Origin of the sequence: Oceanimonas sp. AH20CE76 (genome assembly GCF_039654065.1) — a bacterium.
In the GTDB taxonomy this organism is placed as follows: Bacteria; Pseudomonadota; Gammaproteobacteria; order Enterobacterales; family Aeromonadaceae; genus Oceanimonas; species Oceanimonas smirnovii.
Genome location: NZ_CP155481.1, coordinates 1,788,669 through 2,019,354, shown reverse-complemented (window position 1 = coordinate 2,019,354; position 230,686 = coordinate 1,788,669). Strand labels below are relative to the sequence as shown.

Below are 230,686 nucleotides of genomic sequence, written 5' to 3'. Positions count from 1 at the left end.
TGCCAGCAGGGAAGACAGCAGCACGGTATACTCCCGCAGGAAGCCGGTGGCGAAATACATCAGCGCCAGACCGGCGATAATACCGGCAACAAAGCCCGCGTGCCGGCCAAAGAAGCCAAATACCATCAGGCCAATCACCACACCGCCGCCAATGCTTGCCAGCAGTTCGAACAGCACCGCCACGGCACCGGTCATTTCCACCCACTCAAAGCGGGCCACGCAGAACATGATCAGGGCCACTATCACCGAGGAGGTAAAGGCGCGGTTGGTGACCCGGCTCCAGAAGCAGCTGGCAATTACCGGGAACACAATGGCCCCCCAGAGTGCACCTACAAATACCAGCATCACCAGAATATCGAGAGAGAAGCTGGCCAGAACAATGCCCAGCATGGTGGCGACAATCATGGTCAGACGACCAATAAACAGCATGCGTTTGGGGTCTGCCTTGCCTCTGGCAATGTTCTTGCCGTAGACATCGGCCATGATAATGGCGGACAGGGCAGACAGATCCGAGTCGGCGGTAGATGACAGCGAGCCAATTACCAGAATAAAGAACAGGGCAATAAACACCGGTGGCAGATAGCTGGATACCATCTGCGGGATCAGGTTGTTCATATCACCGTTCAGGGGTTCAACGCCGTTGGTCAGCGCCATCAGGCCAATCATGCCCAGGCCAATCACAATGGCACCATACCCCAGCGTGGCGGTGAGGAAGGTAGGCTTGATGTGCTTTTCATTTACCGCAAACAGCCGCTGGGAAATGGTCTGGTTACCAATGGCATAGGCCAGCACCGCCACAAAATAGGGAGCACCCTGATGCAGAATGGCTTCGGTGGAGAAGAGGTTGGCCTGCTCGGCAGTGAGGTTATCAAAGCCGTTCATCACTTCTGCCGGACCGCCCATGGCAAACAGCACCGCAGGAATAATCACCACGGCAATGGCCATGAGTGCAATCAGCTGGGCGAAGTCGGTGAGCACGGAAGCTCGAAAGCCGGACCAGAGGGTATAGCTGAGCACGCCCACACCGGCAATGATCACCCCGGTCTGGAACGACAGCGGCGACAGCACAGACACCAGGGCACCGGCGGCGGTAAAGTTCACCATCAAGCTGATGATGCTGCCCAGCAGGTTGGAAAAGGCCAGGATCAGCTGGCTGGACGAGCCGTGCCGGGCATGGATCACTTCACCCAGCGTATGGGCGTTGGGAGCGAGGGATCGAAAGCGGCGGCCAAAGGGGTAAATAAACAAAATCATCAGGGCACCCCAAAAGCCGTAATGCAGCGGGCCCGACACCCCATAGGTGTAACCCGAGGTGGCGGCGGCATAGAAGGAGGCGGCCCAGATCCAGGTGGCGGTCATGCTGGCCGCCCCCATGCCAAAGCCTACGCTGTGGTTAGACACCATAAAGGCGTCGGTGTCTTCCTGCTCCTTCTTGATGAAGGTGGTAATAAGGTAGGTTCCGCCGTAAAAAGCGGCCAGCAGCAGCAGTACTGTGGTGCTGGAAAATTGATAGAGTTCCAAGTTCATCTCCCTGTCTTGTAAAAACACAGACAAGCACGGGCAAGCACACCAGAGGCGGATTGCGGGTGCGGTGTGGACGACCTGGCTGACGGCAACGGACGTAGAGAACCTGCTGAAGGTTCAGAAAACAAGATAACAGTTTGTTTTGCGGTGAAGCGTTGTGCTTCTTAAAGACGTTGGCGTTAGCCTGGTATTGTGCGGTCGACGGCACGAAAGCGTGCGTCAGGGTAAAGCTTCAATGGCGCCCATCATAAGGCGTTCACCTCCTTAAAATCATCTGTTCAGCCTTGAACGGCCCATACCTTAACGATTGGGTCAGGTATTGTCCACCCTTTCACTGGCCGCAAAACCGGGCTTTCGGTATAATCCGCGCTCCCCCGGATCCACCTAAAACATGCACAACGTTGTTGAACAGGAGTAGTCATGCAAGCAAAAGTTGCCGTCATCATGGGTTCAAAAAGTGATTGGCCCACCATGCAGGGTGCCGCAGAAATTATGGACCAGCTGCAGGTTCCCTATACCGTGGAAGTGGTGTCGGCGCACCGCACCCCAGACCGGCTGATGGAATTTGGTGAACAGGCCGTGGAGCGCGGTTATCAGGTGATTATTGCCGGTGCCGGCGGTGCCGCCCACCTGCCGGGCATGGTGGCCGCCAAAACCCGGCTGCCGGTGCTGGGTGTGCCGGTGCAAAGCAAGGCCCTGAGCGGTCTCGATAGCCTGCTGTCCATTGTGCAAATGCCCAAGGGCGTGGCCGTGGGCACCCTGGCCATCGGCACCTCCGGTGCTTTTAATGCCGGTCTGCTGGCCTGCCAGATGCTGGCCAATCACGATGCCGAGCTGGCCGAGCGGCTGGACACCTTCCGTAATGATCAAACCAGCACCGTGCTGGGCAACCCCGATCCGCGGGAGGAAGCATGAGCCGTATCTGGGTACTGGGTGCCGGCCAGCTGGGCCAGATGCTGAAGCACGCTGGCATGCCGCTTAATCTGGACGTGCGTCCGGTTGATATCGAGTCGGAAGACACCTTTCCGCTGCAGGCTCATGAAAAAGTCACCGCCGAGCGCGAGCAGTGGCCCGAGACCGCCGCGACTCGTCAGCTGGCGGCTCATCCGGCGTTCGTTAATCTGAATACCTTTCCCATTCTGGCCGATCGCTATACTCAAAAATCACTGATCGACAAACTGGGGCTGGCCACCGCGCCCTGGCAGCTGGTGGAAACCGACACCACCGCCGAAAGCCTGCATGAGGCGCTGGGCGAGCGGGTGCTGCTCAAGCGCCGCACCGGCGGCTACGATGGTCGCGGTCAGCACTGGCTGCGGGAGCCGGGCCGGGACGCCATTCCCGCTGACTGGCACGAGCAGGCCATTGCCGAGCAGGCCATCGACTTTGACGAGGAAGCCTCCATCGTCGGCATGCGCGGTGAAGACGGCCAGTGCTATTTCTATCCGTTGACCCTCAACCTGCATGTGGACGGCATTCTGCTGGGCTCGGTGTCGCCGCTGGCGCGCTTGGCGCACCTGCAGGACGAGGCCGAGCGCATGCTTGGCACTCTGATGAACGATCTCGACTATGTCGGTGTCATGGCCATGGAGTGCTTCCGGGTGGGCGATCACCTGCTGATTAACGAGCTGGCGCCCCGAGTGCACAACAGCGGTCACTGGACCCAGGCAGGCGCTAATATCAGCCAGTTTGAAGCGCACCTGCGCGCCGTGGCCGGGCTGCCGCTGATTGCCCCTAGCGTCAAAAACACCAGCGTCATGGTGAACCTGGTGGGGACCGAGCGCAACGACGACTGGCTCTCGGTGCCCGGTGCCGAGCTGTACTGGTATGGCAAGGACGTGCGCCTCGGCCGCAAGGTGGGGCATATTAACTTCTGTCTGAGTACGGCTGCCGATACTCAGGCCGCCCTTGATAAGCTTGAGCCCATGCTGCCCGCCAGTTACGGCATAGTGCTCGACTGGTTGCGCAGTCAGCTTAACTGAGCGGCTGTTGGTCCAGCATAAAAAGCCCCGCTGTGAAGCGGGGCTTTTTGCGTTTAGACCAGTGGCTGGCCCATGCGGTCCTGGGCGATAAGACGCACCACATAGGCTAGTTTGAACAGGGCAGCGGTGAGCACCAGGGTAATATGCATAAAGACGGTGGTGCCCACAGACAGGGACTGTTCACCCAGCCAGGCCATGCTCAGGGAGCCGCAGAACAGCACCAGAAACACCACCATGGAAAGATTGGCCAGAGACAGCAAGCGTTGATTGCTCATAAGTGGTACTCCAAATGTTTGTTTATGATCACAGTACGCCTGTCTGACCGGAGAGTCAATAAAGTTGATGTTTTTTTGATCTGTATCAAGGCTGTCTGAGCGGGAAGCAAGTTGATATGCTGAACAATAATCTTAAAAAAGACGGAACCAACATGGGATCAAGGAGTTGGCGCAGCAGAGCGGCCAGACATAAAACGCGGATATGGGCGGCGCTGGTACTGGTGGTGGTGCTGTTCTGGCTGTGGCGGGGGCACTTGTATCAGGCCGCTCGGCAGGCACCTGAGGCGGAGAAAAACAGCCAGAGCCCGGACAGGCAGGAAATCACAGTGCAGGTCACCCAGCTCAGCGCCAGTGACTATCAGCCGCAACACTTGGTGCAGGGGCAGTTTCAGGCGGAACGTGAGCTGGTGGTGCGGGCCCGTACCGACGGTGTGGTAGAGCAGCTGGCTGAGCTCGGGCAAACCCTGGTCGAGGGCGAGCGGCTGCTGACCCTGAGTCTGGATGACAGGCAGGCCGCCCTCAGCCGGGCCGAGGCTGAGCAAAAGCTCAACGCCGCCGAACTGAAGGCCGCCGAGCGGCTCAGCCAAAAAGGTCTGCTTGCCGACACCGAGTTACTGATGCGCCGTGCTGCTGCCGCCGCCGCCAATGCCGCTCTGGCCGAGGCCCGGCTGGCGCTGGATTACAGCCGGCCAACGGCCCCCTTTGCGGGCACCGTGAATGCCCGCCATGTAGAAACGGGGGATTATGTTCGGACCGGCGATTCCCTGCTGATGCTGGTCAACGATAACACACTGACCCTGAGCGGCTTTGTGCCTCAGCAAAAGGTGGCCGGCTTAACAACCGGTCTGCCGGTAACGGCCACTGCGCTGGATGGGCGAACCCTGTCGGGCACCCTTAGCTTTGTGGCTGCTGCCGCTGACTCCGATACCCGCAGCTTTGCGGTAGAAGCCCGGTTTGACAATCCGCAAGGGCTGCGTCTGGCCGGTGCCAGTGCCGAGCTGACAATTCACCTGCCCGCGCGGTTGGCGCACCGCTTGTCTCCTGCCTTGCTGGCCCTTGATGAGCAGGGGCGCACCGGTGTGCATCTGGTGGATGAGCAAAACCGGCTGCAGCTGGTGCCGGTGACGCTACTGGCCATTACTCCGAATGAAGCCTGGGTGACCGGTTTGCCCGAGCAGGCCCGGGTGGTGACCCGGGGGGCCGGCTTTATTACGCCGGGTGAGGTGGTGGCGGTGCAGGAGTTGCGTGAATGAGGGCGCTTATTCAGGCCGCTGTTTACCGCAGCCGGGCCACGCTGCTGTTTTTTATATTGCTGTTACTGGGTGGCGTGGGGGCCTATCAGGTCATTCCCAAAGAGGCCAACCCGGATGTGACCATTCCCATGATGTATGTGTCCATGGCGCTGGAAGGCATCAGCCCGGAAGACGGCGAACGGCTGCTGGTGCGGCCCATGGAGCAGGAGCTGCGCACCCTGGAAGGGGTCAAGAAAATGACCTCTACCGCCAGCGAAGGCCATGCTTCCGTGATGCTGGAATTTGATGCCGGCTTTGATCCCAAACAGGCGCTGCAGGAAGTGCGTGAAAAAGTGGATCTGGCACAAAGCGAGCTGCCTCAGGAAGCGGAAGAACCTGTGGTGCACGAAATTAACGTGGCGCTGTTTCCGGTGCTGTCGGTGGCGCTGTCGGGGCCGCTTTCAGAAGGCGAGCTGGTGATGATAGCCCGCCGGCTGAAGGATGAAATTGAAGGCATTGCCGAAGTGCTGGAAGTGGACATAGGCGGTGATCGGGAAGATCTGCTGGAAATTCTGGTGGATCCTCAGGTGCTCGACAGTTACGGCATTGACTATACCCAGCTGTTTAATCTGGTGTCGCGCAACAACCGGCTGGTGGCCGCCGGCAGCCTGGATACCGGGGCCGGCCGCCTGGCGATCAAGGTGCCCGGCGTGATTGAAAACCTCGACGACGTGCTGGGGTTGCCGCTCAAGGTCAGTGGCGACAGCGTGGTCACCTTTAGCGATGTGGCCACCATTCGCCGCACCTTCAAGGATCCCGCCGGCTTTGCCCGCATCAACGGCCAGCCCGGCGTGGTGCTGGAAGTGAGCAAACGCGCCGGTGCCAATATCATCGAGACCATAGAGCAGGTCAAAGCATTGCTGGCGCAGGCTGAGCCGCTGCTGCCCGACGGGGTGGAGATCGACTACATCATGGATCAGTCCACCCAGATTGAAACCATGCTGGCGGACTTGCTCAACAATGTGCTCACCGCCGTGGTGCTGGTGCTTATTCTTATTCTGGCCACCATGGGCGCACGCTCGGCACTGATGGTGGGGCTGACCATTCCCGGGGCCTTTTTTGCCGGTATTCTGGTGATCTGGGGCATCGGCTTTACCATGAACATTATCGTGCTGTTTGCACTGATACTGGTGGCGGGCATGCTGGTGGACGGGGCCATTGTAGTGAGCGAGCTGGCCGACCGCCATCTGCATGAGGGCCAGCCGCCCAAGCAGGCCTGGATCAATGCCGCCCACCGCATGAGCTGGCCGGTGATTGCCTCTACCATCACCACACTGGCGGTGTTTATGCCGTTGCTGTTCTGGCCCGGTGTGGTGGGGCAGTTTATGCAATATCTGCCGGCTACCGTCATTATCTGCCTGCTGGCGTCTCTGGCCATGGCGCTGATATTTTTGCCCACCATGGGTGGGCTGGGCAAAAGCAGCAGTCAGCCCAAAGCGCCTGTGGTGGTGTCGGGCCTCGACCATTACCGCCGCCTGCTGGCGTGGCTGCTGCGCCGCCCCGGCCTGACCCTGCTGGGCACCCTTGGCCTGATTGCCCTTATGTATGCGGGTTATGCCCGCTTTAACCACGGGGTGGAGTTCTTCCCTGATATCGAGCCCGACAGTGCCCAGCTGCAGGTGCGCGCCCGGGGCGATTTGTCGGTGTATGAAAAAGACGCTCTGCTGCGGGAAGTGGAAAGCCGGCTGACCGGGCTGACCGAGGTCAAGGCGCTCTATGCCCGCAGTTTTGCCATGGCCGACAACCAGATGGGCAGTGATGTGATTGGTGTGCTGCAGTTTCAGTTTATTGACTGGTATTTGCGCCGGCCCGCCAGCGCCATTCGGGAAACCATGCTGGCGCGCACTGCCGACATTCCCGGCGTGGTACTGGAGTTTCGTGAACAGCAAATGGGCCCGGGTGGCGGCAAGCCGGTGGAAATCCGGCTGTCGGGCAGCGATGAAGCTGCCCTGGATTCGGCTACCGAGCAAGTGCGTGCCGCCATGAATGAGCTGGGCGGCTTTGCCGACATAGAAGATGATCGCAGCCTGCCGGGCATAGAGTGGCGCCTGCAGGTCAACCGGGAAGCGGCTGCCCGCATGGGGGCAGATGTGCTCAGTGTGGGTAATGCGGTGCAGCTGGTGACTAACGGTTTACGTCTGGCCAGCTACCGGCCTGAAGATGCCAGCGATGAAGTGGATATTCGTGTGCGCTTGCCGGCGCACTGGCGCTCGGTGGATCAGCTCTCCCGGCTGACCCTGAACACGCCCAGAGGCCAGGTGCCCCTGAGCGAGTTTGTCACCCTGACTCCGGCCCCCAAGGTGGGCACACTGCACAGAGTCAACGGCCGGCGCACCGTCACCATCAAGGCCGATATGGCGGAAGGCTTTCGTCTGGATGAGCGCCTGAGCGCGCTGCAGCAGTCCGGGGTAGCGCTGCCGGAAGGGGTGACCCTGATTGTGGCGGGAGAAGATGCGGATCAGCGGGAAGCGGGTCAGTTTCTCAGCACCGCCTTTATAGTGGCGATTTTGCTGATGACGTTAATACTGGTGGTTCAGTTCAACAGCTTCTACCAGACCCTGCTGGTGCTGTCGGCCATTGTGTTTTCCACCGCCGGCGTACTGATGGGACTGCTGCTCAACGGCCAGTCCTTTGGCATTGTGATGGTGGGCATGGGCATCATCGCTCTGGCGGGCATCGTCGTGAACAACAACATTGTGCTGATCGACACCTTTAACCAGCTGAGAGCCGATGGCATGAGTCCGTTTGAGGCGGCGCTGGAAACCGGCTGCCTGCGCCTGCGGCCTGTGCTGCTCACCGCCATTACCACCATACTGGGGCTGATGCCCATGGTGCTGGGAGTGAATGTGGACTTGCTGGCCCCTTCACTGGGGCTGGGCGCGCCGTCCACTCAGTGGTGGACCCAGCTCTCCAGCGCCATTGCCGGCGGTCTGGCCTTTGCCACCCTGCTCACCCTGCTGCTCACTCCCTGCATGCTGATCTTAAGGGACAGCCGGAAACCCTCTTCGAGGGAGCTGTAAGCTATAAGCTGTCAGCTATAAGTGGTGCAATTTGTCTGACTGATAGGAAGCAGGCAACGCCAATGCTGCCCGAAGCAGCAGTGGGGATTGCCGGAGCCGGCCATTAAATGCCATGGATGGCATTTTCGAGCGTTCATGGGGCGAGCTTTGCTCGCCATGACGAATTAAAAAAGCCTGACCGAACATTAACTATGTTCGCAGCAGGCTTTTTTAGTGAGTGGCAATAAGTGAAGCATGTCGGCGGAGTGTAACCGCACTGATGCTTCGCATTGTGCTCTCTTTGACGATATGTGATTAGCTTACAGCTCAAGCTAGCCCAACAGCGCCAGCTGTTCACGCCAGGGCTGAATATCGCCGATATGCTCGGCGACCCATTCCGGGTTGTAGTAGGTGTCCAGATAGCGCTCGCCGCCGTCGCACATTAACGTGACCAGGGAGCCGGTTTTGCCGGCTTTTTGCATTTCCTGCGCCAGTTGCAGTACGCCCCACAGATTGGTGCCGGTCGAGCCGCCGGCCTTGCGCCCCAGTATGTGCTCCAGCCAGTGAATGGTGGCGATGCTGGCGGCATCGGGCACTTTTATCATGCGGTCGATCACCTCGGGCAGAAACGAGGCTTCCACCCGGGGGCGGCCAATGCCTTCAATGCGGCCGCAGGCCCGGCTGGTAAGGGTATGGTCCTGCTGCTGGAAACTGTCAAAAAACACCGAGTTTTCCGGATCCACCACTACCAGCCGGGTATTCAGGCCGGCATAGCGAATATAGCGGCCCAGGGTGGCCGAGGTGCCGCCGGTGCCGGCACTCATCACAATGGTGTCCGGCTCCGGGTGGGGCTCTTCTGCCAGCTGGCGGAAAATGCTTTCGGCAATATTATTGTTGCCCCGCCAGTCGGTAGCCCGCTCCGCATAGGTAAACTGATCCATATAATGGCCGCCGGTTTCCCGTGCCAGCTGCTCGGCGGCGGCATACACCTCACTGGCATGCTGCACAAAGTGGCAGCGGCCGCCGAGGCGCTCTACCTGAATAATTTTGCTGCGGGTGGTGGACGCCGTCATCACGGCGGTAAAGGGCAGGCCCAGCAACTTGGCAAAATAGGCCTCCGACACCGCCGTGCTGCCCGATGAGGCTTCCACCACATGGGTGCCTTCGCGAATTTTACCGCTGCAGATAGCGTGCAGAAACAGCGAGCGGGCCAGCCGGTGTTTAAGGCTGCCGGTGGGGTGAGTGCTTTCGTCTTTCAGATAGATATCAATGCCGGCCAGGGCAGGAATGTCCAGCCGGTACAGGTGAGTGTCCGAGGTGCGCAGCTGATCGCTGGACAAAACTTTAAGGGCGGTGCGGGTCCACTGGCTCATGGCATCAGACTCAAAAATAAAATGATACTGAAAATTGTATTCTCATAAGGGGAAAAAGGTTTTCTCTTGTTTTCAGGATAAGCGATAATTTTTAGAAAATTTTTCTCCCTAATGGCATAAAAACGAATGGATAATTTCGATCGTCAAATACTGGCCCTGCTGCAGCAGGACGCCACCCTGGCGCTGAAAGATCTGGCCGAGGCGGTGAACCTGTCCACCACGCCCTGCTGGAAGCGGGTCAAGCGGCTGGAAGAAGCCGGTTACATTCGCGGCCGGGTAGCCCTGCTGGATGCCGAGCAGCTTGGGCTGGGCCTGTCGGTGTTTGTGCAGATAAAAACCCAGCATCACGACAGCCGCTGGCTGGCCCGTTTTGCCGAGACGGTCACCGCGTTTGACGAAGTGGTGGAGTTTTACCGCATGTCCGGCGAGTGGGACTATATGCTCAGAGTAGTGGTGGCCGACATTGCCGCCTTTGATCGTTTTTATAAAAAGCTGATCAACAGCACCGAAGGGCTGTCTGACATCACTTCCAGCTTTGCCATGGAGCAAATCAAGTACACCACGGCCCTGCCGTTATAGGCGAGGGATTGGGGAATAGGGACTGGGGAATAGAAAATCTCGTGGCAGGTAGCGCCGGAGTTTCACGAAGCAGCAGTGGGGATTGCTGTAGCCGACCGTCACATGCCATGGACGGCATGTGCCGAGCGTCCCATGGATGGGCTCGAAGCGTGTCGGCGGAGTGCAACCGCGCTGCTGCTTCGCTTTGCGGTGAAGCAGAAGTCACGGGCTTTCAGGCCTACTTGTTGCGCACATATTCACCCGGTGTGCAGCCCAGTAGCTCGCCAAAAGCGGCAATAAAGGCAGACAGGCTGTCGTAGCCGCATTCCAGCGCCACATCGGTAATGCGCAGGTTTTGCTCCAGCAGGGGCAGGGCGGCAAGCAGGCGGGCCCGCTGTCGCCACTGCCGAAAGCTCATGCCGGTGTCGCGCACAAAATAGCGGCTCAGGGTTTTGTCGCTGACCCCCAGCTGCTCACTGAAATAACGCATGGGCCGGCGGCAGTCCGGGTGTGCAGCCAGATAATCGCAAATAGCCGCCAGAGCGTGATGGCCGGGCCAGGGCAGCATCAGGGCACAGGCCGGTGCCAGCGCCAGTTGATCCAGCAGCACCGCCACCAGGCGACCCTCGGCACCGCTTTCGTTATATTCCACATCAAAATGACTGAACGTCAGAATCAGCTCTCTGAGCAAGGGGCTTATCTCCACCACTTCACAGGGGCGGGCTGGCAGGGCGGCAGCGTCAATATACAGGCTGCGAATTTGGGTGCCGGCGTCACAGTGCACGCCATGGCTGAGATGGGGCGGAATCCACACCGCCCGGTTGGGCGGGGCCACAAAGCGGGCTTCGGGTGTGTTCACCGTCAGCACGCCTGCAGCGGCATAGGAAAGCTGTATCCAGGCATGGACATGATGAGTGTTAATGGCCTGATTGGGCAAGGACTGCAGCTGGCCCAGCACCGGCCTTGGCAAGTGCCTTAGTTGCCCAAGCTGTTCCAGTAATACTTGCTGATTGTCTTTTTGGCGACACTTCATCTCTTTTTGCCGATAAAATCCTGACACTTTCGCCATTATAATGGGTGAAAATCTTGTCTCCACCGGAATCTAGAAATGTTCAGAATGTTACGTCTGCTGTTTGATAACTTTACCCTTATTCTGCTGGGTGTGGTGGCCACCGCCACCCTGCTGCCGGCCCAGGGGCAGGGGGCCGTGTTTTTTGACTGGCTGACCACGGCCGCCATTGCTCTGCTGTTTTTTATGCACGGGGCCAAGTTGTCTCGTCAGGCCATCGTAGCCGGTGCCACCCACTGGCGGCTGCATCTGCTGGTGTTCGGCTGTACCTTTGTGATGTTTCCCGTTATCGGCGTGTTGTTAAAGCCGGTGCTGCTGCCGCTGCTGGGAGAGCAGCTGTATATGGGGGTGCTGTTTTTGTGTGTGCTGCCGGGCACGGTGCAGTCGGCCATTGCCTTTACCTCACTGGCGGGCGGCAATGTGCCGGCGGCAGTATGCAGTGCCTCAGCATCGAGCATTCTGGGTATAGTGCTCACGCCGCTGCTGGTGGCCGCCCTGCTCAATATGCAGGCAGATCAAGCAGTGTCACCCCTTGACTCCATTCTGTCCATCAGTGCTCAGCTGTTGCTGCCCTTTATCACAGGTCATTTGTTGCGCCCGCTTATCGGCGGCTTTGTGGATCGTAACCGGGCCTGGCTGAGCAAAATAGATCAGGGCTCCATTTTACTGGTGGTGTACACGGCCCTGAGTGCTTCCGTGGTGGAAGGCCTCTGGCATACGGTGTCGATATCGAAGCTGGCGATATTGACGCTGGTCTGCTGTGTGTTGCTGGCACTGGTGCTGTGGCTGACTGCCGTGCTGGGCCGGCGTTTTGGCTTTAACCGGGAAGATCGTATCACCATTATTTTTGGTGGCTCCAAAAAGAGCATGGCCACGGGTGTGCCCATGGCCAAGGTGCTGTTCAGTGGAGCTATGCTGGGTCCGGCGCTGTTGCCGCTGATGATTTTTCATCAGATCCAGCTGATGGTCTGTGCCGTGCTGGCGCAAAAATACGCGCGGCAAGGCGAGCCCGAGTTTAACCCTGAGCAAACACCAGCGCCTTGAGCCCGGCTTCGGGGCTGACGTCGGTAAACTCGGGCGGATTGTCCAGCCGCTGCACAAACCTGAGAGTCGGTGCCTGTGCTGCCATGCCGTCAATCAAAAACTGGCAGTCAATATCGGGATCGTTCACGCAGGCCAGCACAGTGCCCTGTGGCGTGAGCAGCTCCGGCAGCCGGCGCAGAATTTTGCCGTAGTCTCTGGTCAGGGCAAAGCTGCCTTTCTGGAACGAAGGCGGGTCGATAATAATCAGTTCATAAGGGCCCAGTTTGCGCACCTTGCCCCAGGACTTGAACAGCTCGTGGCCCAGAAAGCTGACCCGGCTCAGATCATGCTGGTTTAATCTGTGGTTATCCCGGCCACGGGAAAGGGCTGCCTTGGCCATATCCAGATTCACCACCTGCTCGGCACCCCCGGCCATGGCTGCCACAGAAAAGCCGCAAGTATAGGCAAACAGGTTCAGTACCCGTTTGCCCCAGGCCTGCTTTTTTACCCACTGCCGGCCCAGCCGCATATCCAGAAACAGGCCGTGATTCTGGTTTTTGCCAAGGCTCAGCTGGTAGGCAAGCGCATGCTCATGCACCACAGGGCTGGCATTCAGCTCACCCCAAATCACCTCCAGCGGTGAGCCGTCCCGGCTACGGTGTTGCAGCAGCAAAGAGCGAGCGCCGCTTTGCTGCCAGACGGGCGTAGTTACCAGCTCATTCAGCATGGCCAGCAGCCTGGTTAACAAGGCAGGCTCCGGCTCCTTGAACAGGCTTATCAGCAACTGACCGGCTGACGGGCCTTTTAACCAGTCGGCAGTTAACTGCTCCAGCCCGGGCCAGCAACGGCCCCGGCCATGAAATATTCGGCGGGTTTCGGTGGGTGGCTTGGCGAGCGCAGTGTGCAGCTGAGCCTGAAAAGCGGGCAGAGCGGTGGCGTCCATAGTGTTGTCCGGCAAGAAAAAGCAGGCGCCATTCTAGCGACCTGCTTTTGATAACTCCACCAGCCCTTTGGGGGAGCGGTAGCTGCCACTTTAGTCGGCAGCCGCGGTTGGGATTCGCTTTGCTCATCGCCAACTACCGTCTGTCAGGTCACAGCCACTGGCTGAGGCCGACCAGGGTCAGGGGCAAGGCGAAGAAGACGCCGCCGATATAAGCCGCCACATAGGCTTTGTTGCGCTGGGCCTGAGTGGCCAGCAGCTCGGCCATTTGCATGGGCAGGTTGCGCAGCACCGGCAGCACATAAATCAGGGCAATGGCCAGCACATTAAACAGCAAGTGCACCAGTGCAATCTGCAGCGCCACCATGGCCGAAGCACCGGTAATGGCGGTGGCAGCCAGCAGGGCGGTGATGGTGGTGCCGATGTTACTGCCCAGAATAAAGGGATAAACCTGCTTCAGGCTGAACATGCCGGTGCCGGCCAGCGGCACTATCAGCGAGGTGGTGGTGGAAGACGACTGCACCAGCACGGTGACCAGGGTGCCCGAGGCCATGCCCGACACAGGGCCGCGGCCCACGGCGGTGCGTAAAATGCCCATGGCGCGGCCTTCCATCAGAGTACGCAGTACCTTGCCTATCTGAGTCACCACCAGCAGTATCATGCCAATGCCCAGCAAAATAAGGGCAATGCCGGACCAGACGCCGGGCAGCCAGGCCACGCTTTCTTTCATGATGCCGGTAGCGGGGGCCAGCATGGCTTTCATAAAGTTCATGTTGCCCATGCTCATGCTGGCATCGCTTACCAGCAAGCCTGCGAGCCACTCGGAGGAACGTGCCAGCGGCTGAAACAGCAGCTCCAGCGGCAGCACTATGGCCACCGCCAGCAGGTTAAAGCTGTCATGCACGGTAGCGGCAGAAAAGGCCCGGCGAAACTCCTCGCCATTGCGCACATGGCCCAGACTGACCAGGGTGCTGGTAAGGGAGGTACCGATATTGGCCCCCATCACCATGGGAATGGCAATGGCAATCGGCAGGCCACCGGCCACCATGCCCACAATAATGGAGGTCACCGTGCTGGAGCTCTGGATCAGCGCCGTGGCCACCACGCCGATAATCAAAGCAATGATCGGGTTTGAGGCAAACTCGAACAGGGCTTTGGCGTTATCGCCGGCAGCGGATTTAAAGCCGGCACCAATGGCACCCACTGCCGCCAGCAGCAAATAAACCAATGCGGCCACCAGCAGCCAGGAAAGCCAGCGGTAAGATGACTGAGCCGGCTGTGCAGCAGCGGGCAGGGCAGTGGTCTCAGTGGTCATATCGGTACATCCTCATCGTTATGATGGGCGCACTATGCCGGCCAAATATGACGGTTTTATTACAATGTGACACTGGTATGAATGCACGGCCTGAAAGATAGGGTATGGTGCTCGGTCGCTATTTTATGCTGTTTTTTAAGTATTTGTTTTATTTGGTTTTTATTCGGCTTGTGTGCGAATGAATCCATTTGAGGACACATTGTCGCTATTATCTTCCGTCAGTCTGTTTCGCAGCCATTTGGCTATTTCTTGAAATATTTGGTTTGAACTTCAATAGTCTTAAGCACCTGATGCAAATGGTGTTGAACCTGCGTATCAGTATCAACCCCCATGGATAACCGTGTTTACTACTGGAGAAGAAATATGAACAAGCATCATTTTTCCCGCACTCTACTGGCTGTAGTAATGAGTTCCACCATGGTGGCAGGGAACGCCCTGGCCGAAGAATCGCTGGCTACCAAAATGGAAGAGACGGCAGAGCAGACTCAGCAAAAAGCCGAGCAGGCCGCTACCAAGGCCGGCACTTACATGAATGACAGTGTGATCACCGGCAAGGTGAAGTCGGCATTGCTGAATGATGAAGGTGTATCCAGCGTGGATATTTCCGTGGAAACCGAAAAAGGCAAGGTAACTCTCAGTGGCTTTGTGCCGGCTCAGGAGCAGGCCGGGCGAGCAGTCGAAGTGGCTAAAAACATCAAGGGTGTTGAATCCGTTGAGGATCAATTGCATGTAAAAGAAGCAGCAGCCGAAGACAATGACTCTCTGGCTGGTCTGGCCGGCGATGCGTTAATTACCGGTAAGGTGAAAGCGGTGCTGCTGGCCGATGACATGGTGGCCGGTACCGATGTCAGCGTGGAAACCGATAACGGCGTGGTGCATCTCAGCGGTGAAGTGGAAAACCGGGAGCAGGCCGAACAGGCCGCCTTGCTGACCAGCAATGTAGAAGGGGTAACCACGGTGAAAAACGATATTCAGATCGCCAATTAAATCACCGGGCAGGTGGCCACCTGTTTAACGGGTGGCCGCAGCCTGACGTCAATGCTGGAGGAGACACTATGTTCAGCTGGGGAATTACCTTTCTGATTATTGCCATTATTGCCGCTCTGCTTGGGTTTACCGGCGTGGCAGGGGCTGCCGCAGGTGCCGCCAAGCTGGTCTTTGTGGTGGGCATTGTTTTGTTTATTATCAGTTTATTTACCGGTCGCAGGGGCCCTTGAGTCAGATCTGATATCCAGTATGAACCCTGCTATTAGTCCCACAGGTACCGAAAGCGCCGGCAGCTTACCATCAGTCTGCCGGTTTTTTGTGTCTGTTGCACTGTCATGAAAACACCGAGCGGCTGTCACGCTGAATGTGATATAACATAACTATCTAGAAGTTAGCTGGAATCACTCTATTGGATAATATCGAACATCTGTTTTTGCTGGCCGGCGTATTGCTGTGTCTGAGTGTGCTCGCCACCCTGGTGTCCGCCCGCTCAGGTATTCCCATTCTGCTTATTTTTCTGCTGATCGGCATGCTTGCCGGTGAAAGCGGCCCCGGCGGCATCAGGTTCGAGAGTTATTCTCTGTCCTATGCGGTAGGCAACCTGGCGCTGGCCATTATTTTGCTGGACGGGGGCATGCGCACCCGTATGGAGACCTTCAGGGTAGGGCTGAAGCCTGCCCTTAGTCTGGCGACATTAGGCGTGCTGATCACCAGCGGCATTACCGGTTTGATTGCGGTTTATATTCTTGATTTGAGCTGGCTGCATGGTTTGCTGCTCGGTGCCATAGTGGGATCAACCGATGCGGCTGCCGTATTTTCCCTGTTGGGCGGACGGGGTATGCAGCTGAACCAGCGGGTAGGGGCTTCTCTTGAGATAGAGTCGGGCACGAACGACCCCATGGCCATCTTCTTGACCCTGACGCTGATTGCCCTGATCACCGGGGAGATGGAGGGCACCGGCGAGGCTGTGCTGTTTTTGTTGAGTCAGTTTGGTATTGGCGCGCTGGCAGGACTGCTGGGAGGGCAGTTACTGGTATTGCTTATTCGCCGGATCAATCTGGCGTCGGGGCTTTATCCGCTGTTAGTGACCGGTTTTGGTCTTACTTTGTTCGCATTAACCGCCATGCTGCAGGGCAGCGGGTTTCTGGCGGTATATCTGGCCGGACTGGTACTGGGAAATTCCCGGCTGCGTAATCTCGAATCTATTTTGCCGGTGTTTGACGGCTTGGCCTGGCTCAGCCAGATTGGCCTGTTTCTGGTGCTGGGCCTGCTTATTTCGCCGGCCGATATGTGGGTCATGGCCCTGCCAGCCAGCCTGATTGCGCTGGCAATGATCTTTATTGCCAGACCAGTGGCAGTAATGGCGTCCTTGCTGCCGTTCTTTCGCTTCAATATGCGCGAACTCTGCTTTATTTCCTGGGTAGGATTGCGGGGAGCTGTCCCTATAGTACTGGCTATCTTTCCCCTGATGGCGGGCATAGAAGAAGGCAGCATGTTATTTAATGTGGCTTTTTTTGTGGTCCTGATTTCCTTATTGGTACAGGGTTCAACCCTGCCTCCCATGGCGCGTTGGCTGCAAGTGGAAGTACCTTCTGAGCCGGCCCCCAAACGTCGCTCCATGCTGGGCATATTCAAGGAAGACGACTTTGAGGTGTTTCTCTATCAGGTAGAAAGCCAGTCGCTGGATGGCGTTGTCGTCCGTCAGCTGACCTTTCCGCCCCACTGCCGGGTAGCGGCTGTGTTCAGAGGTGAGCACCTGCTGCCCGCATCGGGTAGTACTCGCCTTGCCATTAATGACGTGCTTTGTGTGATTGGCCGCAGCACGCATCTGAAAACCCTGAATAACATGTTTGGGGGAGATATTGAGGTGGCCCGTGAAAAAGCCAGAGCCTTTTTTGGTGACTTTATTCTGGATGCGGACGCTCGAATGGGAGATGTGGTGCTGATCTATGGCGTGGATGTTGCTGACGATGAAAGCGACCTGCCTCTGGGTAGTTTTATGCTTAAGCACACCAGTGGTCATCCTGTTGTAGGGGATCACTTTGAGCGCTACGGCATGGTATGGACAGTGGCTGATGTTGACGGTGATCGCGTACTCAAGGCAGGTTTACGTGAATGTGAGCCGGGGTAAGCTTTATTGGCTGTCAGCTGTGTGCGATATGGTCACAGTGGCCGGCTCAGTACCACGAATTGCATTAAGGCTGCCAAGGTCTTCTACTCTGCTGTAGCCCAGTGCTTGCAGCGCTTCCATGGCCATACGCGAGCGTACCCCGTCAGCTCCATAAAGATTAATGGAGGTATTGCGGTCAGGGTATTGCTCACTGACACCCCGGGCGATGCGGGTAAACGGTATCAGTACGGCTCCGGGCAAGTGATCCTGCTGATATTCCTGTGCGCTGCGTACATCTATCCAGACGGGACCATTGTTTCGAACGGGTTCACCTCTCACCAGGGTGGATGCCATCAGCGGAGTGGTGATCATCATCAGTAAAACGGCAAGCCGGGTCATGTTGTGCGCCTTTGTTCATTCGTGTATTCGCTTTTAATTCTAAAGCAGTGATGACGTTATTCCGCTGAATAGCAGTGACGAACCGACAGAAGCCGGCACACAGAAACAAAAACGGAGCCATTCAGGCTCCGTTTGCAATTTTTTTGCCGGCGATGATCAGGACATCAGATAAGCCAGGATCTCAACAACCTGCTCAGGGTGGCGGCAGGTGGCTTTGGCTGCTTCGTCCACTTCCTTCAGCGGGTGATCGTTTTCGGCATCATGCAGGGTGATGATGGGCACACCGGAGGCCACGGCAAAGCCGGCATCAAAGGCGGCGTTCCATTGTTTGTATTTGGGCCCGAAACGCACCACAACCAGATCCGCTTCCTTGATGTGAGTGGAGGTGCGAATGCTGTTGATACCGGAGGCCTTGCGGTCACGCCAGAAGTTATCCTCTTCACTGCCCAGAATGTTTACACCTACCATGTCACTGGCGTCGTGGTCGGTGACGGCAGAGTTAAAGCGCACCTTCAGCCCTTTGGCGGCACAACCGTTAATGATTTGTTCGCGCCAGTCAGTATGAATTTCGCCAGACAGATAAACGTTCCAGATCTTGTCGCTCATATCGCTTCCCTTATTGTTCACAAAAGTAACTGAAATAAAGTACAGTTGTTACAGGTTACCCCATTTCAGCATCAAGATCAGCCCTTCAGCGCGAAGGCTGCAGCTTTAACAGGCGACCATCGCCGGCATCAGTCAGCACATAGATGCCACCATCGGCAGCCTGCGCCAGTGCCCGAATGCGAGCGTTCAGATCAGTTAATAAATGATGTTCACCGATAACCTTGTCATTGTTCAGTTCAAGGCGTATCAGCTTGCGCCCGGCCAGCGCCCCCACAAACAGGTTGTTGCGCCACTGTGAAAAGGCATTTCCGCGATAAAACAGCATGCCCGAGGGAGCGATGGAAGGCACCCATACCCAAAGCGGATCTGTCATACCGGCCTTGCGCCTGCCTTCCCCTATAACACCACCTCCATACTCTTCACCGAAGGTGACCACAGGCCAGCCATAGTTATGCCCTTTTTGAATGCGGTTCACTTCATCTCCGCCCTGAGGTCCGTGCTCGTGAGTCCAGAGCTCTCCGGTTTCAGGATGAATGGCGGCACCCTGTACGTTACGATGGCCCAGGCTCCATATCTCCGGCAAGGCATCTTGCCGGTCAACAAAAGGATTATCGGCAGGTATCCGGCCGTCATCGTGCAGGCGAATAATTTTGCCAAGGTGATTGTCAAGCGACTGAGCCTGATCCCGGCTGTGATAGCGATCTCCCGTGGTAATAAACAGATAACCCTGTTTATCAAAAGCCAGCCGTGAGCCAAAGTGGGCACCGCCGTGGGTTTTGGGCACCTGCTCAAAAATAATCTGTATATCACTTAGCTGCTGTTGGCTCAGTCTGGCTCTGGCCACAGCGGTACCGGCCCCGCCGGGGCCCGGCTGACTGAAACTCAAATATACCAGCCGGTTACCGGAAAAGCCGGGGTGCAGTGCCACATCCAGCAAGCCGCCCTGACCTCCGGCGGCAATGGCCGGTAATCCATTAATAACCTGGCGTTTACCGTCAGGCTGAAGGTGCAGTAATCGGCCGGCACGCTCGGTAATCAGCAAACTGCCGTCAGGCAGCTCTGCCAGTCCCCAGGGATGTTTCAGTCCGTCTGCCAGAGTGAGTGTCTGCCAGGTAGCCGCCAGCGGCAGTGATAACAGCATCAGCACCAGCAGAATAAATGGTCGCATGGGCAATGACTCCTGTATGGTATTTGTGGTTTTGTATCATTATGGGTCATGCTGAAGAGGCTCAGGAATCATTCCACAAGGATGTAAAATGATAATGAGAACAATGATTAACACCATGCTGGCAGTATTATTGCTGATGGCCGGGCAGGTCAGCGCCGGCACATTGGCTGAAGTGGTACGGCATGGTGATATTCGCTGTGGTGTATTCCCCGATGACCCGGGCCGCAGTGCCATTGATGAAAACGGTGTCTGGCGCGGCTTTTATGTCGATTTTTGCCGCGCCACAGCGGCGGCCTTATTTGGCGACGCTGAACGGGTACAGTTTGTGGAAGTGGATGCCACCAGCCGTTTTACCACACTGCAGCAAAAACACAGTGATGTGGTGATGTACAGCTCAACCTGGACCCTGGGGCGGGAAGATGCCTATCAGGTGGCCTTTCCGGCCATTTATCTGTTTGACGGCCAGGGGCTGCTGGTCCGTAAAGACTCAGGCATTGGCGGACTGGCGGATCTTGATAACAAAACGGTATGTGTTACCGAAAACACCACAACTTACCGTAATTTGCTGATGCTGCTTGAACGGAATCAAATTCATGCTCGTGTTCTGCCGTCCAATGGCGACAGCTTTTTCAGAGGGCATTGTGATGCCTACTCGGCAGACCGCATCAATCTGGCCATTAACCGTGCCCACAGGGCAGATAATCCGGATAACTATCTGATTTTGCCTGAACTCCTGTCTCGTGAACCCATCAGTCCCATGGTGCGCAATGATGATGCCCAGTGGCACAGGGTGATCCGTGCCGTTGTGCATGCGCTTATTCTGGCCGACGAAAAACACATCACGCAGGGGAATGTAGCGGAGGTAGCCAGGCAGAGCACCGACAGGGAAGTGCAGAATCTACTGGGTGTCAGTGGACATCTGGGCAAGCAGCTGGGGTTGCCAGCCGGCTGGGCACTACAGATGATTAAAAGTGTAGGAAACTACAGCGAAATCTATCAGCGTCATTTTGGTCCGGGCACTCCGGTGAATATACCTGCCGGACTGAATCAGCCCTGGTCCCGGGGTGGCCTGTTGTTTGCACCGCTGTTTCGCTGAGAGCAGGCATGAGTACCACAGCCACTTCTGGCAGCCTGGGTCGTAAACTGACCCTTATCATCATTCTGGTGTTTGGCCTCTATCTGCTGCTGGCTTCGTTTTTTGCTTACCTTGTCTACAGCCAGTATGTGGGACTGACCGGAGCCACAGGCCGTCATTTTGAGCGGGCCATGATTGCCGGCGAGCTGACCCGCGATGCAGAGACCATTGCCGGAGAAGTCTATGAACTCCTGGCAGGTAATGATATTTCTGTCAGTACTGTCAATAGTCGGGTAGCCAACCTGGCAGGTATTTATCAGGCTACCCGAAAGCGGCTGGAGCAACTCGGTGAGCTCAGTGACAGCGACAGGATGGCGCTGGATAAATGGCAAACACCGTTTTTCAGCAGTCTGGACAAACTGAATGAACGGCTGCGTGCCGAGCAGGAGCTGCAGGCGATTCAGCAGCAGCAGATGGATGAACTGTTTTTAATGCTGCGCCAGCTCACAGAGCTGGAAACAGTGGCCCGGGATCTGCCTTTGCCGGAACAGCACTTTATTGGCCATGCCCTGGCGGCGCTTGGCTACACTGCTGCCGTCTTCAGCGCCGAGCGGCCCGGCCATCTGATTAACCTTGAGCGTTTCAGCGATGCCCGGCTGCAGGTGCTTGCCGGGCTTGAGCTGACCCATGCGCCGGCAGTTGCGCTGCGTGCCCGCCTGCAGCAGCTGCTGCCGATGATATTTGAACAACGAAGGCCGCTGCTGCGTCATGCCCGGGCTACCCTTGCCACGGCCCGTGAAACCCGGGTGCTGGCGCAAAAGCTGACCAGTGCCACCTTCAGCTATCATCAACGGCTCAAAGCGTCTGCAGAGCAGGCGCTGCAACAGCAGCAACGCCTGATGGGCCGCTCCATGTCGGTACTGCTGGCCGCCCTGGTACTACTGGTGATCACCACGTTGATGGCATTGCTCTATATTCGCCGCTCCATTATTCAGCGTATCAACAGGCTCAGCCGGGCCATGCAGGCACACGGCAGGGGAGAGCCCGAGCCGATTCCAGTTAACGGAGATGATGAAATCAGCCGAATGGGTAAAACCTTTGCATTTTTTGTGGATGCCAGACAACGGGCTGAGCAACAGCTGGCACTGGCCAACAAGGAGTTGCAGAGCATGAACGCTGCTCTGCAGCGGCTGAGTGAGATCGATGATCTGACCCGGATTGCCAACCGCCGATGTTTTGACCGGCACCTTGAAGCGGAATGGCGGCGGGCTGTGCGTGAGCAGCGTTCTCTGGGGCTCATTATGGGCGATATTGATTACTTCAAGCGCTTTAATGATGAATATGGTCACCAGCAGGGCGATGAGTGTCTGCACCTTGTGGCGCAGGCGCTGGCCGGCCAGCTGCACCGGCAAGGAGACATGGTCGCCCGCTACGGCGGTGAGGAATTTATTGTTCTGCTGCCGGAGCAGGATCTGTGGCAAACCCGTCATGTGGCCGAGCGCCTGCTCAATGCGGTGCGTGAACTCAATATTGAACATATTCGCTCAGAGCAAAAGAGAGTGACGCTCAGCCTGGGCGTGGTCGCTTTTGTACCCGAGCAGTATGACCGTATAGAAGACATGGTGGCCAAGGCCGACAAGGCACTGTATGCGGCCAAGGAGCAGGGGCGCAACCGGCTTTGTGTGGCACCCCCGGAATGTGAGGCTGGCCGCAGCCAGCCCGGATAAGAGATCAGGCTGTCTGCTGTTGCAGGCGTTGACGCTGATGCCAGGCCAGCAGGCTGACCAGCACCAGCTGCGCCATAATGGCGGCAGCCAGAATCAGTGGGCTGGCGATAAAACCAGCAAGCACAAAACCGCTCAGGGCAATACTGCCATTCAGCAGGGCATAGGGAAGCTGAGTGCGGAAGTGTTCAAACTGATCACAGCCAGAGCCGGTAGAAGACAATATGGTGGTTTCCGAGATGGGTGAACAGTGATCGCCAAACAGACCACCGGACAGCACGGCACCAATACATGCATAAAGCGGTGCATCAATGGCGATGGCGGTGGGGATCACCAGTGGCAGCATAATGGCAAAAGTGCCCCAGGATGAGCCGGTGGCAAAGGAGATGATTCCGGACAGCAAAAAGGCCACGGCCGGCACCAGCCAGGCAGGAAAACCGGCCTGAGCCTGTTCGGCAATATAAGCGGCCGCGCCCAGCTCCTTGCCCACACTGCTCAGGGTCCAGGCCAGGATCAGTACAATGGCCACCTGCATCATGTTACTCATGCCTCTGAGATAAATGGCAATACCGTCGCTGACCCGGCGCACACCATAAATGGCCATCAGGCTGATAAGGGTAACGGCAGCAGAGAAGTAAGCAGTGGACAGAGCGGCACGAAACACGGAGCCGGAGATTTTTTCAAAAGGAAATCCCAGTGGGCCGAGCATGGCTGCCAGCACTGCGCCCATGACCAGCAGCGGGGCCCACACAAAGCTGGCGCGGGCATTATCGTGAGTAAAGGGCGTCAGCTCCTGCTGAGGCCCGGTGGCAATCTCACCGCGCTCCGCAGCCCGTTCTGCCTCGGCCATGGGGCCAAAGTCCAGCCTTTTAAAGGCAATCAGCGGCACCATGGTGACTGCCAGCACGGCGTAAAACTGAAAGGGAATGGCGGAAATAAAGGCCTGCCAGTCGCTCAGATCCAGTTCAAGGGCGGTAAATTCCTTTTGCAGCAACCCCATGATGTAGACACCCCAGCCGATAAAGGGCACCAGAATAGCCACCGGTGAGGCGGTAGAGTCGATAATAAAGGCCAGTTTCTGGCGGGACAGCGCCAGCTTGTCAAACAGCGGGCGAAAGACAGGGCCGACGATCAGTGGTGTGCCCAGATCGGAAAAGAAGATAACAATGCCACCCAGCCAGGCCGAGATTTGCGCCCGGCACTTATTGCTGACCCAGTGAGTCACCCGGCGGGCAAAAGCCTGACCACCACCGGACTGCTCCATCAGTGCTACAAAGCCACCAATAAACACCAGCAGAACCAGTACACCTGCGTTGTAGCTGTCGGTCAGCTGACCCACCAGATGGTCTTTAACCAGAATGCCGAAACTGTCCAGCGGGTGCAGCCAGTCGTTCAGCATGACAACACCGCTTAACACACCGGCAAACAGGCCAATCACCACGTTGCGTGTGGTCAGTGAAAGCAGCAGAGTAAGAAAAATGGGGATCAGCGAACTGATATCGGGGCTTGCCATAAGCAGGATTTCCTTTACCGCCAAGGCCTGAGCCTTGAGAAACAAAGCGCAGAACTTTAACCAAGCTGGTCAGCGCCCGCAAGATGAAAGGAGCTTATTAATGGATTTTTTGCGTTTAAAACTGCTTCAGTTGAATTTTTATAACCATAATGGCGGTGTTGGCTGGATATTTATGCTTTAAAGTCAGGGCGAGATGCTCGCCCTGCAGGCTGTGCTCAGCCGAAGTAGGAGCAGCAGTAATCTACCAGGCTGTACACCTTGAGGTTAAAACTGGCGTTGGCAGGCACGTCAAAGGACTGACCGCCTTCAACGCGCTGCCAGCTGTCGCTGCCGGGCAACTGCACATCCAGACTGCCCGCAGTAATTTCCATCAGTTCGGCGGCCTCTGTGCCAAAGGTATATTCACCGGGCAGCATAATACCCAGAGTTTTTTGGCTGCCGTCGGCAAACTTCACTACCCGGCTGGTGACCTTGCCGTCGTGATAGACATTGGCCTGCTTGATAACAGTAACATTGTCGAACTGAGTGTCGGTGTGAGACATGATACTTCCTGTAAGTGAATAGCAAAGAGGACTGGTTATAGCACAGGCCCGGGTTTTGGAAAATGATCCCTGAAAATTGAAAGAAACGGGCAGCCGTCAGGTCTGTTGCTTCGATTCAGACTTCTCATTTGGCTGATGCCAAGGTAACGTTAATCATTAATGTGATCAGGGACACGTTCATGCATACATTGTCGGATATTGTGACGAAAACCCCCTTGCTGACCGGTACGGATCCGGAGCAAAAGCGGGAAGAAATACGCCGTTATTTTCATCAGACCTTTTGCCTTTATGAGGCACTGTTTGATTGCATTACCACAGAAGATGCCTACTATTCGCGGCCTGAGCCGCTGCGCCATCCGCTGATTTTCTATTTTGGCCATACCGCTGTTTTTTTTATCAACAAGCTGGTACTGGGCAAATATCTGCCTGAACGCCTGGATGAGCGACTTGAGTCCATGTTTGCTATTGGCGTGGATGAAATGTCCTGGGATGATCTCAACGACGCCCATTACGACTGGCCCAGCCTGGATCATACCCGGGCTTATCGTCAACGGGTTCGGGAAACCGTGGATGCCTTTATCAGTGATATGCCGCTGACGTTGCCCATTACTCCTGACAGTCCGGCCTGGATTGTGCTGATGGGTACAGAGCACGAACGCATTCATCTGGAAACCTCATCGGTAATCATGCGTATGTTGCCGCTGTCTCAGCTGCAACCACATCCGCTGTGGGTGGCCTGCCGTGAATATGGCCCGGCTCCGCAAAACAGTCTGCTGCCAGTAGCAGGCGATACCATCACGCTGGGTAAGCCGGCCAGCGCCGCCACCTATGGCTGGGACAACGAATACGGCAGCAAAACGGTGGAAGTAGAGGCTTTTCGTGTCTCCCGGTATCTGGTGTCCAATGGTGAATACCTGGCGTTTGTGCAGGACGGCGGCTATCAGCGGCCCGAGCTCTGGACTGAAGAAGGCCGGCAATGGCTGAATTATACGCAAGCTGCCATGCCTCGCTTCTGGCTGCAGCGCCATGGCGAGTATTGGCAGCGTAATTTACTGGAAGAAATTCCGCTGCCACTGAACTGGCCGGCAGAGGTCAATTATCTGGAAGCCAAAGCGTTCTGTAACTGGAAAGCAGCGCAAACCGGTACTCACATTCGGCTGCCCACTGAAGCCGAATGGACAGTACTGAGAAACCGTATTGATACCGACCAGCCCCATTGGGAGCAGGCCCCGGGCAATATCAATCTGGAGCACTTTGCTTCTTCCTGTCCGGTAAACCGCTTTGAGCATGACGGTATTTATGACATTACCGGCAACATCTGGCAGTGGACCGAAACCCCCATCGATGGTTTTCCCGGCTTTGAGGTGCATCCGCTCTATGATGATTTCTCTACGCCTACCTTTGATAACCGGCATAACCTGTTCAAGGGTGGCTCCTGGATTTCTACCGGCAATGAAGCCACCCGTTACTCCCGCTATGCATTTCGCCGGCACTTTTTTCAGCATGCCGGCTTTCGCTATCTTGAATCCGACAACCCGGAGGTTCCTGTGGAGCCAGTAAACACGTATGAAACCGATGAGCTGGTCGCTCAGTATCTGGAATTCCACTACGGTGACAGCTACTTTGGTGTGCCCAACTATCCGCTGGCGTGCGTTAATGCGCTGCTGGAAAGGCTGCCTGAGCTGAACCGGGGCAAAGCCCTGGATCTGGGCTGCTCGGTAGGGCGGGCCACCTTTGAACTGGCCCGGCACTTTAAGCAAGTGGATGGTATCGACTTTTCTGCCCGCTTTATTCAGCATGGTTTTCAGCTTAAGGAAAGTGGCCAGACCCGTTTTGCTGTTCCGACCGAAGGCGAGCTGGTGGAGTTCAAGGAAGCCAGCCTGGCCGACATGGGTTACGCCGGGGTGGCGGAACGTATCGAGTTTGTGCAGGGCGATGCCCATAATCTCAAACCGCGCTTCAGCGGTTACGATCTTATCTTCTGCGGTAACCTGATTGACCGCCTCTATGATCCGGCCGGCTTCCTGGCGGCCATTCATCAGCGTCTGAATCAGGGCGGTTATCTGGTGCTTACCTCACCCTACACCTGGCTTGAGGAATACACTCCTAAAGAAAAATGGCTGGGCGGTATCAAGGTTAACGGTGAAAACTACAGTACTCTGGATGGTCTGAAAGCCACCCTGAATGACCGTTTTGAACTGGTGGGCCAGCAGGACATTCCCTTTGTTATTCGGGAAACCCGGCGCAAGCATCAGCATACGGTAGCCGAGATGACTCTCTGGCGGCTTAAGTAACTCACAGAGCCCGGCAGGTGCCGGGCTTTTTTTTACCCGGCTGAATATACCGCCTTGTCGTTTTCAGAATGAGTGTGTTACCTAATAAAAAAGCCGGTCTTGTGACCGGCTTTTTTCACTGCGGATTGTCATCCTTACCCGAAGGCTTACCCTTTCAATTGTTGGCGTTAGCCTGACGCAATTGAGCGTTATCGCTTTCGGTTTGCTCTTTGGCAGAGCCCTGGTTCATCTGGCGCTCAATTTCTTCACGCTCGCGGGCTTCGTCCTGCAGAGATTTCCTGGGCAGCAGCATGTTCAGAGTAAAGGCAACGGTGGCTGCAACAATAACAGGCGAGCCAATCAGCATGCGGGCAGTGTCACCCAGCTGGGCAATGGCTTCCGGCACAGCGTTAATCCCCATGGCCAGCGCCACCGACAGGGCCACAATGGTAATGTTGCGGGAAGACAGTTCGTCTTTCACCAGCAGCTGAATACCGGTCATGGTGATCATGCCAAATACGATAATGGTGGCACCACCCAGCACAGGATAGGGGATAGTGGTCATCACAGCACCGAACTTGGGCAGCAGACCGGCAATCACCAGAAACACAGCGGCAATGCCCAGCACATAGCGGCTGATCACCTTGGTCATGGCCACAATGCCTACGTTCTGGCTGAACGACGCGGTAGGCAGGGCACCAAAGATGGAGCCAACCAGAGTACAGAGGCCGTTACCCAGCAGGCCGCCGGACAGCTCTTTGTCTTTCAGCTCACGGTTCATGCCGCCCACAGTAGTGGCAGACAGGTCACCAATAGTCTGTACCGAGTTCACGATACAAATCACTACCATGGAAATCACCGCAGAGGCGTGAAACTCAATGCCCATGGAGAAAGGCGTGGGCACAATCACCCAGGGCGCTTCGTGCAGGCTGGTAAAGTCGACCATGCCAAACGCAAAGGACATCACATAACCCACGACAATACCCACAATAATGGCGGCCAGACGCAGATAGCCTTTACCGAACTGGGAACACAGCAGCACCACAGCCAGGGTAGTCAGACCAACCAGCCAGTTCATGCCGCTGCCAAAGCCGTCTGCGCTGGTGTTACCGCTGCCGGCCATGTATTTAATGGCAATATCATACAGGGACAGACCAATGACAAGCACAACAGTACCGGCCACAACAGGCGGGAACAGGTGGCGAATCTGCTTGATAAACAGGCCCACAACAATCATGGCAATACCGCCGGCAATCTGGGCACCCAGAATACCGGGAATGCCATAAACAGAACCAACAGCAATCAGGCTGGGCACATAGGCAAAACCTACGCCGAAGATGGTGGGCACACCGGCACCAAACCGTCCGACAGGATATAACTGAAGCAGGGTGGAAATGCCCGAAAATAACAGAGCGAGCTGCACCAGCATCATGGTTTCTTGGCCATTGGCCCCGGCGACACCAGCAACGATAAGCGGCGGCGTCACTGCGCCCATGATCATTGCCAGAATGTGCTGGAAGGAGAGCGGCAGTGCTTTACCGAAAGACGGCTTGCCGTAGTAATCGAATACCGATTTGCTTTGGCTGTGTTTCATTGCAATAAGTCCCTGAGGGTTGCTCAAGTTAAGTTGTTGTTAACTGCCGGCCTTGTTATCTGTCTGGTATGGCGGGCAGAACCACATCGCAGTGTTTTGGGCACTCTGTGAGGCTCAAAAATAACCAGTTTCAGGGTGGATTGACCCTGTGGTTAATCACAGGGATCAATGTATACATTTTTGTAAACACTAAATCAATTTTTTGTGCATATTTGATGCTTGATATGTGTGTTTGGTCGCGATTTATTGTACTGCAAAAGGTGGTTGAGGCCTTAGTAAATTCTGCGTTTTATGCCTGTTTTCTCCAGAATCTTCACTGAAATCTCTTCTACCGAGTGAAAGGTAGTGTCGATAAAAGGAATGGCTTCCATACGAAACAGACGTTCGACCTGATCCAGTTCGTAACGACATTGTTCAATGTCGGCATAACGGCTGTCGGCGCGCCGGCGCTGACGGATCTCCTGCAGACGACCGGCATCGATGGTAAGACCAAACAATTTATGGCGGTTGGCCTTGAGTGCCGCAGGCAGATTCATCCGGCTCATATCCTGATCAATAAAGGGGTAATTAGCCACACGAATGCCGAACTGCAGGGCCAGGTAGAGACTGGTAGGGGTTTTGCCGCAGCGGGAAACGCCTACCAGTATAATATCGGCTTCGTCATACTCTTTGGTGGTCACGCCGTCGTCGTTGTCCAGCGCATAGTTCACCGCATCAATGCGCAGATCATAAGTGTGTTTGTTACTGATGCTGTGAGCCTTGTGTGCCCGGGGCTCGGCTTTTACACCCAGTTGCTGTTCAATGGGAGCGACAAAGGTATTGAGAAAGTCGTAACACATGGCCTCGCTGTCAGTAATGATGTTACGCAGCACATCATCAATAATGGTATGAAACACCAGAGGGCGCTTGCCGCTTTGGTGAAAACTCGCGTTGATGCGATGACGTATCGCCCGTGCCTTGTCTTCATCCTCCACAAAAGGAATGGTGATTTGCTCAAAAGGCAGGGGAAACTGGCTCAGTACCGCATGACCGAATACTTCGGCTGTGATCGCCGTCCCATCAGAAACATAAAAAACCGTGTGCACAGGGCCTCCAGATCTCACTTTCGTGCATTGACGCGGGTAAGGCGTTTACCCGCTTTTCGAGGCCATTGTAGAATCAAAACCGTGTACAGGCCCATATCATTACAACAATACCAAGGGTCTGACCCTACACAGAAATCTGATGAGATACGGATATCCCAACCCTTTTTGTGGAGACGTGGCAGTGCAGGAATATGTGATCTGGTATGAGCAACTCGGTATGAACGACGTAGACCGGGTTGGCGGCAAGAACGCTTCTTTGGGTGAGATGATAAGCCAGCTGGCCGGTGCCGGTGTATCCGTGCCCGGTGGCTTTGCGACCACCGCCTTTGCCTTTAACGAATTTCTTGAACAGAGCGGCCTGAACGACAGGATTCATGACCTGCTCGACAAACTTGATGTAGATAACATCGCCGCCCTGGGTGACGCCGGCAAGTCTATTCGCCAGTGGGTGATTGACACGCCGTTCCAGCCCGAGCTGGAAAACGCCATCCGCGATGCCTATGCGGAGCTGTGTGGCAAAGCTGGTGACGCTGCCTCCTTTGCGGTGCGTTCTTCTGCCACCGCCGAAGACATGCCCGATGCTTCTTTCGCGGGTCAGCAGGAAACCTTCCTCAACGTCCGCGGTCTGGACGCGGTGATGGAAGCCATCAAGCATGTGTTCGCCTCTCTGTTTAACGACAGGGCCATTTCTTACCGTGTGCACCAGGGTTACGACCACAAGGGTGTGGCGTTGTCGGCGGGCATTCAGCGCATGGTGCGTTCCGACATTGCCGCCTCTGGCGTCATGTTTACTCTGGATACCGAGTCCGGTTTTGATCAGGTGGTGTTTGTAACTTCCGCCTGGGGCCTGGGTGAAATGGTGGTGCAGGGTGCGGTGAACCCGGACGAGTTCTACGTGCACAAGCCAACACTCACGGCCGGCCGCCCCGCGGTGGTGCGCAAGACGCTTGGCTCCAAGCTGCAGAAAATGATCTACGCCGGCGGTGCCGAACTTGGCAAACAGGTGGATATCAAGGAAACCAGCCGGGAAGAGCGTCGTCAGTTCTCCCTCACCAATGACGAGGTGATGGAGCTGGCCAAGCAGGCCATGATCATCGAAAAGCACTACCAGCGTCCGATGGACATTGAGTGGGCAAAAGATGGTGCAGACGGCAAGCTTTATATCGTACAGGCTCGTCCGGAAACGGTACGCAGCCGTCAGGATGCCAATGTGCTGGAGCGTTTCGCGCTCAGCCAGCAGGGTGACGTGATTGCCGAAGGCCGCGCCATCGGTCATAAAATTGGTGCCGGTACTGCCAAGGTGATTGAGTCCATTGAGCAGATGGACGATATCAAGGCCGGTGATGTGCTGGTGACCGACATGACTGACCCCGACTGGGAGCCGATCATGAAACGGGCCGCTGCCATCGTCACCAACCGGGGCGGCCGCACTTGCCACGCCGCCATCATTGCCCGTGAGCTCGGCATACCCGCCGTGGTGGGCTGTGGCAACGCCACCGAGCTGGTACAGGACGGCCAGCAGGTCACTGTATCCTGTGCCGAAGGCGATACCGGCTTTATTTATAACGGCAAGCTGGAGTTCAGCGTCAATACCTCGGAAGTGGGCTCCATGCCTGCCTCGCCGGTGAAGGTGATGATGAACGTGGGCAACCCCGACCGGGCCTTTGACTTTGCTCAGCTGCCCAATGCCGGTGTGGGTCTGGCGCGGCTGGAATTTATCATCAACCGCATGATTGGCGTGCATCCCAAGGCGCTGCTGAACTATGACAGTGAAAGCCCCGAGCTCAAGCTCAAAATCGACGAGATCATCGCCGGCTACGACAGCCCGCGGGAATTCTTCGTGGCCAAGCTGACCGAGGGCATCGCCACCCTGGCATCTGCCTTCTGGCCGGAGCGGGTGATAGTGCGCATGTCCGACTTCAAGTCGAACGAATACGCCAACCTGCTGGGCGGTGACGCCTACGAACCGGACGAAGAAAACCCCATGCTGGGCTTCCGTGGCGCGTCCCGTTATATCTCCGACGATTTCCGTGACTGCTTTGCCATGGAATGCGAAGCGATGAAGCGGGTGCGTGAAGACATGGGCCTGACCAACGTTGAGATCATGATTCCCTTCGTGCGCACCCTGAATGAAGCGGCGTCGGTCATCGATATTCTTGGCGAGAACGGCCTCAAGCGCGGTGAAAACGGTCTCAAGGTCATCATGATGTGCGAGCTGCCGTCCAACGCATTGCTGGCCGACCAGTTCCTCAATTACTTTGACGGCTTCTCCATCGGCTCCAACGACATGACCCAGCTCACATTGGGCTTGGATCGGGACTCCGGACTGGTAGCGGGCTCCTTTGACGAGCGTGACGAGGCGGTCAAGGCGCTGCTGGCCATGGCCATTCAGGCTGCCCGCAAGGCCGGCAAGTATGTGGGCATCTGCGGTCAGGGGCCGTCGGATCACGCCGACTTCGCCGCCTGGCTGGTGGAGCAGGGCATCGACTCCGTGTCCCTCAACCCGGATACCGTGATCGACACCTGGCTGTATCTGGCGGAGCACGTTAAGCACTGATCTCTGTCTGGTGAATATCAAGGGCGCTTCGGCGCCCTTTTTTAGTGTGTAGTGCACCAGGGAATAGGGATTAGGGACTTGGGATTAGAGGGGGAGCGCATCATTGCCAGTCCCCAGACTTGCGCTCACCGCCCACGGCGTTAAAATGCCCATCGCTTTTTACCCGGTCGCAGCCTACCCGGACAAAACAAGGACACAATCTATGAAAGCACTGCTGATCTGCTCCGGCGGATTTGACTCCGTCACGCTTGCCTGGCGTCTGGCGGCGAACAATGCCCTCGGCGCTCTGCTGACCTTTGACTACGGTCAGCGCCACAAAAAAGAAATCGACGCCGCGCGGCTGTGTGCCGAGCGCCTCAATGTACCTCATCTGGTAATGGACATCGGCCATATCGGCCGCCAGCTTTCCGGCTCGGCACTGACCGACGACATAGACGTGCCCCACGGCCACTACAGCGAAGAAAACATGAAGGTGACAGTGGTGCCCAACCGCAATGCCATCATGCTGACCATTGCGTTTGGCGTGGCCGCTGCCCGTGGCCTCGATACGGTGGCACTGGCGGTGCATGGCGGTGATCATTTTATCTATCCCGACTGCCGCCCCGACTTTATTCGTCTGTTTGCCGAGATGCAGGCACAAGCCCTCGACGGCGTGGCCGAGGTGGCGCTGCTGGCCCCTTACGTCAACACCGACAAGACCGACATTGCCCGGGATGCGGCCCGCTTCAGAGTGCCGGTGGCCGATACCTGGTCCTGCTATGAAGGCGGCGAGCAGCACTGCGGCCGCTGTGGTACCTGTGTGGAGCGTATTGAGGCCATGGCTCTGGCTGGTCTGAAAGATCCCACCTCTTATCAGGACACGGAGTTCTGGCAGCAGGCAGTGGCGAGGGCGAAATAATGTATACCATCAAAAAAGAGTTTCATTTTTCCGCCTCGCACCAGTTGAAACAAATGCCCGACTGGCATCCCTGCGCCCGGCTGCACGGCCATAACTATGTGGTGGTGATCGAGCTGCAAAGTGAGCATCTCGATCAGTACGGCTTTGTGCGCGACTACCTTGAACTCAAGGCGTTCAAGGATTACATCGACGACCAGTTTGACCATCGTCACCTCAACGAGGTGCTGGGGGACGAGTGCACCACTGCCGAGCGGCTGGCCCGCCACCTCTATGACTGGGCGCGGGCACGCTGGCCCGAGGTGAGTGCCGTGGCGGTATCGGAAACCCCAAAAACCTGGGCGGAGTTCCGGCCATGATCGCCATCAGCGAAATTTTTGGTCCCACCATTCAGGGGGAAGGAGCGCTCACCGGTGTGCCCACCGTGTTTGTGCGCACCGGCGGTTGTGACTTTCGTTGCAGCTGGTGCGATACCCTCTATGCGGTCGAGCCCCGTTTCAAGGCCGACTGGACCCCCACGAGCGCCAGGGCGGTGCTGGCCGAGGTGGAGCGCCTGAGCGGCGGCCGGCCACTGCTGGTAACGCTCTCCGGCGGTAATCCGGCGCTGCAACCGCTGGGGGAGCTGCTGGATCTTGGCCATGCACGGGGCTACACCTTTGCCATTGAAACTCAGGGCAGCAAGGTGCAGGACTGGTTTGCCCAGCTCGATCACCTGACCTTAAGCCCCAAGCCGCCGTCGGCGGGCATGGCCTTCAGCCAAAGCCGGTTTGATGCCTGTCTGGCCGCCGCCGGGGTGAATACGCAAGTCACCCTCAAACTGGTGATTGCCGACGAAGCCGATTATCAGTGGGCCCGTGAATTTGCCGCCCGCTATCCGCAACTGCCGCTCACCCTGCAGCCCTGCAACCCGGTGCCCGCCACCCCCGACGAGCCGGAGCGGGAAACCGATCTTGAGGCGCTGAATGCTCGCCTGCGCTGGCTGGTGGACAGAGTCACCGCCGATGGCTGGTTCAACGCCCGGGTGCTGCCCCAGCTGCATGTGATTATCTGGAACAACGAGCGGGGCGTGTAAGCCGATAAATCCATTGCCTGTTTGAATCCTCTTGCATATTATGGACGTCTAAACGTCCGTTATGTGATTCCGTTTCAAAGGAGTGCTTATGTCCCGTCTTTCCCTCGCTCTGCCTTTACTAGCGCTGTGCTCTTTTCCGCTGCTGGCGGTGGATGAGGCCAAACAGGAAATTGTGATTGGTACCACAGTCGGCGACTTTGCCGACATGGTCACCGAGTCGATCAAGCCCCAGCTTGAAGCGCAGGGCTACACAGTGACACTGGTGGAGTTTACCGATTATGTGATGCCCAATCTGGCCCTGGCGGAAGGTTCACTGGATGTAAACTGTTTTCAGCACAAGCCTTATCTGGATACTTTCAGCCAAAGCCGCGGCCTGGCGCTGAGCCCCATCACCCAGGTACCCACCGGCCCCATGGGGCTCTATGCCGGTAAGGCGGATTCGCTTGAACAGGTAAAGCCGGGCAGCACGGTTGCCATTCCCAATGATCCCACCAATCAGGCCCGGGCCCTGCTGATGCTGGAAGACATGGGCTGGATTACCCTTAAAAAGGACATAGATCCACTCAAGGCCAGCGAGTTTGATGTGGCGGAGAATCCCAAAGGCATTCGACTGGTGATGCTGGAAGCCGCCCAGCTGCCGCGCTCACGGCAGGACGTGGATTTTGCGGTGATTAACGGCAATTATGCCGCATCCAGTGGTATTCCCTTCAGCGACGGGTTGTTTCTGGAGCGCAGTTACGACTTTATCAACTGGGTGGTGGTGCGTGCCGAAGACAAAGAGCAACCCTTTGTGCAGGATGTGATCGCCGCCTATAACAGTGAGGCGTTTAAAGAGTACGCCAGCAAGCAGTTTGAAGGTTACAAGTACCCTGAGTCCTGGCATGAGTGATCCCCGGGAATACCATATCGATCTGGATGGCCGCCGGCTGGCGGTGGTGGAGTGGGGGGATCCGCAAGGGACACCTCTGGTAGCGCTGCACGGCTGGCTCGATAACGCCGCCAGCTTTACCCTGCTGGCGCAGCGGTTGCCCGACGTCCGTTTGATTGCCCCCGATCTGGCCGGCCACGGCCGCTCCGATCACCGCGCTCCCGGCCAGCCCTATTACATCTGGGATAATGTGGCCGATGTGCTGGCCTTGCTGGATGCACTTGAACTTCAGCAAGTGGCGCTGCTCGGCCACTCCATGGGGGCCAGTATCGCTACCCTGCTGGCAGGGGCTTTTCCTGAACGGATCAGCCAGCTGATGCTGCTCGACGGCCTGGCCCCGCGCACCTACGCCGCCGATACTCTGCCGGAGCAAATGGCGGCGGCACTGAAAAAAGGCAAGCGCATTCGCCGGCGTGGCTGGCGGCCTTACTCAAGCTTTAATGATGCGCTGCAGGCTCGCATGAGTGGCCGTTACCCGGTCAGCCGTGAAGCCGCAAACTGGCTGCTGGCCCGCAGCCTTGAACAAACCTCGGACGGCTGGTGCTGGCGTCACGACATTGCCCTGAGCCAGCCCTCTGTGGTGCGTTTGTGTAACGAACAGATAGCGGCATTTTTGCAGCGGCTAAGCATGCCGGTGCTGCTGATGATGGCCGAACGGGGTGATGAAATTGACGGCGTGCAGCCACTGCTTGAGCGGGTGTCCGAGTTGACTTATCGAGTGCTCGACGGCGGCCATCATATGCATCTGGAAGACGCACCGGCGGCGCGCATTGCCGGGCTTATCAGGGAAAGGTTGTAACAGATTAAGTTGGGACTCGTCCCAACCTACCGACCCGACAACTCCGACGTTGCTCGAAGCAGCAGTGGGGATTGCCGTAGCCGACCGTCAAATGCCATGGATGGCATTTGCCGAGCGTTACATGGAGGTACTTGAAGCGTGTCGGCGGAGTATAACCGCGCTGCTGATTCGTGAACTCCTTTATTACAGACAATGGAGGTGTAGCCTTACAACGGCAGGGTATCCTGCGGCGGAGTGGTCTGTTGTTCGAGCTCCAGCTCCAGCTGTTTCTTGCGGGCGGCGGTCAGCACCCGGCGCTTGCGATCCTGGCATAACCGAATCACCTCCCGGCGCTGGGCGGAGGTGAATGTCAGCCAGTTAAAGCGCTCGTCCCGGCTGCGAAAACAGCCCTTGCAGTAGCCCCGGTTGTTAACCTCACAGACGCCGGTGCAGGGGCTGGGGACATCAAAAAACTCCAGTTGCTCCATAAAGCCGCCTCCTTTCCATTGCTTTCAATGGAGCATATTCTGCTTACATTTACAACAGATCCCGCAGCCGGTACCAGGTCATGGCCAGCACCAGTGCCGGCGTGCGCAGCAGCCGGCCGCCGGGAAAGTCGTGATGGGGAATGCGGGAAAACAAATCAAAGCGCTCGGCGCTGCCGGCAATGGCGTCGGCCATCAGGCTGCCGGCCATGCCGGTCAGGGCAATGCCGTGGCCGGAGAACCCCTGGGCAAAATACACATTGCCGTTGAGCCGGCCGAAGTGGGGGGCCCGGTTCATGGTGATGCCCACATAGCCGCCCCAGGTGTACGCTTGTTTAACGCCTTTCAGCTGCGGAAACACATGGCGCAGCCGCTTGCCCATGGAGTCTGCCAGGTTGACCGGATCCAGCCCGGAGTAACTGACCCGGCCACCGAACAGCAGGCGGTGATCAGCACTCAGACGAAAATAGTCGAGCACAAAGTTGATATCGGCCACTGCCATGTTGTTGGCAATTAATTGCCTGGCCCGCTCCTCTCCCAGCGGCTCGGTAGCGGTAATATAGGTGCCCACCGGCATGATCTTGCGCTCAATATCCGGCGCTATGCCCTCCAGATAGGCGTTACCGCACAGCAACAGATGGCGGCAGCGCACCACGCCATGAGGGGTGTGTACCACAGGGTGCTCGCCCTGCTCAATGCGGGTGGCGGGGGTGTATTCAAAAAACTGCGCGCCGGCCTCGGCAGCGGCTTGTGCCAGTCCAAGGGTGTAGTTGAGCGGATGCACATGACCGCTGGCGCTGTCATACAGGCCACCAAGATAAGCTTCAGTGCTCATTTGCCCGCGCACCTGCTCTTTGCTCCACATCTCCAGCGAGTCGTAGCCATAATCCTGGCGCAGGCTGTTGGCCCAGCTTTCCAGCTCTTTCATATGCCGGGGTTTTACCGCCGCATGCAGGTGGCCGTTGGCCAGGTCACAGTGAATATTGTGTTTATCAATGCGTTGGCGCATTTGGGTGAGGGCCTCAATGGAGATGTCCCATAATTGCCGGCCGACGGTGTCTCCCACCAGCTTTTTAAGGGTGTGCTGCTCACAGGCATAGCCAAAAATCATCTGGCCGCCGCTGCGTCCGGAGGCACCCCAGCCCACTTTATGGCTGTCCAGCACGGCGACCTTATAACCTCGTTCTGCCAGATTAAGTGCGGCACTGCAGCCGGTAATTCCGGCCCCCACAATACATACATCCACCTCCAGGTTGTCATGCAGGGCAGGGTGATCGAGTACCGAGTGGGCAGATGCGGCGTAATAGGAATCGGCGTGAGACTGCATAAAGGCTCCTGACTCTTACACTAGGTGTTGATACCACTGATATTCCAGCGGCGTGACATGCTGATCGAATTCGGCCAGTTCAAAACGCTTGTTGATAAGATAAGCGCGATGAAATTCCTTGCCCAGATATTGCGACAGCCGGTGCGACTGGGCAAAACGGTCCAGTGCGCTTTGCCAGCGGTAGGGCAGCAGTGCCAGATCCAGCTTGTTGGCATCACCCTGAATGGGGGCGGGCGGATGCAGTTGCTCGCTGATGCCGTGATCTACGGCGGCAAGAATGGCCGCCACCACCAGATAGGGGTTGGCATCGGCACCGGCGACGCGGTGCTCCAGCCGGGTATTGGCCGGATCACCGGACGGAATGCGCACCGCCACAGTGCGGTTGTCAAAGCCCCAGCTGGCGTGCAGGGGCACAAACATATGGGGCTGCAACCGGCGAAAGGAGTTGGCGTTGGGGGCAAACAGCGCCATCGACTCCGGCAGCATGCTGAGGGTGCCGGCAATGGCCTGACGCAACAGCTCATGATCCTCGGCAAACACATTATTGCCGTCATCATCCAGCAAGCTCACATGAATATGCATGCCCGAGCCGGCCTGGCCGTTGTAAGGTTTTGCCATAAAGGTAGCGTACATGCCCTGCTTGATGGCAATGGCCTTGATCGCCCGCTTGAGCAGAATGGCCTGATCGCAGGCGGCCACTGCATCGTGCTGGTGAGTCAAGTTAATTTCAAACTGCCCCGGTGCATATTCGGCCACGGCATTGTCGGCGGGAATACCCTGCAGTTTGCACACCTCGGCCACCTGAATAAGAAAGTCTTCCCAGCTGTCGAGATCGTCCAGGGAATAGACCTGAGTGTCGTGCATGCGCTCGTCTGTGCCCGGCAAAATGGGCGGCTGAGGCAGGCCGTCGGCCCCTTCCTTCTGATCCACCAGATAGAACTCCAACTCTACCGCCACGCAGGGGTGCAGGCCCTTTTCTTTCAGCCGCTCCAGCACGCCCTGCAGCACATGGCGGGGATCGGCAAAAAACGGGCTGCCGTCCGTGTCTTCCATGGTCATTAAAATCTGCCCGGACGGAATTTTGTGCCAGGGCACGGGGGCCAGGGTGTGAGGCAGCAGCCGGCATACCCGATCACTGTCCCCTTGCGCCAGGCCCATACCGGTTTCTTCCACTGTCTGGCCGGTAATGTCGAGGGCAAACACGGAAGCGGGCAGGCTGATGCCCTGCTCCAGCGCCTTTTCAAAGGCGCTGGTCTGAATGCGTTTGCCGCGAATAACGCCATTGATATCACACAGCATCAGATCCACAGACTGATAATCAGCCCAGGATGAGGCGAGCTGGCCGGTGCGGGACCGGTAACGGGATTTGGTCATGAGTTTATCCTTAAACAGTCAAACCATGTTTACTATCCATAAAACGTTGTTAAATTGTAAAGGTTAAAAATTTACATTAGAGTAACATTAGTTTTTTATTAACGATACGCTATGTCTATGTCTAGCATACTTTTACACCGATATGGACTATGCTGACCAGTGTGTTTTTCATCCAGAGCCTGAATTATGAGTGTTCAAGATCCTGAAAATCGCGATATGGAATGGCTGCGCCAGTGGATGCAGCAGCATGCCATTACCGAAGTGGAATGCCTGCTGCCCGACTTTACCGGTAATGCCCGGGGCAAAATACTGCCCGCCAGCAAGTTTCTGAAAGAAGGCGGTATGCGCCTGCCCGACAATATTTTTCTGCAAACCGTGAATGGCGACTGGCCCGATGATGAAAACATCGACTGGACCGAGCGCGACATGGAGCTGCATGCCGACATCAATACGCCCCGTCTGGTGCCCTGGGCCAGCGAACCCACCGCACAGGTGATCCACGACTGTTTCGATGCCGACGGTAATCCGGTGGAAATTGCGCCGCGCAGTGTGCTGCGCCGGGTACTCAAGCTTTACGAGCAGGAAGGCTGGCGGCCGGTAGTGGCTCCCGAGCTTGAATTTTTTCTGGTGAAGAAAAACGAAGACTGGGACTACCCGCTGGAGCCCCCCATTGGCCGCAATGGCCGGCCCGAGACCGCGCGTCAGTCGTTCAGCATTGATGCGGTTAACGAGTTTGACCCCATCTTTGAGGAAATGTACGACTTCTGCGAGGCGCAGGAGCTGGAAGTGGATACCCTGATCCACGAATCCGGGGCGGCGCAGATGGAGGTGAACTTTATTCATGGCGATGCCATGGAGCTGGCCGATCAGGTGTTTCTGTTCAAGCGCACCATGCGCGAGGCGGCCATGCGCCACAATGTGTACGCCACCTTTATGGCCAAGCCGATGAAAAACGAACCCGGCAGCGCCATGCACATTCATCAGAGCCTGGTAGATGCAGAAGGTAACAATCTGTTTGCTAACCCGGACGGCAGTCACAGTGAGCTGTTTCTCCATTATATAGGTGGCATGCAGCGCTTTATTCCCGGAGCGGTGGCGCTGTTTGCGCCCAATGTTAACTCCTACCGCCGGCTGGCTTTTGGTGACTCAGCTCCGCGCAATATGGCCTGGGGAGAAGACAACCGCACTGTGGGGCTGCGGGTACCGCGTTCGGGCCTGGCTGACCGGCGTATTGAAAACCGCTTTGCCGGTGCCGATGCTAACCCTTATCTGGCGCTCGCAGCCAGCCTGGCCTGCGGTTACCTCGGCATGAAACAGCGCATTGCTCCTACGGAAGAAGTGGTGGGCAGCGCCTACGACATGCCCTTTGGCCTGGCTCGCAACCTCGAAGAAGCCCTGCTGGAGCTGGAGCAGTGCGAGCAGCTGCGGGACATATTGGGGGATCGCTTTGTACGGGCCTTTATCGCGGTCAAGCGCAAGGAATATGAAGCTTTCTTTACGGTGATCAGCGCCTGGGAACGGGAGTTTCTGCTGCTGAACGTATAACTGCTGACAGGAGTCAATCATGCCGGAGTTGAATCAAGTATCGTGGCAACAGCTGGATGCGTCTCATCATCTGCATCCTTTCACTGACAGCCGGGCGCTGCAGCAAAAGGGGGCCCGGGTGATTGAGCGGGGTGAGGGGGTGTATTTGTGGGACAGCCAGGGCCAGCGCATTCTTGACGGCATGGCCGGGCTTTGGTGTGTGAATCTGGGCTATGGCCGTCAGGAGCTGATAGAGGCGGCGCATCAGCAGTTACAGCAGCTGCCTTATTACAATCTGTTTTTTCAGACCACCCATCCGCCGGCGGCCAGGCTTGCCGCCACCCTGGCGGGTATTTTGCCCGGGAATATGCAGCATGTGTTTTTTACCGGCTCCGGCTCCGAGTGTAACGACACTGTCGTGCGCATGGTGCGACATTTCTGGGCACAGCAGGGCCAGCCGAAGCGGCAGGTGATTATCAGCCGCAAAAATGCCTATCACGGCTCCACGCTTGCCGGGGCCTCTCTTGGCGGTATGAAGCCCATGCATGCACAGGGCGGTCTGCCGCTGCCGGACATGGTGCATATTGATCAGCCCTATTATTTTGCCGAAGGGCAGGGAATGACGCCCCATGAATTTGGTCTGGAGCGGGCCGGGCAGCTGGAGCAGAAAATTCTGGAGCTTGGGCCCGAGCGGATAGCCGCTTTTATCGGCGAGCCCATTCAGGGGGCCGGCGGCGTCATTATTCCTCCCGCCAGTTACTGGCCGGAAATACAGCGCATCTGTAAAAAGTACGACATTCTGCTGGTGGTGGATGAAGTGATCTGCGGCTTTGGCCGCACCGGCCACTGGTTTGCCAGCGAATACTATGGCCTGGAGCCTGACTTGCTGTGCATGGCCAAGGGCATTACCTCCGGCTACATTCCCCTGGGTGCGGTGGCGGTGGGTGAGCGGGTGGCACACACCCTGATTGCCGGTGGAGAATTCTTTCACGGCTACACTTACTCAGGCCACCCGGTGGCCTGTGCCGTGGCCCAGGCCAATATCGAAGTGATGCAGCAAGAGCACATTATTGAGCGGGTGCATGATGATATTGGCCCTTACCTGCAACAGCGCTGGGCCAGTCTGGCCAGCCATCCTCTGGTAGGGGAGACCCGTGGTCTGGGGCTGGTAGCCGCGCTGGAACTGGTGGCCGACAAAGCCACGCAAGCCCGCTACTCAGAGAGCGCCGGTGCCGGCATGATTTGCCGGGAGCACAGCCTGGAGATGGGGCTGGTGATGCGCGCCGTGGGCGACACCATGATTATTTCACCGCCGCTGGTGATCACTCATCAGCAGGTAGACGAGCTGATAGACAAGGCACGCCAAACGCTGGATTTGACCCTTTCTACGCTGAACAACCGACAAGGAAAGCACCATGACTAAATCTCCCGTTTTTAAAACCGGACTGCTGGCCGCCGGTGTGGCACTGGCGCTGAATGTACAGGCGCAGGAGCCGGCTCAGGTCAACTTTTATAACTGGTCTGATTATATCGCCGAAGACACCCTGGCCAACTTCACCAAAGAAACCGGCATTGAGGTCACCTACGATGTATTTGACTCCAACGAAGTGCTGGAAGCCAAGCTGCTGGCGGGCAATACCGGTTTTGATGTGGTCGTGCCCACCGGTGACTTTATGGGCCGGCAAATTCAGGCCGGGGCTTTTTTACCGCTGAACAAGCAAAAACTGCCCAATTACGACAACCTGGATCCGCGCATCATGGCGTTGCTGCAGGAGAAAGATCCCGGCAACCAGTTTGGCATTCCCTATTTATGGGGCACCACCGGCATAGGTTATAACGTCGACAAGGTGAAAGAGGCGTTAGGCGAGGATGCGCCGGTCGACTCCTGGGAGCTGGTACTGAACCCGGACAACCTGGAAAAGCTGGCTGGTTGTGGCGTGGCTTTTCTGGATGCGCCCACCGAAATTTTCGCCGCGGCGCTCAACTATAAAGGGCTGGATCCGAACAGCACCAATGCCGCCGACTACAATGGTCCGGCTACCGATCTGATGATGCAGCTGCGCCCCCACATTACCTATTTCCATTCCTCCAAATACATTAACGATCTGGCCAACGGTGACATCTGCGTGGCCGTGGGCTGGTCCGGCGACATACTGCAGGCCAGAGACAGAGCCGATGAAGCAGACAGAGGCGTCAAGGTGGCCTATCGCATTCCAAAGGAAGGAGCGCTGATGTGGGTGGATATGCTGACCATTCCCAAGGATGCCAAACACCCCGACAATGCTCATGCACTGATTAACTACCTGCTCAAGCCCGAGGTGATAGGGGAAGTCTCCAACTATGTGGCTTACGCCAACCCCAATAAAAACGCCAATGAGTTTGTGGATGCCGACATTCTTAACGATCCGGGCATTTATCCCAGCCAGGAAGTGGCCGACAAGCTTTACACCGCCAAACTGTTGCCGCAAAAAGTAAACCGGGTGATCACCCGCGCCTGGACCCGGGTAAAAACTGGCAGGTAAACAAGCTTCGGAGCCACACCGAAGCACCGGCAGGGCTACCTCCTTCGACACGCTGCAAGTACATCCATGTAGCGCTCGTCAAATGCCATCCCTGGCATTTGACGGTCGAATCCGGTAATCCCTGCCGTTGCTCCGGAGCTTCAATGTTTTTGCAGGTCAGCTAACGTTAAGCAAGCAATACGGAGACAAGCATGCCAGAGCAGGAACAAGCCATTAGTGCGGTCACGGCACCGTTTTTAAATATTCGCGGCGTCAGCAAGTTATATGATGGTCAGCCGGCGGTGGACGACGTCAGCCTGGAAGTGCAGCGGGGGGAAATTTTTGCCCTGCTGGGAGCCTCGGGTTGTGGCAAGTCCACTTTGCTGCGCATGCTGGCCGGGTTTGAACCGCCGAGCAAGGGAGAAATTTTTCTCGACGGCGTCGATATTGCCGATGTGCCTCCCTACGACAGACCCATCAATATGATGTTTCAGTCTTACGCGCTTTTTCCCCATATGACGGTGGAAGCCAACATCGCCTTTGGGCTGAAACAGGACAAGCTGCCCAAGAACGAGATTGCTGAGCGAGTGGCAGAAATGCTCAAACTGGTGCACATGGAAGACTATGCCCGCCGCAAGCCCCATCAGCTGTCCGGCGGTCAGCGTCAGCGGGTGGCGCTGGCGCGCAGTCTGGCCAAACGCCCCAAGCTACTGCTGCTTGACGAGCCCATGGGCGCGCTCGACAAAAAGCTCAGGGAAGAAATGCAGCTGGAGCTGGTGAACATTATCGAGAAAGTGGGCGTGACCTGTGTGATGGTGACCCACGATCAGGAAGAGGCCATGACCATGGCCGGACGTATAGCCATTATGAACAAGGGCCGGCTGGTGCAGGTAGGCGAGCCGCTGGATGTATATGAATACCCCAACTGCCGCTTCAGTGCCGAGTTTATCGGCTCGGTAAACGTGTTTGACGGTGTGCTGGAAAGTAACGAAGCCGACAGTGCACTGATTCGCTGCCCTGATGTAAAGCGCCCGTTGCAAATCAACCATGGTGTGTCTATTGGTGAGGGCCTGCCCATCATGATAGCGGTGCGGCCGGAAAAAATGCACCTGAGCTTTACCGAGCCGGAGCAGGAATATAATCGTCTGCGGGGTGTGGTGGATGAAATTGCCTATCTGGGTGATGTCTCCATTTATCATGTGCGGCTGCCATCCGGTAAGCGCATTTTGGCCACCCTGCCCAATATTGACCGGCACCGGCAGAATAATCCTACCTGGGGTGACAATGTGTTTCTGCGCTGGAATGCGGACAGCTGTGCCGTGCTCATGACCTGAGGAGGCCGATACATGAAAACGTTGAAAATCGCCACTGGTCAGCGGCTGGTGATAGCGCTGCCTTACACCTGGCTGCTGCTGTTTTTTCTGGTGCCTTTTCTGATTGTATTTAAAATCAGTCTGTCGCAAGCGGCGCTGTCCATTCCGCCCTACAGCGAGGTACTGAGCTTTGCCGATGAGCAGCTGCAGATTATTCTTAATTTTGGCAATTATCTGTTTCTGCTGAGCGACAGCTTATATATACAGTCTTACCTGCAATCTCTGAAAGTCGCGGCTGTTTCCACATTATTATGTCTGCTGATTGGCTTTCCCATGGCCTGGGCCATTGTTCACTCCAAACCCTCTACCCGCAATGTGCTGCTGATGCTGGTGATATTGCCGTCCTGGACGTCGTTTCTGATCCGCGTTTATGCCTGGATGGGCATACTGGGTAATACCGGCTTTCTTAATAATGCGCTGCTGTGGCTGGGAGCCATTGACGAGCCGCTGCAAATTCTCAACACCAACACCGCCGTTTATATCGGCATTGTGTATGCCTATCTGCCTTTTATGATATTGCCGCTTTATACCGCCTTGATGCGGCTGGACTACTCCCTGGTGGAAGCCGCCGCCGATCTTGGCGCCCGGCCCATGACAACCCTGTTTACGGTGATAGTACCGCTGGTGAAAGGCGGCATTATTGCCGGTGCCATGCTGGTGTTTATTCCGGCGGTGGGGGAGTTTGTGATTCCTGAACTGCTTGGCGGCCCTGATACCCTGTTGATTGGCCGAGTGCTGTGGCAGGAATTCTTTAATAACCGGGACTGGCCGGTAGCCGCGGCGGTGGCCAGTGTGATGCTGTTGCTGCTGATGGTGCCCATAATGTGGTTCCACCGCATTCAACGCCGCGAAATGGAGGGCTGAGCCATGAATATGATTCCTGTCAGCCGCTCTCGTTTGCGGCCTCTGATCCTCTGGCTGGGCTTTGGGTTTTTGTATGCGCCCATGCTGTTGCTGATCATCTACTCCTTTAACAGCTCCCGGCTGGTCACCGTATGGGCGGGCTGGTCCGCCAGATGGTACGGCGAGCTGCTGGCCGACGACATGATGATGCAGGCGGTGGGCTTAAGTCTGACCATTGCCTTTTTTGCCGCCAGTGCGGCCGTGGTACTGGGCACGGTGGCGGGGTTTGTGCTCACCCGCATCGGCCGCTTTCGTGGTGAGGGCGGATTTGCTTTTATGATCACGGCCCCGCTGGTCATGCCTGAGGTGATCACCGGTCTGTCCTTGCTGCTGTTGTTTGTGGCCATGGGGGATCTGGTGGGCTGGCCGGCCCAGCGCGGTATGAGCACCATCTGGATTGCCCATGTGACCTTCTGTACCGCCTATGTGGCGGTGGTGGTCAGCTCCCGTCTGCGTGAGCTGGACCGCTCGCTGGAAGAGGCCGCCATGGATCTGGGCGCGCGGCCGCTCAAGGTATTTTTTGTGATCACCCTGCCCATTATTGCGCCGGCCATTGTTGCCGGCTGGCTGCTGGCATTTACCCTGTCGCTGGACGATCTGGTGATCGCCAGCTTTGTGTCCGGACCCAATGCCACTACCTTGCCCATGGTGGTGTTTTCCAGTGTACGGCTGGGAGTCAGCCCCAAGATCAACGCCCTGGCCACTATTATCATCGTGATAGTGTCGCTGGTGACCTTTATCGGCTGGTGGCTGATGGCCCGGGCCGAAAAGCGCCGGGCACAGGAAGCGGCCGCTGCCCGGACCGGCTGAGGAGGTTGCCATGGATTTACCCGAGCGACTGAAATGGCTGCGCATCCGGCATGGCCTGACCCAGCGGGAGCTGGCCAAGCGGGCCGGTGTGAGTAACAGCCTGATCTCGCAAATAGAGCAGGCGGCGGTAAATCCGTCGGTGGCGACGTTAAAAAAAGTGCTGGATGGCTTTCCCATCTCCATGGGGGCGTTTTTCAGTCTGGAGCATAACGCCGGCAGGCCCGTTTTTTTTCGCGCCGATGAACTGGTGAAGCTGGGCAGTAATGGCGTCACCATGTGGCTGCTGGGGCCACCGGGCAGTGATCGCAAGCTGGCGCTGCTGCGGGAGCATTATCCGCCCGGTGCCGATACCGGCCCGGAAATGCTCAGTAATGACGCGGAAGAAGCCGGCCTGGTGCTCAGTGGTGAGATTGAAATTACCGTGGGGGAGGAATGCCGCTTGCTTAAGGCCGGTGACGGCTATTACTTTGATACTCATCAGCCACACCGCTTTCGCAACCCGGGTACTCAGGCCTGCGAGCTGATCTCCGCTGCCACACCGCCCACCTTTTAGTTACATGGTCTGGGGCTGGCTGGCAGAAACAATATGCAGCTCCTTGTCGCCAATATTCACGAAACGGTGAGGCTCTGTGCTGTCGAAGTAGTAGCCGTCGCCCGGGCCCAGTTCAAAACGGCGTTCGCCTACTACCAGTAACAGTCTGCCCTCAATCACCACACCGCACTCCTGGCCCGGGTGGCTGATCATGTCCGGGCCGGTATCGGCACCAATGGGCATGGTTTCTCGCAGCAGAGTAATATGCCGGCCCGGAAAACGGCTGCCAATCAGCCGGTAGCTGATATTACCGGTACCGCGCTCGGGCTGATCTTCAGCCCGGTACACCACAGGTTTAATGGCATCAGCGGCTTCTTCCTCGGCAAAAAAGTCCGCCAGTGTCATGGGAAAGCCGTCCAGCAGCTTTTTCAAAGAGCCAATGGACGGGCTGACCTGGTTTTTTTCGACCTGGGAAATAAAGCCGTTGGTCACGCCGGAGCGTTTGGCCAGCTCCCGCTGCGACAGTTTAGCCTGCAGGCGAATGGTTTTAAGACGAAGGCCAATATCCATAACGGCGGTGTACTCCCTAAGTTGCAATTGAATCTTTATTATTGCGCAAGCAGAATGTCGCTCCGGCTTCTATAACAAAAGAAGCAACAACAATGAATGCAAGCGGCCGTGTAGTGACCGCATTCTACTCTAAAACAGGTACGCACACAGGGGTTGAACATGGATATCGCAGTACCCAAAGAAATCAAGAATCATGAGTACCGGGTGGGGATGACGCCGGGTGGTGTGCGCGAGCTGACCAGAGCCGGGCATACAGTGCGGGTGCAAACCGGTGCCGGTGAGGGCGTGGGGTTCAGTGATGAGCAATATGCCGCCGCCGGGGCCGAGCTGGTGCAGGACGCCGGTGCTTTGTTTGCCGGTGCCGAGCTGATTATTAAGGTAAAAGAGCCACAGCCGGAAGAGTATCAGCGGCTGAGACCCGGTCAGGTACTATTTACCTATTTGCATCTGGCACCGGATGAAGCTCAGACCAAGGGCCTGCTGGCTTCGGGCTGCACCGCCATTGCCTATGAAACCGTCACCGACGATCACGGCGGTTTGCCGTTGCTGGCCCCCATGAGTGAAGTGGCCGGCCGCATGGCGGTGCAGGCCGGTGCTCACTGCCTTGAGAAAGCGCAAGGCGGACGAGGTGTGTTACTGGGAGGCGTGCCCGGCGTGGTGCCGGCCCGGGTGCTGGTGCTGGGCGGCGGGGTAGTGGGCGTGAACGCGGCCCGGGTGGCCATGGGGCTGGGGGCCGACGTCACTATTTTTGACAGATCCTTGCCCCGGCTCACTCAGCTCGACGCGCTCTATGGCCCGGCCATTAAAACCCAGTATTCCACTGCCGATGCCATTGAGGCCGAGCTGTCACGGGCGGATCTGGTGATTGGTGCCGTGCTGATCCCCGGTGCTTCTGCGCCCAAGCTGGTGACCCGGGATATGCTAAAAAAACTGCCCAAGGGGGCCGTGCTGGTGGATGTGGCCATTGATCAGGGCGGCTGTTTTGAAACCAGCAAGCCCACCACTCATCAGCAGCCTACCTTTGAGCTGGATGGCGTGGTGCACTATTGCGTGGCCAACATGCCCGGCGGTGTGGCCCGCACCTCTACCCTGGCGCTTACCAACGCCACGCTGCCTTTTGTGCAGGCTTTGGCCAACAAGGGCTGGCGCAAGGCCATGCAGGCAGATCCGCATCTGGCCCGCGGGCTGAATATTCACAACGGCAAGCTGGTGTATCAGGCGGTGGCCGAGGCACATAATCTGACTCATCAGCCACTGGAGCAGGTGCTGGCTGAACAGGACTAAGCGGATAAACAGACATGAATGAGCTGGCCGCCGAGTTGTGGCGTGATCATCAGGCACTGGTGCGCCTTGGTATTGCCCTGTTACTGGGTGCCCTGATTGGTATTCAGCGGGGCTGGCAGTGGCGCAAGGCCGAAGCCGGCCAGCGTATTGCCGGCATTCGTACTCACTCGCTGACCGGTCTGCTGGGCGGACTGATGGCGTTGCTCGGACAAAGCACCAGCCATTGGCTGCTGGTGGCAGGACTGGCGAGTGTGGTGGCCATCAGTCTGGTGGCTTACCGGGCTCAGGTGCGCACCATGAATGACTTCAGCATTACCGGCAGCATTGGCCTGCTGCTGACGTTTTGCTTTGGTGCTCTGGCGGTGGTGAACAGTCCGGCCATTGCCGCCACGGCGGCGGTGATCACGGCCTTTATTCTGGATAACAAACAGGAAATTCATGGCCTGCTGCGCAAGCTGCAGGAGCATGAGCTGGACGCCGGCCTTAAACTGCTGCTGATTACGGTGGTGATGCTGCCGCTGCTGCCCAATCAGGCCATGGGGCCGGGTGGCGTGATTAATCCCTTTGAGATCTGGTGGATGGTGGTCTTGATCGCCTCCATTTCCTTTCTGGGTTATTTTGCCATTCGCGTGGGCGGCACTGAAAAAGGGATTTTGTTCACCAGCCTGTTTGCCGGGCTCAGCTCCTCTACCGCCCTTACTCTGCACTATTCAAGGCTGTCAAAGGAGTCACCTGTGCTGTCGCCCTTGCTGGCGGCCGGTGTGCTGCTGGCCTGTGGCACCATGTTTCCCCGTATTCTGGTGTATTGTGCATTGATTAATCCGGCCTTGCTGCCCATTTTGTGGTGGCCGGTGCTGGTGATGACCTTGCTGCTTTATGGCCCGGCGGCGGTGATCTGGCACCGGCACAGCGCCGGCGGCAGTGTGGAGCAGCCCAGTCTGAATATGAATCCGCTGGACTTGAAGGCCGCATTGTTGTTTGGCGGTCTTATTCTGTTGATTATGGTACTGGGAGAATGGCTGAAACAGGCGCTGGGCAATGCCGGTGTGCTGTTGCTGGCATTGGCATCGGGAGTGACTGATGTGGATGCCATTACCCTGTCGTTAACCCGCATGTCCCAGAGCAGTCTGGATGCGGGAACCGCTGTGCTGGGAATCGTGCTGGCGGCCTCGGTCAACAATCTGGTCAAGGCGGGCATGGCAGTCAGCCTGGGTGACAGCGCGCTTGGCCGGCGGGTAGCCTGGCCCATGGGCATCTCCCTGATCGCCGGCCTGCTCACCGCCTGGAGCCTGAACTAAAGCTTTCAGCCGTAAGCTATAAGTTGTACAGAAGAGGCTGTGGAAATTGCGGTAGTGATGAAGTGATGGTGGTGTCTGAAAAGAAAAAAGCAGCGTTGCCTGATACACGCTGCTTATTAATATTTTATAGCTTATAGCTCCGGCCAAAGGCCGGTTTAAGCCGGCAGCAGTTCTTTGTGCAGATCGGCAATGACCTGAGTAGCCTTGTCTTCTTCCACCAGAAAGCAGAAATTATGGGGGCTGGCACCGTAGCAGATCATGCGAATATTCACATCGCCAATGGCCTGGAATACGCGGCTGGCGGTGCCGCCCGACTCGCTCATGCGGTTACCAATCAGTGCCACCAGCGCCAGACCGTCTTCCACTTTCAGATGGCAATGCCGGCCCAGTTCGGTTTTCACTTCCTCGGTCAGCAGCTCGGCACCGGCGTCCAGTGTCAGGGATACGCTGATCTCAGAGGTGGTGATCAAATCCACCGAGATTTTGTGCTTGGCCAGAATGCCGAATACTTCTGCCAGAAAACCGTGAGCCTGAAACATGCTCTGGCTGGTGAGGGTCAGCAGCACCTGATTGCGGCGCAGGGCCAGGGCCCGGAACAGCGGCTGGCTGGGGGTGCTGTTGCGAATCCAGGTGCCGCCTTCTTCCGGTGCCCGGCTGGAGCCGACAAACACCGGGATCTGACAGCGTACCGCCGGCTGCAGGGTGGCCGGGTGCAGCACCTTGGCACCAAAGGTGGCCATTTCCGAGGCTTCACTGAAGCTGATTTCAGGAATGGCGCGGGCCTCGCTTACCAGGCGTGGATCCGTGGTGTAAATGCCGGGCACATCGGTCCATATTTGCACCGCTGAGGCGTTCAGGGCTTCGGTCAGCAGAGCGGCGGAAAAATCACTGCCACCCCGGCCAAGGGTAGTGGTGCGGCCATCGGGGGCAGCACCAATAAAGCCCTGAGTGACCACCAGTTGTTTGTCGCACAGGGGCTTGAGTTCTTTTTCCACTTCTGCCTTCAGGGTGACCAGATCCGGGGTGGCGCGGCTGAAGCGGTCGTCGGTGCGCATTACCTTGCGCACATCAAACCAGACTGCATCGGTGCCGCGGCTGCGCAGTAATTCCACAAACAGCTTGGTGGACATCATTTCGCCCTGGGCCACAATCTCATCGCTCAGCGCTTTGGTAGGGCTGATGGCGGCACTGTCAGCCAGCTCACGAATATGGTTGAGAATGTCTTCAATATGCCGGGTGAGCATTTCCGGACGCTGCAGGCTGTCGAGAATGCCTTGCTCAATGGCGGTTAATTGCTGCAGCATCTGTTCCCGCTCGGCCGGACCGTGATTGCCCGATGCCAGTGCTACCAGCAGATTGGTCACGCCGGAGCTGGCACTCAGCACCGCCAGACGAGTGTCGGGGTTTTGTTCAAGAATGGCGGCGCAGCGGCTCATGGCATCGGCGTCGGCAACGCTGGTTCCACCGAATTTGGCTACAACGGTTTGGTTCAAGGCAAGCTCCTTGCTTTGCTTATCAGTTCAAATTACGGGGGAACGGCTGAGAAGACATTGAAAAGGTCATCAGGAAGCACTCCACCCAACAGGTGACAGCCCGAAGGATTCAGCCTTCGCAGCCGACCAAAAGCGCAACGCCCACGCTCTCAATCTCGGCGTTATTCCCCTGACCGGCGATCATCGGAGTGGCGACTCCTGCTGCCGGCTGCCTGAATAACGCGCCTCTTCTTGCTGTATCAGCACATTGTGCTGATGCGGCCCTATAACTACTGATTTATGGCATCACTGTCAATGACGGTGAGGTTAAATCGTTCAGTTAAGCGCTTTAATCATGATTTTGGAGCGGCGCTGAAAGTTATACAGCTTCTGTTTACCCATGGGCAGCGCATTCACATCATCCGGCTTGAAGCCCCGCTCCTGAAACCAGTGAATAGAGCGGGTGGTCAGAATAAACAGCCGGCTCATTCCCCGTTTACGGGCCTGCTCTTCAATTTTTTGCAACAGCATATCGCCCCGGCTGCCCTTACGGTAATCCGGATGAATGGCCACACAGGCCATTTCTGCCATGCCATCTTCCGGAAACGGATAAAGGGCAGCGCAACCGATAATGGCACCGTCTTTTTCGATAATGGTGAACTGGTCAATTTCCATTTCCAGTTGCTCCCGGGAGCGGCGCACCAGTACCCCTTCTTCTTCCATGGGCCGGATCAGATCAAGAATGCCGCCAATATCATCAATGCGGGCCTGGCGGGCCTGCTCGGCACTGAGGCTGACAATTTGGGTGCCCAGGCCATCGCGGGTAAACAGCTCCTGAATAAGCGCGCCGTCTTCCCGGTAGCTCACCAGGTGGCTGCGAGGCACGCCACCGCGGCAGCTGGAAATGGCAGCCCGCAGATAACGGGCTGTGCCCGACAGGCTCTCGCCGTCTTCCAGCAGTTGTTGCAAGTGTGCTTCTGCCTGCTCGGGGAAGAGTTCGGCAATGGCTTCACCGTTTTCATTGAGTACACCGCGCTGAGAGCAAAAGCCGATTAACTTATCGGCCTTGAGCTCAATGGCCAGCCGGCGGGCCAGCTCTTCCGATGACAAATTAAAACTTTCACCGGTCACCGAAAAACCGATAGGGGAGATAAGCACGGTAGCGCCATTGGCCAGCTGATGATGAATGGTATCGGTGTGAATACGGCGCACACGGCCAGAATGAATGTAATCCACACCGTCATCCACCCCCAGAGGCTGGGCAATCACAAAGTTGCCGGTCACCACATTGATACGGGCGTTTTGCATGGGGGTGTTTATCAGTCCCATGGACAGACGGGCGGTAATGTCCATCTGCAGGCCGCCGCACACGTCCTTGATCACGCGAAAGCTGGGTTCGTCGGTCACCCTTGTGTGCTTGTGAAATACGCCACTCAGACCCGCTTCGGTCAGGCCACGGTCGATCTGGGGGCGGGCGCCAAACACAATTACCAGCCTCACACCCAGGCTGGTCAGCAGAGCAATATCACTGATGATATTGGGAAAGTTGTCCTGATCGATGGCTTCACCACCGAGCATGATCACAAAGGTAGAGCCACGGTGAAGATTCACATAGGGGCTGGATTGGCGAAACGCCTTGACCAGGGCGGCATCATTTTCGCGCACGGGCTTGTCCTTGCTTGCCTGAAAAACACCGGATTATCATCGTGAAAATTCATGCAAAAAACAAGACTAATTATCCATTTTGTAATGCGTGTGACGGCGTTAGGCTTTACCCGCATGTATCGGGCGGATGGTGGCTTGTTTTAAATGCAAAACTGAGAGCCGTGTCGGGAAACCGGTCTGCGCCGAGGGCTGCCTTTATGTTAGCCTTTTTAAGGGCTTTGCTCGGTCACGAAAAAAGCCTGTAACTATAGTCAAAACAATATAAAAGCGAGAATAACAATGACAAGGAAACTGTGCCTGTTACTGGGCGGCCTGGCGGCATTGGTAAGCGCGCCGGCCTTTGCTGCTGCCACCGGGCAGCTGGATCTGACCAGCACCGGGGTAGGGGTGTTTGCGGTAGGGATCTTTGTGGTGGCTTATTTGCTGGTGATGGGAGAGGAATACCTGCACCTGCGCAAATCCAAACCCGTGCTGGTGGCGGCCGGTGTGATCTGGACCATGATAGGCTGGACCTACATGAACAACGGCATTCCCGGAGTCACGGAAGCCGCTTTTCGTCAGAATTTGCTTGAATATGCAGAATTGCTGCTCTTCCTGCTGGTGGCCATGACCTATATCAATGCCATGGAAGAGCGCAGGCTGTTTGATGCCTTGCGGGCCTGGATGATCCGCAAGGGATTCAGTTACAAATCACTGTTCTGGCTAACCGGTTTTCTCGCCTTTTTCATCTCGCCCATTGCCGATAACCTGACCACGGCCCTGCTGATGTGTGCTGTGGTGACCAAGGTGGGTGAAGGTGACAGACGCTTTATCAATTTGTGCTGTGTCAATATTGTTATTGCCGCCAACGCCGGTGGTGCCTTCAGCCCCTTTGGTGATATCACGACACTGATGGTCTGGCAGGCCGGTATTGTGAAATTTAACGAATTTTTTATTCTGTTCATTCCTTCCCTGGTGAACTATCTGGTGCCGGCGCTGGTGATGAACTTCTTTATCGAGAATCGCAAACCGGCCGCACAATACGAAGAAATTGAACTCAAGCGCGGTGCCATTCGCATTGTGATGCTGTTCCTGCTGACCATTGCTTCTGCCGTGGCCTGTCACAGCCTGCTGCACCTGCCGCCGGTGCTGGGCATGATGACTGGCCTGGGCTATCTGCAGTTCTTCGGTTACTTTCTGCGTCGTACTCTGCCGGGCTCACTGGCACGCAAACGCGCCATGGCCCGCAAGCGGGGTGATGATGAAGCCCTGAAACGCCTGGGAAGCGTGGTGCCGTTTGATGTGTTCAACCGGGTGGCCCGGGCCGAGTGGGACACGCTGCTGTTCTTTTATGGTGTGGTCATGTGTGTGGGCGGACTGGGTTACATGGGCTACCTGGCACTGGTCTCCGATCTGCTCTATACCAGCTGGGATGCGGTATACGCCAACATTACCCTGGGTGTGCTGTCAGCCATCGTAGATAACATTCCGGTGATGTTTGCCGTGCTGACCATGCAACCGGAAATGTCTCATGGCAACTGGTTGCTGATCACCCTGAGCGCCGGTGTGGGCGGCAGTTTGCTATCTATCGGCTCGGCGGCCGGTGTGGCGCTGATGGGCCAGGCAAGGGGCATGTATACCTTTGCCGGCCATCTTAAATGGACCCCTGTGATTGCGCTGGGCTATGTGGCCAGCATCATGGTGCATTTGTGGCTGAACGCCGACAGTTTCAGTATTTACGGCTGACAGCTGACACGCCCCGCTGAGCGGGGCGTTTTCGTTATAATGGCCACCACAACGTAGTAATCCCCAGCACCAGAAAAATAAGTGCGCTGATACCATGTACCCAGTGCATGGGAATACGCCCGCTGCCTTTGTGGCCGGCCAGCACCACCGGCAGGTTGGCCGCCATCATGCCCAGCGTTGTGCCTGCCACCACCCACCAGAAATCATCGACGAAACGCGCCGCCAGCAGCGTGGTGGCAATTTGGGTCTTGTCGCCGATTTCCGCGATAAAGAACAGAATAAAGGTGGCCATAAAAGGGCCAAGGCGATAAAAGCGGCTGTCGGTATCATCGGCCTTATCCGGAATCATCATCCATGCCGCCATTACAAAAAAGGACGCGGCCAGCAGCCAGCGCAGCCAGTCAGGGTCAAGCCAGCTTTGCAGCCAGACGCCCACAGTACCGGCAAGAGCATGGTTAATCACGGTGGCCAGCAAAATGCCGGCGGCAATCAGCAAAGGTTTTTGATAACGGCAAGCCAGTACCAGCGCCAGCAGTTGGGTTTTGTCACCAATTTCGGCAATGGCTACGGCAAGGGTTGAGGTGGTGAGGGCTTCCAATGTGCTTCCAAAGGGGACAGGCTTGTAATGAGGCCGAATAACAGACGACTGGCCGCCCGTCCCCGGTATTGGCACTCGTCTGTCAAAGGTCTCGTCAAACCGGTCAGGGTCACGGCCGCCATGGTGATTTTGCACCAACTATGTTGACGACCGTCTTCAGGCTGATTGCCCGATAGTGACTACTCCCCCTTGAGCAGGGAATCCGCATTATAGTAATTTGGGCTGCAAGTTCAAGTCTCAGCCGCCCACCTGCTTGACCGTAAAGCCGGCTTTTTCCAGCCACTGCTTGATCTGCTCCAGCCGATCACCCTGAATTTCAATCACCCCTTTTTTAACGGCACCGCCAGTACCCAGCTGTTTTTTCAGCTTTTTGGCCACGTCCCCCACCTGTGCCGGGCCAATGCCATAAACACAGATAACGCCGGCACCCTTGCGGCCCTTGGTTTCCCGGCGCAGTCGCACTGTACCGTCATCGGGAAACAGCCCCTTGTGATCGTGCTCCTGTTGTCCCGGCTGCCAGTCCGGATCGGTGCTGAATACGATATTGCTCATGATTTTTTCTCCAGAATGCGTTGCAGCAGCTCTCCTTCCAGCAGTGCGCGCTTCACCAGTGCCAGACCGCCTATGGTCTGATCATGCTGAAAACGAGCGCGCATCACCGGCTGGCCCTGATGAAAGCCGGGCAGAGACTGATGGCTGATGGCCTGATTAATAATGGGAAAGACAATGTCTTCGGCCTCGCACAGGGCACCGCTCAGCAGCACCCGTTGCGGGTTGAACAGGTTGACTACAATCGCCAGCGCCTGGCCCAGCCGCTCTGCCGCCCGTCGTAAAATCGTCAGCGCCAGATGATCCCCCTCGGCAGCTGCACGGCACAGCGCATGAATGGACAGTGTCTCTGTTGTCAGTGTGCTGCGATATCCCTGAGCCAGCATGCGTCCGGCCTGGCGCAGTAACGCCTTGTCGGCCACCATGGTTTCCAGGCAGCCCACGTTGCCGCAGTCACAGCGCTCACCCAATGGGTCTACATGAATATGGCCTATCTCTGCTACATCCCGGCCCTGGCTTTTAAAGATGCGGCCTTCGGTAATAATGCCGGCACCCACACCGTGGTGCACCCGTATCAGCACTGAGTCCAGGCAGTCGGCAGAAGCCCCGAAATAATGCTCGGCCAATGCCTGAGCCCGCGTATCGTTGCCAATAAATACCGGCAGTTTAAGCTGATGGCCCAGCTGCGCTGCCAGTGGCACTCCCGCCAGCGGATAGCTGGGGTGATAAACTACCTGTCCATGCTGCGCATCAGTCAGGCCGGGCATAATCACTGCCACCGCAATAATCTGCTTGCCGCTGCCAAACGCCTGCATAAAATCGTCTATATGGCGGTGTAATGCCGCCAGCAGATTGGCCGCTTCGCGGCTGGGAAAGGGCAAAAGCCGGCGGCCGAATTCGTCTCCGGCCAGATTATATAAGGTCAGTCTCAGCTCTTCCCGGCCCAGTTTTACCGAAATCAGGTAAAAGGGCTGAGTAACGGTAGCCAGTGATATTGCCCGCCGGCCACCGGTAGAAGCCTGATGCGCCAGCTCCTGAATTAATCCGTGCTCCAGTAACGCGCGGGTGATTTTGGTGACACTGGCGGGTGCCAGATGGCTGAGCTCGGCTATGCGCACGCGGGAGATGGGGCCGGCATGGTCAATGAGCCGGTATACGGCGGCACTGTTTACCTGTTTAACCAGATCCACATTGGCTATTTTTCCGTGAGTCATACTGAAAACCGTCCGTTTACCATGGTGGCGATCACCTGCAGGTTTTGATCAAGGGCCACCAGGTTAGCCAGCCGGCCTGCCTGAAGCAGGCCAATATGCTGCTCAAGTCCGAGTGCACACGCCGGATTGCAGCTGGCCATGGCCAGCGCCTGCTCCAGCGAAAGACCGGCATGTTTTACCAGGTTGCGGACACCTTCTGCCATGGTCAGTGCCGAGCCGCCAAGGGTGCCATTTTCATCCACACACTGACCGTTGCGCACATAAACGGTGGCACCACAAAAGTTAAATTGATCAAACCCTTCAGGAGCACCGGCGGCAGCGGTGGCATCGGTAACCAGACATAAACGCGTGCCCAGCAGGCGGTGAGCAAGGCGAATATTGGCATAATGTACGTGATGACCGTCGGCAATAATGCCGGCACCCACAGTAAGTGAGTCATACACGGCCCCGACGGCCCCGGGCAGACGACCATTGGCGGTGGGGGTCATGGCATTATAAAGATGAGTCGCAAAGCCGATGCCGGCAGCAAAGCCTGCCATGGCTTCTTCATAGCTGGCTGCGGTGTGTCCCATGGACACCCGAATACCTGCCTTGCTGATCCGGGTGATGGCCGAATCACGGTTGACCTCAGGTGCCAGGGTCAGCATGGCAATGTCGTTGGCATGCCCGCATAAAAATTCAAGCATGGTGTCATTCAGAGGGCGTATCTGTGCGGCCGGATGTATGCCTCTGCGGGCCATATTGGTATATGGCCCTTCCAGATGCAGCCCCGGCACTTGATAAGGGTGCCGGGCTCGATATTCACTGACCACCTGTACCGCCCGGTGCATATCCTGATCGGGGCTGGTGATCAGGGTAGGCAAAAAGCTGGTGGTGCCGGATTGGAGGTTGGTGGCGTGCATATGTGCCAGGGTGGCGGCGCTGATGTCATGGTTGAACATAACGCCGCCACAGCCGTTCAGCTGCAGATCAATAAAGCCGGCACACAACAGAGCACCGGGCAGGGTGTGCTGTCTGATACTGCTATCCAGCTCCGCCACGGGCACCAGCCCGTGAACCCGTTCACCCGCAATCACCACAGCGGTGTTCCGGTGCAGCACCTTGCCATCAAAGACAGAATCAGGGGTGAGGGCAAACATCAATCAGACTTCCAGCTGGTTTTCACGTTGTTGAAAATAGCGCAGTGTACCCACTTTCAGCTCCAGCGTGGCTTCATCATCACAGAATATCAGACTGTTCGGATGCAGTTGCAGCGCCGATACTGTCCACAGATGGTTTACCGGACCTTCCACCGCTGCCTGCAGCGCTCTTGCCTTGTGAGCTCCGGTAACCAGCAGCACGATTTCTTCTGCTTCCAGCAAATTGGCCACGCCCACCGTCAGAGCGTGACGCGGAACCTGTGCCGGATCATGGTCAAAGAAACGGGCATTTGCCCGGCGGGTAGAATCGGTCAGGGCCATTACCCGGGTGCGTGACGCCAGTGAAGAGGCCGCTTCATTAAACGCAATATGGCCGTCACTGCCCACACCTCCCAAAAACAAATGCACAGGCCCGTACTCAGTCATTTTTTTCTCATAACGGCGACATTCGGCCTGCAGATCGTCCGCCATACCATTCAACAGATTGATATTTTCGGGCGCAATATCAAGGTGCTGAAACAAATTGTCGTGCATAAAGAAATGGTAACTTTGCGGATGCGTTTGGGGCAGACCGGCATATTCATCCATATTAAAGGTCACCACATGGCGAAAACTGACCTCGCCGGCCCGGTGCAGGCGCACCAGCTCCCGATAAGTGTCTAGCGGCGTGCTGCCGGTGGGCAGACCCAGCACAAAGGGCCTGTCTGCTGTTGGCGCAAAACCATTGATACGATCGGCAATATAACGGGCGGCACGGCGGCCCAGTTGTTCGGGAGTGGCGAGCGGAATTAGGCGCATATTTAAACCTTAAAGTATTGATGTTTCTCTATCATAAAAAAACTGTCGTTTTCTTACCATGGGCCATTGGTCTGGCATGCTGTTAATCAGGAGAGCACCATGAAATTTCTGGGATATCTGCAAACCCTTGGCAAGGCGCTGATGCTGCCCATTGCCACTTTGCCGGTGGCGGCACTGCTGTTGCGGCTGGGGCAGCCCGACTTGCTCAGTATACCCTTTATGGCGGCGGCAGGCGGGGCCATTTTTGACCAGTTGCCGCTGTTGTTCGGGCTGGGCATTGCAGTGGGGCTGGCCCGGGACGATGCCGGGGCGGCAGCGCTGGCCGGTGCTGTGGGTTATTTTGTGCTGACCGGTGCCGCCGTCACCATTAATGAAGATCTTAACCTGTCATTTTTTGGCGGTATTATTGCCGGCATTATTGCCGGTCACAGCTATAACCGGTTTCAGGGTGTCAGGTTACCGGAATACCTTGGCTTTTTTGGTGGCAAGCGGCTGGTACCTATCATGACAGGCTTGTTCTGCTTGCTGGCTGCCTTTGTGGTGGGGTATATCTGGCCCTATGTACAGCAGGGTATCGATGCCTTTGGCCATGAGGTGGCCAATTCCGGCTCGGTAGGGCAGTTTGCCTATGGCGTGCTGAACCGGGCGCTGATCCCGGTGGGGCTGCATCATGTGCTTAATTCATTGTTCTGGTTTGGTCTTGATGAGTGCATCAAGGTCAGCTACGAAGCGGCCGGCAGCCTGCACAATGTGTGTCTGGCACCGGCATTGGCACAGAGCCTGAGCGTGGGTGGTGCCGTGCCCGGCATCAATGGCGGTGAAATTACCCAGATCGCCACCGAGGTGACCCGGGGCGATCTGAATCGTTTTTTTGCCGGTGATCCCACCGCCGGTGTGTTTATGGCCGGTTTTTTCCCGGTCATGATGTTCGGGCTGCCGGCGGCGGCGCTGGCCATGATATTGGCCGCCCCCGAAGGTAACCGCACCAGGGCCGCAGGCTTGCTGCTGTCGGTGGCGCTCACCTCTTTTCTCACCGGTATTACCGAGCCGCTGGAATTTACCTTTATGTTTCTGGCTCCGCTGCTCTATGGCCTGCACGCGCTGCTGACCGGTTTGTCTTTGGTGGCAGCCAACTGGCTGGGCACATTGCACGGCTTTGGTTTTTCTGCCGGCCTGTTTGATCTGATACTGAACTGGGGACTGGCGACCCACCCCTGGCGGCTGCTGGCTCTGGGACTGGCCACCGGCGTGGTTTACTTTTGTTTATTTTATATGCTGATCCGTACGCTCAACCTGGCCACTCCCGGCCGTGAGCCGGAAGCTGTGGTCTCATTCACTGAGCCTGATGCACATCAGGCAGATGATACCGACGCCTTTATTGCCGCGCTGGGCGGAGCCGAAAACCTTGAGCATATCGACGCCTGTATTACCCGGTTGCGGCTTACAGTGGCAGACAGCAGCCTGGTTAACGAGCAGGCATTGCGTGCGCTTGGGGCCAGGGGAGTGGTGCACCTGGGTGATCATGGGCTTCAGGTGGTCCTGGGTGCCAGAGCAGAGACGCTAGCAGCAGCACTGCGAAAGCGAAAAAAATGATCTTTTCAGGGGGTTTGCGCGCTCGTGTATACGAGACGCGTTAAAAGTCATGCAAACTGGCGGATTATCTCGCTTTGATGAGAATAATGTTTGTAAAAATACAAGATGTTACCCCGGGGGCTGTGAACTTTGGCGATAAAAAAGGTTCTGGCCCGTTCGACACTCCTTTTATCCCGGGTTATGCACAGCAACGGAAAGCCTTGTCTGCCAAGGGGTAGACAGGGTTATCCACGTTTTCTGTGGATAAGGTTGTGGATTTCATGATTGAAACCAGTGAGAAGCCAGACAGGACGCGGCTTTCAATTGAACCGGTAAAAAAACAGACAGAAAATAAGTGCTGTAAAATCAATGGATTAAAAAATGCAACAGAAAAAACCCGCTCGGTTTGTAAACACCGGCGAGCCATGGAGCAAAAAAACCAACATGTGATTTTTGCTCGAGCAGAATTGTTGATAAGTAGAATAAGTCAAGTGCCGGGAAGGCAAAAGATGGCTCCCCCTGCTGGACTTGAACCAGCGACATACGGATTAACAGTCCGCCGTTCTACCGACTGAACTAAGGGGGAATCTCGTGAAGAGGCCGCGAATGATACGCCCCTGATTGTTCCGGGTCAAGTCCCAAGAGACTTTTTAGTATTAGCGCCGTTTTTTGCCTGAAACCCGTTTCTGAGGGTACACTTTACCGGCATTCGAGGAGGCAGGGTCCATGAGTAAAACGTTTCAACTGGTCAGTGATTATCAGCCCGGGGGCGATCAGCCCACTGCCATTGCCAGGCTGCTGGATGGAATAGAATCGGGGCTGGCGCATCAGACCTTGCTGGGGGTAACCGGCTCGGGCAAGACTTTCACCATGGCCAATGTGATTGCCACGCTCAACCGGCCTACCATGGTGCTGGCACCCAATAAAACGCTGGCAGCTCAGTTATATGGTGAGATGAAGGAGTTCTTTCCACATAACTCGGTGGAGTATTTCGTCTCTTATTATGATTACTACCAGCCTGAAGCCTACGTGCCCACCACAGATACCTTTATCGAGAAAGATGCATCCATCAATGATCATATCGAGCAGATGCGTCTGTCGGCGACCAAAGCGCTGATGGAGCGGCGTGATGTCATTATTGTGGCCTCGGTGTCTGCCATTTATGGTCTGGGGGATCCCCAGTCTTACCTGAGCATGATGCTGCACCTGCGTACCGGCGATGTGTTGGATCAGCGAGACATGCTGCGCCGGCTGGCCGAGCTGCAATACAGCCGCAACGATGCCGCGTTTCAGCGCGGCACATTCAGAGTGCGGGGGGAAGTCATTGATATTTTTCCGGCAGAGTCGGACGATCAGGCAGTAAGAGTAGAGTTGTTTGATGATGAAATTGAGCGCATCAGTCTGTTTGATCCCCTGACCGGTACTGTATTGCAAACGGTGGCCCGGTTTACCATCTATCCTAAAACCCACTATGTCACACCACGGGAAACCCTGCTGGAAGCCATAGAGCATATAAAAGCGGAGCTTAATGAGCGCAAGGCTCAGCTGATTTCTGCCAACAAGCTGCTGGAAGAGCAGCGTATCAGCCAGCGTACCCAGTTTGATATAGAAATGATTCAGGAGCTGGGTTATTGCTCCGGCATTGAAAACTACTCCCGCTACCTGTCAGGCAGGGCGGAAGGCGAGCCGCCGCCCACCTTGTTTGACTATCTGCCTGATGACGGCCTGCTGATTATTGATGAGTCTCACGTGACCGTGCCGCAGATTGGTGGCATGTATAAAGGGGATCGTTCCCGCAAGGAAACCCTGGTGGAATATGGTTTCCGGCTGCCGTCGGCGCTGGACAACCGGCCGTTGCGCTTTGAAGAATTTGAAGCCCTGATGCCGCAGACCGTTTTTGTCTCGGCCACTCCCGGCCCTTATGAGCTCGACAAGTCCGGTAATGATATTGCTGAGCAGGTGGTGCGTCCTACCGGTCTGCTGGATCCTGAACTTGAAGTCCGGCCGGTGGCTACTCAGGTGGATGATTTGCTGTCGGAAGCCCGGCTGCGCATAGAAAAAGGGGAACGGGTGCTGGTGACCACCCTTACCAAGCGCATGGCGGAAGATCTCACCGAATACCTGAACGAACACGGCGTAAAAGTTCGCTATCTGCATTCTGATATTGATACGGTAGAGCGCATGGAGATCATTCGCGATCTGCGCCTGGGCGAGTTTGATGTGCTGGTGGGCATTAACCTGCTGCGGGAAGGTCTGGATATGCCGGAAGTGTCACTGGTGGCCATTCTCGATGCCGACAAGGAAGGCTTCTTGCGCTCCGAGCGCTCGCTGATCCAGACCATAGGCCGGGCTGCCCGTAACCTCAACGGCAAGGCCATTCTCTATGCCGACCGGGTAACCCGCTCCATGGCCGCAGCCATCGGGGAAACAGAGCGTCGCCGGGCCAAACAGCAGGCCTTTAACGCGGAGCATGGCATAGTGCCCAAGGGCCTGAACAAGCGTATTACCGATGTGATGGATCTGGATGGCACCAAACGAGTGGGCTCAAAACGAGCGAAAGAGAAAACGACGTTGCCCGAACACCTGCCCAGTGCCAAAGAGCTCAGCCATCAAATCAATGAGCTGGAGCAGCAAATGCTGGCGCACGCCCAGAATCTGGAGTTTGAACAGGCTGCCGAAGTGCGGGATCGCATTCATGTACTCAGGGAGCAGCTGATAAGAAGCTGAGCCAGAGACGAAAAAGCCGCCTTGAATAAGGCGGCTTTTTTATCGTGGAGTGCCCTGGTTATGCCAGCATGGAACGCATCATCCAGGCGGCTTTTTCATGAACTGTCTGGCGGTCGGTCAGCATGCCTGCAGTCGGCTCGTCTCCGGCTTCCTGAGCGGTTTTGGTCGCTTCAATCAGGGTAGAGATAAGCAGCTCATTATCGGCAACCAGCTCTTTGAGCATGTCGCTGGCGGTGGGAATGTTCTGATTTTCCTTTATCTTTGCCAGCTCAACAAATTTGGTATAGGTGCCCGGTGCATATTCGCCCAGTGCACGAATGCGCTCGGCAATATCATCCAGGGCGGCCCACATGTCCTGATATTGCTCTTCAAACAGCAAGTGCAGCTGACGAAAGTTGGGACCCTCAACGTTCCAGTGATAGTTGTGAGTCTTGAGATAAAGGACATAAGTGTCAGCAAGAACGTGAGACAGGGCAGTGGCACAGGCTTTTCTGGAATGGTCAGTCATGAACTATCCTCCTATGGTTGAGCATTCAGGCTAGTAAAGTTAGCTCCGGATATCAACAGGCTGCAAAGCAATAAGTTTCATATGAACTCTATTGTTGGAATGTGCTCCCGGCCTGATAGGCGGCGGTATCCCACAGAGGTACGGTTGACATGGAGTGCTTGTAACTGCCGCTGGTTTCCTTGGTGCTGTAGGCGATATAAAGCAGGCTCTGACTGGTGTCATCGTAGATACGGCGAATTTTCAGACTCTTCAGAAAAATACTCTTTGATTTCTTGAAGACGATTTCACCGCTTTTTGAACGGTCGATGCCAGCTATCATGGCCGGCGTGATTTCTCCCGTCTGCCGGCAACTGATAGACATGTCTGACGGATCTGCCAGATCCAGATCTGCCACTATATTGGACATATGACAGGTGACGCCGGGCACTTCCGGATCGGTCAGCACCTCGATTTTGATGTCTTTGGTGGTAAACAAGCCCAATGACACATCACCCACTTCGTTGTTATCACAGCCAGCCAGGCCCGCAGCCAGCGCCAGTACAGCCAGATATCTGTATTTCATCAATGCCCTTCCTCGGTTAACAATATCGCTAATCCCCAACCCCCAATCCCTCACGTTCACAGCCAGCCTTTGCGCTTGAAGAAGTAATAGGTGCCGCAGGCCGACAGCAGCATCAGCACCAGCGACATCGGGTAACCGTATTTCAGCGCCAGCTCGGGCATAAACGCAAAGTTCATGCCGTAGATGCTGGCAATCAGGGTGGGCGGCAGAAACACCACGGCGGCCACCGAGAAAATCTTGATCACCTTGCTCTGCTCCAGGCTGGTAAAACCCATGGCCGCTTCCAGCTGAAAGTTGATTTTGTCGAACAGGAACTGGGTGTGCGGCAGCAGAGATTCAATATCATACAGCAGCTCATCTATCCATTTGCGCTGCTCGTCACCGGCCTGCTTGCGCAGGGTGCGACGAATAAAACGCAGCGCGCGCCGGGTGTCGTACAAGGCCAGACGAATATGGCCATTACCGTCTTCCTGCAGCATCAGGTTCGACATGGTCTGGCGTAAGTCTTCCACATGAAGCACTTCCTTGGCGGTGTCTTCCAGGGTTTTATAGCCGTCTTCAATCAGGTCAGAGATGTACTCGATTTTCAGCTGAAAAATTTCCAGCAATAAATCGAGGGCATCTTCCACTTCCAGCCGGTCCTGGCGCATATAATGGCGCAGCAGCCGCATCAGGCCCAGATCGTCCTCGCGAAAGCTGATCAGCATGTTCTGACGCAGCGTAAACAGCACGTTAATGCCGTCAATTTCCTTGCCCATGCGCTGAGGAAACAAAGAGTGAATGTGCAGGCCATCCTTGTCCCGGTAAAAACGGGCCGAGGCCTCTATGTCGTCCAGCTCGTCCAGCTCGGGCACTTCCTCCACAAACAGTTGCTGCATCCAGCTTTGCTCTTGCTCGTCGGGCTTGTGAATATCCAGCCAGAGGGTATTGGGCGGCGGCCTGTCTGTCAGGCTCAGAGGCTGAATTTCCAGGGACTTACCATTCAGGATATAGGCTGTGATCATGCAACACTCCAACCAGTCATGCTTGTCTGCACTATATAGAGCCGGGCTGTACTTGTCAGGTTACGAATGCCAGTGACACCGTCAATTGCGGTCTTTTCCATCAAAGACTCAAATGACTTGAGACGCTGGCGGGTTTATAATCATGATATTCGTCTTGCGCCATTCCGGAGTCTGCGTGGTGAAAGTGATTTTTGTTGCATTGCTGACAATGCTTGCCTTGCCGGTCTCTGCTGCCATGGAGCTGAAGGCCAGGCAAACCGTGGATGTGTATGGCTCGGCGGCGCTGCAGCCCAGCCTGGCAGACGTAGATTACCGTATGTCCTGGCAGCTGAGTGGTGAACAGCTTGAACAAGGCTGTGTGCCGTCTCAGGTACTGGTGTCATTGACTGCAACCGTGACCGAGCCACTGGAATGGCCGCAAACACCGGAGTGGCAGAACTACCGGCTGGCACTGACCGCCTATGAGCGTCTGGTGCGCGAGCGTGCCCTGCTGGCTGCGGAATGGCTGGAGCGCTCCCTGTTCGATATTGCTCCTCAGGTTAGCTGTACGCAACTGCACCGGGTCGCCGACAACGTGGGTTACCACCAGCTTGGCATCGCACAGGGACTGCTCCAGGAATTTCAGCGTCAGCACGAATTTGGCCGTCAGCTCGGCCTTATCCGCCCAGCGCAATAAGCCACCCCTTCGGGGAGCTGTAAGCCGTCAGCTATAAGCCGTAAGTTGTTTTGAGTGTGTTGCCGGTGTGGTGTTGTGCCTGCAAAAACTGCGTTTATTGCAAATGCGGCTCTTGCTCGGCACTCCACTCCGGCCAGCTGACAGCTTATAGCTCACAGCTTTATAAAGGTTTTCCTTTCAGCAGTTTACGCAGCCAGTGGCGGTTGGGATTAAGGGCATCCAGCACCGGTTGCCCGAGCGGCAGGGGCTCATCCAGGATTTGTGATGCCAGCAGCTCTGCCAGCAAAGGGGCTGAACACATGCCCCGCGAGCCCAGTCCCGACAACACATAAAGCCCTTCATGATCCGCCGCCAGCGGGAACGCCTGACCGGCGCGTCTTGGCATGTCGGCATAATCCGTCAGCTGAGCATCTTTATCGGGTGCACTGCCGGCTAAAGGCAGGTGATCCCGGCAGGCGGCACGAATACCCACCCGGCCTTCGTCCGGGGAGGCCGCAAGTTCGCCCAGGGCGGGCAGAGTGGCTGTCAGTTTGGCCAGGTTATCGGCTTCGTCTTCCGCGCGGTAATCCAGTCCGGCATCACGTCTGTTATAGCTGGCACCCACACAATGCAGGCCCTGCCAGGCGGGAGTGAGATAACCTTCGTAACACACCACGGTTTTCAGTTTTTCCAGCACGGGGGTTGTGGGCTGGTGATTGACCTGCCCCCGTACCGGATAGAGAGCAAGGCCTTCGGTTTGCTTAAGCTCGGTCAGGGCATGAGCATTGGCCAGCACCACATTATCGGCACTGAAGGTGTGACCGTGTTCAGTCTGTACTTGCCAGCCGTCATGATTGCGTTCAAGACCGGTTACTCTGGTATTAAAATGGCAGGCAATATCACCGGCATCCGCCAGCAGGGCGGCAGTGAGCTCGTGAGGGCACACCCAGCCTCCCAGCGGATAGGCCACGCCGCTCAGGTTGGCCTTTATGCCGGCAGTATTGTTCATTTCTTCGGCTGACAGTGGCTGCACCAGCTCAGGCGGAAAGCCTCCGGCCATCAGTTTGTCGATTTTACTGCTGCTTTTGTCATCGTGGGCCAGTTGCACCACGCCGCACCAGCTGTGGGTAAAGGGCCGGCGCTGTGCCAGCCGGTCAAGCGTACGCCGGCCATATAAAAAGGCGGGCAGATAAAACTGGCTCAGGGTGTCATGATCACCGTTCAGCAGCGGATAAATGGCTCCCTGACGATTACCGGAAGCGCCCTGTGCCGGCGCGCCGGCCTGCTCCAGCAGCGTTACCTGCTGGCCCCGGCGGGCAAGCTGGCGGGCCAGGGCCGCACCGGCCACACCGGCACCGATTATCAGGGTATGCTCACCCTGCCCGGGCCTGCGCCAGTACCAGGGGGCAGGGCAGGGCAGGCGGGTGTCAGTTCGTCGAAAGCCTGCCAGCATTTCCCGCTTGCGGCCAAAGCCCTTGACCCGCTTCACGTCAAAGCCGGCTTCAATCAGCCCGCGGCGTACGAAACCGGCAGAGGTAAAGGTGGCCAGTGTTGCGCCGTTACGGGCCAGCCGGGCCAGCTGGGTGAACAGCTCAGGGGTCCACATCTCCGGATTTTTGCCAGGTGCAAAGCCGTCCAGATACCAGGCATCGACCCGGCCGGCGAGGCCGGCATCCATTTGTGGCAGCATCTCGGCCACATCTCCCAGCCATAAATCCAAGCAGACATCGTCTGCAAGCTGCAATCTGTGACAGCCGTCAACCAGTACCGGATATTCAGCTAACATATGTTCGCTTAAAATGGTAAGCTCTGGCCATTGGCGCAGGGCGAGTTGCAGATCGTCGCGGGAGAGCGGAAATTTCTCCACGCTGATGAAGTGCAACCGGCGTGTTTTACCCTGAGGATGTTGCCGTTTGTAGTCGGTGAACGCCTTCCAGGTTGCCAGAAAATTCAGGCCGGTTCCGAAGCCGGTTTCAGCCGCCACGAACAGCTCGCGGTCGTGGTGGACGAAGCGTTGTGGCAGGCCGTTGTTACCAAGAAACACATAACGGGTTTCTTCCAGGCCGTTATCGTTGGAAAAATAGACATCGTCAAAGGCGGTGGCGACCGGGGTTCCCTGGTCATTCCAGTCGAGACGGGCGGTGGTAATAAAACGGTGAGACACTGAGCGCTCCGGGGCCGCAAAAAACGGTCATTTTATGTGAAAGCTGACCAGTTTGACCATGATTTATGGTTAGAATTGGCACCAAATCGAAACAGTAGGAACGATAGATGAGAAGAGCAGTCATTACCGGTATCGGTGTGGTCTCCAGCATTGGCAACAACAAGGAAGAGGTACTTGAGTCTCTCAAGGGCGGCCGCTCCGGCATCACTTTTTCCCAGCAATTTGCCGATCATAAGCTGCGCAGTCAGGTCTGGGGCAACATCAAACTGAACCCGGCCGAACACATCGATCGTAAAGTGATGCGCTTTATGGGCGACGCTGCCGCGTTTGCCTATCTGTCCATGGAACAGGCCATTGCCGATGCCGGTCTGGATGAAAGCCAGGTGTCTAATGAGCGCACCGGTCTGGTGACCGGCTCCGGCGGTGCCTCTTCCAAAAATCAGATTGAAGCCTGCGATATTCTGCGGGAAAAAGGTGTGCGTCGTGTCGGCCCTTACATGGTGCCGCGCACCATGTCGTCCACCACCTCCGCCTGTCTGGCGACGCCCTTCAAGATCAAGGGCATTAACTACACCATCAGCTCTGCCTGTGCCACCTCTGCGCACTGCATTGGTCACGCGCTGGAGCAAATTCAGCTGGGCAAGCAGGACATCGTCTTTGCCGGCGGCGGTGAAGAAGTGGACTGGACCTTGGCCCTGCAGTTTGACGCCATGGGCGCCCTGTCCAGCAAATATAACGACACCCCCGAGCTGGCGTCCCGTACTTACGACGCCGGCCGCGACGGCTTTGTTATCTCCGGTGGCGGCGGCATTGTGGTCGTTGAAGAGCTGGAGCACGCGCTGGCCCGTGGCGCTCATATCTATGCCGAAATCACCGGTTACGGTGCCACTTCAGACGGCTACGACATGGTAGCACCGTCTGGTGAAGGCGCGGTACGCTGCATGAAGCAGGCCATGGCCACGGCCCCGGCCCCGGTGCAATACATCAACACCCACGGCACCTCCACCCCGGTGGGTGATGTAAAAGAGCTGGAAGCCATCAACAGCCTGTTTGGCGACCATGCGCCCTACATCTCTGCCACCAAGGCCATGACCGGTCACGCCCTGGGTGCCGCCGGTGTGCATGAGGCCGTTTACTCTCTGCTGATGCTGGAGCACGGCTTTATTGCGCCGAGCATCAACATTACCGAGCTGGATGAAAAGGCGCAGAACCTGCCCATCGTGACCGAGTACAAGGAAGCCGAGCTGGACACCGTCATGTCCAACAGCTTTGGTTTCGGCGGCACCAACGCCAGCCTGGTGTTCAGCAAATATAAGGCCTGAACTGCCCGGTGATCAAAAAAGCGCCTTCGGGCGCTTTTTTTATGCCTGCTGCCTGAGAGGGCGAAGCATCAGTACGGTTGCACTCCGCCGACACGCTTCGGTCAATGGCATTCAGCATTAAAGCCCGCTGCGAACATACTTAATGTTCGGTCGAGCTTCACTGCTTCATCACGGCGAGCAAGCTAGCCCCATGGACGCTCGGCAAATTCCATCCCTGGAATTTGACGGTCGGCTACGGCAATCCCCACTGCTGCTTCGAGCGACATCGGCGTTGCCCGCGTTAACGGCAGGTTGGTACGGGTCCCAACATGCCGGCGATCAGATGCACTTTTTTGTTTTACTTACAGCTGACAGCTTACGGCTCAGCTAGCTGCTTTCAGGCGATGCCAACCGCCGGTCCAGCACCACAAAGCTCCAGGCACCGGCTGCGCCAAACAGCAGCCCCAGCACGCTGCTGGCCAGAATATCCGCCGGCCAGTGCAGGCCCAGCAGCAGACGGGAATAACACACTGCCACCGCCCAGCCTGCCAGAGTCAGCATTATCCATACCGGTTTACGCCGGTAGCCCAGCATCAGGCAAAAAAAGCCGGCAATGGTCATGGCAGCAATCGAATGTCCGGATGGAAACGAATAGTTCACTTCTTCCTGCCAATGGTGCTTGAGCCAGTCCGGAATCTGGTTATCGCTGACCCGGCTGAGGCTTTGCTGTAACTCATGCTCACGCTCGGCTTCCGGACTGGCATAAAAACGGCGGCTGTCTGCCAGCTTGTCCTGCTGTACCAGCCACAGCACATAGGGCCTGGGCTCCTTGAAATACAGCTTGGCCACCGTTTTGGTCACAAAGGCACTGCCCAGCGCCGCAAACAGGCAGAAGAAAAACACCAGCAGCTGACGTGGCTGGCTGCGCCAGCGGTGCAGGATCAGCGCGCTCAGGGCAAGCAGGGTAAAACCTATGCCCAGCTTGCCCACCGTCAGCGTCATGGCGTAAGCAAGCAGAGCAGGGGGCTCATCAAGATCCAGCAGCGGAAACCAGTGCAAATCCCACTGCCAGGCCAGGCTGGCCAGTGCCACGGGCACAATCAGCAACACAATAACAAACAACAGCAAACGCAAGTTCATGAAGCGAATCTCATAACAACAAGGCAGCGAAGCAGCAAGGTAGCAGTGAAGCGGTTGCAATGACAGAGTACAATAACGCTGTATTTAACAAGGAGATAGTCATGAAAGTGCTGGCCGATGAAAATATGCCCTTTGTTCGGGAGTTGTTTGGTGATTGGGCTGAGGTCATTACGCGTCCCGGTCGTACCATGGTACCGGCTGACTTGCATGATACCGATGCGCTGCTGGTGCGCTCAGTGACGCAGGTAAATGCGCATTTGCTGGAGCAAGCCAATAAACTGACGTTCGTCGGCACCGCCACCATTGGCTGTGACCATATCGACACGCAACTGCTGGCGCAGCGCGGCATTGCCTTTGCCAGTGCCCCGGGCTGCAACAAGGTGGCGGTAGGTGACTATGTGATGGCAGCCCTGCTGCGGGTAGCGGCTCATAAAAACTGGCAGCTGGCGGATAAAACCCTGGCAGTGATCGGGGCCGGCAACACCGGCTCGGAGGTGGCTCGCCGGGCGGAAGGGCTGGGCATGAAAGTACTGCGCTGTGATCCGCCCAAGGCCGCAGCCGGTGCGGCAGGACTTGTCAATTATGACCAGGCGCTGAGCGCTGATATCATCAGCTATCATGTGCCCATTACTCATCAGGGCCCTTATGCAACTCATCACCTGCTGAATGCCGCTCATATTGCTGCCCTTGATGAAAATCAGGTACTGATCAATGCCTGCCGTGGTGATGTCTGGAATAATCAGGCACTGCTTACGCGCCAGCAGGGTGCCAGGCCGCTGACCCTGGTCATGGATGTATGGGAGCATGAGCCGGCCGTGCTGGCAGCGCTGGTCCCTTATGTGCTGATCGCCACGCCGCATATTGCCGGCTATAGTCTGGAAGGTAAGGCAAGGGGCACTTTTGCGCTCTATCGTGCTCTGTGTCAGCATATTGGCCGTGCCGAGCAACACAGTACCGCCAGCCTGCTGCCCGCACCGGATATCAGCGCTGTGAGCCTGACGCGCGCACCCAGTCAGCATCAGCTTGAGCAGCTGGTCCGGCTGGTGTACGACATAGCGCATGACGATAGCGGCTTTCGTCGTGGTCTGGCCACGGGCGCACCGGATTTTTTTGATGCATTACGCAAACATTATGCAGAGCGCCGGGAGCTGGGCTCACTGATATTGCAGGGCGTCGGTCTTGATGAGCGCCTCGGATTCAAGGTGCCGGCACAGGCGGCCGATAAGCATAACTAGAATAAGCCGACAGATAAGTTCCTATTGGCACTGTTTTTTTCTACACTTGTGCCATGGTCAGCCGGACCGTCAGGGTTGCCGGCCAGAGTCAGAACAAGGGATACCAATAAGATAATGAGAAGATGCCGACCACCGCTTTATTCCGTGCTGGCCCTGTGGCTGTCCTTTACTCTTTCGGCCACGGCACAGGAATTTTATATTGAGTTACGCGGGCCAGAAACACGCGAGGCACCTTCCGTTCAGGTTTCTTCGCCGTTACCCGCTCAGGCCCGTCGTTATGGCCCCGTGCGCACCACAGACACACTCTGGTCCATTGCCGCCCAGCATACTCAAGCCCCTGCCACGGTACAGCAGACCATGGTGGCGCTGTATTACCTGAATCCCGGTGCCTTTGTCCGAGGCAATATCAATTATCTGCAGCGGGGCGCAACCCTGACGCTGCCCACACTCAGCCAGGCACAGCAGCGTACCCCCCGTGAAGCAGAAGCCGAGTTTCGCCGTTTAAGTCGTCAGGGTAACCGCACCGTTACCCGGGCACCGGCACCTGCCGCACAGGCCAAACCAGCACAAGCCAGGCCAGCACCCAGACCGGAGCCGGCAGCAGAGCCCGTACCAGCTCCTGCGGTGGCCACACCGCCTGCCGCAGCCAAGCCCGAACCCACACCGGCCTCCAATGGCCTGAGTGAACCCAGAGCGGTGCAGCCTGCCGCAGTCGCGACACCGCCCCGGTCAGCGTCCGCTGTTTCCGGGCAGCCTGCTGCCGTGTCTGAAGCACCTGCAGACAGCAGTGCCGGGCAAGCCGAACAAACGGCCCTGGCCAGATTGCAGGCCCAGTTGCTGGATGAGCTGCGTGAACAAGTCGCCATGTCCAACGAACAGCTGGCCGAGCTGTCCGATAATAATCAGGCCTTGCGCAACCGCCTGGGGCAGCTGACTGCAGAAGTCAATGAGCTGAAACTGACCAGAGCAGACACGGCGGCTCAGCCGGCTGCTGACGCAGACAAGGGTTGGTTAAGCCAGCTGCTGAAGCAGCCGCTGAACCTGGCTATTTTACTGACCTTGCCGGCGCTTTTTCTGCTGGCACTCTTTACATTGTGGTGGCGTCGCCGTACCAGGCAAGAGCTCGCAGAGCAGGATCACACATCGGAACAGATGCTGGATGAAGACACCAATGATTTTGATGACATCTTTGCCGTCGATCTTCCTGCAGATGAGCCCCATCCTGCTGCCTCGGAGCAGCCCGAGGTAAAAGCCGAACCTGAAATTGATGAAGATGCCTTTGCTCGTTTTCTGGAAGAACAGCAGCAGCTGGAAGCACAAGAGGCAGCTGACGAGACGACCGCCGAGCAGCAGGAAGAAGCCCTGTTCGATGATATGGCACAGGCCGGACAGCCAGAGCCGCTGCTGGATGATGAAACCATTGAGCCGGAGCCACAAGAGCTGCGTTTTGACGATGATGCCGCTGCTGCAGAAGAAGTACTGTTTGAGGATGAAACAACGGCTGATCGGGAAGAGGTGTTCTTTGATGATGAGGCGGTCACGCCTGAGCCGGAGCAGACAGCACCGCCAGCACTCGACGAACCATTGGATGAAGCCCTGTTTGACCTTGGTGACGACGAGCCACAGCCGGCTTCGGCCAGCGAAGCACCTGAATCACTGGCTGAGCAGGGCGCGGTAAACAAGGCTGCCGACGAGTTTGACGACATTCTGGCCGGCACCCTGGCCGAGCAGGAAGCCGATGCGCTGTCTGCCATGCAGTCAGACAGCCGTTCCTTTGCCGACGAGCGAGAGCCCATGGTGCGTCAGGAGCTGGACGACTATGCCGACCTGCTGGGTAACAGTCAGGACGTTGATATCGATGCTGATGAAGGCGGCATGGGTGCCAAGCTGGATCTGGCCCGTGCCTATATTGAAATTGACGACATCGACAGTGCCCGTGAACTGCTGAACGAAGCGCTGGAAAAAGGCAGTGAGCAACATCAGAATGATGCCCGCAAACTGTTGCAACGGCTCGACAGACGCTAAGCCAGGGCGGTTTTCTTGTTCACTACCGGCCGCTTGCGGCCGGTTCTTCATTTTGCTGTGGCAACGGTTATAATTAGCCTCTTTTTTTCTTGGAACTGAATATGCGCATCGCCCTTGGCATAGAGTATGACGGCAGCCGCTATTACGGCTGGCAACGGCAGCGGGAAGTTCCCAGTGTCCAGGAAGAGGTAGAAAAAGCCCTTTCAAAGATTGCCGATCACCCCATAGAGGTACAATGTGCCGGCCGTACTGACGCCGGTGTGCACGGTACGGCGCAGGTGGTGCATTTCGACACGCACGCCATTCGCCCCGACGGGGCCTGGACCTTAGGCATGAATGCCAACCTGCCGCCGGACATTGCCGTGCGCTGGGTCAAAGCGGTGCCTGATGAGTTTCATGCCCGTTTCAGCGCCAGCGCCCGTCGCTACCGGTATATTATTTTCAATCATAATATGCGCCCGGCCATTCACGGTGCCGGGGTCAGCCATTATGCCGGTCATATCGACGCCGCTAAAATGCACGAGGCGGGTCAGTGCCTGCTGGGTGAGCGGGATTTCAGTGCCTTTCGCGCCGTACAGTGTCAGTCCAAAAGCCCCTGGCGCAATATTATGCACCTTAACGTACAGCGTTTTGGCCACTATATTGTGCTCGATATCAAGGCCAATGCCTTTTTGCATCATATGGTGCGCAATATCACCGGCACCCTGCTCAAGGTGGGCATGGGCGAAGCCGATGCGGCCTGGGTAAAGCAGGTACTGGAAGGGCGGGACCGCAACCTGGCCGGGGTGACGGCCAAGGCCGGTGGCCTCTATCTGGTGGAAGTGGATTACCCCGCAGAGTACGCGCTGCCGAAGACCATTCCGGGGCCCTTGTGGCTGCCCGACCAACTTTAATTTTTATCAACCCGCAGCCGAATATATGATTTAATGAACGCTGCGTGACAACCACGAACAATGATTAAGGATTTCCATGAGCTGGCTTGAGAAAATTCTCCCCAAGAACAAGAACATCGGCGTACGTCGCCATAATATTCCGGAAGGAGTCTGGACCAAGTGCACCAACTGCGAGCAGGTGCTTTACCGTGCCGAGCTGGAGCGTAATCTGGAAGTCTGCCCCAAGTGTGATCACCACATGCGCATCAGTGCCCGTGATCGTCTCGACAAGTTCCTGGATCAGGACGGCCGCGAAGAGCTGGGCAGCGAGCTGGAGCCGCAGGACATTCTCAAGTTCAAGGATTCCAAGCGTTACAAGGATCGCATTTCTGCCGCCCAGAAGAGCAGCAATGAAAAAGACGCCATGGTGGTCATGAAAGGCACACTGCGTGGTCTGCCGGTGGTGGCCTGCTCCTTTGAGTTTGCCTTTATGGGCGGCTCCATGGCCTCTGTGGTAGGTGCCCGCTTTGTTAAGGCGGTAGAAGCCTGCCTGGAAGAAAACCGCGCTCTGGTGTGCTTCTCTGCTTCCGGCGGTGCCCGCATGCAGGAAGCCCTGATGTCGCTGATGCAGATGGCCAAAACCAGTGCGGCGCTGAACCGTCTGTCTGAAGCCGGTCTGCCTTATATCTCGGTGCTGACCGACCCTACTATGGGTGGCGTGTCTGCCAGTCTGGCCATGCTGGGTGATGTGAACGTGGGTGAGCCCAAAGCGCTGATCGGCTTTGCCGGCCCTCGCGTGATTGAGCAGACGGTGCGTGAAAAACTGCCTGAAGGTTTTCAGCGCAGTGAATTCCTGCTGGAGCACGGTGCCATTGACATGATCATCGATCGCCGGGAAATGCGTGATCGGCTCGCCGGTCTGCTGGGCAAGCTGATGAACCAGGAGCCGCTGGAAATCTGATGCCGATGCCTCGCACCCTGGCAGACTGGCTGACCCTGCTGGAAGGCCTGAACATGGCCCGCATTGAGCTGGGCCTGGAGCGTATGCAGCGCGTGGCCGGCCGGCTGGGACTGCTGAGCCTGCCCTCTTATGTGATTACGGTAGGCGGCACCAACGGTAAGGGCTCCACCTGTGCCTTGCTTGAAAGCATGCTGATGGCCGGGGGGATGACGGTAGGAGTGTACTCTTCGCCTCACCTGCTGGATTACCGGGAGCGGGTGCGTATCAACGGTGACTTTGCTGATGAACAGGCGTTCTGTGATGCCTTTGCTGCAGTAGAAGAAGCCCGGGGCGATACCGCGCTCACCTATTTCGAATTTGGCACCCTGGCGGCACTCTGGCTGTTTCGCGCCAGGTGCCCTGATGTGGTGTTGCTGGAAGTGGGACTGGGCGGCCGGCTTGATGCCACCAATGTGGTGGACTCGGATCAGGCGGTGATCACCACCATAGCGCTGGATCATACTGACTGGCTGGGATCGGACCGCGACGTCATTGGTTATGAAAAAGCCGGCATACTGCGTGCCGGCAAACCGGCGGTGTGTGGTGATCCCAACCCGCCAGCCAGTATTGCCGAGCAGGCCAGGCAAAAGGGCACCCCCATGGCCTTCAGTGGCCGTGACTTTCACTGGCAGCAGCAGGGCGACAGCTGGTCGTTCACCATGGCCGGCAAACAGTTTGACGGCCTGCCGGTGCCGGGCCTGCCGCTGATGAACGCCGCCACGGCGCTGGCTGTTCTGGCTGCCTCTCCCTTCAGGTTATCTGTTGATGCCATTGCTACCGGTTTGCGTCAGGCAAGCCTGGCAGGCCGGCTGACCGAGCTGTCGCCCGGCTTGTGGCTGGATGTGGCCCACAACCCTGAGTCGGCAACCTATCTGGCGTCCCGTCTTGCTGAAGGGCAGGGCAGCATTCATGCGGTGGTGGGCATGCTCAAAGACAAGGATATAAGCGCCACCCTGGCGGCACTGACACCCTTGGTCAGCCACTGGTATCCGGCGACGCTGGCAGGCCCGCGTGGTGCTGATGGCAGTGAGCTGTCGGCATTGCTGAATCACGCCGCTTACTTTGAGTCGGTAATCGCAGCGCTGACGGCGGCACTGGCAGCCAGAGCCGAGGGCGAACGTGTGGTGGTATTTGGTTCATTCTTTACCGTGGCCGAGGCCCTGGCCTGGCACCGGACTCAGCAGAAGGAGCTTTAACGTGGCAACCCAGTTTCAGCATCGTCTGGTAGGGACCATTATTCTGGTGGCACTGGGTGTCATTTTTTTACCCGACCTGCTGGATGGCAAGCAGCCACCCATGCCGGAAGAAGTGGTATCCATTCCGCTCCGTCCTGAGCTGGAGCCGGTGCAGCCGGTAATAACACCACCCGAACCGGCCAGAGCAAAAACCTGGACCATGGAAACGGTACAGGAAGCACCGGCCACGCCGCCCAGACCGGCACCTCAGCCACAGCCAGAAGTGGCTCAGGCACCGGTTTCAAAACCCGCACCCAAAGCAGAGCCGGCACCGACTCCCAAACCCGAGCCCAGACCGGCCCCAGTGGTTAAACCCGAACCTCAGCCTGTGGCACCGGCTGGCGGCGGTTATGTTGCTCAACTGGGCGCGTTTCGTAATGCCGACAACGTCAATGCCCTGGTGGCCAAGCTCAGGGCGGCGGGCTATCGTGTGAATACGACCCCGTCTGTGCCGCGTCAGGGAGAGCTTAACCGGGTCTGGATCGGTCCCGATGCCAAAGCGCGCCTTGAACAGCAGCTTCCTGCTCTGGAACGGCTCACCGGCCTCAAAGGCAAGGTACTGGCCAAATAAAACACTCCGGCGAAAGCCGGAGCATTTTATTTTAGATACACTTCACTGGTTTGGGCAGGCCTGCCAGCTTGGTGGCCTGCTTGGCCGGCCCTTTAGGAAATAGCCGGTAAAGATAACGGCTGTTTCCCTTGTCTTCACCCAGCTCCTTGGCCATGGCCTTTACCAGTGCCCGAATGGCCGGCGAGGTGTTGTACTTCAGATAAAACGCCCGCACAAAATGAATGACTTCCAGATGCTCATCAGTCAAGGTGATGCCTTCCTGCTCTGCCAGCAGCGCCACCATGGCCGGCTGCCAGTCTTCATGATGTTTCAGATAACCCTGTGCGTCGGTCTCGACGGACCTGCCTTCAAATTCAAACATGATGTCTCCTCGTATCGGACACCATTTTACTCAAAGGACACATTTCACTCCATGACAATGCCGATCTTACTCAAAGCAGCAGTGGGGATTACCGAAGCCGACCGTCAAATGCCATGGATGGCATTTGCCGAGCGTCCCATGGATGGGCTTGAAGCGTGTCGGCGGAGTGTAACCGCACTGATGCTTCTTCTGGCTTACAGCTTTCACACATCCTTTGCCAGCTGATACAAATCGTTGACCAGCAGCACCATATTATTGTGCAGCTGGCGCGCCAGTATGTCCTGCTCCTGCTCATTGTCGCCGGCCATGACCGGCAACGGCAGCTGCGGAGGCAAAGGGGTGTGGCTGTCGAGGGCACTGGCTGCGGCACACAGGCGCTGGTTCAGCTCACCGGTCAGTGCCACAGGCAAACTCAGGCCCTGATCCCGGTGTGCACCCAGGGTAGACAAATAAGACAGGAGTGCATGGTTGCGGTAGGCAATTTCAAAACACAGGTTGAGCCAGTGCTTTGAGACCGGCTCCACCCGAATGTTCTGCCAGGCCTGAGCCAGCTTGTTATCAGCCAGATGCGCCTGCTTGCGGGCCAGCCGGTAGGCCAGATTATCCCGGCTGTCGTGCTGATGAGTGATGGCGGCCAGATAAGCTGCATTGGCCCGCATGGCCTCTGCCAGCAGCTGAGGCAGATGCCGGCGCTGCCAGTCGGGCCAGATATACCAGACGGCCACAAACGCCAGGGCACAGCCTGTCAGCGTATCAAACAGCCGGGGCAGCAGCACAGGTGTGCGTGCTGCCTCCTGCAGACTTGCCCCTTGCAGGTTAAAGGCCAGCAACACAAACAGCGTAATAAAAAACACCGCCCAGCTGTAATTGATGCGTACCTGGGTAAAAAAGATAAAAGCACACAGCAGCAGCATAAACAGCTGGCTTTCCACGGCCGGAAACAGCCAGAGCAGGGGCACGCTGGCCACGATACCCGCCAGGGTGCCCAGGGTCCGCTCGCTCAGACGCTGGCGGGTGGCACTGAAACTGGGCTGGCACACAAACAGGCTGGTCAGCAATATCCAGTAACCCCGCTCCAGCTCAAGAGTGGCAATCAGGCCGTAACCCAGCGCAAAGCACAGGCTCAGGCGAACACCATGACGGAACAAAATGGCATTGGGGTTCAGCAAGGCCTTCAGTCGCTCTCCCAGCGGCTGAGAAGGCGGTCTTGCCAGCTCGGCCCGCTGACTGTCTGCCGGCATTGCGCCTGCGGTCAGTTCTTTTGCCCGTAATAATGTGTCATACACATGCTGCATGTTCCGGGTTAAAAACCGCAGCGGGCTCATCAGCTCGGAAGAATAGTGCCGTCGCAAGTGGCTGTAATCGAGCTGATCCTTTAATGCCGACAGCTCCCAGCCAATGCGTTTGTCGAGAACATAAGGCTTGTGGGTGAGAATGGCCAGCCCCAGCCGGTAACAGGCCTCACCAAGCTCCGCCAGCAGCACCTGATAGCCGGTCAGCACTTCGGCCTGATCCAGCGCCTGGTTCAGCTGGCTATAGGAATAATGGCTGGAAGCAGCCCGTTCGTGCATGCTCTGCACCAGTAAATACAGCTCCAGCAGCCGGGCCAGCTCGTCATCAGGCTGCCTGCCCTTTAACCGCCGGTTCAGCATCTGTTTGGTCAGCTCCAGACTGTTGACCAGCTGAATATTGACCTGCGCCAGCTGGTGGCGAAGGCCCTGATGCAGTTCGTTGGGGCTGTCAAAAAAGCGCGATTTGGCCAGCAGATAGCGGGACAGGGCAAAATAACACTGAGCCAGCTGTTCATGCACGGGTTTATAGGGCATGAGCAGCAATATCAGCCATGAACACAGTCCGTACCAGGCGGCACCAGCGGTCAGCCATACTGGCTGATACCAGAAGTGGGGGCTGTCGATATGCCCTTGCATGGCATAGATGGATACCAGCAGAACCCCAAAACCCAGCTTGCCCGCGGCCTGGCCCCAGGCACCGGCCAGAATGAGACAGAAGGTCGCCAGTACTAGTACGGGACCAAACAGCCAGGGTGAGTCAATAAGGGCGGTGACGCCGGTGACGGCCACAAAAAAGCACAACAGGCCTGCCAGCAGTTGCACCAGCCTTGGCCCTGGTCTGTGATCAATCTCGCTCAGGGCGCCGGCCATGGCTCCCAGGCTGAGGGTCACGGCCACCGGCACCTGATCCAGCCACCAGCCTCCCAGCAGCAAACTGGCCATGGCCAGCATCACTTTAAGAGCAAAAAAGAAATGGCTGTCAGTAAAAATGCGTCTCAGCCACAGGCTGAAAGAAGGCATGGCGTTTCTCGTAAAAAAGGCGGCTTGCGCCGCCTTGTGAACCGTTTTTGTATGATGAGCTTAGTCGCGGCTCATACCCAGCAGCTGCAGCAGGCTCAGGAAAATATTAAAGATAGACACATACAGCGTTACTGTGGCTGAAATATAGTTCTGCTCGCCGCCGTGAATAATGGCGCTGGTCTGCATCAGGATGGCACCGGATGAGAACAGAATGAACAGTGCGCTCAGGGCCAGGCTCAGGGCCGGCAGCGCCAGGAAAATATTGGCCACAAAGCCCACCAGAATCACCACAAAACCGGCCATCATCATGCCGCCCAGGAACGACATGTCTTTCTTGGTGGTCAGTACATAGGCAGACAAGGACAGGAAGGTGAGCGCAGTACCACCCAGTGCCAGCATCACGGTTTCAGCCCCCGAGCTGGTGCTCAGGTAGTGATTAAGAATGGGGCCTATGGTGTAACCGGTAAACGCAGTAAAGGCAAAAATAAATAACAGACCCAGGCTGCTGTTGCGGTTACGCTCGGTCAGAAACATCAGGCCGTAAAAACCCACCAGAGTGATGATAAGACCGGGGTGGGGCAGGTTCATCATGGCGCTGATGCCCGCCGACAAAGACGCCACCACCAGGGTCATGCCCAGCAGCATATAGGTATTACGCAATACCTTGTTGGTTTCCAGCGCACCACCCTGTGTGCGAGAAAGTGTGTTGTTGTAACGCATGATCCAGACTCCTTAGGTATCTGACTCAAAAAGACATCAATAAATTTACTCTATTCTGGACATATTATGACCCGAATGTCGAGCCTTCCGTTTCACTGCTCCATGAATGTTTGCCGGTTTATTGGACACTTGAGCAGAATAACACAGATAACAGTTTACAAGGATTTTAAGCCCCAGTAGTATTAGCGCCCGTCAGGAGGGGTGGCAGAGTGGTTGAATGCACCGGTCTTGAAAACCGGCGTAGGTTAATAGCCTACCGTGGGTTCAAATCCCACCTCCTCCGCCATATCGGAAAGCCCGCTGCAAACGCAGCGGGCTTTTTGCTTTGTCTTCTCCATACATGTACTCGTTTGCAGGCAACGGCGGTGTTGCATCAAGCAGTAGTGGGGATTGCCAAAGCCGACCATTAAATGCCATGGATGGCATTTTCGAGCGTTACAAGGAGGTACTTGAAGCGTGTCGGCGTACTCTCTTTTGCTTTCAGCCCTGCGGATATCACCATGAACATATTGCTCGACCATGCCGACTTTTGTGTCATCAACAAACCCGCCGGCATTGGCATGCATCAGCAAAATGATGAGCCCGGCCTGGTGCGCCTGCTCAGCGAGCAACAGGGCGAAGCCCTTTATCCGGTACACCGCCTCGACAAAATGACCACGGGCGTGCTGCTGCTGGCCCGCAACCCCGAGGCCAACCGGCTGCTCAGTGCCCAGTTTGCCGAACGCAACACCCAAAAACGCTACCTCGCCTTCAGTGATCGCAAGCCCGCCAAAAAGCAGGGACTGATCAAGGGCGGCATGGAAAAATCCCGTAACGGCAGCTGGAAGCTGACCCGCAACACCAATCATCTCGCCATAACCCGTTTTCACAGCACCTCACTGGCTCCCGGCCTCAGAGGTTTTGTGCTCAGCCCCGAAACCGGCCGCACTCATCAGCTCAGGGTGGCCCTGAAAAGCATTGGCTGCCCCATTATCGGCGACGCCCGCTATGGCGGCACTGCCGCCGACAGAGGCTACCTGCACGCCTGGCAGCTCACCTTTCACTGGCAGGGCCAGCCCGTTACCGTGACCGCGCCCGCCACCGAAGGCGAGCTGTTTCACCAGTGGTACAGCCCCCTTGCCCAGTGGGCAACCGCGCTGTAGATTACGCTTCCCGCTTTGGTTGCTGTAAGTAAACGTCTTTGGTTACGGTCTCAATGGTATCTGTTTAAAGTGGGAGACTTTCTATGCGTTACTGGATTATGGGTGGCGGCGGTATTGGTCGTGCGCTGGCGGCAACGTGTGCGGAGCGGGGCGACGAGGTCAGTCTGTTCAGCCGTACCGACCCCGGGCTGCCCGGCGTTAGCTGGCATTGCCTCGATAACACCGACGAAGCCGCCATGACGGCCCTGTGCAACACCTTGCCGCTGCCCGAGCGTGTTATCAATACGGTGGGCACACTGCACAGTGAGCATCATCAGCCGGAAAAACGCATTGAGCAGCTGCAACAGGACGCGCTGCTGGAGCACATGCGTATCAATACCTGGCCCACACTGGCGCTGGCCAGATTATTATCCGCCCGCATGGAGCGGCGTCAGCCGCTGTTGCTTACCGCACTGTCGGCGCGGGTAGGCAGCATCAGTGATAACCGCGGCGGCGGCTGGTACAGCTACCGCATCAGCAAGGCAGCGCTGAACATGGCCATCAAAAATCTTGGCATAGAATGGAGCCGGCGCTTTCCGGCTGCCTGTGTAGCAGGGCTGCACCCGGGCACCGTCGCCACCGGGCTGTCAGCCCCGTTTCGTGCCGGCCTGGCTCATGGCCAGCTGCAATCACCGGAGCAGGCAGCACAGCATCTGCTCACTGTCATCGACAGTCTCACACCCGGGCAGTCGGGGCGCGTGTTTGCCTGGGACGGCCGGGAAATTATTCCCTGAGCAATGGTTTTTAACCGGTATTCATCACGTTAAGGTGTTTTTCGCCTTGCTCCATTCACAAAAAACACCCAGCCTGTTTAAGTAACGGTTTCATCTCGATTGGCTAACAGGTGATGTCATGCTCACTCTGACTACGCAAGACATAAAAATGGGCCAGACACTGGCCACCAAAGAGGCGGCCATTATGGCGCTGGCCCAGTGGCTGGAGCAGGAAGGTCATGTCGGTGCCGGTTATGCAGCCGGCATGCTGGCCAGAGAAGCCCAGACCGCCACCTATCTGGGGCAGGGCATTGCCATTCCCCATGGCACTCAGGACAGCCGCCACCTGGTGAAAAAAACCGGCATCAAGGCGCTGCATCTGCCTGAAGGCATCGACTGGGGCGATGGTGAGAAAGCTTATCTGGTACTGGGTATCGCCGCCGGATCCGATGAGCACCTTGAGCTGCTGCGTCAGCTGACCCGAGCGCTGCAGCGGGACGACCTGGCCGGGCAGGTGCGTTCGGCCACACACAGTGAAGACATTCTGGCGCTGCTGCAGCCTTCTGCAGCCGATAACACTCCCATGCTCAGCTGGCAGTCCGATATGCTGCAGTTGCAGCAGCCCGCCGACACCATGGATGAGTTGCTGGCGCAGGCCGCCAGCGCGCTTGAACTGCAACATGAACGAAATGCTTTGCAGCAGAGCCTGCTGCATCTGGGGCAGGGCTGGTGGCTCTGTCAGGTACCCGCTGCCGGCCCGGCAAAGGCTGCCATTCTGACCACACCGGCGCTTATCCATCAGGGGCACAAGGTCTGTGGCCTGCTGGCGCTGAAAACCCATGGCGGCAGCCATAAACAGCTGCTGGCACAGCTGGCCGACTGGCTGGTGGCGGGGCAGGCGGCCAGTCTGGCCAGCCTGAACAGTGCCCATGAGCTGGCGCAGGCACTGAATAACGGCCCTGTTGCGGAAGGTGAGCATCGGCTGGTGGTCACCATTCATAACGAGCAGGGATTGCATGCCCGTCCCGGTGCCTTGCTGGTGCAGGCTGCCAAGCAGTTCGAGGCAACCATTCAGGTACGCAACCTCGACGGCGACAATCAGCCGGTCAATGCCAAAAGTCTGATGAAGCTTATCAGCCTTGGCGTACGGCCCGGCCACCGGCTTCAGTTTGTTGCCAGCGGCACCGATGCCGAGGCGGCACTCAGCGAACTTGAAACCGCCGTTAACAGCGGACTGGGAGAAGGGGTGACGTCGCCGCATTCGGCTCAGCAAGTGCCATGCACCGGGGCTCCGGCCGATCCCGGCGCTCCCTGGCAAGGGGTGGCGGCCTCACCGGGCATTGCTATCGGGCCGCTTTATGTAGAAATGCCGGTCAATTTTGATTACGCCGATGTGGCCTGTGATGCTGCCGCCGAGCAACAGCGGCTGACGCAGGCGCTGCAGCAGGCAGATCAAAGCCTGGCACTGGCAGCGCAGCAAAGCGGTGCACAGGCCCGGGACATCTTATCCATGCACCGGGAATTACTCAGCGATCCCGGCCTGCAAGAAGGCACCCGGCAGCGTCTTGAAACGGGGGCTTCGGCCCCGGCGGCCTGGTGGGCAGAAATTGACTCGGCAGCAGCCGTACAGGCGGCCAGCAGTAACCCCATGCTGGCCGAGCGGGCCGCCGATATCAGAGACATTGGCCGGCGGGTCATGGCCATTTTGTGTAACACTGCCTTACCGGAACCACCCTCAACTCCCTATATCTGGGTAGCAGAAGATATAGGCCCGTCTGATGTGGTGAACATGAACACAGAGCGGGTGCTCGGTCTGGTCACAGCCGGTGGTGGTGCTTCATCGCACAGTGCCATTCTGGCCAGATCCCTTGGCATACCGGCATTGGTGGCCATGGGCAAAGGTGTAATGACATTAGACTCGGGCACACCGGCCATTCTCAATGGTGACAGCGGCACCTTGCTGGTGGATCCCGATAAACATCTGCTGGCCGAGGCAGAGCAGGCACAACAACGCGAGCGTGAACTGGCGGAGCAAGCCTGGCAACAGCGGGAGCAGCCCGCCGTTACCACAGACGGCCATCGCATAGAAATTGCAGCCAACCTGGGAAATACGGCCGATACGGCAGCGGCGGTGGCCGCCGGCGCCGAAGGCGTGGGGCTGCTGCGCACCGAGTTTGTCTTTATGGAGCAAGGCCGTGAGCCAAGTCTGCAGCAGCAGGTGGCGCAATATCAGCAGGCCTTCAGTGCGCTGGCAGGCCGGCCGCTGGTAGCGCGCACCCTTGATGTGGGCGGCGACAAGCCGCTGCCATACTGGCCCTTACCCAAAGAAGATAACCCCTTTCTGGGCGTGCGCGGCATTCGCCTGTGCATGCAAAGACCTGAGCTGCTGGAAACCCAGCTGCGGGCGCTGCTTACCGCCGCCGGCAGCGAGCCGCTGCGCATTATGTTTCCCATGGTGGCGGATATCGCCGAGTGGCGCTTTGGCAAAGCGCTGTTTGATAACCTCCAGGCCGAGATCGGAGCACCGAATGTGCAGCTGGGCATGATGGTGGAAGTGCCGTCGGCGGCGCTGAATGCCGCCCGGTTTGCCAAAGAGGCCGATTTTTTCAGCATAGGCACCAATGATCTCACTCAGTACACACTGGCGGCCGACAGAGGGAATGGTGCCCTGGCGTCTTTATCCGATGGCCTGCACCCGGCGGTGCTCAGGCTGATGGCCATGACGGTGGAGGCGGCCCATGCCGAAGGCAAATGGGTGGGCATGTGTGGTGAGCTGGGGGCCGATCCTCAGGCGCTGCCGATATTACTCGGGCTGGGTCTTGATGAAATCTCGGTCAGTCCCAAACGGCTGCCGCGGGTCAAGGCCCGGGTGCGTGAGTTCAGCCTGAGCCAGTGCAAACAACTGGCCGCCCGCGCCCTTACGGCAGACAGTGCCGGAGCCGTGCGGGCACTGACAGGAGCAACACCATGAGTGTACTGACCCTTACCCTGAATCCGGCGCTGGATTTAACCGTGTCATTGGCCCGGCTGACGGCCGGTCAGGTCAATATGGCCCATTCCGGGCATCTGGGGCCGGCAGGCAAGGGCATTAATGTGGCCCGGGTGCTCAGTGAACTGGGGCACCGCCCCGTGGTCAGCGGTTTTCTTGGCAGGGACAATGAGTCAGCTTTTTGCACCCTGTTTGAACAGCACGGCATGCAGGATGAATTTATACGCCTGGCCGGCAATACCCGGATTAATGTCAAAGTCAGCGAACAGGACGGCCGTATCACTGATATTAATCTGCCCGGGCTCAGCCCTCACCCGGCAGACGTTGCCCGGCTGCAGAGCACACTGACAGCCCTGTCCGGACGCTGTCAGTATCTGATAGTAGCCGGCAGCCTGCCTGCCTGCGTCAGCCCCGGCTGGCTTGAACAGCTGCTCACCCAATGGCGACAGCAGGGCAAAGATGTGTGGCTGGATACCAGCGGTGAGGCACTGAAAACCGGCGTGCAGGCATTGCCCGGCCTGATTAAACCCAATCTTGATGAGCTGGCCCAGCTGGCAGGCCGTCGCATTAAGAATGAACAGGCCCTGATCAGCTGTGCCCGTCAGCTTCAGCAAAGCGGTATCAAGGACGTCGTGGTGTCGGCCGGCGCTGACGGCGTTTACTGGTTTGGCAGTGAAGGAGACTGGCGGGGCCGGGTGCCGGCAGTCAATATCGTCAGCACTGTGGGGGCCGGTGACTCACTGGTGGCCGGCCTGTGTGCCGGCAGACTGGAAGGCCTGAAGGCCCCCGACAATCTGCGCCGGGCCATGGCGCTGTCACTGATGGCCGTTACTCAGATAGGGGTAGGTATTTACTGCAACGATACCTTTGCCGGTTTTCAGCAAGCGATTCAGATAACCCCTTTTGATCATGGGAGCCGTACATGAACATTCTGATCATCACCGCCTGTCCCAGTGGCATGGCAAGCAGTTACATGGCGGCCCGTTTGCTGGAGCAGGCTGCGCATGAACTGGGCTGGCAGGCATGGGTGGAATGTCACAGCCCGCTGGTGCCCGGCAAGGCCTTTACCCGTGAGCAGATTGATGCTGCTGAACTGGTGGTGGTGGCTGCCAGTACCGAGCCGGACTTGTCCCGTTTTGCCGGCAAGGCCGGTTTTATCGACACGCTGCAGCCGGCACTGAACGATCCCAAAGGCTGGTTGCAGCAGGCCGCTGCGCAGGCTGCCCCGCTGTCAGCGCCGGTCACCTCATCTTCAGCCCGGCCCGCCCGGCTGGTGGCCATTACTGCCTGCCCTACCGGTGTGGCCCATACCTTTATGTCGGCAGAGGCCCTGACCAATACCGCCGAGCAGCTCGGGCACCGCATTAAGGTAGAAACACAAGGCTCGGTTGGCGCGCAAAATGCGCTTAGTGCCGATGATATTGCCCAGGCCGACTGTGTCATCGTGGCCGCCGACATAGATGTTAATCTCAGCCGCTTTAACGGCAAGCGGCTGTACCGCACCAGTACGGGCGCTGCGCTGAAAAAGCCGGAACAAACCATAGCGGCGGCATTAAGTGAGGCCAGCATCTGGCAGGGCAGCCAGTCGCAAGGTGCTGCTCCTCAGGATGAAAAAGCCCCCGGGCCGTATCAGCACCTGCTCACCGGTGTGTCTTTTATGCTGCCCATGGTGGTGGCCGGCGGCCTGATTATTGCGCTGTCTTTTATTTTTGGCATAGAAGCGTTTAAAGAAGAAGGCACCCTGGCAGCCGCACTGATGCAAATTGGCGGTGACGCCGCCTTTGCCCTCATGATACCGGTGCTGGCGGGTTACATTGCCTATTCCATTGCCGACCGGCCCGGTATCGCTCCCGGCATGATTGGCGGCATGCTGGCCAGCTCTCTCGGGGCCGGCTTTATCGGCGGTATTATTGCCGGCTTTCTGGCGGGTTACAGTGCCCGCACGCTGGCCCGGCATATTCCCATGCCCCACAGTCTGGAGTCATTAAAGCCCATACTGGTGATTCCGCTGTTTGCCAGTCTGTTTACCGGTCTGGTCATGATTTATGTGGTAGGTGGCCCTGTGGCCGGCATCATGGCGGTCATGACCGAATTTCTGAATAACATGGGCTCGGCCAATGCGGTGCTGCTGGGCATTATTATTGGTGCCATGATGTGCTTTGACATGGGCGGCCCGGTCAATAAGGCAGCCTATGCCTTTTCCGTGGGGCTTTTGGCTTCCCAAACCTATGGTCCCATGGCAGCGGCCATGGCCGCGGGCATGGTGCCGGCACTGGGCATGGGCATTGCCACCTTTCTGGCGCGCAGCAAATTCAATCCTGCCGAGCGGGAAGCGGGCAAGGCGTCCTTTGTGCTGGGGCTGTGTTTTATTTCCGAAGGGGCCATTCCTTTTGCCGCCCGGGATCCGTTACGGGTGATCCCCAGCTGCATGGCGGGCGGTGCCCTGACCGGCGCTCTGTCCATGCTGTTCGGTGCCAAACTGCTGGCCCCTCACGGGGGTGTCTTTGTGTTTTTCATTCCCAATGCCATTAGTCAGCTGGGCTGGTATGTGGTGGCTATTACCGCCGGAGCCGTGCTCAGCGGAGTCATTTATTCCGTGGTTAAACGAAGTGATGCTCACATGCTGGCCCCGGCAGACACCCGCTGACGCAGGCCTGTTGTTTGTGTGAGTTAAATCAACTTTTAAAGGTGTTTTGTTCAATTTTTGTCAACTTATTGGTCTCTTGTGTTGGTTTTGTGTGGTTTTTTGAAGCATTTTGCGGAATTGGTTGCTACTCTTGCCGCCCTTGATTAAACCGCAAGAACTGTGAATAAGGAGTATTCAGCCATGAATGCGAGTGAGAAAAAGTGGTCACTCACCACGCGTGTGCTGGTGGGCATGGGCACAGGGGTGCTGGCAGGATTTATTATCCGCAGCCTGTTTGCCGATGTGGCACTGGTGCAGAACTACCTGGTGGATGGCCTGTTTCTGGTAGGCGGAAAAATCTTTATTGCCAGCCTTAATATGCTGGTGGTACCGCTGATCTTTGTGTCTCTGGTGTGTGGCACCAGCTCACTGAAAGACATCTCTACCCTGGGCCGGCTCGGGGGCAAAACCCTGGCGTTTTATATGTTCACGACCGCCGTGGCCATTACTCTGGCACTGGTCATGGGTGAGGTATTCCGGCCCGGTGACGGAGCCGACCTGGTATCGGCCAGCACCTTTGCTGCCCGCGAAGCGCCATCCCTGGCAGACGTCATCATCAATATGTTCCCCACCAACCCCATTAATGCCATGGCCGAAGGCAATACCCTGCAGATCATCGTGTTTGCGGTCCTGTTTGGTATTGCCATCAGCCTGGCAGGTAAACCCGGAGAGCGTATTGCTGAGCTGTTTACTGATCTCAACGAAGTGATCATGAAGCTGGTCGCGCTGCTGATGAACCTGGCACCCTACGGCGTTTTCTGTCTGATGGCTCAGTTGTTTACTTCTCTGGGTCTGGACGCCATTGTTAATCTGCTGGAGTACTTCCTGGTGCTGGCAGGGGCCTTGCTGCTGCACGCACTGGTCACTTACTCGGTGCTGTTCAAGGTGTTTACCGGCCTGAGCCCGCTGACCTTTCTGAAGAAAATGGAAGACGCCGTCATGTTTGCGTTTTCCACCGCCTCGTCCAACGCCACCATTCCGGTCACCCTGGAAACGGCTACCCGCCGTATGGGCGTGGAAAACCGGGTTGCGTCCTTTACCGTGCCGCTGGGTGCCACCATTAATATGGACGGCACTGCCATTATGCAGGGGGTGGCCACTGCCTTTATTGCCCAGGCGTTTAATATCGATTTGTCATTTAATGATTATCTGATGGTGATCATGACCGCGACGCTGGCTTCCATCGGCACCGCCGGTGTGCCCGGTGTGGGCATGGTGATGCTGGCCATGGTGCTGAATCAGGTAGGGCTGCCGGTAGAAGGGATTGCGCTGATTATTGGTGTGGACCGTTTGCTCGACATGATCCGTACTGCAGTGAATATTACCGGTGATGCGGTTGTGACCTGCATTGTGGGCAAGAGTGAAGGGGCCATGGATCTGGAACGCTTTCACGACCCGCATGCCGGTGAAAAAGAAGAAGAAGTGCATTTATCGTAGAGCACTTTGGTCATTCCGGCCTGTGAGCCGGAATCCATTTGCAGACAACATCCTGGTTTGAAAAATGGACTCCGGCCTTTGCGCCGGAATCCTAATCAGTCCTGCTCTTTCAGCATATGGCCCAGCTTGCCGGCCTTGGTATCGAGGTAATGCTCATTGAACGGGTTGCGGCCTTCTTCCAGCGGCAGACGTTCGCTCACCTTGATGCCAAAGTTTTCCATCGCTTTTACCTTGCGCGGATTATTGGTCATCAGTTTCAGCCCGGTGACACCCAGGCTGCGCAGCATATCGGCACAAATGGTGTAGTCACGCATATCGGCGGCAAAGCCCAGCTCCACGTTGGCTTCAACGGTGTCCTTGCCCTGATCCTGCAGATGATAAGCATGAATCTTATTCAGCAGGCCAATGCCACGGCCTTCCTGGCGCACATACAGCAGCACGCCCCGGCCTTCCTTGGCAATGCGTTCCAGCGCCGCCTGTAACTGAAAGCCACAATCACAACGCAGACTGAACAGGGCGTCTCCGGTCAGACATTCGGAATGAATGCGCGCCAGCACCGGTGCTCCATCTTCCACATTTCCCATTACCAGAGCGGCATGATCCTTGCCGGTTCCCTTTTCTTCAAACCCGACCAGGGTAAAGGTGCCCCAGGGTGTTGGCAATTTGGAGTTTGCCATACGGGTAACACTGCTCATGGCCTTCCTCTTTTGGTTATTTATCAATAAAAAATGGTGGTTATTGTAAAGCGGAAGGGGCAGCAGGTATAGGTTCAATACGGCGGTAATGTCTTTGGCTTCTTAACTTGGTTATAATGCCGCCCGCGCGACAGCCGCCCTTGCGGTCTGTCCGGACTCATGATTTACCGGAGGATGTATGTCTGAACAAGCTCCCGTCATTACCGTAGATGGCCCGGGCGGCGCCGGCAAAGGCACCCTGTGCCAGCTGCTGGCCGAACAACTGGAGTGGCACCTGCTCGATTCCGGCGCTATCTACCGGGTGCTGGCGCTGGCCGCACTGCACCACAATGTGGAACTGAATGACGAAGCGGGGCTGATGCCTCTGGCAGCACATCTTGATGTGCAGTTTCCTGCCGAAAGCGGCGAAATCCGCGTTATCCTGGAAGGCGAAGACGTCTCCCGTGCCATTCGCACTCAGGAAGTGGCCGACGCAGCCAGCAAGGTGGCGGCGTTTCCCCGTGTGCGCGAGGCACTGCTGCGCCGCCAGCGCGCCTTTCGTGCCAGGCCCGGTCTGATTGCCGACGGCCGCGACATGGGCACAGTGGTGTTCCCCGATGCCGAGGTTAAAATCTTTCTTGATGCCAGTGCCGAAGAGCGGGCCAGCCGGCGCTATAAGCAGTTGCAAGACAAGGGTTTTGATGTTAGCTTTGACCGCCTTTTAAGCGAAATACAGGAGCGTGACGACCGGGACAGAAACCGGGCCGTGGCGCCTCTCAAGGCGGCTGACGATGCGTTAATTATCGACTCCACCAGCCTTTCCATCACAGATGTGCTGGACAGGGTGCTGAGTCATACTAAGGTTAAACTTGGCCGTTAAGCCATTTGGCAATGCCGCCCTCAGGGAAGAAGGGCGGAATGTGTTAGTCACCCCACGTGCGCCGGAATGCCCCGTGGATGTTCAACTCAAACAGTGTGTATTCATTAATCATATGACTGAATCTTTTGCTCAACTCTTTGAAGAGTCTCTGAAAGAACTCGAAACCCGTCCGGGCTCCATCGTTAAAGGTACTGTTGTTGCCATTGAAAACGGCATCGTACTGGTTGACGCCGGTCTGAAATCCGAGTCTGCCATTCCTGCCGAGCAGTTCAAAAATGCTCAGGGCGAGCTGGAAATCAGCGTTGGCGACGAAGTAGACGTAGCGCTGGACGCCGTGGAAGACGGCTTCGGTGAGACTCAGCTGTCCCGTGAAAAAGCCAAGCGTCACGAAGCCTGGCTGCAGCTGGAAAAAGCCTACGAAGACGAAGAAACCGTAACCGGTGTGATCAACGGCAAGGTTAAAGGCGGTTTCACCGTAGAAGTGAACAGCATTCGCGCCTTCCTGCCCGGCTCTCTGGTAGACGTGCGTCCGGTTCGCGACACCACTCACCTGGAAGGCAAAGAGCTTGAGTTCAAGGTCATCAAGCTGGACCAGAAGCGCAACAACGTGGTTGTTTCCCGTCGTGCCGTGATCGAAACCGAAAACAGCGCCGAGCGCGAGCAGCTGCTCGAAAATCTGCAGGAAGGCCAGGAAGTTAAAGGTATCGTTAAGAACCTGACCGACTACGGTGCTTTCGTGGATCTGGGCGGCGTAGACGGCCTGCTGCACATCACCGACATGGCCTGGAAGCGCGTTAAGCATCCTTCCGAGATCGTGAACGTTGGCGACGAAATCAACGTTAAAGTCCTGAAGTTCGACCGCGAGCGCACCCGTGTGTCTCTGGGTCTGAAGCAGCTGGGCGAAGATCCGTGGGTAGATATCGCCAACCGTTATCCGGAAGGCACCCGTCTGGCCGGCCGCGTGACCAACCTGACCGACTATGGCTGCTTCGTTGAAATCGAAGAAGGCGTAGAAGGCCTGGTACACGTATCCGAAATGGACTGGACCAACAAGAACATCCACCCGTCCAAAGTGGTTTCTGTGGGCGACAACGTAGATGTAATGGTTCTGGACATTGACGAAGAGCGTCGTCGTATCTCTCTGGGTCTGAAACAGTGCAAGTCCAACCCGTGGCAGCTGTTTGCTGAAACCCACAACAAGGGCGACCGCGTTTCCGGCAAGATCAAGTCCATCACCGACTTCGGTATCTTCATTGGTCTGGACGGTGGCATCGACGGTCTGGTTCACCTGTCCGACATTTCCTGGAACGCCAACGGTGACGAAGCCGTTCGTGAGTTCAAGAAAGGCGAAGAAATTGAAGCCGTTGTTCTGCAGGTTGACCCTGAGCGTGAGCGCATCAGCCTGGGCGTGAAGCAAATCGACGAGGATCCTTTCAATAAGTACCTGTCTGACAACAAGAAAGGTGCTATCGTTAAGGGTACCATCACTGCCGTTGACGCCAAGGGTGCCGTGGTTGAGCTGGAAGAAGGCGTGGAAGGTTACATCCGCGTTGCCGACATCTCTCGCGACCGCATCGAAGACGCCTCCACCGTACTGAACGCCGGTGAAGAAGTTGAAGCTCGTTACATGGGCATCGATCGCAAAAACCGCACCATCAGCCTGTCTATCCGTGCGAAAGACGAAGCTGAAGAGAAAGCTGCTATCGATACTCTGAACCAGCAAGACGAAGTGGTTGGTCTGAGTGCAATGGCCGAAGCATTCAAGGCGGCCAAAGGCGAATAAGCCAAGCCGTTATTGAACAAAGGGGCCTTTATGGCCCCTTTTTGTTATATATTTCGGAGACTGAATCATGACAAAATCCGATCTCATTGAACGCCTTTCTGAGCAATATCCCCATTTGTCTGCCAAAGAAGTTGAAAGTGCCATCAAGGAAATTCTTGAGCAAATGGCGTCAACACTGCAAACAGGTGACCGTATCGAAATTCGCGGCTTTGGCAGCTTTTCCTTGCATTATCGTGCTCCCCGCCAGGGGCGTAATCCTAAAACCGGTGAAAAAGTTGAGCTTAACGGCAAATACGTTCCTCACTTCAAACCGGGTAAGGAATTACGCGAGCGGGTAAACCCGGCCTGAGGTCACTTTTCCTGTCGGCTGCGGTAGCGTCGCCGGTGGTTTTTCGGGATAATGCCAAACACTCAAAAAATCAGGATGTTGAGAGGGTAAAGTGAAAATAATCTTTGGCCTGATAATGCTGGCGATCCTTTTTGCCGTGGGGCTGACATTGGGCTCCCAGAACGACCAGCTGGTACATGTTAATTATCTGCTGGCTCAGGGTGATTACCGGCTGTCTTCATTGTTGGCAGTGGTGTTTGTGGCTGGTTTTTTGCTGGGCTGGCTGGTATTTGGTCTGGTGATGCTGCGTCTTAAAATGACCAACAAAGGGCTGAATAAAAAAGTAGAACGTCAGCACCGCGAACTGGAAGAGCTCAGAGCACTCCCGGTTAAGGAATAATACACTTCATGCTGGAATTGTTGTTTCTGCTGCTTCCGGTAGCGGCGGCTTATGGCTGGTATATGGGTCGCCGAAGTGTTCGCCAGGATACACAGAAACAATCCAGTCAGTTCTCCCGGCAATATGTTGCCGGGCTGAACTTTTTACTTTCCGATGAGCCCGACAAGGCGGTTGATCTCTTTATTCAGCTGTTGCAGGTTGACAGCGAAACCATAGAAACCCATCTGGCACTGGGCAACCTGTTTCGCTCCCGTGGTGAAGTAGACAGGGCCATTCGTATTCATCAGAACCTGATTGCCCGCACCAGCCTCTCTCTGGAACAACGCCATCTTGCCATGCTGGAGCTGGCCCGGGATTTCTTTGCCGCCGGCCTGCTGGATCGCGCCGAGCAAATATTAACAGAGTTAAAAGAAGATCCCGATTACGAGCAGGATGCCCTCGAGCTGCTGCTCACCCTTTATCAGCAGTTGCGTGACTGGGAGCAGGCCATTACGGTGGCAGGGCGGCTGAGAAAGCAGCAGGGCAACAAGGCCCTGATACCCATGGCGCATTTTTACTGTGAACTGGCAGAGCAAAAACAAAAGCGGCAAGACAGCAAAGGGGCCATCAGCGATTTCAAAAAAGCGCTGAAAGCCGATTCGGGCTGTGTTCGTGCCAGTATGGGGCTGGGTAAATTATATATGGCCGCAGGTAACCTGAGTCAGGCGGCCAGTGTTCTGCAAGAGGTGGCGCAGCAGGATAAAAGCTTTATCAGTGAAATTCTTTCAGATCTTCAGCACTGTTATCATCAGTTGCAACAGGATGACACCCTGACCGCCTTGCTTGAGCAATGGACAGCACAAGACGCTGGTGCCAGTGAAGTACTGATGCTGGCAGACCGTATAGCCGTTCGCGACGGCCAGGCCAGTGCCGAGCAACTGGTATTATCCCATTTACAGCGCCATCCCACCATGAAAGGTTTTTACCGGCTGATGTCTTATCATGCCGATAATGCCGGTCAGGGCCAGGCCAGGGCCAGCCTGGAAATGCTTAAAGCCCTGGTGGCCGAACAGATAAAAGCCAAGCCCAGTCACCGTTGCGGCCATTGTGGCTTTTCCGTGCACAGCCTGTTCTGGCAATGTCCGTCCTGCAAGCAATGGGGCACCATCAAGCCGGTGCGCGGCCTGGACGGCGAATGATTTAAAGCAGGGAATAGGGACTGGGGAATAGGGAGCAGGGACTGGTAGTTGGCGATAAGCGCAGCGAATTCACAACATTGCGGCACGAATAAACAGATTCCGGCTCGGGGGCCGGAATGACCAAATGTAAAAACCGAAGGTAATTAACTCATGCAAACATCACACAACCGCGATCCCAAAGTGCTGATCGCCCTCGACTTTGCCGACGAGCAGCATGCGAAAGCGCTGGTGGCGCAACTGGATCCGGCTCAGTGCCGGCTGAAAGTGGGTAAGGAAATGTTCACCCTGTTCGGCCCTGAATTTGTTCGTCACCTCACCGGGCAGGGCTTTGATGTCTTTCTTGACCTCAAGTTTCACGATATTCCCAACACAGTGGCCAAGGCCGTGGCCGCAGCCGCTGAGCTGGGCGTATGGATGGTGAATGTGCACGCCAGTGGCGGCAGCCGCATGATGGAAGCGGCCAAAGCGGCCCTGGCCCCTTACGGTGACAAGGCCCCCTTGCTGATTGCGGTGACAGTGCTGACCAGCATGACCGCCGACGAGCTTAATCAGACCGGCGTGCTGCGCTCTCCGGCAGAGCAGGTACTGGCCCTGGCCCGGCTCACACAAGCAGCCGGCCTAGACGGCGTGGTGTGCTCCGCACAGGAAGCCAGCCTGCTCAAGAGTGAGCTTGGCCCCGATTTTAAACTGATCACCCCGGGCATTCGTCCGGCGGGCAGTGATGCCGGTGATCAGCGCCGCATCATGACGCCTGAGCTGGCCCTGAAGGCGGGCAGTGACTATCTGGTTATCGGCCGGCCCATCACTCAGGCTGCGGATCCTGCCGCCGCCCTGAGCGCCATTAACGCCAGTCTGCATGGCTGAGCCTGTCTCACCCGGTCTGAGTCAGGCCGGGCTGCTGCGTATTATTCAAACCCCCATGCCCTATGGCAAATATCGCGGACAGCCGCTGCTGCGGCTGCCACTGGCCTATTTATGCTGGATGGAACGCCAGGGCTGGCCTGAAGGGCCGCTGGGGGCTGAGCTGGCACTGGTGTATGAGCTTAAACACAACGGGCTCGATCAGCCGCTTTACCGCTTATTACCCAAATAAAAAGAGGGCCTGCCGGCCCTCTTTTCAATAACAAGTATGCATTACTTTTTAATCAGATAATCTTGCAGAGATTTACCCTGGGTCTCAATACCTTCTTTGATAACTGAGGGCATACGACCCTGGCCGGTCCAGGTTTTACGCTCGCCGTTATCATGATATTCATATTTGGGCGGACGCTTGGCACGAGGTGCGCCAACTTTCTTGGCAGCAGGCTCAACGGCCTCAAGCAGCTCGCTTAAATCAATGCCATCGGCGGCCAGCATATCGGCATATTCTTTCAGTTTGCGCTCTTTTTCTGCGGCTTTGGCACGGTCTTCGGCTTCAGATTCACGGCGCTCTTCAACCACAGTGGTCAGTTTGTTAAGACCTTCTTCCAGTTGTTCCAGAGTAAGCTCGCGAGAGGTAGCGCGCAGGCTGCGAATATTAAGCAGCGTTTTCAAAAAATCGGACATTGTGTTCACCTGTAGCTTGTTTGTTTTTTTAATAAATTAAATTTACAGCCAGAATTGCATGGTTGCAAGTTAATTGGCATTAAAAAGACTGAACAATACAATCATAAAACAACAATGGTTGCAAAATGCAAAATAATTCTTTTAGCGCGACTCACATTAAATCCTTACATTTCATAAGCAGAAAGGTAAGGCCTAAAGAAGTTAAACCTACTCTATCAACAACAGACACACTTTGCAGGCAAGGTTTATCAAATGTAGATAATAACGACATTAAGCCAACATAAATGCAACAAAACAGATGAATGTGTTGATCTTTACGCCCGAGCCAGTAAAATTCGCCAACTTACCTGCGTAGAGGCGCAGTGCTTATCAGTAAGCCGGAACAGGGTGATACCAATGACGCCGGCCAAAAGGAAGTGCTGCCGAAGCTGTGGTTTTTATCACCGAATCACGGTTGGGATCAGTACCTAAAGGGCTGATACTGTCACAATTATTGATTGTGATGCGCTACTGCTGGGAAAGAAAGGATAAGACTGTGTCGGTTTCCTGCTCCTGGTGGTTTTTTCATTACTTAACATTCAGGTGTCGCTGTGGAAGCTCATCCGTTTATTCAGACTGTCTGGTCCGTATTACCCCCGCTTATTGCCATTTTACTGGCCATTGCCACCCGCAAGGTGTTGCTTTCGCTGGGCCTTGGCATTGTATTGGCCAGCCTGCTGCTGGAGCAATTTAATCCCCTCAATTCCTTGTCTCATCTTGGTATCAAGGTGCAGTCTTTGTTCTGGGATGAAGGCGCCCTGAATGAATGGAATGTGAATATTCTGCTTTTTCTGTTATTGCTGGGCTGCATTATCAGTATGCTGAGCCGTGCCGGTGCAACCCACGCCTTTGCAGAATGGGCGCAGGCCCGTATTAAAAGCCGCCGTCAGGCCAAAGCCATGACCGGTCTGCTGGTGTTTGTGTTTTTCATTGATGATTACTTTCACAGTTTATCGGTAGGCACCATTTGCCGCCCGGTCACCGATCGCTTTGGTATATCCCGTGCCAAGCTGGCCTATTTGCTGGATTCTACCGCCGCGCCCGTGTGTGTATTGATGCCGGTGTCTTCCTGGGGAGCCTATATCATAGCGCTGGTTGGCGGTATTCTGGCCGGCTATGGCGTAACCGGACAAAGTCCGCTGGCAGCATTCATCACCATGGGTGCCATGAACTTTTACGCCATTTTTACCCTGCTGATGGTCATTCTGGTGATTCGTGGCGGCTGGGATCTGGGCCTGATGCAGCGCCATGAAGCACAGGCGTTGCGTGGTGAGCTGTTTGACAGCAGCAAAGGCACGCCGCCGGGCGTACACGATCATGAGGTGGCCGGTGGCCGGGTCACTGATCTGTTGTTTGCCATTGGCGGTCTCACACTGGTGACCGTGGCCGGCCTGCTCTGGACCGGTGCCACGGCGCTGAGTGAGGCAGGAGAGGCGTTCAGCCTGCTGGGTGCACTGGAAAATACCAATGTGGGCCGCGCTCTGGTGGCAGGTGGTGTGGCCGGGCTGCTGATTTGTGCCATCAGCCTGGTGCGTGAGCGCACCACCGGCAAAGACTGGCTGCATACCCTGCTGGTGGGCGTGAAAGGCATGCTGCCGGCCATTTATATTCTGTTGTTTGCCTGGACCATTGCCGGCCTTATCAGTGAGCTGGAAACCGGCAAATATCTGGCGTCTCTGGTGCAACAGAACCTGCCGATTTATCTGTTGCCGGCCATTTTGTTTATTCTGGCGGGTATTATGGCCTTTGCCACCGGCACCAGCTGGGGCACCTTTGGTGTTATGTTGCCCATTGCGGCCGACATGACCATGGCCATCGATACCGGCATGCTACTGCCGGGCATGGCCGCGGTCATGGCCGGTGCGGTGTTTGGCGACCACTGCTCGCCTATCTCTGACACCACCATACTGTCGTCTACCGGCGCGTCCTGTCATCATATCGATCATGTGATGACACAGCTGCCTTATGCGCTGTCGATGGCGGTGGTCAGCATTGCCGGCTTTCTGGCGCTGGGAGTAACGGCCAGCATGCTGGCTGGTCTGATGGCCTCTGCCATTATGTTTATGGTTGTGCTGGGGTTCTGGGCCTTGCGCCGGCGCTAGCGCTCAGCGGGAGGCCTCCAGCTGGTTACTCCAGCTGATGGCCTCTTCATAATAGCGGGCATTGACATCCGGCTGCAGACCAATAAAGTCGAGCCGTTTTTGCAGATTAGTCCAGTTGGCTCTTTCATGATCCTGAATAAGACCCAGTAAAAAGCCCAGCTCCCCCTTGCCATGTTCCAGCGCCTGTTTTGCCTCATCAGAAATAGGCAGCTGAGGCAATATATCGGCTACCGGACGCTCAAGCAGCACATCCAGCAGTGAAAACAAACCGCAGATAAAGGCATCATGGGCGAGGGCAGGGTTCATCCGGCCAGCCAGCAACTCACACCAGCGGGCCCGAATAATGGACAAACGATATAATTCACGGTTTTTATTTTTGCTGATATAGGCTGTCATCACCATGGCGGTAAACCGTTTCAGCTGCTCCTGACCCAGATACACCAGCGCATAACGTAAATTTTCTATGCTCTGGCGTTTATAGCCCATATGCAGGCTGTTGACATACCGCAATACATTATAAGTCAGTGGCAGATCCCGGCTGAACAGCGCTGTCAGCTTGTCATAATCAATCTGTGGCTCACTGACGGCTTTCAGCAGTTCAAAGGCAGTGATTTCATCCGTGGTCAGCAGCCGGCGTTTAATCACCTGTGGCTGCTGAAAATAATATCCCTGAAAATACTCAAAACCGACAGCACGGGCAGACTCAAATTCGTCTAATGTTTCTACTTTTTCTGCAATAAAACGCAGCTCAGGATAATCGCTGGCCTGTTCAATAATGCGCCGGCAGTCAGCCAATGGCAACTGACGCAAATCCAGCTTGATAAAGTTCACATAAGGAAAAAACGAACTCCAGCCATGTCCGGGCACATGATCATCCAGCGCCACCTTAATGCCGGCGCGACGAAGTTGTTTCACTTGCTCCAGCAGTTCGGGAGTGGGGCGGGCATCTTCCAGAATTTCAATTACCATATTCTGATGTTTCTGCCCTATCGTCAGCCCTTCTGCCAGCAGAGAGTCAGGAAAATTAACAAAGCACATGGCAGAGCCCACCAGGTCGTCAATTTTCTCACTTAAAAACTGCTCGGCAATCAGCCGCCGGGTAGCCTGCTCAGAGCTGATATCAGGAAACCGGTTTTCCAGGCCAAGACGAAACAACAGCTCATAGCCCAGCGGATTGCCATTCACATCCAGAATGGCCTGGCGTGCGACGAAACTGTATGCGTTCATGAAACAACCAATATGAAAAATAATCCGGTAATATACCGTAATCGACCATAGTGAAACAAACCTTCAGCACAAAAACAAAAGCGCCCGAAGGCGCTTTGATTATAAATGCGGGCGTAATGAAGATTAAAACTGGTAGTTCATTTGCAGGCCCATCAGGTAGGCATCACCGCCGGAGGTAAAAGCAAAGCCGTCTTCCACCACATCCACCTTGCCGCCATCCAGAAAGGCAAAGGCGGCATCCACACTCAGGTTCTGACTCACGGCATAGGTGGCCCCCAGTGTGTACCAGGTGCGGTCCACATCGGGAATGGAAATGCTGCGGGTGGCTTCCGGCACCGGTGACTGATCGTACGCCAGGCCACCGCGTAGGGTCCACTGATCATTCAGCTGATGGGTAAGCCCCGCACTGACCCGCCAGCTGTTATCAAATTTCTCGTCTTTCTGGAACAAAGTGCCATTATTACTGCCCAGCGCCCGCAGCTCCTCAAAGCTGCTCCATTCGGTCCACATAATACCGTAATGCACCGCCCAAGCCGGATCCACCTGATGAAAGCCCGACAGCTCGGCAATGGCGGGCAGGGTTAAATCCAGCTTGCCGGGCACCGTCTGGCCATTAGTGCCCACCGGGAGGCCGGGTACAACAGAGGGTTTGGCACTGGCATAATCACCTTCCAGGGTTAAATCCACTTCAGAGCGGTAGGTCAGGGCCCAGCGGTTATACTCATCCGCTTCCAGCAGCAGGCCGATATTCCAGCCATAGCCCCAGTCGTCACCGGCTAGACGCACAAACTCTGAGGTAGGCTGCAAGCCCAGGCCCGGGTTTGCCACTGCCGCCACTCCTGAATGCCGGATCAGCTCCGCATCCGCATACACCGCATTAAAACCGGCTCCCAGCGACAGATGAGGGTTCACTCGGTAGGCAATGCTGGGGTTAACATTAATGGTGGTGAGCGAGGTTTTACCCGCCACCGGCCCGGCGTAGTGATCATCCTGATAGGTGGTAGACAGACCATAGTTGGTAAAAATGCCCAGGCCCGCAGCCCATTGCTCATTAATGGGCTGCACATAATAGAAAAAAGGTACCACCGCATCATCGGCAATATCATTTGACTGAGTCGGCAGGCCGGCAATGCCGGCGGCAGCGGCCTGACCTGCGGTAGGCTTGCCTTCCACATCCACTTCCGGATTCACATAAACCGCACCTGCCGACAGCGACGAGCGGTCAAACAGCGTCATGGCTGCCGGATTACGCCCCAGCACAGACGCATTTTCGGCGGCGGCACCTTCACCGGCATAAGCCCGGCCCAATCCTGTGGTGCTTTGCTCCGCCAGCTGAAACGCCGCAGCCTGAGCCTGTCCGGTGGCCATGGTCACGGCGGCTGCCAGCACCGACAAAGTTAATGTCTTTTTGCGCATAGAGTCATCTCACTTTCCTGGGTGAACAAAGAGGCGGCGACAACAGAACGCGGCCGGTAATAAAACACCTGTTTAAAGCAGATTAGAAAGAAGTCACAAAAAAGTAAAACAAGCGTTTAAAAAAAGAGGCCGAACGGCCTCTTTTGTGAGAAAAATCAAACTGTAAACTGGCTTACAGCTCCGACTCCATACGCCGGAAACCCAGCACAACGGCTTTGGACGGCTCCTTGTCGTAGCGGCTTACCAGCCAGCACGCCAGCCAGCAAACAACAAAGCCGGGCACAATTTCATAGAGATCAAACAGACCGCCTTCCAGCTGTTTCCAGCCGATAACGGTCAGGGCACCCAGCACAATGCCGGCCAGGGCACCGTTGCGGGTTAGGCGAGACCAGAACACCGACAAAATCATCACAGGGCCAAAGGCGGCACCAAAGCCGGCCCAGGCGTAACTGACCAGCTCCAGCACCGAGGCTTCCCGGTCGGTGGCAATCACCAGCGCCAGCACCGCTACCGCCAGCACCGCAAACCGGCCAACCCACACCAGTTCATTATCACTGGCCTTGGGGCGCAGCCAGCGCTTGTAAAAGTCTTCCGTCAGCGCAGAAGAGCACACCAGCAGCTGAGAGTCGATGGTACTCATAATGGCCGACATAATGGCAGCAATCAAAAAGCCGGCCACCCAGGGGTTAAACACCGCATTGGCCAGCGCCAGGAACACGGTTTCTGAGTTTTCCAGCGGGGCATCGGCAAAATACACAGCGCCAGACAACCCCACACCCAGGGCACCAATCAAAGACAGAATCATCCAGCTCATGGCAATGCGCCGCGACAGCGGCACCGAGGCGGGCGAGTCAATGGCCATAAAGCGGGCCAGAATGTGCGGCTGGCCAAAATAACCCAGGCCCCATGCCAGCAAACTCAGACCGCTCAGCAATGAAAAGTCGTGAAACAGGTTCAGTTTGTTGTTGTCCAGGGCATCAAGTGACGTCATGGTTTGCTCCATGCCGCCCAGTTCGTTCATCACCGCCCAGGGCATGACGATCAGCGCCAGCAGCATCAGAATGCCCTGAAAAAAGTCCGTCCAGGACACGGCCAGAAAACCACCCATAAAGGTGTAAGCCACAATCACGGCACCGCCGATAAGAAGGGCGCTGAGATAGGGCAGGCCAAATACTTTCTCAAACAGAATGGCACCGCCCACCAGCCCGGAGGAGGTGTAAAACACAAAAAACACCAGAATGGTCAGCGCCGAAATCACGCGAATAAGACCACTTTTGTCATCCAGGCGGTTTTCCAGAAAGTCGGGCAGGGTAAGAGAGTCGTTGGCCTGCTCGGTATACACCCGCAGCCGCTTGGCCACAAACAGCCAGTTAAGCCAGGCACCCAGCACCAGGCCAATGCCAATCCAGGCCTGATTAATACCATAAAGATAAACCGCACCGGGCAGGCCCAGCAGCAACCAGCCGCTCATGTCGGAGGCACCCACACTCAGTGCCGCCACACCGGGCCCGAGGCGGCGGCCGCCCAGAATATAATCACTGAGCGAGCTGGTTGCTTTATAAGCCACCACCCCAATCAGCATGGTCAGCACCAGATAGCTGACAAAGGTAATTAAAATAGGGAGTTCAATGGTCATAGCGCGTTCCCGTTGTTGCAAACAGCATTAATGGCTTCCGTGTTATCACGGGCTGAATGTTACACCAAAAGAGCATACAACTCTTATAATAGATGGTGCCGAACGGGAACGCGGGCGAAAGTTAGATCGCTTTCTCCAAAGATGCCTTCACCCGCTCGGCAACGCGGCTGACGTCTTCGTTGCGATCGCTTACCACCACCAGGCGGTTATAGCTCATGGGCAGCACCTCGCCGTGCAGGTTGTCTTTGCTGAACCGTTCCTGCAGCTGCAAAGCCCGCTCCATGGGCACCAGAAACACATGCACCCTGTCGTGCTCGCCCTGCACCACCAGATGTGCCGCCGGCCCACCGGCAAACATGCAATGGTTGGCATAATACACCTTGCCCATGCCGCTCAAATCCTGCAGCCGGGTGCCGTAAGGGCGCAGCTTGGCGTTCACGGTTTCAAGGGTCACTTCTTCATCAATGTAATGGGTAAAAGGCATTTCCCGCAGCACATGAGTAACCGCCACTTCACCTACCGCCGGCGGCTCGGCCACAGCCTGGGGGGAAAAGGTCACAAAACGAGTGGCAAAACCCAGCGCAAAGGCCACCGACGCCGCCACCGCCAGATACCGCCAGCGAGACTGCTCACGATCGGGCTGGCGCAGCAAATGAGACAGCATCAGTTGATCGGGCAGGGCATGGGGCACCGGCTCTTCCAAGGCAAAGCTCAGCTTGCGGTTAAACGCCTTCATGTCTTCCAGAAACTGACGATTACTCTGGCTGCTGGCAGATGCGGCTAAAAATTCGGGACTTTTATCATCAGGATCCGCATAAGCCCGGCGGCGGAATTCCAGATCATCCATTACTGCGACCTCTTGGTGTAGTGTCTTGCTCCATGGCCTCTTTCAGCTGATTTCTGGCCCGAAAGAGGCGGGTCATTACGGTGTTCTTGTTCAAATCCAGTATTCCGGCAATTTCTTCTCCACTAAAACCACCAATTACCTGCAGCAACAGCGGCTCACGATATTCAGGAGCAAGGTCGGCAATATGCCGTCGCAGCCACTCATTTTCCATTTTCTGCTCCATGCCCGGCGTTTTACGGTCGGGCACCGCCGTGGTTTCAATGTCGACCAGATCGAACTGCTTGCGTTCAAACCGGCGGGCATTTTCCCGGCGCAAAATGGTAATAAGCCACGCTTTGGCGGCTTTCTCTTCTTTCAGACTGTCGAGGGCTTTCCAGGCACGCAAAAACGTCTCCTGCACCAGGTCTTCTGCCACTTGCCGGTCGTGGCATAGCCAGAACGCATAACGGAACAGATCGCCATGCAGGGCATACACCAACGCCTCGTAACGCTTTTGTTTCATCATCATGCTCTTAGAGACCGACGGCTGCCCCTGTTGCTTTCGCTTGAATATAGAAATCATCATTTTTCACCGAATGGGCATCTGTTATTCAGTTTAACCACTGCGGCCGCACACAGCGACTCTTGTTAATTACCTGTTTGAAACCCTTTTCGCCATTGCTACTATGCAGGCAGGTCAGACCTCTTGCAAAAACAAGGAGCGTTCATGTCGTCGACGAATTCACTTACTACTCACAAGGGCGACCGCATTGCCTTTGTGTCGGGGCTGCGCACCCCCTTTGCCCGTCAGGCCAGCGTGTTTAAAGACATGGCCGCCCTCGATCTGGGCCGCATGCTGGTAGCCGAACTGCTGGCCCGGGCACCGGTAAACGCCAGTGACATAGAGCAGCTGGTATTTGGCCAGGTCATTCAGATGCCCAGCGCCCCCAACATTGCCCGGGAAATAGTGCTGGGCACAGAGCTGCCCGTGAGCACCGACGCCTATAGCGTGACCCGCGCCTGTGCCACCAGTTTTCAGGCGGTGTCTAGCCTGGCCGAGGCCATGCAGGCGGGCAGGGTAGCAGTGGGCATTGCCGGCGGGGCCGATTCGTCTTCGGTGCTGCCCATTGGCGTGTCGCGCCGGCTGGCCGCAGCCCTGCTGGAACTCAGCAAAGCCAAAACCCTGAGCAAAAAGCTGGCCATTCTGCGCCGGCTTAATATAAAAGATCTGGCCCCGGTGCCGCCGGCCATTGCCGAATATTCCACCGGCCTCACCATGGGCCAAACCGCCGAGCAAATGGCCAAAAGCCACGGCATTTCCCGCCAGGCGCAAGACGAATTCGCCCATCGCTCCCACCAGCTGGCCGCCCGTGCCTGGCAGCAGGGCTGGCTGAGCAATGAAGTGATGACGGCTTATCTGCCGCCTTTTAAAGCGCCCTTCTCGCAAGACAACACCCTGCGCGCCGATTCACAATTAAGCAATTATGAGCGGCTTAAACCCGCCTTTGACAAGAGTCATGGCACCGTCACTGCCGGCAACAGCACGGCGCTCACCGACGGGGCCGCCGCCGTGCTGATGATGACCGAAAGCCGGGCCAGGGCGCTGGGGCTGAAACCTCTGGGCTATTTGCGCAGCCATGCCTATGCCGCCATTGATGTGCGCCATAACATGCTGCTGGGGCCCAGCTACGCCACCCCCAAAGCGCTGGCACAGGCGGGCTGCAGCCTGGCCGACATGAGCCTGATAGACATGCACGAGGCCTTTGCCGCCCAGACTCTGGCCAATATTCAATGCTTTGAAAGCCGCACCTTTGCCGAAAATGAGCTGGGGCAGGGCAGTGCCATCGGCACCATCGACATGGACAAATTCAACGTGCTGGGCGGCTCTCTGGCCTATGGCCATCCCTTTGCCGCCACCGGCGCACGCATGATCACTCAAACCCTGAATGAGCTGAACCGCCGTGGCGGCGGTCTGGCCCTTGCCACTGCCTGTGCCGCCGGCGGCCTGGGCGTGGCCATGGTACTGGAGGCAGCCAATGACTGAAGCCACTTTCACTCTTAGCATTAATGACGGCATTGGCCTCATCACCATGGATGTGCCCGGTGAGCGCATGAACACACTGCGCGAAAGCTTTGCCGGCGAGTTGCGCGCCCTGCTGGCCGAGGTTCGTAACAACCCGGCCATTAAAGGGCTGGTGCTGTGCTCGGGCAAACCCGACTCCTTTGTGGCTGGTGCCGATGTGCGCATGCTGGAAAGTTGCACCAGCGCCGGGGCCGCGGCGGCGCTGTCTCGCGCCGGGCAGGAGATTTTTACCGAGCTGGAGCGGCTTAAGCTGCCGCTGATTGCCGCCATTCACGGCCCCTGCTTGGGCGGTGGCCTTGAGCTGGCGCTGGCCTGCCATGGCAGGGTATGCAGCGATGCCGACATTACTCGCCTGGGCCTGCCGGAAGTGCAGCTGGGGCTGATCCCCGGCTCCGGCGGCACTCAGCGGCTGCCCCGTGAGGTGGGCTTAATGAAAGCCCTCGATATGATGCTCACCGGCAAGCAGCTGCGCCCCAAGCAGGCACTCAAGGCCGGCCTGGTGCACGACTGCGTGCCCGAAAGCATTTTGCTGAGCACCGCCATGGCCATGGCCAGACAGGGCAAGCCCGCCAGTGCTCGCAAAACGGACCTGAAAACTAAAGCGCTGGAAGGCAACCCGCTGGGCCGTAAACTGGTGTTTGATCAGGCCCTGAGCAAGCTGCGCGGCAAAACCCAGGGCAACTATCCGGCCCCGGAAACATTGCTGGAAGTCGTGCGCACCGGCCTTGAGCAGGGCAGTGAAGCCGGTTATCAGGCCGAAGCCACCGCCTTTGGCGAGCTGGTGATGACGCCCGAATCCGCCTCATTGCGCCGGCTGTTTTTTGCCACCACCGAAATGAAAAAAGAAACCACCTATCAGGGGGCCGAGCCCGGGCCGCTGCACCGAGTGGGCGTGCTGGGCGGTGGTTTAATGGGCGGCGGCATTGCCTTTGTGACCGCCACCAGAGCGGGTATGCCGGTGCGCATTAAAGACATAAAAGCCGAAGGCATTAATCAGGCCATGGCCACCGCGCACCGCTTGCTCAATGCCAAGGTAAAGAAAAAGCACCTGCGCCGCCCCGAGATGAACCGCCAGCTGGCGCTGCTCTCCGGCACCCTGGATTACAGCGGGGTTGAGCGCGCCGACCTGGTGGTGGAGGCGGTGTTTGAAGACCTGGCGGTAAAACGAGACATGGTGCAGCAGGTGCAACAGCATGGCGCGGCCCACACCATATTTGCCAGCAACACCTCGTCCATTCCCATTCATCAGATTGCCGAAGGGGCCGCCGACCCCAGCCGTGTGGTGGGACTGCATTATTTCAGCCCGGTAGAAAAAATGCCCCTGGCCGAAATTATTCCCCATGCCGGCACCAGCCCGGAAACCGTGGCCACGGTGCTCAAGCTGGCCCGGGCTCAGGGCAAAACCCCCATAGTGGTAAAAGACAGCGCCGGCTTTTATGTTAACCGCATTCTCGCTCCCTATATTAACGAAGCCGCCCGCCTGTTGCTGGAGGGTGAGCCGATAGAAGCCATTGATCGCGCTTTGGTGAAATACGGCTTTCCGGTAGGGCCCATTACCCTGCTGGATGAAGTGGGCCTGGACGTGGCAGTAAAAATTGCGCCCGTGCTTGAGGCGGAGCTGGGCAGCCGCTTCAAGGCCCCGGCGGCCCTGAACAAACTGCTGGAAGCCAAGCGTTATGGCAAAAAGAACGGCCGCGGTTTTTACGCCTTTGACAAAAAAGGCAAACCCGCCGATCCGGACATGTATCGCCTGCTGGGCATTACTCCCAAAGCGCAATTACCCGCCCAGGACATGGCCGAACGCTGCACCCTGCAGATGCTCAACGAAGCCGCCCTGGCCTTGGCTGATGGCGTGATTGCCAGCCCCCGCGACGGCGACATCGGTGCCGTGTTCGGCATTGGCTATCCGCCCTTTACCGGCGGGCCTTTTCATCATATGCATCAGCAGGGCATCGCCAGCATAGTGGCCAAAATGGAAGAATACGCCCGCAAATACGGCGAACGCTTTGCGCCCTGTGAACCGCTGCGAGACATGGCGAAAGCAGGGAAAAGTTATTACTGAGGGGAGGCCAACCCCACCCTGACCCTCCCCTTGAAAAGGGGAGGGAGCCCACAGCTCCCCCTTATTTAAGGGAGGGAACATGCTTTTGCTCCTCCCCCTTTAAGGGGGAGGCTGGGAGGGGGTAAGCCAACCCCACCCTGACCCTCCCCTTGAAAAGGGGAGGGAACCCACAGCTACCCCTTATTTAAGTGAGGGAACATGCTTTTGCTCCTCCCCCTTTTTAAGGGGGAGGCCGGGAGGGGGTTAAAACTCGGCGTGGCGCGGAGTGCGGGGGAAGGGGATCACATCGCGCACGTTGCCCATGCCGGTCACATAGGCCACCAGGCGCTCAAAGCCCAGACCAAAGCCGGCGTGCGGCACTGTGCCATAGCGGCGCAGGTCGCGATACCAGCCGTAATCTTCCTTGTTCAGGCCCATTTCTTCCAGACGGGCGTCCAGCACTTCCAGCACTTCTTCCCGCTGGGAGCCACCAATGATCTCGCCAATGCCCGGGGCCAGCACATCCATGGCCGCCACGGTTTTGCCGTCGGCGTTCAGCTTCATATAAAACGCTTTAATGTCTTTCGGATAGTTCTTCACCACCACCGGCGCTTTAAAGTGCTCTTCCGCCAGATAGCGCTCATGCTCGGAGGACAAATCAATGCCCCATTCCACTGCAAACTCGAACTTCTTGCCGGACTTCTGCAGAATCTCTACCGCATCGGTGTAATCCACCTGAGCAAAGTCTTTTTCCACAAAGCTCTGCAGGCGGGTAATGGCGTCTTTATCTACCCGCTGGGCAAAGAAGCTCATGTCGTCCATGCGCTCTTCCAGCACGGCGCGGAACACATATTTCAGCATGTCTTCTGCCAGCTTGGCGGCATCGTCCAGATCGGCAAAGGCCAGCTCCGGCTCCACCATCCAGAACTCCGCCAGGTGGCGGCTGGTGTTGGAGTTTTCGGCGCGGAAGGTAGGGCCAAAGGTATACACCTTGCTCAGGGCACAGGCGTAGGTTTCGGCGTTCAGCTGGCCCGACACGGTGAGGAAGGCTTCTTTTCCAAAGAAGTCTTCTTCAAAGTCGATCTCACCCTTGTCGGTGCGGGGCAGGTTTTGCAGATCCAGGGTAGACACCCGGAACATTTCGCCGGCGCCTTCGCAGTCGGAGGCGGTCACAATGGGAGTGGCCACCCACATATACCCGTTTTCATGAAAGAAACGGTGCAGCGCCTGCGACAGGCAGTTACGCACCCGGGCCACGGCACCAATCAGGTTGGTGCGCGGGCGCAGATGAGCATATTCGCGCAAATATTCAATGGAGTGGCGCTTGGCGGCCATGGGGTAAGAATCGGGATCGTCTACCCAGCCCACTACCTTCACCTCGGTGGCCTGCAGTTCAAAGTCCTGGCCCTGGCCCTGAGACTCGGCCACAATGCCGGTTACTTCCACCGAGCAGCCGGTGGTAACACGCACCACTTCAGACTGATAATTCGCAACGCTATTGGGCACCACAGCCTGCACCGGATTAAAGCAGCTGCCATCGTGAACGGCCAAAAACGAAATGCCCGCCTTGGAGTCACGGCGGGTGCGAATCCACCCCTTTACGGTAAGGGTGGTGCCAACGGCATATTTGCCAGCCAGCACATCAGTTACGGATGCGTGGGTCATGTAAATCGCTCTCCAGCTTTGAACTAAACCGGCTTATTGCCGATACACTATATAAGGCGACTAATGTTACCCGTGTAGCATCAGGACTCAAGCAAAAGATGGGAGGTGGATATGGCAAAACGCTCCAAAGACCGCTTAGGTGCTCTGCTGGCCGCCCTCACTGCCGGAGGCTGGACACTTTATATACTGCTGCTGGTGCTGTTTCACTATGCCCGCCCCGAGCAGCAATATGGCTATATGCGCTACCTTGAGGTAGAAGTGCGCACCGGCTGGCTCACCTTGCCGGCGCTGTGGTTTCACCTGGGCATTTGGGGTGCCTTGGGCCTGGCGATCACCACCTTTACCCTGGTGCACCTCAAGGGCCGCCGCCAGAGCCAATATCTCAAAGCTTACCTCGCCATGCTGGCCGCCGCCGCCATCCTCACCCTGCTGGTGTTCTATTTTTATCCAAATTAAAGGGAGTGCTGCCATGCATCTTTACAGCTTTTTCAACAGTTCCACCTCTTACCGGGTGCGCATTGCCCTTGCCATCAAGGGCATTAACGTTGACTACCACGGCGTAGACCTGCGCACCGGTGCTCACCGCGAGCAACGCTTTAAGGCACAAAACCCTGCCGGCGGTGTGCCCCTGCTGATAGACGAACAGGGCAATGCTCTTGGTCAGTCGTTGGCCATTATTGATTATCTTGAAGCGCTGCATCCCGATCCGCCGCTGCTGCCCGCCGAGCCCTTGCTGCGCGCCAGAGTGCTGGAGCTGGCCAATCTCATTGCCTGCGATATGCACCCGCTTAACAACCTGCGAGTGCGTAACTACCTGGCCAATGAGCTGGCGCTGAGTGAAGTGCAACAGCAAAACTGGATTAAACACTGGACTGCCAGCGGTCTTACTGCCGCCGAAACCCTGCTGCAGCGCCACGGCATGGGTGACTATTGCTTTGGCGATGCACCAACACTGGCAGACTGCTGCCTGGTGCCCCAGGTGGCCAACGCCATTCGCACAAACTGCAGCCTTGAGTCTTATCCGCGCATTGTGGCCGTTTATCAGCACTGCCAGCAGCAGCCCGCCTTTCAGCGCGCTGCGCCCAAACAACAGCCGGATTATCGGTAACATGTTGGGACTCGTCCCAACTACTGCCACTGCAGAATAGATTCCGGCTCAGGGGCCGGAATGACCTACACGGGGCCTGAGTGACGCCTAAATAATGTCAGTACACACCGCCAGCATGGCGGACGTTAACCGGCTTAACTCCTCGGGTTTAATCACATACGGCGGCATAATATAAAACAGCCTGCCAAAGGGCCGAATCCACACGCCCAGCTCCACCAGCTGTTTTTGCACCTCGGCCACCTTGAGTGGCTCATGCAACTCAATCACACCAATGCCGCCCAGCACCCGCACATCCGCCACCGCATCCAGCTCACGCGCAGGGGCCAGCTCTTGCTGCATTTGCGTTTCTATGGCGGCAATGCGCTGCTGCCAGGGTGAGCTTAATAGCAGCTTCAGGCTGGCCAGGGCCACGGCGCAGGCCAGCGGATTGGCCATAAAAGTGGGGCCGTGCATCAGCACGCCGGCGGGGCCGTTGCAAATGGTCTCGGCCACAGCCTGAGTGGTAATGGTGGCCGCCATGGTCATATAGCCGCCGGTGAGCGCCTTGCCAATGCACATAATGTCCGGCGTTATGCCTGCCCATTCACAGGCAAACAGCTTGCCGGTGCGGCCAAAGCCGGTGGCAATTTCATCGGCAATCAGCAGCACGCCGTAGCGGTCACACAGCTTGCGGGCACCTTTCAAATAGTCGGGGTGATAAAAGCGCATGCCGCCGGCCCCTTGCACCACCGGCTCCAGAATAAAGGCGGCCAGCTCATGGTGGTGCCGCTCAAATACCGCCTCCAGCGCCTGCAGATCTGTCGGATTAAATTCGTCGTTAAAGGTGCTTTCGGGCTGAGGCACAAAAAGGTGCTCGGGCAAAAAGCCCTTATACAGACTGTGCATGCCGCCGTTGGGGTCGCACACGCTCATGGCCCCAAAGGTATCGCCATGGTAGCCACGGCTTAAGCAGGCAAAGCGGGTTTTGGGCGTGCCTTTGCCATGCCAGTATTGAATGGCCATTTTCAGCGCCACCTCTACCGACACCGAGCCCGAGTCGGCCAGAAAGAACCGGTCCAGCCCGGCAGGCAAAACAGCGCCAAGCGCCCGGCACAGCTCAATGGCGGGTTCATGGGTTAAACCGCCAAACATCACATGAGCCATTCTGCCCAGCTGAGCGGTGGCGGCGGCGTTCAACTCGGGCACATTATAGCCGTGCAGGCAGGCCCACCAGGACGACATGCCGTCCACCAGCCGGCGGCCGTCTTTCAGCTGCAAGTGTACGCCGCTGGCGCTGGCCACTTCATAACAGGGCAGGGGGCGAGTGAGGGAGGTGTAGGGGTGCCACAGATGGTGCAGGTCAAACTCTTGATTGGTCATAAATAAATCAAACGTAAATGTGTGTGATGTTTTGTGGTTGACAGGCTAACACCGGCCCTTACACTTGGCCAGCAATCGCCACATCACATTTAATAAAAAAGGCACCTCATGAGCTGGACCCGCGAGCAAGTACTTGACCTGTTTAACCGCCCGTTTTTTGATCTGTTGTTTGAAGCCCAGCAGGTGCACAGAGCCAACTTTGATCCCAACGAAGTGCAGGTAAGCACGCTGCTGTCCATTAAAACCGGAGCCTGCCCGGAAGACTGCAAATATTGCCCCCAGAGTGCCCGCTATAACACCGGCCTGGAAACCGAGCAGCTGATGGAAGTGGAAAAAGTGCTGGAGCGGGCCCGCGAGGCCAAAAGCAACGGCTCCAGCCGGTTTTGCATGGGTGCGGCCTGGCGCAACCCCAAAGAGCGGGACATGCCCTATTTGCTGAAAATGGTGCAGGAAGTCAAAGCCATGGGGCTGGAAACCTGCATGACACTGGGCATGCTGAACGCCGATCAGGCCGGCCGGCTGGCCGACGCCGGGCTCGATTATTACAACCACAACCTGGACACCAGCCCCGAGTTTTATGGCGACATTATTACCACCCGCACCTATGCCGACCGGCTCAACACCCTGGAAAACGTGCGCGACGCCGGCATGAAGGTGTGCTCCGGCGGCATTGTGGGCCTGGGTGAAAGCCCGGAAGACCGCGCCGGCCTGCTGCTGGCTCTGGCCAATTTGCCCCGCCAGCCCGAAAGTGTGCCTATTAACATGCTGGTAAAGGTAAAAGGCACGCCGCTGGAAGATCAGGAAGAGCTGGACGATTTCGACTTTATTCGCACCATTGCCGTGGCCCGCATTTTAATGCCCAAGAGCCATGTGCGTCTTTCTGCCGGCCGGGAAAAAATGAACGAGCAAATGCAGGCCATGTGCTTTATGGCCGGTGCCAACTCCATTTTCTACGGCTGCAAACTGCTCACCACTCCCAACCCCGATGAAAACAGCGATATGCAGCTGTTCAAGCGTCTTGGCATTCGCCCCAGCGGCGTGAGCCAAAAGCCTGATGAAATGACCGAAATAGAGCTGCACGAGCAAATAGCCGAGCAGAATGCACCAAAACCTTTGTTTTATGAAGCCTGATTCTCCCTCCCCTTGATAAGGGGAGGGCCGGGGTGGGGTTTGGTTAAAATGTTGGACGCGTTCCATATAAGGCACTGTCACTCCGGCGCAAGCCGGAGTCCAGAGCATGTTGCACCGTATCAGCTTGAATATACCACCGTCTGCAGAATGGATTCCGGCACGGTGGCCGGAATGACATTAGGTTGGGACTCGTCCCAACCGACTCGCTTTCAGTTGAGGTTTTTATGCCATTTGATCTGAGTCTTGCCGAACGCGAGGCCGCCGGGCTGAAGCGCTCGCTGCCGGCCATTGAGCGGGTAGACGGCCGCTGCCTGTATGCTGGCGGCAGGCAATATCTCAACTTTGCTGGCAACGATTATCTCGGTTTAAGCCGCGCGCCCGAACTGCTGGCCGCCAGCGAGCAGGCCACACGGGAATACGGCGTGGGTGCCGTGGCTTCACCGCTGGTGGTGGGGCATCAGGCCATTCACCGTGAGCTGGAACAGGCGCTGTGTGACTGGCTGGGGCTTGAGGCGGTGATGCTGTTCAGCTCGGGGTTTTCTGCCAATCAGGCGGTCATAAAAGCCCTGCTGGGCAAGGAGCATACCCTGTGGCAAGACAGGCTCAACCATGCCTCGCTGCAGGAAGCCGGCCTGCTCAGCCCGGCGCGCATGGTGCGTTTTGCCCATAACGATATGAGCGCCCTTGAGCGAAAATTAACACCCAACGCCGGGCTCATTATCTCGGAAGGGGTGTTCAGCATGGATGGCGACACCGCGCCTTGGCCCGAGCTGGTGTCGCTTGCAAGGCAGTCGGGTAACTGGCTGATGATAGACGATGCTCACGGTTTGGGTGTGCTGGGAGCAAAGGGCAAGGGCACACTCGCTGAACAGGGCCTTGAAGCCAGCGACGTGAACATTTTTATGGGCACCTTCGGCAAGGCGCTGGGCGTGAGCGGGGCCTTTGTGGGCGGCAGCCGCGCGCTGATTGACTATTTGCACAACCTGGGCCGCAGCTACATTTACAGCACCCACCTGCCGCCGCCCCAGACCGCCGCCGTGCTGGCCGCGGTACGGCTGGTGCAGCAAGCCGATGACAAACGCGACCACCTGCAGGCCCTGGTGCGGCAGTTTCGGGAAGGGGTGAGCGGGCTGCCATTTACCTTGCTGCCGTCCAGCACCGCCATTCAGCCACTGATAGTGGGGGAAGAGCACAAAACCCTTGAACTGGCCGCCGCCCTTAAACAGCAAGGCCTGTGGACCGGTGCCATACGCCCGCCCACCGTGCCCAAAGGCAGCGCCCGGCTGCGCATTACCCTCAGCGCCGCTCACACCAAAGCCGATGTGCAGCAGCTGATCAATGCATTACACGCCGCCCTGTAGAGAAAACCATGCAACACATAGACAAACAAAAAGTCGCCCGTGCCTTCAGCCGTGCCGCCCACAGTTACGACCACCACAACGAGCTGCAGCGGCGCAGCGGCGAGACCTTGCTGGCGTACTTGCCAGCTCAGGCAGAAGTAGGGCTGGATCTGGGCTGCGGCAGCGGCTGGTTTGGGCCGGCGCTGAAACAACGGGTGAACAGGCTGCTGGCGCTGGACTTGTCTGCCGCCATGCTGCAACAGGCCGGCACCCGTGCCGACATGATTCCCCTGTGCGCCGACATGGACGCCCCGCCGCTGGCCGAGCAAAGCCTCGACTTTATTTTTGCCAACCTGTGCCTGCAGTGGAGCAGCAACAGCGCTGCCTGGCTCAGCAACTGGAGCGCCCGGCTCAAACCCGGCGGCGTTATGGTGTTCTCCACCCTGCTGGATGGCAGCCTGGCTGAGCTGGCCCGCAGCTGGCATGCAATAGACTCGCACGTCCATATCAACCAATTTATGCAAGCGCAGACGTTACGGCAGCAACTGGCCGCCACCGGCCGGCGCTGGCAACTGCACACCGGCACCGAGCAGCTGTGTTATCCCGAGCTGAAAGCCCTGCTGCAAGACTTAAAAGGTATTGGTGCCAACCAGATAAACCACAACCGGCGCACCGGCCTGCTGGGCAAAAACGCCTGGCAGCGGCTTAATCTCATCTATCCTAAAAACCAACAGGGCCACTGTGTGGCCACCTACCGGCTGGCATATGGAGTTATTTATGGCTAACACCTTTTTTATTACCGGCACCGACACCGAAGTGGGCAAAACCTTTGTTACCCGCGCGCTCATGCAGGCTGGCAAAGAAGCCGGCAAACAGGTGCTGGGCTACAAGCCTGTGGCCTCGGGCTGTGAGCTGATAAACGGCGAGCTTAAAAACGAAGACGCTCTGGCGCTGCAGGCTGAGTCCAGCATTAAACTGCCTTATGCCATGCACAATCCCTACGCCTTTGCTCCCGCTATTGCCCCGCACATTGCCGCCGAGCAGGCTGCCGAGCCCATTGAGCCGGCGCGCATTACCGAAGGCCTGGCCCGCCTGAAAGAAACCACCGCCGACTGGATTTTTGTGGAAGGCGCAGGCGGCTGGCGCTTGCCGCTGGGGCAGGGCCGGTTTTTATCCGACTGGGTAAAAAAAGAGCACATTCCCGTTATTCTGGTGGTGGGTGCGCGCCTTGGCTGCATTAATCATGCGCTGCTCACCCTTGAGGCCATTCGTCACGACGGCCTGGTGGTGGCCGGTTGGGTACTCAACCGGGCAGATGCTCACATGAGTCACTATGAAGAGAACGCCGCCACCCTTAAGGCCTTGATCAAAGCGCCGTTTCTGGGAGAGCTGCCAAGGCTCACCGAAGAAGAGACCAGCACTGCTGTCAGCTATATCGATCCGGCCCCTTTGCTGAAATAATTCATCAGGGAGATCTTGAAATTCCCGTTGCCGGACATATTATGTCTTTAGTTCCCTGATGTAAGGAAAGCATTGATGAAACGCATATTGTTGTTTATTGCCACCAACCTGGCCGTGGTGCTGGTGTTGGGCGTGGTGCTGAACATCGTATTCTCCGTGTTGGGCATAGACAGCCGCAGCATGGGCGGCCTGCTGGTGTTCTGCGCCGTGTTTGGTTTTGGTGGTGCCACCATCTCGCTGTTCATCTCCAAATGGATGGCCAAGCGCAGCTATGGCGTGCAGGTGATTGAACAACCCCGTAATGAAATGGAGCACTGGCTGCTGACCACAGTGCAGCGCCAGGCTCAGCAGGCGGGCATTGGCATGCCGGAAGTGGGCATTTACGACTCGCCCGACATGAACGCCTTTGCCACCGGTGCCAGCCGCAACAACGCTCTGGTAGCGGTGTCTACCGGCCTGATGTACAGCATGAGCCGTGACGAAGCCGAAGCCGTGCTGGCCCACGAAGTAAGCCACGTGGCCAACGGCGACATGGTGACCCTCACCCTTATTCAGGGTGTGGTAAACACCTTTGTGATGTTCTTTGCCCGCATTGTGGCCAACGTGATCAGCGGCTTTCTCAGCAATGATGAAGAAGAGCAGGGCGGCGGCATGGGCGGCATTGCCTACTTTATTACCGTTATGGTGCTGGAGCTGCTGTTCGGTATTCTGGCCTCCATTATTGTGATGTGGTTCAGCCGCCAGCGCGAATACCGCGCCGACGAAGGCGGTGCCCGCCTGGCCGGCCGTGAAAAAATGATCGCCGCCCTGGAGCGCCTGCGTCACGGCCACGAATCACAACTGGAAGGCTCCCTCGCGGCCTTTGGTATTAACGGCAAGCAGCAAAGCGAGCTGTTAATGAGCCACCCGCCGCTGGAAAAACGTATTCACGCGCTGCGAACCATGCGCTGATAGTTGCAATAACCCTGTAGTTTGGTCTCTTTAACCCCGGCACGCCGGGGTTTTTTTATTCAAATATTCCCCATGAGCAAGAAAATGCTCAATTTTATCGATAACACTTTATTTCGAGCGTATATTTGCTCAAAAATCACGTCTTGATGTATATTTGAGTAATAATTTGCACATTGGTGATGTTATGCCTCCTCTTGCTCTGACCATTCAGATATTTCATGGTGACGCCTGGCACGATGCCGCCGAGCTGACCCTGGAAAAGCCGCTGCTGGGAAGAAGTGGCCCTGTACGGCTGGACTATCAATTTGATTATGCTGTTAACCATCAATATCGCGATGATGAACATGCTTGCGGGTTAACGCTGCCGGTTGAACTGATGATTCCCCATGAGGCACCAGTATGGTTTGGCTTTCTTGATGACATTATGCCTGCGGGGGCAGCCCGCCGATATTGGGTGAATCAGCTCGGGTTAAGCAATACCACGCCAGAGCGGCAAGACACAGAGCTGCTGCGCCATGGCACCATAGCGCCGGTTGGTAACTTGCGCATCAAGGAATCGTTGCCCGAGCTGCCGGCAAACAGCACCCTGAAGCAACGTCGCTTTGCCATAACGGAAGTAGTAGAGCGCAATACTGATTTTCTGGAATATGCCCAGCAAATGGGTGCTGCCAGTGGCGGTGCCACCGGTGCCGGAGGCGAGGCCCCAAAGTTGTTGCTGCGCTGCTCTGCTCAAAATGAAGTTTGGATAGATACCTTTCAGGATGATCTTTACACGACGGATGCTCATTATCTGGTGAAGTTTCCACGTAATAACAGAAGCGCCATCGACTGCGATATTTTGCGTGCCGAATATCATTATTATCAAGAGCTGCAGAGCCTTGGTATAGAGACCATCAGCACAGCCAATATGAAGCTGCTTGAAGGTGAGCGCTTTCCTTCTCTCTGGTTGCCCCGCTTTGATGTGGCCATAAAAAAGGGCAAGCTCACTCGCTATGGGCTGGAGTCGGTATATTCGGTGTTAAATAAGGCACCCGGCAGCTATCTGAAACATCAGCAGGTGTTACGTAGCGTGATTGCGTTATTGGAGCAGCAATATCGCATTACCGAACTGGGCGAGTCGTTTGATCGCCAGGAGTTTGTGAGTGAATGGGTGAAGCGGGATCTGTTGAATGTGGCTTTTGGTAATTCCGATAATCACGGCCGTAATACGGCTTTGCTTAAAACGCCTGAAGGTATTTGGCTGGCACCAGTATATGACTTTGCTCCCATGAAAGCAGATCCGGAAATGGTGCCCCGCTCCACCAGCTGGGGCAGCCCGCTGGAAGAGGGGGGTAAGTACAACTGGCAGGCTATTGCCGAGGAGCTTGCCGATCTTGCCGAACCCAGCCATCTGCTGCAGGAGCTGCAAACGCTCGCCGGCAAGCTGACGGGGCTGAAGCCAAGACTAGCCGCACGGGGTGTGCCCGACAGCATACTGAATATGCCGGTAATGGGGTTTGATTACCTGGACGACAAACTGAAAAACTGGGGACTGGTATGAATAAAAAAAGTCCCGCCGCACGAGAAGCCTTGCTGTTCTCACTGTTGGATAAATTATTCAGCGGCGACATCACCGAAGGCGAGCTGTTGCGAACCCTGCGTAAGGAACTGCTGGAAATGTCGCAAACCGATTACGCCAATATGGTAGGAGTGAGCCGGCGCACCCTGTCGGATATTGAGCGCAACGCCGGCAGCCCCACACTGGCGGTGCTGAACGCGGTATTTCGACCGCTGGGGCTGAAAGCCGGCCTGGTGCCCAGAAGCCCGGCCATGATGAGAAAAATGCTGGTAAAAAAAGACAGCTCCGAGATTGAGGAGTAGAAAAAGACACATACCCTTGTTATTTCCGTGCCGAATGCCTTTAATGGTGAAAAACAAAAAGCACGGACGCCATGATAAAACCCGAACTACACCGCCGTTACTGGTTAATTGAGCTAATCAGCTATTGGGAAGGCCGGCTGACCACCGGCCACTTACGGCAGTTTTTTGGCATCAGCCGGCAGCAGGCCAGCAAAGATATTAACCAATATCAGCAGGAGCACACCGGTAACCTGGAATATTGCCCGTCACGCAAAGGCTATTTGCCCGGCAAATATTTCAACCCTGCCCATATTTCTGCTGACGTGGCGGAATATCTCAACTGGGTGACCGGCCAGAGCGCACACACCATGCCCGCCGACCCAGGCTACCGGCTGGAACATACCATTCTGCTGCCGCCGGCCAGAAAGGTGTCTGCGCAGGTCATTCGCCAGCTGGTGCACGCCCTGCGCCACCATGAACGGCTGGACGTGGACTATGGCGCGGTAAGCAGCAGTGACCGCGATGGCCGCATAATAGTGCCGGTGCGCTTTGTGAATACCGGCAGCCGCTGGCACCTGCGCGCCTGGTGTGAAAAAGCACAAAACTACCGCGACTTTGTGCTCAGCCGCTTTCACGGCACGCCAACACCGGAAGGCAAACCGCTGGCACCACTGCCCCCCGACACCCGCTGGAACACACACATCACCCTTCACATCACCCCCGACCCCCGCTTAAGCCCCGAACAACAACAAGCCCTGATCCACGACTACGCCATGAACAACGGCCGGCTGGAAATAAACACCCGCGCCGCCCTGGCCGGCTATTTGCTGCGTGAAATGCAGATAAACACCAAAATGCTCGACATCAACCCCGCCGCCCAGCAGCTCATTCTGGCCAACCAGGATGAAGTAAAGGAGTGGTTGTTTTAAAGACCTGTAAAGTGACGCGACATGTTTTTTGTACAGGGTTGGCTTAAGAGCAAGAATGCACCAAAGTAAGCGCAGTCAACAAAAGGAAAACAGAATGAGTGCCAGTTATTTTCTGTATTGGGGCAAGGCCAGTAAGGATAAAAAAGACTCCGGAGCAGCAGACTATCACTTGTTGCCTTATCACTGCCTCGATGTAGCAGCGGTGGGCTGGTGGCTGCTGATAGTTGGTGGCTTTTTCATGTCTGGAAAAAGCCACCTAAATCAGTAATATACGTTTAGTCCGTTCCCCGCAGGCGCGGGGATAAACCGACTTGGTTAGCGCGTTGTCTTCTTTCGAGAAGCCGTTCCCCGCAGGCGCGGGGATAAACCGTGAATACGTTCATCATTCTACCCCTTCATCATCCGTTCCCCGCAGGCGCGGGGATAAACCGCACGCCCGACTTCGAGGATGCAGGTAGAGCTTCCGTTCCCCGCAGGCGCGGGGATAAACCGCGAGTAAAGCAGCTTGAAAATGCAAAAAAGAGCCGTTCCCCGCAGGCGCGGGGATAAACCGTCAGGAAGACTAAGGAAAGCTCAGTGACACGACCGTTCCCCGCAGGTGCGGGGATAAACCGGGTTTCAGCAATATGACAAAATACCGAATCAACCGTTCCCCGCAGGCGCGGGGATAAACCGCCACCAATGCCGTCATGGGGTAGTTGCTCAAACCGTTCCCCGCAGGCGCGGGGATAAACCGCAATCTAAAACGGAAGAGCAGCGGCTTGTAAACCGTTCCCCGCAGGCGCGGGGATAAACCGGGTTTGCCGTATTTGCTGCGGGCAGTGATGTGCCGTTCCCCGCAGGCGCGGGGATAAACCGCTGTTGCTGATTCTTTTAGTGTTAATCCGCCCCCGTTCCCCGCAGGCGCGGGGATAAACCGTCGGGCCTGTTGTGCTCTTTTGCCGTGATATACCGTTCCCCACAGGCGCGGGTAAGCTTTAAGTAACTACCCAGTGATAAAAAACCAAAGAGGGCCAGCCGTGGGGCACGCACTCCCCACTTGACCTCATCAACGCAGAAAGCGTTGGGCCCGTAAGCGATTACGGCGGCTGGCCCATCAATGATTATATGCTGTGAATCCGCCTCGCACATCACTACGCTACACCATTCACCATTCACCATTCACCATTCACCATTCACCATTCACCATTCCTCAGCTTTTCCCCGCCTGTTATAGTTTTTCTTTTTTGCCCGGGGTTGCTTATGAACTGCCAGTTTCCCGCTATTGTCGAGTGTGCGGATACTCATGATTTTATTCATATTGCTGAGGCGTCGGCGCTTGATGAGCATCATTGGCATGAGGGTGACAGGCTTATCGGCTGTGCCGGTGGTGTGCATGTTTTGTCGCAGAATCAGGCCGGTGGGCTGTACTGGCAGGGGGTGCCGGGGCTAGTATGTTTGCCGGAACTGAACGCCAGCCTGCGTCATTTTGCCGCCGGGCTGGGTATTTGCTGCATTCCCAAATTGACGGTGCGCTCTGCCGAGGAGGCGGTGGCGCTGGTGGTCTGGTTGGAAATGCAATAATCAACCGAGTGTTTTGATTATGCGTTTATTTTTGCGCTGTTGCTGTGTGGTGTTGTTGTTGGGAGTGTCTGCCTGTGGCTCGCAGAGCGATGCCAGTGCGCCGCCTTCAAAGCAGGGTTTGCTGCTGGGAGAGGGCAAGGCCTCTTATTATGGTGGCCGCCATCATGGCCGCAAAACCGCCAGCGGCGAGCGGTTTAATAAAAATGATCTTACCGCCGCCCATAAAACCTTGCCCTTTGGCACCCGGGTCAAGGTGACCAACCTGCGTAATAATCAGGTGGTGGTGGTGCGCATTAACGACAGAGGGCCTTATGCCCGCGGTCGGGTTATCGACTTGTCCGAGCAGGCCGCCCGTGAGGTGGGCATGATCAGGGCCGGTGTGGTGCCGGTGCGGCTGGAAATTCTGAAATAACCACTCGCTGCCGATAGGCCACGGAACTGGGCCAGTGTGCGGGCTGGGTGGGTGCCGGCTGGCCCGCTGCCAGCAGCCGGGCGGCATTTATCCAGCCGGCGTGGCCCACTGCCAGCACAGGCTCTGGGGGTAATTGGTCAAGCCAGTTTTTTGCCCGGGCAAACAGTTGTTGCAGGCTTTCTCCGCCGCGTGGGGCAAAGCCGGCAAAGTTGGCGCACCAGGCGTCAATCTCTTCTTTGCTGATGTCACTCCAGGGGCGTCCGTCCCAGTTGCCAAAGTGTATTTCTGCCAGTGCCGGTGTTACTCGCCATTGCCAGCCTTGTGTGGTCAACAGCCGGCCCACGCCGGCGGCGCGCTGCAGCGGGCTGGTGTAAATGATGTGTGGCAGCCTGTTTTTGCGGGCAAACCCCTGGATCTGATTGGCCAGCCGGCGCAGTTTGCGGGCCTGCACGGGGGCATCGGTGTGCCCCAGGCACAGCCCTTGCACCTTCACCGGTTTGGGATGACGCCAGATATACAGCGTCATAACCAGGCTGCCAGGCCGGCATAAATGGCGATTTCTGCCAGTTGCTGAGTGGCTCCCAGGCCGTCTCCGGTATAGCCGCCAAGCCGGCGCTTTAACAACCGGTGCATATAGGCTGTGGTGGCTACCGCCAGCAGGCCCGCCAGCAAGAGTTGCACATGACTTAACTGAGGGCCAAGCCACCATAGCGGCGGCAGCAGCCAGAGGCTGGCCAGCCCCCATTGAAAGGGCGTGAGCTGCTGGGCCATGGGTTTGGCTTTGGCGTGCTCCACATCGCCGCCATAAGGCAACAGTGTAATCAAACTGATACAGGCCAGGCGTGAACCGCCATGGGCCAGCACCAGTGCCGTCATGGCCAGTGCCGGATTAAGGCTGGCCAGCAGGGCAATTTTAAGCAGCAGCGCCAGCACCAGCCCAAGGGTACCAAAGGTACCCAGGCGAGAGTCTTTCATGATAGTGAGCGCTCGCTCTTTAGTGAGTCCGCCGCCCAGGCCGTCGCAGGTGTCGGCCAGGCCGTCTTCATGAAAGGCACCGGTGATATAAATGCTGAACGCCGTGGCCATCACGGCGGCGGGCAGAGGCCCGAATACCAGTTGCGCCGGCCAGTAAATAAGGGCACTGAGCGCGCCCACCAGCAGCCCCACAGCGGGAAAGTGCCGGCTGCTCTGGTGCAGCCAGTCGGGGTTAAAGTGCGTGAGTGCGGGCAGGGGCAGCCGGGTTAAAAACTGGGTGGCCACCAGCAACAGCGTCAGTTCATGCCTCATACGCCGGCACCACTGACGCCGGCATCATCAAAACTGGCCATGTCGTTGAAATAAGCACAGGCCGATTGCAGCAGCGGATAGGCCAGGGCGGCACCGCTGCCTTCGCCCAGGCGCATGTTCAGCTGTAGCAGCGGCTCTGCTTTTAGTAACCGCAGCAGCTGGCGGTGGCCGGGCTCGGCAGAGCCATGGCCGAATACCGCATAGTCGCGGGTGCCCGGTGCCAGTTGCTCTGCCACCAGCAGCGCCACACCGGCAATAAAACCGTCCATCAGCAAAATGCGTCGTTCGCTGGCGGCCTGGATCAGCGCACCTGTCATCATGGCAATTTCCAGCCCGCCCAGTGCCGCCAGCGCCTGCAGGGGCGTATTGGCATCACTGTGGTGTTCCAGCACGGCCTGCAATACGCGGGTTTTATGGTTAAGACCCTGATCGTCAAGTCCGGTGCCGCGGCCGGTGCAGTCCGCTACCGGCAAGTTGCCCAGTCGTGCCAGCAACAGGCTGGCAGCCGAGGTGTTGCCTATGCCCATTTCACCCACCAGCAGCAGGTTGCCGGGCAGGTCACGCACCAGCGCCATACCGGTGTGCAGGGCTTTACAGCATTCTGCCATGGTCATGGCGGGCTGATGCCGGCTGTTTTGGGTGCCTTTGTGAATTTTGCGGTCAATCAGTTGCGGGTGAGGGGCAAAGTCAGCATTCACGCCGGCGTCCACTACCTGCAGTGTCAGTTGGTGCTGCCTGGCAAACACATTAATGGCCGCGCCGCCCTGCAAAAAGTTATGCACCATTTGCGGAGTGACTTTCGCCGGAAAGGCCGAGATACCTTCGGCGGTCAGGCCGTGATCGGCGGCAAACACCAGCACCTGCGGCTGAATAATGGCGGGCGAGGTGGTTTGCTGAATCAGCCCCAGCTGTATGGCCAGGCTTTCCAGTAAGCCCAAAGATCCCGGCGGCTTGGTTTTGCTGTTAGTCTTGTGCTGAAGCTGCTGCTGTAACACCGGATTGGCAACGGGAGCAATGGCGGGCAAAGTAATCGGGTCTGAATGTGACATGGCGATGAGTACTTAACAATCAAGGACTCACATGCTATCAGATTGTAGAGTGAAAGCTGACTTTTTAGCGTGAGGCATTATGGACTCAGTTTCTCAAATGGCACTGGGTGCCGCTGTGGGTGTGGCGGCAATGGGGCGTCGCTCGGGCGTGGGCAAGGCAGCGCTGGCGGGGGCTTTTTTCGGTACCCTGCCCGATCTGGATGTGATCATTGATTATGGTGATCCCATCAGCAATATGACCAAGCACAGAGGCGCCAGCCATGCCTTGTTATACCTGACTCTGTGCGCCCCCTTGTTTGGCTGGCTGCTGGGCCGGCGTGGGGGCTGGCTGCCCTGGACTCTGGCCATCTGGCTGATATTCATGACCCATGTGCTGATTGATTTTATGACCGTATATGGCACTCAGCTGGGGCAGCCGTTTACCGATTATCCTTTCGGGGCCGGCAGTGTGTTTATTATTGATCCTCTGTATACCCTGCCGCTGCTGGTGGGGTTGTGGTTTGCCCTGCGCCGCCGCCGTTTGCGGGCCAATCAGCTTGGTTTGCTGCTCAGCACTGTGTATCTGGGCTGGAGTCTGGTGGCTCAGGGCATGGCAGAGCACAGGGCCGGGGCGCTGCTGGCGGAACAAGACATTCGCGCCGAGCGTCTGCTGGTCACGCCTGCTCCGCTGAATACGGTGCTGTGGCGGGTGCTGGCCATGACAGAAAACGGGTATTGGGAGGGGCATGTGTCTTTGCTGGATGACGAGCCCACGCCTTTTGTGTTTCAGCCCACCGATGCCGCCTTGCTGGGCGAGTGGCAGCATCAGCCTTATGTGGCGCGCATGATCTGGTTTACCAAGGGGTTTTTCCGCCTGAGTGAGCGGCACAATGAGCTGGTGATCACCGATCTGCGTATGGGGCAGGAGCCGGGATATGTGTTTAATTTTACGGTGGCCGAGCAAGATAGCAGCGGCCGCTGGCAGACCCTGAGTCAGCCTCGCCAGTTCAGTGAGGGCCACAGCCGCACACAGTTTGCCTGGTTGTGGCGGCGCACCCTGGGGCAGCCCATTATGCCGTCGTTTAGCGCGGTAAGCCGGTAGTCAGCCGTCGTTGCGTGGTGTGCTTTCGCTGGCGGCAAACTGCTGGTGGCACAGGGTCTGGGCACCGGGCTGCAGATAGGGACGTAATATCGGCTCCATGCCTTTCAGCACCTGCACCGGCAGGGCCGAGGTAAAGCGGAAATTATCGGCCTGCTCGCCGGGCACATAGGCGGTGAGGGTACCAAAGTGGCGCTCGCCCAGATAAAACACAAAGGTGGCGGTGCGGTTGCGGGCCTGAGATTTTATCACCTGACCATAGCGGGTAACGGTTTCTATGCGGTTATCGCCGGTGCCGGTTTTGCCGCCCAGCACCAGCGGTGTGCCGTCATTCAGGCTGAAGCTGCCCTGCAGCCGGCGTGCCGTGCCGCCTTCCACCACCTGAGAAAGTGCTCCGCGCAGCGCCCGGGCCACTGCCACCGGCATGACTCGTGTGGCGCGCTGCATATCCGGGCCCAGATGCACTTCATAGGGAGTGTTACTGGCAAAGTGCAGTGAGTTAATGCGTACTACCGGCAGGCGCACCCCGTCGTTGAGAATAATGCCAATCAGCTCTGCCAGGGCGGCGGGCCGGTCGCCGGAGCTGCCAATGGCGGTGGCCAGCGAAGGCACCAGCTGATCAAACGGAAAGCCCATCTGCTGCCAGCGCTCGTGAATATCAGTAAATACTTCAATTTCCAGCATGGTACGCATGCGGCTGTCACGGGCGCTGCGGTGGCGGGTTTTAAACAGCCAGCCATACACTTCCTGGCGTTGTTCGGCACTGGCATTGACCACATCGGTAAAGGTGGCGTCCGGGTGCTGGCGCAAATAGCTCAGCAGCCACAGCTCCAGCGGATGTTTGCGGGCAATATATCCCTGATCAGGCAGGCTCCAGGCACCGGGACCGTGCTGATCATAGAGTTTTTCAATATGGCTGCTGGTGAGCTTGTGATCATAAGGCAGGCGCTCTCGCATAAAGGTGCTGAATTGCGCCAGGCTGGCTTCCGGCAACAAATAGCGGTGTGCCGCGGCCATGCGGCTGCGCAGAGGGCGTACACTGTCAAAAAATGCCGCCAGTTGTTGTTCGGTGGGTTTGCCCTGATATTTATTCCAGAACCGGCGCAAAAATACCGTGCCTTCCTTGTCGGCAAACTGGCGTAAATAGATAAGCCGTTGCGGATCTTTGTCGTCGGTCAGCAGTTGCGCCCGCTGTGGATCCTGATACAGGGAGTGACGTATCAGCTCGCGCATTAACCGAATAAAGGGCAGGTTAATGGACTCCCGCAGGGCTTCGGTCAGTGTGGGGCGGCGGTAATTATCTTCTTTGCGGAAGTTGGCAAAGGTATGCAGGCCGCCACCGGTAAAAAAGCGCTCGTGGGGGCTGGCAGAAAAGCGCCGCTCAAGCGCGTCGGCCAGCATATGTTCAAGGTTGCGCTCAGGATGGCGCATTAAATAGTCAATGGCCCAGTGGCTGAGCCGGTCGTTTTTATGCGGTGCCAGCTCTTTCAGGGCCGGCAGGGTTTTGTTGCCGTGCAGCCGGTGCATGTCTGCCACCATTTGCAGATAGGTGGTCAGCACCCTGAGCTTGGCGGTGGAGCCCAGCTCCAGTTTGCTGCTGTCGTTAATATCAAAGGGCTGGCCGGTGTTGTCGGTTTGCACGCGCACATTAAAGCTGTGCTCGGTGCGTTCAAACAGGGTAAAGCTGTAACGCACGTCACCGGTTTTTTCCGGAGACAGCAGCCGTTTGCCATAAAGGCCAATTTCCCGGGCTGTGTCCGGGTTGGCCAGCGAGGTTAAATAGTGACTGACCTTTTGCTGCAGCTCGGCATTGAGGGTGGTTTGCGCGCTCAGATCAAGCCGGTCCAGCTGGTAATAGCCAAGCCCCAGCAATCCGGCCAGCCGCCCCCGGGAGGCATACAGCAGTTTATTGCCTTCCACTCTGTGTTGCACCGGCTCTGTGGTGAAATTACGAAACTGCAGCCGTTGCTCAAGGGCGGCATCGCGCAGCGCCGGTGCAATCAGCCCGGCGTCTGCCTGCAGTCGTAAATAACTGTCGGTCGTGGCTTCCAGCTCGTTACGGCCGGCAAACAAATAATAAGACGGCCGGCGGTGCGCTACCATCAGAGCCACTACCCGACGCAGGGCAAGCCCGCGCTCTGCCAGAGTAAAGCCGGCACCGGTGGCCGGGTTCAGCAGCCTGTTAACCTGCTCAGGACTGGTATTGAACCAGATCCACAGGCCGTCACCCAAACCATGCACTTCACCATGGCCCGGTGCCGCGGCCAGTGGCACTGAGTTCAGATAAGCCAGTGCCACTTGTTTGCGGGCGGCCAGGGTTTCCGGCCCCATCTGATAGGCGCGCACACTGGCCGAGACCATCTGGCGCAGTTTTTCCTGAGCCGAGTGAGTCAGCCCGCCCGGTGAATGCCGGTATTTTTCAATTTGGGTAGCCAGGGTACTGCCGCCGGATGAATCGTCCTGCAGCTCCATGGCTCTGCCTACCTGCGACAGGGCCGCTTTCATAAAGCGCGGCCAGTCAACCGCCGGGTTAGCCAGCGGCTGGCTGTTGTCGAGCAGGGCACGGTTTTCAATAAACAGCAGGGTATTAATAATCTGTGGCGCTATCTCATCAAAGTTCGCGAACTGATAGGCAGGATAGGCGTGCTCATAAATCGGCTCTGCCCGGCAGTCACCCAGGGTCAGTCCGGCATGGGTTTTTTCGGTATAGGGCACATAAAAGCCACGCTTGCTGTAGTTGAGCAGAGCGTTGGAAAAACGGGTTTGCTGTTCTACTACAAAATGTTGCTGCTGCAGGCGGTTAATCAGCCCAGGCAGCTGAGTGTATCCCAGGCGCTCATTAAAGGGGCCGGCATCAGGAAAGGTAACGGCGGAGCTTGGTCCCGGTGCCAGCTGCCAGGTGAGGGTGGCGGCATAGCGGGACAGCTCGCGGCTTTGCAGCCGTGACGTGTGCAGTTCGTAAGCAACCGCCGCCGCCAGCGCTGCCAGCAGCATGAATATCAATAACCTGATCAGCCAGCGCCAGCGGCGTTGGGTAGCGGAGCTGCCCGCGGACGGCTGATCCTTCGGCTGGTCCTGAGCGGGTTTGGTGTGCGGTATCACATCCATAATCTGCCTCTGCGCCCCCTTTCAGGGGTTCTTATTTATACAGTTTAGCTGCACTACCAAGGTTTGTTCATTACTACCACACAATGCGGGGTTTTCAAATGGTTTCAATCGGTTAGCATAGGGGCTTTGAGGCAGCGGAAAGGGACTGCGTGAACCGGATTTTAATGTTGATCATGCTGCTGGTGCCTGCTGCCGGTGCACAGGCAGGCACAGCCGTGTTTGCCGGCGGCAGCTTTTGGGTCATGGAAGCCCTGTTCAGTGGCCGGCCCGGCATTGCCGGTGTTGAACCCGGCTGGATGCAGGGTGATATTCGTCAGCCCCGGCGGCAGGTGGTGCGGGTGACCTATGATCAAAGCAAGCTGACCTATGGTGACTTGCTCAATCTGTACTGGCAGGCGGTAGACAGCCGGGACGCGAAGGGACAGTTTTGTGATCGTGGTCAGGAATACAGCCCGGCCATCTTTGTACAGGGCTCATTACAGTTAAAGTGGGCGAGACAAAGCAGGGCCCGATTGTTGCTGGAGCAAAATCAGCCACTGGCAGTACGCATTTTACCGGTGGGCCGGTTTGAGCCGGCAGAGCCCCGGCATCATGCCTTTGCGCAGCAGCACTCCTTGCTGTATTTCGCCTATCGTCAGGTGTGTGGCTACTCGAACGGCACCAAAATTAGCATGCAACCCTTGTTAAGCGATCTTCCGCCAGCCACTGAAGAATGACATCGGCAATGTGGCGGGGCTGATTAAGCGCAAGCAGGGGCACGGGTGCGCTGACGGCACTGCTGTCGGTAGCCACGGCAAGAATATGTGGATCATGCCGGCACAGCAGGGGTTTGCCATGAGCAGGGCGATGGATTTCCAGCTTGGTAAAGGGCTCATCCCGAAAGCCTTCAACCAGGATTAAATCCAGCCCGGGCTTGTGCAGCAGAGCCAGTGACTGCTGCAACGACGGCTCGTTACCGGCCGGATATTCCTGTGTGAGAATGCTGCGCCTGGGGCCGGCCAGCAAGGTCTGAGCGGCACCGGCGTGGCGCAGTTCATAGCTGTCTTTACCCGGGCTATCCTGCTCTACATCGTGATGGGTGTGTTTGATCAGAGCCAGGTTGAGCCCCTGCTCTGTTAACAATGGCAGCACTGCTTTCAGCAGCGTGGTTTTTCCGCTGCCGCTGAACCCGGCAATGCCCAGCATGGGGCAGCTTGTTGAAGCGAAAGACATTTTATACTCCGAAGAAATTGAGTCAGCGCACAGTGTGCCATGCTCAGAGCACTACGCCGATGCACAGGATCAATCATTAATGAATAATAAAGCGGGTGGCGCCATGAACGCATTATTTACCGGACTGACCGCGCTGATGCTGCTCAGTATGCCGGCCAGAGCCGACGACATTGATCTGCGTTTGCGCGGCCTGGACGGTGAGCTGAAAGACAACACGCAGATTTATCTGAATCAGCTGCCAGCCATCAAGGTTGAACAGCTGTCCCGTTTTCGTAATGAAATTATCACCGCCGTGACCGACAGTCTGCAGGCCCTGGGCTATTACAACCCGGAGATCGCGCTGCAGCAGAGCCCTGACAATCCTGACAGGGTAACCGTGCAGGTGAATGCCGGCGAGCCGGTGCGCATCAGCACGCTGACCGTGACGCTGAACGGAGACGCTCAGCAGGATCCGGCATTTGCCAGGCTGCAGCAGAACTTTGCCATTAAAGAAGGCGATGTGCTGCACCATAATCGCTATGAGCAGGCCAAAGGCAGCCTGCTGAGCCTGGCATTACGCCGGGGGTATTTTGATGCGGCTTATCAGCTGAGTCAGGTGCGGGTGAGGCCCTGGGACAAGGCGGCCGATGTGATCCTTGATTTTAATTCCGGCCCCCGTTATTACTTTGGCGAGCTGCAAATAGACTCTGACAGGCCCGCTGATCGGCTGGTGAAGCCGCTGGTGAACATTCATCCCGGTGATCCCTATCACGCGACACAACTGGCAGAGCTGAGCCGCTCCTTGTCTTCTACCCGTTACTTCAAGCAGGTAGAAGTGCTGCCCCGGGTGTCGGAGGCCGACGACGAAAACAGAGTGCCTTTGTCTGTGTTGCTGAAAGCCCGTGCCGATAACGAAGTGGAGCTGGGCCTTGGTTATTCTACCGATGAAGGCCCCAGAGCCTCGGTTAACTGGGAAAAGCCCTGGATCAACAGTCTGGGCCACAGTCTGAGTACCAACCTGAAAATATCAGCCCCCTCACAAGACGTGACCCTGGTTTATAAGATCCCCCGTGGCCATCCGCTGGAAGAGTATTACACCATTCAGGGCGGCTATCAGCGTCTGGATCAGGATGACACCGAAAGTGATCGTCTGGTGGCCGGTGTGCACCGCTGGAACATTGATGAAAATGACTGGACCCGGGACGTGTTTCTGCGTGCCGAGTATGAGTCTTATACCCAGGGCAAGCAGGAAGACTCCAGCTTTTTGCTGATCCCCGGCATCAGCTACAGCCGCACGCGGGTTCGTGGCGATCTGGACCCTTATTGGGGTGACAGCCAAAGCGTGACTTTTGAGCTTTCCGAGCCCTGGTGGGGGTCGGATACCCGTTTTGTGCGAGTTTGGGGACGCAGCAAATGGCTGAGAACCCTGACAGAAGATCATCGCGTGCTGGCGCGGGCCGAGCAGGGAGCTGTGTGGGTGGATGAGGTGCAGGATCTGCCGCCTTCGCTGCGCTTTTTTACCGGTGGTGATACCACGGTGCGCGGCTACAGCTATCAGTCTATTACTCCTGTCGATGCCAACGGTGACCGGCTGGGGGCCAAGTACGCCACTGCACTCAGCCTGGAATATGACTACCGGTTTGCCCCCAAGTGGCGGCTGGCCACCTTTGTGGATGGCGGTACCGCCACCAACGATTACCGTGACGACTGGAAAATCGGCACCGGCCTGGGCGTGCGCTGGCTGACGCCGGTAGGGCCGGTGCGGCTGGATCTGGCGTTTGCCGTGACTGAAGAAGACACGCCCTGGCGTCTGCACTTTACTCTTGGACCGGAATTATGATGCGACTGAAAAAGCTGCTGCTCGGGCTGTTTATTACACTGTGCGTGCTGCTGATGCTGCTGGCCGGGTTATTATTGACGCATGCGGGTAACCAATGGCTGTGGAGTCTGGCCAAAAAGCAGGTGCCCGGATTGCAGGGCACCATGGAGTCTGGCCAGTTGATGAGCGGCTGGCATTTTTCCGAGCTGGCCTATGAGCAGGACTCACTGGCTTTTCGGGCCAGTGAGATCCGTCTGGACTGGCAGCTGGGCAAGGTGCTGGACGGTCGTTTCTGGGTGCGGCGGCTGGCAGCGGCTGATATAGCAGTGGAAATCCGGGATTTGGCGGAAAGTGAGCCCGCGCCCGAGAGTGAGCCCATGACCAGCCTGAGCCCGCCGCTGACCATCGATTTGGATGAGGTGGTTGCCGACAGGGTCAGCATTACCTTACCCGGTCAGCAAATTGGCTGGCAAAGCCTGAAAGTGGCGGCCCACTGGAATAACGACGGCATGGTGATCACAGGCCCGCAAATGAGCGGCCTGCGCATTGAAATGACAGCGCCTGATAACACGGACACAGCCACATCACCGGCTGCGCCTCGTCAGGAGATTGAACTGCCGGAAATTGTGTTGCCGTTCCCGGTGAATATTGAACAGCTGGAATTAACCGACAGCGCCATCGTGCAAAACGGCCAGACCCAGGCGTTTCGCCGGCTGGCGGTGGCACTGCAAGGCGAGGGCAGTGTGGTGCGGCTGGCGCAGCTTGAGCTGGCCCATGCGTTTGCTGATGTCAGCCTGACTGCCGATGTAATCCTGAGCGGAGACTACCCGCTGACAGCAGCGCTGAATGCCAGCGTGCACGAGCCGCTGCTTGATGGCCAGCTTAACGGCCAGAAGGTGTCTCTCGACCTGAGCGACAGTCTGGCCAGCCTGGTCGCTGAACTGAGGTTGGAAGGGCCGGTAACGGCCAGTGCCAGTGTAAAGGCCGAACCTCTTAAGCCCGAGTTGCCGCTCAATGTGCTGCTCAGCTGGCAACAATTGGGCTGGCCCCTGTCCGGGCCGGAATGGAAGCTGGATGACGGCCGGCTGGAGCTTGCCGGCGCGCTGGAAGATTATCGGCTCAGCGTTAACACCACGGCCAGCGGCCCGGGAGTGTTGCCGCTGGGGCTCAGCCTTGAAGCCGGCGGGAATTTACAACAGGCGCGCATTGACCCCTTTACTGTGACCTTGCCTGAGGGCAATACCCGTCTCTCCGGCGAGCTGGACTGGAGTAAAGGCGTACGCTGGCAGGGTGATCTGGTGCTGAACGGAGTGGATCCGTCGGCTTTTGCCGAGGGCTTTGAAGGGCAGCTGAACGGGACCATTGCCAGTCGTTTTGTGCTGGAAGGCAGCCAGTGGCAGCTGAATGCCAGCCCGAATGTGACCGGCATTTTGCGCAACCATCCGCTGTCGCTTACCGGTGCCGTGGATCTTAATCAAGATCTGGAAGGCGAGATTGATAATCTGGCCCTCACCAACGGCAATAACCGCCTGACAGCCAGCGGCCGCATCGACAGCAACTGGAACCTGAAAGGTAATCTGAACGCGCCCAGACTGGCTGTTTATGCACCCGGGCTGTTTGGTGATCTGAAAGGCGACTTTGCCGTGAGCGGGCCGCGTAAAACGCCCAGCATCAAGGCCGGCTTTACCAGTCAACAGGCGGGCTTTAACGACGCCAAAGTCAGCCAGCTTGCTTTGCAGGCCAATGTAACCCTGGGTGATGATCCCGCCGGTGAACTGGCCCTGACCGTTAATGAGCTGAATGCCGGCGGCATGGCATTTAACAATCTGGCGGTGAATGCCGGCGGTAATAAGGCCTCGCACCGGCTTAGCGTAACTGCTGACGGTGAGCCGCTGGCGGTGGATGTGGCGCTGAGTGGCAGCCTGAACGACGCCGGCTGGCGCGGCCAGCTGCAGCAGGCCGGACTGAACACGCCGCTGGATGACTGGTCTGCGGCAGTGCCGGTGGCGCTGGCCTGGCGTAATAATGACGGCCGTTTTACTGCGGCTGCTCATTGCTGGCGCTCCCTTGATGCGGCCGTGTGTTTTGATGAAATTAACGCCAGTGCGCAGGCTGGCAGGGCCGGATTAAGCATTCGCGACTTTGATCTGGCCCGGCTGGCGGCGTTCTTTCCGGAAGGATTTGCCTGGGAAGCGGTGCTAGAAGGTCGGGTGAATGCCAGCTGGAAAGCCGGCGAGGCACCGCGGGTCAATGCCGATATCGGCACTAATGCGGGTGTGTTTGTCAGCGGAGATACCCGCCTTGGCTATGAGCAGCTGCGGTTACAGAGTGAAGTGGTGAATAACCGGCTTATCAGCAGCCTTAGCTTTAACTCAGAGCCACTGGGCCAGCTTAGGCTGAATGCCAATGTAAACCGCCTGGACGGTGCCCGCAATCTGGAGGGAAATCTGCGCATTACCGACCTCAGGCTGAACTGGCTGGCACCCTTGCTGCCAGAGGTGGCCAGGCTCGAAGGCGCACTGGAAGGGGATGTGCGGCTGGCCGGTACACTGAGCAACCCCATGATGTATGGCGATATTGCGCTTAACGGTGGTGAGGTGGATACCTATTCCGATATGGTGGTGGTACGCGATTTGACCACCCGGCTGTCGGTGCAGGGCAACCGCGCCGCCATAGACGGCCGCCTGCTGGTGGGTAAAGGGCCGCTCACCATTGAGGGGGAGCTGGACTGGAGCACCATGCCGGTTAACGGCGAAATACGGCTGAAAGGCAATGAGCTGGAAGCTGGCTATCCGGGCATGGGGCGGGTAAGAGTCAGCCCGGATTTACAGATTTCTCTGGGGGAGCAGGCCAGGGTGCGCGGCGAAATCTTTATTCCCTGGGCACGTATTCAGGTAAAAGAGTTGCCGGAAAGCGCCGTATCCAAATCGTCCGACGTGGTCATAGTGCAGCCGTCGGGCGTGATTCCTGAAACCGGCCCCTCATTGCCGCTGGATATTCGGCTGAAGGTGCGCTTTGGCGACAATGTGCGGTTGCAGGCGTTTGGTCTGAATACGTTACTGGCCGGTCAGCTCAGGGTGGTACAGCCGCCGGGCCGGATTATGCGTGGTAACGGTGAGATCCGTCTGGAAGAGGGCAAGTTCAAGGCTTATGGCCAGAATCTGGTGATCCGTGACGGCAGTATTCTGTTCAGCGGACCACTGGATCAGCCCAACCTGAAAGTGGAAGCCATTCGTAATCCGTCCAGCATGTCAGACAGCAGCATAGTGGTGGGCGTGCGGGTAACCGGTAATGCCGCTCAGCCCGAGCTGAAGGTGTTTTCGGAGCCAGGCATGCCTCAGGCCGAGCAGCTGTCCTGGCTGTTGCGTGGCCGAGGTCTGGAAGGCGGCGACGGCAGTGACGGTAACGCCCTGGTGCAGTCCATGCTGCTGGGTGCCGGTGTGGGTAAGGTAGGCGGCCTGGTAACAGGCGTGGGTGAGGCTCTGGGCTTTCAGGATGTGGCGGTAGACACCAGCGGCTCCGGTGAAAGCACAGAGGTGAATATCAGTGCCTATGTGCTGCCCGGCCTGCAAATTGGTTATGGCGTGGGAGTGTTTTCTTCCATTGGTGAGCTGCGCCTGCGTTATGAGCTGATCCCCCGGTTGTATCTGCAGGCCACCAGCGGCCTGAGTCAGGCGATTGATGTGTTTTACAAGTTCGAGTTCTGACCAACCCCACCCTGACCCTCCCCTTAAAAAGGGGAGGGAGCTTTGTTTGCTTCTCCCCCTTTTCAAGGGGGAGGCTGTGAAGGGGGTTAAAACACAGCGCCGGTTTTTGCCGGTGCGCTGATGCAGTACTCATGCTTTTTGGCATTGTCTTGGTTAAAGTAGAGCATCTGAAATTGCCAACCGGCTGTGAGTGTCTTTTCCGTTGATGATGTCTGTGCAATTGCAAAAACAAGAGCAACTGGCGCGCCTGATGCTGATGTGCATGGGCGTGCTGACTCTGTTTGGCATGCACCTGTATTTGCCCCACCTGTTTGGCACCGGACTGCAGCTGCCCTTTAATATTGCCGGCTGGTTCTTTGTCGGGCTGATGACCACTCTGGGGCTGTGGCACTGGCACCAGCGGCGTTTGCTCACCAGCCGTTTCTGGCTGGGAGTCATGGCAGCCAGCCTGTTGCTGTGGCTGCCGTTCTTTTACTGGCATAACAACTCGGTAGCAGGCCAGGCACTGCCGCGCATGCTGGGGCTGACCGGCGGCTTGCTGTTTTATCTGGCGTTGCAGCAATGCCGTTTTAATGAGCGCGGCCGGCGCTGGCTGCTCTATGGGTTGCTGCTGGCCATCAGTGTGGAAATGCTGCTTGGGCTGGTGCAGTTTTTTGTGCTGGAGCCCGGTAATATTTTTAACTACAACACTGATGTACGCTCGCCTTACGGTATTTTTCAGCATCGCAATGTCATGGCCAGCTTTGTGGCGACCGGTATGGTACTGGCGGTGTATTTGTGGCTGAACGAAGCCAAGTCGCCCTGGCGTCGGTTTTTATTTAAATCCTGCTGGTTTGCTGCTGTGCTGGCCGCCGGGGCCATGCTGATAGTGCTGCTGCAGTCCCGGGCCGGTCAGCTTGGCCTCTTGCTGGGGTTGTTACTGTTGTTACCGTTGCTGTGGCAAAGTTTGTTGCGCACCCGCTCCAAGCGGTTACTGGCCAGTCTGTTGCTGATTCCGCTGGGCATTGCGCTTGGTGTATTCGGGCTGGATATGTTCGATATGAGCAAACGCAGCCTGAATATTTACACTCAGATAGACGGCCGCTTTGATATTTATGCCCATGGCCTGCGCATGTGGCTGGCACAACCCCTTGACGGTTATGGCTATGGCAGTTTTGAGTCGGCGTTCTACCGCACCTATGCCGACTGGCGGGAAGCCACGCCGGGTGCCCAGCCGCTGTTTACGGAAATGGGACACCCGCACAATGAGTTTTTGCTCTGGGCCATTGAAGGCGGACTGGCACCCGTGCTGGGGCTGATTATCATGATTTGGCTGGTGATAAGGTTGCTGGCTCAGGTGCCCTTTGTGCAGGCGCTGGCCTGGGTGGGTATGCTGATGCCGGTGTTTGTGCACAGCCAGACCGAGTTTCCGGTTTATCACTCGCTGCCACACTGGTTAATGATTCTGGTGTTGTTATATGTGATTGATGCCGGGCACGGCAAACGGGTTATGCTGCCGGCACCGCCTCCCTGGAGCCGCTGGCCGGTGCGGGCTTGGGGGCTGGGGGTGATGTTGTTTATGGCCACCGGGCTTGTCGCCAGCCAGCAAATCACTGCCTACGCTCATGCCAAGGAGCGTGATCCGGCGGCGCTTGAGCGAGTGATTAATCCGCTTATCTGGCATGACAGAACGGCGTTTTACCGGCATCAGGCGAGGCTTGAACAAGCCATGCTGGCCTTTGACCGGCAGGCGCTGCTGGATTACGCCATCTGGGCCAGGCGTTTTTTACAGCACACGCCGAGGGCGGGCATTTATTATAATGCCTATCTGGCACTGATGCAGGCGGGAGAGCCGGAGCGGGCCGGGCTGGTGCTGGCAGAAGCAAGACGGTTATATCCCAATGTGGTGCTGCTGCGAGAAAGCAGCATTAACCGGGCCCTGACCCACCTGCAGCAGCTGAATACGGGGATGAGCCGGGCCCGGCTGAATGACTTTGTGCCTTTGTATGACAATTTACGCCCTGCCATCGGGGGCGCTTATTAGCCCTGTGCCGGGGTCATGTTATAGCCGGTAAAGTCGTGTGCACCTTCCAGCTGGCTGACGGTAATATTCTGTTGCGACCAGTCGATGGTTTTGCCGGTGGCGGCATAGAGGGTGTCGTTGATGTTGTCGGGAGTCAACTCGGGCTGATGCTCGGCACGGCCGCCGGGCAGATAAATGGTGCCGTTGGAGAAGTCCACCGCAAAGGCAATCACGCCCGGCACCAGAAAGAACAGCAGACCCACGCCATCAGCAATGGCCACCACAGGATCTATGCGGCCGCTGCGCTGGCCCTTGCGCTCCGGATAAAAAATGGTGCCGCAGGCAGCCAGCTGGGTAGTGAGTATGCCGGCCAGCGCCAGTACCATGGTTTTTTTTCTGAGTGTTGTCATAACGACTCCTTGAATGGAAGTAACCACAAGAGTGTATATAACAATACGGTGATCTGAATCCCGTTGCTGCTGGCACCGGACAAAGGCTGGCGAATAAAACTCACCAATGCAAAAAGCCCACCGTAAGGTGGGCTTTTTGAGGATGATTTGGTCGGCGTGAGAGGATTTGAACCTCCGACCCCTGACACCCCATGACAGTGCGCTACCAGGCTGCGCTACACGCCGAGACGTCATTCGTGATGACGGAGCGCATAATAGGAAAGCCGCCCGGTGCTGTCAATACGAATTCGTGCATCAACAGATTAACTGCTGCTAATTTGTACGTTTGTGGCGTTCAGTATCAATGGCTTAGTCATTCACTTGTGAGTATGACAGGCTATAATATTCGCTCTGCCGCATTGGCCGGCAGGCCACCCACTGAAGGAGACAGGCAATGGCAGAAGAGACCATTTTCAGCAAGATCATTCGCAAGGAAATTCCCGCCGACATTCTGTATCAGGATGAGCTGGTCACGGCCTTTCGCGATATCTCTCCCAAAGCACCCACCCATATTCTGATTATTCCCAATGCGGTGATCCCGACGGTAAATGACGTGACAGCCGAGCATGAGCAGGCACTGGGCCGGTTGTTTACCGTGGCCCGCAAGCTGGCGGCTGATGCCGGTATCGCCGAAAACGGTTATCGTCTGCTGGTAAATTGTAACCGCCATGGTGGCCAGGAGGTGTATCATATTCACATGCATCTGCTGGGTGGTCGCCCGTTAGGGCCCATGCTGGCACAATAAGGAGCTGACATGACTGCTTTTCGTATTGCGACGCTGGCCTCTGCCGTGCTGGCGCTTACTGCCTGTTCGTTGCCCAACCCCTATTCGTCCCAGCCGGCACCGGTCACCCCGGCCACGCCCGAGCCGGTGCGCCCGCCGGTGGTGACGCCGCCGCCGGCCCCGCCGGTGATTGACTTGCCAGCGCCGCCGCCGGCCCCCATGCCGGAAGCCAATAATGCCACCCTGCAACAGCTGGCAGATAACCTGGCGGCCCGGCTGCGCGCCAGTGCGGCCATTAACGAAGTCACCGGCCCCGTTTTGCTTGACGATATTCGTAATGAGGCCGGCAGCCCGGTCGATACCCGCGGCCTGACCGAGCGTCTGCAGGGGCAGCTGAGCGGCTCCCTTAACTTTATTACCGGCCCTGAAGTAAACAGTTTGCGTCAGCAGCTGGCTTATCAGAGCGGCCGCGCCGATATTGCCTCGCTGGTGCGTCTTGGCAAGCAGAGCGGAGCCGGCTATCTGCTTTCCGGCAGTCTGAACCGGGCCGGCAGCGGCTTTAAACTGCAGGCCCAGCTGATGGAGCTTGCCAGCGGCGAAGTGCTGTGGTCCGACAGCGTCAGTGGACGCTGAGACGCTGCTGCCTTGCCTGCCGGCCAGGTGGCGCGGCAGGCTGACTCCGTTAACAGGCGGACTGACCAACCGCTGCTTTCATCTGGCCACAGGGCAAGGACAGTTCTGGTTGCGACTGGGGTGTGAACAGCCAGCGCGACTGGGCATTAACCGCCACCATGAGCTGACTGCCCACCGTATTGCGGCAAATGCCGGCCTGGCCCCGATCATTCGGTTTGCCTACCCTGAGGCGGGCATATTGATCCTGGACTGGCTGAATGAGCCGGACTGGCGTACTGAGCCCGGATCGACCGGCGTGCTGATGCGGCAAGCAGCAAGGCTGCATGGTCTTGCTCCGCCGGCGCTGCCAGCCCTGGAATTATCCGAACGGGTGCGGTTTTATACAAAACAACTGACACACATACCACACTGGCTGACGCCGGTGCTGAGTGCTTTTTGTCGTCCGGCACTGAACCCGCGTTTTACGCCTGTGCTGTGTCATTGTGATTTAACCGCCGGCAATTTGATGGGGCAGCGGCCCTGGCTGCTGGACTGGGAATATGCGGCGCTGGCAGATCCGGCCTTTGAGCTGGCAGTGATTGCCGACGACAGAAACCTGAATAATGACGAGTGCGCTGTCATGCTGGCCCACTATCAGGCTGCCGGCGGCAACATGAGCCTGAGCAGGCTGCAGGCACGGCTGCCCTGGGTGCATTTGCTGACCCTGCTGTGGGCGCTGGTGCAGCATCAGCATACCGGCGAAGCGGAGTATGCCGCCCGGGTGCAGACTGCCCGCAACAAGTTAATGTTTTTTCTGTAATAAGTTATTTCAATACGGCCGCAGGGCGGCCCCGGAGCAAACATGGGACCTTTTCTTCTTGATGTAAACGGCTGCGAGCTGGATGCCGAAGAGCGTGAGCTGCTGGCCCACCCCAGTGTGGGCGGGGTGATATTTTTCGCCAGAAATTATCATGATCGCAACCAGCTCAGCGCCCTGGTCAAGGCCATTCGGGCGGTAAAGCCCGGTCTGCTGCTCACCGTGGATCATGAAGGCGGCCGGGTGCAGCGTTTTCGCGACGGCTTTTTTAAGCTGCCGGCTCCGGGCAGACTGGTGCAGGTGGCTGAACCTCAGCGGCAGCAGGTGTTGCAGGATGCGGGCTGGGTGATGGCCGCCGAGCTGCTGGCTCATGATATTGATCTCAGCTTTGCGCCCGTGCTGGATCTGGAGCGGGGCAGCGAAGTGATTGGGGATCGCAGTTTTGGCCGGGATCCGCAACCGGTGATTGAACATGCCGCGGCTTATATTGCCGGCATGAAAGAAGCCGGTATGGCGGCGGTGGCCAAGCACTTTCCCGGCCATGGCAGTGTGCGTGCCGACTCCCACAAAGAAAGTCCGGTAGACGAGCGCGCGCTTGCCGACATAGAACAGGCCGACATGGTGCCGTTCAAAACCCTGATTGCACAAGGTGCCATTCAGGGCGTGATGCCGGCCCATGTGATTTATGCACAGGTGAATGACAAGCCTGCCGGTTTTTCCGGGTTCTGGCTGAAACAGGTACTGCGCCGTCAGCTTGGTTTTAACGGACTCATTTTCAGTGACGACCTCACCATGGAAGGGGCTGCCGTGGCCGGCGGCTATGCCGAGCGCGCCGCCCAGGCGCTGGCGGCGGGCTGCGATCTGCTGCTGGCCTGCAACAACCGGGCGGGAGCAATCAGCATTATTGACAGCCTGCCGCATCACCTGCAGCGGGATCTGTCTTCATTGCGCAAGAAAGACAATGCCGGCCCGGCTCACCTCTATTCCAGCCGGCGCTGGCGCGAGGCCACCGACCGGCTGGAGCGCATTCAGTAATAGTTATTTTTATGTAAAAATAAAGTTGTGGATTCAGCGACAGCTTTTACAATGGTGCACGCCTCGGCCGGGGCGTCATCTGTAAGAATCTTCCGCTATGGCTCTGGCATAGCAGCAGGTTTTTATCTTCACGAGGTTAACGAATGAAACGCATCATAGTAGTGGGCGGCGGTGCCGGCGGGCTGGAGCTGGTGACCAAACTGGGCCGCCAGCTTGGCCGTAAGGGCAAGGCAGAAGTGATTTTGGTAGACCGCAACCGTACCCATTTATGGAAACCCCTGTTGCACGAAGTGGCCACCGGTGCCATGGACACCGGTATGGACGGCCTCAGCTATCGCTCTCAGGCTCATAACCATGGTTTCAGTTTTCATCTGGGCACACTGACCGATATTGACCGTGACGCAAAGCTGATCAAGCTGGCTCCGTTGTATGACGATCACGGCAAGCAGGTAGTGGGGGAACGCACCCTGAATTACGACACGCTGGTGATGGCGCTGGGATCCGTGTCCAATGACTTTGGCACCAAAGGGGTGAGCGAGCACTGTATTTTCCTCGACAGCCCCCAGCAGGCAGAGCGTTTTCACGATGAGCTGATGAACCGCTTTCTGCAATATGCCGAAAGCGACACCGTGGATGAAAAAGTGGATATTGCCATTGTAGGCGGCGGTGCCACCGGGGTGGAGCTGTCTGCCGAGCTGTTTAATGCGGTGGAGCACCTGAGTGCCTACGGCTTTAAAAAACTGAACCGCAACTGCCTGCGGCTGACCCTGGTGGAAGCGGGCCCGCGCATTCTGCCGGCACTGCCCGAGCGTATCTCTGCCATGGCACATAAAGAGCTGCGCGAGCTGGGGGTGGACGTAAGAGTGGGCACCATGGTGGTGGAAGCCACCAACAAGGGGCTGAAAACCAAAACCGACGAGCTGATCCCGGCCGATTTGATGGTGTGGGCCGCGGGCATTAAAGCGCCGGACTTTATGAAAGACATTGCCGGGCTGGAAACCAACCGCATCAATCAGCTGGCGGTAAAAGACACGCTGCAAACCACCCGGGATGACAGCATTTTCGTGATTGGTGACTGCGCTTTTTGCCTGCAGGCCGACGGCAAGCCGGTGCCGCCCCGGGCTCAGTCTGCCCATCAGATGGCCAGCCTGGCCTATGACAACATTATCGCCAGCCTGAACGGCAAGCCGCTCAAGCCTTATGTGTATAAAGATCACGGCTCTCTGGTTAACCTGAGCCGTTACAGCACGGTAGGCTCCCTGATGGGCAACCTGATGCGCGGCTCCATGATGGTGGAAGGCCGCATTGCCCGCACTGTGTATGTGTCGCTTTATCGTATGCACCAGGTTGCCTTGCACGGTTACACCCGCACCGGCCTGATGATGCTGGTGGGCCGTATTAACCGTTTTTTGCGGCCACGGCTGAAGCTGCACTAAGGAAACCGATTAATGAGTAATGAGCAACATCGCGAACAAGTAAAAGCCGAGCGCCACCAGCAACGGCAGCAAAAGGTAAAGGAAGCAGTGGATGCCAAAGTGGCCGCGGCCACCGACGAGCGGGGTGTGCTGATGGTGATCACCGGCAACGGCAAGGGCAAGAGCACTGCCGGCTTTGGCACAGTGGCGCGGGCCGTGGGACATGGCAAAAAAGCCGCCGTGGTACAGTTTATTAAAGGTGGCTGGGACTGCGGTGAGCGCAATCTGCTGCAACAGGCGGGTGTGCCCTTTGTGGTCATGAACACCGGCTTTACCTGGGAAACCCAGAACCGGGAACAGGATATAGCCGCCTGTGAGCAAACCTGGGAGCCGGCAGAAAAAATGCTGGCCGACCCAGGTATTGATCTGGTGCTGCTGGACGAGCTGACCTATATGGTGGCTTATCACTACCTTGATCTGGACCGGGTGCTGACAGCGTTAAAAAACCGGCCTGCGCATCAGCATGTGGTGATCACCGGCAGGGGCTGCCACAGAGCCATTATTGAACTGGCCGATACGGTCAGCGAGGTGCAGTCGGTCAAGCACGCCTTTGAAGCCGGCGTAAAAGCACAGGCAGGATTTGATTACTGAGAGTAAACATGGAAAAACTATTTGAAAAGTTAATGTATGCCTCCCGGTGGATTATGGCCCCCATTTATCTGGGGCTGAGCCTGGTGTTACTGGCTCTGGGTATTAAATTTTTCCAGGAAATATTTCATATTCTGCCCAATGTGCTGGAAATGAAAGAAGTGGACCTGGTGCTGGTGACCTTGTCGCTGATCGATATAACCCTGGTGGGTGGATTAATCATCATGGTGATGTTTTCGGGCTACGAAAACTTCGTGTCACAGCTTGATGTGGATGAAGACGACGACAAGCTGGGCTGGCTGGGAAAGCTGGACGCAGGATCGCTCAAGAATAAAGTCGCAGCTTCTATCGTAGCTATTTCATCTATTCATCTGCTGAAGGTGTTTATGAATACCGAAAATATTGCCAACGATAAAATACAGTGGTATCTGCTTATTCATATTACGTTTGTGCTGTCTGCTTTTGCCATGGGATATCTCGATAAATTAACCCGCAAAGACAAGTAAATATCATCTGCCGCTCAGGATGAGCGGCCATTTTCCCGCTTCATCAGCACAAAGGTGAGGTACATTTTGGTGGGCAGAGACAGGATCATGCCAAAGGCTACACAGCCGGCGCTGATCAGAATACCGGTGATACCAAGCTGCTCCATGTAATGACTGTTATGCAGATATATGCCTGTCAGGATCAGGCAAACACCAATGATCATGGCAGTTTTCAGCACTCTGATTAATCGTTTGTCGGTCATACCGGCTCCTGCATCTGGCTGTTACCTTACAGCCTAGTACACAGCAGCCGGTATGAGCTTGATGCAGATCAGCCGATGGTTTTTGCCACACTGCGAATATGCGTGGCCAGAGCCGCGAGTTCGTCGTCGTTGGCCCTGTGGCTGTCGTGGGAAGACAAATACCCTTCATATTGCTCAAAGTACTTTTCCCGCACCGACTCTATGGCCTGAAACGCCGAACTGCTGCCGGTGCCATGCATGGGAAACAGCTTGCTGTGCAGATGATCCACGCCATAACCTTCAAAAAACAGGCCGGTACGGGCCACATCATCAAAGGATTGATCCAGCAGCCTGGCCACTTTTTTGGTGGCGATAATCAGCTTGCTCAGCACCTCATCAGGGGCATCAAAGGCATAGCTGGGGTGATGGGCCTTGGGGATCACCACGGTAAAGCCTTTGGTATTGGGAAAAATAGATAAGAACGCCAGATGTTCGTCGTCTTCCCATACTTTATGGCAGGGTGCCTTGCCGGCAATAATATCGCAGAAAATACAGCTCATTAATCACGTTTCCTTGGTTATTGCTTATTTTTAAGCCAGCTCAGGTAGCCTTGCATAAACTGCTCAAGCCGCTGTTGATGATCGGCACTTTTCAGTTCGCCGTTGTCATCAAAGGCGGTGTGGGCAGAGGCCAGCAGATAATCGGGCTCCAGATAAACCGGCGACAGAGTGGCGGCCAGCACACTGCGCAGGTGCATTTGCGCCCGGGCACCGCCAAGGGCACTCATGGAGGCACTGAGCACGGCGCAGGGCTTGTGGGTAAGCACGGAATTGAAGGCCGGCCGCGAGGCCCAGTCGAGGGTGTTTTTCAGCACACCGGAAATGCTGTAGTTATATTCCGGTGTAGCCAGCACCAGGCCGTCGGCCTGTGCAATGGCATCCAGCAGCGCCTGCACCGCTGCGGGCTTGACGTCACCGTCCAGATCACCGTTATAGAGCGGCACTTCAGAAATATCGAACAGCGTGAGCTCAACACCTTCTTTTGCTGCTACCCCGGCCGCTACCTTCAACAGTTGTGTGTTCAGTGAACCGGCCCGCAGACTGCCGCTTATGCCTAATAGTTTCATGGTTTTCTCCTGCTATTTTATGAGTAAATCGAATGCACAGTGATAAGCGTAGACAGTAACAGGGTAACGAATCAATAGCGATTCATGCCATGAAAGATGCCACCAAACACAGCACCCAGAATGGCAAATATGATGGAAAGAATAATAAATGCAGGAATGGAAGCAATGGCAAATTTAACCATAAATACTACCATTGACATAAAGGGCATTTTAATGTCTGTAACAATAATTTCCTGTTTGTTGTTTTCCATTCTTTTTTCCTTTTATAAAAACGATATGACGTCAGCCAAGTTCCTGAGTGACCCGTTTGAGCGTATCAGGATTAATATGCAGTTTAAATGAATTTGAAGCAGCTTCTACAGTCACTGCCACCACAATGCCGGCAAGCATGATTCCCAATATGGCAATAACAATGGAAATAAAACGGGAAGAGCCATGTTTTGGACGAATGTCACCATAGCCCACGGTTAACGCAGTAATAAAAGCCCAATACAAGGCTTCGGATTTTCGCCAGCCATCCAGCCGGCTGGTGATCAGCGCGAGTAATGTGATGATCAGAAACAATAAAATAATAACAGGGCCAAGGAAGTAAAGGCTCAATGCAAGCATTTTGATAAAGCTGATGGAAAGTTCCAAGTTTAACCTTTTTGTGTTTTAAGGTGAATCTAAAGTTTTCTGGCTGTTTTTATTTGGGTGTCACTGTAATTATCAGGTTAATGATATTTTTTAACTTGTTTTTATAACTATAAAATAGCTAGTCAGGAATACGGTTAGTAAAGGAACTTTAATAAGTGTTATTGAATTGAGGGGGTTAAGTGAAAGAGGTAATAAAAGTGTCTTGAATTTATGCTTAGTTGATGTTTCTTTTATTTTTTCTATTGCAACTTCTCTAAGATTTTTTATTGCAGCATGATTTTCCTTTTATCATTTCATCTAATGAGTACTCTTGTTCCCCGTGACGGGGGCAGATGTAAATGACTGTCATATTGTTGGTTATTACTTTGATGTGGTATTTCTTTCTATAAATCTTATATAGCTTAGATCTTTTTTCAAAAAATTATCATTTTTTTTGTTGTTTTTAAATTTCAGATTTACTTTTCCTGAGTGACACACTTCTTTTTCTCTATGGTGTTGAGTTTCATTTGAAGTTAACTTCAACTCTTTTCTGATCTTTGTTACGTTGTGAGTAATATTTTCCCATGTGCAGTTGTATACCTTGGTGGGGTATCTTGGAAGTTTTTGTTTAGTTCGCAGGTAAGGGTTTTCTATATACCAAGCGCTATATCCTTCCTCTGATAAATTAGCCTCATTTGGTATGTTTTTATGTAGGTGATAAATAAAATTTTTATAATTGCATAAATCATGAAACTCTAAATACTCCGCAAGTTGGTCGTTTTCTATCAACCCAATTTTTTCGTTATTATTTTTTATATCATCGATGATGTTTGAAGGATCTTCTAAAGAGTTATCTTTTAATTCATCTGATAGTCTTTTCTTTACTAGACCGTTAAAGCGCTCCCAAGACACACCTATGTGCTTGTGAGGTGCCTGAGGTAATTCCAATGCATACACTCGGTTTGGGTGATTTTTATACCATTGTTGGTAGGAGATATTATCAGTCAGAAGATTTCCTGACTCAGCTTCACCTGCTAGAAAGTCAATAAACTCTTCAAGTTTATATGGTTTTCTATCCAAGTTCTCTGTTGCTGATGGTGATGTTTTTTCGATATTAATAGAGTAATCATCTTCATCTTCTATTGGTATTCCACTCAGATACTCAATTAGAATGTTTTCTACCTTTCTTCCTGATCTTGTTCGCACATCTAATATTGGAGATTTAATTTGATCTATGCTTTTTATACCAAAGCCAATGGCACTGAGAATACTTTCATATTTTATTTTTTCATTTTCAATTACTGCGTTTAAGTAATCATTATTTTCTTCACTTTTTTTGGCGAGATTACCATCGTTAACAATTAACTTTTTGTATCTTCGTAAGTAAGCAGCTTTTAGCCAAAAATGTCTTTCTAGATAGTCCAAATGAGGTATATCTGATGCAAGGCTGTTGCATTCACTACAGCAGCGAACTAGAGTCTTTTTTACTTCATCGTACTCAATTGGTATTTTTACATTTAATGCGGGTACATGGTCCCATTCTAACTGGAGGACTACACTGGCTTTCCTGCCACAGTAGTGACAAAAAGTAGTATCTTCGTGCAATGACATTGGATATATTTTTTTATAGCCAACGTTATTTATTTTCCTATGGTTCATTTAAACCTGCATTTTTTAATCGAAGGTGAATTAATTTCCCGAATGTGGGAGTGTTGATTTTATTGATTCTCATTCGGGTCTCGGTAAACACTATATTATGGTTGCATCATCCAATTGTAAATTTATTTTAATGGCTAATATGTGAGTGGATTTTTATTATTAATGTATGTTGGCCAGCATATTAACTAAAGCAGTGCAAAGACTTTTTCCCTCAAGGCCGCAGCTATCATGGCCTAATCTATTGATTTTTCAACGCTACCGCCCGGACGTTTCAGGCCGCCATCTCCTGCACCCACAGTTTTCAAATGTGTCTATTTTGGCCGTTGGGAGAAGGGAGGGCAAGTCATGCCGGAGTGATAACTTCAGGCGACACACTAGGGAGCGTTCTCAATCATGCCAACCATATCACTGTTGATACGAGGTGGAGCATGGCAGTGTTTCGCGACACGTTCATATCGTGTCGCGATACGACGGTAATGCTTGAACTTCTGGAAAGCGCGTTCAACCAAATTACGCTCTTTATACAGCGCCTTATCGTAATCCCGAGGGCTGCTCCGGTTCTTCCTGGGTGGGATCACCGGATTGGCACCACTGGCACAGATTGCGGCCACGAAGTTATCCGAGTCATACCCTTTGTCGGCTATCACAACGTCCGCTTCCAAGCCTTCAATCAACTGATTGGCCTGACCATATTCCGACGCTTGTCCGGGCGTTAATAGTACGCGAACTGGGTTACCCAACGCGTCGACAGCGAGGTGAATTTTGGTGCTCAGTCCTCCTCGCGACTTACCTTGTGCTTGTTCGTCGCGTTCTGTTTTTTTGAGGCCCCATGCTGATGGACCCGGACGATACTGCCATCGACCATCAGGTGTTCAAGGTCGGGATCGTCCGAGACGGCTTCCCAAATACGTGCCCATACGCCTTTGTGTGACCAGCGGTTATAGCGAACATAGACCCGGTGCCAGTGGCCAAAGGAGGCCGGCAGGTCCCGCCAAGGCGCTCCTGTTCGAGCAATCCACAACACGGCTTCAACAAAAAGACGGTTATCTTTTGCGGTGACCCCACAGTCACTGGCCTTACCCGGAAGCAAGTCCTTGATCCGTTCCCACTGGTCATCTCTCAGTACTGTACGCTCACTCATTTACACTCCGAAGGCCCTGATGCAGTGACTATCGGTAGGAGTTTACACTAATTGAGAACGCCACCTAGCTTGCAGAGTGATGGGGGGTTGTCATTCCGGACGTGATCCGGAATCCATTCATCAAGCCACGCAGTAGCCTGCGAACTGGACTCCGGCCTTCGCCGGAGCGACAAGCATGGGCCGGAGCGATAAGTATGTGGCCGGAGTGATAAGTATGTGGCCGGAGTGACAGGTATAGGGCTTGGAGAGCAAGAGAGCCGGCATAACGTGGGTTAGTCTTCACCCACGCCGCGCAGCAGGCGGCGAATATAGAGCCAGAGGATCAGGGCGATAAAGGGTACTGATATGCTTAATCCGGTTTCCATCAGGTGGCGGTGCTCTTCGTTTTCCACCAGGTTGCGCAGGGTACGGTCGATCAGATCAAAGGCGTAGTAGGTCACCACGATAATGGTGAAGCTTTCCAGTTTGGCCTGCAGCCGCAGTTGTTCGCCGGCGCGTTTGGTGAGGCTGCTGAGCATGTCGCGGTTTTGCTGCTCTACCGACAGATCCACCTGAGAACGCACCAGTTGGGTGGTGCGGGCCAGCCGGCGGGAAAGCTGCTCGATGCGCTGGCCGGCAGCGCGGCAGGTGCGGGTGGCGGGGTCCAGCCGCCGATCCATAAACTGCTCCACGGTCTGGCGGCCTTCTATGCGGGTTTCCCGTAGCTCGGCAATGCGCTTGTTCACCAGGGTAAAGTAGGCCTCCGCCGCCGAGAAGCGGTTGGAGGTCTGGGCCGACAGGGTTTCCAGCCGCTCGGCCAGATCCATTAATTGAGGCAGCAGCACGGAAGGCTCTTCTGAAGACACCCGGGTCGACAGCTCCACCAGCTCGGTTTCCAGCTGGTTAATATCGGGCACTACCTTGTTGGCCAGCGGCAGTGCCAGCAGCGCAGCGTGGCGGTAGGTTTCAATTTCGCAAATGCGCTGCAGCAGGCGACCGGCCTGGCGCAATTGCAGGCCGTGATCTTCCACCAGCACTCTGACCATGCCGGTATCTTCCCGTGGGTAGAAGTCGGTCCAGATCTGGCCCACCTTCGACATGACCATGGAGCTGTTGACCTGATTTTCGCCAAAGTGCTGCTCCAGCCAGCTGGTCTCGTCGGCACCGGCCTCGTGATCCCGAAACAGGATTTCAGCACCACATAAAAAACGCCCGGGGGCGGTTTCCAGCCAGGCCGGTGGCAGCTGTGGCAGCTCAAGAGTGTTAAGCGCGGTGAGCGTCAGGGTATAAAACTCATGGTGGGCTTCAAAGCGCAGCGCCAGCTGTTCGTTTTCTCCCTGCCAGAAGCGGGATTTACTGATGGTTTCAGTCAGCTTGAGCTGTTGGGTGAGCTGATGAATGCTGTCTCTCAGTGCTTCCAGCGGCGTGTCGTCATACATCACCGCCAGGTGGCGCATCGCCAGCGGCGCCTGCAACATCTGAAAGGGCCTGGCGTGTACCTCGGCAATAATCTGCTCCCGCAAAGGGTGACTGCGCATTAATACTCCTTTATGTGCTGTCAGTCTTGTGGAGCGTAATTTAACAGAATTTTGTGACAGGGCTCTGGTTTTTTGAGCATTAACCCCACCCCAGCCCTCCCCTTAAAAAGGGGAGGGAGCCTCTTTACGATGTTCCCCTTAAAAAGGGGAGGCGACCCATACGCTCCTCCCCCTTTTTAAGGGGGAGGCCGGGAGGGGGGTTGGCCCATTCCCTACTCCCTCAAGTTTTCAGCCAGCTCTCTGGGGTAGCCCCGGGCTTCGGCGAGTTGTATGGCAGTGGCCTCTACTTCGGCGGCAGTTTGCCGGCTGACCAGTGTAATTTCCGGGCTGAGCGGGACCGTGTGGTTCAGCCAGCCCAGTTCGGTGAGCTTGCCCACAATACGGTCGGCGGCGGTGAGTGCCGAGCTTGCCTTTACAATTTCTACCCGGGCGTAGTGGTGCCCTTCAAAGGACACATCGGCGGCGCGCAGTCTGGGATCGCTGCCCGGAATTTGCTGAGCACCAAACAGCGGTTTGCCGGCGGGGGTGGCGCGGGCAAAGTCGGGCAGCAGTCGCGCCATATGCTCAATGGCACGCTGGGTGCGTGTTCGGGCTTCATCGGCGTTCCAGCCTTCGTTCAGTTGCTGGCGATAGGCCTCCGGCAGGCGCGGCTGGGCGCTGTGCGCGGGGTTAGCCACCAGACCGTTCTTGAACAGAGTAATGGCGTCGGTCATGCCGTGCAGCTGAAACAGGCCATTGGGGTAGGGGGTTAACTGGGCCATGCCCTGGGGCGTGCCGCGCTCGCCGTGAAAAATCACCTCGGGCCAGTGGGCAGACACAGTCCAGCGGGCCAGATAGGCGGCCTTGTATTCCACCAGCCGCTCACGACGATAGCCGGCCATATCATCCACCAGACCGGTGCGAAAGCCGCAGGCGTTTACCAGAAAGTCCACTTCATCCATGCATTCGCCCTTTGGCCCCACGCTTTGCACCAGCCAGCTGCATTCACGCTGCTCAAGCCGAGTGGCACGGGTATTCAGGCGCAGATCACACAAAGGGGAACGGGTTAACGCAAGAGTGGCGGTGGCGGCCATGCGAAACAGGCTCCAGCCGTATTCCTGCACCAGAATAAGCGGAAACTTGAGGGTGTCGGCATTCAGCTGGTGCGCCAGCGGGATCATCCAGTCGTCATGGCACTCGGCACGGACCGGCAGAGGCCGCTTTGCCAGCGCTTCGAATTCTTCGCGCTCATAGCAGCGGTAATAATCACCGGGCTCGCCCAGCATCTTGTTAGCCGGGTTTTCAGTGACCAGCCGCTGATATTCCCGCGCCACCTGGCGCAGCCGGGGCAGCAGGGCGTTCGGGTTGCCGGCATCGGTCACCGGTACCGCAATCACGGTGGGGCGGCGGTTAATGCTGTGAGGATAGGCCCGCACCGAGTCGATGGACTGGCGCAGCAGGGTCAGACACTGCTGATCGCTGATCTCCCGGTACAGGTTGCCCCCTGCATGCAAATGGCAGAACGGCGGCCCGTTTACCAGGCCGGTGCTGCTTTCCAGCAGCAGGGTGTGAATGCCCATATCGGTGAGGCGCAGTGCCACTGTGGCACCGGCAATGCCGCCACCCAGAATGCCTACCCGAAGCGGGCGCTGGGCATAAGCGGCGCAGGATTGTGTGTTCATTACGTCTCGGTCAGGATCAGAATATAGCGCCGGTGCAGCCGGCGCTGTTGTTGTACGTCCCGTCCGTGGGAGTGCGCATCAGATCCGATGCGCGGCAAATTCATTAAGCATGTCGTCCACCAGCGCCAGCCGGGCTTTGGCGTCATTGCTCGGAATGGCAAAGCGCAGCCTGGTGGGGCCCTCCATTTTGTAGATGCGGGGCTGACTTTGCAACAGGCCCACCAGATAGCCGGGATCTACCCTGGCATCTTCACCAAAATTAATGGTCCCTCCTTGCGGGCCGGCATCAATTTTTTCGATGCCAAGCTCGCTTGCCTTTGTTTTGAGTGCAGACAGCGCAATCAGGTTTTTGCCCGGCTCCGGCAGCAGGCCAAAGCGGTCAATCAGCTCCACCTGCAGCTCGCGCAGGGCGGCGTCGTTGTCGGCGGCAGCAATGCGCTTATACATGGACAGCCGCATGTTCACATCGGGAATATAATCGTCGGGCAGCAGGGCAGGCAGGCGAAGCTCAATCTCGGTCTGGCTGGCCAGCAGCTTGTCCAGCGCCGCCTCCTTGCCGGACTGCAGGGCTTTTACTGCCTGCTCCAGCATTTCCATATACAGGCTGAAGCCAATGGCAGTGATCTGGCCGCTCTGTTCGTCGCCCAGCAGCTCGCCGGCACCACGAATTTCCAGATCGTGGGTGGCCAGGGCAAAGCCGGCCCCCAGATCTTCCAGGGCGGCAATGGCCTCAAGCCGCTTTTTGGCGTCTGTGGTCATGCGTTTGGGATGGGGCGTGAGCAAATAGGCATAGGCCTGATGATGGGAGCGGCCTACCCGGCCCCGCAACTGGTGCAGCTGGGCCAGGCCCAGCTTGTCGGCGCGGTCCATGATAATGGTGTTGGCACTGGGCACATCGATGCCGGTTTCGATGATGGTGGAGCACAGCAGCACGTTAAAGCGCTGGTGATAGAAGTCCGACATTACCTTTTCAAGCTCGCGCTCACGCATCTGGCCGTGGGCAATGCCAATGCGGGCCTCGGGCACCAGGGTACGCAGGGCATCCAGGCTGTTTTCTATGGTCTGCACCTCATTGTGCAGATAATAGACCTGACCGCCGCGTTTCAGCTCCCGCAAAATGGCCTCACGCACCACGGTCGGATCCGACTCGCGCACAAAGGTCTTTACCGCCAGCCGCTTGGCCGGCGGCGTGGCAATAATGGAGAGATCGCGCATACCGCCCATGGCCATGTTCAGGGTGCGCGGAATGGGGGTGGCAGTAAGAGTGAGAATGTCCACGTCGGCACGCAGCGCCTTGATCTTGTCTTTCTGGCGCACGCCAAAGCGGTGTTCTTCGTCCACAATCAGCAGGCCCAGATCTTTAAAACGCACATCCTGGCTGAGCAGCTTGTGAGTGCCAATCACAATATCAATGCTGCCGTCTGCCAGCCCTTCCAGGGCCTTGTCTTGCTCCTTGCCGGTCTTGAAGCGACTAATCAGCTCCACCTTGACCGGCCAGTTGGCAAAGCGGTCACGAAAGTTGTCGTAATGCTGCTGCGCCAGCAGGGTGGTGGGCACCAATACCGCCACCTGCTTGCCGCCGTGCACCGCCACAAAGGCGGCGCGCATGGCCACTTCGGTTTTGCCAAAGCCCACGTCGCCGCACACCAGCCGGTCCATGGCCTTGGGTTGGGTCATGTCGGTGAGCACGGCACTGATGGCCTTGAGCTGATCGTCGGTTTCCTCAAAGGGAAAGGCATCACAGAACTGGCGGTAGGCGTTCTTGTCGTGGGCAATGGCCTGGCCCGGCTGGGCGGCCCGGCGGGCATACACATCCAGCAGCTCGGCGGCCACGTCCCGCACTTTTTCGGCGGCCTTGCGCTTGGCCTTGGCCCAGGCGTCGTTGCCAAGGCGGTTCAGGGTGGGCTCGTCGGCACCGCTGTAGCGGCCTACCAGATGCAGGGCGGTCACCGGCACATAGAGCTTGTCACCGCCGGCGTATTCCAGGGTCAGATATTCCGACTTCATGCCACCGGCGTCCAGGCTTTGCAGGCCCATATAGCGGCCCACGCCGTGATCCAGATGCACTACCGGCTGACCGATGGACAACTCAGCCAGGTTACGAATAAGGGTGTCGGGGCTGAGGCTGGCGGACTTTTCCCGCCGGCGGCGCTGGATCACCCGGCCACCAAGCAGGTCCCCTTCGCACACCAGCGCAAAGCTGTCGTTCAGCACAAAGCCCTGTGCCAGCGGGCCCACCAGCAGGCCCAGTTTATCGCTGCCGGCGGCAAAGTCGTTCAGGCTCTCCACCGGTGTGAGCTTAAGGGGAGAGCCTGCCAGCAGCTCGGTCAGCGCCTCGCGCCGGCCGGCGCTTTCCACCGAAAACAGAATGCGCCCGGCAAAGGACTGACAGAAATTCAGCAGCCTCGCCAGGGGCTCGGTTTTCTGGTGCTCTACCTCAAGCAGGGGCAGGGCAGACACAGGCGCATTTACCCGATCGCCTTTTTCCGGTACCGGATCCTGACTCAGTTGCAGCCGCGGCCAGTGATTCAGTTGCTGCATCAGGGCATCGGGTTTTAAATACAACTCGTCGGGTGCCAGCAAGGGGCGCAGCATGTCGTGACGGCGGTCTTCGTAACGCTCGTTTACATCGCGCCAGAAAGTCTGTGCGGTGGGCTCTATATCACCCACTGCCAGCACCTGCATGGACTCGGGCAGGGCATCAAACAGCGTATTGGTCTGCTCAAAAAACAGCGGAAAATAATACTCAATGCCCGGCGGCAGCTGACCTTGGCTGACACGGTGATAAAGCGACTCCGGCTCATTGCGCAGGGCAAAGCGCTCTCTGTACTGGCCGCGAAATCGCTCTATGGCCCCGCTGTCGGTAGGAAACTCCCGGGCCGGCAACAGCCGCACTTCGTTTATCTTGTCGCGGGAGCGCTGACTGTCGGGATCAAAGGGGCGCAGGGTATCAATTTCATCATCAAAAAAGTCGATGCGCACCGGCTCTGCCGCCCCCATGGGGAACAGATCCAGCAGCGCTCCCCGGGCGGCAAACTCACCATGCTCCAGCACCTGCTCCACGGCACGGTAGCCGGCCTGCTCCAGCCGCTGGCGCAAATGGTGCATGTCCAGCCGGTCGCCCACTTTAAGCAGCAGGCTGTTTCGCTCCAGCCAGTCCCGGGGCGGCGTGCGCAGCATCAGAGTGGTCACCGGCACTATCAGCAGACCCCGGCTTAATGCCGGCAGACCATAGAGGGTTTCCAGCCGCTGGGAGATAATGTCCTGATGGGGTGAAAACTGATCATAGGGCAGGGTTTCCCAGTCGGGCAGCAGCTGCACCGGCAAGGTGGCATCATTCAGCAGATGGCGCACTTCCTGCTCCAGCCGCAGGGCGGTGGGGGTGTCGGGCACCACCAGCAACATACGCTGGTGTTGCTGTTTCACCTGATGGGCAATGGCCAGGGCCAGGCTGCTGCCAATCAAACCGCCCAGGCTGGCTCTGGGTTTGGGCGTGGGGCTGGAGATCTCAATCATGAAGTTGGCTTGTCATTCTGTTGGGCGCGCTGCTCGGCGCGGGCTTTAAGTTGTTTGGCCTGTAGCTGCAGGCTGGCGCGAATAAGGGCGTCTCTGTCCTGCTCGCGAATACAGGTAAAGCGGCAGTGGCAGCGGTTGGCATCGGGGCCGTTATGCACTTCACCATAGGCAAAGACCGCCACCGAATATTCCGGCAAAAACAGTTTAATGCGCACCGCCTGGCCGTCGGTCATGGGGTGTCGCGGGGTAAAGTCAAAACCGCCGCCGCCCAGGGTCAGGGTGTAGCTGCGGCAGTCCGGGTCGTCCTGCTCTGCTAATACATGACTCAGCACCAGGTCGATTTTGCGGGACTGCTGATTAATCACCTCCACCAGATCACTGGCGTGATCGTCCAGGTTACGCAGCAGTCGGGCCTGATGGGTGTCAATGCGGGTGACTTCGCTGATCAGCCGGAAAGGACCGGGAATGTCGGCCTCCAGTTGTTCCACATCGGGCACGGTTTCGCCTTGCTCCAGAGGAATAAGATTCACCCGGGCACGATACTCCACACTGAAATAAGGATCTGTCATGCTTCGCTGCTCTTGTTGCGCCTGTCACAAGCCTTTATTATTCCGCAACTTGCGGGTGACGTAAAACCCTTTGAAAAAACGGAAGATTATGCCATGTTTCAACCCCTGACGCTGATGCTGGGCCTGCGCTATGCCGGTGCCCGTGGCCGGCGCAGCTTTGCCTCCTTTGTTTCCGGTTTTTCCACCATTGGCATTTTGCTGGGGGTGGCGGCACTGATGCTGGTGTCGTCGGTGATGAACGGCTTTGAGCAGCAGCTCAAAACCAACCTGCTGGGGGTCATTCCCCATGCGCTGGTCACCAACGACGCCCGCCGGCTGAGCGACCCCGAGGCACAGGCCGGGCGCTTTGCCGGCGTGCCCGGTGTGCTGGCAAGCAGCCCCTTTATCAGCGCCGAGGCCATGGTGCAGGGGCCGGCGGCACTGACCGGTGCCGAGCTGTACGGCGTGGATCCAGATAATGCTTCAGACCGGCTGCTGAGCCAGCTGGATGAACAAACCCTGGGTTATTTTCGCGACCTGCCCTATGGCGTGGTGCTGGGTGCCGGTCTGGCCCGCGAGCTGGGCGTCACTCCGGGTGACAAGGTGCGCCTTACCGTGACCGAAGGCAGTCGTTTTACGCCGCTGGGCCGGGTGCCCAGCCAGCGGCTGTTTACTCTGGTGGGTACCTTTGCCACCGGCCAGGATGTGGACCGTCAGCTGGCCCTGACCCGGCTGGAAGACGCCGGCCGGCTGCTGCGTTACCGCCCGGGGCAGGTGTCGGGGCTGCGGCTGTGGCTGGCAGATCCGTTTGAGGTGAGTGAGCTGCCGGCGCTTGATGCCGGCCTTAAGTACGAAACCTGGCAGCACAGCCGGGGCGAGCTGTTTCAGGCGGTGGCCATGGAAAAACGGCTGATGAGCCTGATGCTGGCGCTGATTATTCTGGTGGCAGCCTTTAATATTCTTTCTGCCATGGTGATGGTGGTGACCGACAAGGAAGCCGAAATTGCCATGCTGCAGACCCTGGGGCTGAGCCGTAACCGTGTGATGGCGGTATTTATGATTCAGGGCGGCTTCAGCGGTGTGCTGGGCAGTTTGCTGGGCTTTGCGCTGGGGCTGCTGCTTACCCTTAATCTGGATGCGGTGCTCAACGTGCTTGGCATCAACTTTTATTCCTCTGCCGGCGGCAGTCAGCTGCCGGTGCTGCTGCTGCCGGCTCAGCTTGTGACCATTTTGTTTTCCACCCTTGCCCTGTGTGTGCTGGCCAGCCTGTATCCGGCCTGGCGGGCATCCCGGGTGCAACCTGCCGAGGCCCTGCGCTATGAGTAATTCGTTGTTGACGGTTGAAAACCTGACCAAAACCCACCGCGACGGCGAGCGCTCGGTGAGCATTTTGCACGGCGTGAGCCTGGGCCTGAACGCCGGCGAGAGTCTGGCGGTGGTGGGCAGCTCCGGCTCGGGCAAAAGTACCCTGCTGCACTTGCTGGGCAGTCTCGACACGCCCACGTCGGGCCGGGTGCTGGTGGAAGGAGAAGATCTGCATCAGCTGCCCAACCGGGCTCAGGCCCGTTTTCGTAACCAGAAAATGGGCTTTGTGTATCAGTTTCATCATCTGCTGGGGGAGTTCAGCGCCCTGGAAAACGCCGCCATGCCACTGCTGATTGCCGGCCGGCCGGTGGCCGAAGCCAAAGAGCGGGCTGAAACCCTGCTGGGCCGAGTGGGGCTGGCGCACCGGCTGGATCACCGCCCGGCTCAGCTTTCCGGTGGTGAGCGCCAGCGGGTGGCCATTGCCCGGGCGCTGGTGAACAACCCCCGGCTGGTGCTGGCCGACGAGCCCACTGGCAACCTGGATGCCCACAGCGCGGCGGATGTATTTGCGCTGCTGGCAGAGCTGCAAAGCGAGCTGGGCACCGGGCTGGTGGTGGTCACTCACGATCTGGCGCTGGCGGGGCGGCTCAACCGTCAGGCCCGGCTGGTGGACGGCCATCTGGAGGAACAGTAATGTTTCGGCCATTACCGGTTTATCTGGGCTGGCGTTTCAGCCGGGCCAAACGGCGCAACCGTTTTATTTCCTTTATTTCGGTGGCCTCCATTCTGGGCATTGCCATTGGCGTGAGTGCGCTGATCTTGGGGCTGTCGGCCATGAACGGCTTTCAGCGTGAGCTGGAAAACCGCATTCTGTCTGTGCTGCCCCATGGCCAGCTTTATACTGCCGACGGCCCGGTGGCCACCTGGCAGCCCATGCAGGCCAGTCTGGAGCGGGCGAAGGGCATAGAGGCGGTGGCCCCCTTTGTGCCGCTGGAAGGGCTGCTCAGCAAGGGCAGCATGCTGAAGGCGGTGCAGTTGCAGGGGGTGGACCCAGAGCGGGAAATGCGCATCTCGGCGCTGGGGCCCTATCTGGACGGCGGTAACCTGGACGCGCTTAAGCCCGGTGAGCGGGGCATTATTCTGGGCCAGGCCATTGCCGACAAGCTCAAGCTTGAAACCGGCGACAAGGTCTCGTTGCTGTTGCCGTCTCCCGATGAGCAGGGCTTTGGCTCGCCCCGCCGCCATGCCTTTACCCTGGTAGGGGTGCTGCGCCTCGGCGGTCAGCTCGACACAGTGCTGGGCTATACCCATATTCAGGACGCTCAGGAGCTGAAAGGCATGGACGACAGCGTGATGGGCTTTCATCTTAAGGTGAATGAGGTGCTGGCTGCCGATCGCATCAGCTTTGATGCGGCCATGGGGCTGCCCGCGGGCTTTTATGTAACCAGCTGGATGAACAGCCAGGGCAATATTTACCGGGATATACAGCTGGTGCGCACTCTGATGATAGTGGTGCTGCTGCTGGTGATGGCAGTGGCCAGCTTTAATATTGTGTCTACCCTGGTGATGGCGGTAAACGAGAAGAAGGGCGACATTGCCATTCTCAAAACCATGGGGGCCGGGCCCTGGCAGATTAGGGGTGCTTTTGTGGTGCAGGGCATGCTCAATGGCGTGACCGGCGTGCTGGCCGGCGGCCTGCTGGGGGCCTTTCTGGCCGGCCGGCTGTCGGAGCTGGTGGCCGGTGTCGAGCGGCTGACCGGCCACAGCGTGCTGAACCCGGATGTGTATTTTATTGACTTTATTCCTACCGAGTTTCACTGGGCAGATTTGTGGCTGGTCACCGGCTCGGCACTGGTGCTGATCTTTATCGCCACTCTCTATCCTGCCTGGCGGGCGGGACGGCTGCTGCCAAGGCAGCTGTTGGGAGAAGGGTAAAACATAGCGGGAAGCTTGAAGTAAAACAAAAAACAGAGACAGGCTCTAGCTTCCAGCTTCCCGTCAGGGAGTTCGTCGTGCGCGCCGGCGCAGCAGCGCCAGCTGCACTTTCCAGCGCCAGCCCAGGCGGGTGAGCAGCCAGCCCAGCGCCGCCGAGGCAAGGGCCAGCAGAAGGCTGCCGGCAAACAGGGGAGCGGCCACTGCCAGCGCTTCGTGCTCCAGTGAGAAGCCGGCGCTGAACTGCATCTCGGGCTGATTCAGCAATGTTAAACCCAGCTCATAGGCAAGATAAAACATGGGGGCTATGGTAAGCGGATTGTTTACCCACACCATGGCAATGGCCAGAGGCAGGTAGCCGCGCATCAGCACTGCCAGAGCAATGGCGACCAGGGTATGCATGGGCAAGGGCAGCCAGGCGGCAAAGAGCCCGGCCGCTACCGCCACGGCGGCAGAATGGCGGTTACAAAACCAGTAGTCCGGATCCAGAAGGCGATCACCAAAAAGCCGTAACACTTTGTGCTGACGCAGTGCCTCCTGGCTGGGCATTCTGTTGCGAACCCACTGGCGCAGCATCAGCGCTCCCGCCGTCGTCGTTTCCACTGGCGTGACACTGACCAGCGCCACAAGCCGTGAATAAACATATACCCAATGGCCGAACTCACCAGCGCCAGCACCAGGCTGCCCAGTAAAAAAGGCGGGCCTGCGGTGCTCATGGCACCGGCCAGCCAGCTCAGACTCACTTCAAAGTGCTCGTAATGGTGGGGCCGGTTCAGCAGGAAAGAGCCCAGGCGATAGGCAAAATAAAACATGGGGGCCATGGTTAACGGGTTGGTCAGCCATACCAGTACCGCCGACAGCGGCAGATTAACCCGAAACAGCATGGCACCGCCGGCGGCGACCACCATCTGAAAGGGAATGGGCAGCCAGGCACAAAACAACCCCACTGCAAAGGCACCGGCAGCGGAATGACGGTTCAGGTGCCACAGGTTGGTGTCGTGTAACCGGTCGCCAAACAGGCTCAGGTATTTGTTGTTTCTGATGGTACCTTGCTCGGGCATCAGACGTTTCAGGATCTTTCTTGGCATTTGCTCCAGGTCCGCAATACTTACCGGATGGACAAGCGGCTGTTTTTCTTTTGTGCTGGCATTGCCAGTTGCCTGTGGTGGCCCTGGCTGCCGGCCCGGGAACTATGGATACCACTGGCAATATTAAGTGTTGCCGGTGGGCAGACCCGCCCCGCTGCAGCCGCTTTTATGCTGGGGGTAGTGTGGGTGTTATGCTTCAGCCACTGGCAGCTGAGCTGGCTGCAAACCACCGATGCCATGGGTCGCAGTCAAATCATGACGGCCCGTGTACTGGAGGTTCAGCCCCGCCAGGATGGCGTCAGCCGGCTGATTGTCGGCCTGACTCACCTGCAGGGTCAAGCACTTTCACCCAGGCCCCGCGTTCTGCTGAGCTGGTATGGCGAAAATCCGTCCCCTCAGCCCGGCGATCGCTTCAGTGCCATCACTCAGCTGTCACCCCCCCATTCGTTGCTGAATCCCGGCAGTTTTAACAGTGCCCGCTGGCTGCTGGGGCAGGGTATCACTGCCAGAGGTTATATTACCGGCACGCTTGCTATCAGTCCGGCCCGCACCGGGTTAAGGCAGCAGTTGTTGCATCGGTTTAATCTCAGCACGCATTCCCTGGCGTCGCAAGCCTGGCTCAGGGCGCTGAGCTTTGGTGAGCGCAGCGGACTGACCAGCGACGACTGGACCATGCTGCGTGCCCTTGGTGTCAGCCATTTGTTTGCCATTTCGGGGCTGCATATTGGTCTGGTAGCGGGACTGGGCTGGCTGGCCGGACGACTCACCGGCCATTACACCACGGGCCTGGTGGCTGCGTTGTTGCTGGCTGCCGGCTATGCCTGGCTGGCCGGGTTTGGGGTAGCCACCCAGCGGGCGCTGCTGATGCTGGCATTATGGCTGGGCTTGCTGTGGTGGGGCCGGTTCTGGAGCGGGCGGCGTATTTTGCTCAGCACCATGGCCTTGTTGCTGGCAGTCAACCCCTGGCTGGTGCTGAATCTGGGGTTCTGGATGTCAGTGCTGGCGGTCGCTGCCCTGCTGGCGCTGGCCGGCGGACGGCGCAGCCTGTGGCGTTTGCAGCTGGGGCTGGGACTGTTGTTATTGCCGCTGGTGATGCTGCTGTTTGGTGGTGTCAGCAGTTTATCGGTGCCGGTGAATCTGATACTGATCCCCTTGTTTTCCCTGTTGTTGATACCGTTGCTACTGGTGGCGTGTTGTTTGCTGCTGTTATGGCCGCCACTGGCGGCTCCGGTGTTTTCGCTGCTGAACAGTCTGTTTACGCCCTTGATGAGTGCGCTGCACTGGCTGGCAGCTTATCTCTCTCCCTGGGCAGAATTATCAGCCTTTGCTCAGGGTATGATACTACTGCTGATGTTGCTGCCACTGGCACTGTTACTGCCCGCCGGGCGCTGGCTGGCGCTGCCGCTGGTGTGGCTGGCCGGATTGTTGTTATGGCCTGGTCCGTCCTGGCAGGTGCGGGTGCTGGATGTGGGGCAGGGGTTGTCGGTGCTGGTGACCCAGGGAGAACGGGCGCTGCTGTATGACACAGGTAACCGGTTTCCGTCGGGTTTTAATATGGCCGATGGCGTTATTTTGCCCTTGCTGGCCCGGCTGGGAATAAGCAAACTCGACTACCTGATAATAAGCCATGAAGACAGTGATCACAGTGCCAACCGCCACTATCTGGCCAGCCGGTTGCCGGTCGCAAAACGGTGGGGGGCCTGGCCTCACGGCATGCCCTGCCGGGCGGGGCAGCTGCGACAATGGGGCAGGCTGCAGCTGGAAATGCACTGGCCGGTCAGTCCAAGTGGCCATCGTAATAATGACTCCTGCGTATTGCGCATTACCGATGGCAGGCTGGCAGTCTTGCTGACCGGTGATATTGAACGCCGGGCTGAGCAGGTGCTGATCAGCCGGAAAACACGATTGCAGGCGCAGCTGCTGTTAAGTCCGCACCATGGCAGCGGCAGCTCTTCCAGTGCGGCGTTAATTGAAGCCGTATCACCGGCCTGGGTGGTACACACTGCCGGCTTTGGTAACCGCTGGGGTTTTCCTGCCGAGGAGGTGCTGGCCCGTTATCAGGCCGCCGGAGTACATCAGTTGATCACAGGGCAAGACGGCATGATCCACTTTGCCGCCAGTGGTGATCAATGGCGCAGAGTGGGGCAAGGGCGGCCCGGCCCCTGGTATCAGCAGCTGGCCGCCTGGCGTGAAACTGGCAGAAATGCGGTGGGGCCGTTAGAATAGCGCCTCGTTTTCCACGGCAGAGTTTTTATGTCTACAGATGTACACTCCTCGTCCTGGCCTGTGCTCAAGCGCCTGCTGGCTTATGTAAAGGAGCGCAAGCTCGGCCTGGTGGCTGCCATTATTGGCATGGCTGGCTATGCCGCCGTTGACACTACCTTTGTGTATTCCATCAAACCGCTTATCGACGAAGGCCTGACCGGTGATAATCCTGCAGTGCTGAAGTGGATGCCGTTTTTTGTAATCGGTATCGTCTTTTTACGCGGCCTTTGTACCTTTTTGTCGGGTTACTGCATGGCCTGGGTGGGTAACCATGTGGTGATGTCGCTGCAGCAGCAGGTGTTTGACAAGCTGATGGCGATGCCAGTGGCATTTTTTGATAAACACAATACCGGTAATTTGCTGTCAAAGGTCACTTACGATGCGTCTCAGGTATCTTCTGCCGCCAGCTCCACCCTGGTCACCCTGGTGCGTGAAGGGGCTACCGTCATTGGCCTGCTGGGGCTGATGTTTTATCACTCCTGGCAGCTGTCACTGATTTTCTTTGTGGTGGGGCCGGTAGTAGGCATCATGATAGCGATGATCAGCCGTCGTTTTCGCCGCATCAGCAAGGGCATGCAGGCAGCCATGGGCAACATCACCAGCAGCACCGAACAAATGCTCAAAGGCCATAAAGAAGTGCTGATGTTTAACGGCCAGAAAGTAGAAAGTGGTCGTTTCTTCAAGGTGAGCAACAAGGTCCGCCAGCAGAACATGAAAATGGTGGCTGCCGATGCGGTGGGCACGCCGCTGGTGCAGGTGATTGCTTCTACTGCACTGGCCATTCTGCTTTATGTGGCCAGCTTTGACGGTATGCAGGAGCAGCTGACTCCGGGTACCTTCACCGTGATAGTGACCTCCATGATGATGCTGATGCGCCCGCTGAAGAGTCTCACCCAGATCAATGGCCCTTATCAGCGCGGCATTGCCGCCTGTCAGAGCCTGTTTGAACTGCTCGACAGTGACGCCGAAACCGATAAAGGCACTCAGCCACTGGAACGGGCTGAAGGCCATATTGAGTTCGACAAGGTGACCTTCTGTTATCCCACCAAAGAAACGCCGGCTCTGAAAAACATGAGCTTTACCCTGGAGCCGGGCAAAACCGTTGCGCTGGTGGGCCGCTCCGGCTCGGGCAAAAGTACCATTGCCAGCCTGCTGACCCGTTTCTACGACATTAATGACGGCGAAATTCGTCTCGACGGCGTTAATATTCAGGATTATAAACTCAGCGATTTGCGCCGGCAGTTTGCGCTGGTGTCCCAGCATGTGCACCTGTTCAACGACACCATTGCCAACAACATTGCTTATGCTGCCGAAGGACGTTACAGCCGTGAGCAGATAGAAGCCGCCGCCAAACTGGCCTATGCCGATGAGTTTATCAATAAGCTGGATCAGGGTTACGACACCGTGATTGGTGAAAACGGGGCCAGTCTGTCCGGTGGTCAGCGTCAGCGTATTGCTATTGCCCGGGCCCTGCTGCGCAATGCGCCGCTGTTAATTCTGGATGAAGCCACCTCGGCGCTGGATACCGAGTCGGAGCGCCATATTCAGGCCGCCCTCGACGAGCTGCGTAAAGACAGAACCGCGCTGGTGATTGCCCACCGGCTGTCCACCATTGAGAACGCCGATGAAATTCTGGTGATTGATGAAGGCCACATTGTGGAGCGGGGCAGTCATGCCGAGCTGATGGCGCGAAACGGTGCCTATGCCCAGCTGCGCACCATACAGTTTGGCGAACACTGATGCGAGCCTGGTACCGGGGGGCGCGCTGGTTGTGGCTGCTGTGGCCACTCAGCCTGTTGTTCGCGCTGATAAGTCACCTGCGCCGGCAACTGTTTGCGCTTGGTCTTAAGCGAGTTTACCGGGCTCCGGTGCCGGTGGTGGTGGTGGGTAACCTCACCGTGGGTGGCAACGGCAAAACGCCTGTGGTGGTGTGGCTGGTGGAATGGCTGCGTGAGCAGGGTTATCACCCGGGCGTGATCAGCCGGGGTTATGGTGGCAACAGCGAGCAATATCCGCTGGTGCTCAATGATAATACGCCTGCCGCTCAGGCCGGTGATGAGCCGGTATTGATTTACCGGCGTACCGGCTGCCCGGTGGTGGTGGGGCCCAGGCGGGCCGACGCAGCCGCACGGCTGGCGGCGCTGGGGGTGGATATTATTATCAGTGACGACGGCCTGCAGCACTATGCGCTGGCACGGGACATCGAGCTGGTGGTGGTGGATGGCCAGCGCCGCTTTGGCAATGGCCGGCTGCTGCCCATGGGGCCGCTGCGGGAAGGCAAGTGGCGGCTTAATAGCGTTGATGCGGTGATTAATAATGGCGGCCCTGTTCAGCCCGGTGAATATCTGATGACGCTGGCACCCGGCGAGCTGCGGCCGGTAAGCGGCGAGGGTAAAACGCCGGCGTCCGGCGCCACAGTGCATGCGCTGGCGGGCATCGGCCATCCGCCGCGGTTTTTTAACACCCTGCAGGGTCTTGGCTTTATACTGGATAAGCAAATAGCACTGGCAGATCATGAGCCCATGCGGCCGGCTGAGTTGGCATCGCTTGCGGATCAGCCTTTGCTGATAACGGAAAAAGACGCGGTTAAATGGTCCGGCGGCCATAATGACTGCTGGTATTTGCCGGTGCAGGCCTGCCTGCCGGCGGAGTTTGAACAGATGCTGTCGAAACGACTAAAGGAGCTGAATCATGGCAATTGATGCCAAACTGGTGGAAATTATTGCCTGCCCGGTCTGCAAGGGCAAGCTGCAACTGGACCGGGAGCACAATGAGCTGGTGTGTCGTTTTGACCGTCTGGCCTATCCCATTACCGAAAACATTCCGGTGCTGCTGGAAAGCCGGGCTCGCCGGCTCGATCTGGATGAGCTGCCGGGATGAGTTATACCGTTGTTATTCCTGCCCGCATGCAGTCTACCCGGCTGCCGGGCAAGCCCCTGGCAGATATTCACGGCAAACCCATGATCGAGCGGGTGGCAGAGCAGGCGCTGAAAAGCGGCGCAGGGCGGGTGGTGGTAGCCACTGACGACCAGCGTATTGCTGATGCTCTGGCCCATACCAGTGTTGAGATATGCCTGACCGGCAGCCATCATGAGTCCGGCACCGAACGACTGGCAGAAGTCGTTGAACAGCTTCAGCTTGCCTCCGATGAAATAGTGGTGAATGTACAGGGCGATGAGCCCCTGCTGCCGCCGGTCCTGATAGATGAAGTGGCGGCACTGCTCGCTAATGACAATGCGCCCATGGCCACTCTGGCCACGCCACTGCTGCATACTGATGAACTTACCGATCCTAATGTAGTGAAGGTGGTACACAGCCTGCAGGGCAGGGCACTTTACTTCAGCCGCGCCGCCATTCCCTTTGACCGCGATAATACCAATGCCCGCCTGGATCATTGCCTGCGCCATATTGGTATCTATGCCTACCGTGCCGGTTTTATCAGCCGCTATGTGGCCCTGCCTGCCGGCCCCCTGGAACAACTGGAAAAGCTTGAGCAACTGCGCGTGCTCTGGCATGGCGAGCACATCGCGCTGGGAGTTGCCAGTGAAATACCCCCTGCTGGTGTGGACACACCCGCCGATCTGGAGACAGTACGCCGCTTGCTGGCCACTTGTACCCATAAGGTTTAATTCGTATCTGCCGGCAACAGCCGATGTTGCCGCATAATTTAAAGCAAATATCTGAGGACATTATGATTACCCTGGGTGAATACATAGTAAAAACACAGTCTGAATACCCCAGCGCCACCGGCGAGCTGTCGTCGCTGCTGTCGTCCATTCGTCGTGCTGCCAAAATTGTAAACCGTGAAATTAACCGTGCCGGTCTGGCAACCGATATCATCGGTGGCAGCAATGGCAGCCAGAATGTACAGGGTGAGGTTCAGCAAAAACTGGATGTATTCGCCAATGACAAGTTCAAGGCGGCGCTGGAAGCCCGTGGCGAAGTGTGCGGCATTGCCTCCGAAGAAGAAGACTATTTCGTCTGTTTCGACAGCGCCAAGCGCAGCGACGCCAAATACGTGGTGCTGATGGATCCGCTGGACGGCTCCTCCAACATAGACGTGAACGTGTCTGTGGGCACTATCTTCTCCATTTACCGGCGGGTCAGTGAGCCGGGCACGCCGGTGGTGATGGAAGACTTTCTGCAGCCGGGCGTGAATCAGGTGGCCGCCGGCTATGTGGTATACGGCTCCTCCACCATGCTGGTGTACACCACCGGTAACGGCGTGCACGGCTTTACCTACGATCCGTCCCTGGGATCTTTCTGCCTGTCTCACGAAAACATTCGTATTCCCGAGCAGGGCACCATTTATTCCGTAAACGAAGGAAATTACATCAAGTTTCCGGAAGGCGTGAAGAAATACATCAAATACTGCCAGGAGCAGGACGAAACCACCAAACGCCCTTATACCTCCCGCTATATCGGTTCACTGGTATCCGATTTTCACCGCAACATGCTGAAAGGCGGTATTTACATTTACCCGTCCGGCACCAGCGCCCCCAACGGCAAGCTGCGCCTGCTCTATGAGTGCAACCCGCTGGCATTCCTGGCCGAGCAGGCCGGTGGCAAGGCATCTGACGGTTATCAGCGCATTATGGAAATCAAACCCACCGAGCTGCACCAGCGCACCCCTTACTTTGTGGGCTCCACCGCCATGGTGGAAAAAGCCGAAGGTTTTATGAGTGAGTTCTCAGCGGCCAAGTAAGCCCGAATTTATTCGTGCAAACCGGCCATCCTGCATCACGGTGCCCCGTTGAAACGGGGCCTACGGCAAAGGCTGGAATGACAGAAACAAAAAAAGGCCGGCAAATTTGCCGGCCTTTTTATTGCTGTGCTGAAGTTACTTGTCAGTAACATCAGTCTTGAACTGACGCTCCGGCGCACCGGTATACAGCTGGCGCGGACGACCGATCTTCTGCTTGGGATCAGACATCATTTCGTTCCAGTGCGACATCCAGCCCACGGTGCGGGCCAGGGCAAAGATAACGGTGAACATGCTGGTAGGAATGCCAATGGCTTTCAGAATGATACCGGAGTAGAAGTCGACGTTCGGATACAGCTTGCGCTCTACAAAGTATTCATCAGACAGCGCAATGCGCTCCAGCTCCATGGCCACGTCCAGCAGCGGATCTTCAATTTTCAGATCATCCAGTACTTCGTGACAGGTTTCACGCATTACCTTGGCGCGGGGGTCAAAGTTTTTGTACACCCGGTGGCCAAAGCCCATCAGACGGAAAGGATCATCCTTGTCTTTGGCGCGGGCAATAAATTCCGGAATGCGGTCAACCGAGCCGATTTCTTCCAGCATCAGCAGGCAGGCCTCGTTGGCACCACCGTGAGCCGGTCCCCACAGAGAGGCAATGCCGGCGGCAATACAGGCGAAGGGGTTGGCACCACTGGAGCCGGCCAGGCGCACGGTAGAGGTAGAGGCGTTCTGCTCATGATCCGCATGCAGGGTAAAGATGCGGTCCATGGCTTTTTCTACTACCGGGTTTACCTTGTAGTCTTCGCAGGGCACGGCAAACATCATTTGCAGGAAGTTGCCGGCATAGCCCAGGTCGTTGCGCGGGTAGACGAACGGCTGACCCACAGAATATTTATACGCCATGGCGGCAATGGTCGGCATTTTGGCGATCAGGCGCTGTGCGGCCAGTTCGCGATGCACAGGATCATTGATATCCATGGGGTCATGATAGAAAGCAGACAGACCGGCGATCACACCACATACGATGGACATGGGGTGTGCGTCACGGCGGTAGCCCTTGAAGAAGGAAGACAGCTGCTCGTGCACCATGGTGTGGCGCATGATGTTCCGGCGGAATTGATCATACTGCTTGGCAGTGGGGGCCTCGCCGTACAACAGCAAATAACAGACTTCCAGATAGCTGGCATCCTGAGCCAGTTGTTCAATGGGGTAACCGCGGTGCAGCAGAATCCCCTTGTCACCGTCAATGTAGGTGATATCGGACTGGCAGGATGCAGTTGCCAGGAAGCCGGGATCATAAGTGAAGTAGCCGTGTGAGCCGAGAGAACTGATATCGATCACATCATAGCCAGCGGTGCCAGAAGCAATCGGAAGCTCAACGGGTTCCTTGCCTGGCAGATGCAGAGTGGCCTTTTGGTCAGCCATAGCACGTCTCCTTTGCTTTTTATAATAGGTCCACGAGTAAGCGCATTTTCGCACAGAAAGCTTAAGTTTTTCAGCATTTCTGCTTCCCGTGGTGCCGGCATATTGAAAACAAAGCAGGGTTCAATGTCAATTTTACTGGAGGCTCGCAACAGCCTATTAACGCCGTTGTGCGATCAACTTTACAGAATTCGCAATTGATTCAGGTGCTTCGTTGTATTTGCCGATTCCCTCCTTATACTGTTTTTCCGAGGGTATAGGACGCAGTTGTGGCCATGCCGCAGTCACACTGCTTCTGCTATCTCAGCCAGTCTGGTGACATAGTAAAAGCAGCTTGTTCTCGGTAGGGTTCGCAGTCCATATATCCGGGTAATGTCTGTCAAAACAATAACTAACGTGCTCAATGGAGCTAGTGGGCAAGACCGTGACTAAAAAACAGAGACCTGTAAACCTCGACCTGCGGACTATTCGCCAGCCCGTCGCCGCCATTTCATCCATCCTGCACCGGATTTCCGGCGTGATCACCCTGTTCGCGCTGGCCATTCTGCTGTGGCTGCTCAGTGAATCCCTCGCTTCCGAGCAGGGCTTCAATGCAGTAGTGGATATTATGGATGGCTTTTTTGTCGGCCTCATCCTCTGGGGTGTGCTGACCGCACTGGCCTATCACATTGTAGGCGGCATTCGCCACCTCATCATGGATCTGGGCTATTGCGAAGAGATTGAATCCGGTGCCAAGAGTGCCAAGATAGCATTCGGCGTCACCATTGTTCTGTCACTGCTGGCGGGAGTACTGGTATGGTAAGCAATTCTGCAACATTTGGCCGCAGCGGTGTGCACGACTTTATGCTGCTTCGTGCAACGGCTGTCATTCTGACGCTTTATACCCTTTATCTGGTTGGCTTTATTGCCTTCAACGACATCACCTATCAGGTATGGACGGGCTTTTTTGATCGCACCTTTACCAAGGTGTTCACCCTGCTGGCGCTGTTCAGTGTGCTGATGCACGGCTGGATTGGTGCCTGGCAGGTACTGTCCGACTATGTAAAACCTGCGCTGTGGCGCGGCATTGCCCAGTTTGCCGTGGTAGTAATGCTGCTGTCCTATCTGCTGACCGGTATCGTTGTATTGTGGGGTGTTTAAGGTGACTATTGCTATTCGAGAATTCGACGCCGTGGTAATCGGCGCCGGCGGTGCCGGCATGCGCGCCGCCCTTCAGATTGCCGAGTCGGGCAAAAGCTGTGCGCTCTTGTCCAAGGTATTTCCAACCCGTTCTCATACCGTATCTGCTCAAGGGGGCATTACGGTAGCGCTGGGCAACGCCCACGACGATAACTGGGAATGGCACATGTATGACACCGTCAAGGGCTCCGACTATATCGGTGACCAGGACGCCATCGAGTTTATGTGTCAGACCGGTCCCGAGGCTATCCTTGAGCTGGAAAAAATGGGCCTGCCGTTCTCCCGCTTTGATAACGGCAAAGTCTATCAACGGCCTTTTGGCGGCCAGTCCAAGGCTTTTGGCGGCGAGCAGGCGGCCCGCACGGCGGCGGCGTCTGACCGTACCGGCCATGCGCTGCTGCATACCCTGTATCAGCAGAACGTTAAGCACAAAACCACTGTGTTCTCCGAGTGGTATGCGCTGGATCTGGTAAAAAACCAGGACGGTGACGTGGTAGGCTGTACTGCCATCGACATCGAAACCGGCGAAGTGGTTTACTTCAAGGCCAAAGCCACCGTGCTGGCCACCGGTGGTGCCGGCCGTATCTTCCAGTCCACTACCAACGCCCATATCAACACCGGTGACGGTGTCGGCATGGCGCTGCGTGCCGGTGTGCCGGTACAGGACATGGAAATGTGGCAGTTCCACCCCACCGGCATTGCCGGTGCCGGCACCCTGGTAACCGAAGGTTGCCGTGGTGAAGGTGGTTATCTGCTGAACAAGGACGGCGAACGCTTTATGGAGCGTTATGCCCCCAACGCCAAAGATCTGGCCGGCCGTGATGTGGTCGCCCGCTCCATGATGATCGAAATTCGTGAAGGTCGTGGCTGCGATGGTCCCTGGGGTCCGCACATTAAACTCAAGCTGGATCATCTGGGCAAAGAGGTGCTGGAAAGCCGTCTGCCGGGCATCTGTGAGCTGTCACGCACCTTTGCTCACGTGGATCCGGTAAAAGAGCCGATTCCGGTCATTCCTACCTGTCACTATATGATGGGTGGTATTCCCACCAACGTGAAAGGCCAGGCCCTGAAGCAGGATGCCAACGGCAACGACGTGCCGGTGAAAGGTCTGTTTGCGGTAGGTGAAATTGCCTGCGTATCGGTGCACGGTGCCAACCGTCTGGGCGGTAACTCGCTGCTGGACCTGGTGGTATTTGGCCGTGCTGTGGGTCGTCATCTGACCGAAGCCCTGAACGAGCTGGGTGACAGCCGTGCCGCTTCCGAGTCTGATCTTGAGGCGTCTCTGAGCCGCTATAACCGCTGGGAAAGCACCCGCAGTGGTGAAGATCCGGTTCAAATCAAGAAAGATCTGCAAAGCTGCATGCAAAACAACTTCTCGGTATTCCGGGAAGGCGACGCCATGGCTGCCGGTCTGGCTGAACTGAAGGAGATTCGTGAGCGACTGAAAAATGCCCGTCTGGACGACACCAGCCGCGATTTCAATACGCAGCGAATTGAATGTCTGGAACTGGACAACCTGATGGAAACGGCCTATGCCACTGCCGTGGCGGCCAACTTCCGTACTGAGTCACGGGGTGCTCATTCCCGCTTTGACTATCCGGAGCGTGATGACGAGAACTGGCTGTGCCACTCCTTGTACTGCCCCGAGTCAGAGTCCATGTCCCGTCGTTCCGTGAATATGTCACCGGTCACCCGTGACGCATTCCCGCCCAAAGCACGTACCTACTAAGGGGAGGCGATAATGCAAGTTACTATCTCTGTTTATCGGTATAACCCGGAAACCGATGCCAAGCCCTACATGAAAGACTATCAGCTGGACGTGGCTGAAGGCTCCGACATGATGGTGCTGGATGCTCTGCTGCAGCTGAAAGAAAAAGATCCGAGTCTGGCGTTTCGTCGTTCCTGTCGTGAAGGTGTATGCGGTTCCGACGGTGTAAACATGAACGGCAAGAACGGTCTGGCCTGTATCACACCGTTGTCTGATCTGCTGGGCAAGACCAACAAGCTGGTGGTTCGCCCGCTGCCCGGTCTGCCGGTGATCCGCGACCTGGTGGTCGACATGAGTCAGTTCTACACCCAGTGGGAGAAGATTAAGCCCTTCCTCATTGCCGACGACAAACAACCGCCGGCGCGTGAGCGCCTGCAGTCTCCGGAAGAGCGGGAGAAGCTGGATGGCCTGTATGAGTGCATTCTGTGCGCCTGCTGCTCCACCTCTTGTCCGTCTTTCTGGTGGAACCCGGACAAGTTCATTGGCCCGGCTGGCCTGCTGGCCGCCTATCGCTGGCTGGCTGACAGTCGCGATACTGCCACCGATGAGCGCTTGTCCAATCTGGACGATGCCTTCAGCGTATTCCGCTGTCACGGTATCATGAACTGCGTGAACGTGTGTCCCAAGGGCCTGAATCCCACCAAGGCCATTGGTAACATCAAGTCCATGCTGCTGAAACGGGCAGTGTAACCGTCCCGAATAATAAGCTGCCGCCCGTCAGGGCGGCATTGACTCGACGACCAAACGACAGTAGCCCTGTCGCGAAGTGACAAAGGGATAAAAATGCACAATGGCGTAATGCAAGCCTGGCTGGATTCTTCTCACCTCGCCGGTGCCAATGCGACCTATGTAGAAGACTTGTACGAAACCTATCTTGCTGATCCCGACTCTGTTCCCGAAGAATGGCGCACCGTGTTTGACGGCTTGCCCTCCGGCGAAGAGCCCGCGCAGGATCAGCCTCACTCTCAGGTGAGGGATTATTTCCGCCGCCTCGCCAAAGATACTTCACGCTATGCTACCCCGGTCAGCGATCCGCACACCGATGCCAAACAGGTAAAGGTGCTGCAGCTGATCAACGCGTATCGTTTCCGCGGTCACCAGAATGCCAACCTGGACCCGCTTAATTTATGGAACCGCAAAGAAGTTGCTGAACTTGATCCGGCCTTTCATAACCTGACCGGTGCTGATCTTGATGCCACTTTCAACGTGGGCTCCTATGCCATTGGCAGCGAGACCATGAAGCTGAAAGATCTGGTCTCAGCCCTGAAAAAAACCTATTGCGGCTCTGTGGGTGCAGAATATATGCACATCACCAGCACCCGCGAAAAACGCTGGATCCAGAGCCGGCTTGAGCCGGTGGTAGGCGCTCCCCAATACACCGATGAAGACAAGGTGCGCTTTCTCGACAGCCTGACCGCCGCCGAAGGCCTGGAAAAATACCTGGGTGCCAAATTCCCCGGTGCCAAGCGTTTCTCCCTGGAAGGGGGCGATGCCCTTATTCCCATGACCAAAGAGCTGATCCGCCGTTTTGGTGAAAAAGGTGGTCGTGAAGTGGTGATCGGCATGGCTCACCGTGGTCGTCTGAACATGCTGGTCAACGTGCTGGGCAAGCGCCCGCAAGACTTGTTTGACGCTTTTGCCGGCAAATACGACACTCAAAGCTCCGGTGACGTGAAATACCACATGGGCTTCAGCTCCGACTTTGACACTCCCGGTGGTCCGGTGCACCTGGCGCTGGCATTTAACCCGTCTCACCTGGAAATTGTTAACCCTGTGGTCATTGGCTCGGTCCGTGCCCGCATGGATCGTCTCGATAATCCCGACGGGCGTCAGGTGCTGCCGGTTACCATTCACGGTGACTCCGCCTTTGCCGGTCAGGGTGTGGTAGCCGAAACCTTTAACATGTCACTCACCCGGGGCTACGGGGTGGGCGGCACTGTGCGTATCGTGATCAACAACCAGGTTGGCTTTACCACCTCCAATCCGCGCGATACCCGCTCTACCGAATATTGCACCGACATTGCCAAAATGGTGCAGGCACCTATCTTCCACGTGAATGCCGATGATCCGGAAGCCGTGGTGCAGGTCACTCAGCTGGCGCTGGACTTCCGTAATGAGTTCGGCCGCGATGTGGTGATCGATCTGGTGTGCTACCGCCGCCATGGTCACAACGAAGCCGACGAGCCGAGTGCGACCCAGCCGCTGATGTATCAGAAGATCAAGAAGCACCCGACCCCGCGCAAGATCTACGCTGACCAGCTGATCGAGAACAAAACGGTCTCGGCGGAGCAGGTGACCACCATGATCAACGAATACCGCGATGCGTTGGATCAGGGTGAGTGTGTGGTTAAGGAATGGCGGCCGATGCAGAAGCACTCGGTAGACTGGTCCCCCTATCTGGGTCACGAGTGGGATATGCCATACGACTCCACTTATGATCTCGACCAGCTCAAGGAGCTGGCCGGGCGCATGATTCGCTATCCCGAGACCCATGAGCTGCAGCGTCAGGTGGCCAAGATTTATGCCGATCGCAAGCTGATGGCCGAGGGTGAAAAGCTCGTGGACTGGGGTTTTGCTGAGACCCTTGCCTATGCCACGCTGTGTGACAACGGCTATGAAGTGCGTCTGACCGGTCAGGATTCCGGCCGCGGCACCTTCTTCCACCGTCATGCGGTGCTGCACAACCAGAACGACGCCAGCATTTACACCCCGCTGTGCTACCTGTCTGAAGAGCAGGGCCAGTTCCAGGTGTATGACTCGGTACTGAGTGAAGAAGCGGTCATGGCCTTTGAATACGGCTATGCCACTGCCGAGCCGGTGGGCCTGACCATCTGGGAAGCCCAGTTCGGTGACTTTGCCAACGGCGCTCAGGTGGTGATTGACCAGTTCCTCAGCTCCGGTGAGCAAAAGTGGGGCCGTATGTGTGGTCTGACCCTGTTGTTACCCCATGGTTATGAAGGGCAGGGGCCCGAGCACTCCAGTGCCCGCCTTGAGCGTTATCTGCAGCTGTGCGCCGAGCACAATATGCAGGTGTGCGTGCCCACCACGCCGGCGCAGGTATTCCACATGCTGCGTCGTCAGGTGCTGCGTCCCATGCGTCGTCCGCTGGTAGTCATGACGCCCAAGTCACTGCTGCGCCATCCGCTGGCGGTTTCCGAGCTGGAAACCCTGGCCCAGGGCACATTCCAGAACGCGATTGGCGAAATTGATGATCTGGATCCCAAAGGCGTGACACGTGTGATTCTTTGTGCCGGCAAGGTGTATTACGATTTGCTCGAAGCCCGTCGCAAGAACGAACAAACAGATGTGGCCATTATTCGGATTGAGCAGCTTTACCCCTTCCCGCAGGAAGAAGTGGCCGCCATTCTGGCTGATTATCAGCACGTTACCGATTTTGTCTGGTGCCAGGAAGAGCCGCAAAACCAGGGTGCCTGGTACTGCAGCCAGCATCATTTCCGGGCCGCCATTCCGGATGGCGCCAAACTGAGCTACGCCGGCCGTGAAGCCTCGGCCTCGCCGGCAGTGGGTTACACCTCGGTTCACTTACAACAACAAAAAGCGTTGGTGGAAGATGCACTGACGCCCAAAGCTTAACGCACTAAGGACATATTGATGAGCATCGAAATCAAGGTTCCCGACCTCCCAGAATCCGTTGCCGACGCCACCATCGCCACCTGGCACAAACAGCCCGGTGATCGCGTAGAGCGCGACGAAGTGATCGTCGATATTGAAACCGACAAGGTAGTGCTGGAAGTGCCGGCACCGGAAGCCGGCGTGCTGGAATCCATTGTTGAGGACGCCGGTGCTACCGTGCTGGGTCAGCAGGTCATTGGCAAGCTGAAAAAAGGTGCCGTGGCCGGTGAAGAAACCAAAGAAAAGCCGGCTTCCAGCGAGGATGCCAAAGCCGACGCCAAAGCAGAAAACGACGATCTGAGCCCGGCAGTTCGCCGGCTGGTTGCCGAGCACAATATTGACGTGAGCAAGGTCTCCGGCTCCGGCAAGGGCGGGCGCATTACCAAGGAAGACGTGGAAGCGGTTATCAAGGACGGTGGCAAGGCCAAAACCGCCGACAAGCCGGCCGCGGCCAAGACTCAGGATCTGGAGCTGGTTCGCCCCGACGAGCGTGATGAAAAGCGCGTGCCCATGACCCGTCTGCGCAAGCGCGTGGCCGAGCGTCTGCTGGAAGCGAAAAACACCACCGCCATGCTGACCACCTTCAACGAAGTCAACATGAAGCCGATCATGGAGCTGCGCAAGCAGTATCAGGACATTTTCGAGAAGCGTCACGGCATTCGCCTGGGCTTTATGTCCTTCTATGTGAAGGCGGTGGTGGAATCGCTCAAGCGTTTCCCGGAAGTCAACGCCTCCATCGACGGCGAAGATATTGTTTATCACAACTTCTTTGATGTCAGCATTGCCGTATCCACCCCCCGTGGTCTGGTCACCCCGGTGCTGCGCGACTGCGATCGCCTGAGCCTGGCCGACATCGAGAAGGGCATCAAAGAGCTGGCCATCAAGGGCCGTGACGGCAAGCTGACCGTGGACGAGCTGTCTGGCGGTAACTTCACCATCACCAATGGCGGCGTGTTCGGCTCCCTGATGTCTACCCCCATCATCAACCCGCCGCAGAGCGCTATTCTGGGTATGCACAAAATCCAGGACAGACCCATGGCGGTAGACGGCAAAGTAGAAATTTTGCCCATGATGTACCTGGCGCTGTCTTACGATCACCGTTTGATCGACGGCCGCGAATCGGTCAGCTTCCTTGTCTCCATCAAGGAGCTGCTGGAAGATCCGACTCGTCTGCTGCTGGACGTATAAGCCAACAATAACAAGAGGGCGGGCCCGATCCCGCCCCATGCCCTGAACCCTACAACAACGGAAACACAACATGAATTTGCATGAATATCAGGCAAAACAGCTGTTCGCCGAATACGGTCTGCCCGTATCCGAAGGCTACGCATGTGATAACCCGCAGGAAGCGGTAGAAGCGGCCAGTAAAATTGGCGGTGACATGTGGGTAGTAAAGTGTCAGGTCCACGCAGGTGGCCGTGGTAAAGCCGGCGGCGTCAAGCTTGCCAAAACCAAGGAAGAAATCCGGGAATTCGCCGAAAACTGGCTGGGCAAAAATCTGGTAACTTACCAGACTGATGCCAATGGTCAGCCGGTGGCCAAAATTCTGGTGGAGTCGTGCACCGACATCGACAAGGAACTTTACCTGGGCGCGGTAGTAGATCGTGCGACCCGTCGTGTAGTGTTCATGGCATCCACTGAAGGTGGTGTTGAGATTGAAAAGGTGGCGGAAGAGACCCCTGAACTCATTCACAAAGCTGCCATTGATCCGCTGGTGGGTCCGCAGGCCTATCAGGGGCGTGAACTGGCATTTAAACTGGGCCTGAAAGGCGACCAGATTAAGCAGTTCACCAAAATTTTTCTCGGTCTGGGACAAATGTTCCTGGACTATGATTTCGCCCTGCTCGAAATCAACCCCCTGGTGATCACCAGTGAAGGCAACCTGCACTGCTTGGACGGCAAGATCAACATTGACTCCAACGCCATGTACCGTCAGCCCAAGCTGCGCGACATGCACGATCCGTCTCAGGACGATGCCCGCGAAGCGCACGCAGCCAAGTGGGAGCTGAACTATGTGGCGCTGGATGGCAACATCGGCTGCATGGTGAACGGTGCCGGTCTGGCCATGGGCACCATGGACATCGTTAACCTGCACGGCGGCTCTCCCGCCAACTTCCTGGATGTGGGCGGTGGTGCCACCAAGGAGCGGGTGACCGAAGCGTTCAAGATTATTCTCTCCGACAGCAATGTAAAAGCTGTGCTGGTAAACATTTTCGGCGGCATTGTGCGCTGTGACATGATTGCCGAAGGCATTATCGGTGCGGTGAAAGAAGTGGGCGTAAAAGTGCCCGTGGTGGTTCGTCTGGAAGGCAACAATGCCGAAGCCGGCACTGCCAAGCTGGATGAATCCGGCCTTAACATCATCGCCGCCACCAGCCTGACCGACGCTGCCGTTCAGGTCGTTAACGCCGCCAAGGGGAAATAACAGCATGAGCATTCTGATCAACAAAGACACCAAGGTTATCTGCCAGGGCTTCACCGGCGGCCAGGGTACCTTTCACTCTGAGCAAGCCATTGAATACGGCACCCAAATGGTGGGTGGCGTGTCTCCGGGCAAGGGCGGCACAACTCATCTGGGCCTGCCGGTGTTCAACACGGTACGTGAAGCGGTAGAAGCCACCGGTGCTACCGCCACCGTGATTTATGTGCCGGCTCCGTTCTGTAAAGACGCCATTCTGGAAGCCATCGACGCCGGCATTGAGCTGATCGTGACCATCACTGAGGGCATTCCTACCCTCGACATGCTGGACGTAAAAGTAAAGCTGGATGAAACCGGTGTGCGCATGATTGGACCCAACTGCCCGGGCGTGATCACTCCCGACGAGTGCAAGATCGGCATTATGCCCGGTCATATTCACAAGAAGGGCAAGGTGGGCATCGTGTCTCGCTCCGGCACCCTGACCTATGAAGCGGTGAAGCAGACCACAGACGAAGGCTTTGGTCAGTCCAGCTGCATCGGTATTGGCGGTGACCCCATTCCCGGCTCCAACTTCATTGATATTCTGAAGCTGTTCCAGGACGATCCGGAAACCGAAGCCATTGTGATGATTGGTGAAATCGGTGGTACCGCTGAAGAAGAAGCGGCTGCCTTCATCAAGGAAAACGTCACCAAGCCGGTGGTATCCTACATCGCTGGTGTGACTGCGCCTCCGGGCAAACGCATGGGCCATGCCGGTGCCATTATCTCCGGTGGCAAGGGCACCGCAGACGAGAAGTTTGCTGCCCTGCAGGACGCCGGCGTGAAAACCGTACGCTCCCTGGCCGACATCGGCTCCGCCCTGCGCGAAGTGACCGGCTGGTAACGTAGAGCTGGAAGCGAGAAGCTGGAAGAAAGGAGCCGTAAGGCTCCTTTTTTAATGACTAAAGCAAACCTCACCCTGACCCTCCCCTTGAAAAGGGGAGGGAGCCGCTTTCTATCACAGTCTCTTAAGTATAGTGCTCATGGCTCAGCCGGCGCAGGACGTGACCTCTGCTCGAACTTGATCCAGATCAACGACAGCAGCGAATGACATTTCTTTACCGCGTTATTACTCTAGAATGGTCTTCTTTCGGACTCATTCAGAGGCCCACAAGGAATGCGTAATCTGTCTCTCAACTGGAAAATATTTTTACCGCTGCTGGTGATTTTTGTGTTGGTCTTTGCCCTCTGTTATGGCATTTCCACTCAGCTGCAACGCGGTCTGGCCCTGCATCTGGCCGAAGAGAAAATTGACACCACTGCCAACCTCTATATGGATCAGCTTAATGTGCTGATGGTAAACGGGGCCATTCATCAGCGTGGTCTGGTGCAAAGCAAAATTCAGGAAGAAAAAGGCATAGAGCAGGCACGGGTGATCCGTGCACCGGCGGTGACCAAACTATTTGGCCCGGGCGCACCGGATCAGGCCATTCAGGATGATCTGGACCGGCGTGCCATTGAGCAGGGTGAAACCGTGCTGGAAATGCACCTGGAAGACGACATTCCCAACCTGACACTGATCAAGCCGTTCAAAGCCTACAAGGAATATCGCGGCACCGCCTGTCTGCAATGTCATCAGGTGCCTGAAGGCACCGTCATGGGCGCGGTGCGCATCAGTTATGATCTGAGTGACACCTTCAGCCAGATCCAGCGCAATAACCTGCGTCTGGCGGCTGTGCTGATTGGCGTGTTTCTGGTGGCCTTTATTGTGCTCTGGCTGGTACAGAACCATTATCTCAAGCGGCCCATTCTCAATATCAGCCAGCGGGTACAGCGGGTGGCTGCCGAGCGGGATCTGTCTGTTCGTCTTGAGCCCATGGGCAATGACGAGCTGGGCGGCCTGACCAAGGCAGTTAACGGCCTGCTGAGCAGCTTTCAGAGCAGCCTGACAGAAGTGCGCCGTGTGACCGGGCATATTCATAATGCCGCCGGTGACATTCAGCACACCGCCCAGCAAACCGACAGCTCGGTAAAGGCGCAAGACAGCGAAACGGCCCTGATTGCCACTGCCATTAATGAAATGGAAGCCTCTGCCCGGGAAGTGCGGGAAAATGCCCGCCTGACTGCAGAAACCTCGGAGCAGAGCCACGCTTTTGCATTAACCGCCAACGATCAGGCCCGGGTAGCGGTGGAAGGCATACAGCTGTTAAACGGCGAGATAAACCGTATCGACAAAGTAATACGCGAGCTGGACTGCCGCTGTGATCAGGTCGACAAGGTGCTCGACATGATCAAGGGTATTGCCGAGCAGACCAATCTGCTGGCACTGAATGCCGCTATTGAAGCGGCCAGGGCAGGGGAGTCGGGCCGGGGCTTTGCGGTGGTGGCCGATGAAGTACGCACCCTGGCACTGCGCACGCAGCAGTCGGCAGAAGAAATTACCGGCATGATTCGGCTGTTGCAGAACGAGGCCAAGGATGCAGTGCAGGCCATTGAAAAAGCAGAAGGCCAGGCCGCCGACAGTGTGGCGCGCACTCAGGACGCCATGGACTCGCTGCAGGCCATTATTGACCAGGTGGCGCGCATTAATGAACTCAATGCTCAGGTGTCTGCTTCGGCCGACGAACAAAGTGCCGTTTGCTCCGAGGTGAGCCGCAACATTACCCGGGTGCGGGATGCATCGGGCGATACTCTGTCTCAGGCAGAAGCCGCCGCCACCGCCAGCCTGCAACTGGTGGAAGAGTGCAAGGTGCTGGAACAGATGATTGCTCATTACCGGCTGCAGCAGCCACACCGCCATGATGAGCTGCCAGCCGACACCGGCCTGGTGCCGGTGCGCTGACAACAAAAAAGGCTGCTTGCGCAGCCTTTTTTACTCTCCCAGACACTCAAGGAACAAGTGTTTAATCTGCTTGGTCTTACTCCTTACCCAGATAAGAAGCGCGCACATCCGCCCAATTATCCGCTTCGGTCACTCTCAGCACCTGCTCCGAAATCGGCGCGCGCAGCGGGCTGCCGTCGGGCAGGGCCAGGGCATACAGCTGCTGGGCAAACACGCCGGGCAACACTGTCAGTTTTTGCTGGCCCAGCTGCAGATTGCGGTATTGCAGCAAAGCGCGGCGGTCTCGCCGTTCAGCACCGACTCCATGGCCGCGGTCAGGTTTGGATAAGTCTGATAACGAATGCGTTCGTCTTCCAGATAACGCTGGCTGGCGGTGTCGTTAATGGTGGCCACCACCTTGCCGGGCAAGTCACTCCCTCCCTAAATACCGGTACGCAGATTATTGACGGTGAGTGACGAGGTAATGGCGGCGGTAAAGCTGGCCACCATGATCATGCCGGCAAACATCCATATCAGACCCACCAGGCGACCGGCAAAGGTGACCGGTGCCTTGTCGCCATAACCCACTGTTCTGTAATCCGAGAGAAGTGGACCTGGTGCTGGATAAGATACGGTCGTTCACCAAAGTGACAAAAATAAAAGAAGTAAAAAGCTCGCGGCATCTTTTCTCATAAAAATTCAGATAGTGTTTACTGTTTGCCAAAGCTGGGGCCACTCATGAACTGGTGGTGCCCGCAGCAAAGCAAAAAAGCCAAAGCCGGCTGACGGTTGTGCTGGTAGCAAACCGCGGCGTGAATGCCGTGGTGTTCGTTAGCGGGTTGATATTACCCGGCTTACCACTTCGCCATTGGCCAGCCGGGTGCTGATAACGTCATTTTCCTTTATCTGGCCGGTATGGGTGAGCACTTTATTATTGTGCAGGGTAATGCTGTAGCCGCGGGAGAGGGTGGCCAGGGGGCTCATGGCGTGCAGCCGGGAGCCGGCCAGTGCCAGTTTGTGCTCAAAGTGGTTCAGCCTTATGTTCAGTGCGCCGTGCAGCCGTTGCTCCAGCGTGTGCAGCCGGTCTTTGCTGTGCACCAGACGCTGGCCCGGATGCTGGTGTGCCAGCCGTAATGCTGCCTGGCCGGCTCGCTGCTGAGCCTGCTCCAGCCGCCGGCTTATGGCGCGCTCCAGCCGCAGGTGCAGCTGATCGAGCTGCTGGCTTTGCTGCTGCAGGCGCTGACTGGGGTGCTGGCGTTGCAGCCGTTGCTGTAACTGGCCCAGTTGGTTGTGCCGGTCGGCAAGCCAGCGCTGCATGGCCTGCTCAAGGCGCTGGCCCTGTTGTTGCCACTGGCGGCGTTGCACGCTGCTGTCTGCACTGACCAGTTCGGCGGCGGCGGATGGAGTAGGGGCGCGCAGATCGGCCACCAGATCACTCAGGCTCACGTCCACCTCGTGACCCACGGCGCTCACCACCGGCAGGCGGGAGGCGGCAATGGCGCGCACCAGGCGTTCGTCGTTAAAGCTCCATAAGTCTTCCAGCGAGCCGCCGCCCCGGGCCAGCAGCAGCAAATCGGTCTCGTTGCGCCGGTTGGCCTCTGCAAGCGCATGAATAAGCTGGGGCACGGCGCTTTCACCCTGCACCGAGCTTGGGTAGAGGATCACTTCCAGCTGCGGTGCCCGGCGGGCCAGCACGGTGAGAATGTCGTGCACCGCGGCACCGGTGGGGGAGCTGATAATGCCAATACGGGCCGGGTGGGCCGGCAGCGGTCGTTTGCGTTCGGCGGCAAACAGGCCCTCGGCGGCCAGCGCCTGTTTCAGGGCTTCAAATTGTTGCTTGAGCAGGCCTTCCCCTGCCGGTGCCATTGTTTGCGCCACCAGCTGAAAGTCGCCTCTTGGCTCATAAAGCGTCACTTTACCGAAGATCAGCACCTGATCGCCGTCTTTAGGCCGAACGCTCACGCTGCGATTGTTGCCTTTGAACATGGCACAACGCAGTTGCGACTGGTTGTCTTTTAACGAGAAATACCAGTGGCCCGAGGCCGGCATGGCCAGGTTGGAGATTTCACCGGTCAGCCACACGGCTCCCATGTCGCCTTCCAGCAGCAGGCGGGCATGGCGGGCAAGCCGGCTGACGGTGTAGATGTTGGTTAATTTTTCCTGCTGCAAAATGGCCTCTGTTGAGTATTTTTATTTGAAAATAAACCCGGTTGGGGAGGTTTTTTCGGCTAATAAGCCAAAATAACAAAAAATTGCTTTACCCGAGAGGGCCGAGTGCCTAAAATTCTTTGGCAATATTTTTACCCCCCAACCTATGGTGAATATTGCGATGCTTAGGATTGCCCAAGACGCCCTGACCTTTGATGATGTACTGCTGGTCCCAGCTCATTCCACCGTGTTGCCCAACACCGCTGACCTTCGCACCCGGCTGACCCGGGAGATCAATCTTAACATCCCTATCGTGTCTGCTGCCATGGACACCGTCACCGAAGCCGATCTTGCCATTGCCATGGCGCAGGAAGGCGGCATTGGTTTTATTCACAAGAACATGTCCATTGAGGCTCAGGCCGCCCAGGTGCGCAAGGTTAAAAAGTTCGAGAGCGGCATGGTGTCCGATCCGGTAACCGTGACCCCCGATATGACCATTGCGGATGTGCGCGAATTCACGCTGCAGAACGGCTTTGCCGGCTATCCGGTGGTAGCCGCTGATGGCGAGCTGGTGGGCATTATCACCGGCCGCGATGTGCGCTTTGTGCAGGACATGAGCAAGCTGGTAAGCGAAGTGATGACCGACAAGGCCCGTCTGGTGACCGTGCCTGTGGGTGCGGGCCGTGATCAGGTGGAAGCCCTGATGCAGCAGCACCGCATTGAAAAAGTGCTGGTGGTAGAGAGCAACGGTCGTCTGGCCGGCATGATCAGCGCCAAAGACTTTCAGAAAGCCGAAAGCAAGCCCAACGCCTGCAAAGACGATAAGGGCCGCCTGCGCGTGGGTGCCGCTGTGGGAGCGGCCCCTGGCAACGAAGAGCGTATTGCTGCCCTGGTGGCCGCCGGCCTCGACGTGCTGCTGATTGACTCTTCCCACGGCCACTCCGAAGGTGTGCTGCAGCGCATTCGTGAAACCCGCGCCGCTTACCCTGATCTGGCTATTGTGGGTGGCAACGTGGCCACTGCTGCCGGAGCTCTGGCGCTGGCCGAGGCGGGCGCAAGTGCGGTGAAAGTGGGCATTGGCCCGGGCTCCATCTGTACTACCCGCATTGTTACCGGCTGCGGTGTGCCGCAAATTACTGCCGTGGCCAACGCGGTGGAAGCCCTGAAAGGCACTGGTGTGCCGGTGATTGCCGACGGTGGCATTCGCTTCTCCGGCGACATTGCCAAGGCGCTGGCCGCCGGTGCCAACTGTGTGATGATGGGCTCCATGTTTGCCGGTACCGAAGAATCACCCGGTGAAATCGAGCTGTTTCAGGGCCGTTCGTTCAAGTCTTACCGGGGCATGGGCTCGCTGGGTGCCATGAGCAAAGGATCCAGCGATCGTTACTTCCAGAGCGACAACGCCGCCGATAAAATGGTACCGGAAGGCATTGAAGGCCGGGTGCCTTACAAAGGCAAGCTGAAAGAGATTATTCATCAGCAAATGGGGGGGCTGCGCAGTGCCATGGGTCTGACCGGAAGTGCTACCATAGATGACCTGCGCACCAAGGCAGAATTTGTTAAGATATCCGGCGCGGGCATTCAGGAATCGCACGTGCACGATGTAACCATTACCAAGGAAGCGCCCAACTACCGGTTGGGTTAATCCCGGAACGCGATGAACGGGGGGCTGGTCTCCCCGTTTTTCTATTGCCGTCTGCTCCCCCCACAGGCGGTGTTTGTAACGAGTAGGAAAACGATGAGCAAGAACATTCACGACAACCGGATCCTGATCCTCGACTTTGGCTCACAATACACCCAGCTGATCGCTCGCCGCGTGCGTGAGCTGGGCGTGTATTGCGAACTGTGGGCCTGGGACGTAACCGAGGAGCAGATCCGCGACTTCAATCCGAACGGTATTATTCTGTCCGGGGGGCCGGAGTCGGTCACCGAGGAGAACAGCCCGCGGGCACCGGAATACGTGTTTAACGCTGGCGTGCCGGTGTTTGGCATTTGCTACGGCATGCAGACCATGGCCCATCAGCTGGGTGGTGCCGTGGCCGGCTCTGACGAGCGTGAGTTTGGTTACGCCCGGGTGCAGCGGGTAGCCGATTGCGCCTTGTTCAACAATATTGAAGACGGCATTGACGACAACGGCAATGCCCTGCTCGACGTGTGGATGAGCCACGGCGACAAGGTAGTGGCCCTGCCCGAAGGCTTTGAAAAAGTGGCTCAGACCGGCAGCTGCCCCTTTGCCGCCATGGCCGATGAAAGCCGCCACTACTACGGCGTGCAGTTCCACCCGGAAGTGACTCACACTCGCCAGGGTGCCCGCATGCTGGAGCACTTTGTGCGCGACATCTGTAAATGTGAGGCGCTGTGGACCCCGGCTTCCATCATTGAAGACGCCGTGGCCCGCATTAAAGAGCAGGTAGGTGACGACGAAGTGATTCTTGGTCTGTCCGGCGGCGTAGATTCTTCCGTGGTGGCCATGCTGGTGCACCGCGCCATTGGCGACAAGCTCACCTGTGTGTTTGTGGACAACGGCCTGCTGCGCCTGAATGAAGGCGAGCAGGTGATGGAAATGTTCGGTGACCACTTTGGTCTGAACATTATCAAAGCCGATGCCGAAGAACGCTTCCTGTCTGCCCTTAAAGGCATTGACGAGCCGGAAGCCAAGCGCAAGGCCATTGGCCGGGTGTTTGTGGAAGTGTTCGACGAAGAGTCCAAAAAGCTCAAGAACGCCAAGTGGCTGGCCCAGGGCACCATCTACCCGGATGTGATTGAATCTGCCGCCTCTGCCACCGGCAAGGCCCACGTGATCAAGTCTCACCACAACGTGGGTGGTCTGCCCGACGACATGAAGATGGGCCTGGTTGAACCGCTGCGCGAACTGTTTAAAGACGAAGTGCGCCGCGTAGGTCTGGAGCTGGGTCTGCCTTACGACATGCTCTACCGTCATCCCTTCCCGGGGCCGGGTCTGGGCGTGCGGGTGCTGGGCGAAGTGAAGAAGGAATACTGCGACCTGCTGCGCCGTGCTGACGCCATCTTTATTGAAGAGCTGCGCAAGCACGATCTGTACAACAAGGTAAGCCAGGCCTTTACCGTGTTCCTGCCGGTGCGCTCCGTTGGCGTAATGGGCGATGGCCGCAAATACGACTGGGTTGTTTCCCTGCGTGCGGTGGAAACCATCGACTTCATGACCGCCCACTGGGCTCACCTGCCGTACGATTTCCTGGGCCACGTGTCCAACCGCATCATCAACGAAATCGACGGCATCAGCCGCGTGGTATACGACATTTCCGGCAAGCCGCCCGCGACCATCGAGTGGGAATGATTCCGCGTCTGGCACAGCCAGGCACCTGATGGCATGAAATGCCGCTAAGCCCGCGTAATTGCGGGCTTTTTTTTGTTTGTGTTTGGCACGATCTGGCAACGGGAGGAAGCGCCAAGCACCGTTTGAGCATGGCATTAAAGCTGGTATTATGGTTTGGCGATGCCATGATTGATGCCGATACCATGCTGCGTTCTTTTGTGTGTTCATGGTATTAATATTCTATAAGTTACTGTTTCGTAAGAAAAAATACGATAAATTCGAGATTTTTTCAGCATGGTATCGGAGACGAAGAAGGACAAGGTACATGCTGACCGATACCAAGCTGCGCAATCTCAAGCCCAGGGACAAACTCTACAAAGTGAATGACCGGGAAGGTCTCTATGTGGCAGTGACTCCAGCCGGCTCCATCTCGTTCCGTTACAACTACTCAATCAACGGTCGGCAGGAGACCATCACCTTTGGGCGTTATGGTGTCGGTGGCATCACCCTGGCCGAAGCCCGCGAGCTGTTGGGTGACGCCAAGAAGATGGTTGCGGCGGGCAAGTCGCCGGCCAAGGAGAAAGCCCGAGACAAGGCGCGGGTGAAAGATGCAGAGACGTTCGGTGCCTGGGCGGAGAAGTGGCTGCGTGGCTACCAGATGGCCGACTCCACCCGCGATATGCGCCGCTCGGTTTATGAGCGTGAGCTGAAGCCGAAATTCAGCAATCAGAAGCTGGTGGAGATCACCCACGAAGACTTGCGGGCGCTGGCTGATGCCATTGTTGAGCGAGGCGCACCGGCCACCGCCGTTCATGTGCGTGAAATCGTGTTGCAGGTATTTCGCTGGGCCATCGAGCGTGGGCAGAAGGTCGAAAACCCGGCAGAACTGGTGCGCCCAACAAGCATCGCTCGATTCGAGCCACGTGACCGAGCGTTGACGCCAGAAGAAATTGGGCTGATGTACCAGTACATGGAGCGAGTGGGCACAAGCCCAACAAACCGTGCGGCGGCCAAGCTGTTATTGCTGACGATGGTGCGCAAGAGCGAGCTGACCAATGCGACCTGGAGCGAGATCAATTTCAGCGAAGCGTTGTGGACGATTCCAAAGGAGCGGATGAAACGCCGTAACCCGCACCTGGTATTTCTGTCCCAGCAGGCTCTGGATATTTTCATTGCCATGAAAACCTTTGCCGGTGGTTCCGACTTCGTTTTGCCATCACGGTACGACTCGGATGCGCCGATGAGCGCTGCCACACTTAACCAGGTGCTGACGCTGACTTACAAGGCGGCGCAGAAAGATGGGAAGTCACTTACCAAGTTCGGACCGCATGATTTGCGGCGCACAGCCAGCACGCTGTTGCATGAGGCCGGCTACAACACCGACTGGATCGAGAAGTGCCTGGCGCACGAGCAGAAGGGCGTGAGGGCTGTCTACAACAAGGCTGAGTACCGCGAGCAGCGGGCGGCGATGTTGCAGGATTGGGCCGATATGATTGATGAGTGGACTTCGGGAGGCAGTAAGGGTTGATGTTTTTGCTATCTTTGATAGCATTGAAGTTGATGCCGTGAATTTATAAATAAGGCCGCCATTGGCATCGGGCAGGTCAATTACCGATTAGCTGCTTCGCGCAGCTACTCGATGAATAGCAACTATTCATTTGAGAGGTATTGACCCATGCAAAATATAAAGACCCTCATCAACAGGAAGAAGCTCCTGGAGATGATCCCGCTTTCGACACGAACAATTTATAACCTGGAGCAGCGAGGGGATTTTCCACGCCGTATCGCGTTAACCAGTAGAAATGTCGCCTGGGATTTGTCAGAGGTCGAAGAGTGGATTGAGGCACGTAAATCATCGGGTGATCAAGCTGCGCGACCTGGCCCTATAGAGGGCTAGTTATATGGCTCTTGATCTTATGGCGGCTTTCACGGAATTGCCGCCACCCATTGATTATGTTCTGCCTAATATGGTTGCTGGCACTGTTGGTGCTCTTGTGTCGCCTGGTGGGGCTGGTAAATCCATGTTGGCCCTTCAATTGGCTGCACAGATTGCAGGCGGGCCTGATTTACTTGAAATAGGCGAGTTTCCCACCGGGCAAGTGGTCTATCTGCCTGCTGAAGATCCACCGGCCGCTATTCACCATCGTCTGCACGCCCTTGGGGCACACCTCAGCGCAGCGGAACGGCAAGCCGTGGCTGATGGTTTGCTCATTGAACCCTTGATCGGTAAATGCCCAAACATCATGGCTGCTAGCTGGTTCGATGCTCTCAAACGAGCCGCTGAAGGTCGTCGCTTGATGATCTTGGACACTTTGCGGCGCTTCCACATTGAGGAGGAGAACGCTAGCGGGCCGATGGCGCAGGTTGTTGGGCACATGGAGGCCATAGCCGCTGATACAGGCTGCTCCATTGTGTTTCTGCACCACGCGAGTAAAAGCGCAGCCATGATGGGGTCGGGCGATCAACAGCAGGCCAGTCGTGGATCGTCCGTACTGGTTGATAACATCCGTTGGCAATCGTACCTATCCGGCATGACGCAAGGCGAGGCCGAGATACTGGGGGTCGATGATTGTCAGCGTGGGTATTTTGTCCGCTTTGGCGTCAGCAAGGCCAACTATGGCGCACCTTTTCAAGAACTCTGGTTTAGACGGCACGACGGCGGCGTGTTGAAGCCTGCTGTACTGGAGCGGCAGTGCAAGGTGAAAAGGAGACAGCGTGAAGAAGCCTAAGCATGACCTGACCCACGTCCGACATGATCCCGCGCACTGTTTGGCACCTGGCCTGTTCCGCAGCCTCAAGCGTGGCGATCGCAAACGCTGCAAGCTGGACGTGACCTACACCTTTGGCGAGGACGAATCCATGCGTTTCGTCGGATTCGAACCTCTCGGGGCCGATGATATGCGTCTTTTGCAAGGCATCGTGGCCCTTGGCGGCCCGAACGGCATCTTGCTAACCCCGGAACCGACCAGTGAGACGGGGCGACAGCTACGGCTATTCCTTGAACCCCGTTTCGAAGCCATTGAGCAAGACGGCTTGGTGGTTCGTGAGAGCCTGACCAAACTGCTCTCAGAAACGGGCATGACGGATAGCGGCGACAACATCAAGGCGCTCAAAGCCAGCCTGCTGCGCATGTCGAACGTCACCATCCTTGTGACGAAGGGACGGCGGCAAGCCGCGTTCCACCTGATGAGTCATGCTTTTGACGAGACGGACGGCAGGCTATGGGTTGCCCTGAATCCGCGTATTGCCGAAGCGATCCTGGGGCATCGTCCATATGCCCGTATCGACATGGCGGAAGTGCGGGTGCTACAGACTGATCCGGCACGGCTGATGCACCAACGGCTATGCGGCTGGATCGACCCCGGCAAATCCGGGCGCGTGGAACTGGACACGCTTTGCGGCTATGTCTGGCCAGATGAAGCCAATGCCGAAGCTATGAAAAAACGCCGTCAGACTGCCCGGAAGGCACTGGCCGAACTTGCCGCCGTGGGTTGGGTAGTGAACGAATACGCCAAGGGAAAATGGGAGATCAAGAGGCCTGGCCCCACGGCAACTGCACCCGTTTACCGTCGTAACGTTCCCTTGTTACCGTCGTAACGCTCCCCTTCTGCCGTCGTAACGTTCCCCGTCCCAATTTGGAAAACCCAGACGGTGCGCTGCTTTGCGGGCAGTTTGGGAAATCCATCCAAGATTATCTAAAGATAATCCATCATGCGCGGTGCAGCTCGCGCCTTGAGGGCGCGTTCTGACCTTGCCAATAAAGCCCTGGCGGGCTTTATCAATCGGCCATAGGCCGATGGTTTAACGCCAAGAAGAGAAGGCGGCTTCAGTGGCCGCTGAAACGCCTTGTGAGAGGGGAAAACAACCCGGAGTCCCTTATTCCATGAGCTGAAGCAGAATCTGCGTCTAACGGTGCTGGAGGGCCGCTGTGTGCACTTGTAGTTATCTGTACTGAAACCTTGGCTCGAAACGTGAAATGGCTAAGCAGTGCCCATTCGTTCGGTAAGAATAATAAGAAGATTATTATTCTTATTATTACCAAGCAGGAATGAGCCGTGTGTGTTGGACGCCCATAACCAGTAACCTGCGTGAAGGTGTCAACATCAGGAAAGGTTGCCCCTCAAGTATCAATACGTCGCCTTAGTGGTATGACGGGAGGGGAGGCAAATTTCTTGTGTTCATTGACACTTGAGGGGCGGGTTATGCCCTTCTTTTTTGGCGTCCAACTCGCCCCATCGGGGCGAATGGTTTGTGTCGATTGTTGGCATTTTAGGTTCCGATTTAAAGCCGATTGAGCAGCGATTTTGAAGCGACTATGTCGATTGCAGGCCGATTTGGTGACGATTACGGTTATGTTGCCAAGAATCGGTGTTTGTTTGACGATAAAACGCTTTACGTTCGATATGCGCTAGATTTTCAATAGTGGGTGAAATGCGGGCAGGATGGGTGAAGTTAGCTAACCGGCAAGCCGGTTATCTATCTTCACTGTCCCTTATTCGCGCCGGGGGCACTCAACGGGAATCCTGCCCTGCGGGGCTGATCGGCTACCGCCGGTTGCAAGAGTATAGGTCTTGCTATTTTTAATATCTTTGATAGCATGGTTGTCGGGTACACCAAAAGGGTATTGATATGGCAAATGTGCTTATCAGGAATTTACCCGCCGAGGTGCACCGTGCGTTGAAAGTTCGAGCAGCGCTCAACGATAGGAGCACCGACGCGGAAATACGCGAAATACTGACGGCGGCAGTACAGCCGCTAGAGCTTGAAGAGATTGGCCGGGAAGTTGGCTTGTCCGAAAGCGATAAAAAAACAGAGTAGTTTTACGTTTGTAAGTCCGGGCCTCAGCGCCAAGGGCAATACCGATCAGCTAGTGGCGTAGCTCTTCGATGAAACGTTGCCGAGAACAAGCACAACGCTTGGTCAAGGCAATGCCTTCTTTTCATCGACGGAGTACGACCATGAAGTCCAAAATTTTAGCGGCTAAAAAAACCGCTCTAGCCGTTGCACTCGCAACCGGCTTTATCACCACTACCACCGCCCCTGTGCAAGCTGGTATCCCCGTCATCGACGGCGGCAACCTGGCCCAGAACATCATGACGGCCATCGAGTCGGTGGCGCAGACGCTCAAGCAGATTGAGCAGTACCAGACCCAGTTGCAGCAGTACGAAAATCAGCTCCAGAACACGATGGCCCCAGCCGCGTATATCTGGGATCAGGCGTAGACTACGATCAACCGGCTGATTGCCGCGCAAAACACGCTGGCCTATTACGAGAACCAGCTAGGCAGCCTGGATCGTTACCTGGCCAAGTTTCAGGACGTGGCCTATTACCGCAGCTCGCCATGCTTCAACGGCAGCGGCGGATGCACGCCGGCCGAAAAGGCAGCGATGGAAGAGAACCGCCGCCTGGCGTCAGAGTCGCAAAAGAAGGCCAACGATGCCCTGTTCCAGACCGTTGCCGACCAGCAAAAGGCTTTGAAGGATGACGCCCGTACCCTGGAGCGGCTGCAAGGCGCGGCCCAGGGTGCAACTGGCCAGCTACAGGCCATCGGCTACGCCAACCAGCTCGCCAGCCAGCAGGCCAATCAGCTCTTGCAGATTCGCACCATGTTGACCGCCCAACACAACGCGGAGGCAGCCCGGATTGCAGCAGAACTCGATGCCGAGGCGCGAGGTGATGCCAGGGCCGAGCAAATGCGTACCTGGACGTTTCGCCCGAGTCCGGCAGACAACTACTAGGGAGGCGGTGAGATGAAAAAAATCTTTTTTACTACCGCGGCTACGTTGCTGTTGTTGGCTGGATGTGAACAGGAAAGGATGCCCGAACCAAATGCGGCGACGTGTGCCCCCGATGCGTTCCAGGCAGCACTGAATGAAATGCGCAGCGAAGCGAACCGAGAGGCCTTTACCGAGGAATGCAGAGCATTCCAGAAGGCCAAGCAGATGCGTCAGTGGGAGTTCAAGCCCAGCCCTAAAGATGATTATTGAGGTGGTCGCCATGAGAAAGAAAATTGCTCTAGGTGGCTTGATGATGGTCGCCACAATGGTGCTGGCTGAACCTGCAATGGCGCAGGAGCTAAGTAGCAGCGGTGTTATGAATGATGTGCTCAAGCGTTTTCATGATGCTGCCGCAACATGGGGGCCAGCTATTGAGTCCGCTGCATCGCGTTTGTTCTGGACGCTGGTTGTGATTTCGATGGTCTGGACATTCGGCATGATGGCTTTGCGCAAGGCCGACATTGGCGAGTTCTTCGCGGAGTTCGTTCGCTTCACGATCTTCACCGGCTTTTTCTGGTGGTTGCTGACGAATGCGAACCAGGGCATGAATATCGCCGGTACGATTGTTCAGTCATTGCAAACTCTGGGCGCGCAGGCGGGGGGACTTTCCAATAGCAATCTTGGGCCCTCCAGCATCCTTGATCTTGGTTTCGAGTTATACAACCGCACAGTACAGGCCACCTCGGAGCTGGGATGGCGGCAGATGGCAACTGCTCTGGTCATGGAGCTAATGGCCCTGGCTGTTTTGTTTGTCCTGGCGTTGATTGCGGTCAACCTGTTGCTGTTGCTCGCATCAGCCTGGATTCTGTTGTATGCCGGTGTGTTCTTCCTTGGCTTTGGTGGAAGTCGTTGGACTTCCGACATGGCGATCAATTACTACAAGACCGTGCTGGGCCTGGCCGCACAGCTTATGGCAATGGTGCTTCTGGTTGCGATTGGCAAAGAGTTCATCAATCACTACTACACGCAAATCAGCGAGAACATGGCATCCCAGGAACTGGCCGTGATGTTGGTTATATCGGTCATCTTGCTTTTCTTGGTCAACAAAGTTCCGCCGATGATTTCTGGTCTTGTGTCTGGTGGTGGTATTGGCGCAGCCGGTGGAATTGGAAACTTCGGTGCGGGTGCGGCAGTTGGGGCGGCGGTGACGGCGGCCAGTATGGCAACTGGCGGCGCTGCCCTGGCAGGTAAAGCGGTTATGGGTGCCGCAGCCGGTGCAGCCGGAGGTGCAAGTGCACTCCAAGCGGCTTTTCAGAAAGCATCAGCGAGTATGGAAACCGGCGGTGACATGTCCAGCATGGGGTCAGTTGTCAGCAGTGGCGGAAACGGTGGTGGTGAAGCGGGTACTGCTGGCAGTAGCCCATTCGCCCAAGCGGCTGGCTTTGGTGACAGCGGCAGTAGCTCAAGCGGTGGCGGCTTTGCCAAGGCCGCGAAGCTGGCCACAGGCACGGCCTCCGAGTTAGCCAAGGGTGTCGGCTCTCAAGTGAAGCAGGGATTCCAGGAGCGAGTGAGCGAAACCACAGGCGGAAAACTGGCTGCTTCGATACGCGAAAGCATGGAGCCGAAAGAAGCAAGCCAATCTGGCCAGTTCGAGGGCAATAGCTTGGGCGCCGATTCTGGCCCAGATAGTAACGAAGTCAGGAGTTAGCACGATGACGACATCAACATACATGGCCGCATTGGCGGCCCTGGATGAAGCGCCAAGGGAAGAAGTCAGCCAGGTATTTATTTCGCCGCTGGGTGATCAATCGACCGAGGTCGATGCAGAGACAGAAACAGCCGCTTTTGTATCACGGCCAGACCCTATGAGAGAGAGCGAAACTAAGCCGATAAGTATTGAGGTTAATGGCGGCAGGAATGAGCGGTCAGCATTCGCGGAGGCGGCGGGGCTGTACCTGTAGGCGCACCGGGCTGGCCACAACCAGCCCGGCACTTTCAATCAACACCTACTGGAGAGGTGAATTATGACAACACAACATATTATCGAACCAGGGCAAGCAGTGCATCAAGCAGCGGCTATTCTTTCTTCTTTGGAGTACATCAACCAAGCGGAAGCGCGGAGCCTTGGGCCATTGGCCGAAGCCGTCGCTAATGCTTTTATGGTGGTGTACTACCAAGCTGAAACGGGCCGGGCGACACAGGCTGATTTTCAAGAAGCAATGAACGCCTTGCGCCAAGCGTGCAGCTAATGACGAAAGGGCGGCCACTCGAACTGGCCGCCTTTTTCAATCTTCACTGTTTGGCCATTCCCGACCCACAGACGGCGCATCCATCCATTCGCGTTCCTCCGGCGGCAGCGGGTAAGCCCCGGATGCTTCCGCGTCGGCCAGTAGTTCGGCCAGTGTGTAGCGCACCCGACCAGTGGAAACGGCGCGGGCCGGGTCGGCCTTCTCATGCAGCCTGTTCTCTAGGTTCTTTGGGTCTGTCATCGGGCGACCTCAGCAAGCATGGATACTAGGTGTTCCAGGTCAGTGATCGAATGCGCCAGGAAGCGGCCGGCGCGGCAATCTGCAATCATTTCCTCAGTTTTTTCCTACTCATGTTCAACCTCGTTCGTACCAGCTCTTCGAGCGATTCACCACGCGCACGACCAGCAGCATCACCGGCACTTCGACCAGGACGCCGACCACGGTTGCCAATGCAGCGCCGGAGTGCAGACCGAACAAGCTGATGGCGGCCGCCACGGCCAGCTCGAAGAAGTTGCTGGCACCGATCAGGGCCGAAGGACAGGCGACAGAGTGCTTTTCCCCCGCCCGCTTGTTCAGCCAGTAGGCTAACCCGGAATTGAAGAACACTTGAATCAAGATCGGCACGGCTAGCATGGCGATCACTAACGGCTGCCGGATGATGGCCTCGCCCTGGAAGGCGAACAGTAGAACCAACGTCAGCAGCAGCGCGGCCATCGACCACGGCCCGATCTTCTGCATGGCCCGTTCAAAGGCGGCCTGTCCTTGCTTGAGCAGATGCCGCCGCAAGAGCTGCGCCAGGATCACCGGCACGATGATGTAGAGCACGACCGAAATCAGCAGCGTGTCCCAAGGCACCGAGATCGAGGACATGCCCAGCAGCAGGCCGACGATGGGCGCGAAGGCCACGATCATGATGGCGTCGTTCAGAGCCACTTGCGAGAGCGTGAAAAGCGGGTCGCCGTTGGTAAGGCGGCTCCACACGAACACCATTGCCGTGCAGGGCGCGGCGGCCAGCAAGATCAAGCCCGCGATGTAGCTGTCCAGTTGATCGGCCGGCAGGAACGGAGCGAACACTTGTCGGATGAACAGCCACCCCAGCAGGGCCATCGAGAATGGCTTGACGGCCCAATTCACGAACAGCGTGACGCCGATGCCGCGCCAATGCTCTTTGACCTGGTGCAGCGCCCCGAAGTCGATCTTGACCAGCATCGGGACGATCATTACCCAAATCAGCAGGCCCACCGGCAAATTGACCTGGGCCACTTCCATGCGGCCTATGGCCTGGAACACGTCAGGAAGGCCCTGGCCGAGCGCAACACCGGCGACGATGCACAGGGCCACCCACAGCGTCAGGTAACGCTCGAAGCCGCTCATCGGGGCCTGGCGCGGCTTCGCGGCGATGGCCTGTGCGCCGGCGCTCATGCTTCCTGCTCGGTCTTGCCGATGTTCGCCAGCTCGCGCTTGATGGCCGTCTGGTCAAGCATTTTGAGAGGCAGATTCACGAACAGGCGGACGCGGTTCATCATGTGCCGGAAGGTTTGTTCGAAGGCCCGGCGCTTCTCGGCGTCAGTGCCTTCGACGGCGGCCGGGTCTTCAAATCCCCAATGCGCCGAGATCGGCTGACCAGGCCACACCGGACACATTTCGCCGGCGGCGTTGTCGCAGACGGTGATGATGAAGTCCATCTTCGGTGCGTCGGGCGTGGCGTACTCGTCCCAGCTCTTGCTGCGCAGATTCTCGGTCGGGTAATTCACCGACTCCACCTTTTCGACGGCGAAGGGATTGACCTTGCCGGTTGGGTGACTGCCGGCGCTGTAGGCGCGGAAGCGCCCTTGCCCCATCGTGTTGATGAGAGCTTCGGCCATGATGCTGCGCGCCGAATTGCCGGTGCAGAGGATGAGGACGTTATAGATTCTTTCGGTCATGATGTTTCGCTTTCTGGTAGTGGCTGGGGAGCAATGGCGATGGATGAAAGATCGGTGGCCTCGTCGATGACGTGGCCGGCCGCTTTCCGTTCGGAATAGCGGTCTGTCAGTGCTTCACGGTGCGGCCGTACCAGCGCCGTGAAGCGCACCAGTTCTTCCATCACATCGGCTATTCGGTCGTAGTACGGCAGGGCTGCAGCTCACGACCTCCATGTTCTAAACATCAAAGTAGCGCGAAGGCGTCGTCCCGAATGCACTGCGAAATGCAGCAATGAAGCTGGAAGGCGACTCGTACCCAACGGCATGGGCGACGTTGGCAACGCTCTCTCCGTGCGCCAACTGTTCCAGCGCCATCATCATGCGCAACCTGATCCGCCATCCTCCAAAAGACATGCCGGTTTCTGCTGTGAATAGTCGTTCGAGTGTTTTGACGCTGCCTCCGAACTTGGGCGCAAGCACTGTCAGCGGCGTGCGATCCTCTGGATGCTCCTTGAGCCATTGCGCCAGGCGAACCGCGCGGCAGTCCTTGGGTTCAGGCAGATCAAGAGGCGCTTGTGGCAAAGCGTCGAGTTGTTCAAGTAGCACACGTGCCAATCGTCCGGCTCGTGAGTTCTGGCGATGGTCCCACGGCAGACTAGCGCAAGCCACTATCAGTTCCCGGACCAACGGGGATACGTTCACGACAGCGCAACCTTCCCATTGAGGTGATCCAGGCGCTCGCGATTCAATGTATAGAACAGTCACGTCGACAGAGCGCTTGGCCTCGAAAGCATGGGCCGTCCCCCCGCGGATCCAGATGGCGCGAGTGGGAGGCAAGATCCAGCGTTTGCTTGCAGTAATGACGTGCATCGCTCCTCTGGTCGAATACATAAGCTGATCGCGCTCGTGCGAGTGCATTTCAACCTGGCTTGCGGGCGGCCAGTGTTCGACCGTACCCACCATGAGTGCGGCAGCAGTGTCTGGTTCAAAGTCATTTTGGCGTGTTTGCGACATATTTTGTAGATATATCGTTATAAGGTAGTGTCTCCAACAGTATATTCTTGTCCTTATTGTGTCAATGAGGGAGATGCTCAGTGCAGCAAGAACCACCTTTTGTAGCCGTGCGGACAACGGCTGAAAATCACAAAAAACCAGGTATTTCGCAAGCCGGACTGGCAACCAAACTGGCCTTTTTCATTGCTGGATTCGGATTGGCTTGCTGGGCGCCGATGGTTCCCTATGCCAAAGCTCGGCTTGGAGCGAGTCATGCCGAGCTTGGCACCGTGCTGTTGTTCCTTGGTCTTGGCAGTGTTCTGGGTATGCCAGCCGCAGGTACGCTAGCTGGCCGGCTCGGCAGTAAAGCCATCATCGTTGCCGGAAGCGTTGGACTGCTCTTGGCCTTACCGATGATGGCCGGAGCTTCGACCGGCCTAGCGCTAGGAGCGGCGCTGTTCCTGTTCGGCTTGAGCCTGGGTGCAGTCGATGTCGCCGCCAATATTCACGGAACAGAAGTACAGACTCGGGCTGGCAGACCATTGATGTCGAGTTTCCACGGCCTTTACAGCGTGGGAGGGTTGGTGGGGGCTGCTGGAATGACCGCTGCCCTGTCGTTCGGCCTAGGCATTGTGGCCAGTGCGATGATAGCCAGTGCAATTATCGTGACATGTATCGCCGTTGCCATTTCGCGCCTTCTGGCGACGCGCGCCCCAGTGCAAAGCGAGGGTTCGTTTTTCGTAATGCCCCATGGCATTGTCGTACTGCTCGGTGTCATGGCGCTGCTCATCTTTCTTGTTGAAGGCGCGGTACTAGATTGGGGAGCGGTGCTGCTCAGCGAATATAGGGATGTTTCTATAGGAAATGCCGGTGCCGGTTATGTGGTTTTCGCATTAACTATGACTATTGCCCGCTTGGTAGGCGATCGTTTCGTCCTAGCGGTTGGAAATCGTGCGACGCTACTGATCGGGTCGGCACTTACGCTCGCAGGGATTGCTTTGGCCACGTGGGGATCAAGTTTTGCCCTGATATTGGTCGGGTTTGGAATTGCGGGCTTTGGCGCCGCAAATATCGTGCCCGTGCTGTTTAGTCTTGCAGGCACTCAAAAAATGATGCCCGCCGGCTATGCCATCGCCGCAACCAGCACACTAGGTTATCTCGGGGTGTTTCTTGGCCCTGCAGTCATTGGCTATGCAGCAGGACTTATCGGGCTTCCTGCAGCATTTGGGGCATTAGCAGCTCTGATGGTGATTGTTGCCGGCCTTTCGGGGATTGTCGTTCGCTACATACTTGGTCCTACAACACGGATAGAGCGGGCGTGAGCTATACCCTTATTGGTTTTTTCAAAGCGTGTGCGTTGTCGTTCTGCAATGAAAAATTGTGCTTAACAATTTATGGCATTTTTCATGGTGTTGCCAGTGCGTTGATGCTTAGTACGTTGATTAAAAAGAGTATTTATTTGCTATTGATAATTGAGTGGGAGTGACGGGCACTGGCTGGCAATGTCTAGCAACGGCAGGCATTTCGGCTGAGGGTAAAAGAACTTTCCGCTAAGCGATAGACTGTATGTAAACACAGTATTGCAAGGACGCGGAACATGCCTCATGTGGCGGCCAGGACGGCCAGCCGGGATCGGGATACTGGTCGTTACCAGAGCCACCGACCCGAGCAAACCCTTCTCTATCAGATCGTTGACGAGTATTACCCGGCATTCGCTGCGCTTATGGCAGAGCAGGGAAAGGAATTGCCGGGCTATGTGCAACGGGAATTTGAAGAATTTCTCCAATGCGGGCGGCTGGAGCATGGCTTTCTACGGGTTCGCTGCGAGTCTTGCCACGCCGAGCACCTGGTCGCTTTCAGCTGTAAGCGTCGCGGTTTCTGCCCGAGCTGTGGGGCGCGGCGGATGGCCGAAAGTGCCGCCTTGCTGGTTGATGAAGTACTGCCTGAACAACCCATGCGTCAGTGGGTGTTGAGCTTCCCGTTTCAGCTGCGTTTCCTGTTTGCCAGCCGGCCCGAGATCATGGGGTGGGTGCTGGGCATCGTTTACCGCGTCATTGCCACGCACCTGGTCAAGAAAGCGGGCCATACCCACCAAGTGGCCAAGACGGGCGCGGTCACCCTGATCCAGCGTTTTGGATCGGCGCTCAATCTGAATGTTCACTTCCACATGCTGTTTCTCGACGGTGTGTATGTCGAGCAATCCCACGGCTCAGCGCGTTTCCGCTGGGTCAAGGCGCCGACCAGCCCAGAGCTCACCCAGCTGACGCACACCATCGCCCACCGGGTGGGTCGCTATCTGGAACGGCAAGGCCTGCTGGAACGGGATGTCGAAAACAGCTATCTGGCCTCGGATGCGGTGGATGACGACCCGATGACACCCCTGCTGGGGCACTCGATCACTTACCGTATCGCTGTCGGTTCACAGGCGGGGCGAAAGGTGTTCACTTTGCAAACTCTGCCGACCAGTGGTGATCCGTTCGGTGACGGGATTGGCAAGGTAGCCGGGTCCAGCCTGCACGCCGGCGTGGCGGCCAGGGCCGATGAACGCAAGAAGCTCGAACGGCTGTGCCGGTACATCAGCCGCCCGGCGGTATCCGAGAAGCGGCTGTCGTTAACACGAGGCGGCAACGTGCGCTACCAGCTCAAGACGCCGTACCGGGACGGCACCACGCACGTCATTTTCGAACCATTGGATTTCATTGCAAGGCTGGCCGCCCTGGTACCGAAGCCCAGAGTCAACCTAACCCGCTTCCACGGGGTGTTCGCACCCAACAGTCGGCACCGGGCGTTGGTCACGCCGGCAAAACGGGGCAGGGGCAACAAGGTCAGGGTGGCTGATGAACCGGCAACACCAGCACAACGGCGAGCGTCGATGACATGGGCGCAACGGCTCAAGCGTGTTTTCAATATCGACATCGAGACCTGCAGCGGCTGCGGCGGCGCCATGAAAGTCATCGCCTGCATTGAAGACCCTATAGTGATCAAGCAGATCCTTGATCACCTGAAGCACAAAGCCGAAACCAGCGGGACCAGGGCGTTACCCGAAAGCCGGGCGCCACCGGCTGAGCTGCTCCTGGGTCTGTTTGACTGACGAGCCTGAAGGCCAACGATACCAATCAAAATGCTGCGTTCACAGCGCCGCGGCAGGGATCCGCCGTGCTGGTTGTCGGAAAAGGAGCCGCTAGTGGGAAAGAGGAGGGTAAATTTTCAGCGTTGCTGGCTCCCCGTCAGCCGGATTGGGTTGCATCGCAGGGGTGTCGAAAGAGTCAACTGCGGTCCAAAGCTGTTGGACTTGGGTGAAAAGGGCGTTTATTCTTCCTATACGTGCCGCGTTCCAGGCGGCGACTATGAGGGCTATGTCGATGCCCATGTGCGCCGGCTGGAGGCGCTACGCCGGGCCGGTATCGTCGAGCGGATCGACGCCGACCAATGGCGCATCCCCGATGATCTGGTCAGCCGTGCCGCCGCCCATGACGCCGGCCGAGACAGTCAGGCCAGCGTTCGCGTCCTTTCCCCGGTCGATCTGAACAAACAGATCGGATCGGACGGCGCGACCTGGCTGGACCGGCGGCTGATCCACGGCGAGACGGCCGACCTTGCGCCAACCGGCTTCGGGCAACAAGTCCGCGAAGCCATGGACCAGCGCCGCGAGCACCATATCGAACAGGGCGACGCCACCCGCAGCCGGGACAGCCGCGTCTTCTACCGGCGCAACCTTCTCGCCATCCTGCGGGAGCGCGAGGTAGCCGGCGTCGGATCGGATATGGCTTTGAGTAAGGGCCTGCCGTTCCGCGCCGCCACGGACGGCGAGAGCGTCAGCGGCAAGTTTACCGGAACCGTGCATCTATCGAGCGGCAAGTTCGCCGTGGTCGAGAAATCCCATGAGTTCACCCTTGTCCCGTGGCGGCCGATCATCGACCGCCAACTCGGCCGCGAGGTTATGGGCATCGTGCAGGGCGGGTCGGTGTCGTGGCAGTTAGGGCGGCAGAGGGGGCTGGAACGCTGAGTGCGCCCATGCCGCATTGCGAAGCAAAAGATAATCGGATAAAATGTAGCAATTCATATTCGTAAGCGTGGAGTAATCAGATGGGAAATTCCAAGTCAGCAGACAAGTAAGCCGCAACAACCAGTATTGTTGTTGCGGCGCTCTGTAAGGCTAGTCTCATCTGATTGCTGACGAGCAGACGTCGCCCGGTATTCCTTAATCGAGGGTTGATTCGTCATGACCACCACACGCCCCGCGTGGGCCTATACGCTGCCGGCAGCACTGCTGCTGATGGCTCCTTTCGACATCCTCGCTTCACTGGCGATGGATATTTATCTCCCTGTCGTTCCAGCGATGCCCGGCATCCTGAACACGACGCCCGCTATGATCCAACTCACGTTGAGCCTCTATATGGTGATGCTCGGCGTGGGCCAGGTGATTTTTGGTCCGCTCTCAGACAGAATCGGGCGACGGCCAATTCTACTTGCGGGCGCAACGGCTTTCGTCATTGCGTCTCTGGGAGCAGCTTGGTCTTCAACTGCACCGGCCTTTGTCGCTTTCCGTCTACTTCAAGCAGTGGGCGCGTCGGCCATGCTGGTGGCGACGTTCGCGACGGTTCGCGACGTTTATGCCAACCGTCCTGAGGGTGTCGTCATCTACGGCCTTTTCAGTTCGATGCTGGCGTTCGTGCCTGCGCTCGGCCCTATCGCCGGAGTATTGATCGGCGAGTTCTTGGGATGGCAGGCGATATTCATTACTTTGGCTATACTGGCGATGCTCGCACTCCTAAATGCGGGTTTCAGGTGGCACGAAACCCGCCCTCTGGATCAAGTCAAGACGCGCCGATCTGTCTTGCCGATCTTCGCGAGTCCGGCTTTTTGGGTTTACACTGTCGGCTTTAGCGCCGGTATGGGCACCTACTTCGTCTTCTTCTCGACGGCTCCCCGTGTGCTCATAGGCCAAGCGGAATATTCCGAGATCGGATTCAGCTTTGCCTTCGCCACTGTCGCGCTTGTAATGATCGTGACAACCCGTTTCGCGAAGTCCTTTGTCGCCAGATGGGGCATCGCAGGATGCGTGGCGCGTGGGATGGCGTTGCTTGTTTGCGGAGCGGTCCTGTTGGGGATCGGCGAACTTTACGGCTCGCCGTCATTCCTCACCTTCATCCTACCGATGTGGGTTGTCGCGGTCGGTATTGTCTTCACGGTGTCCGTTACCGCGAACGGCGCTTTGGCAGAGTTCGACGACATCGCGGGATCAGCGGTCGCGTTCTACTTCTGCGTTCAAAGCCTGATAGTCAGCATTGTCGGGACATTGGCGGTGGCACTTTTAAACGGTGACACAGCGTGGCCCGTGATCTGTTACGCCACGGCGATGGCGGTACTGGTTTCGTTGGGGCTGGTGCTCCTTCGGCTCCGTGGGGCTGCCACCGAGAAGTCGCCAGTCGTCTAACCGACGACTGGTAGCAGGCCCGCTCCGATGCGGCGCACTAACCATCGAAACCTCGTGAATGTCGGTATCCTGTCTGGCAGGATACCGCTCATTTCCCTTGTTCAGTTCATCGCCGTCGCCGAGCATCTGAATTTTCGGCATGCGGCCAAGGCACTTGGTATCAGCCAGTCGAGCGTCAGCGCGCGTGTGAAAGCGCTGGAGGATAACCTTGGTGTCCTGCTATTTGAGCGCCATGCGCGGGGCGTTCGGCTAACAGACGCAGGCAGGCACTTCATGGAGCGTGTCACGGCGGGTGTCGATCAACTCGATCACGCAGTGAAGACCGCGGAGTGACGGGCACTGGCTGGCAATGTCTAGCAACGGCAGGCATTTCGGCTGAGGGTAAAAGAACTTTCCGCTAAGCGATAGACTGTATGTAAACACAGTATTGCAAGGACGCGGAACATGCCTCATGTGGCGGCCAGGACGGCCAGCCGGGATCGGGATACTGGTCGTTACCAGAGCCACCGACCCGAGCAAACCCTTCTCTATCAGATCGTTGACGAGTATTACCCGGCATTCGCTGCGCTTATGGCAGAGCAGGGAAAGGAATTGCCGGGCTATGTGCAACGGGAATTTGAAGAATTTCTCCAATGCGGGCGGCTGGAGCATGGCTTTCTACGGGTTCGCTGCGAGTCTTGCCACGCCGAGCACCTGGTCGCTTTCAGCTGTAAGCGTCGCGGTTTCTGCCCGAGCTGTGGGGCGCGGCGGATGGCCGAAAGTGCCGCCTTGCTGGTTGATGAAGTACTGCCTGAACAACCCATGCGTCAGTGGGTGTTGAGCTTCCCGTTTCAGCTGCGTTTCCTGTTTGGGGTCGTTTGCGGGAAGGGGCGGAATCCTACGCTAAGGCTTTGGCCAGCGATATTCTCCGGTGAGATTGATGTGTTCCCAGGGGATAGGAGAAGTCGCTTGATATCTAGTATGACGTCTGTCGCACCTGCTTGATCGCGGCCGCGATAGCTAGATCGCGTTGCTCCTCTTCTCCATCCGCGTTCCAAGCTGCGGAAAGGCACCCATAAGCGTACGCCTGGTCGAGCAGGCGACGCGGATCGACGTCCAGCGCACGAGAGAATGCGTCCGCCATCTGTGCAATGCGTCTAGGATCGAGACAAAGGTCGTCTCTGTCAGCCGGATCGTAGAACATATTGGCGGCGCCAAAGCCCACTTCACCGACCAGACCGACGGGATCTATCACCAGCCAGCCGCGACTGGAGAACATGATGTTTTCATGATGCAGATCGCCATGTAGCCCACGCAGTTCCGAGGCATTGCTCATCATTTGATCGGCTATAATCGCCGCGTGGACGTAGTCAGTTTGACAACCTGCGTTTTGATCATCGCGCGCCCGCTGAAACAAAGCTGCAAAGCGATCCCGGATCGGGAGAAGGGCAGAAGGCAGGGGTTCCTCAGATGCGGCATACAGCTTCGCCATTAGTTCCGCTGCAATTTCGGTCGCCTGGTAGTCGCCGTGCTCGGCAACGATGTGAGAGAGCATTCGCTCCCCGGCATATTCGAGCAACATCAGATTGTTCTCACGACCGAGCAACCGGACTGCTCCCCTCCCATTGCGCCATACCAGATAGTCGGCCCCGCGCAGTTCATCAGCAATGTCTTCTATAGGTTTCAATCCCTTGACGATTGCAGGAGTCCCGTCTGGCAATGAAACTTTCCAAACGAGGCTGGAAAAGGTGTCCGCAATGAGAACAGGTTGCGAAACGTGCCAATGAGCAGGAAAAACAGGCGGCATGAACATCAACCCCAAGTCAGAGGGTCCAATCGCAGATAGAAGGCAAGGCGTTCGCGGTCGGGGGCTTCGATCCCCAATACATTGAATAGGACAGCGAAGGCGCGCTCTGCTTCATCTGGCGCTGCCCAGTTCTCTTCGGCGTTAGCAATCATGAGTGCCAAATCGGCATAGCGATCTGCTGTTCCGAGCCGCCCAAGGTCGATCAGACCCGTGCATTGAAGAGTTTTAGGGTCCACCATGAAGTTCGGCATGCAGGGATCACCATGGCAAACAACCATATCGGTGCGCTCTTGGTCGAGCCGCACCGGTAGCTCTCGTTCGACACGAGCCAAAAGATCGAGCTGCGGCGTACTCTTGTCCTCGTCCGGTAAGAAGTCGGGATTGACGGCATTGCGGGACACCACATCAACGGCGCGTCCGAACATTCGCGACAGCCTGCGCTCAAACGGACATTGATCAACCGATAGGCTGTGAACAGCGCCAAGTTGCTGCCCCATTGACGGCCACGCTTTGAGCAAATCCGCTCCAGACAGATCAGCCGCCGGTACTCCCGGAATTGCCGTTATCACCAAGCATGCACCCTCCTGTTCCTCCTGCCAGTTGATCACCTCGGGGCAAGCCACACCTCGACCTTTGAGCCAAATGAGGCGGTCACGCTCTCCAGCGAGCTCACCGCGGCGGGAAGCAGGTGCGATTTTCGCGAAGGCATGCCCGTCACCACGTCGAAAAACAAAATCACCAGATTCTCCGCCTCTGACAGGCAACCAGTCAGAATGCGATTCACCAAAAAAAATATTAGTTCGATTCAATGGAGGTTCCTTCAGTTTTCTGATGAAGCGCGAATATAGAGAAATATCCCGAATGTGCAGTTAACGAATTCTTGCGGTTTCTTTCAGCGCCGCCAATACCGCCAGCCCGTCGCGCAAGGGGCGCGGCTCGTGTGTGCGGATGAAGTCAGCTCCACCTGCGGCGGCGGCAAGCTCTGCAGCGAGTGTCGCGGCCCCGACATCCCCCGGACCACGGCCTGTGAGCGCGCGCAGAAAGGATTTGCGCGAAACAGACAGAAGCACCGGCAAATCGAAGCGCAGCCGCAATTCATCGAACCGCGCCAGCACCGAGAGCGAGGTTTCGGGAGCAGCCCCCAGAAAAAACCCCATGCCGGGATCAAGGACAAGGCGGTTGCGTTTGATACCGGCACCCGTCAGCGCCGCGATGCGCGCGTCAAAGAACGCCGCAATGTGATCCATGATGTCGCCAGCGGGTGCCTCGCGCCGATCTGCCTGCCCGTCTTGCACCGAATGCATAACGACGAGTTTGGCAGATGATTTCGCCAATTGCGGATAGAACGCAGCGTCTGGAAAACCGCGAATATCATTGAGATAGGCCACACCACGCGACAAGGCATAGGCTTGCGTCGCGGGTTGATAACTGTCGAGCGAGACGGGAATGCCATCTGCCTTGAGCGCGTCCAGCACCGGCGCGATACGCGCGATTTCTGTGTCGGACGAAACAGGCGCGGCGTCGGGATTGCTGGATGCCGGACCGAGGTCGATCACATCTGCCCCCTCGGCCATCAGCTTACGCGCCTGCGCAATGGCTGCGTCTGGCGCCAGATACCGGCCTCCATCGGAGAAACTGTCCGAGGTTATGTTGACGATGCCGAAAATGATGAGCGATTTATTCATGGGGGCTTCTATAATAATAATAATCGAGCATGAGTATCATACGGATGCTCGGGTCGAAAGGGAATCCCCAGGCGAGTAACCTGTTTGCGGTGATCCATTAGCTGCAGGAGCAGAAGAGCATACATCTGGAAGCAAAGCCAGGAAAGCGGCCTATGGAGCTGTGCGGCAGCGCTCAGTAGGCAATTTTTCAAAATATTGTTAAGCCTTTTCTGGGCATGGTATTTTTCATGGTATTACCAATTAGCAGGAAAATAAGCCATTGAATATAAAAGATAAAAATGTCTTGTTTACAATAGAGTGGGAATAAACCAGTTTAGCTGAATGACAAAAGCCCCTGCAGTGCAGGGGCTTTTTGTTTTGGAGGTGTTCATGATTTTACCGTGTTCATGAATCGTGAACGTTTTCTGGGTGTGAACGTTTAAGCGTGCTCCTATGCCAGCTTAAGCAGTATCACGCCCAGAAAGATGGCGGCTACGCCGGAACATTCCACACGGTTGAGCCGTTGCCTGAATAGCACCAGGGCAGTAGAGGAGGTAAGTAGTATGCCAATGCCGCCCCACAGGGCATAGGCTACGGACAGGTCTATGCCCTTAACTGCCTGCGACAGAGACGTGAACGAGGCCAAAATACTGATGATGCCCAAAGTACCGATCATTCGTTTGCGAAAACCATCAGAATATTTGATGAGTATATTGGCCGCCACTTCCAGCACAATGGCCAGCAGCATAAAGACATAATGAATAAGTTCGGCGTTTTGCATGGTTTAATCCCCCGCAACATTTTTTGTGGAGGCCCCTACAGTTGTTAATACCACGCCAGTGACCAGCACGGTAAGTCCAAGCAGTTTGGTCCAGCTGAGGCTTTCATTGAAAAACTGAAAGCCGATAAAGGTGATGCTGATCAGGCCTGCTGCCTCCCAGGTGGCGTAGGCTTTGGCCAGTGGTATTTGCTTAACAGCCAGCGCCAGAAAGTAGAAAGACAGCCCAATCATGGCGTACATAAACAGCAATGCCGGCACGGAAGTGCTGTCAGAGACTATTTTCATGGTAACTACTCCCACTACTTCAGCAGCGATGGCAGCCATCAAAAAGATCCATGGTCCTGTCATTGTCATGATTTTCTTTGCTCCTTTAAGCACCGTTATAACGCCATTGTTACCGTAATCAATACGGAACCAAAGTTTGACTCTATCTGTTTTATTGATAGATTGGCGGTATGCAATGGAATCTTGAACAATTAAGGCAGTTTGTTGCCACCGCTGAGCACGGTTCAATCAGTGCCGCAGCCCGTCATTTGGGCAAGGCACAATCGGCGGTCAGCACAGCGCTCGGATTGCTGGAAGCCGACCTGGGCGTGGTGCTGTTTGATCGCAGCAAGCACCGCGCTACTCTGACTGATGCCGGCCAAATCATGCTGCTGGAGGCGCGGGAGCTGTTGCGGCAGGCACAGGCTCTGAACCAGCGCGCGCTTGCTCTTGCCACTCGTAACGACGGCAAGCTGGCGCTGGCATTGGATGAAGTCTTACCGCGTACGGCCATCAGGACGCTGGCACGGGATATTGCCTGTCACTTTCCTGAACTTGAGCTTACCCTGCTGAATGGCACGGCGACCGAAGTAGCTGACTATGTGGATCAGGAGCGTGCCGATCTGGGCTTTCACTTTAACCGGGAGCCACTGCGGGAGCGCTTTGACGAACGACATATAGGGGCGCTGAACCAGGGGTTATTTGTGTCTGAGGGACATGATCTGTTGCAGAAAAAGCAGGTCAGTCGCACCGATCTGGCCCGTTATCGGCAGCTGGTCATGCATTCCGAAGATATTGAAGAAAATGTATACAGCCCGCGTGTATGGCGCGTGGATAACTTTCATACCATTGCCGAAATGGTGGCGGACGGGCTTGGCTGGGCGGTGTTGCCGGCGCACATTGCTGCTTATGGCAGCCATAATACGCCCTTGTGTCAGGTTTATTGTCCGTTTTTGGACTTGCCGCAGTTGTCTGTGCGCATGCTGTGGTGTCAGGGCAGCAGCCCGGGTGTCACGGCACACTGGGTGGAGAAACGGTTTATGGCGCTGCTGCAGCAATAAATGTATGTCGCGGAGTTACCGCGACATACGGCGTTACTCAATAAGACTGACTGTGCACCCCTTTTACTGCCCGGCCGGATGGATCTGCCATGTTTTTCCATTGCTCGTCCCACTCCAGCGCGGTAGGCGTGGAGCAGGCCACAGAAGGGCCACAGGGCACGCAGCGGGCGGCAGAGTCTTGCGGAAAGTGGCCTTCAAAAATGGCGCGGTAGTAATAGGCCTCTTTGGACGTGGGGGTGTTGATCGCAAAGCGGAATGCTGCCGTGGCCATCATCTGATCCGTCACCTGTTCTTCTACCAGTGCCTTCAGGCTGTCGATCCAGGAGTAGCCCACGCCGTCGGAAAATTGCTCCTTCTGTCGCCAGGCCACTTCATGAGGCAGCATGTCTTCAAAGGCTTCACGCAGAATGTGCTTTTCCATTTTACCGTTAACGCACATTTTGTCGGCGGGGTTGAGACGCATGGCCACGTCCATAAATTCCTTGTCGAGAAAGGGCACCCGGGCTTCCACGCCCCAGGCCGCCATCGACTTGTTGGCCCGCAGGCAGTCAAACTGGTGCAGGGCTTTTAGCTTGCGCACCGTTTCTTCGTGAAAGGCCTGAGCATCGGGGGCTTTGTGAAAATAGAGGTAGCCGCCAAAAATCTCGTCGGAGCCTTCGCCGGAGAGCACCATTTTAATGCCCATGGCCTTGATGCGCCGGGCCATTAAATACATGGGCGTGGAGGCGCGAATGGTGGTGACATCATAGGTTTCCAGGTGGTAAATCACTTCGCGCAGGGCGTCCAGACCTTCCTGCACTGTATAGTGCAGCTCGTGATGCACTGTGCCCAGCTGGTCGGCCACCTTGCGGGCGGCAATCAAATCCGGTGCGCCTTCCAGGCCAATGGCAAAGGAGTGCAGCCGGGGCCACCAGGCGTCGCTGTTGCCGCCGTCTTCAATGCGTTTGTCGGCATAGAGCTTGGCAATGGCCGAGATAATGGAAGAGTCGAGCCCGCCCGAGAGCAGCACGCCATAGGGCACGTCGCACATCAGCTGGCGCTTCACCGCTGCCATCAGTGCCTCGCGCAGCCCGGGCACGCTGGAGGTATTGTCCTTCACCGCGTCATAGTTTTCCCAGTCGCGCCGGTAATAACAGCGAAGCTGGCCTTCCTGGCTGTAGAGCAGGTGGCCCGGGGGAAATTCATTGATGGTTTTGCAGATGGGAGTAAGGGCTTTCATCTCGGACGCCACATAGAAGTTGCCGTCTTCATCATGGCCGGTGTAGAGGGGAATAATGCCCATATGATCCCGGCCAATCAGGTAGGCGTCATTTTCTTCGTCGTAGAGCACAAAGGCAAAAATACCATTGAGATCGTCGAGAAACTCGGGTCCTTTTTGCTGATACAGCCCAAGGATCACTTCACAGTCGGAGTGGGTTTGCGCTTTGTAGCCGCAGGTGAGCCCGGCTTCCAGCTCCTTGTGATTGTAGATTTCGCCGTTTACCGCCAGCGCCTGAGTGCCGGTGGCGTTCAGCAGCGGCTGGGCGCCGCTGTCCAGGCCCACAATGGCCAGGCGCTCGTGCACCAGAATGGCCTTGTCGTTGCTGTAAATGCCCGACCAGTCGGGGCCGCGGTGGCGCAGCAGGCGAGAGAGCTCCAGCGCGCGGGAGCGCAGGGCGGCGGGGTCAGACTTGAGTTCCAGAATACCGAAGATAGCGCACATGGTGTTGTCCTTAACCAGAAAAAGCGACTGCTTTGAGATTGGCAAAGGATGGGAAAACTGGAAAGTAAAACTTACAAAAAACCAGCAAAAATCCTTTGCTGGTTTTGAATCGTTAAAAATTCACCCCAATTTTTAGCGGCTGAATAATACACGCTTAAAGAAGACTAGAGTCTCAGCGCCGGTGCTATGGGGTCGTCTACTCGAAACCAGCCGGCAATGCTCAGCCGGGAGCGATGAGCCGGTAATACCTCGTGCGGAAAGCGCTCCGACAAAAAGCACACCAGGGTGCCGCCATTGGGAGTAACCCTGTGCAGCGGTGTTTTGCTGTTGTCTCCATAGACCAGCAGCTCGCCGCCATTTGCCGGCTGCCAGTCGTTGTTCAGGTAGAGCACTGTGGTCAGGCGGCGGTTGCTGCGACCCTTGAAGGCATCCAGGTGTTTTTTATAAAAGTCGCCTTTGTCATAGCGGGCGTAATGGCATTCATAGTCTTTTAATCCCATAAACAGGTGCCGGTTTACGCCCTGTTGCAAATCCGCCATTAGGGCCAGATAGGCCTGCTGAGGGGCAGTGGTGCCGTCCAGCCAGCGGGTTTTGTCGGTGCGAATACGCTCATTGTTGTGATTGGCCTGCTCGCGGCCAATGCCCGCCGGTGTTATCTGCCAGTCGGGCAACCGGTTAAAGTCATCACGCAGCGCCGCCACCTGGCCGGCATCGAGAAAGTCAGGAAAAATACCAATGCCGGGGCCGGCAATGGCGTCGATAATATCGTCGAGAACCCATTTAATGTGAACTGCGCTGGTCAATGGCAAACCCTCCTGTGGAGCGCTTTTTTACACCTTCAACAACGCCGGGAACAGCGAGAAATATTTCCCGTCAGAAAGAGTGGAACAGCAGATAGTGCCAAATGCGGCACCAATACGCAAAAACCCCGCACATTGCTGCGCGGGGTTTTTAAATGCTGGCGGTGAGGGAGAGATTCGAACTCTCGATACGTTGCCGTATACACACTTTCCAGGCGTGCTCCTTCAGCCACTCGGACACCTCACCAAATTTTTGTGTTCCCTTGGGAACGGGGCGTAATGTACTGGCTGAGGCGGGCAGGTTCAAGCCTTTTTATGCATTTGCTGCCCGATTGCCTTTTTACTGTGCAGTGTGGCGGCTTAATGCACAGCTGCCGGCATTTTCTGTGGTTCATCCTGCATCAGGTAGCCCAGTTCACCCAGCTCCTGAGTCAGCTGATGGGTGGCCATCATGGTTTGCTGCATAATCCACTGAAACTGATGCTGCTCTATCCCTGCCTGAGTATGCAGGTAGTTGGCCACAATCAGCCGGGGCAGATTGTCATCTACAATATCCACAAAGATTTTAAGGCTCGGGTAATTCATGTTCAGCCTTCCCAGATCCGCCATCAGCATCAGCAGGGCGGTGGGACGAATTTCCACTTCGGTGGTAACAATGGCGTCTTCGTGCTCTACAAACAGCCGGCTTTCCAGAATGCCGTCCAGTTCTTGCAGTTCAGCAAGGTGAATGCCATGACAGTTTTCGCAAATATAATGATCTATGTGGCCGGCCACCAGCCAGCGCATGGCAATTTCTGCTGTTAACACGTGTTATCCCGATAAAAGAAAGCTGAAGGGGCAGCATTGTAAACCAAAGCAAGGATGCTGCAAAACCGGCATTACCTATCTGCATCGGTTGCTTTTTATGCGAAAAAAAGGAAAGCTGTTCCACAACGGCCGTCATGGCAGGGATGCAACAAAAAAGGGTAAGTAAATGAAGATATTACTGGCAGCAGTTGATCTGCAGGAAGGCGCTGAAAGGGTAGTCGAACGGGCCGGCATGCTGGCTGCACAGTTAAATGCCCGTTTGCATCTGGTGCATGTGATTAATGAGGCCATGGTGCTGTATGAGCCTATGGTGGAAATTTCCGTGCGCCGGCGGCTGCAGCAGGGCGCAAACCAGGCACTTGATCAGCTGATCCACCAATTACCGGCGGCACAGGCGGCGGTCACGGAGCGTCATGTTATGCTGGGCAAGCCGCCTCAGGCACTGGCGCGCAAGGCGGCTGAGCTTAACGCCGATCTGGTGATTGCCGGCCGCCAGCACGACGAGCCGGTACAAGAGCTGTTTTTGGGGACCACGGTAGAGCGGCTGTTACGTCGCTGCACCATGCCAGTGCTGGTCGTGTGCAATACCAGCCGCATTCAGCCCTATCACCATCTGGTGGCAGCTACCGATTTCTCCCGCAGCTCTCACCATGCGTTGCGTTCCGGGCTGATGCTGGCACCCAAAGCCAATGCCACTTTGGTGCATGTATTTGAGCCCCCCATGCTGCTAAGGTTGTTACAGCAGGACAACATGCACCCCGACAGCATGATGGCCCACCAGCGCAGCCGCATCGAGCAGGAAGTGCAGGAAGAAATGTCCCATTTTATTGCCACGGATGATCATCACCGCATCAGCACCCGCATTATGTCGGGTGAGGTAAAGAAAACCATTTTGTCGGTCGTAGAAGAAACCCATGCTCAGCTGCTGGTGCTGGGCTATCATGGTCGTCAGGGTATCAGCCGCTTGCTGGTAGGTAACCTGGCCATGAGCTTTTTAAGTGCGCCGCCCTGCGATGTACTGGTGGCTCGTTAATCTGGTTAATTTCTGCCCAAGCCTTTGAACTTTCCCTCGGCCGCCGGTATCCTTGGCGGCCTTCGGCATTCTGCCTGTTTCTCTTCAATTGATAGTGAGTCTGTTTCTTTGATTTCCACCAACAACATCACCATGCAGTTTGGCGCCAAGCCGCTGTTTGAAAATATTTCCGTTAAATTCGGCGACGGCAACCGTTATGGCCTTATCGGTGCCAATGGTTGCGGCAAGTCTACCTTTATGAAAATTCTGGGCGGTGATCTCGAGCCCAGTGCCGGTAACGTCAGCCTGGATGTCAATGAGCGCATCGGCAAACTGCGTCAGGATCAGTTCGCCTATGAAAATAACCGGGTGCTGGATGTGGTGATGATGGGTCATGTAGAGCTGTGGGCGGCCATGCATGAGCGCGACAGCATCTACGCCAATCTGGAAGCCACCGACGAAGACTATATGCGTGCCGCCGAGCTGGAAGGGCTGGTGGCGGAATATGACGGCTACACCGCCGAAGCCCGAGCCGGAGAACTGCTGCTGGGCGTGGGCATTCCGCTGGAGCAGCATAACGGCCCCATGAGTGAAGTAGCGCCTGGCTGGAAACTGCGGGTGCTGCTGGCGCAGGCGCTGTTTTCCGATCCTGATGTGCTGCTGCTTGATGAGCCCACCAACAACCTGGACATAGACACCATTCGCTGGCTGGAAGGTGCGCTGAACGAGCGCAACAGCACCATGATCATTATTTCTCACGACCGCCACTTTCTGAACAGTGTGTGTACCCATATGGCGGATCTGGATTATGGTGAACTCAGAGTTTATCCGGGCAACTACGACGATTACATGTTTGCTGCCACTCAGGCCCGGGAACGCCTGCTGGCCGATAACGCCAAGAAAAAGGCCCAGATTGCCGAGCTGCAGAGCTTTGTCTCCCGCTTCAGCGCCAACGCCTCCAAGGCCCGCCAGGCGACTTCCCGCGCCAAGCAAATCGACAAGATCAAGCTGGAAGAGGTAAAAGCTTCCAGCCGCCAAAACCCCTTTATTCGCTTTGAGCAGGACAAGAAGCTCTATCGCAACATTCTGGAAGTGGAAGGCCTCATCAAAGGCTATGGCGAAGCGCCGCTGTTCAGCAATCTGAATATGATGATTGAAGTGGGAGAGCGGGTTGCCATCCTGGGTACCAACGGCATTGGTAAAACCACCCTAGTGAAAACCCTGGTCGGCGAGCTGACTCCCGACAGCGGCACCATTAAATGGTCAGAAAACGCCAGCATTGGCTATTATGCGCAGGATCATGCTGCCGACTTCGACACTCAGATGACAGTGTTTGAATGGATGAGCCAGTGGCAGCAGGAAGGAGACGACGAACAGACAGTGCGCTCTGTGCTGGGCCGGCTGCTTTTCAGCCAGGACGATATCAAAAAGAAAGTGGGCGTGCTGTCGGGTGGTGAGCAGGGCCGCATGTTGTTTGGCAAGCTGATGATGCAAAAGCCTAATATTCTGGTGATGGACGAGCCCACCAACCACCTGGATATGGAGTCTATCGAGTCATTGAACATGGCGCTGGAAATGTATCAGGGCACGCTGATCTTTGTGTCTCACGACCGGGAGTTTGTGTCGTCGCTGGCCACCCGCATTCTGGAGCTGAGCGAGAACGGTATTCGTGACTTCAGCGGCAGCTACGATGATTATCTGCGCGAGCAGGGCGTAGTGTAATCAAATAAAAACGCCGGGCATTGCCCGGCGTTGTTGTATTCAGGGGTTATCAGCGCAGGATCAGCATGGGTTTGTGCGATTCCTGCAGCATCAGGTTGGTGATGCTGCCCAGCAGCCACAGGCGAATACGGGAGTGGCCGTAAGCACCCATCACCATCATGTCCATGTTCTGCCTGTCCTGATAGGCCAGCAGATTTTTCTTTACCTCTCCCTGCAGCAGCGCTGCCGTGGCCTGATGGCCGTTATCTTCCAGCAGCTGACGGGCGGCTTCAAGCTGAGCCTGTTTTTCCTCGTTGGGGCCAGCCACCATGACCACATGGCATTCCAGACCCTTAAACAGGGGAGACCTGGCAATATATTCCACGCATTTGCGTGTTGTTTCGCTGCCGTCAAAGGCGATCATGACCCGCTCGGGGGCCTTGAATTCACCGTCGGTCAGCAGCAGCGGCTTGTCGGTGGTGCGAATAACATGCTCAACATGGCCGCCCAGACGGCCGGGGCTGTCATCTTCGTTATTGCCGCGCCGGCCCAGCACCACCAGATCGGCGTAATCATCGTATTGCTCCAGCACCTCGGTCAGGCGACCCTCGCGGGAAATGGTACGCGGAGCGGGATAGCCTGCCTGCTGAACGTGCTGGCTGGCCTGCTCCAGAATAACCTGGCTCTGGGCCTTGGCGAGTTCGGCACGTTTTTTGTCGAGATCAGCCAGTTCTGCGTGAATTTTATCCTGAGCACTCAGGCTGGCAGCAGCGCTCATGTTGTAGAGCAGGGTAGGCTCTGGTTTGTGCATAACGTTCAGCAGTACCAGAGAGGCAGAAAGTTGCTGGGCAGCCCAGGCCGCATATTCGCTGACACAGGCGGTGTGTTTGGAACCGTCGATACCGGCCAGTACATTGGTGCTCATCTTTTTCATCCTGATATAGAAAGGTGATTGACACAATATGAATGTAGGGGGCTTGTTGGGCGCACTGTATCACAGTTTGCCGCAGGTTAAAGATGGCTTGGCCAAGACCGTCACTTTTATTGATTCAGAACAAAATGACCTTAAGTTCACATTGCTTAGATGAAAATAAGATGTAAAAAATCGTAATAAATTTGATCCTGATCATGTCTAACTAGCTAGCCGACAGGTTTTCTTTCGGTCGCGTTGTGTTAACACTGCACCGCTGAAGCTGGAGTTCACTTAAAGGTTTTGGCGCTTTACCAGGAGAATTACCATGAAAACCGTCATGTCCTTGCTGTTTGCTGCTGTATTTACCATTGGCATGGTGCCGATTTCTGCCACCGCCGCCAGCGGAACTGCGCCTGCGTTTGAAGTCCCCCTTAAAATGGGTGATGGTGCAGACAATCGTCAATGTAAAATGCTGGAAAGGCAGGGTAAAAAACTGCCGGGTTATTGCCGTCTCTGAAAGCCGCAAGTCGTAATGCGGTAAAAAAAGGAGCCTTATGGCTCCTTTTTCTTGTGTGCGCTGCGGCGTTCAGCGCAAGATCAGCAGGGGGGCTTGTGCATCCTGAATCATGGCGGTGGTGGTACTGCCCACCAGCCACTGGCGAATGCGGGAGTGACCGTAGGCACCCATGATCATCAAATCAATGCTGTGTGCCTGCTGATAGCCCACCAGCGCCTTGTCGGCTTCACCGGGCACAATGGCAGTGACTGCACTGATGCCCGCCTGCTCCAGTAACTGCCGGGCCCAGTCCAGTTGTGCGCGGTTGTCATCGGTATCGGCACCGGCCAGCACCAGATGCAGCTCCATCCCCTTGAACAGCGGGCTTGCAGCCAGCATTTCCACGCCCTTGCGGGTGGTGGCACTGCCGTCAAAGGCCAGCATCACTTTTTGCGGAGCGGCAAACTCACCCAGGGTTACCAGTATGGGTCTGTGCATGGCGCGGATCACCTGCTCCACATGGCTGCCCAGGTGAGCAAGCGCCGAGCCGGACGCTTCACCCTGGCGGCCCAGCACCAGCAGCCGGGTGTCGGTTTCAAGCTCTGCCAGCGCCTCCACAAAGCTGCCGTGGCGCTGCAGCGTACTGGCGTTACTTACACCCTGCGCAGTTACCCGCTCTTTGGCGGCGTCCAGCATCAGCCGTCCCTGCTCCCGGGCCAGCTTGCCGCGTCTGGCATCCAGCTCGGCCAGCTCGGCCAGCAGCTGCTCCTGGCTGCCAAGGCCGATGCTGCCGCTTAAATTACCCTGCACCGGGCCGGTTTCTTTGTCGAGAACATGCACAAAGGTCAGAGGAGCATTCAGGCGCTGCGCCGCCCAGCCGGCCCAGTCGCACACGGCTTCAGCGTGGCTTGAGCCGTCGATACAGGCGAGTACTTGTTCGGTCATGCTGTTCTCCTTTAGTGGCCCATCAGTTTTTCAACGGCTTTGGGATCATTATGTACGGCAAAGCGATCCACCAGCGTAGCGCTGGCCTCATTCAGACCAATTATCTCTACGTCTGTGCCTTCCCGTTTAAAGGTAATCACCACCTTGTCGAGGGCACTGATGGCGGTAATGTCCCAGAAGTGAGTGCGGCTCAGGTCAATGCGCACACGGTCGACCACTTCCTTGAAGTCAAAGGCGGCCACAAACTGCTCGGCCGAGGTAAAGAACACCTGACCCACCACCTTGTATTCACGGGTGCCGTCGGCGGCTTTTTCCGAGCCGATATACAGAATCTGGCCGACCTTGTTGGCAAAGAACAGGGCGCTCAGCAGCACACCCACCAGCACGCCCCAGGCCAGGTTATGGGTGTAAACCACCACGGCCACGGTAGCAATCATCACCAGACTGCTGCTTTTGGGCAGAGTGCGCAAATCGCGAACAGACGCCCAGCTGAAAGTACCAATGGACACCATGATCATCACCGCCACCAGCGCCGCCATGGGAATTTGTGATACCCAGGGGCCGAGAAATACCACCAGAATAAGCAGCACCACACCGGCTACCAGAGTAGACAATCGACCACGGCCGCCGGATTTTACGTTAATCACCGACTGGCCGATCATGGCACAACCGGCCATGCCACCCAGCAGACCGGTAGCAATGTTGGCCAGGCCCTGACCTTTACACTCGCGGTTCTTGTCGCTTTTGGTGTCGGTGAGATCATCCACTATGGTGGCGGTCATCATCGACTCCAGCAGGCCCACAATGGCCAGCGACAGTGAGTAGGGGAAAATAATGGCCAGTGTCTCCAGGTTCAGCGGCACATCGGGCCACAGGAACACCGGCAGGGTATCGGGCAGCTCGCCCATGTCGCCCACGGTGCGCACATCAATATTGAACAGCATGGCCACCAGGGTCAGGCCCACAATGCACACCAGCGGCGAGGGCAGCAGTTTACCGACCACCGGCACCAGCGGCAGCAGGTAGATAATGCCCAGACCGGCGGCGGTCATGGCATACACATGCCAGGTGACATTAGTCAATTCCGGCAGCTGGGCCATAAAAATCAGAATGGCCAGCGCATTCACGAAACCGGTGACCACAGAGCGGGACACAAAGCGCATTAACTGGCCGAGCTTGAGATAGCCGATAATAATCTGCAACAAGCCACACAACAGAGTGGCGGCCAGTAGGTATTGCAGGCCATGCTCTTTCACCAGGGTGACCATCAGCAGCGCCATGGCACCGGTAGCAGCAGAGATCATGCCCGGCCGGCCTCCGGCAAAGGCAATCACTACTGCCATGCTGAATGAGGCATACAGACCGATTTTGGGATCGACGCCGGCAATAATGGAGAAGGCGATGGCTTCCGGGATCAATGCCAGGGCTACCACCAGGCCGGCCAGCACGTCTCCCTTGATGTTGAAGAGCCAGACTTGTTTAAGATTGGGGATCATTGCGATTTCCGAGTTGTAGAGCTTGGACCGTCCGGAGTTGCCGAACGTCATGAAATCTTTATCGTTTTATAGCGTGCTGCGATTTAAGAGCGGGTATTATAGGGATCAGCCAAAGCCCGAACAAGGCCGGACACATGTTGAAACAACCGGGAGAAGACAATGAGCGATAACCGAATGCTGGGCAGCCGCGTGCTGGATGCCCTGCAGCATATAGGCCTGATTATTGTGGCGGTCGCCACCGTGGTGGCGGTGGGCATAGAAGTGAACACCATGTGGCAGAACCGGACCGTGACCCTGGCGGATCTGCTGCTGATGTTCATCTATCTGGAAGTGCTGGCCATGGTGGCCATCTATCTGCGCTCCGGCAAGCTGCCCATTCGTATTCCGCTTTACATTGCCATAGTGGCGCTGGCCCGTTATCTCATTCTTGATATGAAAGGCATGGATAACTGGCGGCTGATCACCGTAGCCGGCGCGGCCCTGGTGCTGGCACTGGCCGTGCTGGCCATTCGCTTTGGCCACGCCAAATATCCCTACGACAAGGAAGAAGGCGGGCACTAGCCCGCGTGTTCTATTACATGGCGGGCAAAGCCGCTGCCTGCTTCTTCATAAATATTAAACACCTCATCGGCCCCCAGCTCGCGCAGCTGGGCGCCTTCTTCCGGATAGCGAATAATGGCGGCCACCCGGCCACTGAAGTTGGCATGGCGTATTTGCTCCAGCGCATAGAGGTTACCGGCATGGTTGGGCATGGCCAGAAAGATATATTCCAGCTCGGTACCAATGTTGGCCTTGTCCCAGAAATCCGAGTCGGACGCATCGCCTTTAATCACATTAATATTCAGCTCTTTCAGCAGCGGAATTTTCTTCTCGTCAGAATCTATTCCTACCAGCTTGCGGCCTGAATTAACACTTTCCAGCTCCATATAGGCACCCTGACCAATGCGGCCCATGCCTACAATCAAAATATTGGCATCCCCCAGATGAATGGGCATATCGTCCGGGTGCAGACGGTTCGGATCCCGGGGTGAAAGCCTGTGCATCAGGCGACGGTAAATATTTTCGTTATTCGCATTAAGCGGGGCCGAGGCCACAAAGGAAACGGCCAGAGCGATAGAGGCCACAATGACCCAGTCGTTACTGAGCATGCCCTGCTGGGCAGCCAGTGCCGCCACAATCAGACCAAATTCGGAATAGTTGCTCAGGCTCATGGTGGCCAGCAGGGCGGTACGGGGACGCAAAAAACAGCGTTTGTACAGCTGGTAATACAGCAGGCTCTTCAGTGGCAGCACCAGCAATAAAATCAGCGCTATCCACAGCGCATCCATGGTGGGCATGCCGTTCAGGCCAATGTTCAGGAAAAACGCCACCAGAAACAGTTCTTTCATATTAAAGAAGGACTTGGCCAGATCGGGCGCGCTGTAGTGTGACGCCAGCATCATGCCGATAACCAGCGCGCCCAGGTCACCCTTGAGCCCCACCAGCTGAAAACCGCCGTAACCCACCACCAGCGCCAGAAAAACCGCAAACAGGGTTTGCAGCTCGCCATGACCGGCCCGCTCCAGAATGCGAAAGAAAACCGGCCGCAACAGCGGCAGCAGCACCAGCAAACTCAGTGCCCAGGGGCTGGGTACCTTGCCGGCAGAAATGCTGAGAAAAGCGACAGCAAACAAGTCCTGCATCACCAGCACGCCGATGGCCACCACGCCATAGAAGGTGTTCATGTCGCTGCGCTCTTCCAGCACTTTTACGGCAAATACCGTACTGGAAAAACTCAGCGCAAAGGCCATCAGCATGGCCTGTTGCCATTGCAGCTCCTGCGCCAGGGCAAAGCCCAGGGTCTTGATGGCCAGCAGTACCAGGGTAAACAGCAGGGTAGAAGAAACGATATGACCGCAGGCGGTGCCCCACACTTCCTTACGCAGCAGGGTTTTAATATCGAGCTTGAGCCCGATGCTGAACAGCAGCAGGGTAACCCCCAGATTGGCGAGGGTATCGAGAGTGGCGTTGGGCTCAAAGCCCATGGCATTCAGTACAAAGCCGGCGGCAAGAAAGCCAATCAGCGGCGGCAGTCCAATCAAATAAACAGCCAGACCGCAGCCAAAGGCAACAGCAATAAAAATGGGATCCATGTAATTCTTATCGGTTTTAATTAGCTCCTGAAGTGGCGTTATAGTGGGCATTTGGCCCGTGTGTTGTCAACAAAGCTCGCCACTTTCAGGTATTTTTGTCAGAACAGATCGATGTCGTGCACCGAGCTGTAAATATGCTGCGGCCGGAACGGCATTTTATCAATGTCGGCCACCTGGCTGACGCCGGTCAGTACCAGAATGGTTTCCAGCCCGGCCTGAAAACCGGCCAGAATATCGGTGCGCAAATTATCACCGACTATCAGGGTGTTTTCTGAGTGTGCGTCCATATGATTAAGGGCGGCACGAATGATCCAGGCGCTGGGCTTACCCACATAAAACGGTTTCTTGCCGGTCATGCGTTCAATGGGGGCACACAGGGCACCACAGGCCGGATGCATCTGCGGGCCGTGGGTGTCGGGATTGGTAGCAATAAAGCGGGCACCGTTGGCCACAAAGCGGGCCGCCATCTGAATCATGCTCCAGTTGTAGTTGCGGGTTTCGCCCACTACCACAAAATCCGGATCAATATCGGTAATGGTAAAGCCGGCTTTATACAGCTCATGGATCAGCGCGCCTTCGCCAATCACGTAGGCTTTCTGACCGCTCTGGCGCTTAAGAAAGTCGGCGGTGGCCATGGCGGATGTATAAAAGCAGTCTTCGGGCACTTCGATGCCGGCAGAATAAAACCGGTTCTGCAAATCTTTGGGAGTCTGTGCCGGATAGTTGGTTAAAAACAGCAGGTTCATATCCTGCTCCAGCACCCGGCGCACAAAGGCATCGGCACCGGGAATTAAATCGTTGTTGTGCAGAATAACGCCGTCGATATCGCAGATAAGATTATTTTTTTGCATTGCCTCTCCTTAAACCGGTGTTGCCGGTACCTGAACCACTGTGTTGCCAGAATATGACAGTTTCATGACCAAGTCCGGTTTTATTACCGGTTTATGCAAGTGAGCCAGCCTCCCAGACCATTAATGCGGCGGGAAATGGCGGCGGCCCGCTGATTGACATACGCTGACGGGCGGGCAGCAGAAAACTGCCGGGGATTAGGCAGCACGGCGGCCAGCAGAGTGGCCTGCCGGCGATTGAGGCTGGCTGCAGTGGTATTGAAATAAGCCTGAGCAGCCGCCTCGGCACCATAAATGCCCGGACCAAATTCGGCAATATTCAGATAAAGCGTCAAAATGCGCTCTTTGGGCAACAGCAACTCCAGCATGGGGGTATAAACCGCTTCCAGCGCCTTGCGGGTGTAGCTGCGGCCAGGCCACAGATACAGATTCTTGGCCGTTTGCATGGTAATGGTGCTGCCGCCCCGCAGCCGGCCACCCTCGGCGGCTTCGGTCAGCACATCGCCAAAGGCGTCCCAGTCAAAGCCGCTGTGTTTGCAGAACTTGTTGTCTTCGGCAGCAATGACCGCCATTTTCAGCTGGCTGGAAATGCGCGGGCCGGGCTGCCAGTCTTTTTGCAGGCTTTCTCCTTCAAACAGCCGAATCACCATCAGCGGCGTGACCGGGACCGGCACAAAGCGATACAGCAGCGTCAGTGCCAGCGGCACCAGCACCAATAACACAAGCAGCCAGCGCAGCAGGCGTTTAAGCAAAAACATGTGAGCTTGTACTCTCTTTTTCAGGGTTTATTGACTGTGGCTCAGCTGACGCCACAATATCCGCTTAAATTTGTTATGTTTATTAACAAGCCGGCAATAACAAGGAGAACCACCATGTCTGCATTTATTGAGCAACTGCCGAAGGTGGAGCTGCATCTTCACATTGAGGGGTCTCTGGAGCCGGAGCTGGTATTTGCCCTGGCCCGGCGCAATGGTATCACCCTCGATTATGCCAATGAAGCTGCCCTGAAAGCAGCCTATGAGTTTGACGATCTGCAATCGTTTCTGAATATCTATTATGCGGGCATGAGTGTACTGCAAACCGAGCAGGACTTTTTTGATATGACTCATGCCTATTTGCAGCGGGCTCACAGTGAACATGTGCGTCATACCGAGATCTTTTTTGACCCTCAGGCCCACACCGGCAGGGGCGTGCCCTTTTCGGTGGTGGTTACCGGCATTCACAGAGCGCTGGAGCAGGCCCGTTACGACTGGGGCATGAGCAGCCGGCTGATCATGTCGTTCTTGCGCGATTTACCGGAAGCGTCGGCCATTGACACCCTGCGACAGGCTGAGCCGTTTCATGGCTGGCTGACCGGGGTGGGGCTGGACTCTGCCGAAACCGGCAATCCGCCGGACAAGTTTCGCCGGGTCTATGCCATGGCGCGGGATCAGGGTTATCGGCTGGTGGCTCACGCCGGTGAAGAAGGGCCGCCTCAGTATATTCGTGATGCGCTTGAACTGCTCAGGGTAGAGCGTATTGACCACGGTGTGGCGGCCATCAAGGATCCGGCCCTGATGGCGGAGCTGGCCGAAAGCCGCATTCCGCTCACCGTATGCCCGCTGTCAAATCTCAAGCTGAAAGTGGTGAATACCATGGCCGAACATCCCATGGGCGAGCTGCTGCAGGCCGGACTGTGCGTGACCGTGAACTCAGACGATCCGGCCTATTTTGGCGGCTACATGAATGCCAACTATCAGGCTCTGCAACAGGGCCTGGGCATGAGCGACAGCGAGCTGTTACAGCTGGCGCTGAACAGCGTGGAGGCCAGCTGGCTGTCACCGGAAGAAAAAGCCCTGCTGAACCGTGAGGTGCACGAGCATGGCGAAAAGTTCGGAGTTTATGCGCCGCTGGGCTAAAGCCGGGCCTTTCCCTGCCGATAGACTCTCTGTCACCAAGTTAACGGTAAAGGGCAACAAGAGGCGAGTGGCGTGCGCAAACTGACGGTAGTAACAGCACTGATGCTAAGCAGCGCCAGCTGGGCGCAGCCCCGCACCTATGTGGCCGATTTGGATCATTCCCGCTGGCGACTGGCTGCCGATTCGGCGGTGGAGTGCCGGCTGGAGCACAATATTCCCGGGTTCGGCACTGGTGCCTTTGTCAGTCGTGCCGGCAAAAACGTCAATCTGGTGTTTGAACTGAGCCCGCTCAGGGCCAACCCGCGCACCCGCCAGGCAGCGCTGCGCAGCGAGTCACCCTACTGGCAGCCGGGCCGTGCCGCCCGAGCCATCAGCCAGGTGACTTTTTATCAGCAGTTTGATGCCATGGTAGAGCAGCAGAATGCCTGGGTGATGCTCGACGAGCTGAGCCAGGGGCGCTGGCCCACCTTTTATTTTGAAGACTGGTATGCCGGTGACAAAACCACTGGAGTGGGGCTGTCGTCGGTGAATTTTCGCGCCCGTTACGCCGCCTTTCTGGACTGCCAGCAAAGCCTGCTGCCTTACGGCTTTGAAGACATTGCCTTCAGCGTGCTCAATTATGTGAACAACGCCGATGAGCTGACCCCGCATTCCCGCCAGCGGCTGGCCATGATTGCTGATTACGTCAAGGCCGATCCCAATATCGGTGAGGTGGTGATCAATACCTACACCGACAGTTTTGGTACTGCCTTTCATAACAAGCAGCTGTCGCTGCTGCGGGCCAAAGCCATCAAGGATCACTTTATGGCGCTGGGCCTGCCCGACACCAGCATTATGGTGGAAGGCCATGGCGAGCGCCGGCCGGTGGCCGACAACAGCACCCCCGAAGGCCGCGACACCAACCGCCGGGTAGTGATAAGCCTGGGCCGCGCCCCTATCTGAATGGACTCCGGGTCACGCCCGGAGTGACGGTGCTTTACGCCGGGAAAAACAAGAACTTGGCACCCACCAGCAGCAGAAATACCGCAAAGGCGCGCTTAAGCACCGCCGCCGGCAGCTTGTGCGCCAGAATGGCACCCACCCGGGCAAAGGGCATGCTGGCCACGCTGATACCGATCAGGGCCGGCAGATACACATAGCCCCAGGCTTCATCGGGCATGTTCTGATCCAGCCCGTGCACCACATAACTGAGTGCACCCACCAGCGCAATGGGAAAACCACAGGCCGACGACACCGCCACCGCCCGCTGCATGGGCACCGAGCACCAGCTTAAAAACGGCACCGTGAGCGAGCCGCCGCCAATGCCGAAAATGCCCGAGGCCCAGCCAATCACGCCGCCAATGGCCGCCTGCACCGGTTTACCCGGCAGCCTGCCGCTGCCCTTGGGCATCAGATTAAACAGCATCTGTGCCGCCATCAGCCAGGCAAACAGGCCAATCACCCGTTGCAGCGCCAGACCTGACATTTTGTCGGCGGTATAGCCACCCAGCCAGGCACCAATCACAATACCGGCACTGAGCATGGCGGCCAGCGGCCAGTCAATGGCGCGGCGGCCATGGTGAGTATGAATGGCACTGAGCGAGGTGAACATAATGGTGGCAAGGGAGGTGCCCACCGCCATGTGCGCCACCAGATCACCGCCAATGCCCTGCAGGTTAAAACTGAAAATCAGAACAGGCACAATAATCAGGCCGCCACCCACACCAAAAAGTCCTGCCAGCGTGCCCGCAAAGGCTCCCAGCACCATATACATCAACCAAGTCATGTTCGTTCCTTGAAATAAGGGGTTAAAGGTTATTTTTCTTGTTTGGAAAGCCAGTCATCAAGCCGGGCTGTCAGCCATAAAATCAGCAGGCCCAGGCACACCAGCGCCACATAGCCGAGCCAGCTCATTGCTGCCCCCGAATTTTGCGAATGCCTGCTTCATAGCGGCCTTCCGGGCTGTGTTGCTGAGTCTGAAAATACTTCAGGAACCACATGTATTGCTCAGGCCAGTGGCTCAGCAGGGCTTCAATTTCAGCGTTCATGGCCCGGGTATCAGCGGTGAGATCCGCTGTGGGGTAGGGGGCCATGGGCGGGCGTACTATCAGCTCATAACGGTGTTGCTCGGTGTTATACACGCTCAGCACCGGAATAGCACAGGCACCGGTCAGTTTGACCAGTTTGGGCAATGCGGGCAGGGTGGCTTTCATTTCGGCAAAAAAGGGCACAAAGATACTGGCCTCGCGGCCATGGTCCTGATCCGGCAGATAAAAGAAATGCTTGCCGTCACGAATGGTTTTTATCACCGCCTTAATGCCCGCATCGCGCTCATACACAATGCCGTTAAAGCGGGCGCGCTGGCGATTGATAAACCAGTCGAACACCTCGTTTTTGGCGCTGTGCATCATGGTACACATGGGCATGCCCAGCGAGGTTAAATAAAGCCCGCCGGCATCAATGGCCCAGGTGTGGGGGATCATAAAAATAATCTGTTTGTTGTCTGCCAGGGCGGCGTCGATGTGCTCCTGGCCATGCACTTTGAAGCGCCCCTGTAAATAGGCGGGGCTGCGGGCGGTCCATTCGCCATAGGCAAAAAAGGTCATCAGGCCGGCGCGAATGGAGTGCAGCAGCATGGCCTCGGTTTCCTGGTCCGATAACTCAGGAAAACACAGCTTTATATTGGTGCGGGCAATGTAGCATTGCTTTTTGGCAAATTTGACCAGCAGCGGGGCAAAAAAGCCGGCAAAAGCATCCCGTGCACGCACCGGCACCCAGGCCAGCAGCCATAAAAGAGCAATAGAAAGCCAGGTAGGCCAGTGGCGCGGATGCAGATAGCGGGATTTAAACTCAGCATCGTAAACGGGATCTTGCCCGGACATATTCTTTACCTCTAATGCGTAAGGTCGCCAAGTGTAAGCAAAAACGGGTCTCAAATCACCCCTGCCGCCGGGGCCGGAAGTAATCGGTATTATTATAAAAGGCCGGATTTTCATTGGCCGGCCACCAGCCGGGAATACCGAGCAGAGGCAAAGGCCGCAATGGTTTCGGCTTATCAAACAGTTGTTGCTGCTCCAGGTGCGCGCACAGGGCGCTGTCCAGCAGCTGATACTGGCGGTGCACAGGGGCCTCAAAAAAAGCATCGGGCATGGTAATCACCACGGCTTTGGCGGTCAGGCCAATAAAAGGTGCCAGTGCCAGCTCATACAACGCATGGCCAAACACAAAGGCCCGGCGCTGCTGCCAATGCGTCCGGCCAGTTACAAACAGGGTTTGCCAGTCGTGCGCCTGCAACAGCGCGGCGGCTTCATCGCCTTCACGTACCGCCAGCACCAGACCGCATTCATCAAAATGGGTGATGCGATCCCGGCGGGGCGTACGCCGGCGGGCACCGTGAACGGCAATGTGCTCCATATGCAGCCGGTTCAGCAGCGCCTTGGTGTGAGGGAACAGATGCCAGATAACAGCACCGAAAAAGTCATGCCAGTTAGCCTGTCGGGTAGGCACCTGCCCTCTGGCCACTGCTTCTTCGTAATAGCAGTCAAGAGCGGCAAAATGCTGGTCGTCAATAAAACACACGGGTAGCTGTGTTGCCAGCTGCTTATTAAGACAGGCAACATCGGGCCAGCGGGGCTGCTGAAACCGTATCAGATCGCTCAGCTGGCCAAGAATGGGGTTGCGCGTGGTAAAATCAGGGTCCCAGCTCATTGGTCGTCCGCTCACATAAAAGCCGCCAAGCATAGCGCCGCGGCAAAAAATGTTCAGCAAATTTTGAAAACAAGGCATTCTCCGGTGCCAGGACCCTGGTTAGAATGCCTGTGTCAAATTCTGACGAGTGAGGCAAGCCAATGAAACGGGTTTTACAGACAATCTGGTTAATGGCTTTACTGCTCCCTGGCACGGCCATGGCAGCAAAGGATAACAGTGTGAAAATAGATGATAAATGGGTACTTGGCCGGGTGGAGTGGTTGTGGCTGCCGGCATTGCAAGACACCATAAAGGCACGCATCGACTCCGGTGCCAAAACCTCTTCCATGTCGGCGACCAATATTGCAGAGTTCGAGCGCGGCGGCGAGCCCTGGGTGCGCTTTACCTTTTTGCACGATCACATCACATCGGACATGGAAGCGCCGCTGACGCGCTATGTGCGCATTCGTCAGGCCAACAGCAAAAAGGCTGACCGACGAGTGGTAGTGACGCTGCCGGTACGTCTGGGTGATCTGGAGAAAAACGTGGAGTTTACACTTAAGGATCGTACGCGCATGCTGTATCCGGTGCTGCTGGGCCGCGAATTTATGGGAAATGATGTGCTGATAGATCCGTCCCGGCGGTTTGTACAGCCAAAGCATCCATAAAAAAGGGCGGTAAACACCGCCCTTGCTATTTATATTCCGATGTTACCTGGACTGCATGGCCCGGCGTATGCACAGGGCAGCACCGCCCCAGGTAATGCCAAGGCCGATGATCATCATGATAATAGCACCACTGGTCATGCCTTTACCTCCTGCTTGTTGCTCATATTAATGATAATGGCCACCACCAGCATCACGGCAATCATGCCCCAGCCAATAAACAAAATTTCGTTATTGCTGTAGCCGCCGTAGTTCTCTTTAAAGGCATCCATGATGTTGTTGAACAGAATCACAATCAGCATGCCAATGGAGACAAATTTGATGCACAGCTGCCACCAGATGCCAATGCTGAACTCAGACAGCTCATTGGCCCGCTTCTGATAATCCGACAGCTTGCACAGCCAGCCCACCAGGAACAGCTCAAGCAGACAGGAGCCCAGCAGTGCCATATTGTTAATGTAGTAATCCACCAGATCCAGCAGCAGCAAACCGCCGTTGGTAATAAACAGCAGGCTCACCACAAAACCGGTGCCACAGAACACCACAGAGGTTTTCTGCCGGCTCCAGCCGGTCTTGTCCATCAGACCGGTGGTAACGGCCTGGGCAATGGAAATGTGTGAGCTGATACCGGCAAACACCAGTGCCAGGAAGAACAGCGGGCCGGTAATGCCCGGAGCAGGCAGCAGGTTAATGGCGGTAGGCAGGGTTACAAAGGCAAGCCCCACGCCCGAGCTGACCACTTCAGTGAGCTCTTTATCCTGCGCGTGGGCCATGTAGCCCAGGGCACCAAAGATCATGATGCCGGCCAGCATGGAGAAGCCGCAGTTCATCAGCACCGTCATAAAGGCGTTGTTGTTGATGTCTGACTTTTTGGGTAAAAAGCTGGCATAAGACAGCATAATGGCAAAGCCCACACTCAGGGTGAAGAAGATCTGACCATAGGCGGCAGACCACACCTTGAGATCCCAGATTTTGCTGAAGTCGGGCTCCAGCAGCCAGTTAATGCCGTTCAGCGCGCCGGGCAGCGACACTACCCGGCCAATTAGCACCAGCACCAGCAAGAACAGCAGGGGCATCAATACCTTGTTGATTTTTTCAATACCGCCCTGCACGCCACGGTAGGTAGCCACAAAGCTGGCTGCCCAGGCCAGGATCAGCGGCAACAGCAAGTGAGTCTGAATGCTGCCAAGATTGGACGGAGAGTTGTCTCCCAGCTTCAGAAACTCGCCAAAGAAGAAGGCATTGCTGTCGTCGCCCCAGCTCTGATCCACCGCAAACCAGGCATAGGAAATGGCCCAGGCAATGACCACCACATAATAAAAGGCGATCACCGCGCAGATCATGACCTGAAACCAGCCCAGCCACTCAAAGCGATGGTTCAGCTGGCGCAGGGTGCCGGGCGCACCGGAGCGGTATTTATGCCCCAGCGTAAACTCCAGGATCATAAAGGGAATGCCTGCGGTCAGCATGGCAAACAAATAGGGAATAAAGAAGGCACCACCGCCGTTTTCATAGGCCATATAGGGGAAGCGCCAGATATTACCCAGGCCCACGGCAGAGCCGACGGCCGCAAGGATAAACCCGGTACGGGAACCCCACTGCTCACGTTTCATAACGAATCCTCGGGAATAAAAGATAACTAAAAGGGTAGTTTCACCGGCGCAGGGTAGGCGGGGGCAGGGGTAAAATCAACGCGCCGATCTGCTGCTTCAAAGGATTTATCCCTTACATCTGTATGTCATTGGTTCTTTTTACGGAATGATTAACAACCATGTGTTGTTATGCTGGTGTTATCATCTTGAAACTGGCAGTGCTTCAGCTAAATCGTGTTTTTTGCATTTTGATAAAAACTGTGGATGTGCGCATATACCGGAGTGTAAAAAGAAACTTGCGCACTTATGCAGCAGGTAACAATGCTTTCTTGGTTTTAAGCAGCACAAAATCAGGCTTGCTGCATAAAAAATCATGCAAGTTGATTTTTTATATAAGCATCAGTAATTCTTATGACCACAGGGCTTTGGTTGGTGTTTATTGCTTGATAATTAACCGTTAACAGGTTGTTTTCTTTCGTGCTGTGAGTGATTTGCCATTAGTTTTTTTAACTTTAAAACGCAGAAAAAGTCAGTTGAGGGCAGTGCCGCCCGCGCCTATGCTGCGCCCGCATTCATTTAAGGAGGCGCGTTATGAACACCACTTTGCAATCAGTACACAAAACTGCCCGCCCGGCAGCAAAAGCCGGCTTTCTGAGTACCCTTGGTACCTGGCTGCGCCGCAGCCGCACCCGTCGTGAGCTGGCGGCACTGCCGCCCTATCTGCTGAAAGACATCGGTATTAACGAAGCTGATCGTTATCAGGAAGTCAGCAAGCCGTTCTGGCAACAGTAACGCAACGGAATGCGCCTCAACAAAAAAGCCGCTGTCAGCGGCTTTTTTTATTAACCAAACACACCAAACCAGAGGGTGAGCACCAGAATACAGATAAGGTTAAGGGCAAAACCGGCCTTCATCATTTGTCGTTGCGGAATATAACCCGAGCCAAACACGATGGCATTGGGTGGGGTGGCCACCGGCAGCATAAAGGCACAGGATGCCGACACCGCAATCAGTGCCGCCACCATCACCGGCGACAGTCCCAGCCCTTCAGCCACGGCCGCAAACACCGGAATCAACAAGGCAGCGCTGGCCGTATTGGACGCCAGCTCCGTTAAGAACACCACAAACACACAAATGGTCAGCAGCATGACCAGCGGACTTGCCTGGGTCAGCCCTTCTGCCAGGTGGTTGGCCAGAAACAGACTGGTACCGGTTTCCTTAAGAATATGGCTCAAGGTCAGGCCGCCGCCAAACAGCAGCAACACGCCCCAGTCGGCCTGATGCTCCACTTCTTTCCAGTCGGCCACTTTGGTGACCCCCACCAGAATAATGGCCAGCACTGCCACCAGCGTATCAAAACCCGATATGCCGCCCAGCAGGGCGGATAAGGGTGATGAAAAAATCCACAGGCACACGGTGAGGGCAAAAATACCCAGAGTAAGAAAGCGCTTCGGGCTCCAATCGGGTGCATTTTCCGTCAGGTTGATTTGCTCATTAAGCTGAGGCCGGAACAGTACCCACAGCAAAACAATGGTCAGTGGCAGCAGCACCAGGCTGATGGGCAGACCAATGGCCATCCACTCGGCAAAGCCCAGACCGGTTTCGGCAGCGGCAATGGCGTTGGGCGGGCTGCCTACCAGGGTAGCAATGCCGCCGATATTGGCGCTGTAGGCAACCCCCAGCAACACAAAAACATAGGTAGAAGCGTGGCGGTGTTCGTCCAGACAGCGCAGCAGCCCCAGCGCCAGCGGCAGCATCATGGCGGCCGTGGCGGTGTTGCTGATCCACATGGATAAAAAGGCCGAGGTAATAAACAACAGTAATACGGCGACGGCCAGCCGGCCACCGGCCAGCTGCAGAATGCGCACTGCCACCAGCCGGTCCAGCCCCTGACAGCGCATGGCGGCTGCCAGTGCAAAGCCACCCAGGAACAAAAAGATAATGGGATTGGCAAAATTGCTGAGGGCATCTCCTGTGCTCAGCACGCCCAACAACACTGCCAGCAGCGGCACCAGCAGGGCAGTAATGGTAATATTTACAGCTTCTGTCAGCCAGAGGGTGGCGATCACCAGCAGCAAGGCCAGTCCCTTGTTCACTTCCGGCTCAAAGGGCAGCCCCAGCGCCAGCGCCGGCAGTGCCGGAATGCACAGCAAAAAAACGCCGGTGCGAAACCGGGAAGAGGATGATTGGTTAGACATGTTGATTCCGTTATGTTGTTGTTTTGGTTTTGATTATCAAAAATGCGGCGAACTATATCACCGCCCGCAGGAGCAGTAGATGATGGCAGCCGCAAAATTCGAACCCGGTATTCACAAAAAACATAACTGGCTGATATTGGCGCTGGTATTAGTGTTACTGACGGTGTTGTGGCAGGGCGTCAGTCTGTTTCAGCAATACCGTAACGGCAGCCAGCTGGTGCAGGTGGCCACGCCGGTGATTGATGAACTCTATCGCATACACCACAACATCATGATGCCCGGTGCTGAAACCACAGTGCTGCTGGAAGAGCAAAGCCGTCGGCTGGCCTTGCTGGTATCGCACTTTAATAAATATCTGCAGCAGTTAAAGATGGCGCCTCTTGCCGAGTCTCTGCAGCCTGACGTCTACCTTGAGCGCTTGCAGAAATTACAGGATGCCGAGCTGCATGCCCGCCATAGTCTGCAGCATTTTATCGAGACCAGGAACAAGATACGTCAGCCTGAACAGCGGGCCGCCTTGCAGCCGCTGCTGCAGCGCAGCCGGCTCTATCTTTACAGTACTAACCCGCTTTTTGTGCAGGTGCTGGAGCAGCAGGCCATCAAGCTGGAGTCATTGTGGCCCAAGGCACCGGCCATGGCAGAAGCCTTGTATGCCCATGGCATTTTTATCAGCGATCTGCATGAACTGGTGCTGCTCAGGCAGGACCTGGCCGGTCGTAACATCACGCTTTTTTACCAAAAAGTGACCGAGTGGCGGCAGCAAGCCGAACGCAACCGGGATCGCTTACTGGTACTGGCACTCATGCTGTTGCTGGGCGGCCTGTGTGTGGCAGGGGGGGTGCTTTACATCAATAACCGTAAATTACACA

At 56.7% G+C, this 230,686-nt stretch carries 211 protein-coding genes, 4 tRNA genes, 4 pseudogenes, 1 CRISPR repeat array and 3 riboswitches (2 of these 223 only partly in view); of the genes and pseudogenes, 126 read left to right on the top strand and 93 right to left on the bottom strand.

What is annotated here, in order from left to right; genetic code table 11:
• Positions 1–1,527, bottom strand: the 5' portion of a protein-coding gene (locus N2M06_RS09770) for a sodium:solute symporter family protein (RefSeq protein ID WP_317074840.1). The gene continues 162 nt to the left of window position 1, outside the view; only the first 1,527 of its 1,689 coding nucleotides appear in the window; the start codon lies at positions 1,525–1,527; its stop codon lies beyond the left edge, outside the window.
• A gap of 417 nt (positions 1,528–1,944) precedes the next feature.
• On the opposite strand from N2M06_RS09770, the gene purE reads away from it, so the two are divergent.
• Both purE and purK read left to right on the top strand, forming a co-directional pair.
• Positions 1,945–2,439 (top strand): 5-(carboxyamino)imidazole ribonucleotide mutase, encoded by a 495-nt coding sequence (purE, locus tag N2M06_RS09765; protein WP_346350662.1) that lies wholly within the window; start codon positions 1,945–1,947, stop codon positions 2,437–2,439.
• A complete protein-coding gene (purK, locus tag N2M06_RS09760; protein WP_346350661.1) occupies positions 2,436–3,503 on the top strand; it encodes a 5-(carboxyamino)imidazole ribonucleotide synthase in 1,068 nt (355 codons plus the stop codon). Before purE ends, purK begins: the two co-directional genes overlap by 4 nt.
• A 53-nt stretch (positions 3,504–3,556) precedes the next feature.
• Here the strand turns inward: purK and N2M06_RS09755 are convergent, their stop codons facing one another.
• Entirely contained in the window at positions 3,557–3,778 is a 222-nt protein-coding gene (locus N2M06_RS09755) for a hypothetical protein (RefSeq protein WP_019934903.1), read from the bottom strand.
• Between the two features lie 152 nt (positions 3,779–3,930).
• Between N2M06_RS09755 and N2M06_RS09750 the strand changes: the two genes are divergently transcribed.
• Positions 3,931–5,031: an efflux RND transporter periplasmic adaptor subunit gene (locus N2M06_RS09750; RefSeq protein WP_346350660.1), complete on the top strand. Its 1,101-nt coding sequence runs from the start codon at positions 3,931–3,933 to the stop codon at positions 5,029–5,031.
• The gene (locus N2M06_RS09745; protein WP_346350659.1) at positions 5,028–8,090 is read left to right on the top strand and encodes an efflux RND transporter permease subunit; all 3,063 of its coding nucleotides are present in this window, start codon (positions 5,028–5,030) and stop codon (positions 8,088–8,090) included. The genes N2M06_RS09750 and N2M06_RS09745 overlap by 4 nt, the downstream gene beginning before the upstream one ends.
• A gap of 311 nt (positions 8,091–8,401) precedes the next feature.
• Here the strand turns inward: N2M06_RS09745 and N2M06_RS09740 are convergent, their stop codons facing one another.
• On the bottom strand, positions 8,402–9,442 hold the full coding sequence (locus N2M06_RS09740; RefSeq protein WP_317075079.1) for a PLP-dependent cysteine synthase family protein: 1,041 nt from the start codon (positions 9,440–9,442) through the stop codon (positions 8,402–8,404).
• 126 nt (positions 9,443–9,568) lie between these two features.
• Between N2M06_RS09740 and N2M06_RS09735 the strand changes: the two genes are divergently transcribed.
• A complete protein-coding gene (locus tag N2M06_RS09735) occupies positions 9,569–10,021 on the top strand; it encodes an Lrp/AsnC family transcriptional regulator (RefSeq protein ID WP_019934899.1) in 453 nt (150 codons plus the stop codon).
• Between the two features lie 217 nt (positions 10,022–10,238).
• Here the strand turns inward: N2M06_RS09735 and N2M06_RS09730 are convergent, their stop codons facing one another.
• Positions 10,239–11,033: a helix-turn-helix transcriptional regulator gene (locus N2M06_RS09730; protein ID WP_317075078.1), complete on the bottom strand. Its 795-nt coding sequence runs from the start codon at positions 11,031–11,033 to the stop codon at positions 10,239–10,241.
• A 93-nt stretch (positions 11,034–11,126) separates the two neighbouring features.
• Here N2M06_RS09730 and N2M06_RS09725 point away from each other — a divergent pair, with 93 nt between their 5' ends.
• Entirely contained in the window at positions 11,127–12,113 is a 987-nt protein-coding gene (locus tag N2M06_RS09725; protein WP_346352173.1) for a bile acid:sodium symporter family protein, read from the top strand.
• Here N2M06_RS09725 and N2M06_RS09720 read toward each other — a convergent pair.
• Positions 12,085–13,035, bottom strand: coding sequence for a class I SAM-dependent methyltransferase (locus tag N2M06_RS09720; protein WP_346350658.1), 951 nt, complete (start codon positions 13,033–13,035; stop codon positions 12,085–12,087). The two genes, N2M06_RS09725 and N2M06_RS09720, sit on opposite strands and share 29 nt — an antisense overlap.
• A gap of 148 nt (positions 13,036–13,183) precedes the next feature.
• Positions 13,184–14,347, bottom strand: a complete 1,164-nt coding sequence (locus N2M06_RS09715; RefSeq protein ID WP_346350657.1) for a Na/Pi symporter — start codon at positions 14,345–14,347, stop codon at positions 13,184–13,186.
• Positions 14,348–14,710: 363 nt separating this feature from the next.
• Here N2M06_RS09715 and osmY point away from each other — a divergent pair, with 363 nt between their 5' ends.
• The 3 genes from osmY (at position 14,711) to N2M06_RS09700 (ending at position 17,465) form a co-directional block, all read left to right on the top strand.
• Positions 14,711–15,334: a molecular chaperone OsmY gene (gene osmY, locus N2M06_RS09710; protein WP_346350656.1), complete on the top strand. Its 624-nt coding sequence runs from the start codon at positions 14,711–14,713 to the stop codon at positions 15,332–15,334.
• A gap of 68 nt (positions 15,335–15,402) precedes the next feature.
• Positions 15,403–15,564 carry a DUF1328 family protein gene (locus tag N2M06_RS09705; protein ID WP_019934894.1) on the top strand — a complete coding sequence of 54 codons (162 nt, stop codon included), beginning with the start codon at positions 15,403–15,405 and terminating at the stop codon, positions 15,562–15,564.
• Positions 15,565–15,743: 179 nt separating this feature from the next.
• On the top strand, positions 15,744–17,465 hold the full coding sequence (locus N2M06_RS09700) for a potassium/proton antiporter (protein ID WP_346350655.1): 1,722 nt from the start codon (positions 15,744–15,746) through the stop codon (positions 17,463–17,465).
• A gap of 3 nt (positions 17,466–17,468) precedes the next feature.
• Here the strand turns inward: N2M06_RS09700 and N2M06_RS09695 are convergent, their stop codons facing one another.
• The 3 genes from N2M06_RS09695 to N2M06_RS09685 form a co-directional block, all read right to left on the bottom strand.
• The gene (locus tag N2M06_RS09695; protein ID WP_346350654.1) at positions 17,469–17,843 is read right to left on the bottom strand and encodes a rhodanese-like domain-containing protein; all 375 of its coding nucleotides are present in this window, start codon (positions 17,841–17,843) and stop codon (positions 17,469–17,471) included.
• Between the two features lie 156 nt (positions 17,844–17,999).
• Entirely contained in the window at positions 18,000–18,449 is a 450-nt protein-coding gene (locus N2M06_RS09690) for a YtoQ family protein (protein ID WP_019934891.1), read from the bottom strand.
• 85 nt (positions 18,450–18,534) lie between these two features.
• Positions 18,535–19,617: a PQQ-dependent sugar dehydrogenase gene (locus N2M06_RS09685; RefSeq protein ID WP_346350653.1), complete on the bottom strand. Its 1,083-nt coding sequence runs from the start codon at positions 19,615–19,617 to the stop codon at positions 18,535–18,537.
• An 88-nt stretch (positions 19,618–19,705) separates the two neighbouring features.
• Between N2M06_RS09685 and N2M06_RS09680 the strand changes: the two genes are divergently transcribed.
• Positions 19,706–20,713, top strand: a complete 1,008-nt coding sequence (locus tag N2M06_RS09680) for an amino acid ABC transporter substrate-binding protein (protein WP_346350652.1) — start codon at positions 19,706–19,708, stop codon at positions 20,711–20,713.
• Between the two features lie 8 nt (positions 20,714–20,721).
• Positions 20,722–22,419: a diguanylate cyclase gene (locus N2M06_RS09675; RefSeq protein WP_346350651.1), complete on the top strand. Its 1,698-nt coding sequence runs from the start codon at positions 20,722–20,724 to the stop codon at positions 22,417–22,419.
• Between the two features lie 4 nt (positions 22,420–22,423).
• Here N2M06_RS09675 and N2M06_RS09670 read toward each other — a convergent pair whose 3' ends face one another.
• Together N2M06_RS09670 and N2M06_RS09665 are read right to left on the bottom strand one after the other, a co-directional pair.
• On the bottom strand, positions 22,424–23,929 hold the full coding sequence (locus N2M06_RS09670) for a Na+/H+ antiporter NhaC family protein (RefSeq protein ID WP_346350650.1): 1,506 nt from the start codon (positions 23,927–23,929) through the stop codon (positions 22,424–22,426).
• A 215-nt stretch (positions 23,930–24,144) separates the two neighbouring features.
• Positions 24,145–24,471: a pyrimidine/purine nucleoside phosphorylase gene (locus N2M06_RS09665; protein WP_317075065.1), complete on the bottom strand. Its 327-nt coding sequence runs from the start codon at positions 24,469–24,471 to the stop codon at positions 24,145–24,147.
• 179 nt (positions 24,472–24,650) lie between these two features.
• Here N2M06_RS09665 and ovoA point away from each other — a divergent pair, with 179 nt between their 5' ends.
• Positions 24,651–26,765: a 5-histidylcysteine sulfoxide synthase gene (gene ovoA / locus N2M06_RS09660; RefSeq protein WP_346350649.1), complete on the top strand. Its 2,115-nt coding sequence runs from the start codon at positions 24,651–24,653 to the stop codon at positions 26,763–26,765.
• 154 nt (positions 26,766–26,919) lie between these two features.
• Here ovoA and N2M06_RS09655 read toward each other — a convergent pair whose 3' ends face one another.
• Positions 26,920–28,338, bottom strand: coding sequence for a nucleobase:cation symporter-2 family protein (locus N2M06_RS09655; RefSeq protein ID WP_317075063.1), 1,419 nt, complete (start codon positions 28,336–28,338; stop codon positions 26,920–26,922).
• Between the two features lie 272 nt (positions 28,339–28,610).
• Positions 28,611–29,423 carry a pyruvate, water dikinase regulatory protein gene (locus N2M06_RS09650; protein ID WP_019934884.1) on the bottom strand — a complete coding sequence of 271 codons (813 nt, stop codon included), beginning with the start codon at positions 29,421–29,423 and terminating at the stop codon, positions 28,611–28,613.
• A gap of 181 nt (positions 29,424–29,604) precedes the next feature.
• Between N2M06_RS09650 and ppsA the strand changes: the two genes are divergently transcribed.
• The 6 genes from ppsA to N2M06_RS09620 all read left to right on the top strand — a co-directional run bounded on the left by ppsA (position 29,605) and on the right by N2M06_RS09620 (position 35,674).
• Positions 29,605–31,980 carry a phosphoenolpyruvate synthase gene (gene ppsA, locus N2M06_RS09645; RefSeq protein WP_346352172.1) on the top strand — a complete coding sequence of 792 codons (2,376 nt, stop codon included), beginning with the start codon at positions 29,605–29,607 and terminating at the stop codon, positions 31,978–31,980.
• Between the two features lie 202 nt (positions 31,981–32,182).
• Complete coding sequence (gene queC, locus N2M06_RS09640; protein ID WP_346350648.1) at positions 32,183–32,878, top strand: 7-cyano-7-deazaguanine synthase QueC; 696 nt, start codon at positions 32,183–32,185, stop codon at positions 32,876–32,878.
• A complete protein-coding gene (gene queD / locus N2M06_RS09635; RefSeq protein ID WP_019934881.1) occupies positions 32,878–33,234 on the top strand; it encodes a 6-carboxytetrahydropterin synthase QueD in 357 nt (118 codons plus the stop codon). The genes queC and queD overlap by 1 nt, the downstream gene beginning before the upstream one ends.
• On the top strand, positions 33,231–33,947 hold the full coding sequence (gene queE, locus N2M06_RS09630; RefSeq protein ID WP_317075060.1) for a 7-carboxy-7-deazaguanine synthase QueE: 717 nt from the start codon (positions 33,231–33,233) through the stop codon (positions 33,945–33,947). Before queD ends, queE begins: the two co-directional genes overlap by 4 nt.
• An 88-nt stretch (positions 33,948–34,035) precedes the next feature.
• Entirely contained in the window at positions 34,036–34,836 is an 801-nt protein-coding gene (locus N2M06_RS09625; RefSeq protein WP_019934879.1) for a MetQ/NlpA family ABC transporter substrate-binding protein, read from the top strand.
• On the top strand, positions 34,829–35,674 hold the full coding sequence (locus N2M06_RS09620; RefSeq protein ID WP_346350647.1) for an alpha/beta hydrolase: 846 nt from the start codon (positions 34,829–34,831) through the stop codon (positions 35,672–35,674). Before N2M06_RS09625 ends, N2M06_RS09620 begins: the two co-directional genes overlap by 8 nt.
• A 206-nt stretch (positions 35,675–35,880) precedes the next feature.
• Here N2M06_RS09620 and N2M06_RS09615 read toward each other — a convergent pair whose 3' ends face one another.
• From N2M06_RS09615 to N2M06_RS09605, 3 genes are read right to left on the bottom strand one after another with little or no spacing between them, the layout of a single operon-like run.
• Positions 35,881–36,141 (bottom strand): DUF1289 domain-containing protein, encoded by a 261-nt coding sequence (locus tag N2M06_RS09615; protein ID WP_346350646.1) that lies wholly within the window; start codon positions 36,139–36,141, stop codon positions 35,881–35,883.
• Positions 36,142–36,190: 49 nt separating this feature from the next.
• On the bottom strand, positions 36,191–37,465 hold the full coding sequence (locus N2M06_RS09610; RefSeq protein ID WP_346350645.1) for an FAD-binding oxidoreductase: 1,275 nt from the start codon (positions 37,463–37,465) through the stop codon (positions 36,191–36,193).
• A 15-nt stretch (positions 37,466–37,480) separates the two neighbouring features.
• Positions 37,481–38,839, bottom strand: coding sequence for a glutamine synthetase family protein (locus N2M06_RS09605; protein WP_346350644.1), 1,359 nt, complete (start codon positions 38,837–38,839; stop codon positions 37,481–37,483).
• A 216-nt stretch (positions 38,840–39,055) separates the two neighbouring features.
• Here N2M06_RS09605 and N2M06_RS09600 point away from each other — a divergent pair, with 216 nt between their 5' ends.
• The 7 genes from N2M06_RS09600 to N2M06_RS09570 all read left to right on the top strand — a co-directional run bounded on the left by N2M06_RS09600 (position 39,056) and on the right by N2M06_RS09570 (position 46,503).
• Complete coding sequence (locus N2M06_RS09600) at positions 39,056–40,384, top strand: glutamine synthetase family protein (protein WP_346352171.1); 1,329 nt, start codon at positions 39,056–39,058, stop codon at positions 40,382–40,384.
• Positions 40,385–40,403: 19 nt separating this feature from the next.
• On the top strand, positions 40,404–41,786 hold the full coding sequence (locus N2M06_RS09595) for an aspartate aminotransferase family protein (protein WP_317075054.1): 1,383 nt from the start codon (positions 40,404–40,406) through the stop codon (positions 41,784–41,786).
• Entirely contained in the window at positions 41,779–42,885 is a 1,107-nt protein-coding gene (locus N2M06_RS09590; RefSeq protein WP_346350643.1) for an extracellular solute-binding protein, read from the top strand. Before N2M06_RS09595 ends, N2M06_RS09590 begins: the two co-directional genes overlap by 8 nt.
• Positions 42,886–43,076: 191 nt before the next feature.
• Positions 43,077–44,198 carry a putrescine ABC transporter ATP-binding subunit PotG gene (potG, locus tag N2M06_RS09585; RefSeq protein WP_317075053.1) on the top strand — a complete coding sequence of 374 codons (1,122 nt, stop codon included), beginning with the start codon at positions 43,077–43,079 and terminating at the stop codon, positions 44,196–44,198.
• Between the two features lie 12 nt (positions 44,199–44,210).
• Positions 44,211–45,101, top strand: coding sequence for a putrescine ABC transporter permease PotH (gene potH / locus N2M06_RS09580; RefSeq protein WP_019934870.1), 891 nt, complete (start codon positions 44,211–44,213; stop codon positions 45,099–45,101).
• Positions 45,102–45,104: 3 nt separating this feature from the next.
• Positions 45,105–45,950: a putrescine ABC transporter permease PotI gene (potI, locus tag N2M06_RS09575; protein ID WP_019934869.1), complete on the top strand. Its 846-nt coding sequence runs from the start codon at positions 45,105–45,107 to the stop codon at positions 45,948–45,950.
• A 10-nt stretch (positions 45,951–45,960) separates the two neighbouring features.
• Positions 45,961–46,503, top strand: a complete 543-nt coding sequence (locus N2M06_RS09570; RefSeq protein ID WP_317075051.1) for a cupin domain-containing protein — start codon at positions 45,961–45,963, stop codon at positions 46,501–46,503.
• Here the strand turns inward: N2M06_RS09570 and N2M06_RS09565 are convergent, their stop codons facing one another.
• Entirely contained in the window at positions 46,504–47,052 is a 549-nt protein-coding gene (locus tag N2M06_RS09565) for a cupin domain-containing protein (RefSeq protein WP_019934867.1), read from the bottom strand.
• A gap of 159 nt (positions 47,053–47,211) precedes the next feature.
• Between N2M06_RS09565 and ald the strand changes: the two genes are divergently transcribed.
• Together ald and N2M06_RS09555 are read left to right on the top strand one after the other, a co-directional pair.
• Entirely contained in the window at positions 47,212–48,336 is a 1,125-nt protein-coding gene (gene ald, locus N2M06_RS09560; RefSeq protein ID WP_317075049.1) for an alanine dehydrogenase, read from the top strand.
• Positions 48,337–48,350: 14 nt separating this feature from the next.
• Entirely contained in the window at positions 48,351–49,634 is a 1,284-nt protein-coding gene (locus N2M06_RS09555) for a DUF4010 domain-containing protein (protein ID WP_346350642.1), read from the top strand.
• A gap of 155 nt (positions 49,635–49,789) precedes the next feature.
• On the opposite strand, the gene lysC is transcribed toward N2M06_RS09555, so the two are convergent.
• Together lysC and argA are read right to left on the bottom strand one after the other, a co-directional pair.
• Positions 49,790–51,127 (bottom strand): lysine-sensitive aspartokinase 3, encoded by a 1,338-nt coding sequence (gene lysC / locus N2M06_RS09550; protein ID WP_317075047.1) that lies wholly within the window; start codon positions 51,125–51,127, stop codon positions 49,790–49,792.
• Between the two features lie 66 nt (positions 51,128–51,193).
• A riboswitch (Lysine riboswitch) is annotated at positions 51,194–51,365 on the bottom strand.
• Between the two features lie 77 nt (positions 51,366–51,442).
• Entirely contained in the window at positions 51,443–52,771 is a 1,329-nt protein-coding gene (argA, locus tag N2M06_RS09545) for an amino-acid N-acetyltransferase (RefSeq protein ID WP_019934863.1), read from the bottom strand.
• Between the two features lie 279 nt (positions 52,772–53,050).
• Between argA and nhaD the strand changes: the two genes are divergently transcribed.
• A complete protein-coding gene (gene nhaD, locus N2M06_RS09540; protein ID WP_019934862.1) occupies positions 53,051–54,496 on the top strand; it encodes a sodium:proton antiporter NhaD in 1,446 nt (481 codons plus the stop codon).
• 34 nt (positions 54,497–54,530) lie between these two features.
• Here the strand turns inward: nhaD and N2M06_RS09535 are convergent, their stop codons facing one another.
• From N2M06_RS09535 to nagB, 5 genes are all read right to left on the bottom strand, one after another.
• Positions 54,531–55,094, bottom strand: a complete 564-nt coding sequence (locus N2M06_RS09535) for a TMEM165/GDT1 family protein (RefSeq protein WP_019934861.1) — start codon at positions 55,092–55,094, stop codon at positions 54,531–54,533.
• A gap of 25 nt (positions 55,095–55,119) precedes the next feature.
• Positions 55,120–55,294: riboswitch (yybP-ykoY riboswitch) on the bottom strand.
• A 37-nt stretch (positions 55,295–55,331) separates the two neighbouring features.
• The gene (locus N2M06_RS09530) at positions 55,332–55,646 is read right to left on the bottom strand and encodes a stress response translation initiation inhibitor YciH (RefSeq protein WP_346350641.1); all 315 of its coding nucleotides are present in this window, start codon (positions 55,644–55,646) and stop codon (positions 55,332–55,334) included.
• Positions 55,643–56,857 (bottom strand): ROK family transcriptional regulator, encoded by a 1,215-nt coding sequence (locus N2M06_RS09525; RefSeq protein WP_346350640.1) that lies wholly within the window; start codon positions 56,855–56,857, stop codon positions 55,643–55,645. The genes N2M06_RS09530 and N2M06_RS09525 overlap by 4 nt, the downstream gene beginning before the upstream one ends.
• Complete coding sequence (nagA, locus tag N2M06_RS09520; RefSeq protein WP_346350639.1) at positions 56,854–57,996, bottom strand: N-acetylglucosamine-6-phosphate deacetylase; 1,143 nt, start codon at positions 57,994–57,996, stop codon at positions 56,854–56,856. The genes N2M06_RS09525 and nagA overlap by 4 nt, the downstream gene beginning before the upstream one ends.
• Positions 57,997–57,999: 3 nt before the next feature.
• The gene (nagB, locus tag N2M06_RS09515) at positions 58,000–58,794 is read right to left on the bottom strand and encodes a glucosamine-6-phosphate deaminase (RefSeq protein WP_346350638.1); all 795 of its coding nucleotides are present in this window, start codon (positions 58,792–58,794) and stop codon (positions 58,000–58,002) included.
• 99 nt (positions 58,795–58,893) lie between these two features.
• Between nagB and nagE the strand changes: the two genes are divergently transcribed.
• Positions 58,894–60,387, top strand: coding sequence for an N-acetylglucosamine-specific PTS transporter subunit IIBC (gene nagE, locus N2M06_RS09510; RefSeq protein WP_346350637.1), 1,494 nt, complete (start codon positions 58,894–58,896; stop codon positions 60,385–60,387).
• A gap of 489 nt (positions 60,388–60,876) precedes the next feature.
• Here nagE and N2M06_RS09505 read toward each other — a convergent pair.
• Positions 60,877–60,952, bottom strand: a tRNA-Asn gene (locus N2M06_RS09505).
• A 140-nt stretch (positions 60,953–61,092) separates the two neighbouring features.
• Here N2M06_RS09505 and uvrB point away from each other — a divergent pair.
• Positions 61,093–63,093 (top strand): excinuclease ABC subunit UvrB, encoded by a 2,001-nt coding sequence (gene uvrB, locus N2M06_RS09500; RefSeq protein WP_019934855.1) that lies wholly within the window; start codon positions 61,093–61,095, stop codon positions 63,091–63,093.
• A 58-nt stretch (positions 63,094–63,151) separates the two neighbouring features.
• Here uvrB and N2M06_RS09495 read toward each other — a convergent pair whose 3' ends face one another.
• The 3 genes from N2M06_RS09495 to corA all read right to left on the bottom strand — a co-directional run bounded on the left by N2M06_RS09495 (position 63,152) and on the right by corA (position 65,167).
• Positions 63,152–63,601, bottom strand: a complete 450-nt coding sequence (locus N2M06_RS09495; RefSeq protein ID WP_019934854.1) for a Dps family protein — start codon at positions 63,599–63,601, stop codon at positions 63,152–63,154.
• A gap of 88 nt (positions 63,602–63,689) precedes the next feature.
• Complete coding sequence (locus tag N2M06_RS09490; protein WP_019934853.1) at positions 63,690–64,163, bottom strand: CreA family protein; 474 nt, start codon at positions 64,161–64,163, stop codon at positions 63,690–63,692.
• A gap of 56 nt (positions 64,164–64,219) precedes the next feature.
• Entirely contained in the window at positions 64,220–65,167 is a 948-nt protein-coding gene (gene corA / locus N2M06_RS09485) for a magnesium/cobalt transporter CorA (RefSeq protein ID WP_019934852.1), read from the bottom strand.
• Between the two features lie 175 nt (positions 65,168–65,342).
• Here corA and N2M06_RS09480 point away from each other — a divergent pair, with 175 nt between their 5' ends.
• The gene (locus tag N2M06_RS09480; RefSeq protein WP_346350636.1) at positions 65,343–65,843 is read left to right on the top strand and encodes a DUF922 domain-containing protein; all 501 of its coding nucleotides are present in this window, start codon (positions 65,343–65,345) and stop codon (positions 65,841–65,843) included.
• A 160-nt stretch (positions 65,844–66,003) separates the two neighbouring features.
• On the opposite strand, the gene mnmC is transcribed toward N2M06_RS09480, so the two are convergent.
• A complete protein-coding gene (gene mnmC / locus N2M06_RS09475) occupies positions 66,004–67,986 on the bottom strand; it encodes a bifunctional tRNA (5-methylaminomethyl-2-thiouridine)(34)-methyltransferase MnmD/FAD-dependent 5-carboxymethylaminomethyl-2-thiouridine(34) oxidoreductase MnmC (RefSeq protein WP_346350635.1) in 1,983 nt (660 codons plus the stop codon).
• Positions 67,987–68,093: 107 nt separating this feature from the next.
• On the opposite strand from mnmC, the gene fabB reads away from it, so the two are divergent.
• Positions 68,094–69,308, top strand: coding sequence for a beta-ketoacyl-ACP synthase I (gene fabB, locus N2M06_RS09470; RefSeq protein ID WP_019934849.1), 1,215 nt, complete (start codon positions 68,094–68,096; stop codon positions 69,306–69,308).
• Between the two features lie 366 nt (positions 69,309–69,674).
• Here the strand turns inward: fabB and N2M06_RS09465 are convergent, their stop codons facing one another.
• The gene (locus N2M06_RS09465) at positions 69,675–70,427 is read right to left on the bottom strand and encodes a phosphatase PAP2 family protein (protein WP_346350634.1); all 753 of its coding nucleotides are present in this window, start codon (positions 70,425–70,427) and stop codon (positions 69,675–69,677) included.
• A gap of 101 nt (positions 70,428–70,528) precedes the next feature.
• Here N2M06_RS09465 and N2M06_RS09460 point away from each other — a divergent pair, with 101 nt between their 5' ends.
• The 6 genes from N2M06_RS09460 to dedD all read left to right on the top strand — a co-directional run bounded on the left by N2M06_RS09460 (position 70,529) and on the right by dedD (position 77,365).
• Positions 70,529–71,662, top strand: coding sequence for a 4-phosphoerythronate dehydrogenase (locus tag N2M06_RS09460; protein ID WP_346350633.1), 1,134 nt, complete (start codon positions 70,529–70,531; stop codon positions 71,660–71,662).
• Between the two features lie 114 nt (positions 71,663–71,776).
• Positions 71,777–73,687 (top strand): FimV/HubP family polar landmark protein, encoded by a 1,911-nt coding sequence (locus N2M06_RS09455; RefSeq protein ID WP_346350632.1) that lies wholly within the window; start codon positions 71,777–71,779, stop codon positions 73,685–73,687.
• A 101-nt stretch (positions 73,688–73,788) separates the two neighbouring features.
• Positions 73,789–74,580, top strand: a complete 792-nt coding sequence (truA, locus tag N2M06_RS09450; protein ID WP_019934845.1) for a tRNA pseudouridine(38-40) synthase TruA — start codon at positions 73,789–73,791, stop codon at positions 74,578–74,580.
• 76 nt (positions 74,581–74,656) lie between these two features.
• Positions 74,657–75,520: an acetyl-CoA carboxylase, carboxyltransferase subunit beta gene (accD, locus tag N2M06_RS09445; RefSeq protein WP_019934844.1), complete on the top strand. Its 864-nt coding sequence runs from the start codon at positions 74,657–74,659 to the stop codon at positions 75,518–75,520.
• Positions 75,520–76,755, top strand: a complete 1,236-nt coding sequence (gene folC, locus N2M06_RS09440) for a bifunctional tetrahydrofolate synthase/dihydrofolate synthase (protein WP_346350631.1) — start codon at positions 75,520–75,522, stop codon at positions 76,753–76,755. The genes accD and folC overlap by 1 nt, the downstream gene beginning before the upstream one ends.
• Before the next feature lies 1 nt (position 76,756).
• Positions 76,757–77,365, top strand: a complete 609-nt coding sequence (dedD, locus tag N2M06_RS09435; RefSeq protein WP_317075035.1) for a cell division protein DedD — start codon at positions 76,757–76,759, stop codon at positions 77,363–77,365.
• 31 nt (positions 77,366–77,396) lie between these two features.
• Here dedD and N2M06_RS09430 read toward each other — a convergent pair whose 3' ends face one another.
• The 3 genes from N2M06_RS09430 to N2M06_RS09420 form a co-directional block, all read right to left on the bottom strand.
• Positions 77,397–77,726 (bottom strand): TusE/DsrC/DsvC family sulfur relay protein, encoded by a 330-nt coding sequence (locus tag N2M06_RS09430; RefSeq protein WP_019934841.1) that lies wholly within the window; start codon positions 77,724–77,726, stop codon positions 77,397–77,399.
• Between the two features lie 203 nt (positions 77,727–77,929).
• Complete coding sequence (gene yccS / locus N2M06_RS09425; RefSeq protein ID WP_317075034.1) at positions 77,930–80,038, bottom strand: YccS family putative transporter; 2,109 nt, start codon at positions 80,036–80,038, stop codon at positions 77,930–77,932.
• A gap of 60 nt (positions 80,039–80,098) precedes the next feature.
• Positions 80,099–80,758, bottom strand: coding sequence for a Bax inhibitor-1/YccA family protein (locus tag N2M06_RS09420; protein WP_019934839.1), 660 nt, complete (start codon positions 80,756–80,758; stop codon positions 80,099–80,101).
• Positions 80,759–80,953: 195 nt separating this feature from the next.
• Between N2M06_RS09420 and N2M06_RS09415 the strand changes: the two genes are divergently transcribed.
• From N2M06_RS09415 to N2M06_RS09385, 7 genes are all read left to right on the top strand, one after another.
• A tRNA-Ser gene (locus tag N2M06_RS09415) sits at positions 80,954–81,044 on the top strand.
• 214 nt (positions 81,045–81,258) lie between these two features.
• Positions 81,259–81,900, top strand: coding sequence for a TIGR01621 family pseudouridine synthase (locus tag N2M06_RS09410; protein WP_346350630.1), 642 nt, complete (start codon positions 81,259–81,261; stop codon positions 81,898–81,900).
• An 83-nt stretch (positions 81,901–81,983) separates the two neighbouring features.
• The gene (locus N2M06_RS09405; protein ID WP_317075032.1) at positions 81,984–82,673 is read left to right on the top strand and encodes an SDR family NAD(P)-dependent oxidoreductase; all 690 of its coding nucleotides are present in this window, start codon (positions 81,984–81,986) and stop codon (positions 82,671–82,673) included.
• A 118-nt stretch (positions 82,674–82,791) separates the two neighbouring features.
• The gene (ptsP, locus tag N2M06_RS09400; protein ID WP_346350629.1) at positions 82,792–85,623 is read left to right on the top strand and encodes a phosphoenolpyruvate--protein phosphotransferase; all 2,832 of its coding nucleotides are present in this window, start codon (positions 82,792–82,794) and stop codon (positions 85,621–85,623) included.
• Positions 85,620–86,567 carry a 1-phosphofructokinase gene (gene pfkB, locus N2M06_RS09395; protein ID WP_346350628.1) on the top strand — a complete coding sequence of 316 codons (948 nt, stop codon included), beginning with the start codon at positions 85,620–85,622 and terminating at the stop codon, positions 86,565–86,567. The genes ptsP and pfkB overlap by 4 nt, the downstream gene beginning before the upstream one ends.
• A complete protein-coding gene (locus N2M06_RS09390) occupies positions 86,564–88,288 on the top strand; it encodes a PTS fructose-like transporter subunit IIB (protein ID WP_346350627.1) in 1,725 nt (574 codons plus the stop codon). Before pfkB ends, N2M06_RS09390 begins: the two co-directional genes overlap by 4 nt.
• 180 nt (positions 88,289–88,468) lie before the next feature.
• Positions 88,469–89,764, top strand: a complete 1,296-nt coding sequence (locus N2M06_RS09385; protein ID WP_019934834.1) for a dicarboxylate/amino acid:cation symporter — start codon at positions 88,469–88,471, stop codon at positions 89,762–89,764.
• Positions 89,765–89,859: 95 nt separating this feature from the next.
• Here the strand turns inward: N2M06_RS09385 and ribA are convergent, their stop codons facing one another.
• Positions 89,860–90,459 carry a GTP cyclohydrolase II gene (ribA, locus tag N2M06_RS09380; protein ID WP_019934833.1) on the bottom strand — a complete coding sequence of 200 codons (600 nt, stop codon included), beginning with the start codon at positions 90,457–90,459 and terminating at the stop codon, positions 89,860–89,862.
• A gap of 178 nt (positions 90,460–90,637) precedes the next feature.
• On the opposite strand from ribA, the gene cmk reads away from it, so the two are divergent.
• The 7 genes from cmk to N2M06_RS09345 all read left to right on the top strand — a co-directional run bounded on the left by cmk (position 90,638) and on the right by N2M06_RS09345 (position 96,100).
• Positions 90,638–91,318: a (d)CMP kinase gene (cmk, locus tag N2M06_RS09375; protein WP_019934832.1), complete on the top strand. Its 681-nt coding sequence runs from the start codon at positions 90,638–90,640 to the stop codon at positions 91,316–91,318.
• A 112-nt stretch (positions 91,319–91,430) separates the two neighbouring features.
• A complete protein-coding gene (gene rpsA / locus N2M06_RS09370; protein WP_026344808.1) occupies positions 91,431–93,101 on the top strand; it encodes a 30S ribosomal protein S1 in 1,671 nt (556 codons plus the stop codon).
• Between the two features lie 67 nt (positions 93,102–93,168).
• Positions 93,169–93,450, top strand: coding sequence for an integration host factor subunit beta (ihfB, locus tag N2M06_RS09365; protein ID WP_019934830.1), 282 nt, complete (start codon positions 93,169–93,171; stop codon positions 93,448–93,450).
• Positions 93,451–93,541: 91 nt separating this feature from the next.
• Entirely contained in the window at positions 93,542–93,829 is a 288-nt protein-coding gene (locus N2M06_RS09360) for a lipopolysaccharide assembly protein LapA domain-containing protein (RefSeq protein ID WP_019934829.1), read from the top strand.
• Between the two features lie 8 nt (positions 93,830–93,837).
• Complete coding sequence (gene lapB, locus N2M06_RS09355; RefSeq protein ID WP_019934828.1) at positions 93,838–95,007, top strand: lipopolysaccharide assembly protein LapB; 1,170 nt, start codon at positions 93,838–93,840, stop codon at positions 95,005–95,007.
• A gap of 150 nt (positions 95,008–95,157) precedes the next feature.
• Positions 95,158–95,871 carry an orotidine-5'-phosphate decarboxylase gene (gene pyrF / locus N2M06_RS09350; RefSeq protein ID WP_346350626.1) on the top strand — a complete coding sequence of 238 codons (714 nt, stop codon included), beginning with the start codon at positions 95,158–95,160 and terminating at the stop codon, positions 95,869–95,871.
• Positions 95,864–96,100, top strand: coding sequence for a DUF3820 family protein (locus N2M06_RS09345; RefSeq protein WP_019934826.1), 237 nt, complete (start codon positions 95,864–95,866; stop codon positions 96,098–96,100). Before pyrF ends, N2M06_RS09345 begins: the two co-directional genes overlap by 8 nt.
• 41 nt (positions 96,101–96,141) lie before the next feature.
• On the opposite strand, the gene N2M06_RS09340 is transcribed toward N2M06_RS09345, so the two are convergent.
• The gene (locus N2M06_RS09340) at positions 96,142–96,552 is read right to left on the bottom strand and encodes an H-NS family nucleoid-associated regulatory protein (RefSeq protein ID WP_019934825.1); all 411 of its coding nucleotides are present in this window, start codon (positions 96,550–96,552) and stop codon (positions 96,142–96,144) included.
• 344 nt (positions 96,553–96,896) lie between these two features.
• Positions 96,897–97,070: riboswitch (Lysine riboswitch) on the top strand.
• Between the two features lie 72 nt (positions 97,071–97,142).
• On the opposite strand from N2M06_RS09340, the gene N2M06_RS09335 reads away from it, so the two are divergent.
• Positions 97,143–98,693 (top strand): Na+/H+ antiporter NhaC family protein, encoded by a 1,551-nt coding sequence (locus N2M06_RS09335; protein WP_019934824.1) that lies wholly within the window; start codon positions 97,143–97,145, stop codon positions 98,691–98,693.
• A 3-nt stretch (positions 98,694–98,696) separates the two neighbouring features.
• Here the strand turns inward: N2M06_RS09335 and N2M06_RS09330 are convergent, their stop codons facing one another.
• The 5 genes from N2M06_RS09330 to N2M06_RS09310 form a co-directional block, all read right to left on the bottom strand.
• Complete coding sequence (locus N2M06_RS09330; RefSeq protein WP_346350625.1) at positions 98,697–99,920, bottom strand: HDOD domain-containing protein; 1,224 nt, start codon at positions 99,918–99,920, stop codon at positions 98,697–98,699.
• Positions 99,921–100,043: 123 nt separating this feature from the next.
• Positions 100,044–101,336 carry an outer membrane protein transport protein gene (locus tag N2M06_RS09325; RefSeq protein WP_346350624.1) on the bottom strand — a complete coding sequence of 431 codons (1,293 nt, stop codon included), beginning with the start codon at positions 101,334–101,336 and terminating at the stop codon, positions 100,044–100,046.
• A gap of 172 nt (positions 101,337–101,508) precedes the next feature.
• Positions 101,509–102,972, bottom strand: a complete 1,464-nt coding sequence (gene putP / locus N2M06_RS09320) for a sodium/proline symporter PutP (protein ID WP_346350623.1) — start codon at positions 102,970–102,972, stop codon at positions 101,509–101,511.
• Between the two features lie 121 nt (positions 102,973–103,093).
• Complete coding sequence (locus N2M06_RS09315) at positions 103,094–103,819, bottom strand: DUF3379 domain-containing protein (protein ID WP_346350622.1); 726 nt, start codon at positions 103,817–103,819, stop codon at positions 103,094–103,096.
• Positions 103,812–104,327 (bottom strand): sigma-70 family RNA polymerase sigma factor, encoded by a 516-nt coding sequence (locus tag N2M06_RS09310; protein ID WP_317075024.1) that lies wholly within the window; start codon positions 104,325–104,327, stop codon positions 103,812–103,814. The genes N2M06_RS09315 and N2M06_RS09310 overlap by 8 nt, the downstream gene beginning before the upstream one ends.
• Before the next feature lie 198 nt (positions 104,328–104,525).
• On the opposite strand from N2M06_RS09310, the gene fadI reads away from it, so the two are divergent.
• Both fadI and fadJ read left to right on the top strand, forming a co-directional pair.
• Positions 104,526–105,842: an acetyl-CoA C-acyltransferase FadI gene (gene fadI / locus N2M06_RS09305; RefSeq protein ID WP_346350621.1), complete on the top strand. Its 1,317-nt coding sequence runs from the start codon at positions 104,526–104,528 to the stop codon at positions 105,840–105,842.
• The gene (gene fadJ / locus N2M06_RS09300) at positions 105,835–107,943 is read left to right on the top strand and encodes a fatty acid oxidation complex subunit alpha FadJ (protein ID WP_346350620.1); all 2,109 of its coding nucleotides are present in this window, start codon (positions 105,835–105,837) and stop codon (positions 107,941–107,943) included. Before fadI ends, fadJ begins: the two co-directional genes overlap by 8 nt.
• A gap of 243 nt (positions 107,944–108,186) precedes the next feature.
• On the opposite strand, the gene asnS is transcribed toward fadJ, so the two are convergent.
• Positions 108,187–109,587, bottom strand: coding sequence for an asparagine--tRNA ligase (gene asnS, locus N2M06_RS09295; RefSeq protein ID WP_346350619.1), 1,401 nt, complete (start codon positions 109,585–109,587; stop codon positions 108,187–108,189).
• Between the two features lie 111 nt (positions 109,588–109,698).
• Between asnS and N2M06_RS09290 the strand changes: the two genes are divergently transcribed.
• Both N2M06_RS09290 and maiA read left to right on the top strand, forming a co-directional pair.
• Entirely contained in the window at positions 109,699–110,043 is a 345-nt protein-coding gene (locus N2M06_RS09290) for a hypothetical protein (RefSeq protein WP_317075020.1), read from the top strand.
• A 13-nt stretch (positions 110,044–110,056) separates the two neighbouring features.
• The gene (gene maiA, locus N2M06_RS09285; protein ID WP_346350618.1) at positions 110,057–110,695 is read left to right on the top strand and encodes a maleylacetoacetate isomerase; all 639 of its coding nucleotides are present in this window, start codon (positions 110,057–110,059) and stop codon (positions 110,693–110,695) included.
• Positions 110,696–110,782: 87 nt separating this feature from the next.
• On the opposite strand, the gene bioA is transcribed toward maiA, so the two are convergent.
• Entirely contained in the window at positions 110,783–112,054 is a 1,272-nt protein-coding gene (bioA, locus tag N2M06_RS09280) for an adenosylmethionine--8-amino-7-oxononanoate transaminase (protein WP_346350617.1), read from the bottom strand.
• 108 nt (positions 112,055–112,162) lie between these two features.
• On the opposite strand from bioA, the gene bioB reads away from it, so the two are divergent.
• The 11 genes from bioB to N2M06_RS09225 all read left to right on the top strand — a co-directional run bounded on the left by bioB (position 112,163) and on the right by N2M06_RS09225 (position 121,680).
• Positions 112,163–113,185, top strand: a complete 1,023-nt coding sequence (bioB, locus tag N2M06_RS09275; RefSeq protein WP_346350616.1) for a biotin synthase BioB — start codon at positions 112,163–112,165, stop codon at positions 113,183–113,185.
• A gap of 224 nt (positions 113,186–113,409) precedes the next feature.
• On the top strand, positions 113,410–114,546 hold the full coding sequence (bioF, locus tag N2M06_RS09270) for an 8-amino-7-oxononanoate synthase (protein WP_346350615.1): 1,137 nt from the start codon (positions 113,410–113,412) through the stop codon (positions 114,544–114,546).
• An 8-nt stretch (positions 114,547–114,554) separates the two neighbouring features.
• Positions 114,555–115,310 carry a malonyl-ACP O-methyltransferase BioC gene (gene bioC / locus N2M06_RS09265; protein WP_346350614.1) on the top strand — a complete coding sequence of 252 codons (756 nt, stop codon included), beginning with the start codon at positions 114,555–114,557 and terminating at the stop codon, positions 115,308–115,310.
• Positions 115,303–115,986 carry a dethiobiotin synthase gene (gene bioD / locus N2M06_RS09260; RefSeq protein WP_346350613.1) on the top strand — a complete coding sequence of 228 codons (684 nt, stop codon included), beginning with the start codon at positions 115,303–115,305 and terminating at the stop codon, positions 115,984–115,986. The genes bioC and bioD overlap by 8 nt, the downstream gene beginning before the upstream one ends.
• A 75-nt stretch (positions 115,987–116,061) precedes the next feature.
• Positions 116,062–116,937 carry a protease HtpX gene (htpX, locus tag N2M06_RS09255; RefSeq protein ID WP_019935454.1) on the top strand — a complete coding sequence of 292 codons (876 nt, stop codon included), beginning with the start codon at positions 116,062–116,064 and terminating at the stop codon, positions 116,935–116,937.
• 184 nt (positions 116,938–117,121) lie between these two features.
• Positions 117,122–118,477, top strand: coding sequence for a HipA domain-containing protein (locus tag N2M06_RS09250; RefSeq protein ID WP_346350612.1), 1,356 nt, complete (start codon positions 117,122–117,124; stop codon positions 118,475–118,477).
• A complete protein-coding gene (locus N2M06_RS09245; protein WP_346350611.1) occupies positions 118,474–118,797 on the top strand; it encodes a helix-turn-helix transcriptional regulator in 324 nt (107 codons plus the stop codon). Before N2M06_RS09250 ends, N2M06_RS09245 begins: the two co-directional genes overlap by 4 nt.
• 71 nt (positions 118,798–118,868) lie before the next feature.
• Positions 118,869–119,705, top strand: coding sequence for a WYL domain-containing protein (locus N2M06_RS09240; RefSeq protein ID WP_346350610.1), 837 nt, complete (start codon positions 118,869–118,871; stop codon positions 119,703–119,705).
• Positions 119,706–119,799: 94 nt separating this feature from the next.
• A complete protein-coding gene (locus N2M06_RS09235; RefSeq protein ID WP_346350609.1) occupies positions 119,800–119,973 on the top strand; it encodes an HD domain-containing protein in 174 nt (57 codons plus the stop codon).
• Between the two features lie 12 nt (positions 119,974–119,985).
• A CRISPR array of direct repeats spans positions 119,986–120,685; the repeat unit is 29 nt; unit sequence CCGTTCCCCGCAGGCGCGGGGATAAACCG.
• Between the two features lie 262 nt (positions 120,686–120,947).
• Positions 120,948–121,268, top strand: a complete 321-nt coding sequence (locus tag N2M06_RS09230) for a DUF4144 family protein (protein WP_346350608.1) — start codon at positions 120,948–120,950, stop codon at positions 121,266–121,268.
• A gap of 19 nt (positions 121,269–121,287) precedes the next feature.
• Positions 121,288–121,680 (top strand): septal ring lytic transglycosylase RlpA family protein, encoded by a 393-nt coding sequence (locus N2M06_RS09225; protein WP_346350607.1) that lies wholly within the window; start codon positions 121,288–121,290, stop codon positions 121,678–121,680.
• Here the strand turns inward: N2M06_RS09225 and N2M06_RS09220 are convergent.
• The 3 genes from N2M06_RS09220 to cobT are packed head-to-tail and all read right to left on the bottom strand — an operon-like array spanning position 121,637 to position 124,016.
• Positions 121,637–122,206, bottom strand: a complete 570-nt coding sequence (locus tag N2M06_RS09220; RefSeq protein ID WP_317075002.1) for a histidine phosphatase family protein — start codon at positions 122,204–122,206, stop codon at positions 121,637–121,639. The genes N2M06_RS09225 and N2M06_RS09220 overlap by 44 nt on opposite strands.
• Complete coding sequence (gene cobS / locus N2M06_RS09215) at positions 122,203–122,967, bottom strand: adenosylcobinamide-GDP ribazoletransferase (protein WP_346350606.1); 765 nt, start codon at positions 122,965–122,967, stop codon at positions 122,203–122,205. The genes N2M06_RS09220 and cobS overlap by 4 nt, the downstream gene beginning before the upstream one ends.
• Positions 122,964–124,016, bottom strand: a complete 1,053-nt coding sequence (gene cobT, locus N2M06_RS09210; RefSeq protein WP_346350605.1) for a nicotinate-nucleotide--dimethylbenzimidazole phosphoribosyltransferase — start codon at positions 124,014–124,016, stop codon at positions 122,964–122,966. Before cobT ends, cobS begins: the two co-directional genes overlap by 4 nt.
• A gap of 79 nt (positions 124,017–124,095) precedes the next feature.
• Here cobT and N2M06_RS09205 point away from each other — a divergent pair, with 79 nt between their 5' ends.
• Positions 124,096–125,097, top strand: a complete 1,002-nt coding sequence (locus N2M06_RS09205; RefSeq protein ID WP_346350604.1) for a metal-dependent hydrolase — start codon at positions 124,096–124,098, stop codon at positions 125,095–125,097.
• On the opposite strand, the gene N2M06_RS09200 is transcribed toward N2M06_RS09205, so the two are convergent.
• Positions 125,098–128,088: a transglycosylase domain-containing protein gene (locus N2M06_RS09200; RefSeq protein ID WP_346352170.1), complete on the bottom strand. Its 2,991-nt coding sequence runs from the start codon at positions 128,086–128,088 to the stop codon at positions 125,098–125,100. It abuts the gene before it with no gap.
• Positions 128,089–128,366: 278 nt separating this feature from the next.
• Here N2M06_RS09200 and N2M06_RS09195 point away from each other — a divergent pair, with 278 nt between their 5' ends.
• On the top strand, positions 128,367–128,918 hold the full coding sequence (locus N2M06_RS09195) for a peptide-methionine (S)-S-oxide reductase (RefSeq protein WP_317074998.1): 552 nt from the start codon (positions 128,367–128,369) through the stop codon (positions 128,916–128,918).
• Here the strand turns inward: N2M06_RS09195 and mobB are convergent.
• A complete protein-coding gene (gene mobB, locus N2M06_RS09190) occupies positions 128,869–129,414 on the bottom strand; it encodes a molybdopterin-guanine dinucleotide biosynthesis protein B (RefSeq protein ID WP_317074997.1) in 546 nt (181 codons plus the stop codon). The genes N2M06_RS09195 and mobB overlap by 50 nt on opposite strands.
• A 103-nt stretch (positions 129,415–129,517) precedes the next feature.
• Between mobB and N2M06_RS09185 the strand changes: the two genes are divergently transcribed.
• The 3 genes from N2M06_RS09185 (at position 129,518) to N2M06_RS09175 (ending at position 136,942) form a co-directional block, all read left to right on the top strand.
• Complete coding sequence (locus tag N2M06_RS09185; protein ID WP_317074996.1) at positions 129,518–131,233, top strand: autotransporter assembly complex family protein; 1,716 nt, start codon at positions 129,518–129,520, stop codon at positions 131,231–131,233.
• Positions 131,230–134,919, top strand: a complete 3,690-nt coding sequence (locus tag N2M06_RS09180; RefSeq protein WP_346350603.1) for a translocation/assembly module TamB domain-containing protein — start codon at positions 131,230–131,232, stop codon at positions 134,917–134,919. Before N2M06_RS09185 ends, N2M06_RS09180 begins: the two co-directional genes overlap by 4 nt.
• A gap of 190 nt (positions 134,920–135,109) precedes the next feature.
• Entirely contained in the window at positions 135,110–136,942 is a 1,833-nt protein-coding gene (locus N2M06_RS09175; protein WP_346350602.1) for a Wzy polymerase domain-containing protein, read from the top strand.
• Here N2M06_RS09175 and N2M06_RS09170 read toward each other — a convergent pair.
• Both N2M06_RS09170 and N2M06_RS09165 read right to left on the bottom strand, forming a co-directional pair.
• Complete coding sequence (locus N2M06_RS09170; RefSeq protein ID WP_019935476.1) at positions 136,939–137,331, bottom strand: hypothetical protein; 393 nt, start codon at positions 137,329–137,331, stop codon at positions 136,939–136,941. The two genes, N2M06_RS09175 and N2M06_RS09170, sit on opposite strands and share 4 nt — an antisense overlap.
• 148 nt (positions 137,332–137,479) lie before the next feature.
• A tRNA-Pro gene (locus N2M06_RS09165) sits at positions 137,480–137,556 on the bottom strand.
• A 208-nt stretch (positions 137,557–137,764) separates the two neighbouring features.
• Between N2M06_RS09165 and hinT the strand changes: the two genes are divergently transcribed.
• The 7 genes from hinT to N2M06_RS09130 all read left to right on the top strand — a co-directional run bounded on the left by hinT (position 137,765) and on the right by N2M06_RS09130 (position 143,127).
• Positions 137,765–138,115, top strand: a complete 351-nt coding sequence (hinT, locus tag N2M06_RS09160; RefSeq protein ID WP_346350601.1) for a purine nucleoside phosphoramidase — start codon at positions 137,765–137,767, stop codon at positions 138,113–138,115.
• A gap of 9 nt (positions 138,116–138,124) precedes the next feature.
• Complete coding sequence (locus N2M06_RS09155) at positions 138,125–138,727, top strand: hypothetical protein (protein ID WP_019935478.1); 603 nt, start codon at positions 138,125–138,127, stop codon at positions 138,725–138,727.
• Positions 138,717–139,526 carry a choline kinase family protein gene (locus tag N2M06_RS09150; protein WP_346350600.1) on the top strand — a complete coding sequence of 270 codons (810 nt, stop codon included), beginning with the start codon at positions 138,717–138,719 and terminating at the stop codon, positions 139,524–139,526. The genes N2M06_RS09155 and N2M06_RS09150 overlap by 11 nt, the downstream gene beginning before the upstream one ends.
• Positions 139,527–139,568: 42 nt before the next feature.
• The gene (gene nagZ, locus N2M06_RS09145) at positions 139,569–140,558 is read left to right on the top strand and encodes a beta-N-acetylhexosaminidase (protein WP_346350599.1); all 990 of its coding nucleotides are present in this window, start codon (positions 139,569–139,571) and stop codon (positions 140,556–140,558) included.
• Between the two features lie 143 nt (positions 140,559–140,701).
• Positions 140,702–141,994, top strand: a complete 1,293-nt coding sequence (locus N2M06_RS09140; protein WP_019935481.1) for an NAD(P)/FAD-dependent oxidoreductase — start codon at positions 140,702–140,704, stop codon at positions 141,992–141,994.
• A 12-nt stretch (positions 141,995–142,006) separates the two neighbouring features.
• Complete coding sequence (gene cobO, locus N2M06_RS09135; protein WP_019935482.1) at positions 142,007–142,624, top strand: cob(I)yrinic acid a,c-diamide adenosyltransferase; 618 nt, start codon at positions 142,007–142,009, stop codon at positions 142,622–142,624.
• Between the two features lie 8 nt (positions 142,625–142,632).
• On the top strand, positions 142,633–143,127 hold the full coding sequence (locus N2M06_RS09130) for a TIGR00645 family protein (RefSeq protein WP_019935483.1): 495 nt from the start codon (positions 142,633–142,635) through the stop codon (positions 143,125–143,127).
• A gap of 14 nt (positions 143,128–143,141) precedes the next feature.
• Here N2M06_RS09130 and N2M06_RS09125 read toward each other — a convergent pair whose 3' ends face one another.
• From N2M06_RS09125 to N2M06_RS09075, 11 genes and pseudogenes are all read right to left on the bottom strand, one after another.
• The gene (locus N2M06_RS09125) at positions 143,142–143,369 is read right to left on the bottom strand and encodes a hypothetical protein (RefSeq protein WP_346350598.1); all 228 of its coding nucleotides are present in this window, start codon (positions 143,367–143,369) and stop codon (positions 143,142–143,144) included.
• Between the two features lie 68 nt (positions 143,370–143,437).
• Positions 143,438–143,908, bottom strand: coding sequence for an HIT family protein (locus N2M06_RS09120; protein WP_346350597.1), 471 nt, complete (start codon positions 143,906–143,908; stop codon positions 143,438–143,440).
• Positions 143,909–143,925: 17 nt separating this feature from the next.
• On the bottom strand, positions 143,926–144,474 hold the full coding sequence (locus tag N2M06_RS09115; protein ID WP_346350596.1) for an NADPH-dependent FMN reductase: 549 nt from the start codon (positions 144,472–144,474) through the stop codon (positions 143,926–143,928).
• Between the two features lie 71 nt (positions 144,475–144,545).
• Entirely contained in the window at positions 144,546–144,725 is a 180-nt protein-coding gene (locus N2M06_RS09110; RefSeq protein WP_019935489.1) for a hypothetical protein, read from the bottom strand.
• A 31-nt stretch (positions 144,726–144,756) separates the two neighbouring features.
• The gene (locus tag N2M06_RS09105) at positions 144,757–145,110 is read right to left on the bottom strand and encodes a potassium channel family protein (protein ID WP_346350595.1); all 354 of its coding nucleotides are present in this window, start codon (positions 145,108–145,110) and stop codon (positions 144,757–144,759) included.
• A 360-nt stretch (positions 145,111–145,470) separates the two neighbouring features.
• The gene (locus N2M06_RS09100; protein WP_346350594.1) at positions 145,471–146,748 is read right to left on the bottom strand and encodes a hypothetical protein; all 1,278 of its coding nucleotides are present in this window, start codon (positions 146,746–146,748) and stop codon (positions 145,471–145,473) included.
• A 391-nt stretch (positions 146,749–147,139) separates the two neighbouring features.
• A pseudogene (locus N2M06_RS09095) lies at positions 147,140–147,889 on the bottom strand (IS5 family transposase).
• A 272-nt stretch (positions 147,890–148,161) separates the two neighbouring features.
• Positions 148,162–149,406 (bottom strand): DUF3422 domain-containing protein, encoded by a 1,245-nt coding sequence (locus N2M06_RS09090; RefSeq protein WP_346350593.1) that lies wholly within the window; start codon positions 149,404–149,406, stop codon positions 148,162–148,164.
• 212 nt (positions 149,407–149,618) lie between these two features.
• Positions 149,619–151,067 (bottom strand): FAD-dependent oxidoreductase, encoded by a 1,449-nt coding sequence (locus N2M06_RS09085; RefSeq protein ID WP_346350592.1) that lies wholly within the window; start codon positions 151,065–151,067, stop codon positions 149,619–149,621.
• 78 nt (positions 151,068–151,145) lie between these two features.
• The gene (gene mfd, locus N2M06_RS09080) at positions 151,146–154,583 is read right to left on the bottom strand and encodes a transcription-repair coupling factor (RefSeq protein WP_346350591.1); all 3,438 of its coding nucleotides are present in this window, start codon (positions 154,581–154,583) and stop codon (positions 151,146–151,148) included.
• Positions 154,580–155,152, bottom strand: coding sequence for a PilZ domain-containing protein (locus N2M06_RS09075; RefSeq protein ID WP_346350590.1), 573 nt, complete (start codon positions 155,150–155,152; stop codon positions 154,580–154,582). The genes mfd and N2M06_RS09075 overlap by 4 nt, the downstream gene beginning before the upstream one ends.
• 93 nt (positions 155,153–155,245) lie before the next feature.
• On the opposite strand from N2M06_RS09075, the gene N2M06_RS09070 reads away from it, so the two are divergent.
• From N2M06_RS09070 to lolE, 3 genes are read left to right on the top strand one after another with little or no spacing between them, the layout of a single operon-like run.
• On the top strand, positions 155,246–156,457 hold the full coding sequence (locus tag N2M06_RS09070; protein WP_346350589.1) for a lipoprotein-releasing ABC transporter permease subunit: 1,212 nt from the start codon (positions 155,246–155,248) through the stop codon (positions 156,455–156,457).
• Entirely contained in the window at positions 156,450–157,130 is a 681-nt protein-coding gene (lolD, locus tag N2M06_RS09065; protein WP_346350588.1) for a lipoprotein-releasing ABC transporter ATP-binding protein LolD, read from the top strand. The genes N2M06_RS09070 and lolD overlap by 8 nt, the downstream gene beginning before the upstream one ends.
• The gene (gene lolE, locus N2M06_RS09060) at positions 157,130–158,371 is read left to right on the top strand and encodes a lipoprotein-releasing ABC transporter permease subunit LolE (RefSeq protein WP_346350587.1); all 1,242 of its coding nucleotides are present in this window, start codon (positions 157,130–157,132) and stop codon (positions 158,369–158,371) included. Before lolD ends, lolE begins: the two co-directional genes overlap by 1 nt.
• Before the next feature lie 63 nt (positions 158,372–158,434).
• Here the strand turns inward: lolE and N2M06_RS09055 are convergent, their stop codons facing one another.
• Positions 158,435–158,971, bottom strand: coding sequence for a DUF2062 domain-containing protein (locus tag N2M06_RS09055; protein WP_346350586.1), 537 nt, complete (start codon positions 158,969–158,971; stop codon positions 158,435–158,437).
• Positions 158,944–159,456, bottom strand: a complete 513-nt coding sequence (locus N2M06_RS09050; RefSeq protein ID WP_317075506.1) for a DUF2062 domain-containing protein — start codon at positions 159,454–159,456, stop codon at positions 158,944–158,946. Before N2M06_RS09050 ends, N2M06_RS09055 begins: the two co-directional genes overlap by 28 nt.
• Positions 159,457–159,483: 27 nt before the next feature.
• Between N2M06_RS09050 and N2M06_RS09045 the strand changes: the two genes are divergently transcribed.
• The 6 genes from N2M06_RS09045 (at position 159,484) to fbp (ending at position 166,426) form a co-directional block, all read left to right on the top strand.
• Positions 159,484–161,682, top strand: coding sequence for a DNA internalization-related competence protein ComEC/Rec2 (locus N2M06_RS09045; RefSeq protein WP_346350585.1), 2,199 nt, complete (start codon positions 159,484–159,486; stop codon positions 161,680–161,682).
• A 27-nt stretch (positions 161,683–161,709) separates the two neighbouring features.
• Positions 161,710–163,461 (top strand): lipid A ABC transporter ATP-binding protein/permease MsbA, encoded by a 1,752-nt coding sequence (gene msbA, locus N2M06_RS09040; protein ID WP_346350584.1) that lies wholly within the window; start codon positions 161,710–161,712, stop codon positions 163,459–163,461.
• The gene (lpxK, locus tag N2M06_RS09035) at positions 163,461–164,423 is read left to right on the top strand and encodes a tetraacyldisaccharide 4'-kinase (protein WP_346350583.1); all 963 of its coding nucleotides are present in this window, start codon (positions 163,461–163,463) and stop codon (positions 164,421–164,423) included. Before msbA ends, lpxK begins: the two co-directional genes overlap by 1 nt.
• Positions 164,413–164,601 carry a Trm112 family protein gene (locus N2M06_RS09030; RefSeq protein WP_014292329.1) on the top strand — a complete coding sequence of 63 codons (189 nt, stop codon included), beginning with the start codon at positions 164,413–164,415 and terminating at the stop codon, positions 164,599–164,601. Before lpxK ends, N2M06_RS09030 begins: the two co-directional genes overlap by 11 nt.
• Entirely contained in the window at positions 164,598–165,350 is a 753-nt protein-coding gene (gene kdsB / locus N2M06_RS09025) for a 3-deoxy-manno-octulosonate cytidylyltransferase (protein WP_317075509.1), read from the top strand. Before N2M06_RS09030 ends, kdsB begins: the two co-directional genes overlap by 4 nt.
• A gap of 62 nt (positions 165,351–165,412) precedes the next feature.
• Complete coding sequence (fbp, locus tag N2M06_RS09020; RefSeq protein WP_026344891.1) at positions 165,413–166,426, top strand: class 1 fructose-bisphosphatase; 1,014 nt, start codon at positions 165,413–165,415, stop codon at positions 166,424–166,426.
• Positions 166,427–166,561: 135 nt separating this feature from the next.
• Here the strand turns inward: fbp and N2M06_RS09015 are convergent, their stop codons facing one another.
• The gene (locus N2M06_RS09015; RefSeq protein ID WP_019935506.1) at positions 166,562–167,851 is read right to left on the bottom strand and encodes a citrate synthase; all 1,290 of its coding nucleotides are present in this window, start codon (positions 167,849–167,851) and stop codon (positions 166,562–166,564) included.
• A 421-nt stretch (positions 167,852–168,272) separates the two neighbouring features.
• On the opposite strand from N2M06_RS09015, the gene sdhC reads away from it, so the two are divergent.
• From sdhC to N2M06_RS08970, 9 genes are all read left to right on the top strand, one after another.
• Complete coding sequence (gene sdhC / locus N2M06_RS09010) at positions 168,273–168,650, top strand: succinate dehydrogenase cytochrome b556 subunit (protein WP_342661941.1); 378 nt, start codon at positions 168,273–168,275, stop codon at positions 168,648–168,650.
• On the top strand, positions 168,644–168,988 hold the full coding sequence (gene sdhD, locus N2M06_RS09005; protein ID WP_019935508.1) for a succinate dehydrogenase, hydrophobic membrane anchor protein: 345 nt from the start codon (positions 168,644–168,646) through the stop codon (positions 168,986–168,988). The genes sdhC and sdhD overlap by 7 nt, the downstream gene beginning before the upstream one ends.
• Position 168,989: 1 nt before the next feature.
• On the top strand, positions 168,990–170,756 hold the full coding sequence (gene sdhA, locus N2M06_RS09000) for a succinate dehydrogenase flavoprotein subunit (protein ID WP_026344892.1): 1,767 nt from the start codon (positions 168,990–168,992) through the stop codon (positions 170,754–170,756).
• Positions 170,757–170,768: 12 nt separating this feature from the next.
• Positions 170,769–171,485, top strand: coding sequence for a succinate dehydrogenase iron-sulfur subunit (locus N2M06_RS08995; protein ID WP_346350582.1), 717 nt, complete (start codon positions 170,769–170,771; stop codon positions 171,483–171,485).
• A 93-nt stretch (positions 171,486–171,578) separates the two neighbouring features.
• Complete coding sequence (gene sucA, locus N2M06_RS08990) at positions 171,579–174,389, top strand: 2-oxoglutarate dehydrogenase E1 component (protein ID WP_019935511.1); 2,811 nt, start codon at positions 171,579–171,581, stop codon at positions 174,387–174,389.
• An 18-nt stretch (positions 174,390–174,407) separates the two neighbouring features.
• A complete protein-coding gene (odhB, locus tag N2M06_RS08985; protein WP_019935512.1) occupies positions 174,408–175,616 on the top strand; it encodes a 2-oxoglutarate dehydrogenase complex dihydrolipoyllysine-residue succinyltransferase in 1,209 nt (402 codons plus the stop codon).
• Between the two features lie 70 nt (positions 175,617–175,686).
• Positions 175,687–176,853: an ADP-forming succinate--CoA ligase subunit beta gene (sucC, locus tag N2M06_RS08980; RefSeq protein WP_019935513.1), complete on the top strand. Its 1,167-nt coding sequence runs from the start codon at positions 175,687–175,689 to the stop codon at positions 176,851–176,853.
• A 4-nt stretch (positions 176,854–176,857) separates the two neighbouring features.
• Positions 176,858–177,730: a succinate--CoA ligase subunit alpha gene (sucD, locus tag N2M06_RS08975; RefSeq protein WP_019935514.1), complete on the top strand. Its 873-nt coding sequence runs from the start codon at positions 176,858–176,860 to the stop codon at positions 177,728–177,730.
• 273 nt (positions 177,731–178,003) lie between these two features.
• Entirely contained in the window at positions 178,004–179,668 is a 1,665-nt protein-coding gene (locus N2M06_RS08970; RefSeq protein WP_346350581.1) for a methyl-accepting chemotaxis protein, read from the top strand.
• Between the two features lie 76 nt (positions 179,669–179,744).
• Here N2M06_RS08970 and N2M06_RS08965 read toward each other — a convergent pair whose 3' ends face one another.
• The 4 genes from N2M06_RS08965 to xseA form a co-directional block, all read right to left on the bottom strand.
• Positions 179,745–179,939 carry a hypothetical protein gene (locus N2M06_RS08965; protein ID WP_346350580.1) on the bottom strand — a complete coding sequence of 65 codons (195 nt, stop codon included), beginning with the start codon at positions 179,937–179,939 and terminating at the stop codon, positions 179,745–179,747.
• Positions 179,897–180,076, bottom strand: coding sequence for a hypothetical protein (locus tag N2M06_RS08960; RefSeq protein ID WP_346350579.1), 180 nt, complete (start codon positions 180,074–180,076; stop codon positions 179,897–179,899). The genes N2M06_RS08965 and N2M06_RS08960 overlap by 43 nt, the downstream gene beginning before the upstream one ends.
• A 12-nt stretch (positions 180,077–180,088) precedes the next feature.
• Positions 180,089–180,235 (bottom strand): ion channel, encoded by a 147-nt coding sequence (locus N2M06_RS08955; protein ID WP_346350578.1) that lies wholly within the window; start codon positions 180,233–180,235, stop codon positions 180,089–180,091.
• Positions 180,236–180,478: 243 nt separating this feature from the next.
• Positions 180,479–181,816, bottom strand: coding sequence for an exodeoxyribonuclease VII large subunit (gene xseA, locus N2M06_RS08950; RefSeq protein WP_346350577.1), 1,338 nt, complete (start codon positions 181,814–181,816; stop codon positions 180,479–180,481).
• A 154-nt stretch (positions 181,817–181,970) separates the two neighbouring features.
• On the opposite strand from xseA, the gene guaB reads away from it, so the two are divergent.
• The 12 genes and pseudogenes from guaB (at position 181,971) to N2M06_RS08890 (ending at position 193,056) form a co-directional block, all read left to right on the top strand.
• Positions 181,971–183,440, top strand: a complete 1,470-nt coding sequence (guaB, locus tag N2M06_RS08945) for an IMP dehydrogenase (protein WP_346352169.1) — start codon at positions 181,971–181,973, stop codon at positions 183,438–183,440.
• A 93-nt stretch (positions 183,441–183,533) separates the two neighbouring features.
• The gene (guaA, locus tag N2M06_RS08940) at positions 183,534–185,111 is read left to right on the top strand and encodes a glutamine-hydrolyzing GMP synthase (RefSeq protein ID WP_346350576.1); all 1,578 of its coding nucleotides are present in this window, start codon (positions 183,534–183,536) and stop codon (positions 185,109–185,111) included.
• Positions 185,112–185,415: 304 nt separating this feature from the next.
• Complete coding sequence (locus N2M06_RS08935; RefSeq protein WP_000954590.1) at positions 185,416–186,618, top strand: site-specific integrase; 1,203 nt, start codon at positions 185,416–185,418, stop codon at positions 186,616–186,618.
• A 147-nt stretch (positions 186,619–186,765) separates the two neighbouring features.
• On the top strand, positions 186,766–186,987 hold the full coding sequence (locus N2M06_RS08930) for an AlpA family phage regulatory protein (RefSeq protein WP_001179606.1): 222 nt from the start codon (positions 186,766–186,768) through the stop codon (positions 186,985–186,987).
• A 4-nt stretch (positions 186,988–186,991) separates the two neighbouring features.
• Positions 186,992–187,819: a helicase RepA family protein gene (locus N2M06_RS08925; RefSeq protein WP_001162384.1), complete on the top strand. Its 828-nt coding sequence runs from the start codon at positions 186,992–186,994 to the stop codon at positions 187,817–187,819.
• Entirely contained in the window at positions 187,806–188,687 is an 882-nt protein-coding gene (gene repC, locus N2M06_RS08920; RefSeq protein ID WP_000743064.1) for a replication protein C, IncQ-type, read from the top strand. The genes N2M06_RS08925 and repC overlap by 14 nt, the downstream gene beginning before the upstream one ends.
• 1,032 nt (positions 188,688–189,719) lie before the next feature.
• Positions 189,720–189,908, top strand: a complete 189-nt coding sequence (locus N2M06_RS08915; RefSeq protein WP_000024442.1) for a stabilization protein — start codon at positions 189,720–189,722, stop codon at positions 189,906–189,908.
• 140 nt (positions 189,909–190,048) lie between these two features.
• Positions 190,049–190,828 (top strand): annotated as a pseudogene (gene trbJ, locus N2M06_RS08910) (P-type conjugative transfer protein TrbJ).
• Positions 190,829–190,840: 12 nt separating this feature from the next.
• Entirely contained in the window at positions 190,841–191,077 is a 237-nt protein-coding gene (trbK, locus tag N2M06_RS08905; RefSeq protein WP_000718002.1) for an entry exclusion lipoprotein TrbK, read from the top strand.
• Positions 191,078–191,087: 10 nt separating this feature from the next.
• Entirely contained in the window at positions 191,088–192,515 is a 1,428-nt protein-coding gene (gene trbL, locus N2M06_RS08900; protein WP_001405816.1) for a P-type conjugative transfer protein TrbL, read from the top strand.
• 4 nt (positions 192,516–192,519) lie between these two features.
• Complete coding sequence (locus N2M06_RS08895) at positions 192,520–192,768, top strand: hypothetical protein (protein ID WP_000213809.1); 249 nt, start codon at positions 192,520–192,522, stop codon at positions 192,766–192,768.
• Between the two features lie 63 nt (positions 192,769–192,831).
• Positions 192,832–193,056: a type I toxin-antitoxin system ptaRNA1 family toxin gene (locus N2M06_RS08890; protein WP_000211355.1), complete on the top strand. Its 225-nt coding sequence runs from the start codon at positions 192,832–192,834 to the stop codon at positions 193,054–193,056.
• Between the two features lie 36 nt (positions 193,057–193,092).
• Here N2M06_RS08890 and N2M06_RS08885 read toward each other — a convergent pair whose 3' ends face one another.
• The 5 genes and pseudogenes from N2M06_RS08885 to N2M06_RS08865 all read right to left on the bottom strand — a co-directional run bounded on the left by N2M06_RS08885 (position 193,093) and on the right by N2M06_RS08865 (position 195,566).
• Positions 193,093–193,296, bottom strand: a complete 204-nt coding sequence (locus tag N2M06_RS08885) for a hypothetical protein (protein ID WP_000131871.1) — start codon at positions 193,294–193,296, stop codon at positions 193,093–193,095.
• A gap of 114 nt (positions 193,297–193,410) precedes the next feature.
• A complete protein-coding gene (gene arsB / locus N2M06_RS08880) occupies positions 193,411–194,478 on the bottom strand; it encodes an ACR3 family arsenite efflux transporter (RefSeq protein WP_001272375.1) in 1,068 nt (355 codons plus the stop codon).
• Positions 194,475–194,981, bottom strand: a complete 507-nt coding sequence (locus N2M06_RS08875) for an arsenate reductase ArsC (RefSeq protein ID WP_000140066.1) — start codon at positions 194,979–194,981, stop codon at positions 194,475–194,477. Before N2M06_RS08875 ends, arsB begins: the two co-directional genes overlap by 4 nt.
• Positions 194,978–195,166: pseudogene (locus tag N2M06_RS08870) on the bottom strand (arsenical resistance protein ArsH); the annotation flags it as partial. The gene N2M06_RS08875 and the pseudogene N2M06_RS08870, both read right to left, overlap by 4 nt.
• A 31-nt stretch (positions 195,167–195,197) precedes the next feature.
• Positions 195,198–195,566, bottom strand: coding sequence for an AraC family transcriptional regulator (locus tag N2M06_RS08865; protein WP_346352168.1), 369 nt, complete (start codon positions 195,564–195,566; stop codon positions 195,198–195,200).
• A gap of 488 nt (positions 195,567–196,054) precedes the next feature.
• On the opposite strand from N2M06_RS08865, the gene N2M06_RS08860 reads away from it, so the two are divergent.
• From N2M06_RS08860 to N2M06_RS08835, 6 genes and pseudogenes are all read left to right on the top strand, one after another.
• The gene (locus tag N2M06_RS08860; RefSeq protein ID WP_346350575.1) at positions 196,055–197,275 is read left to right on the top strand and encodes an MFS transporter; all 1,221 of its coding nucleotides are present in this window, start codon (positions 196,055–196,057) and stop codon (positions 197,273–197,275) included.
• Positions 197,276–197,550: 275 nt separating this feature from the next.
• The gene (locus N2M06_RS08855) at positions 197,551–199,044 is read left to right on the top strand and encodes an IS91-like element ISVsa3 family transposase (RefSeq protein ID WP_001120888.1); all 1,494 of its coding nucleotides are present in this window, start codon (positions 197,551–197,553) and stop codon (positions 199,042–199,044) included.
• Between the two features lie 30 nt (positions 199,045–199,074).
• The gene (locus N2M06_RS08850) at positions 199,075–199,959 is read left to right on the top strand and encodes a DUF3363 domain-containing protein (protein WP_001447541.1); all 885 of its coding nucleotides are present in this window, start codon (positions 199,075–199,077) and stop codon (positions 199,957–199,959) included.
• Positions 199,960–200,175: 216 nt separating this feature from the next.
• Positions 200,176–201,390 carry a chloramphenicol/florfenicol efflux MFS transporter FloR gene (gene floR / locus N2M06_RS08845; protein ID WP_000214122.1) on the top strand — a complete coding sequence of 405 codons (1,215 nt, stop codon included), beginning with the start codon at positions 200,176–200,178 and terminating at the stop codon, positions 201,388–201,390.
• Between the two features lie 27 nt (positions 201,391–201,417).
• Entirely contained in the window at positions 201,418–201,723 is a 306-nt protein-coding gene (locus tag N2M06_RS08840; RefSeq protein ID WP_001255015.1) for a LysR family transcriptional regulator, read from the top strand.
• A 111-nt stretch (positions 201,724–201,834) separates the two neighbouring features.
• Positions 201,835–202,239 (top strand): annotated as a pseudogene (locus N2M06_RS08835) (IS91 family transposase); the annotation flags it as partial.
• Positions 202,240–202,345: 106 nt separating this feature from the next.
• On the opposite strand, the gene N2M06_RS08830 reads toward N2M06_RS08835, so the two are convergent.
• The 5 genes from N2M06_RS08830 to N2M06_RS08810 form a co-directional block, all read right to left on the bottom strand.
• Complete coding sequence (locus N2M06_RS08830; protein WP_000480968.1) at positions 202,346–203,182, bottom strand: aminoglycoside O-phosphotransferase APH(6)-Id; 837 nt, start codon at positions 203,180–203,182, stop codon at positions 202,346–202,348.
• Positions 203,182–203,985 (bottom strand): aminoglycoside O-phosphotransferase APH(3'')-Ib, encoded by an 804-nt coding sequence (gene aph(3'')-Ib, locus N2M06_RS08825; protein ID WP_001082319.1) that lies wholly within the window; start codon positions 203,983–203,985, stop codon positions 203,182–203,184. The genes N2M06_RS08830 and aph(3'')-Ib overlap by 1 nt, the downstream gene beginning before the upstream one ends.
• Before the next feature lie 60 nt (positions 203,986–204,045).
• Positions 204,046–204,861 (bottom strand): sulfonamide-resistant dihydropteroate synthase Sul2, encoded by an 816-nt coding sequence (gene sul2, locus N2M06_RS08820; protein WP_001043260.1) that lies wholly within the window; start codon positions 204,859–204,861, stop codon positions 204,046–204,048.
• Between the two features lie 430 nt (positions 204,862–205,291).
• Positions 205,292–205,621 carry a multidrug/spermidine efflux SMR transporter subunit MdtI gene (mdtI, locus tag N2M06_RS08815; RefSeq protein WP_317075514.1) on the bottom strand — a complete coding sequence of 110 codons (330 nt, stop codon included), beginning with the start codon at positions 205,619–205,621 and terminating at the stop codon, positions 205,292–205,294.
• 3 nt (positions 205,622–205,624) lie between these two features.
• Positions 205,625–206,134 (bottom strand): multidrug efflux SMR transporter, encoded by a 510-nt coding sequence (locus tag N2M06_RS08810; protein WP_317075515.1) that lies wholly within the window; start codon positions 206,132–206,134, stop codon positions 205,625–205,627.
• Here N2M06_RS08810 and N2M06_RS08805 point away from each other — a divergent pair.
• Positions 206,077–206,946, top strand: coding sequence for a LysR family transcriptional regulator (locus N2M06_RS08805; protein WP_317075516.1), 870 nt, complete (start codon positions 206,077–206,079; stop codon positions 206,944–206,946). The two genes, N2M06_RS08810 and N2M06_RS08805, sit on opposite strands and share 58 nt — an antisense overlap.
• A 37-nt stretch (positions 206,947–206,983) precedes the next feature.
• Here N2M06_RS08805 and asnB read toward each other — a convergent pair whose 3' ends face one another.
• From asnB to N2M06_RS08785, 4 genes are all read right to left on the bottom strand, one after another.
• Positions 206,984–208,648 carry an asparagine synthase B gene (gene asnB, locus N2M06_RS08800; protein ID WP_346350574.1) on the bottom strand — a complete coding sequence of 555 codons (1,665 nt, stop codon included), beginning with the start codon at positions 208,646–208,648 and terminating at the stop codon, positions 206,984–206,986.
• Positions 208,649–208,812: 164 nt separating this feature from the next.
• The gene (locus N2M06_RS08795; RefSeq protein WP_346352167.1) at positions 208,813–209,409 is read right to left on the bottom strand and encodes a 2OG-Fe(II) oxygenase; all 597 of its coding nucleotides are present in this window, start codon (positions 209,407–209,409) and stop codon (positions 208,813–208,815) included.
• 198 nt (positions 209,410–209,607) lie between these two features.
• A tRNA-Ser gene (locus N2M06_RS08790) sits at positions 209,608–209,695 on the bottom strand.
• 113 nt (positions 209,696–209,808) lie between these two features.
• Positions 209,809–210,255, bottom strand: a complete 447-nt coding sequence (locus N2M06_RS08785) for a YbjN domain-containing protein (RefSeq protein WP_346350573.1) — start codon at positions 210,253–210,255, stop codon at positions 209,809–209,811.
• 166 nt (positions 210,256–210,421) lie between these two features.
• Between N2M06_RS08785 and N2M06_RS08780 the strand changes: the two genes are divergently transcribed.
• Together N2M06_RS08780 and N2M06_RS08775 are read left to right on the top strand one after the other, a co-directional pair.
• Positions 210,422–211,288: a universal stress protein gene (locus tag N2M06_RS08780; RefSeq protein ID WP_346350572.1), complete on the top strand. Its 867-nt coding sequence runs from the start codon at positions 210,422–210,424 to the stop codon at positions 211,286–211,288.
• Between the two features lie 108 nt (positions 211,289–211,396).
• Positions 211,397–212,989, top strand: coding sequence for an ABC-F family ATPase (locus N2M06_RS08775; RefSeq protein ID WP_346350571.1), 1,593 nt, complete (start codon positions 211,397–211,399; stop codon positions 212,987–212,989).
• Positions 212,990–213,038: 49 nt separating this feature from the next.
• Here the strand turns inward: N2M06_RS08775 and N2M06_RS08770 are convergent, their stop codons facing one another.
• Positions 213,039–213,893: a universal stress protein gene (locus N2M06_RS08770; protein WP_317075521.1), complete on the bottom strand. Its 855-nt coding sequence runs from the start codon at positions 213,891–213,893 to the stop codon at positions 213,039–213,041.
• A 313-nt stretch (positions 213,894–214,206) separates the two neighbouring features.
• On the opposite strand from N2M06_RS08770, the gene N2M06_RS08765 reads away from it, so the two are divergent.
• The gene (locus N2M06_RS08765) at positions 214,207–214,398 is read left to right on the top strand and encodes a hypothetical protein (protein WP_019933827.1); all 192 of its coding nucleotides are present in this window, start codon (positions 214,207–214,209) and stop codon (positions 214,396–214,398) included.
• A 69-nt stretch (positions 214,399–214,467) separates the two neighbouring features.
• Here N2M06_RS08765 and N2M06_RS08760 read toward each other — a convergent pair whose 3' ends face one another.
• Positions 214,468–215,322 carry a universal stress protein gene (locus N2M06_RS08760; protein ID WP_346350570.1) on the bottom strand — a complete coding sequence of 285 codons (855 nt, stop codon included), beginning with the start codon at positions 215,320–215,322 and terminating at the stop codon, positions 214,468–214,470.
• An 11-nt stretch (positions 215,323–215,333) separates the two neighbouring features.
• On the bottom strand, positions 215,334–216,818 hold the full coding sequence (locus N2M06_RS08755; RefSeq protein ID WP_346350569.1) for a SulP family inorganic anion transporter: 1,485 nt from the start codon (positions 216,816–216,818) through the stop codon (positions 215,334–215,336).
• Positions 216,819–216,977: 159 nt separating this feature from the next.
• On the opposite strand from N2M06_RS08755, the gene N2M06_RS08750 reads away from it, so the two are divergent.
• The gene (locus tag N2M06_RS08750; protein WP_019933824.1) at positions 216,978–217,379 is read left to right on the top strand and encodes a phosphate-starvation-inducible PsiE family protein; all 402 of its coding nucleotides are present in this window, start codon (positions 216,978–216,980) and stop codon (positions 217,377–217,379) included.
• Here the strand turns inward: N2M06_RS08750 and N2M06_RS08745 are convergent.
• The 3 genes from N2M06_RS08745 to mtgA all read right to left on the bottom strand — a co-directional run bounded on the left by N2M06_RS08745 (position 217,376) and on the right by mtgA (position 220,556).
• A complete protein-coding gene (locus N2M06_RS08745) occupies positions 217,376–218,950 on the bottom strand; it encodes a cation:proton antiporter family protein (RefSeq protein WP_317075524.1) in 1,575 nt (524 codons plus the stop codon). The genes N2M06_RS08750 and N2M06_RS08745 overlap by 4 nt on opposite strands.
• Positions 218,951–219,048: 98 nt before the next feature.
• Entirely contained in the window at positions 219,049–219,801 is a 753-nt protein-coding gene (locus N2M06_RS08740) for an HAD-IIA family hydrolase (RefSeq protein ID WP_317075525.1), read from the bottom strand.
• Between the two features lie 83 nt (positions 219,802–219,884).
• Entirely contained in the window at positions 219,885–220,556 is a 672-nt protein-coding gene (mtgA, locus tag N2M06_RS08735) for a monofunctional biosynthetic peptidoglycan transglycosylase (protein WP_019933821.1), read from the bottom strand.
• Positions 220,557–220,670: 114 nt separating this feature from the next.
• On the opposite strand from mtgA, the gene N2M06_RS08730 reads away from it, so the two are divergent.
• A complete protein-coding gene (locus N2M06_RS08730; RefSeq protein ID WP_019933820.1) occupies positions 220,671–221,696 on the top strand; it encodes an adenosine deaminase in 1,026 nt (341 codons plus the stop codon).
• Between the two features lie 72 nt (positions 221,697–221,768).
• Positions 221,769–222,638, top strand: coding sequence for an OmpA family protein (locus N2M06_RS08725; RefSeq protein ID WP_019933819.1), 870 nt, complete (start codon positions 221,769–221,771; stop codon positions 222,636–222,638).
• A 34-nt stretch (positions 222,639–222,672) separates the two neighbouring features.
• Here the strand turns inward: N2M06_RS08725 and N2M06_RS08720 are convergent, their stop codons facing one another.
• The 3 genes from N2M06_RS08720 to N2M06_RS08710 form a co-directional block, all read right to left on the bottom strand.
• Positions 222,673–223,461 carry a sulfite exporter TauE/SafE family protein gene (locus N2M06_RS08720; RefSeq protein ID WP_019933818.1) on the bottom strand — a complete coding sequence of 263 codons (789 nt, stop codon included), beginning with the start codon at positions 223,459–223,461 and terminating at the stop codon, positions 222,673–222,675.
• 124 nt (positions 223,462–223,585) lie between these two features.
• Entirely contained in the window at positions 223,586–224,557 is a 972-nt protein-coding gene (gene lpxM / locus N2M06_RS08715) for a lauroyl-Kdo(2)-lipid IV(A) myristoyltransferase (RefSeq protein ID WP_346350568.1), read from the bottom strand.
• A 55-nt stretch (positions 224,558–224,612) separates the two neighbouring features.
• The gene (locus tag N2M06_RS08710) at positions 224,613–225,383 is read right to left on the bottom strand and encodes a DUF3025 domain-containing protein (RefSeq protein ID WP_346350567.1); all 771 of its coding nucleotides are present in this window, start codon (positions 225,381–225,383) and stop codon (positions 224,613–224,615) included.
• Between the two features lie 218 nt (positions 225,384–225,601).
• Between N2M06_RS08710 and N2M06_RS08705 the strand changes: the two genes are divergently transcribed.
• Entirely contained in the window at positions 225,602–226,030 is a 429-nt protein-coding gene (locus N2M06_RS08705) for an ATP-dependent zinc protease (RefSeq protein ID WP_317075529.1), read from the top strand.
• 42 nt (positions 226,031–226,072) lie between these two features.
• Here the strand turns inward: N2M06_RS08705 and N2M06_RS08700 are convergent, their stop codons facing one another.
• Positions 226,073–226,168 (bottom strand): MetS family NSS transporter small subunit, encoded by a 96-nt coding sequence (locus N2M06_RS08700; RefSeq protein ID WP_019933813.1) that lies wholly within the window; start codon positions 226,166–226,168, stop codon positions 226,073–226,075.
• Positions 226,165–227,640 (bottom strand): sodium-dependent transporter, encoded by a 1,476-nt coding sequence (locus N2M06_RS08695; protein ID WP_317075530.1) that lies wholly within the window; start codon positions 227,638–227,640, stop codon positions 226,165–226,167. Before N2M06_RS08695 ends, N2M06_RS08700 begins: the two co-directional genes overlap by 4 nt.
• A gap of 570 nt (positions 227,641–228,210) precedes the next feature.
• Between N2M06_RS08695 and N2M06_RS08690 the strand changes: the two genes are divergently transcribed.
• The gene (locus N2M06_RS08690; RefSeq protein ID WP_019933811.1) at positions 228,211–228,411 is read left to right on the top strand and encodes a DUF1127 domain-containing protein; all 201 of its coding nucleotides are present in this window, start codon (positions 228,211–228,213) and stop codon (positions 228,409–228,411) included.
• Between the two features lie 50 nt (positions 228,412–228,461).
• On the opposite strand, the gene N2M06_RS08685 is transcribed toward N2M06_RS08690, so the two are convergent.
• Positions 228,462–229,817 (bottom strand): DASS family sodium-coupled anion symporter, encoded by a 1,356-nt coding sequence (locus N2M06_RS08685; protein ID WP_019933810.1) that lies wholly within the window; start codon positions 229,815–229,817, stop codon positions 228,462–228,464.
• 79 nt (positions 229,818–229,896) lie between these two features.
• Here N2M06_RS08685 and N2M06_RS08680 point away from each other — a divergent pair, with 79 nt between their 5' ends.
• Positions 229,897–230,686, top strand: partial view of a response regulator gene (locus tag N2M06_RS08680; RefSeq protein WP_346350566.1) — the 5' portion only. It continues 1,877 nt past the right edge of the window; 790 of the gene's 2,667 nt are visible here — the first part of the coding sequence; its start codon is at positions 229,897–229,899; the stop codon falls past the right edge of the window.

Coding starts and splice junctions, on each gene's coding strand:
- lapB (WP_019934828.1), top strand. CDS start 93,838: ATGCTGGAATTGTTGTTTCTGCTGCTTCCGGTAGCGGCGGCTTATGGC.
- ptsP (WP_346350629.1), top strand. CDS start 82,792: ATGCTCACTCTGACTACGCAAGACATAAAAATGGGCCAGACACTGGCC.
- pfkB (WP_346350628.1), top strand. CDS start 85,620: ATGAGTGTACTGACCCTTACCCTGAATCCGGCGCTGGATTTAACCGTG.
- N2M06_RS09490 (WP_019934853.1), bottom strand. CDS start 64,163: ATGAAATACAGATATCTGGCTGTACTGGCGCTGGCTGCGGGCCTGGCT.
- asnS (WP_346350619.1), bottom strand. CDS start 109,587: ATGACCCACGCATCCGTAACTGATGTGCTGGCTGGCAAATATGCCGTT.
- N2M06_RS09085 (WP_346350592.1), bottom strand. CDS start 151,067: ATGAACACACAATCCTGCGCCGCTTATGCCCAGCGCCCGCTTCGGGTA.
- N2M06_RS09720 (WP_346350658.1), bottom strand. CDS start 13,035: ATGGACGCCACCGCTCTGCCCGCTTTTCAGGCTCAGCTGCACACTGCG.
- sdhD (WP_019935508.1), top strand. CDS start 168,644: ATGGTAAGCAATTCTGCAACATTTGGCCGCAGCGGTGTGCACGACTTT.
- fadJ (WP_346350620.1), top strand. CDS start 105,835: ATGACTGAAGCCACTTTCACTCTTAGCATTAATGACGGCATTGGCCTC.
- N2M06_RS08765 (WP_019933827.1), top strand. CDS start 214,207: ATGAAAACCGTCATGTCCTTGCTGTTTGCTGCTGTATTTACCATTGGC.
- N2M06_RS09385 (WP_019934834.1), top strand. CDS start 88,469: ATGAATGCGAGTGAGAAAAAGTGGTCACTCACCACGCGTGTGCTGGTG.
- N2M06_RS09100 (WP_346350594.1), bottom strand. CDS start 146,748: ATGAACCATAGGAAAATAAATAACGTTGGCTATAAAAAAATATATCCA.
- N2M06_RS08850 (WP_001447541.1), top strand. CDS start 199,075: ATGCTGCGTTCACAGCGCCGCGGCAGGGATCCGCCGTGCTGGTTGTCG.
- N2M06_RS09750 (WP_346350660.1), top strand. CDS start 3,931: ATGGGATCAAGGAGTTGGCGCAGCAGAGCGGCCAGACATAAAACGCGG.
- N2M06_RS08885 (WP_000131871.1), bottom strand. CDS start 193,296: ATGACAGACCCAAAGAACCTAGAGAACAGGCTGCATGAGAAGGCCGAC.
- N2M06_RS09115 (WP_346350596.1), bottom strand. CDS start 144,474: ATGAAACTATTAGGCATAAGCGGCAGTCTGCGGGCCGGTTCACTGAAC.
- N2M06_RS08855 (WP_001120888.1), top strand. CDS start 197,551: ATGCCTCATGTGGCGGCCAGGACGGCCAGCCGGGATCGGGATACTGGT.
- N2M06_RS09455 (WP_346350632.1), top strand. CDS start 71,777: ATGAGAAGATGCCGACCACCGCTTTATTCCGTGCTGGCCCTGTGGCTG.
- N2M06_RS09605 (WP_346350644.1), bottom strand. CDS start 38,839: ATGACCAAATCCCGTTACCGGTCCCGCACCGGCCAGCTCGCCTCATCC.
- purE (WP_346350662.1), top strand. CDS start 1,945: ATGCAAGCAAAAGTTGCCGTCATCATGGGTTCAAAAAGTGATTGGCCC.
- N2M06_RS08930 (WP_001179606.1), top strand. CDS start 186,766: ATGCAAAATATAAAGACCCTCATCAACAGGAAGAAGCTCCTGGAGATG.
- N2M06_RS08780 (WP_346350572.1), top strand. CDS start 210,422: ATGAAGATATTACTGGCAGCAGTTGATCTGCAGGAAGGCGCTGAAAGG.
- N2M06_RS09200 (WP_346352170.1), bottom strand. CDS start 128,088: ATGCTGCTGGCAGCGCTGGCGGCGGCGGTTGCTTACGAACTGCACACG.
- sucA (WP_019935511.1), top strand. CDS start 171,579: ATGCACAATGGCGTAATGCAAGCCTGGCTGGATTCTTCTCACCTCGCC.
- rpsA (WP_026344808.1), top strand. CDS start 91,431: ATGACTGAATCTTTTGCTCAACTCTTTGAAGAGTCTCTGAAAGAACTC.
- N2M06_RS09015 (WP_019935506.1), bottom strand. CDS start 167,851: ATGGCTGACCAAAAGGCCACTCTGCATCTGCCAGGCAAGGAACCCGTT.
- N2M06_RS09600 (WP_346352171.1), top strand. CDS start 39,056: ATGGAATGGCTGCGCCAGTGGATGCAGCAGCATGCCATTACCGAAGTG.
- N2M06_RS08730 (WP_019933820.1), top strand. CDS start 220,671: ATGTCTGCATTTATTGAGCAACTGCCGAAGGTGGAGCTGCATCTTCAC.
- N2M06_RS09420 (WP_019934839.1), bottom strand. CDS start 80,758: ATGCGTTACAACAACACACTTTCTCGCACACAGGGTGGTGCGCTGGAA.
- N2M06_RS09715 (WP_346350657.1), bottom strand. CDS start 14,347: ATGACCACTGAGACCACTGCCCTGCCCGCTGCTGCACAGCCGGCTCAG.
- N2M06_RS08830 (WP_000480968.1), bottom strand. CDS start 203,182: ATGTTCATGCCGCCTGTTTTTCCTGCTCATTGGCACGTTTCGCAACCT.
- N2M06_RS09655 (WP_317075063.1), bottom strand. CDS start 28,338: ATGAAACACAGCCAAAGCAAATCGGTATTCGATTACTACGGCAAGCCG.
- N2M06_RS08740 (WP_317075525.1), bottom strand. CDS start 219,801: ATGCAAAAAAATAATCTTATCTGCGATATCGACGGCGTTATTCTGCAC.
- N2M06_RS09315 (WP_346350622.1), bottom strand. CDS start 103,819: ATGGATGATCTGGAATTCCGCCGCCGGGCTTATGCGGATCCTGATGAT.
- N2M06_RS08890 (WP_000211355.1), top strand. CDS start 192,832: ATGACAACACAACATATTATCGAACCAGGGCAAGCAGTGCATCAAGCA.
- osmY (WP_346350656.1), top strand. CDS start 14,711: ATGAACAAGCATCATTTTTCCCGCACTCTACTGGCTGTAGTAATGAGT.
- lolE (WP_346350587.1), top strand. CDS start 157,130: ATGTTTCGGCCATTACCGGTTTATCTGGGCTGGCGTTTCAGCCGGGCC.
- lolD (WP_346350588.1), top strand. CDS start 156,450: ATGAGTAATTCGTTGTTGACGGTTGAAAACCTGACCAAAACCCACCGC.
- N2M06_RS08875 (WP_000140066.1), bottom strand. CDS start 194,981: ATGACCGAAAGAATCTATAACGTCCTCATCCTCTGCACCGGCAATTCG.
- kdsB (WP_317075509.1), top strand. CDS start 164,598: ATGAGTTATACCGTTGTTATTCCTGCCCGCATGCAGTCTACCCGGCTG.
- bioF (WP_346350615.1), top strand. CDS start 113,410: ATGCCATTTGATCTGAGTCTTGCCGAACGCGAGGCCGCCGGGCTGAAG.
- N2M06_RS09705 (WP_019934894.1), top strand. CDS start 15,403: ATGTTCAGCTGGGGAATTACCTTTCTGATTATTGCCATTATTGCCGCT.
- N2M06_RS09755 (WP_019934903.1), bottom strand. CDS start 3,778: ATGAGCAATCAACGCTTGCTGTCTCTGGCCAATCTTTCCATGGTGGTG.
- N2M06_RS09240 (WP_346350610.1), top strand. CDS start 118,869: ATGATAAAACCCGAACTACACCGCCGTTACTGGTTAATTGAGCTAATC.
- N2M06_RS08760 (WP_346350570.1), bottom strand. CDS start 215,322: ATGACCGAACAAGTACTCGCCTGTATCGACGGCTCAAGCCACGCTGAA.
- bioA (WP_346350617.1), bottom strand. CDS start 112,054: ATGACCAATCAAGAGTTTGACCTGCACCATCTGTGGCACCCCTACACC.
- potI (WP_019934869.1), top strand. CDS start 45,105: ATGAATATGATTCCTGTCAGCCGCTCTCGTTTGCGGCCTCTGATCCTC.
- mtgA (WP_019933821.1), bottom strand. CDS start 220,556: ATGTTTTTGCTTAAACGCCTGCTGCGCTGGCTGCTTGTGTTATTGGTG.
- N2M06_RS09345 (WP_019934826.1), top strand. CDS start 95,864: ATGGCTGAGCCTGTCTCACCCGGTCTGAGTCAGGCCGGGCTGCTGCGT.
- trbK (WP_000718002.1), top strand. CDS start 190,841: ATGAAAAAAATCTTTTTTACTACCGCGGCTACGTTGCTGTTGTTGGCT.
- N2M06_RS09390 (WP_346350627.1), top strand. CDS start 86,564: ATGAACATTCTGATCATCACCGCCTGTCCCAGTGGCATGGCAAGCAGT.
- N2M06_RS09225 (WP_346350607.1), top strand. CDS start 121,288: ATGCGTTTATTTTTGCGCTGTTGCTGTGTGGTGTTGTTGTTGGGAGTG.
- mfd (WP_346350591.1), bottom strand. CDS start 154,583: ATGATTGAGATCTCCAGCCCCACGCCCAAACCCAGAGCCAGCCTGGGC.
- N2M06_RS08995 (WP_346350582.1), top strand. CDS start 170,769: ATGCAAGTTACTATCTCTGTTTATCGGTATAACCCGGAAACCGATGCC.
- N2M06_RS09680 (WP_346350652.1), top strand. CDS start 19,706: ATGATAATGAGAACAATGATTAACACCATGCTGGCAGTATTATTGCTG.
- truA (WP_019934845.1), top strand. CDS start 73,789: ATGCGCATCGCCCTTGGCATAGAGTATGACGGCAGCCGCTATTACGGC.
- N2M06_RS09290 (WP_317075020.1), top strand. CDS start 109,699: ATGGCAAAACGCTCCAAAGACCGCTTAGGTGCTCTGCTGGCCGCCCTC.
- N2M06_RS08895 (WP_000213809.1), top strand. CDS start 192,520: ATGACGACATCAACATACATGGCCGCATTGGCGGCCCTGGATGAAGCG.
- N2M06_RS08755 (WP_346350569.1), bottom strand. CDS start 216,818: ATGATCCCCAATCTTAAACAAGTCTGGCTCTTCAACATCAAGGGAGAC.
- N2M06_RS09250 (WP_346350612.1), top strand. CDS start 117,122: ATGCCTCCTCTTGCTCTGACCATTCAGATATTTCATGGTGACGCCTGG.
- nagB (WP_346350638.1), bottom strand. CDS start 58,794: ATGCGCCTAATTCCGCTCGCCACTCCCGAACAACTGGGCCGCCGTGCC.
- ihfB (WP_019934830.1), top strand. CDS start 93,169: ATGACAAAATCCGATCTCATTGAACGCCTTTCTGAGCAATATCCCCAT.
- N2M06_RS09155 (WP_019935478.1), top strand. CDS start 138,125: ATGACTGCTTTTCGTATTGCGACGCTGGCCTCTGCCGTGCTGGCGCTT.
- N2M06_RS09685 (WP_346350653.1), bottom strand. CDS start 19,617: ATGCGACCATTTATTCTGCTGGTGCTGATGCTGTTATCACTGCCGCTG.
- sucC (WP_019935513.1), top strand. CDS start 175,687: ATGAATTTGCATGAATATCAGGCAAAACAGCTGTTCGCCGAATACGGT.
- N2M06_RS09185 (WP_317074996.1), top strand. CDS start 129,518: ATGAACGCATTATTTACCGGACTGACCGCGCTGATGCTGCTCAGTATG.
- N2M06_RS08745 (WP_317075524.1), bottom strand. CDS start 218,950: ATGGATCCCATTTTTATTGCTGTTGCCTTTGGCTGCGGTCTGGCTGTT.
- arsB (WP_001272375.1), bottom strand. CDS start 194,478: ATGAGCGCCGGCGCACAGGCCATCGCCGCGAAGCCGCGCCAGGCCCCG.
- N2M06_RS09410 (WP_346350630.1), top strand. CDS start 81,259: ATGAACATATTGCTCGACCATGCCGACTTTTGTGTCATCAACAAACCC.
- corA (WP_019934852.1), bottom strand. CDS start 65,167: ATGATCACAGCCTATATCCTGAATGGTAAGTCCCTGGAAATTCAGCCT.
- pyrF (WP_346350626.1), top strand. CDS start 95,158: ATGCAAACATCACACAACCGCGATCCCAAAGTGCTGATCGCCCTCGAC.
- N2M06_RS09675 (WP_346350651.1), top strand. CDS start 20,722: ATGAGTACCACAGCCACTTCTGGCAGCCTGGGTCGTAAACTGACCCTT.
- ald (WP_317075049.1), top strand. CDS start 47,212: ATGGATATCGCAGTACCCAAAGAAATCAAGAATCATGAGTACCGGGTG.
- N2M06_RS08840 (WP_001255015.1), top strand. CDS start 201,418: ATGCGGCGCACTAACCATCGAAACCTCGTGAATGTCGGTATCCTGTCT.
- nagZ (WP_346350599.1), top strand. CDS start 139,569: ATGGGACCTTTTCTTCTTGATGTAAACGGCTGCGAGCTGGATGCCGAA.
- N2M06_RS09120 (WP_346350597.1), bottom strand. CDS start 143,908: ATGAGCTGTATTTTCTGCGATATTATTGCCGGCAAGGCACCCTGCCAT.
- N2M06_RS09690 (WP_019934891.1), bottom strand. CDS start 18,449: ATGAGCGACAAGATCTGGAACGTTTATCTGTCTGGCGAAATTCATACT.
- N2M06_RS09730 (WP_317075078.1), bottom strand. CDS start 11,033: ATGAAGTGTCGCCAAAAAGACAATCAGCAAGTATTACTGGAACAGCTT.
- N2M06_RS09245 (WP_346350611.1), top strand. CDS start 118,474: ATGAATAAAAAAAGTCCCGCCGCACGAGAAGCCTTGCTGTTCTCACTG.
- accD (WP_019934844.1), top strand. CDS start 74,657: ATGAGCTGGCTTGAGAAAATTCTCCCCAAGAACAAGAACATCGGCGTA.
- nagA (WP_346350639.1), bottom strand. CDS start 57,996: ATGTTTGCCCTCACCCCTGATTCTGTCTTTGATGGCAAGGTGCTGCAC.
- potH (WP_019934870.1), top strand. CDS start 44,211: ATGAAAACGTTGAAAATCGCCACTGGTCAGCGGCTGGTGATAGCGCTG.
- N2M06_RS09075 (WP_346350590.1), bottom strand. CDS start 155,152: ATGACAGATCCTTATTTCAGTGTGGAGTATCGTGCCCGGGTGAATCTT.
- queD (WP_019934881.1), top strand. CDS start 32,878: ATGTATACCATCAAAAAAGAGTTTCATTTTTCCGCCTCGCACCAGTTG.
- htpX (WP_019935454.1), top strand. CDS start 116,062: ATGAAACGCATATTGTTGTTTATTGCCACCAACCTGGCCGTGGTGCTG.
- N2M06_RS08710 (WP_346350567.1), bottom strand. CDS start 225,383: ATGAGCTGGGACCCTGATTTTACCACGCGCAACCCCATTCTTGGCCAG.
- N2M06_RS08915 (WP_000024442.1), top strand. CDS start 189,720: ATGGCAAATGTGCTTATCAGGAATTTACCCGCCGAGGTGCACCGTGCG.
- N2M06_RS09070 (WP_346350589.1), top strand. CDS start 155,246: ATGTTTCAACCCCTGACGCTGATGCTGGGCCTGCGCTATGCCGGTGCC.
- cobO (WP_019935482.1), top strand. CDS start 142,007: ATGAGTAATGAGCAACATCGCGAACAAGTAAAAGCCGAGCGCCACCAG.
- N2M06_RS09615 (WP_346350646.1), bottom strand. CDS start 36,141: ATGGAGCAACTGGAGTTTTTTGATGTCCCCAGCCCCTGCACCGGCGTC.
- cobT (WP_346350605.1), bottom strand. CDS start 124,016: ATGTCACATTCAGACCCGATTACTTTGCCCGCCATTGCTCCCGTTGCC.
- N2M06_RS08970 (WP_346350581.1), top strand. CDS start 178,004: ATGCGTAATCTGTCTCTCAACTGGAAAATATTTTTACCGCTGCTGGTG.
- cobS (WP_346350606.1), bottom strand. CDS start 122,967: ATGAGGCATGAACTGACGCTGTTGCTGGTGGCCACCCAGTTTTTAACC.
- N2M06_RS09735 (WP_019934899.1), top strand. CDS start 9,569: ATGGATAATTTCGATCGTCAAATACTGGCCCTGCTGCAGCAGGACGCC.
- putP (WP_346350623.1), bottom strand. CDS start 102,972: ATGACCATTGAACTCCCTATTTTAATTACCTTTGTCAGCTATCTGGTG.
- N2M06_RS09230 (WP_346350608.1), top strand. CDS start 120,948: ATGAACTGCCAGTTTCCCGCTATTGTCGAGTGTGCGGATACTCATGAT.
- sul2 (WP_001043260.1), bottom strand. CDS start 204,861: ATGAATAAATCGCTCATCATTTTCGGCATCGTCAACATAACCTCGGAC.
- N2M06_RS09625 (WP_019934879.1), top strand. CDS start 34,036: ATGTCCCGTCTTTCCCTCGCTCTGCCTTTACTAGCGCTGTGCTCTTTT.
- ribA (WP_019934833.1), bottom strand. CDS start 90,459: ATGAGCAGTGTTACCCGTATGGCAAACTCCAAATTGCCAACACCCTGG.
- N2M06_RS09745 (WP_346350659.1), top strand. CDS start 5,028: ATGAGGGCGCTTATTCAGGCCGCTGTTTACCGCAGCCGGGCCACGCTG.
- sucD (WP_019935514.1), top strand. CDS start 176,858: ATGAGCATTCTGATCAACAAAGACACCAAGGTTATCTGCCAGGGCTTC.
- floR (WP_000214122.1), top strand. CDS start 200,176: ATGACCACCACACGCCCCGCGTGGGCCTATACGCTGCCGGCAGCACTG.
- N2M06_RS09665 (WP_317075065.1), bottom strand. CDS start 24,471: ATGTCTCACACCGACACTCAGTTCGACAATGTTACTGTTATCAAGCAG.
- N2M06_RS09125 (WP_346350598.1), bottom strand. CDS start 143,369: ATGACCGACAAACGATTAATCAGAGTGCTGAAAACTGCCATGATCATT.
- N2M06_RS09045 (WP_346350585.1), top strand. CDS start 159,484: ATGGACAAGCGGCTGTTTTTCTTTTGTGCTGGCATTGCCAGTTGCCTG.
- mdtI (WP_317075514.1), bottom strand. CDS start 205,621: ATGCAAAACGCCGAACTTATTCATTATGTCTTTATGCTGCTGGCCATT.
- N2M06_RS09460 (WP_346350633.1), top strand. CDS start 70,529: ATGAAAGTGCTGGCCGATGAAAATATGCCCTTTGTTCGGGAGTTGTTT.
- nhaD (WP_019934862.1), top strand. CDS start 53,051: ATGACAAGGAAACTGTGCCTGTTACTGGGCGGCCTGGCGGCATTGGTA.
- N2M06_RS09330 (WP_346350625.1), bottom strand. CDS start 99,920: ATGAACGCATACAGTTTCGTCGCACGCCAGGCCATTCTGGATGTGAAT.
- guaA (WP_346350576.1), top strand. CDS start 183,534: ATGAGCAAGAACATTCACGACAACCGGATCCTGATCCTCGACTTTGGC.
- N2M06_RS09220 (WP_317075002.1), bottom strand. CDS start 122,206: ATGACGCTGTATATCTGGCGTCATCCCAAACCGGTGAAGGTGCAAGGG.
- N2M06_RS09340 (WP_019934825.1), bottom strand. CDS start 96,552: ATGTCCGATTTTTTGAAAACGCTGCTTAATATTCGCAGCCTGCGCGCT.
- mobB (WP_317074997.1), bottom strand. CDS start 129,414: ATGTCTTTCGCTTCAACAAGCTGCCCCATGCTGGGCATTGCCGGGTTC.
- odhB (WP_019935512.1), top strand. CDS start 174,408: ATGAGCATCGAAATCAAGGTTCCCGACCTCCCAGAATCCGTTGCCGAC.
- fadI (WP_346350621.1), top strand. CDS start 104,526: ATGTCGTCGACGAATTCACTTACTACTCACAAGGGCGACCGCATTGCC.
- bioD (WP_346350613.1), top strand. CDS start 115,303: ATGGCTAACACCTTTTTTATTACCGGCACCGACACCGAAGTGGGCAAA.
- N2M06_RS08685 (WP_019933810.1), bottom strand. CDS start 229,817: ATGTCTAACCAATCATCCTCTTCCCGGTTTCGCACCGGCGTTTTTTTG.
- lpxK (WP_346350583.1), top strand. CDS start 163,461: ATGCGAGCCTGGTACCGGGGGGCGCGCTGGTTGTGGCTGCTGTGGCCA.
- N2M06_RS08700 (WP_019933813.1), bottom strand. CDS start 226,168: ATGACCAGTGGTGCTATTATCATGATGATCATCGGCCTTGGCATTACC.
- N2M06_RS09180 (WP_346350603.1), top strand. CDS start 131,230: ATGATGCGACTGAAAAAGCTGCTGCTCGGGCTGTTTATTACACTGTGC.
- yccS (WP_317075034.1), bottom strand. CDS start 80,038: ATGCCTTCTTTCAGCCTGTGGCTGAGACGCATTTTTACTGACAGCCAT.
- N2M06_RS08770 (WP_317075521.1), bottom strand. CDS start 213,893: ATGAGCACCAATGTACTGGCCGGTATCGACGGTTCCAAACACACCGCC.
- N2M06_RS09170 (WP_019935476.1), bottom strand. CDS start 137,331: ATGACAACACTCAGAAAAAAAACCATGGTACTGGCGCTGGCCGGCATA.
- N2M06_RS09740 (WP_317075079.1), bottom strand. CDS start 9,442: ATGAGCCAGTGGACCCGCACCGCCCTTAAAGTTTTGTCCAGCGATCAG.
- N2M06_RS09565 (WP_019934867.1), bottom strand. CDS start 47,052: ATGGATATTGGCCTTCGTCTTAAAACCATTCGCCTGCAGGCTAAACTG.
- hinT (WP_346350601.1), top strand. CDS start 137,765: ATGGCAGAAGAGACCATTTTCAGCAAGATCATTCGCAAGGAAATTCCC.
- N2M06_RS09465 (WP_346350634.1), bottom strand. CDS start 70,427: ATGAACTTGCGTTTGCTGTTGTTTGTTATTGTGTTGCTGATTGTGCCC.
- fbp (WP_026344891.1), top strand. CDS start 165,413: ATGATTACCCTGGGTGAATACATAGTAAAAACACAGTCTGAATACCCC.
- N2M06_RS09030 (WP_014292329.1), top strand. CDS start 164,413: ATGGCAATTGATGCCAAACTGGTGGAAATTATTGCCTGCCCGGTCTGC.
- N2M06_RS09525 (WP_346350640.1), bottom strand. CDS start 56,857: ATGACTCACGGAAAAATAGCCAATGTGGATCTGGTTAAACAGGTAAAC.
- N2M06_RS09235 (WP_346350609.1), top strand. CDS start 119,800: ATGAGTGCCAGTTATTTTCTGTATTGGGGCAAGGCCAGTAAGGATAAA.
- queE (WP_317075060.1), top strand. CDS start 33,231: ATGATCGCCATCAGCGAAATTTTTGGTCCCACCATTCAGGGGGAAGGA.
- N2M06_RS09130 (WP_019935483.1), top strand. CDS start 142,633: ATGGAAAAACTATTTGAAAAGTTAATGTATGCCTCCCGGTGGATTATG.
- bioB (WP_346350616.1), top strand. CDS start 112,163: ATGAGCTGGACCCGCGAGCAAGTACTTGACCTGTTTAACCGCCCGTTT.
- nagE (WP_346350637.1), top strand. CDS start 58,894: ATGAAATTTCTGGGATATCTGCAAACCCTTGGCAAGGCGCTGATGCTG.
- N2M06_RS09205 (WP_346350604.1), top strand. CDS start 124,096: ATGGACTCAGTTTCTCAAATGGCACTGGGTGCCGCTGTGGGTGTGGCG.
- N2M06_RS08805 (WP_317075516.1), top strand. CDS start 206,077: ATGCAATGGAATCTTGAACAATTAAGGCAGTTTGTTGCCACCGCTGAG.
- queC (WP_346350648.1), top strand. CDS start 32,183: ATGAAAGCACTGCTGATCTGCTCCGGCGGATTTGACTCCGTCACGCTT.
- purK (WP_346350661.1), top strand. CDS start 2,436: ATGAGCCGTATCTGGGTACTGGGTGCCGGCCAGCTGGGCCAGATGCTG.
- N2M06_RS08925 (WP_001162384.1), top strand. CDS start 186,992: ATGGCTCTTGATCTTATGGCGGCTTTCACGGAATTGCCGCCACCCATT.
- N2M06_RS09595 (WP_317075054.1), top strand. CDS start 40,404: ATGCCGGAGTTGAATCAAGTATCGTGGCAACAGCTGGATGCGTCTCAT.
- asnB (WP_346350574.1), bottom strand. CDS start 208,648: ATGTGCGCTATCTTCGGTATTCTGGAACTCAAGTCTGACCCCGCCGCC.
- N2M06_RS09555 (WP_346350642.1), top strand. CDS start 48,351: ATGAATGAGCTGGCCGCCGAGTTGTGGCGTGATCATCAGGCACTGGTG.
- potG (WP_317075053.1), top strand. CDS start 43,077: ATGCCAGAGCAGGAACAAGCCATTAGTGCGGTCACGGCACCGTTTTTA.
- folC (WP_346350631.1), top strand. CDS start 75,520: ATGCCGATGCCTCGCACCCTGGCAGACTGGCTGACCCTGCTGGAAGGC.
- N2M06_RS09495 (WP_019934854.1), bottom strand. CDS start 63,601: ATGACTGACCATTCCAGAAAAGCCTGTGCCACTGCCCTGTCTCACGTT.
- trbL (WP_001405816.1), top strand. CDS start 191,088: ATGAGAAAGAAAATTGCTCTAGGTGGCTTGATGATGGTCGCCACAATG.
- N2M06_RS09590 (WP_346350643.1), top strand. CDS start 41,779: ATGACTAAATCTCCCGTTTTTAAAACCGGACTGCTGGCCGCCGGTGTG.
- N2M06_RS09050 (WP_317075506.1), bottom strand. CDS start 159,456: ATGCCAAGAAAGATCCTGAAACGTCTGATGCCCGAGCAAGGTACCATC.
- N2M06_RS09620 (WP_346350647.1), top strand. CDS start 34,829: ATGAGTGATCCCCGGGAATACCATATCGATCTGGATGGCCGCCGGCTG.
- lpxM (WP_346350568.1), bottom strand. CDS start 224,557: ATGTCCGGGCAAGATCCCGTTTACGATGCTGAGTTTAAATCCCGCTAT.
- N2M06_RS08690 (WP_019933811.1), top strand. CDS start 228,211: ATGAACACCACTTTGCAATCAGTACACAAAACTGCCCGCCCGGCAGCA.
- N2M06_RS09325 (WP_346350624.1), bottom strand. CDS start 101,336: ATGCGCAAAAAGACATTAACTTTGTCGGTGCTGGCAGCCGCCGTGACC.
- uvrB (WP_019934855.1), top strand. CDS start 61,093: ATGAGTAAAACGTTTCAACTGGTCAGTGATTATCAGCCCGGGGGCGAT.
- N2M06_RS08720 (WP_019933818.1), bottom strand. CDS start 223,461: ATGACTTGGTTGATGTATATGGTGCTGGGAGCCTTTGCGGGCACGCTG.
- N2M06_RS09695 (WP_346350654.1), bottom strand. CDS start 17,843: ATGACCCGGCTTGCCGTTTTACTGATGATGATCACCACTCCGCTGATG.
- N2M06_RS09430 (WP_019934841.1), bottom strand. CDS start 77,726: ATGTTTGAATTTGAAGGCAGGTCCGTCGAGACCGACGCACAGGGTTAT.
- N2M06_RS09310 (WP_317075024.1), bottom strand. CDS start 104,327: ATGATGATGAAACAAAAGCGTTACGAGGCGTTGGTGTATGCCCTGCAT.
- N2M06_RS09110 (WP_019935489.1), bottom strand. CDS start 144,725: ATGGAAAACAACAAACAGGAAATTATTGTTACAGACATTAAAATGCCC.
- N2M06_RS09530 (WP_346350641.1), bottom strand. CDS start 55,646: ATGAGCAATATCGTATTCAGCACCGATCCGGACTGGCAGCCGGGACAA.
- N2M06_RS08695 (WP_317075530.1), bottom strand. CDS start 227,640: ATGAAACGTGAGCAGTGGGGTTCCCGTACCGGGTTTATCCTTGCGGCC.
- N2M06_RS09670 (WP_346350650.1), bottom strand. CDS start 23,929: ATGGCAAGCCCCGATATCAGTTCGCTGATCCCCATTTTTCTTACTCTG.
- ovoA (WP_346350649.1), top strand. CDS start 24,651: ATGCATACATTGTCGGATATTGTGACGAAAACCCCCTTGCTGACCGGT.
- N2M06_RS09090 (WP_346350593.1), bottom strand. CDS start 149,406: ATGCGCAGTCACCCTTTGCGGGAGCAGATTATTGCCGAGGTACACGCC.
- N2M06_RS09570 (WP_317075051.1), top strand. CDS start 45,961: ATGGATTTACCCGAGCGACTGAAATGGCTGCGCATCCGGCATGGCCTG.
- cmk (WP_019934832.1), top strand. CDS start 90,638: ATGTCTGAACAAGCTCCCGTCATTACCGTAGATGGCCCGGGCGGCGCC.
- fabB (WP_019934849.1), top strand. CDS start 68,094: ATGAGAAGAGCAGTCATTACCGGTATCGGTGTGGTCTCCAGCATTGGC.
- N2M06_RS09140 (WP_019935481.1), top strand. CDS start 140,702: ATGAAACGCATCATAGTAGTGGGCGGCGGTGCCGGCGGGCTGGAGCTG.
- maiA (WP_346350618.1), top strand. CDS start 110,057: ATGCATCTTTACAGCTTTTTCAACAGTTCCACCTCTTACCGGGTGCGC.
- N2M06_RS08750 (WP_019933824.1), top strand. CDS start 216,978: ATGAGCGATAACCGAATGCTGGGCAGCCGCGTGCTGGATGCCCTGCAG.
- N2M06_RS09195 (WP_317074998.1), top strand. CDS start 128,367: ATGTTGATCATGCTGCTGGTGCCTGCTGCCGGTGCACAGGCAGGCACA.
- N2M06_RS09610 (WP_346350645.1), bottom strand. CDS start 37,465: ATGCAGTCTCACGCCGATTCCTATTACGCCGCATCTGCCCACTCGGTA.
- N2M06_RS09405 (WP_317075032.1), top strand. CDS start 81,984: ATGCGTTACTGGATTATGGGTGGCGGCGGTATTGGTCGTGCGCTGGCG.
- N2M06_RS08935 (WP_000954590.1), top strand. CDS start 185,416: ATGCTGACCGATACCAAGCTGCGCAATCTCAAGCCCAGGGACAAACTC.
- bioC (WP_346350614.1), top strand. CDS start 114,555: ATGCAACACATAGACAAACAAAAAGTCGCCCGTGCCTTCAGCCGTGCC.
- msbA (WP_346350584.1), top strand. CDS start 161,710: ATGTCTACAGATGTACACTCCTCGTCCTGGCCTGTGCTCAAGCGCCTG.